Genomic DNA, 230,686 nt, shown 5'->3' with positions numbered 1-230,686 from the left:
TCGTATTTACCGCTGAAGATCGGCTAATGAAATCCCCGAAACTTTGTGCACCGAACAATACTTCTATGTATTGCATTTCTCCACCATTTTGCTGAATTGTACGAAGACGGTCTTTTAGTAAAACATTGCGTTCTTCAATTCTTTGTTCTAAAACAATAATTTCTTCCTTTAATTTCTCAATTCGACTATTTAAATCTTTTATCTCTTTGTCTGTTTCTTTAATCTCGTTTTCTTTTTCATAAATATCATTGTTCGTCTTAGTCAGTTGTTCATCAATATTACTTATTTCCTGTTCAACCGTTGTTTGCTTGCTCAAATTATCTTGGATTTTACTATCATTATTAGTCTTATCATTCTCGATGTTATTTTTCTTGCTTTCAAGCTCTTGCTTTTCCCGCTCTAGATTATTAATCTCTTTGTCTAAGTCATCGATTGTTTCCGCAGAAAGATAAGGAACATTTGCTGAACTAACGGTAAGAACTAGTCCCGCTACTAAAACATATTTGAAAACCTTTTTCATTGCATTTATTCCTCTTTTCTTTTCATTTTACTTTCGAAATTCTATGGTGATTTACATCATCTGCTATGTATATATTTAATTTATCCCCATCCCTTTCAAAGGGATGGAGGCAATCAATGTTTTCTATTAAACTTTTAAATATTTGCGAATACTCATGACACTACCCCAAACTCCAATAATAGCACCGATAGCTAAAACTAGAAGTGACAGCTGCCATGCAAACGGATTGAACGGCAATAACTCTACAAAACTGAAAGAAATCGTATCAATTACTGCTGAATCCAAGTAATAGTAGCCGCCGAGTACAATTGCAATTGGAATAAACGATCCTAAAACACCTAGCAGTAACCCTTCAATAAAGAATGGCCATCTGATAAATCCATTTGTGGCACCAACAAGTTTCATAATCCCTATTTCCGTACTTCGAGCAATAATTGTTATCTTAATCGTATTCGAAATAAGGAAGATTGCTGTAAATACTAGTGCAACAATCAATGCGATTCCGATTACCCTTGCATAATTATTAAACTCAAATAATTGTTTCACAACATCTTTACCGAAAACAACTTTATTAATGTTATCGAAGGATTGAATCTCTTTTGCAATTTTTTCAGTATCTTGCGGTACTTCAGCTCTGACAACAAATGCGTGATTTAACGGGTTATCCTGTTCAAATAACTCCCATGTTTCCCCTTCTTCACCCATACTATCAATCAAGCCTTGCAATTCTTCATCATTCGAAGAAAACGTGACCGCTTCTACGCCATCTATTTCTTCTAATTGTTTTCCTAAAGCAATTACTTCCTCTTCACTTGTCCCTAGTTCAACCAATGTTTTAATTTCAACGTCATTTTCTATGTTTTTAGCGATCTCATTCAAATTGAGTACCAATGCTAGAAATACCGATACTAAAATTAGTGTGGTTGTCACAGCACCAATTGAAGCTATCGTCATCCAGCCATTACGGATAATATTCCTACAACCTACCCGGATGTGGCGCATTAAAGTTCTAAATTTCATAACCATATTCTCCTTGATCTTCGTCCCTAACAATCATACTGCTTTCAATAGCTATCACGCGTTTTTTCATCGTATTCACAATTTCTTTACTATGCGTTGCCATAATAATTGTCGTTCCATTTGAATTGATATCTTCAAAAGTCTTCATAATTTCCCATGATGTATCGGGGTCCAGATTTCCAGTTGGCTCATCAGCAATTACAATCTGCGGGCGATTTACGATTGCTCGTGCAATCGACACACGTTGTTGCTCTCCACCTGATAATTCACTTGGTATAGAACGGGCTTTATTCTTCAGGCCTACCTCTTCTAAAACGTCCATCACACGCTTACGAATATTAGCTTGGGGCTCTTCAATTACCTCGAGTGCATAGGCAATATTTTCATAGATTGTTAGTTTTGGAAGTAATTTAAAATCTTGAAAGACAACACCAATTTTTCTTCGCAGAAGAGGGATTTGTCTATTTTTCAATTCTGCTAAGTTCATATCATTTATGAGTATTGTTCCACTAGAGGGTTTTTCTTCCCGGTACATTAGCTTAATGAAAGTGGATTTTCCAGCTCCACTTGGTCCAACAATATATACAAATTCACCTTGCTTTATATCAACATTTATTCCGCTCAGCGCAGTCACACCATTCGAGTATGTTTTATATACATCTTTCATTAATATCATATTAGTATCACCTTTTTAGTTTTTTGAAGTTGTTCTCCGATGTTGAATTTCTTGGCTTAGCCAATCCCTTTCAACATTACTACTTTTATCTATGTAGTGAGCGAGTTAGCTTACATTTTGTAAATTTTCCAATGAAAAAGCACCTTCCTTAAAAGTAAAAAGAGGTACTATTTTTCTTACTGTTACAGTATAACATTCTTCTACAAGATTTTTAGACATAAAATTATTACATTTTCATGTCAAAGGAAACATTATTATTAATAGTGTGTAATATTGTCGAATTTTTAGAAAATAAGGAAAAGCTCGGATTGAAGATAACCCTCACCTTCAATCCAAGCTTTTTGATTAAGTACGATTATTGTTTTTCTGCTAACCAATCTGTTAAATTATCTAAATCTTCCCCTGATACACTTTGTGGAGGCATAGTACCTATACCTTTTGTAACTATTTCAGCAATTTCCTCAGCAGAATATTTTGATCCGACTTGAGTTAAGTCAGGACCTACTCCACCTGATAAATCTGCACCGTGACATGACGAACAATTTTGAGCAAATACTGCTTCACCCGCATCTGCATCTACCGTACCACCTTCATTCGTTTCTTCGGTACCATTATCAGTTGCATTCTCAGTTGGCTCTTCATCGCCACCACCGCATGCACCGAGTACTAAGGCTGTCCCAAAAAGTGTTGCGAAAACCCATTTCCTCACTTATTGTCCCTCCCAATGTAAAAATTGAAAACAATATCATATCTATTATACCCCTTTTAATACTATTTTAAAGCTTTTAAAGGCTAACCTACTTTCTAAATAGACTACATGGTTGAAGTTATGTTGTAAGAAAGCTGTTGTAATTCCTAATCATCTTAAAAATGAGAACATCCATTATAGATGCTCTCATTTTTGCTAATTTATTTGTGATCGTAAATATGCGTCGATAAATGGATCAATTTCTCCGTCCATCACTGCCTGCGTATTTCCAATCTCTGTATTCGTGCGATGATCCTTGACCAATGAATATGGATGGAAGACATAAGAGCGAATTTGGCTTCCCCAACCAATCTCTTTTTGTTCACCGCGAATTTCTGCCAGTTCTTGCTGTTGCCTCTCAACTTCCATTTGATATAATTTTGATTTCAGCATTTTCATTGCTGCTTCACGATTTTTAATTTGTGATCGCTCATTTTGACAAGTTACAATCGTATTTGTCGGGAGATGCGTAATCCGAACAGCAGAGTCTGTTGTATTTACATGCTGTCCGCCTGCACCACTTGCACGGTACGTATCAATTTTTATATCCTCGTTCCGCACTTCAATATCAACATCATCTGTCATTTCTGGCGTTACATCACAGGAAACAAATGAAGTATGGCGTCGTCCAGACGAATCAAAAGGTGAAATCCGTACTAAGCGATGGACACCTTTTTCTGCCTTTAAATAGCCGTAAGCATTATGTCCTTTAATAAGTAAAGTAACACTCTTGACCCCTGCCTCTTCACCAGGCAGATAATCCAATATTTCTACTTTAAAGTTTCGGTCCTCTGCCCAACGCTGATACATGCGAAGTAACATTTCAGCGAAATCCATCGACTCTGTTCCACCAGCACCCGGATGTAATTCTAAAATTGCGTTATTTGCATCATATGGATTACTTAGAAGTAATTGTAATTCAAATTCATTCACGTCTTTAATAAATACTGCTAATTCTTTATTAAGTTCCTCAAATAGTTCCTGGTCATTTTCTTCCTTCACTAATTCATATGAAACTTCCAGGTTTTCATATTGCTCTTCTACTTTCTCAAAGTTTTGTATGTCATGCTTAAGAATATTTGATTCACTAATTACTTTTTGTGCGCTATCTTGGTTATTCCAAAAATCAGGATTGGCCATTTCTTGCTCTAATTCTTTTACACGATCCCGTTTGACATCTAAGTCAAAGAGACCCCCTAAAGTCTTCAATCCTTGTAGCTATTTTTTCCAATTCATGTTTGATTTCTACTAATTCCATATTGCTCACCTCTATAATTTATTTTTACCAAAGTTGACCTCGTATAGTTTAATTACTATTTATATAACTGCGAACTACTTTAATGTTGGAAGGATTCACAGGCCAGTCGCTTCAGAAATACACTTCGCGCACCTTAGGGGAGCTGGTGAGCCTTCTTGTGCCGCCGCACTTCGAAGTCTCACCTAGGCTCTTCTTCCCGCAGGAGTCTTCGTGTATTTCTTCCGCTAAGGATAGTGTAAAATCGAAACAAAAGAACGGCAATCCCACTATCTTTGACCGTTTATTATATCGATACTAGAGACTCGTTATTGAATAGCAACAACTGTACGGCTCTTATGTCTTACTTTATATCAACTGCGTAACTTAGCAGATAAGAATATATAAAAGCTTCTCACTTTCTAAGTATAACTACGGCTATTGAGTTTAATTTGATGAAAAAAGCCTAATTCTTTTGCTAACAACTGCTGCCATTGATTAGGAAAGCACTCCTATTTGATATCTGGAGTGCTTTTGCTAACTATTTCCCGTGACAGTTTTTATATTTCTTTCCACTTCCACATGGGCATGGATCATTGCGACCAACCGTTACTGTTTTTACAAATGGCTTTTTGGCTTTTTTCTTTTCTTCCTGCCCGCCAGTAACAGCTGTTGTATTCTTCACAACTTCTTCTCGTTGTAAGTTCTCACGAATTTGAGCTTTCATGATATATTTTGCAACATCATCTTCAATGTTTGCAATCATATCTTCAAACATCGCGAATCCTTCTAACTGATATTCTCGTAAAGGATCGTTCTGTCCATAGGCACGTAAATGAATACCTTGACGAAGCTGGTCCATCTGATCAATATGGTCCATCCATTTAGAATCAACCGTACGTAATACGATTACCTTTTGGAATTCTTGGAATTGATCTGGAGCTAGTTCAGTTGATTTCTCGTCATATTTCTCTCGAACCTTATGCAATATTACTTCAGAAATTTCTTCAGGTGTTTTTCCTTTAACATCATTTACTGAGAGTGCCTCTTGGTCTAATAAGTTACCATGGACATATTCAACAAGTGCTTGTAAATCCCACTCTGCTTCATCACTTTGTGTATGCATGGCAACTGCACGCTGAATAGAAGATTCCATCATACTTTCAATGATTTCACGAATATTTTCGTCTGCATCGATTACCTCGAAGCGTTGTTTATAAATAATTTCACGTTGTTCTCTCAGTACATCATCATAAGATAGAACTGTCTTACGTGCATCAAAGTTATTTCCTTCCACACGTTTCTGAGCAGATTCAACTGCACGGGAAACCATCTTGCTTTCGATTGGTTGCGAATCGTCCATTCCTAATCTTTCCATCATTGTTTTCAGATTGTCTGAACCAAAACGGCGCATTAATTCATCTTCCATCGATAAATAAAATTGCGTAATCCCTGGGTCACCTTGCCGACCTGAACGTCCACGAAGCTGATTATCTATTCGACGAGATTCATGTCGTTCTGTACCGATAACCGCAAGTCCACCTAATTCTCTTACACCTTCACCAAGCTTAATATCTGTACCACGTCCAGCCATGTTAGTCGCAATTGTAACCGCAGATTTTTGACCTGCATTTTCAATAATTTCCGCTTCTCTAAAATGGTTCTTAGCATTTAGGACATCATGCTTGACGCCGGCTTTTTTCAGCAAACTTGAAATCAATTCTGATGTTTCTACAGCAACTGTACCAACTAATACGGGCTGTCCAGTCTTATTCCGTTCTTTAATGCTCTCCACAACAGCACGGAACTTACCTTCCATTGATTTATAAATTAAATCTGGACGGTCATCACGGATGATTGCTTGATTAGTAGGAATTGCAATAACATCCATATTATAAATATTTCTAAATTCCTCTTCTTCTGTTTTCGCTGTACCCGTCATCCCTGACAGTTTGTTATACATACGGAAGAAGTTCTGGAATGTAATAGAAGCAAGAGTCATACTTTCATTTTGAATTTGCAGTCCCTCTTTCGCCTCAATTGCTTGATGAAGACCATCACTATAACGACGGCCCTTCATTAAACGACCAGTGAAAGTATCAACAATCACAACTTCCCCGTCTTCTACCACATAATCATCATCAAGGTGCATCGATACATGAGCTTTTAAAGCCTGATTAATATGGTGGGTTAAGGAAACATGATTCAAGTCAAATAAATTTTCAATCGAAAAATATCGTTCTGCCTTATTTATCCCTTCTTCTGTAAGCTGAACGCCTTTTGTCTTTTCATCATACGTATAATCATCTTCACGTTTTAATGTTGTCACAAAGCTATTTGCTTGCTGATACAAAGATGCTGATTTTTTAGCAGAACCCGAAATAATTAACGGTGTTCTAGCTTCATCGATTAATATAGAGTCAACTTCATCAATAATTGCAAAGTTTAACGGACGTTGTACCATTTGGTTTTTATACAACACCATATTATCCCTAAGGTAATCAAAGCCGAACTCATTGTTGGTACCATAAGTGATATCACAATCATACGCGTCTCGCTTCTCTTCCTTTGATAAACCATTGCCATTTAAACCAACCGTTAAACCAAGAAATTCATAAAGCTCTCCCATTTGTTTTGCATCACGATCAGCTAAGTATTCGTTTACTGTAATAATGTGAACACCTTTACCTGTAATAGCATTCAAATAAGCAGGAAGTGTAGATGCTAATGTTTTCCCTTCCCCTGTCTTCATCTCCGCGATGTTACCCTCATGCAGTGCAATTCCACCCATTAACTGTACACCATATGGTCTCATGCCTAGTACACGTTTTGCTGCTTCGCGAACAACTGCGAAGGCATCCACTAACATATCGTCAATGCTTTCACCATTTGCATACCGTGAACGAAATTCTTCTGTTTTTTGCTTCAGTTCAGAATCCGATAGCTTTTCAATTTCTAGTTCTTTTGCTTCTATTTGATCAACTTGTTTTTGAATTCGGTTAAGTTGCTTTTGATTACCATCGCCGAATATTTTCGTCAATAATCCTGCCATTGTTAACGCTCCTCAATTAAATCGATACTAATACTATTTTCCTCTATAATAATAACACTTTCTCCCAAGAGATGACAACTTGATATACGACATTACAACGTAAGGGAAAGCCTAATTCATCATTTTCTGAAAAAAATTAACAAGAGCAGTCTGGGGATAGACTGCTCTTTACTTTGGGGAATTTCTGAGGAAGTAAGAGGCGATGCTCATGATGTTTTATACTTTTGAATAATATTGCCTCGTTTCTTTTCGTTCTGATAGTTGATTTGAAATTATCCTGTCCGTATCACTCATTTCTATCCCTCCTAGTACTATCAGCTTATTTTTAACACATTATTAGTACTAAAGTCTAATTTGCGTTTTTAAAATTTAGACACTAATTCGACAAGAAATATGATCAAAAACAGCAAATCGCTACCCTTTTTCTTCGATTTAGCCATATATGATTGTTTTATTTTCATAAAAATACAATAATAGTATTTAATTCGACAATTTCCGACAGTCTGTTTAAACCCTTTGTGGTGCATCAGAGTCTAGAAGCTTGTAAAAATTAAATACATATCAAAGATGGACTATATAGATTTGTAAATAAATACAAAAAGACGATCTCCACTTCGGGAGATCGTCTTCCATCTATTATTCTATTATACATTCGGCTCAATTAGACCATATTTTCCATCGCGACGTCGATATACGACATTCGTATCACCAGATTGATCATTCGTATAAACGAAGAATTCATGTCCTAGCATTTCCATTTGTAAAATTGCTTCTTCTGAATCCATAGGTTTAAGATTAAATCGTTTTGTTCGAACTATTTCAATTTCATCTGATTCCTCTTGGACAGCAACTGCTCTTCTTTCATGCTCAATTTGTTCAGCAACCACTTGTTTTGGTGCGCTGTTTTGACGGAACTTACGATTTATTTTTGTTTTGTGTTTACGGATTTGTCTTTCTAATTTATCGACAACTAAGTCAACTGCAGCATATAAATCCAAGTGCTGAACCTCACCACGTAATAATAAATTTGTCATTGGAACCGTTACTTCGATTCTTTGTTCATCATTATAGACACTTAAATTAACATGTACCTCGGATGTAGGGGGTGTATCAAAATACCTTTCAAGTTTACTAATCTTCTTCTCTACGTATTCTCTAATAGCACCTGTAACCTCAATATTTTCACCACGAATGTTAAATTTCATAGTAAGTGCCCTCCTTTAACTATATTATACTACCTTTCCCCCGACTTATCCTTCTTAAACGTGTAAAAAAATTGACAAAATTTGTCCTATTCTTAAAGAAATGTTGATATGGCTAGTTTTTGCGAGTATACACTATCTTAATAAACTTTACAAAAGGCAGAAGATCATCTTGCTGTGGACATGGTATATCTGTAAAAATCGTTTATCTTTAACCTAAGAAAAATCACCTAAATAAATTTAGGTGATTTTCTTATTTCTTCCGATCCATAAACATCCCATCCACTGCTTGCACACTTTTGTATGGGTTAATGTAGGATTGATTCGATTTTTTTTGCTGCTTTACTTGTTTCATTTCCGTTTTAAGATCAGTAAACATCACTTGCATCTTTTTTTGAACAGCTTCATTTATCGGAACAAGCTTTTTTCCAAGATTCTGCTCTTCAGTGGACAAGGGAGCATTTATATTCTCCATTTCCACACCTCTTTTAATTAATATCCGATTCAAATCAGTAATAACTGCTTCTCTCGATTTAGCAGTCATAGGCTCATCTAATAGCTTTTTTAACTCTAAGGTCAAATCGTAAATTGACTCTAATCTGTTCATTAGACCTGAGCGCCTTGAGTATATTGTTTTTGTCTTGTTTTTAAAATAACCTGTTTCCACGTATCGCGAAATTCTGTTACCAATCCAAGTGCTTCTTCTAACAAGCCTGCATCATTTTTTATATTTGCCTCTTTTAATTGGAAATGAATATACTCGTATAAAGGGAGGATTTGATTAGAAATCTCCACTTTTGGATCCAACGTTATCATTAATTCTTGAATAATGTTTTGCGCTTTTTGGATATTTGTATTTTTTGCTTCGTAGTTCTTCGCATGAATCTCTTTCATTGCTTGTTTAATAAATTTCATACAGCCATTATATAGCATCAACGTTAATTCTCCACCTGAGGCGGTAGTTACAGCATTATTTTGGTATGTTTGATATGCTTTGTTTGTCGCCATATTCTTTCACTCCTTTAGAAAATTAGGGGAGCCAATCTTTAGCAAGCACCCTAATTACACTTATCCATTGAGATAGTTTTAAATTTTAAAGCTATAAAAGCAATTTAATTACATACCTCCGCCAAAGCTCATTAGCATAGCGGATTGATTATTCATCATGGAGATTGCTTGCTCCATCGCGGTAAATTGTCTCCAGTAACGATCCTCTATTCGTGTTAAGCGATCCTCGAACGCAGCAATTTGTTCATCAAGACTTTTCATTCTTTTTCCTAATGTATAGTTTTCAAGTGTTGATGTACCTTTACCTGCACGTTCTTCAATTTTACTAACTGTTTGATCAAGCGCATCCTCTAGACGATTTAATAATCCACGGCTAGTGCCTTCACCACTATTTGAGAATAATTTTTGCACACTAGCAGGATCAGATTCTAATGCTGCTTCTAACTTGGTTTTTCCATCCTTATTTAGAGTTTGATCAATCTCTAATTTACCACCATCTAAATAGTCTCTCGTCGTTGTGATTCCTAACTCAGACAGGAATGAAAATGCTCCATCATTTTCAACCTTTTCATACCAACCAGAACGCATGTCAAATAATGCTGTCGTAACAATTGATTCGCCTTTAAGCAATCCGCTCTTCGCTTTTTCTTCCCAAAGCTCAATTTCTTTTTCAGACATTTCTTCTCGCTGTTCATCTGTCAATGGTGGATAGTCACGATATTTCGTTTCAGTTTGAGTACCATTCAGTGCATCTACAAGCTCATTGTATTTCTCTACGAATTCGGTGATTTTTTTAACTGCAGCTCCCGTATCACTCGTAACATTAAGCGATGCTGCACCATTGGTCACACTTTTGAATTCGAATGTGATTCCGTTAAGTGTGTAGTTATTATTCGTTGATTCTAGCTCAACCCCGTTGTTATATTTGAATTTCGCATTTTCCCCACCAATTTCCACTGTTCCAACAAGGTTTAATGCAGAGAAAAATGCGTTATTCTCTAACTTGATTTCTCCACCATTATTTTCATTGTTATTTTTATTAAAGTCACCTGTTCTGGTCGTTTCCATTACCAATTGATTTGATTGTTCATCATAAAACATGCGGACATTATTCGTTTTATCAGCGTTAATTCGCTTCATAACATCATTTAGCGTGTCATCTTCCTTAACTTCAAACTCATGCGTAACTGACTGTCCATCCTTATCATATGTGGAAAAGCTATAAGTTGCAGTTCCTATTCCAATCTCACTTAATTTCATTGTTGGATCAATCTCTAAATTAGCAACTCTCATCGCTGAACTCGCCATTTGTGTTACTTCGATATTATAAGTCCCATTCATCGCACTGCCCGACCCTGTTGCTGTTACTGCACTTTCCTGAGAAGAGCTTACTTTTTTCGTCTCATATGTTTTGCTCATTTTCATATCTAAAATCAATTTATCGAACTCAGCAATTTTCGTATTGATGTCGCGAAAGGCATCGCGCTGCCATTCATATTTCGTTTTATTCTGTTCCATTTTATCGAGGGGCATCCGTTCAGCTGCCATTAATTCCTTAATAATGTTATCTGTATCAATTCCACTTGCAAGGCCACCAATTCTCATTAACATTCACTTCCTTTAAATTCTTTTATCGACTAAAAAGCCCATGAAATCTGCCAGTTCTGCATACATATCTAGCATTTTCTTCGGTGGAATCTCTTTTATTACTTCATGTGTTATCGAATCTACTACTGAAACATAGTATCGATCGAGTTTTTCATGTAGTTCAAATTTAAGATTTGTCCGAATTGGTTGCAGAAATTCATTTAAAGATGCCACTTTTTGCTCGATATCCTGCTTATCAATTTTTGAATCATTTTCTTTAATAGACGTTTTTTCGTTAACATCAACATTGAATGCTTTTATATAATCATCCACAGACTTAGTTGGCTTTGCCCCAAACTCCGCCATACCTACAACTGAATTATTTACCCCACTTATAACATTATCAATTCCCATACTAGTATCCCCCAACACTATTATTTATTTATGTTATCGGCTGGATGTACTAGTATTTAAAGGTTTTTATGAAAAAAGAGAGTAATATTGGCAGAATCATTACTTCTTCGTTTCCTTTAATAAACTCAACAAATCCATTGAAACATTTGCGGCCTCATTATTTTGATTTTGAATATCAACATAAATTTCTTTCCGGTGGATATCAATCGATTTGGGTGCGTCTATTCCTATTTTTATTTGATCCCCTTCAATAGCAAGTATTTTGATTTCTATATCTTCACCAATTTGAATTGCTTCATTACGTTTGCGTGTAAGAACGAGCATTATCTCACCCTGCTTTCATCAATAGCGTCATTTTTAAAGGGAGCTTTCGATGGGTAAGCATCTGTACTTAAAATATATTGCTTTCCATGTTTTTTTGTCGTATTAATAATGATTGGCGCCTTTAGATTTAATGTACTCGTAGCAAATGGATCCTTTAATGTCACAATCGCAAAGACACTGACATCTCTTTCATCTTTTATTTGCAAGGTTTCTAATATATTTTCGTCAAGATTAACTTCATATGACTCATAAATTAAATATGGATTGGTCACGATAAATGCTACATTAGCAGAGTTTGTCGATTGTAATATTTGAAAGACTGGATTGTCAGGTAAATGTAATAAAACAAATTCTAGCTCATCTCCGAATCCCGGTAGACCAGTAGGAAATTGAATAATTTTTTCTGCGTTAATTTCCACTTCACCTAAATATTTTGTTTGAATAAACATACGAACGAATCATCCTTCCTTATTGTTCTAGATTCGTGAAACTAATTTGTAAATCTTCTCGCTGTTTTAAGCTTGTTTCAACCTTACCTGGTTGATAAGTCATGATTGGCTTATTCGGAGTTGCCTCGATTGTCGGCTGGTTTATCTCGACATCGATATGTACCTCTGCTGGCTGATAATTAAATTTTACTGCAAATGGAGATGGGATAAATTTGATCCCTAAGGATTTCGATTGGTCATGACCATTACGAATTGCTTGGTTTATTAATGGAGAACCACCGTTTTCTATTTTCATCAGCTCGGTTCCCTCACTTGCTCTTCTTGCAGTACCCTGGGCGATTGCGCGCATTCCCTCCTCGGCATGTCGTTCATTTCTTTTAAGAATAGACATTAAATTCATATCTTCCCATGCTTTCGATTGGTCAATATCCAGCATAGCAGGTGTTGTCTGGATTGATATTTGTGCTTGCGGTTGATGGATAACTAAATCTGCTTTTGGTTGTTCAATTCGTTGTTTCGCATTTGTAGTATGGATTTGTATTTCTGCATGCTGTGATTGCATGCGAATTTGTGGCAATTGCATAAGGCGAACTTCCTCTCAAAACTTGTTCATTATTAAAACCCTGAACCCTATAATGGGCCAGGGTTATGCTAGTCGTCTATCTGAGAAAATCTAGTAATGTTGGTTGAATAATTCTTGCACCTGCTGAGAGTGCAGCACGATGTAAGCTTTCCTGAGTAATTAATTTTGTAATTACTTCTGCATAATCAATGTCTTCATTGTTCGACATCGTTTTTGTCGCAACAATTTCTTGCTCATTCAAACGATTCTCTACTAACTCTAAACGGTTCATTTTCGCGCCTAAGTCTGCACGTGCATTGATAATATTATTAATACTCAAGTCGATTTCACCCAAGCTCTCATCAATACTGCCAAGCGTTTCATCACCCTCTAGTTTTGTAATAAAATCATCAATAGTCGTAAACAGGTCTTTACCACCATCTCCATTGCCAAAAACCTTATTTCCGTCCACGCTTGCTTGTAAGGTAGAGCCATCAGAAATTTCAATATTTACCGGCTTAAATTGGTAATCAGCTGCATTATACGTAATATCCCAAGTATCTGGATTTCCGCTTATTTTCGTGATAGGTGCTTCAGCTGTATTCGTCCCATTAAAAATATATTTATCATTTACTTTCGTATTGGCTATATCAATTAAGTCTAATTTTATTTGCTTTACTTCTTCAGCTATATTTTTACGTTCATTCTCACCGTACGTATCATTACTAGCTTGTACCGCCAAATCACGTAAACGTTGCATGGCCTGTGTTGCTTGGTTTAATGCTGCATCTGAATTATCATACCAGTTATGTACCTCATTCGTATTCTGCTGGTACTGCTCTACCTTCAATAATTCGGTACGATACCCCATAGCGTTCATCGCAAGTACTGGATTATCAGAAGGCTTGTTAATTTTTTTTCCTGTGCTTAATTGATTCATATACGTATCAAGCTGTGAATAACTATTGGTTAGATTCTTTAACATATTATTCGAAATCATACTCTGTGTTATACGCATAAAATGACACCTACCTTCCTACTAATCCCATATTATTGATTACACGATCAATTAATTCATCATACGCAGTTAAGCTTCTTGCAGCAGCATTGTAGGCATGCTGGAATTTTACTAGATTAGACATTTCTTCATCTAGTGAAACAGAACTTACAGATAATCGCTGGTTTTGCACCTGTGTTAGAAGAATTGCTGTATTATCAGCCATCCGATTCGCTTCACTAGCATTGACTCCCAATTTTCCGATCACAGATTGATAGAAATCTTTTATTGATGTTTCTTCACCATTCGCAAAGTGTAAGTCATCATAAAAGACATCTGCTAAGTCAGTTGCATTTCCACCATCACCTGAGATCCCATCATTGCTTGCTGCAACGAGAGACGGATTCTCCATTATGGATGCGTCAACTTGGATAAGTTTTGCTGCATTTTCAGAGCTTGCTAAATTCTCAAAGAAATTGCGATTCGTGTTTCCATCTAATCCAAAACCAGATTGGTGGACTTCATTAAACGCTGCTGCGAATTGATAAGCCATATCATCTAATGTAGCAATGATATCTGAATAATCTCCTTTAATTTCTGTACCTTCGAAATATCCATACGCTTCAATTAACGCTGCAATTGATCCTTCTTTTGCTGGGGGCATGTCAATCGTTGCTGTTCCATTTGCATCCGTCACGACTAATTTCTCAACCGCATTATAGTTTGCTTCACCATTATTAATCGAAACAGTACTATGTCCGCCGTCCACTCCATTAACTAAAACAACATCGCCCACTTTAATTGTTGCAACTCCCTGTGCAATATCCTTTGCACCAGCACTACTCTCATCATATTGCACACTAATTTCCATCATATTGGACAACTCATCAATTAACAGATCACGTCGATCATAAAGGTCATTCGTTACTAACCCATTTGTTTCTAGCTTCCTTACTTCTACATTAATATCATCGATTTGTCTAAGGATCGAATTAACACTATCCACACTATTATTAAGTTGTTGTTTCAAATCACCTCGAATGGTGTCCAAGGAATTTGATAAATAATGAAAAGTCTCTGCCAATGCTTGTCCACGCTGGACAACGACAGATCTTGCACCTGAATTATCAGGATTGGTCGCTAATCCATTTAATGATTGCCAAAATTGATCCATCGACGCATTAAGTCCTGTTTCAGATGGCTCATTCAATAATACTTCCATCCGACTAAATGCTTCTGTCCTCGTTGACCAATATCCAGAAAGACTGTTCTCTCCGCGAAATTGGGTGTCGAGAAATTGATTTCGTATTCGCTGAACCGACCCAGCTTCAACCCCTGTTCCCATTTGCCCAGGAATTTGCGGACGATTTCTACCAACTGAAGGATATGGTGTTGTCGTTTCAAAGTTTACTCGTTGTCTTGTATAGCCTTCTGTATTCGCATTAGCAATATTATGTCCCGTTGTATACAATGCCGATTGCTGTGTAAATAGTGCCTGCTTAGCCATTTCTAGCCCGTGAAAGGTACTCATTCGATTACTCCTTTAAACCATAAATTTATCTTGTATTTATCTATTTGCTCCTGTACTTATGCCTGTGAATCAAATAAAGACCTAGATGTATCCCCTTTATCTTTGCTCTTATTACCATAATTCAAATTATTAATGGATGGGTTTAACATATCCAATGATAGCTGCACGAATTGCATGGACTGGTTTAACAAAGCTTGATTCAGCTGTTCCTGCTGTTTCAATTTTGTGATTAAATTAGTTAGCTTTGTTGTAATGTCTGCCAACGCCTCTTGCTCCGCTGCGTCTTCGATAGTTTCTAGCATCGTTGTGATAGTTGCTTGCTCCACTGCAATTGCTCTACTTTTTGCCCAAGCTTCAGCACTTTCCTGCCTTTTTGCCTCCACTTGCTCTAGCAATCGAATTTGCTTACGCTCTTTAACAAGTAGCGCCTGTAATTTATCAATAGAACCAACCTTCACGATTTCTGTCTTTTCTTGTGATATTGCTAGCAGCGCTTCATGAACACTCACTAATCTTTCTAATGATTGAATAATTGTTTGTACGGACAATCTATTGTCCTCCTTTTAACACTAAATCGGATTAATTGGACCAAAATTTAACCATCTTGTCCGCTATTCTCTCAGCATCGACTTTATAATCACCAGCTTCGATTGCATTTTTTATTTCTTGAACATACGCAATTCGTTTCGTATTCGGTTTTTCATTTTCTTGTAATTGCTTGGCATGGCTAGATATTTCAACTTGATCCTGCTTACTTATCGTCTTTTTAATCTCTGCTTGCTTCTGGATTATATTTTTATATGGATTAAAATTCGGTTGATTTGGACCGTTTATTTTCATACTAACTCACCCCTCTCAATTTAATTTATCGTGCCTTATTTACTTATTATTATCGGCAAGACTGCCCTAATAATGAAGAATTAATTTCGTTTATGTTTATTAAATGCATAATAGGTATTCGTTGTTTCTTTTTCTTTTATGCGTCTTTCTTCCGAGATTGTTTCTATCTCATCATGGATTGCGAGATCTTTTTTTAGCTCATTCTGACAACTATGACATAGCTTTCCCGTTATAATATCCGTTCCACATCTCTCACATGAATAGGCAAGGTTTGGAAAAAGGGTTGGTAATAACCGTTTTTCTTTCACAAATTTTGATATATATACCTCATCCACATGAGTCGCTTCCACGATTTCTGCCATTGTCGCCGTTCTATTTTTTTGTATTTGTAAAAACTTATATACCGTTTGAAAGGCTGTTTCTTCCTCCTTGTAGCAATTCTGACAGATGTCACGTATCCCTTTAACAAAAACATTACCACAACGTGGGCAATTTGATAATTCTGCCATTGTCATTCCCTCATTTCATTATAATCACGATTGCAAAACTAGTTTTTGCCATTTTTTGGATGGCAGCTTTATTAGATTATTGTTCTTTATATAAATTGTTATCCTCGTATCAACGTAAAGGCATAAACTTTCGGGCAGCCATTGTCCCTTAACAAACTTGCAGCATGTCTTAATGTTGTACCTGTTGTATATATATCATCGACAAGAACGACAGGTTTTTGAAGTTTTTCCTTCATAAAAAATGGATTTTTCGAATCAAGTCGCTCTGCTCTTGTTTTTTTCGATTGCTTTTCACCATGTATCCTAGTTAGGATTTCTTTCGTTTCCATTGGCAAGAATTCTGCTAATCGCTTCGCTTGGTTAAAACCTCTTTCAAGGAGTCTTTCTTCACTTAAAGGGATAGGGATTATGATTGCGTCCTTTTTTAAAAAGGCAAAGGTATCCTTAAATGTCTGCTGAAAGTAAGACTGAAATATATTTCCCAGCACGTAATCACCACGATATTTCCATTTTGTAATAATCGCTTGAATGAAAGGATTATAAGCAAAAATTGAATAATTTAATTCAATCGTCTTTTTAGTTGCATGTTTATTCCACTGAATACAATCAAGACAGAATTCTATTTCCGACCGACGACTACATAGCTTACAACGCTCCCCATCTAATTGGTCCAATTGTTCCACACATTCTCGACATAATGGCTTCGGTTTTTCAGGCATAAACAAATTCATCCATGTAATATCCAATATGATTGTCTTTGCACACCATAAACATTCCATCATGCAAACCCTCCACGTATATTCATCATTTTTATCGACTGAATGGCTTGTATCATCGCCTCCGTTTTCCCATCATGGAAAAAGATTACCTCACCAGTTGGATCATCTGCACTTCTTCCGGCTCTACCAGCAATTTGTACTAAGGCTGCTTCATCAAAAACCTCATGACCTGCATCCAGAATCGCTACATCTACAGATGAAAAAGTGACACCTCTTTCAAGAATCGTTGTTGTAATTAGAACAGTCAGCTCTTTCTGTCTAAATTGGTTCACCTTCTCTTCTCGGTCTGCATCCTCAGCATGTACAAAAAGCAGTTTATCTTTAGCAATAATGATTTGTTCCTTTAGAAAAATAGTCGCCAGCGTTTCCTGTAATTGTTCAGCTAAACGTATGGTGGGGACAAAGATGAGTAATTGTCTTGTAGAATTTTGACGCTTCTTTACCCAGGAAAGAAATGGAACGGGGGCTTGAATATTTTTTAGATCCCTTTTTAATGAAAAGACCATGTTCATTACCGGTATTGGTAAGGGATGACCATGAAACCGGACGGGTACAAAAGTATGAGGAAGCTTCTTTTGATTTATTCGCACCCGATGCTCCTTCCTTGGAGTTGCTGTTAAATAAAGCATTGTACTCTGTGCTGCTCTTGCCCGATTCGCCGCAAATGGTAATGACGGATCTGCATGAAAGGGAAATGCATCAATTTCATCAATGATCAGTAAATCGAATGCATTCTTAAAACGCAATAACTGATGAGTCGTTGCGATGATGAGCTGCGCTGTCGCCTCTTTTTCATCACTCCCTCCATACAATGCTTGTACAGTTACGTTTGCAAATGCTTGTTGAATTCTCGGTCTGAGCTCCCGAACTACATCAGCTCTAGGTGTTGCAATACAAATCCGCTTTCCATGCTTTAGTGCTTCTGTAATTCCCGGAAAAAGCATTTCCGTTTTTCCAGATCCGCACACAGCCCAGCATAAAAGCTCTTTCTCTTGATTATTGATTGCTAATACCATTCGATCTGCTGCTTTTTGTTGGTCAACTGTTAGCTCGCCATCCCAAGAGCTCGGTGCCAAGTGACGTGTCCAATCCGGTCTGGGTCCGTTCCATTCATATAGTGGTTCACATTCAAGTACCCGTCCCATTTCGATGCACTTGCGACAATAAAGATGCCTATTCTTACAGCGATGGCATGGAATCGTTGCAAATAAACTTGGTCTCTGGTTTCCACAACGCATACATTGATAGACAAAATTTCTCTTAGTAATTGACTTCAGTTGGATTAGTAATTTTGCTTTAAGTAGTTTCTGGAAATCTTCATCCTGTAGGGCTATTTCTTTTCGTAAGAGGAGTTTTCCTGAAAATAAAAAGGGGAGTTTATCTAGCTGAGATTTTTCAGGAAGTGGTTGGTTGTCAAACATTTTTTCACTTCCATTCTATTTAGTAGACTCATTTCTAATTGCTTGAATACAAAGTGTGTTTTCAAAAGGTTGCAGCTTATCTAATTAATAGATGATAGAGCTTATTTGATATATACTGCGAACTTTTTAAGGTACTGGGAGCTCACAGGCCAGTCGCTACTGAAATACTCTACGCTTTCCGCGGTCCGTTGTTGAGCCTCCTTGTGAAAAGAGCACTTCATAGTCTCACCGATGCCTTTCCTCCCGCAGGACAAGGAAGGCTTCGGCAGAGCGTTACATCGCAATCAGACAAATGGAACTTTATTTTCGAGGAGTCTTGTGTATTTCCTTCGCTGGACTTGAGCGATTGCTATCGTTTTTCTATCTCTGAAAAAAGAATCGAAGGCAATTCTACTCTGGTGGCTGTTGATTGGAACAGAGGACAGGAAACCTCTGCGGAAATTAACATTGTACCTAGTTCGCAGTTTTTACACTACAAAAAGGAGGCGGGTCTTTACCTCGTTTGCAATGAAGCTATCGGCGTTCTACTTTTGATACCAAACAACACCGAGTGCGCCTTCTCCTAAGTGCGTGCCGATTACCGGACCAAAATAGTTGATTGACGTTTCAGTTGAGGGATATTTTTCTAAAAATGCATCACGTAAATTAATAGCACCTTGCTCATTATTCGCGTGGATAAAAGATACACAAAGTTCGTTACCTTTTGCAGCATCTTCCTCAAGCATGCAAATAATTCGATTTAGGGCTTTTTTTGTTGTGCGAATCTTTTCAAAGGGAACAATTACTTTATCAACAAAATGGAGGATTGGCTTCACTTGTAACAAACTACCTACTAGTGCTTGTGCACCATTTAGTCTGCCACCTCGATGGAGATTACTAAGATTCTCTACCATGAAATAGGCACGCATGCTTTGTTTTATCTCATCCAATCGTGCAAGAATAGCCTCTGGTGTTTTATTTTCGTTCGCCATTTTCACTGCCTCAAGCACGTAAAAACCTAATCCCATACAGCTAAGTTCAGAATCATAAGGATACACCTCGATGCCCTCTACCATGTTTCCCGCACTCGCAACTGCTTGGTAAGTACCACTAATGCCGCTCGAGAGATGCATAGAGATTACAGCATCATAATCTTTGGCAAGTTCCTCAAGCTTCGACGTTATTAACCCAATCGATGGCTGAGAAGTAGTTGGTAATTCTTTCACTTCTTTCATCTTCTGATAAAACTCTTCGGATGTAATGTCAATTTCTTCTTCATAGGATGTACCTTCAAATACTACACTTAATGGAACCATATGAATATTAAGTTCTTCCTTTATTTCTGATGGAAGATAGGCTGTACTATCTGTCATTACAGCAATTTTCATCGAATTTCTTCTCTCCTCTACATAATAACTGCAATATTAAAATATTAATATGAGAATATATTATTTCGTTTATATTTTACATGATAATGTGGAAAAAAGCATTATTATAAAGTGAAACTTGAATTGGTGGAGTCTTCTTTCATTTACACCTAAACTACTTCCCTTCCTCGAATTTACGAGAATGCTTGTATATTTGCAGGATATAGACTAAGAAAGCATAAAAAAATTACCCTAATACCAAATTATGTATCAGGGTAATTGTATCTTAACTACGCTTTATATTACTTCTACCCAGCCTTTTTTAATTGCTGAGACAACTGCTTGCGTACGGTCATTCACATTCATTTTTTGTAGAATATTACTTACATGGTTTTTCACTGTTTTCTCGCTAATATATAAGGTTTCAGCAACAGCACGGTTACTCTTACCATCTGCAAGTAACTGTAGCACTTGGCATTCGCGCTTTGTAAGCAGGTGTAACGGCTTACGATATTCGATACCATGGTCGACATTAGTGATTGCACTCTCTTTAGCAAGACGTCGGTACTCTAGAACAAGATTATGGGTTACTTTCGGATGGAGATAAGAACCACCTTCACTCACAACTTTGATTGCTTCAATCAATGAATCCGAATCCATTTCCTTTAGAAGATAACCCTGTGCACCCGTTTTAAGTGCATGTGTTACATAACTTTCATCATCGTGAATGGATAAAATAATGACTTTTGTATTTGGGAAATATCGAACGAGATCTGCAGTTGCTTGCACACCATTCATATTCGGCATATTTATATCCATTAATACAACATCTGGATTGTTCTCTTTCACTAATTTGGAAGCTTCTGTACCATCTTCCCCTTCCGCAACAACATCAAAGCTTGGTTCAAACTCTAAGATGCGCTTTACCCCTTCACGAAATAATTTATGATCATCAATTAAAACAACACGAATACGTTTTTCTTCATTCATTGTTTTATTCCTCCCTGGCCCATAGCAAAATATATTCTCTAATTTATATACAGTGATGAAGACTATCTTATTATATCAGTTATCTATAAACACTCGATTATTCCTATTATACACATTATACGGCTTTATATGGAACTCTAATTATAATCATCGTTCCTTTTCCGATTACGGAATCAATGGTCAAACTACCATCTAATATTTCTACTCGCTCCTTCATCCCAATTAATCCGAATGAATTGTCATTCTTCACTTTCGGATCGAACCCTTTGCCATTATCTTTAATTAACATTGTCAAATTATTTCTGCGGATTTCCAATCTAACTTGGATGAGTGCTGCTTCTGCATGTTTGATTGCATTTTGAACAGCTTCTTGAACGAGTCGGAAAAAGGCAACTTCATATTTTTGATTTAATCGTGTTTCTTCACCTATGACATTAAAATCGATTTTCATTTTATTGTAATCAGCAATGTTCGCAATATATTTCTTAATTGTTGGTACTAATCCCAGATCATCAAGCGCCATAGGTCTTAAATCGTAAATAATTCTTCTTACTTCATAGAGCGACGAACGAATCATTTTACGGACACTTCTTATTTCTGCTAAAGCTTCTTCCGTATCACCTTGCCTGTAAGACCGCTCCACAAGCTCTGACCGGAGCAGGATATTTGCGAGCATCTGCGCAGGACCATCATGAATTTCTCTAGATATTTTCCGCCGCTCCTCTTCCTGTGCCTCGATAATTTTCAATCCGAATGCTTGCTTTTCCTTTGCATTTTCAATCATTTCATTTACTTGTTTAAAGTCATCTTGTAAATAATTCAATATAACAGAAACTTTACTTGCTAATCCTTCTGCTCTTTCAATTGTCTTCGATAGATTAATGAGTCTTCGTTCTAAATCATCACGTTTTTCTCGTAAAATTTGTTCTTCTTGACGAAGCATCGCTAACTTGGTTTGCATCTTGTGCGTTTTCTCATATACTTCACGAATCTGATCTTCCGTATATCGATCAAAATATTTACTCACTTCTGCTAAACGTTGTCTTGAAAAATAGACTTTCTGCTCGAGATGATCGCCATTTTCAATATGTCTTAGTACTTTTTCTTTCGTTTCTTTTAGCTCTGTCACAAGCTGTTCATGTTCCGTACGAGCTCCTTCACTTATGTAAAATATCTCGTCCTTACTATTTTCAACGACACCAATCATTTCGTCAATCACATGATCTAATGCTTTCTCACTAATTTTAACTGCCATCGTATCCCACCAACCTATGTTATAATTATACGTATATTTTATCTATTTTTATAGGGTCTTTACCTTTTTTCTAGGAAATTTCTACTCTTTTATCAAAAAAACGCGGTTTTCTAATAGATTGGAACTACGGTTCTCGTCCCACCAAAACATCTGGTCTTTTTAGAAAATTGACTTGCACTTTAATTCAAAAAATGTTTTATACTTCATATCGTCGAACGATAGATAATAATGAGTTCACATAAACTGCGAACTATGAGCTACGTTGATTTCCGCTACGAACAAGAGAGTGGAAAATGTCTCTTTATCTTAATAAGAGGTGGTTAAATTATAACAATCCCACAAACTCAGCGGAAGAAACACACGAAGACTCCTCGAAAATAAAGTTCCATTTGTCTGATTGCGATGTAACATTGCCGAAGTCTTCCTTGTCCTGCGGGAAGAGCCTAGGTAAGTCTTTGAAGTGCATCAGCACGGGAAGGCTCACCAAGCTCCCCGCGGTAAGCGTAGTGTATTTCTGGAGCGACTGTCCGTGAGCTCTCTTCAATCCGAGCTATTCCGCAGTTTATATACAGACTGCGCCTATAAAATTGATTATCAAAGTGATCAGATATAACCTTTATCTATTCATCATGTTAGATTTGGAGGAGAAAATCAAGATGTTACCTAATTACTATACAGTAAAAAAAGAAGGTACCGAAGAGCAGATGATTCGAAAATCACGTTTTATTGGCTATGTAAAACGTGTAGAGACGGAAGAAGCAGCAATTAATTTCATACAAGAAATTAAAAAGAAACATCATGACGCGACACATAATTGCTCTGCCTATATAATTGGTGAACATGATCAAATTCAAAAAGCGAATGATGATGGCGAGCCAAGTGGTACTGCCGGTGTACCAATCTTAGAAGTATTAAAAAAGCAGCAACTTAAAGATACTGCCGTTGTTGTAACTAGATATTTCGGGGGAATTAAGCTTGGAGCAGGAGGATTAATACGCGCTTACGGTGGAACGACATCAATCGCAATTAAAACGACAGGAATTGTGAAACGTCAAAAAATGCAAGGTTTCTCTGTAACAGTAGATTACGGACTTTTAGGAAAGCTGGAAAACGTGTTACGTAATTCGCATCATATTCTTGAAGATATTCATTACCTAGAAAATGTGGAATTTATTGTATTCGTTAAAGATAATGAACAGCAAAGCTTTCAAGACTGGATTGTTGATCTTACGAATGATCAAGCAGTTATCTCAGTGACAGAAGCAAAATATATCGAAATAGACGTTGAATCAACGGTTGAAGAGGAATTGGAATAAATGCCCAAAAAACCACATTTCAATTGAAATGTGGTTCCTACTTATGACTGCGTATGACCTCTTAAAACGCTATTTGTTGTAAGTTCTGTAATTAGCTTCTGTATTAGTTCGTCTGTAGATTGAATTTTATCGTTTTCCGTATCATCAATAACTTTCTTTAAAAGTCGCTTATATGCTTCTTGTTCCCCCATGTGGTTCCCGCCTTCATCATAGTTTACGTCAACTGCACATAGCAGATAAACTGAAATCTTCTTATCTGCAAAAGATTATAACACAAATTGATAGATAGTGTTGTCGAATTTCATCAAAATTACTGATTTATTTTATATATTAGTATACTAGTAAAGAAATTCGACATACTTCTCTTTTTATGACGCTTTATTATTTTTCTTTTTTTGGCAACATCGAATATTTAGCTCATTTCGTATATTTAGTTGCTATTTATATACTGCGATCCGATGCAATGCCGATTTCCGCTTTGGAAGAAAGCCGCATCCGATGGTTCTCCAACTATTGCTATTTCCGTTGGAGTTTCCTGTCCTCAGCTTCAATTAACATCGATAGAGTTGTTGCCTTCTCCTCGCCCTAAGGTGCGCGTAGTGATTTCCATAGCGACTGGTCTGTGAGCTCCCATCATCTAAGAAAGTGCGCAGTTTATATCAACTACTTTGTTAATTTTTTTGAATGCAGCGTCATGATAAGTAAGGCTGCAATTGCTGCGCCAATGCTATCAATCACTACATCACCTATATATGGTGTTCTATTTGGTGTAAAACCTTGATGAATTTCATCTAAGATAGCATATGCAACTGTTAAAAGAAATGAAAACAGCATTCTCCTATGGAACGTAATTCCACTTGTTTTTGAGATTGCTAGAAAAATAAAACATAATAAAAGGAAAAACACAGTAACATGTGCACCTTTTCGAATAAAAAATTCAATGAAACCTTCAACACCAAGCACACGAACACTAACAATGCTATTATGATAGGTAAAGCTTATCCAACTGATTATCGGTTCTAAAAAGGAAAGATCAATGAAATTTCCTAAAAAAGGTTTGATATCTTGATTTTCATAAGGTGTGCCGGAAGAATAAAAGATGACACCCATCCAGCTTAAAGGCAATAGCCAGTACCAATATTTTCGCATCTTGCACCTAACTTTTTTAATATTTTTATAGTAAAGCTTCATTATTAATAGTATAGCTTCAATTACAAAAATGTATAGTATGTATGTCATTCATTTTTTAGATTATTACATACTGAAGAAACCGTCCAAACATAAATGTTCAAACGGTTTCCTCTATCATCTTTTATTAGTTGTCATGATTTTTACGCCACTTATTAAATTCCAAGTACTCTTTAAATTGCTCTTTCGTAACTCCAGATTCCATAGCATCTTTAACAATTTTTAACCATTCATCATCCAGGTCTGCCGGATCTGTGGAATTCATATCCTTAATTAAGTCATTTACCGACACACCTAACACACTACTAATCTTCTCGATAAATTGGATCGATGGATTTGATTGAAGGTTTCGTTCAATAGAACTTAAGTATGATTTTGCTACACCTGCACGCTCGGCAAGTTCTGATATAGATAGTTTTTTATCTTGGCGTAATTTTTTGATTTTTTCACCTATCAAATCGTCTCACCCACTCTCATTGCGAATTATACCATAAAATAAGTGGGTAATTCTAAAAATAACATCGGCTAGTTGTAATATCACGGTTTTTCACTGTCATCTTCAAGAAAAAGGCGGATTTCTTCAATGGTTATTCCTAACACTTTTGCTTCTTTAATAAGTGTAATCCATTCATAATCTAACACAATATCATCTATTGTATTCACCACATTCCATCCCCCAATTATCGTTCAGACAATCCAGCCATCCTAGCATTTAGCCTTAGATCTGTGATTTTGCGTCCCATTTTTTCAAATGGTTTGCCTTTAACTGATGAACTCTTATTATCGTAAGCCTATTATACTATAGTTAACAGGTCTAATGACTGACTAGTTTTGTCGCATATTAACTAGTTTTGTAATGTGACGTCATGTCTATAGTCCTGTTATTTTCGATATCATTCATCAAGTTTTATTATTTAAAAACCGCCAACTATTTCCCTGCCTAATCCCTTCTTAGTCTCTCTAGTGAAACTAGATTAATAATTTCTCCCTCCATTCCTGTTTAAATTTATTCAATATTTTATTATTAAGAACACAAAAATTCGTTATAAAGAACCCAACAAGTGTAGTATACTTTATTTTTCTTAAATTAGGAAACCTTAAATACAGTCAAAAAGACTATGTAATAAACTTTTTACTTACTTATTCGTTTATTTTCTTTAATTATCAAATAACTACATTTTTTAAATTATATCTAGAACAATACATTAGCACTTCTTCGATGAAATCTTTCTTATACTCCAGATCATTAACGATAATACTTCCTTACATACAGTGAAATCACTCTAAAATACGACATTTTTATCTTATATCTCACAATATTTGATAGACTATTATTCTCAAATCCGCTATAATTTATCCAGGGTTAGCTAATTTTGTCTATCATTCGTCCTATTTTTTCAGACTTATTAAAACATAGAGGAGAATTCATGTGGTTTCTAGAGCAGAAAATAGAAATAATAAGAAAAAACGCAAATGGCCTTATTGGGTCGGTGGAATCATACTTGCTATTCTATTAATTGGTGTAGGTTTTGCCGTTTACCTTTGGAATGAACTTGGAAATACAATTGAGACAATGCATAGTCCATTATCAAGAGATGATGATCCAGAACGACAAAAGGCAATTCAACAGATTTTCAAAGATACTGAATCAGTAAATGCACTGCTTCTTGGTGTTGATGAGCGCTCTGGTGATAAAGGACGTTCTGATACGATGATTCTATTATCATTAAATCCGAAAACCAACTCGATGACAATGCTGAGTATCCCGCGAGATACGTATGTAAACATTCCGGGTCGTGGCATGGATAAGATTAATCATGCTTATGCATTTGGTGGTACGGAGTTATCTGTTCAAACGGTAGAGGAAGCATTTGATCTCCCTGTCCATGTGTATGCACGAGTTAATATGGAAGGATTCCAACAAGGAATTGATGCTTTAGGTGGAGTTACAGTAAATAATAGTCTCGCATTTTCTCAAGGTGGTTCTACCTTCCCAGAAGGTGAAATTCGGTTAAACGGTGAAGAAGCACTAGATTACATTCGAATGCGTAAAGGTGACGCTCGCGGTGACCTAGGTAGAAATGAACGTCAGAGAAATGTAATTACTGCTGCAATGAAAGAAGGAGCCAATTTCAGCAGCATTACAAAAATAGGTGAGATTCTTAACATTTTAGGTGGTAATGTACAAACAGACCTGGATAAGGAAAAGATACAAACCTTATTTACTGGTTACCGTAACACTGGTAGTAATGTAACAACTTTAGAAATTAACGGTAGTGGTCAAATGATGAATGGCGTATGGTATTATGTAGTGCCAGATTCAGAATTCAACCGAATCCATGATGAAGTAACTGCTCATATGGAAGCAAACTAAATCATAATTATAATTAGACAGTCACACTATTTTCCATAGTGTGACTGTTTCTTTTAGATTACTTTTTAAAATAGCTAGCCTAGCGTATCCAAAATAGTTTATTATTCCAAGAAAATGTTATAATTAACTGGATAAGATTGGGGGTAATTAGATGAAAAAATGGCTCGTTTTATTTATTTTTATGTCAGTCGTTTTAGTTGCATGTTCAGAGGAGAAAGTGACACCTAATGACCGATTCGAGGCATTTGTATCAAATTGGAATGAACTTGAAATAGGAAAATTATATGACTACTTCTCAGCCGATACTAAGGAAGCTTTTCCTGCAGAACAATCAGTAGAACGTCAGCAAAAGATTTACGATGATCTTCAAGTTTCAGAAATTGCAGTGTCCTACGAAGCATTGGAGGAAGAAAGTCTTAAGACAGCTATGGAGGAGGGGACGGCTACATTACCATTTACGGTTGAAATGGAAACCTTCGCAGGACCAATTTCATTTGATTATGAAGCAACCCTTGTCCGTGAAGGGGAAGAAGAAGCAGAAGATTGGTTTGTTCAATGGAATCAAGGGTTTGTTTTTCCAGAGTTAAAAGATGGTGGCGAGATTAATTTTCACACGACGACACCTATTCGTGGAGAAATCCTTGATCGTAATCAAATGCCATTAGCTTTGAATGATGTCGTGTATGAGGTTGGGATTGTTCCTGAAAAACTCGGAAATAATCCAGAGGAAAATAAGGAAAAAATCGCCAAAGCATTAAACATATCTGTTGATTCGATCGATAACGCTTTAAGTGCTGGATGGGTTCAACCAAATTTATTTGTTCCGATTAAAAAAATCTATGATGAAGAACTATTAACTCAATTATGGCAAATAGATGGGATTAGTAGCCAAGAGGTATCTGGTCGTGTCTACCCAGCTGGTAAAGCTGCCGCACATTTAGTTGGTTATATTGGACAAATCACCGCAGAGGAGCTAGAGAAACAAGAGCCTGGCGTTTACAGTGCAAATGATGTAATTGGCAAACGTGGATTGGAACAATTATATGAACAGCGTCTTAAAGGAGAACCAGGTATTCAAGTCACAATATCTAAAGAGAATGAGGAAGACGTCGTTATTGTAGAGAAGCCTGTTAAAAATGGAGAAAATATTTCGGTCACGATCGATATTAATATTCAAGAAAAGATTTATGCAAACTATGGTGAGGATTCAGGGTCTTCTGCAGCGATTAATCCGAAAACAGGGGAAACGTTAGCATTAGTTAGTAGTCCGTCCTTTGACCCAAATGAGATTCTATATGGTACAACTAGCAACATATGGGCAACATTACAAGATGACCCGAAAAATCCATTACTAAATCGTTTCTCTGCAACTTATGCGCCTGGGTCTGTTATTAAACCAGTAACCGCTAGCATCGGCTTGCAAAATGGCATAATTGTACCAGATGAAGGAATTGAAATTAATGGATTAACATGGAGCAATGGATCAGGTTGGGGTGATTATGAAGTACGAAGAGTTTCCACTTCTAATGGACCAGTCGATTTACGTGACTCTCTCGTTCGATCCGATAATATTTATTACGCAATGAAGGCTGTTGAGATGGGAACTGATGCCTTTGTCACAGGGATGGAGCAATTCGGATTCGGCGAAGCGTTACCTTACGAGTATCCGATTACCGCTTCATCTGTATCCTCAACTGGAACCATGGAGGATGAGGTACAGCTCGCAAACTCTAGCTATGGACAGGGACAATTAGAAGTAAGTCCACTTCATATCGCTTCTACCTATACAACATTTTTAAATGGTGGAAATATGATAAAACCAACATTGCTAATGACTGAAAAAACAGGGGAAATATGGCAAGAAGGATTAATTACAGAAGATCAAGCGACAGACATCCAAGAAGCAATGCGAGCAGTTGTTACTGAGCCTAATGGGACAGCACATAAAGCAAATGACGCAGACTTTCCGATAGCTGGAAAAACAGGAACAGCTGAGCTTAAGCTAACGAGTGAACAAGGTGGTGCGGAGAATAGCTGGTTTGTCGCCTACCCTTCTGATTCACAAGATATATTAATTGCAATGATGATCGAAGAAACACAGGAAAAAGGCAGCAGTTATATCGTTGAAAAGATGGCTGATCTTTTAATGGAAATAAAGTGAGTGAACACCATGCATAAAAGCGAAAGTGCCCGTTAGTGCGAGGTACAGAATGCGCCCGCTTTTTGGGATAGTTCGACAAGTCGAATATTTCTTCGTTAGAAAAAAGAAACTCCAAGCAAATAGATTGGTGCAAAAATATTTTAGTCTAAGAAAAATCCGAACTATGATTCAAAATTCTTCAGAAAGAATTTGAATTGGTTCGGATTTTTCTTTATATAGTTAGCTTTTCCAATAATCATTCGCCAGAGTTGAGCGATATTTTGGTTATGTGCGAGCCACTTTTACGTAAAAAGATTACGCTTCTTCTATTGCTAATGCGTTTGCTAGCTTACTGAAGTGTAGCATGCTGTATTTTTAACCAATCGATTAATTCCTTTTCATTTAGAAATACCCGTTCTGCTCCGAGTTCTCTGCCGATTCGTGTCACATTGGGTTGTTCTAAATAAGCTTCTTTTAATAATTCCACTTCAGCAAATATTTCTCTCGGCTCACCATCCAATAGAATCTGCCCATCTTTCATTACAATTGCTCGTTCGAATACATCAGCAGCAAAATCCATGTCATGGATAATCGATAGAACCAACTTTCCTTCTTGGCGTAAACGATTAATTATCGCTTTTATTCTCTCCTTCCCTTGAGAATCTTGACCCATTGTCGGTTCATCAAAAATAACAATTGGCGTATCCATCGCAAGAATTGATGCAATACTAATCATCTTTCGCTCATATAAACTTAAATCATAGGGATTCACTTGTTCCAATCCTCTTAAACCTACCGCTTCAAGTGCTAAATCTGCCTGAATACTTGCCTCTTTCTCAGTAAAGCCAATCATTAATGGACCATATTTAACTTCATCAATTACATTGCTTTTAAATATCTGATCGTTTGGATTTTGAAATACTAAACCAATCTGATTTGCTAGTTTCGCTGCTGTTATCTCCTTCGTATTGGTAGCATTTATTAAAACATCACCTTTTACCGGTTTTAATAATCCTTTAAATAACTTTACTAAAGTTGTCTTTCCTGCTCCATTTTGACCAATTATCGCTGCGGATTTCTCCTTAAAATGGAGATTGATCCCCTTTAATATTTCCTGGTCTGGATAATAACTAAAATGGAGTTCACGCACATTAATTTCTGCCATCATTCATCACCTACATTCCATTGCTGCTTTAGGCCATCCAAGGTTATTGGATAAAACCCTGCTTTATTTTTCAACTTCAAGGCTTTAGCAATTCTGACATAAACAGGTGGAGCAATACCATATTCTAGAATATCATCCCGGGAAAATACTTCCTTAGGGGAACCATAGGCTATCTGCTTTCCTTTATGTAACAGTAAAATCTTTGAGGCATACTCTGCCAGTTTCTCCAATTTATGTTCCGCCATTATGATAGTAATTCCGGATTCTGCGAGTTTTGCTATAACCTGAAAAACTTCGTCAGACCCTTGTGGATCAAGCTGTGAGGTCGGTTCATCCAAGACGATTACATCTGGTTTCATTGCAAGTACACTGGCGATTGCGACTCGTTGCATTTGTCCACCAGATAAATCATAGGGATTTTTATTTTGCAAATGCTCAATATCCATTAAACGTAAACTATTATCTATACGAATACGCATTTCTTCACGTTCTACTCCAGAATTCTCTAATCCAAAGGCGATTTCTTCATATACTGTTGTTTTTGAACCTGTCATTTGTGAGAATGGCTGATCGAAAACGAGTCCTGCTTTGCTAGTCACATCACTAATTTCACTCTGTTTAACATCTATATTATCAATTAAGACATTACCGCCATATGCCCCCTTAAAGAAATGAGGTACAAGCCCTGTTAATGCATAACAGAGTGTTGATTTTCCAGCAGTATTCTCACCGACAATACCAATAAACGCTCCCTTTTCCACTTCAAAGCTTAGATCATCCAGTACCAAACTATCCATATCTGGATAACGATATTTCAGACCCTCTACACGAATTTTGCTCATCCAACAATCCTCCAAACAATTGCAGCAATCAATAAAATTATAAGTCCACACCTGACAAATTTGGGGTAGAAATACGATTTTTCTTCGCTTATAAAAGTCTTCTTCCCTTTTGAACTAAATCCTCTTACTTCTAGGGCAATCGCTCTCTCCTTCGTCATGTTTAATGAACTTAGTACAGCAGGACCAAGTAATGGAAAGAATGCTTTTATTCTTATCATTAGGCTTCCTTCCGTCTCCATCCCCCGTGATCGCTGTGCATCAGTAATCTTTCCTAAAGTTGCACGCATTTGTGGTATAAGCTGAAATACCGAAAGAAATACGTAGCTGATTTTAGGCGACATTCCTTGCTTCATTAAGGATTCCATTAGATCGTCAGGTTTTGTTGTTAAAATAAGCACACCAAATGCAGCAAGCATATTAAACACACGTAATGTAATTAATAATGCAAAGGTAAGTCCCTCTTGATAAAAAACAATCGTTCCAAGCGTCAGCAACGGCATTTCATTCGTTGGATGGGTTAACCCTTGGACGATTATGATTGATAACAATAGCGTAAAACTAATTGCTAATAATGGCACGATCTTTCTTAACACCCGGCCAACCATTAACAATACGATACTTATCAACAAAACGAAGCAGGTAATCGGAATAGACGAAAACAAATATGTAATAAAAATAGACACAAAAGCAAATAACAATTTCGATATTGGATCAATTTGATCGATGTATGATTTCTTATCCGTATATGAATGAATCGGTTCCAAAAAAATGCCTCCTTTCAAACGAATTCGCTGATAAATTCCGTGAGAAACAGGAGTATCCCACGGAATTTTGGCTGAGTTTAACTGAATTAACTGGCTACAAGACCCACAACTCAATAGTTCGAGGAAAATCAAGAATTGTAAGTTGGGTATCAACAGCCAGTAATCCCGATTCGTTCAACTAACATTCTGTGGGGGATAAAGAAAACACCACAGAATAAAGTTTCACTTTATAATTTCTCTATTTCATTATTATTATTAAATAAACGAATTAAGTTTTTTGGTAGGCTTTGATAAATTAAATAGCCAATAACTACGGTAATTACTTTATCTGGAACATCGACAACAACACTGTCACCAAATGAGGCAACCCATTGTGGCATTCCAATACTTTCTAAATATAGGTAAAAGGCATCACCCCAGACATTGCCGGTTGTACCTTCCCAGAACATAATATTTAATGGTGTTGACACAATAGCAGCGAGCAAACCGACAACCAAACCAATTACAATTGCTTTACTTATGGAAGCAATCCACCCTTTATGAGCCATAACCCCTACCCCTAAGCCAATTACAACACTTGTAATCGCATAGACAAACGAAATTGGGCTTAGCGTAAATCCATAAATAATATTATTTATTAGTCCAGTAAATGCACCAATTAATGGTCCTGCTAACATACTAGAAATTACTGTCCCAATAGAATCAAGCCACAATGGCAGCTTTAATGTCTCAATAATAACCTTACCAAGATAATTAATAGCTACCGCAATTGGAATTAATGCAATAACAATAGTTGAAAAATTTAACGACCAAATTCCTTTACTTTTCATGATCCTAACTCCCCCTAAAAGAAACAATTGTGAATTGATTCACATTAAATTAAATATGTAACACTATCTCTCCTAATCATTCCCTTCGCAATATTCATTATATATATAATATCTAAATTTTTATAAATTTACTAGAAAATACTTTAAAAATTAAAATGGAGAAAGCATTCAACCAACTGCTCCCTCCATTTATTATTTATTCAATCTGGATAAAGACACTTTTATCCTGTATGAAACAGCCCTCAGAAACTTGTCTGTCTGTGAAGAGATAGAAATTGATAAACTAAACATATTTTATAATAATTTTACCAATTCATTAAATATCACTTCGTCTCGCTCATCCAATGCTCGGTCAATCATTCGTTTTACATTCGCTTTTTCAAGCTCAGCAATAATTAAAGCGGTTTCATTTTTAAATTCAACCTTGCTGATGCTTACTTCTTGCTTAAAATAATACGATTCAGCAATGGAATCAAGTTGTTTTTGAAAATCAGGGAGTGTCATTAATTTGGTCATGGTGACATAGACAACGTTTTTTTCATTTTGGAAAGCAAACCTTGCATCAATATTTTCTACCTTTTTCGTTTTACGGTTGATTTTTATCTCATTCGCTTCAACAGGTATAAATTGATAAACCTTCTCTTCCATCACAATTGAAAAATACTGATACGCGAGCATAATGCGAACATAATTTTCATCTGCTTTAATGTAATATGGTTTAAGCATTTTTACGGTTACCATCCAATACACCACCCTTTTTATGAAAATTATATATTTTAATTTTCAGTTAATTAATTTTACTTGATAATCACGAAAATATCAAGAGGTAAAATTTATCATTATTAAAAGGTAGATCCTATACTAAAGATCTACCCTTTGACTATTTTATTATTTCCCCATGTATTCTATCCATTATTTGGATAATATCTGTATTTGTAAAAGTAAACTGATTTTCAATTTCCTCTAAATATTTCCCTGCTTCTTTTAAATCTTCAATTCCTTTTTTCATATATGATTTATATAGTTGATTTACCTCTTGAATTTGTGCTGCATATTTTTCATCTGTTCCCGGTGTGACTGTCTCTTCGTACAAATCAAGTATGGTTTCCCCTTCCCTGCTTGGAAAAAATTCATGTGGATCCGTACTATCAAATATACAAAATTCCAATTCGCGAACTAGCACCATATCTAAACTATTCGGGTCAAAGCTACAATGATATACTTCAACATCAAATCCCTTTTGCTGACAAGCTTTAGCAATTTTCTTCATAAGCGTTGATTTTCCTGTTCCTGCTCTTCCTTTAATGTAGTAAACCTTCTTTAATTCACTCGTCAAATGTGGAACCTCATTGACAACGCCATCTGCTGTATTTGTTCCAAACATGCGATGAAACATATTTGCTTGCCGATTCTGTGTCGGCCTATCTTGCAATAGAGTATCGATCAGCTCTTCTGCTAATTGATCTGCACGCTTGAAGTTCATCTCTTTAATGTAAATTTCTTCAAGGTCATCATGAATGTTGAGACCTGTTTTGAAATGATTATGTGCAGCATTTGTTAATGTATAGAATTTTTCTTTTGCTTGATCTATGGATGTATTTGTTGGTGTCGCTACATGTAGCTCTATTGTAACTGAATTTTCTAATTCTGGCGTGGCAACTTCTTCAATAATAAATGCAATAGATTTCCCGCGGATAATTATCCCATCAAGGTATCTTGCTCCTAAAGGGCTCTTTAAAATTTCTAAATTGTTTTCGGTTCCGTAAGTATCGATCAGCTTCCATAATACTGCTGTTTTTACCGTATTTGACTCATGTTTCAGAATGATAACTTGTTTCAAATGCTCTATATTTGATAGTAAATAATTTTTAGTACCTGCTGCCGTATTACCACTAACATAATAATATAGTTTCTTCGACATTGTGACACATCCTTCTAATGGGCTAATTGTATTTTATGATTGCTTTCCTTTATCGGTGAATGGATTCTTACACCACAGATAGTTTACGAATCTATAAATTTGACTATTCATATCTCTTTCCTAATTCATTGTTACATGCTGAAATTTATAATTCTTTATATTTGTTTTCTTATGGATTTACATTGAATCTTAGGGAGGGTCAGCATATAACTTTTACTATTTAGGGAAAGTTATATGAAAGTTTTTTAGCTAGTCCTACAGATGCAACAATTGAAATCTGGAATATTTGGGAGACATTGGGACTTAGTTTCAATTATGTAGTAAAAAAGCATAACAATAAAAAATGTGGTGCCCCAAGTCGGGGCACCACTAGATAATAAAAATATATAGCATGGCTTTTCTTTGGAGATCCTAAATCTATCTCATTTCTGGCAGTACGCGTATTTCATGTTCCATTGATGATTGACATAGTGGACATGATGGCTCTTCATCAAAACTGTATGATTCTCTCATCCAGCCTTGACAATCATCACTTGTACATGACCATACATTTGTTTCCACTTCTGGAACTGGCTCTTTTGGCCCGCGAGAAAATGACATGAAAGCATCCCCTTTCTTACTTCTACTTCTATTATACTCTTCTTTTCTGTACAATGTAAGGGCACTAAGAATACAGAGGATTTCCCTTATTCTACAAGTGAACTTTTTACTAATGATTCAAATGTTTGTAAAGCTTTCGGATGGAACTCATGGTGGTTTTTAATAATTGAAAAATCACGCTGAATCGGTGTTCCCTCTACTTCAAGTTTCTTAATCGTATGTAATTGCAATTCTTTATTTAGCGTTAATTCAGAGAGCAGGCTAATGCCTAGTCCAGATTCAACCCCCTCTTTTATCGTTTGCGTACTCCCTAATATTATGACTCGTTTTGGATGAATATGATTTTTTTTGAAAAAATCTTCTAGTACTTCTCTTGTTCCTGATCCTTGCTCGCGAATAATCCATGTTTGCTGTTCTAATTTTTCATTAGAAATAGTAACCTCACCCTTTAAGGATTGCCGGCCACCTGTAATGATATACATTTTATCCGTCGAAAACTTCTCAGACAAAATCTGTGGATGCACGAATTGTCCCTCAATCAATCCAATATCAATCTCGTGATGGATTAACTTCTTACCGATATCCTCTGTATTCCCAATAAATACGGATGGTATAATTTTTGGAAATTCAACTTGCAAACGAGCGAGTATTTTTGGCAGTAAATACTCGCCAATCGTATAGCTTGCACCAATTTTCAATTGCCCACTAGGATTATTTTTTATATCAGAGACAAGCAGCTTCATTTGATCATAATTCCTAATAATATCTTTGGCATATTGATAAACGATTTTTCCAGCCCTATTTACTTGAACAAATTTATTACTTCTCTCCAATAACCGAACACCGAGCTCCTTTTCTAATGAAGCAATATATTGGCTCACCGCTGGCTGTGACATGTATAAGCTTTTTGCAGCCCGTGAAAAGCTTTTTCGCTCAACCACCTCAATAAAAATCTTTAATTGTTGTTCCATACGATGTACTCCTTAATATTTTCCATGATAAAGATATCTTATCATAACGATAAAAAATATTTATTTTTCTTATCATTTAATAATCCTTATAATTAGGTATTACCTTATTGTAATAGTTTTAGGAAGGAAGACATCTATGAGTAATACAAATGATTTCAACACGATGGGAAGAATAATTTCCGGCATCTTTTTTACATTTATTTTTGCAATTTCAGGGTATTCATTATCTTTAGTTCCTGTCTTTGACCGGATAGGGCCACTAGCAAATGCAATTCTTCTCGCTATTATTTATCGGCAGATTTTTGGTTATCCAGAATTATTCCGTAAGGGCATCGCATTTTCATCAAAATATTTATTACGTTTTGCCATTATTTTATATGGTTTAAAATTAAATATTGAAGTGATTTTTGAAGATGGGATCGGATTACTTGCTAAAGGATTCGTTACAATCGCAGTTGCTATTCTTCTAACATTGTTATTAGCAAAATTATTTAAAGCAGACTCCGAGATTTCATTATTGTTAGGTATTGGTACAGGAGTTTGTGGCGCAGCGGCAATTGCGGCAGCAGCACCAATTATTAAGTCTAAGGACGAAGATACCGCAATTAGCGTTGGTATCATTGCATTGGTTGGAACAATATTCTCCATCATTTACGCATTAATACTGCCCTTTCTACCTATTTCAGATACACAATACGGCGTATGGGCAGGACTTAGTCTCCATGAATTAGCACATGTTGCCCTAGCTGCCGAACCGGCTGGTGAGGAAGCTTTAGCTCTTGCTTTACTAGCAAAGCTTGGTAGAGTGTTATTACTTGTGCCACTTTGTTTAATTTTAATATTTTGGGTTAAAAATCGAAATGTAACAAGAAGTGAAGAGCGTACGAATATTACATTCCCATGGTTTCTACTAGGATTCGTTGCCATGAGTGTATTTGGAAGCTATGTACTAGGCAACCATGTCTCAGTTACCATTGAAGTTATGGATGGAATTAGCTTTATCACTACGTTCATCTTAACGTCAGCGATGGTTGGTCTCGGATTAAATGTTAGTTTAAAGGATGTAAAAGAAAAAGCATTGCGCCCATTACTCGCAATGCTCATTTCTTCAGTTGTAATATCATTATTGATGTACTGGATAGCAGGAGTTTAATAAGGATGTTCTACGACTGATTAGGGACAAGCAAGGAGCGCTGGGATTTTCGATGCGCTCCAACGCTGCAAACATAAGCTCTATTCTCCAAATGAATTGCCCTACTACCCCTCCCAAGCGATATACTAACTGAGTCAAGCAGTCCATATAACCGAATAAAAATAAAAAGCCCCACATAAGTGGGACCACAAATATTATAATACGAATTTTTCTATCGCTTTAGCAACGCCATCATCATTATTTGAATCTGTGATGAAGTTTGCTACCTTTTTTATTGCTTCTTGTGCATTGCCCATTGCAACACCAATTCCAGCCTCTTGGATCATCTTGATATCATTTAGACTATCACCACAAGCCATCACATTATCCATCGTAATGCCAATCTTCTCACATAGAAAATGCAATGCCATTGCTTTGCTCACTCCAGGAGGGTTTACTTCTACGTTTGTTGGCAAGGAGTTAGTCAGTTCTAATCCTTCATAATGTGAAATCTCTTTAATCATTGTATCGAGCTTATCTTGGTCAGTCGATTCACAGCCAAACTTCAGCCACTTATAATCGTAAAAGTTCTCAGGTGCTTCATTACGGAATACTCCTTCTGTAGAGATCATCCACATGTTTACACCAACTTCTAACCCCAAATGATAGAGCTTCTCAATTGTTTTTGTTTCATGTAAATGTTGGTCGAGCAACTCCTTGTCAACATTCCAAATTTCTCCACCGTTTGCGGTGATCAGGTAGGATGTTAATTTCAATTGTTCTGCATAAGGATAGCAAGTTCTAAAGCCACGACCGGTACTTAAGACTACGTGAATATCTTTTGCGAGAGCATTTTTAATAGCCTCTTCCGTACGAGTTGACACCTCATGATTCGTATTTAATAATGTACCATCCATATCCAATGCAATCAGTTTAATATCTGCCATGCTAAAACCCCTTACGTTGTTTATTTTTCTACGTTCACTGTTCGATCATAAAGCTTTGTTGTCACAAATGGGATAAATAAAATTGCGATTAAAATATAAAATAAGAGCTCAATATTATACATATCGACAATAAACCCACCGACTACAGGACCAATCATTCTTCCTGTAGCACCAATACTGTTCACTAGACCTTGGTAAAATCCTTTTCTTCCCTTTGGTGCCAGATCATTTGCCAGTGTTGGAAATGCCGGCCACATCAATACTTCTCCCATCGTTAATATCACCATTGCGGTTGCAAACATCGTGAAATCAGCTGCAAACATGGCAATCACGTAGGACACAATCATAATTGCGATCCCAATGTAAATGTGAATCCTTGGAGAAGTAATCTTCCCTGTTATCCATTTTACCAAAGGTTGAGCAAAAACGATAAGAAAACCATTTATCGCCCAGAGAGAGCTATATTGTTCAAGCGGAATTCCAATGTCCTGTGTATGGGACGCTATCGTGGATTGCCACTGACTATAAGCTACCCACGTAATCAGAAAACCACTACATAGGATCAACAAGGAATAGAATGCACTCTTATCTTTAATTTTTCCACTTTGTTTGATAACCGAAGTATGCATTTGTGGGTTTTGTAATTGATCCATTTCTTTAAATTTAAATAAAACGATGAAGAAAAAGACGATAAATAATAGTGCATTCGCCCAGAATATATAATCGAATGAAATACTAGCAATATATCCTCCTAACGTCGCACCGAGGGCAACACCTAGATTTTGAGCAACATATATTGCATTAAAAGCGCGTCGACCACCTTCTGGCCAAACCGAACCAGCCATTGCCATAATTACTGGCCACGTAATCCCATTACCAAATCCAATTAATATAAGAAAGATAGTATATGGCACTACACTATGGAAAAGTGAAATACCGATTGTTGCAAGTGTCGCTAATAGAGTCCCATATAATATTGTCTTATACGCACTATACCGATCAAACAAAGCGCCACCTAGCAAATTTCCAGCAATATTTGCAGCCGTATTAAACATTAAAATGAACCCAGCAAAAGCTAAACTTCTGCCAAGCTCATTATGCATATAAATAGTATTCAATGGCCATAGAAAAGAGCCACCCGTTACATTAATCGTTGTTGCTATTACCAATAGCCAAATTTGCTTTGGCATTTACATCATCTCTCTTTTACCTTAAGTTCTACTAATTATTCCGATTAGAAAAGACACGGTCTCTTAACGTCATACTTAGCTATTCTAAATGAATGTAGCTTTAGAATCAATAATATTTCGCCCAATATTATTTCCCTGAACAATATATAATAAATCGGTTGAACAACCGCTATTTCGATGTTTACGATAAAGCTATGTGTGAGGGGAAGTGCTATCTCATTTTATAGAAAGATAGTAATTTTTCTAACACCACTCCAGCGGAGAAAATACACGAAGACTCCTGCGGGAGGAAGGGCCTAGGTGAGACTTCGAATTGCATCAGCACAAGAAGGCTCACCAGCCCCCAGCGGAAAGCGTAGTGTATTTTTGGAGCGACTAGCCCGTGAGCAATTTCCATCTCCAGTTAGTTATCTCTTAATATCAATAGCAGAAAACCTTACGAAACGATTGGAGAGAAAAGCAGAAGACTCTTTGAAGGTGAAGCAACATTATCTAATAGAATTTATTCTATCAAAGCTTTCTTCTTACAAGAATACGAACTATAAAAAGAGCTATTCAAGAGGAAATCAACATCGCACTTAATAATAGCATAAGAGAAAAAACCACATATCCGAAAACATGTGATTTTTTCTAACGCTATATTCCATTAAGTTACAGGCAGAAATCTTTGCTATTCGGCAACTACTTCTAATAATTCATTCGTTTCATTTGGATCGATAATACTCTCTAATTCTAGCAAAATCAATAATCCACTTTCTAATCTAGCTACCCCTTTAATAAAGGTTTCTTTCACACCACCGATAAGTTCTGGTGCTGGATCAATGACAGATTGATCGATATCCTTTACCTCAGTTGCAGCATCAACAATTAATCCAATTTGCATCGAATTAATATTTACTACTAAAATACGAGTATCATCAGTTGATTTTGCTTCGTCCATCAATAATCTTTCTTTCAAGTCAATCACGGGCGTTGTTTTCTCGCGAATATAGGTAACACCTTTTATAAATTCAGATGTTCGCGGGACTTCAGTAATTTCCTGTAATCTTTCAATGGAAATTACCTGCGAAACCTCAACGCCAAACGTCTGATTCTTTAGCTTAAATAAAATATATTTATTTACTTCTGCCATCTCTGAAGCCTCCGTTCTCTTATTTTATCAATGCATTCGGATCAATAATTAACGCAACCTCACCATCACCTAAAATAGTTGCGCCTGATATTGCAAAGACATCACGTAAATAAAAACCTAGTGATTTCAATACGACCTCTTTTTGACCGAGGAAGCTATCAACAATTAGCCCTGTTAGTTTTTCGCCTTTTTTAACGATAACAATTGCTTCATGTTTCGATTTATTTTTTTCCACAGATGGGACCTGGAATACTTCCGACAGTGATACAAGCGGAATGACATGTCCTCTAAAGTCCATTACCTTCTGACCATGAGCTGTCATAATCTCTGATTCTTCCAGCAGTACCGTTTCAATAATCGAAGAAAGTGGAATTGCATATGTCTCTTGTTCTACTTTCACAAGTAAAGTCGAAATGATAGAAAGGGTTAGTGGCAATTGAATCGAGAAGATACTGCCCTTTCCTTCTTCTGTCTCAATGCTAATTTGACCACTTAGGGATTCGATTTTACTTTTTACAACATCAAGTCCAACGCCTCGACCAGATATATTAGAAATATGGTCTGCCGTACTAAATCCAGAAGATAAAATAAGCTGTGCAACTTCATCATCGGATAATGTCTCAGCATGTTCCGCAGTGATAATCCCTTTTTCAATTGCCTTTGCTTCTACTTTATTTCGATTGATTCCTGCACCATCATCTTCAATTTCAATAAAGACATGATTTCCACTATGAAATGCTCGTAGAATAATCTTCCCTTCCTCAGGCTTTCCAGCTCGCTTTCTTTCTTCTGGCATCTCAATACCATGATCCACTGAATTACGTATCAAATGTACTAATGGATCACCAATCTCGTCGATTACCGTTCGATCGAGTTCTGTTTCCGCTCCAATAATCTCCAAGTTTATTTTCTTATCAAGATCTCTAGCCAATCCCCTAATCATCCTTGGGAAGCGGTTGAATACTTGCTCGATTTGCACCATTCGCATTGCCAGGATCAAGCTTTGCATATCAGATGATACACGCCCCATATGTTCTACAGTTTCCAGTAAATCCGGATTATTGATACCTTCCGATATCACTTCTAATCTACTGCGATCAATTACCACTTCTTCAAACAAGTTTAAGAGGTCATCAATTCGTTCTAGATTTACCCGGATCGTTTTAGTTGCATGATTACTTTTACTCTCTATAGATGCCTTTTCTGGTTGTGGGCTCAATTCATTCGTTGCTTCAGCAGCTTTTTCTTGTACTTGCTCTTTCTGTTCAAAAATAAGCGTGCTTATGGATACATTTTCCACTTCAGATATTTTATAAAGTGGAGTCTTAATCGCTTCTGCTGTTTCCTTAGATAAGAAAATAAGGGTGAACTCCTGGTCGAAGTCTCCTTCTTCTATTTCTTCCACAGCAGGGGAAGTCTTGACAATCTCACCAGTCTTCTCCAATGCCTCAAATACCATGAAGGCACGTGCACCCTTTAAGATACTATCCTGTGATAAGCGAACAGTAAGCTGATAACCAAACACATTTTGCTCTTTAGCTTGTTCGATAATCGTCATTTGAAACTCATCCAACTCTAATTGCAATGCTTCCTGAGGCTCAATTGTACTCGCAACTTCCAAAGCTGCATCTGAAGCACTGATTGTTTCCCCCTTTTCAACTAATTCTAAACGATGTACAAGCGTCGATACATCCTTCTTTCCATCTTTTCCCTCACTAATTGCATCTACCATATCTTCCAAATACTCAATTGCTTGGAAGATAATATCAATTACTTCTGTCGTAACCGTTAGTTTATTATTACGGATTTGATCCAATACATTTTCCATCTTATGTGTCAATGAAGCAATATCCTCATATCCCATTGTTGCCGACATTCCTTTAAGTGTATGAGCAGAACGAAAGATTTCGTTCACAAGATTGAGGTCATCCGGTTTCTTTTCTAATTCTAAAATATTATCATTCACAGCTTGTAGATGTTCGCGACTTTCATCCAAAAACACTTCTAAATATTGATCCGTCTCCATGTATTACTTCCTTTCTCATATGGTTAATCCGATCAGCTTTTGTATATTTATGTATTATTCATATATATATATATCAAAAAAATAGCTTTACTTACTCCAGCTTATCTAACAAAACACACCTCTATATATGATTATACTAGTAATAATTACCTATTTCCATTATCGGAGAAAAATTCTCGCAAATGAAGGGTTTCACTAAAATAAAGAATATTTTTTTAATCCTATGAGTTTATTAATCTAGTATCAAATAGATTTCTAAATTATCTGCTCCACCAAAAGATGCAGTAAGCAGTATTGCTTTATCATAGCCAGAAAGGGTGGTATTACCTTCTATGGTTGTTGGTGCAGTAATATCTGTTCTAAGCTCGTATTTTACGATGTTTGTCGCCAGATTACCTGCAATCATATTTCCAAGTTCACCACTAAATGACGTTAGCATCTCACCCTCTATTGCCATGCCATACATTGATTCCGCAATCGAACCAAATACAGATTGATTCCCGGAAAAAATTAATTTGCCTCTTATGTCCCCCGTAATACCAATAAGCACACCAAAAGTAAGCTTCAATGTATGCTCCTGTAAGCTTGGCTTAGAAAGCTCATGATCTAATGGGATAATCGATTGCAAGGAATGATGCATTTCATTTAGTAGATTCGTAATATATCGATTTCGTTCATTTGTTGTTATCGTCATTTGGGAAATCTCCTATCAATGTTAATTTTTATAAATGGAACCATAATTGACGATTTAACATGTAAAATAATGCTAAATGCAGATAAGTTTGTGACATTTTGCCACAAACTTAATCTCACTTTATCTCAATCATTCGTTCAAATGAAATCTATAACTTAAACTGTTTTACTAATCCTTCCAACTCTTCTGCCGCCTTTGAAAGCTGTACAGAGGTTGCGGCTACTTCATCCATTGAACTGCTCGTTTGTTCAGTCGAGGCAGCTATTTCCTCGACACCAGCAGCCGCTTCTTCAGAAACCGAGGCTATTTCTTCAATGGAACTGTTCATTTCTTGAGTATTCTCTACGATTTCGTACAAATTACCCGATACAGCAGTAATGTCCTGCACCATTTTAGTCACTGACTCACCGATTTCATTTAACATTGTACCTGTTGTTTGAATTTGTTTCGTTCCTTGCTCAACCTCTTCATATCCTCCACGTAAAGACCCTGCAATTTTACTTGCTTCGTTTTGGATTGCTGTCACGATACCAGTTATATCTGTTACAGAAACCGATACTTGTTCAGCCAATTTACGCACTTCATCAGCAACTACTGCAAAACCTTTTCCATGCTCGCCCGCTCTAGCTGCTTCAATTGCCGCATTTAACGCTAATAAATTTGTTTGATCAGCAATTTCTTGAATGACAGAAACTAATTTAGAAATCTCCTGTGACTGCTCATCTAATCCTCGGACATTCTGTACCGCGTCCTTCACAAGCTGATCAATACTTCCCATTTGTTTTTGTGAGCCTTCCATTAAGCTTCGTCCTTCATTTGTCATTTCCAATACTTTAGTGGAATACTCATGAATCGTTTGTCCTCTTTCATTCGCTTCAGAAACTTTTTCAGTAAAGTTTACCATGATTGCAGCAAGGTCACTAGCACTGTTCGCCTGTGTTTCTGAACCTGTTGCCAACTCCTGCATCGTGACTGCAATTTGGTCTGATCCCGCTTTCACTTCATTCGCGGCACTTGTCAATTCTTCACCCTCGCTTGAAACGGTCTCTGAAACGGTACTAATTTTTGATAGTAGATCTCTGTTATTCAATACCATTTCGTTAGTAGCTACTGTTAACTGTGCTACTTCGTCTGCTGATCTAACCTCTAGCAACTCTCCACTTAGATCTCCTTTTGCAACTAAGTTCATCCGGTCCATCAATGATTTGATCGGCTTTGTAATACTACGTGAAGTAAGTACTGCACTTGCAATACCAAATATTAAAATAAGTCCGCCGACAATTAAACTAATAAAGAACGTTGTATTTCCATTTTCAATAATTCTCTTTCCTCCAGCTTGAATAAGATCTTCTCTATTATTGGTTGCTTCTTGGAATTCTGTCATTATCTCTTCTGAAAGTGGTATTACTTCCGAATTCATTATTCGGTTTGCTTCTTCTTCATTTCCGTTGTCGTATGTTTCAAACACTTCATCTGTTAACGTTCCCCAAACGATCTTCTTATCGATAAGGACTCTTGTTGCTTCCGTATCATTTAATTCCAGTAATCTGTTTTCTAATGCAATTGTTTCTTCGATTGAGTCCTTAAATCTATCTCTCATTCCTGTGTCACCATACAATAAGAATCCACGTAAATAGCCTTCACGTTGTGCCATGTTTGATACCAGTTCTTGGTCTACAATTAGCAATTCCATTTGATAATTTATAATTTCCCTAGTAGCTTCATTCGTTTTATATATAGAGAAAAAATTATAAATGGCAAATAAGATAAACAACCCAATAATTACTGAGAATCCTAGTGTCATTCTTGCTCTAATATTTTTTATTTTAAACCGTTTTTTCATTTCGTCTTAACTCCTTAATGTTCAATTCTTGCAGTTTTGTTTATTGAAAGGAAGGGGTTATTCTCCAGTATTTATTTCATGATTTGGGAGAATAAGTACTTCTACTCGGCGGTTCTTTGCCCGATTTTCCGCACTCGTATTTGGCACAATTGGCTTAAATTCCCCGAATCCTTTTGCACTGAATAGCGTTGGATCTAGATTCTCATTTTCTAGCACTAGCCGCATAAAATTAACAGACCGAGCAACACTCAATTCCCAGTTTGAGCCATATTCTTCATTATTCATGGGTACATCATCCGCATGTCCACTAATTACAATTTGATGTGGTGGTTTTGTAACAAGTACATTCGATACCTCTCTCGCGATTCCCGCTCCTTGTTCCTTAACTTCTGCACTTCCCGGGTCAAAAAAGACTTCATTGACAATTGTGACAAGTAGACCTTCATCGGTTAATTTCGTGCTTAAATTCTCAGTCAGACTATTCGTCGTGATATACCGATTCACTTCTTCTTGAAGTGCTTTTAAATGCTGAAGCTCTTCCTCACTCTTACGCTCTTCTTCAGTTTTCGACTCCAGTTCTTCTTCAATTTTCGATTCGTCTTCTTCATTTTCCTCTTCTTGCTGTTGTTCAGGAGGATTTGGAGAAATGGGATCATTATTTTGTTCAAGTATTCCACTACCACCACCTGAAGAAAATTCATTACGGAATATTCCCGCAAGTTCTTTATATTTGGCTGCATTAACATCACTCATCGCAAATAAGACAATGAATAATGCAACGAGTAATGTTAATAGATCAGAATATGGGAGTAACCACGATTCATCAATATGGCTTCCTTTTTTCTTTTTATTTCTACGCATCGCTATCCCTCTGTTTCATTTCCGCCTGTTCTTTTGTTGTTAATAATGATCCAAGTTTCTCACGTACCATCATCGCGGAATCACCAGTCGTTATTGAGAGAATCCCTTCTACCATAATTTCCATTTGTAAAACTTCCTGTTTTGATTTTTCTCTAAGTTTATTTGCAAATGGATGCCATAGAACATACCCAGTAAAAATTCCAAGTAATGTTGCAACGAATGCTGCGGAAATTGCAGCTCCTAGCGCATTCATATCTGACATATCCCCTAATGCCGCAATTAAGCCGATAACCGCACCAAGTACACCAAGTGTGGGGGCATATGTTCCCGCTTGTGTAAAAACAGATGCCCCTACCTCATGTCGTGCTTCCATGGCATCAATCTTCTCAAGCATTACCTCTCGAATAAATTCTGGTGTTTGTCCATCGATTGCTAACTGTAATCCCGAGATGAGAAACGGATCTTCTACTTCATTTAATTGTGTTTCTAAAGATAATATCCCTTCTCTACGCGTTTGATCTGCCCAGTCGGTGAACATGAGAATCAACGCTTCCGAATCCGTTATTTTCTGCTTCGTAAATATAATTTTGAAATAGTTCGGGACTTTTTTCAAAGTACTCGTAGGGAATGCAATGACAACTGCTGCAATTGTTCCTAAAATAATAATTAATAATGCTGCTGGATTAATTAATGCCGTGATGCTAACACCCTTTAGTACCATCCCAACCCCGATAGCGACAATACCTAGAATTAACCCAATCAAAGATGATATATCCATTTTTTCCTCCTAAAGTTAAGTGACAACTTAGATTGATAAAATCTTTGTTTACACCGGATTTCACTTATGTAGTTAACCAAATTAACATAGTGTTGTTCTATTTAATCTATCGGTTCGTTTACAAATATATAAAGAGAATTTTATTAAGATTTTATGTTAAATGAAATGGAATCGAATACATGATTATGAAGAATTAGGATGTTATAAGGGATATTTATTAAAGGATGAGAGGAATGGAGAGAGGATATGGGTTGGAAGCTAGATTATATTTGAGGGTATCTGCATGAGGATTGCTTAGCAGGACCCATATATTTCATCAACGCTCCCATTCATTTTCGCAGCAAAAAAAATAAGCCTGCTATTGCAAACTTTAACTAAATCGCTTTTTGTGCTATCTTTTTATTATTGTTATTTTCAAGAACACAGGACAATATGCTAGCAAGTCTCTCATCTATTTGTTGAATATCTTTCTCCAACCCGGTGATACCTATATGAATATCATCAGCTCGGGATTGTAAATCAGTGAATAATGCATCAATATGATAACTGTTTGCTTGAATATCCTTAATATCAGCCAACCAAAAGGTAATAACCTCTAACAAATCGTCAATCATCTTCTGGGTCAACCTACATTCCTCCTATCTATTCCATAATAATAATTAGTGCATTGTATCACAAGTGTAATAAGTATGATATTTCCATTTATAAATAGGTATATTTGTACAACGAACATACTCATGGCTCCAAGTTATTCAGTCTGAATTGAAATAAGCATCTAACTTCATAGAATATTAAGTGATATCGTTGCAATTCCAGATGGTACTCTTTATATATTTAATCGGCTAATATTGTCTAAGGAACTTCAATCCTAAAAGAATGAAAAATAAGTTCGAAATTATATTGAGGGGTGTTTTGTGAGTTTTTATATAAATGAATAGCAGTAACTACCCATAGCATCGAGGTATAGGGTAACACTCTTTTCAATCCCTTAAAATTTCCGGTAGATTATTTAAGTGAAGGAGGTATGTTGATATCATCTTGTAATTACGCTAATGTTGTGAATTGTATTACGATATTACCAATGATTTAGTAGTAGGCAAACTCTAGCCATTCTGTTTCAAGAGCAATACATCAGCTTTCGTTTCTAATAATTCATTTGATAGAATCGTAATCTTTGAATCAACTTTTTTGATATCTTCTTTTAATTCTACTTTTATTTCCTGCATCCCTTGTCTTAATTCATTCTTCATTTCTTGCATCTCTTGTCTTAGTTCATTCTTCATTTCTTGCATTTGTACACTTAGATTTTCAACCGCTTTATTGGTCTGATTTAAACTTTCACCAAGCTCTCTTATAGCTAGTAGAATCTGGTTCGTAGTTTCCTTTTGCACAGTATCCCTCCTTTTCATTATGGTGTTAGTTTAACATGAATGCTAAGGTTAAACAATATGTCGAATTCTACATCTAAGCAATTCATTTCGACAAAATTCGTAGACCGATTGACACTCAAATTCTCGCCCACAATCGGTCTACGAACACTCGGAAATAGTGGTATTATACGCTGCATCGTCCCTTATTCAATTGCTCCAATTTAGACATTTGAAAATAACTCGAATTTCCAGAGGATATTCTGATAGTCAATCCAATATACCTGAGCTCCCGCAAGTCTATCAATCTTCAGTTCATTTTCAACAAAACCCGGAAAGTGACAGGCACCTGTCCCCCCACTATTCTACTTCTTCCATCATTGAATTCAACTTTTCTGCAGTTACAGCAATGGTCGATGCGGATTGCTCTACCTCGAGAAGTGCGTCATCAAATGCTTCTAGTTCTGCTTGAATAGCATGATTACTTTGTTTTGTTTTCTCCATCGTTTGATCAATTTTTAGAAATGCTTCATCTGTACTACGCATTTGCTCATTCACTTTCGATAAAAATGTTTGTACATCTTGCAAAGACGCAGAACTATTGAAAATCTGCTCATTCGTCTTTTCAATTAGAGTTGTAACATTTGTTACTGAATTCGCTGTCTGCTCCGCCAATTTTCTAACTTCATCAGCAACAACTGCAAAGCCAAGCCCATGCTCGCCCGCTCTTGCTGCTTCTATTGATGCATTTAATGCCAACAGATTCGTCTGCCCAGCAATAGATTTCACAATCTCTATAATATCTTTTATCTGCGTTGACATTTCCTCTAAGGTCGCCATATCACTGTTTACTTTCGTTGTACTCTCTTGTACCCTGTCGAATGATTGATTCATATCGACTAGGCGCGATTTACCTTGTTTAGCAGCCTCACTTGCATCTTCAGCAAAGGTGGTTCCAACCTTTGAATGAGCTGTCATCCCATTCACTTGGGTTGTCAGTTCCTCAAGCGCTGCATTTGTTTCTTCCGACAAGGTAGCAAGTCCTATAGATGTTTGCTCTAAAGATTTAAAAAGCTCAACTTTACTTTCTGTTTCAATGTCCTTTATACGATTAAATTCATCATCATATGCCTCTAATACTACCTGTTGTTCTAAGTTTAATAGTTTATTAATAACTTTTATTGCCTGGGTATAATCTGAATGGTTTGAAAAATTTTCTATCACAACATTGATCAGCCCATCAAAGATTTTCTGAAAAGAAGCAATATACCACTTTTGTGTAAGTCCGATTTTAACATGCACATGCGCTATAATCTTTCTTCTCTCAATAAACGCCGCATTCATTTCACCCGAGAATATTTCTACAACATGTTTTCTCAGTGTTTTCTTTAACCTTTCAAATGAACTATACGTTTCAATTATTTCAATTAGGGCATCATTATGTTCCAAATTCTGATAAAATCCATTGACAATTTCAACGATTTGTTCTTCAACATATGGCTTTAATGCCTGTGCTATCGCGAAATCTTCCACAGTCAAATCTAACATCTTTAATTGCTTGTCTAAATCAGAACCAGGATCGACCTCTACAATTGGATTCATTTGTTTTGCTGATTGCAGTAATACGTTTTCATTTTTCTCTAGTTGTTTTCTCTTTTTAAATGTTAATACCATAATAGAATTCTCCCCTTAGTAATCTAGCTATTATTTTATTATAGAGTAAATTTTTCAAATTTGTAGGACTTTTATAGTATTTATTATTTATTACTAACAAAAAGCTTAACTAGCCAATCGACCAGTTAAGCTTTTTGTTAAATTATTGTATCGTTATCTTTCCATTATCTGCAGTTAATTTGATTAGATTATCGCCATTACCGATTATCGTATCATAGTTAGATTCTCCAAACACAGTAACTTTTCCATTATCAACATTAATATCAAAGGTAGCATTTGCAGGCTGCTCATCTGTTTGAATGTCAATAACTCCATTATCTGTTTCCAAGGTTATAGGACTATCCAATGATTCGGTTATTAAAGAAATGCGACCGTTATTTGAAGAACCGTTAATTTCTCCCTCGATATCCCTTAATGAGACCTCACCGTTATCCACCTCAAAATTAAATGAAGTGCTTTTTATATGATCAACTATAATTTTACCATTGTCTGCTTCCATATTAATTACATCTGCTTCCATTTCATTCGCTCTGATTTTTCCATTGTCTGTAACAACTTCAATCGTATCATATGCCCTCTCTGGGAGGAAAACTTTTAGAGATACTGATGATGAATTAAAGAATCCAAACGAAAACCAGCGGAACAATCTATCTTTAACCTCGATTTGAAGCGTGTCTCCTTCTACTTTAGTCTCAAGTTTATATTTATTATTTTTATTTCCCTTCAGTTCAATTTCAGCCGCACTGCTATTTGAAGATAAAATTTCAATTTCTACATTTTCTGTCTCTATATCGACCTTGGTAAATGCCTCATTAATCGTTTGCTCATGTTCGGTTTTACCATTCGGGCCAAACGGTAAAAAATTCATTATGGCTGCTATAAATACAGCAGCTACAATTAAAACAACAATCGTATTCTTCTTCATTTTCATCCTCTGCCTTTCCTATTTTTATCTGATTCATCGCTTATTGTTGCCGTTGTTCTGGACTGAACTCTGACTTAGGATAATGTCAACCGTCTAGCATTTTTTTGAAAAGAGCTTTTTGCATTAAAAATGAATTATCTTTTGTTTGTAATATGAGTATACGCTAAGAATAGAAAAATCATCATGACCTTTAAATCTAACTTTTATTAAGACTTAAGTCTTATGTGTAGAGAATATTTTTCAACAAAAGACTATTAACCATTATTAATCTTACTAACTTTAGTGACATCAAGCCAACAACAATAATCGTTTTTTCATAATTTCCCTAACATATATGATCCTTTTGCTCCATAGACAGTACGAATTATACTTAGTATATTTTATTTAATGAATTCGCTTTCATTCATTGGGATAATTATACTCTATCTCTATTATTCCATATCTTTCACAAGGGAGGAATCTTATGCGAAAAATAACGTTGTTAATTATTTTCCTAATTGCACTTCTATCATTAACCAATGTACATGCTGGTCATGGGAATATTCACGAACCAACAATTGAAAAACAGGAAAGAAAGGAATCGAGGAATATGCCACACCCACAATTTTCTTGGGATCAGCCCGGTCCTACCTCACCTGTTTTACATCCTGGTTCCGCAAAAGGAGCAGGTATGGTGGAAGGACCGTTGCGTCAGATTGATACTGAGCTGGAAAACTTGATTGATGATGGAATGATGCCTGGTGCCGTTACATTCGTAGCAAGGCGCGGCCATATTGTACAACATGAAGCATATGGACATGCCTTCTTATACGAAGACGGCACTGGCAAAGAAGTGGACAAACCGATCACAATGGAAAAAGATACAATTTTCGACCTTGCATCAATTAGTAAAATCTTCACTACAACAGCCGCAATGATTCTTTATGAGGAAGGGCTTTTTGAACTCGATGATCCAGTTGCAAACTACATTCCAGAGTTTGCCGAAAATGGAAAAGAGAATGTCACAATTAGACAGCTTATGACCCACACATCTGGATTTACCGCATGGATTCCACTATACACCATTGGTGAAAATAGAGAAGAACGCTTGCAATACGTTTTTCAATACCCACTAGCAAATACTCCAGGATCTACTTACACATACAGCGATTTAAATATGATTACATTAGGTGCCATTATAGAACGACTTTCAGGAAAACGTCTCGATGAATATGTACATGAAAAGATTACCAAACCTTTAAAAATGAATGACACGATGTATAATCCACCTGCATCCTTAAAGTATCGAATTGCTGCAACAGAATATCAACCTTGGACAAATAGAGGCATTGTATGGGGTGAAGTCCATGATGAAAGCGCATGGTCCCTGGACGGTGTTGCTGGCCATGCAGGAGTATTTTCCACTGCCAATGATTTAGGCAAACTTGCCCACATGTTCATTAATGATGGGAAGTATGGTGGCAAAAGAATATTAAAGCCCGAAACAATTAAACTTCTAGTAGAGAATCAGATTCCCGAATTTCCAGGGAATGACCATGGATTAGGATGGGAGCTCGCGCAAGGCTGGTATATGGATGCCTTATCCGAAGCATCTACACTAGGGCATACTGGATATACGGGGACTTCATTAGTCATTAATCTAAACAACGATACAATCGCAATATTATTAACGAATCGGGTCCATCCATCACGCGAGACAGTGTCAACAAATCCAGCACGCCGGCAAATTGCTAGACAAGTTGCGGATGCGATTCCAGTAAAAATGCCAACTAAAAATAAGGACGCATGGTTTTCTGGATATGGTGATCGATTAAATCGGGTAATCACAGCTGAAGTTTCAATAGAAAATGAGGCTACTCTTGCGTTTGATACATGGTACAGAATCGAACAAGACTTCGACTTCGGAATCATAGAAGTCTCGACTGGAGGCGAAAGCTGGGAACAAGTCCACAGCAAATTTACCGGAAGTAGTGTCGACTTTCAAGCAGAAACTGTAGCTATCCCAGCCGGAACAACCCATATCCGCTTCCGATATCAAACAGACGCTACAACAAACGGACGCGGTTGGTATATAACAAATCTTAAACTCGCTGACGATTCTAATCAATCATTACCATTAAATCTAGTGAGTGAAGGATGGAAGAAAAGGAATTACTAGATAATAGGAGGTTAATTATGAAACGCTGGATTAAAGCTTCAATCATGTTATTTGCGACAGTAGTATTACTTATCAGCCCTTATAACGCTTCGAATGTTAAGGCGCAGAAAAGCAAAAAAATCGACAATCTAGTTATTTTGCAAAATATTCCTGAGGCAGAAATAGAAATCACGAATAATAAAGTTGATTTAAATGCCTTACATCTATACAGTGACGGTCATTTTAAAGCTGTATCAGATAATCTAACATGGCGCTCAAAAAACAAAAATGTCGCAACGGTTAATCAAGATGGAATTGTAACGTTTACCGGTCAAAATGGGCGTTCATGGATTACGGTATCAGACGGAAAATTTACCGACGAGATTGCCGTTCATCACAAAAAGTCAGAACAGCTTATTATTAAACAAAAAGGAAAACGATACAACATAATTGATAATGCAATCAAAGGCATGACATTGAATGAGAAAATCGGACAAATGCTGATGCCAGATTTTAGAAACTGGAATGGAAAAAATGTCACAGAGATGCTGCCTGAAATAGAACAAATGGTAAAGGATTACCACCTTGGCGGAGTCATTTTGTTCGCGGAAAATGTAGTGACAACAGAACAAACGACGGAGCTAGTTGCAGCATATCAAGAAGCTGCTGAAAAATATGGGCTGCTGCTAACAATCGACCAAGAAGGTGGAATCGTTGGGCGATTACAGTCAGGAACTTATATGCCTGGTAATATGGCACTTGGCGCAACACGTTCAACCGAAACAGCTAAAAATGTTGGCAGTGTGATTAGTAAAGAATTAAATGCACTTGGTATTAATATGAACCTTGCGCCAGTACTAGATGTCAATAACAACCCTGACAATCCAGTTATCGGTGTCCGTTCTTTTGGTGAAACTCCGGAATTAGTTGCTGATCTAGGAATCTCCTATATTAAGGGAATTCAAAGCAATGGCGTTGCAGCGACAGCAAAACATTTCCCGGGACATGGGGACACAGCAGTTGATTCACACCTTGGTTTACCTGAAGTACCACATGATAAGGAACGTCTATTAGAAGTAGAGCTAATGCCATTTCAACAGGCAATGGATGCAGATATTGATGCAATTATGACTGCACATGTTACCTTCCCGAAAATAGATAATACGAAGGTGATTTCGAAAAAGGATGGAACGGAAATATCTTTACCCGCTACCTTATCACATAAAGTCTTAACTGGTTTAATGCGAGAAGAAATGAACTACGATGGCGTAATCATTACCGATGCATTAAACATGGCAGCAATTTCCGAACACTTCGGAGCAGTAGATGCCGTTATCCGTACTGTCAACGCAGGAACTGACATTATTTTAATGCCTGTTGGACTTGAGGAAGTAGTTAATGGCCTACTCGATGCAGTCGAAAAAGGAGAAATTACAGAAAATCGGATTGAAGAATCTGTTAGAAGGATATTAACCTTAAAGATCAATCGTGGGGTCATAAAAACAGAAAATCCAGTTCCAGTAGAACAATTAGTAGCTAATGCAGAGGCCGTAGTTGGTTCAGCTGCACATAAACAGGTGGAAGCAGATGCAGCAAACCAATCCATTACAATGCTTAAAAATGACAATGTACTTCCTTTACAAGCAGCAGGGGAAGATAAAATTGTAGTTATTGGTAATACGTATAGCAAGAATTTGTACGATGCAATAACAAAATATCATAGTAACACAGAGCTTATTCAAGCATCAGGTCCTTTAAAGAATGACCAATTAGCAGCATTGCAGGATGCCCGTGCTGTTATCTTCGGTTCCTATACATTTAATGTCAGTGGACGAGCGCCATCAAGTCCACAAATGCAACTTGTAAATCAGCTAATTGAACAGGTAGATGCTCCTGTAGTTGGTGTTGGCATCCGAAATCCATATGACATTATGGCATTCCCAGAAATCGATGCATATTTAGCACAATATGGATTTAGAGATGCAAGCTTTTATGCTACTGCAGCTACAATATTTGGTGATAATAATCCGGTCGGGCAGTTGCCTGTTACAATTCCAAGTTTGAACGGCGACGTCTTATTTCCATTCGGATTCGGACTTTCCTATTAAATAATAAGGAGTGAATGACAGATGAAAAAAACGTATATCCTACTTTTGACAGTCGTATTCATTCTTGGCTCCCTTACTGCCGTATTTGCGGATAAGGGAGACTCGAATGGAAAAGGGAAAGGTAAGAAGAAAGAATTTCAACTCGGTGTAGAAGTTTTACTTGATGAACATAAACAATTGATAGAAGGAAAACGCGTTGGCTTAATAACAAATCCTACTGGAGTGGACAAGGAATTAAACAGTATTGTTGACCTGTTGCACAATGATCCCGATGTAGAATTAACTGCATTATATGGACCAGAGCATGGTGTTCGCGGCGATGCCCAGGCCGGACAATATGTAGAATTTTATATTGATGAAACAACAGGACTACCCGTTTATAGCTTGTACGGACAAACGCGTAAACCAACACCAGAAATGCTTGAAAATGTGGATGTACTCCTCTTCGACATTCAAGATGTTGGCACTCGTTTCTATACCTACATTTATACGATGGCCTATGCAATGGAAGCCGCCAAGGAAAATAATATCGAATTTATCGTCCTTGATCGACCGAATCCATTGGGTGGTCATAAGGTAGAAGGACCAGTTCTTGATCCGGCGTATGCATCTTTTGTCGGAAACTATCCAATTCCATTACGTCACGGAATGACAGTTGGAGAATTGGCCACTTTATTTAATGAGGAATTTGAAATTGGTGCTGATTTAACTGTAATAGAGATGAATGGCTGGAAGCGTGACATGTACTATGAAGACACAGGACTGGAGTTTGTTCTGCCATCACCAAATATGCCGACACTTGAAACCGCTCTTGTATATCCAGGGGCAGCATTAATTGAAGGAACAAATTTATCAGAAGGTCGTGGCACAACCAAACCATTCGAATTCATTGGCGCACCATTTGTGAATAGTACGGAATTTGCAGCAACATTAAATGATTTGGAGCTCCCTGGTGTAACATTTAGGGCAGCATCGTTTACCCCGTCTATTTCTAAGCATAGTGGAAAATTAAGCCATGGAATACAAATACACGTTCTAAACAAGAAAGCTTATAAACCAGTTGAAACCGGAATCCATATTGTAAAAACGTTGCACGATATGTACCCAGAGAACTTTAAATTCGGTGCAGAAAATAGCTCAGGCATATCCTTTTTTGATAACCTGATTGGTAACGGCTGGATCCGCGAAGCAATTGAAAATGGAACCTCTGTTAAAGAGATGGAGAAACAATGGAAAAAAGGCTTGAAGGATTTTGAGAAAGTACGAAAGGGATATCTGTTATATAAATAATTAGCAAACTCATTTCGACTGATTTATTACTATTGATATTAAGTGCGACGTAACTTGAATTGAAGATTGCTCTCGGACTAGTCGCTACGAAATACACTTCGCTTTCCGCGGGGGGCTGGTGAGCCTTCTTGTGCAGGACAAGGAAAGCTGCATTACATCGCAATCAGACAAATAGAACTTTATTCGAAAAGTCTTCGGTATTTTCTCAGCTGAGTTGTGCAGCTATCTTTATCTTTATAAGAAACAACGGCATTACCTCTATTATCGCCATAGTTTGTAGCGAGGACTGGAGATTCCTTCAGCCATTGCACCACTGGATGTGCGACTGTCAGGAGCGAAAATCTCCTTTGTGCCTATTTAGCTATAGCAGTTTGCGAAATGTCATTAGCAAAAAAAAATTATTTAAATGTAGCATATAAAAATAATGCTCACCCTTTGATTTTTAATAAATCAGAGGGTGAGCGTTTATTCATTAATCAATCTATTTCTCCATCATAAAGTTCTAATTTTTCTAACCCTTTATTGCTCCTTCTGTCATCCCTTCTGCAATCCGCTTCTGGAAGATTGCGTAGAGAATAATGACAGGAACAATTGCGATTACAAGACTTGCAAACAATGTACCCCAAGCATTCGTATATTGTGCTTCACTGCTTATGAAATCAATTGCGAGTGCAAGTGTATATTTTTCACTGCTTTGCAAAAAGATTAATGCCATAAAATATTCATTCCAAAACTGGATGGCGTTCATTATTGTAACTGTAATGATTCCAGACATACTAAGTGGGGTAATTACTTTCCACAATACGCCATAAGGAGAGAGACCATCAATCGCTGCTGCTTCTTCTAACGATTTAGGAATAGTGCTCATAAAACTCGTTAAAACGAAAATTGTAAAAGGCAGTTGGCTAACAGCGTATACGATTGCTAAGCCGTAAATATTATCCAGTAAATGTAAATCACTCAATAAAAAGAATAATGGGATCCACCCTAATACCATTGGAATCATCATGGCTGATACATATAAAGTAAATAAAAACTTACTGCCACGGAAATTTATCCGCTCAATTGCATATGCTGTTGGTATTGCAAGCATCAATGTTAAGACAGCACCAACTATTGTCACAATGAAGCTATTCAGCACACTTGTGCCAATATTATAGTTTGTCCATGCATCTACATAATTTTGCCAATTAAATGTTTCCGGAAAGCCCCATGGATTTCGGTAAATTTCTGCGTTTGATTTAAATGATCCAAGAAACATCCAGAAGATAGGATACAGTACCGCTATCGTCCAAAGGATTAATGGTATCCGAATCCCGCCTCGCCCAAGAATTTGTCCAACACTTCGCTTCAAGATTATTCATCCCTTCCATGCTTTACTCTCATGATTAGTAATCTACTTTTTCTCTACGCATAAAGAATTGTAAAATGAGCACGGTGAGTAATGACAGTACTAAAATCATCACACCAATTGTTGCCCCATATCCGAAATTAAACTGAACAAATGCTTGCTGATAAAGGTAGGAACCCATTACATGTGTCGCATTATTTGGTCCCCCGCCAGTCATAACCTGAACGATAACAAAGGAGCCATTTAGTGTTGTGATTACAATATAAAGAATCGCAATCTTTATTTGCGGCCATAGCAGCGGAACAGTTACCTTCCAGTATTGCTGCCACTGTGTTGCCCCATCTATCTCAGCTGCTTCATAATAGCTTTTATCAATGTTTGAAATACCACCGATAAGCATAAGCATAAATAAACCAATCCCCGCCCAGACCGATGGTAATACGAGACTAGGAAGTGCCCATTTTTCATCACCGAGCCATGGTTTTGCTAATGACTCTAAGCCAATGAATTCTAAACCTGAATTGACTAAACCAATACTCGGATTATAAATGAACATCCATAGGATCCCAATAACAACAACCGACATGATATTTGGAAAGAAAAATATAACCCGATAAAATGGCGCTTCTTTTAGTTTAAGCTGGGTTAACGCAACCGCAAAGAACATCGCCAAAACCATAATCCCAATAACCTTAGTTACAACTAGAAAATAATCATGAATAATAGTATTCGGGATGATTGCATCATTAAATAGCTTTATGTAATTACCAAATCCAATAAACGTTTTATTGCTTGATGAGCCCGACCAATCAAAAAAGGAATAATACAATCCGCTGAACAACGGATAAAGCGTAAAGATCGCAAACAAAATAAAAGTAGGAACTAAACAAAATGCTAGAAACATATATTTTTGCTTTTTGGATTGAACCATTTTATCACCCTTTTCTATGGCAAATAAAGAACCGATAAAAACCGATATTTCTAAAATCCTTAAGATTAGCTAACACTTTAGTTAATATTCTTTCAAGTTTAATTTAAGAAAGTGCTTCATCTTTCTTAGCTATAAATGAAATAATTGGTATGGAATGCTAAAGAAGTACCGTCACATCCCACACCAATTTCATTTACTTATAGACCGCTGCGATATTCTGCTGCAGCTTTTTCAGCTTCTTCAACAAATTGTTCTGCTGTCATATTCCCCAGCATCAGTGACATTAAAGCATTGCCAAGTGGTGTCTCTAAATCTGCACTCATAGGATATGGCTTCTCATAGATTTGCACTTGTTCCGGGTCATTAATCATTGCATTAGCCTCTGTTAAATAACTAGGAACATTTTCATTTTCTGTTAAATCAACGCCATTAATATTCATAATCGCTCCCGTATGCTCAGAGAATGACATCGCATATTCTCTCGTAAATACAAACTCAACAAATGCTTTAGCCGCCTCCGGATTCTCCGCGTTCTCTGCGATTGCTAGTGGACGTAAATCTGGAACGATTGCAAACGGTTCACCCGCGTCTTGCATTGGTGATGGAATAAATCCAAAGTCAAATCCTTCTGGAATATCATTTGCCATCTCATTTGGCAGCCAGAAACCTACTGGTACAAAAGCATTATCATGCAATAAGAAATTCATCTGGGATTGCGTGTGATTTAATGCTCCTAGTCCTGAATCAAAGAATCCAGCTTTCTGAATTTCCTCTACCTTCTTCATCGTTTCTAATGTAACGTCACTACTCCAGGCACCTTCTGCACCACTGATAAGATCCGCAAGCAATTCTTCACCACCAGCAGCTGCAAATGCAGGGTAAAGCATCCCACGCATGAAATAGTATGGATGCTGCCCACTTGTTACTAATGGATCAATATCTTCCCCTTCTTTAATCTTTTCCATTGAACTCATGAAACTATCGAAATCTGTTGGTACTTCATAGCCTTTTTCATCAAATAATGCCCTGTCGTACCATGTTCCCCATGTATCAAACACAAGTGGCAACGAATAAATATCACCATCATAGGATGCGGGAGCAACAATAAAACTATCAATCAGCTTGTCGCCACCTTCAAGCTCAATCTCCTTGACCCATTCTGTTAAATTCATTAATTGTCCATCTTCTACCATTTGCGTTTCACTGGATCCTGCCCCATCAATGTACACGACATCTGGCGGGTCATTTGATACCCAACGTGAACGCATCTCTTCATTAATATTTGGACCTGCATGCTCGACAATATTTACATCTGGATTTGCTTCTTTAAAATCAGCAATAACTTCTTTCCACCAGGAATCACCATATCCCCCTACAAAATATTGAATTTCGAGATCTCCTGATATTGCTCCATCAGTTCCATCATTTGTTGAATCACTTGGTTCATCTGTCCCGTCACTTGAAGAACTAGAATCTGAATCTGCATCGTCTGAAGAACATGCTGAAATAACAAGTGCAAGCGCTAACATTAAAGTGAGTAATAACCAGACTCGTCCTTTTTGTAATTGTTTCAAGTTATTCATCCCCTCTTATTTTCTTTAATTATGTGAAAGACATTAATAGCGACATGGCTATTAATGGAATTTCAAAGCTTCCTATCTTATGAAAGATAGTCAATTGCCTTTCTTACATAACCATCCGATTGAACAATTGCCTCTTCTGCTTCTTGCAGCGTGACATTTCTTTTAAGCATTACAATCGCTGGCTTTACTTTATAGTTCGTCTGAATAAGTATTTTTTCTACCTCTTCATAGGTAGCTTTTGTTACTTCACTTACTGTTCGCTTTGCTCTTTCCCGAAGTTTATAGTTATTCGCATGAAGATCGACCATTAGATTCTCGTGGACTTTTCCTAGCTTCACCATTGTTGCCGTACTTATCATATTCAATATCATTTTATGCGCAGTAGCCGCTTTCATTCGTGTAGACCCTGTTAATACTTCAGGACCAACGACAACTTCAATCGCACAATCTGCATCACTACTAATCAAGGAATCTTGATTACATGATAATGCAATGGTATATGCTCCAATTGTTTTTGCATATTTGAGAGCACCTATTGGATATGGTGTACGTCCACTTGCGGTGATTCCAATTACAACATCCTTCTTTGCAAGCTTCCTTGTCTGTAAATCAAGACCCCCTTGATTTTCATTATCCTCAGACCCTTCTGCCGCATTAAAAAATGCATCCATTCCTCCTGCCATTACTGTCTGCACCATCTCTTTTGGTGTCATAAATGTTGGTGGACATTCTGATGCATCAATTACCCCTAACCTTCCGCTTGTTCCAGCGCCAACATAAAATAGCCTGCCACCACTGGCGAGCGATGGTACAATATGATCTACCGCAACCTCAATCTTCGGCAGTACCTTTTCTACTGCAAAAGCAACTTTTTTATCTTCTTCATTAATTGTGTGCAGTATCTCAGCTGTAGACATTTGATCCAGGTTCATACTCTTCTTGTTTCTCTGCTCTGTGGTAAGTCTGGATAATTCCATCTGCATGCCATTCTCCTCTATACTTAAGATGAAAAGTAAATTTTCATAATTTTACTTCATTATAATGTTGCTGAATTATATTGTCAATATATATTATATTTTCTGTAATTAAATTTCAGTTGATATATACTGTGAAATAGTGACACAAGTGCTTCAGATCTAGACAGTAGTTGGCTACCTACACACAAGGCTGAGTATGTTGTTACAATCAACGTTGATTCTTAGTGGGTTTGCCATTCTTTTGCTTCGAGATTCTACACTATCATCAGCGGAAGAAATACACGAAGACTCCTGCGGGAAGAAGAGCCTAGGTGAGACTTCGAAGTGCGACAGCACAAGGAGGCTCACCAGCTCCCGGGAAAGCGTAGTGTATTTCTGGAGCGAAGGCCAAGGAAGTATATATCATCCTTAGTTAGTTCGAAGTCTTAATAAAGATGAGTAACACAGTTCTAGTAGTCCTTGTCTATTAGAAAGCATCTTTAATAAAGGAAATTGCAGCTCTTGTTTCGTCTAGATGTTTCACTGTTTTTTCATATTCAACAGAGGCAAGTGTCATAAACAAAATATCAATTACATGAAGCTGGGCAATGCGTGAGGATGTTGCTCCGCTTCGAATCGTTGCTTCCTTTGCGGCGGAAGTAAATAAACGAATATCGGAATAGTTTGAGACAGCAGTGTTTCCATATTTCGTAATACTAATCGTTGTCGTCCGCTTCGATTTTGCAAGCTCCATTAATTTCGCCACTTCTTCCGTATTACCAGAAAAGGAAATCCCAACAACGACATCACCTTCTCCTTTGTTTGCAACAGTTGTTGCGGCCATATGTACATCCGAGAACGAGAATGCATTTTTATTAATTCGTAAAAATTTCTGCTCGGCATCCTTTGCAGCAATATTGGATGCTCCGACACCGAAGAAAATAATTGAGTTTGAAGTTGATAGAGCACTTATTGCTTTTTCAAGAGCTTTAATGTTCATCATATCTGCAGTTTCCTTTAACGTCTGAATTGTATTCGATGTTACCTTTTGAATAATATTATTAAATCCTTCATTTGGCTCAATATCCCGATATTCATCGACTGCCTCCTCCTGCAAGTCACCTGCAATACGGATTTTTAACTCCTGCAACCCGCTAAACCCTAATGATTTGCAAAGGCGAATAACGGCGGCACTACTCGTATTACTCTTTTCCCCTAGCATTAACGCCGTTAAAAGAACCGATTCCTCTGGATTTCGCAAAATATATTCTGCTATTTTTCTCTCTGAAGGCGGTAAACGATTTACCATTTCCTTCAAAATCACAAGTCCACCTTTAATGTGCGACATTGCTTCAACCTCTTCTCTAATTTAGATTGTATCAATTATATTGTTAATGACGGATTGGGACGGCTCTTTCCCTTGGCTTAAATAAGCACCGATTAATGATCCCCCAACTGGAGGCATTTTTGGCAGAATTACTTGCAAATTTTTCTGCAGCTTTTGTAACCTTGTTGCTATTAGTCTTGGAAGAATTTCTTCTTCACTGAATACGCCGCCACATAATACAACTTCTGTTTTTTCATTTTTCTGAAAATGTTTTGTATAAAGCATTATAATATTCGTTGCTAATTCCTTTGCAACATTAGTAATTATTTCACCAGCAACTGAATCTTTTTGTTTATGAGCATCAAGTACTATTTTTGCAAAAGCTGCAATGTCATTCTTAGGTGTGGGCGATGAATAGATTTTTTTCATCAATTCCTGTGGATGAACTATTTTAAAAAAGCTGAATAGATTTGGCAATAAAATTGTATTATCCTCTTTACTATCATAGGTTTTTAGAGCACACATTATCCCCTGTCTACCAATATCGTATCCGCTACCTTCATCACCTAGAAAATACCCCCATCCACCAACGCGATCATGCTGTAACTTAGAATTGATTCCATAGGTGATGCTCCCTGTTCCTGAAATTTGCACAATGCCTGGTTTTCCGTATGTACCAGAATACAAGGCATTAACAGGGTCTGTCTCTACATGAACTTGACTAGTATTTGTTACGATGCGTTTCATTACATCAATGAAGCGACATCGATTCGTTTTATTTCCGGCTCCAGCAATTCCAGCAAAAATATGAATATATTTGAACTCTACATTTCTCGTCTGATTTTTTAACGAAAGAAAAAGCTCCTCGAGTGTCTGTATCAACAATTGATTAGAAATTGAATTCAGATTCGTAGCCCCAACTGTTGCTTGCGCAATAACTTTTCCATTCTCATTGGCAAGTGCTGCTCTTGTTTTTGTCCCACCGCCATCAATACCAAGGATATATCCCAAATCCTCGCCCTCCTTCAGAATCATTTGGTATATTCGTATGTTTATAGATTATATAATTTCATGTCAATAAACAATGCTTTTACCGAAATATTATTTCACCTTTATATTAAATAAAAATAATGCGATAAAATAAATTTTAAAAAGGGGTGCAACATATTGCGTAATCTTTTCCTGTTACTAGTCGGAATTCTGTCCTATCCATTTGTATTTCAACATGTTTACTTTTTCAGGTAAAACATAAAAGTGGATAGCTGGATTTTAGAAAAATTCTTTATCACCAAGTCTTTCAGTGAAAACTGCAGATGTACTTGTTTAGTAAGAAAAATATATATTTTCTTAACTACCAAGGTGACTCAGCATAGTAATGGTTATGAAGATAATGAATTGAACTTATTTATAAGGGCAACGATGCACAATTAATTGGGGCAATAACATTCTCTCTCAATACAAGAACTAGTGAACTTGAAATGACAGATATGTTAGATGATAATAATAGTCTGAAAGTGACTAGTATGAGTAATCCAAATAATGAAAAAACTTTGGAACTCCGAAGCAGAAGTAATAGTAAAGTGGAATGGCAAGGAGGAAAATTTCTTATTAAGCAAAAACTAGTCTTAAATTCCAATGCTCGAACCGCTTATTACAAATGCAGATAAGATAGCTTTAAACCTCCTTATCTGCAAATGAATAATTTTATTATTTAACGTTCAGTTCCTTCCCACTAATTAGCATTGATAGCCTATCAGCAAGCTGTTCACATTTCTTAAGATCTTCTTGATTTGGCCCCAAATCAACAACTAGCTTTTCTGGAACCATAACGGCACCAAGTTTCTCAAAACGCTCATACATTATATCAAGCGCAGTTCCGTACTCATCATAAAAAGAATCTGCCGAGCCAAAAACGGCGAATGGTTTTCTTTTAATATTGACACCATCAAGTTCATCGTAAAAATCCTCAACTTCAAACGGTAAATCTCCGCCAACCCAAGTATAAACGCCAAATAATATACCATCATAGTTTTCAAGTTGTTCTACTTCTATTTCATCATAATCAAACATCTTCACAACAACGTCCTGGTTATTATTTCTTAAATGATTTACCATTGCCTTAGCCATCAACTCCGTATTTCCAGTCGCACTAGCATAGAGCATTAAAATTTTGCTCATAATTGCCCCTCCAATAAATAATTATATAAACCACTATATTGATAATGAGAAGCATTTTCAAGTCACTCTAAAAATAACTTTACGTATCAAAAGAACAAATTTATGTCAAGAAAATAAACAAACTGAATCCGCTGATTCAGTTTGTTTACTACTTAACCATATTTTATTAGACCGTTTAAGCTAGCATTATACTAATTTATAAACTCTAGCTTCATAAGGTTTGAACGTTAACACTCTTTCAGATTCTCCTAAATGAACATGATAATTCGCCAGCAATAATGCTCCTAAATTAACTTTATCTGGCAGTTTCACCTTCGTTTCTACAGCAAAGAGATTCGTCATGATGAGCACCTTCTCACCATCAAGTGTTCTTGTATAGGCAAAAACCTGATCATGGCCAGCTAAAATAAGATCATAGCTACCATAAATTAATACAGGATTTTCTTTTCTAAGCTTTATTAGTAATTTATAATAATAGAAAATAGAATCTGAATGGTCCATTGCATTTGCTACATTTATTTCTTTATAATTCGGATTCACCTTAAGCCATGGCCTTCCATCAGAAAAACCAGCATTTTCCGTATCATTCCATTGCATCGGAGTTCTTGAATTATCACGACCTGTTTTCCAAATCACTTCCATAATTTCCTCAACTGGTGTTCCCGCTGTCAGTTCATTATCGTATAGATTCTTCGCATCTACATCATCATAATCATCAATTGATGGATAATGGACATTCGTCATACCGATTTCTTGCCCTTGATAAATAAACGGTGTTCCCTGCATAAGGAAATACATTGTTGCCAAGCATTTGGCTGATTCCTTTATATACTGATCACTATTTCCCCACGTTGAAACAGAACGCGGCTGATCATGATTTTCTAGAAATAGTGCATTCCAGCCAAAACCATCAAGCCCCTTCTGCCACTTCGTCAATGTCTTTTTCAAGGCATGAATATCGAGTCCTGTATTAGTATCCTTGCCCCATAAATCCAAATGTTCGAATTGGAATATCATATTAAACTTGCCATTTTTCTCGCCAACCCAAACATCTGCATCTTCAATCTTCACTCCATTTGCTTCCCCAACCGTCATAATATCGTAGTTAGCAAATGTCTTTTCCTTTAATTCCTCTAGAAAAATTTGAATGCCATTCTGATTCATGTGACCTGCAAATGATGGCACATATTTCTTCTTCTTTGGATTCGGTAAATCGGGAAAACCTGGACGCTTTTTAATATGTGAGATTGCATCAACTCGAAACCCATCAATTCCCTTATCCAGCCACCAATTCACCATATTGTATAACTCATTTCTTACGTTAGGATTTTCCCAGTTGAGGTCAGGTTGTTTACTTGAGAAAACATGAAGGAAATATTCATTTGTTGTTTTATCGTACTTCCAAGCAGATCCACCAAAAATCGATTCCCAGTTATTAGGCTCTGAGCCATTTTTCCCTGGATGCCATATATAATAATCGCGATAAGCATTATCCTTTGATTTTCTCGATTCAATAAACCATTGATGCTCATCTGAGGTATGATTAATGACAAGATCCATAATTAATTTCATTTCTCGCTGATGTACTTCATCTAATAGTTGATTAAAATCAGCCATTGTTCCAAATTCAGCCATGATCTCCTGATAATTACTAATATCATAGCCATTATCATCATTCGGAGATTGGTAAATCGGCGACATCCAGATTACATCGATTCCTAAATCTTGAAGATAATCTAGTTTGGAAATAACTCCTTGGATATCACCAATTCCATCTCCATTAGAATCCATAAAACTTCTTGGATAAACCTGATACACAACCGCTTCTTTCCACCATTTCTCCATGGATATCCCCCTTACACTTCATTTTTATTTTTTATATTGAAATAGAGTCATAAAAAGCCGCAATGACAAGAAGGCAATCAATGTACCTGTGAAAAAAGGTATTAGAAAGGTAAACTTCATTAAGCTAAGATACAAAATCAGTACACTGCTATTATCACGGCTAAAGATAATCCAAGGGCTTTCGATTGTTGAGTAGCAGAAAAAAGCAGCACTGACATAAGATTGTAATTGGTTTAGCAAACAAATTATTTGCGTTAAGGAATTTAAAGTTAAGTGGAAGGAAGATAAGGCAAAGCAGATTGATGACAGCAAATTACATCACCCATTCACTTCCAGCATTTATCCCACCAAACAACCGAAAACTCCTCTCCCTTCCCTCCACTAATCCTGCAATCGTAGTGTGCAACAAAAAACAAAAACCCCTTCAGATAGTTAACTACTCAAACGATATGAAGGGGTATAAAGCTTTATGCCCACCACATGTTATCAAGTGATTCTTCAATATTGACCGCCTTCAAATTCCGAACAGCAGCCTTAAAGCCTTCATCAATTGACATAATTGGGTCCTCATGCTCGATGCTAATTACGTAGTCATAACCATAAGTCCGTAATGCACTTACAATATTTGACCATTCTTGAATACTATGTCCGTAGCCCACCGAACGGAAGCTCCATGCTCGGGTCTGTACCTTCGAGTAGGCTTGCATATCTGTTAAACCATACATATTGACATTATCTTGATCAATGTATGTATCTTTTGCATGGAAGTGATGGATTGCGTTTTCTTTACCAAGAATTTTGATTGCGGCAACTGGATCAATTCCTTGCCACCATAAGTGACTTGGATCAAGGTTCGCACCGATAGCATCATTTGTTGCTTCTCGCAATTTAAGCATCGTATGTGGCGTATGGACAAGGAATCCTGCATGAAGTTCGAGACCAACCTTCACACCATGATCCTTCGCAAATTGCCCCTGCTCCTTCCAGTAAGGAATCAATTTTTTCTCCCATTGCCACTCTAGTATATCCGAATACTCTGTCGGCCATGGTGTGACGGGCCAGTTTGGTAGTTTGGAATCTTCATTGGAACCAGGAACACCTGAAAAAGTGTTAACGACAGGTACATTTAATAATTCTGCTAATCTCACCGTTTTAATAAATGTATCATGTGATTTCTCTGCATGTGCCTTATCCGGTGAAATGGGATTATCATGACAGCTAAATGCACTAATTGTTAATCCACGCGATTGAATTGTTTCTATGAATGCTTTTCGCTTGTCCTCATTATCTAGCAATTCATCAACATTACAATGTGCTGTTCCAGGGTTGCCACCAGTACCAATTTCCACTGCCTGTAGCCCTGCATCCTTCACATAATCTAACATTTCTTCTAATGGTTTTCCTGAAAACAATACCGTAAAGACGCCTAGTTTCATATGATCTCCTCCACCTTTTTTAATGATGAACCTAATCTCACACTTTTCCCCATTTCACTGCTCTTATAAATGGCCTCTATTATTCTCGAAACTTGTAAAGATTGCTCTGGTTTACTGATTAATTCTGCTTCACCAAGACAAGCAGCAACAAAGTTTTCCGCTTGAAGTAATCCCGCTTCCTGCTGATCATCCGATAGATCTGCACTAGTTGTCATAAATGTTCCATGGTTCGGCTTGTAGAATTCATAGGGAAATACGTTTAATCCTCCATCAACACCGGAAATGCTCAGATGATTCGTATCTTCCTTTATATTTGCAGCCCAGGAGCACTCGAAAAACATCGACGCTCCACCTTCAAACTTAATATAAGCGGAAACATGATCGTCGACATCAAAGGTTTCATGATCGAAAGTTCCCCAGTCATTTAGTTGATTTGGTATTCTACTAAGATGGTTATAAGTCGTACCAATTACTTCAACAGGCTTCGGATCGTTTAATAACCAAAGTGCTAAGTCAAGAAAATGACAGCCATAATCTATTAAACTCCCACCACCTTGCAAATCTTTATTCGTAAATACTCCCCAGCCAGGAACTTTCCGACGTCTGAGCGCCTGTACTCTCGTTACAAGTGGTTCTCCAATATCAGGTACCGCACGCTTTGCAACCTGTGAAACTTCCATATGACGATAATGGTAGCCGATACTTAATACTTTATTCGCCTTTTTCGCAGCAGCAACCATTGCTTCACATTCAGTCGTTGTGATGGCCATCGGTTTCTCACATAAAACGTGAACACCTGCCTCTAATGCTGCTACTGTAATTTCTGCATGAAACTTATTCGGTGTACAAATTGTTACTGCATCAACAACGGAAAAGAGCTTATGATAATCTGTAAACACTTGAGGTATATCATATTTCTTAGCAACTTCCTCTGCACGGACACTATCTAAATCTTGAACAGCAATAATATCCACTTTTTCCTTTAGCTTTAGATATGCAGGGATATGTCGGCCCTGAGCAATACCGCCAGCACCGATGATCCCCATTTTTAATTTTGTCATAAGCCTCATCGCTCCAATTGATAAATACTTTTCGTTTCAACGGATTCAATTGCTCCTAAAATAACTTCGAGCGATTTCTTCCCTTCTTCACCATTAATCAACGGTTCCTTATCCTCAACAATCGCTTCAATAAAATGATCAATTACATGGGTTGTTGTTTGCCCACCTTCTTCATTAGACTGAATTCCACCTAATTCATACTTCACAACTTCACCATTCTTATACTGTACGACAAGGGAAAAGTCTGGATGATCCTCCAACCTTAATGTCGCATTTTCACCATAAATAATCGTCGAATTATCTTCCTTCGCTGTATATGCCCAGCTTGCAGCTAATGTACCAATGACACCACTTGCTGATTTCAATATAAACACGGCATTATCATCAACATCAGTATTCTCTTTTGCACTTGTTTCAACAAATGCACCGACCTCAACGAATTCTTCCCCTAGTATATAGCGAAGTAAATCTGCCTTATGTACGCCAAGATCACCCATAGCCCCAATAAATGCTTGATCCTTATTAAAGAACCAGCTATTTCCCCCATCGACACTCCAGCCTTCTGGTCCACCATGGCCAAATGCTGTGCGGAAGCTATAGATTTTCCCTACTTCACCTTTTTCAATTAGTTGTTTTGCTTTTTGATGAGAAGAAACGAAGCGCTGATTATGACCAATCATCAATTTCTTTTTGTTTTTGTTTGCTGCTTCTATCATTTGTTCTGCTTCTTCGATTGAGGTTGCCATTGGCTTTTCGCATAGCACATGATTTCCTGCATTCAAAGCTGCAATGGAAACTGGGGCATGCAAGTAATTAGGTAAACAAACACTGACAGCATCTAGTTTTTCCGTGTTTAGTAATGTTACATAATCTGTATAAGCTTTTGCTTGATATTTCTCAGCTGCTGCCATTGCTCTTTCTTCTATAAGATCACAAACCGCGACAATTTCAACATTCGGATTAAGCCCATATTCTGGTAAATGCCGATGCTTCGCAATACTTCCACAACCAATAACTGCAACACGTAATTTTGTCATGTCTTTCACTCTCCCAATTAGATTTGTTCTAATGCCTTGTGATTACCATAGGTTGGTGTTAGGGTATTAATACTTGCAGCCCACTTTACCCCATTTTTAATGACTTGCTGAATGTCTTTATGGTGGTACGTTGGATGGGTTTCATGTCCAGGCTGGAAGTAGAAAATCTTCCCCTTTCCGCGTTTAAAGGTTGCTCCACTGCGGAATACTTCCCCACCTGAAAACCAGCCAATAAAGATTAGTTCATCTGGGGCAGGTATATCAAAGTGCTCTCCATACATTTCTTCCTGTTCCAGTTCAATATACTGGCCAATACCTTTTGTGATTGGATGCGTCGGGTCAACAACCCATAATCGTTCTTTATCGCCCGCTTCTCGCCACTTCAGATCACAGCCTGTGCCCATTAGTGTTTTAAAAATCTTTGAAAAATGAGCTGAATGCAGAACAATAAGCCCCATTCCTTCGAGGACACGCTGTTTTACCTTTTCAACCACCTCATCGCTCACCTCATCGTGTGCGAGATGCCCCCACCAAATTAGCACATCTGTATTTGCTAACACTTCATCCGTTAATCCATGTTCTGGCTCATCCAATGTTGCTGTTTTCACATTTTCAAAGTCTTCTTGCAAAAAGGTTGCGATAGTTCCGTGGATCCCATTTGGGTAAATCTCCTTAACGTTTGCATCCTTTTTCTCATGTCGATATTCATTCCAGACAAGAATATTCATATTTTTTACCTCTTTCTATTTTATGCATACACTAGTATTCTTTCTTACTTTGTCTCATTCCTCTAACAAGATTGATTTTAGAATCCATTTATAGTCCTACTTGCGATTAATAACTGAATCTCGGTAAACGATGTTATGCGGAATGATAATTCTTTTTGCGGGCTCTGACTTATTATTTGTTTTGTTGATTATCGCTTCTGCCGACTTTGCACCTAAATCATAAATATGAACATCGACAGTAGTGAGCGCTGGACGGATTATTTCTGAAAGGTAGACATTGTTAAAGCTTACAATTGAAATGTCTTGCGGAACTCGTATATTTGATTTTTCAAGCATACTCACCACTCCAAGACTAATTAAATCATCACTTATAACAATCGCAGTTGGTCGATCCTTCATTGCTAAGATGCACTCAACTGCTTCCTGACCACCCGACTTTAGAAATTCTGTTTGGATGCTATATTCATCAACATTTGGTAATCCAGCTTCCTTCAACGCCACTTGATACCCTGATTCACGGTCCATTGTCACCATCAAGTCCCTTGATCCTCCAATAAATGCAATTCGTTCATGTGATTGTTCGATTAAATAATTTGTAATCTCTTTTCCAGCTTTAAAATTATCATTATCTACATGTGTGACTTGATCAATATCTTCAACCGGCTTCCCAACGATGACAAAGGGAAAATCTTGTTCGCGTAAGAAGTTTGTTACACCATCATTTATTCGGGAGTAAAGTAAAATTACGCCATCCACTGAGCCACCATAGACCATACTTTTTACTTCACTTAGAATTTCTTCTTCCGATTGTCCACTAGAAAGCGTAATTGAATATTGATTTTTATGTGTGACAGATCCGATTCCACGCAAAACCTCTGGAAAGAACGGATTTTGTAATGCTTTATCAGCTGATGAAGACATGACAACCCCGATAGCATTTGATGATTTCACTACTAAATTACGTGCATGAATGTTAGGATAATAACCTAAATCCTCCATCGCTTTTCTAACCTTTTTCTTTGTTTCCGTACTTATTCTTGGATTATCTGCAATAACTCTAGATACTGTAGAGGGAGATACTCCTGTTACTTTTGCTACGTCTTTAATCGTTACCATTCATCTCACCATCTAATAATTATTTACTTCATTTTTTATCTTGCAAATTTCTTGCTGATTCTCTGGTTCTAAGACACATTTGTCACTTGTTCGCAGTTTACATCAATTTTTTTATCCCCATGATCAATTCTATAATCTATAAGAAAACTATCTTAATCTGTATCCATCATATTGAATGAAAAATTATGCTGCTAATTCATCACTGAAACGAGTTTTATAGAAAACAGCTAATATCATCAGTACTGTTCCGAATGACTGAATCAACAGGATCGTGATCATATCATATCGAATGACTCCGATAACCATCGACATTAAGGTAGCAAGCCCCATTGCATTTACAATTAAATTTACGGATTCTTTAAAAGTTTTTATCGAAGAAAATTGACCTTTTCTTGTAAAATAAATGAAAATGGATGATCCAAGTACGATAAATACAATGCTAGCGAGTGACAAACTGAAAACAGCAAGAATTAAACTTCCGACAACAAAGCTTTTATTTTGAATGAACCATTGCTGTGATATAGCGGTTTTCAATTCATTAACTGTCGTGATATTTTTCACTGAAAAATCCTTTGTATATTTCACTTCTGAAACTGGATTTTTTCCTTCTTTTATTAGCAGTCTATTCGCCAGAAATAATATTGCATTTTCCTCCTTGATCAGTTCATCTGCTTCCTCTTTCGATAAGGATCCACCAATCCCCCCTTTGTCACTTTTATAAAGAAAGCTAGAATGTAATTCCATCTCCCCATTTGAGAACTCCGCTTCCTTCATAGCTGTAACTACTGATTCATCAATTAGAGAAAATGCATTTGGAAATGTCCCTTCAATAGGAAAAGAATCCATTTTAGCAAAGCTTAAGGAAACTGGTATCATTATTAGAGCATTTAAAAACAGGATAATTATAATGATTTGCAGCCAATTTAGTTGATGACGACCTTTAAAAACTTTTATTGGTGTCCATATTGTCTTAAAATAATTTAATGGGAATGTATCTGTTTTCATTTATTCACTTCATTTCTCTAAGTTTAGCAGCAGTACCACAATACTAGCCTTTTGTTCCACCAGAAGTTAATCCAGAAACAAAATTCTTTTGCAGCATAAAGAATAATATACTAATTGGTACAGCAATTAATATTGCGCCTGCTGCAAAAAGAGCTACTTTTTGATTCATTGGATTATTAATAAAGGTTTGCAATCCTATTGCTACTGTAAAGTTTTCAGGTGTACGCAGCAGGAACCTGGCAAGCATATATTCTCCAAATGGCGCCATAAAAGCCCACAAAGCTTGAACGGCTAGCATTGGTTTCACTAGAGGTAATACAATTTGGATAAATATTCTTAAATGACCTGCTCCATCAAGCTTAGCTGATTCATCCAAATCAATCGGCACTGTGTCAAAATAACCCTTCATTAACCAAGTATTCATGGGAATTCCGCCACCAACGTATATAAATATCAAGAACCAATTTTGATCCAGTGCACCAAACAGCAAAGCCATAACGTAAAAGGCAGTTAGTGCAGCCGTTGTTGGTACCATTTGTATAATTAGAAAGAACATTAAACTTCTTTTTCTTCCTATGAAACGATACCTGCTGTACGTATAACCAGCTAATGTAACAATTGCAACCTGGATAACCATTGTAATGATGGCAATGATTAACGTATTCAAATACCAATCACCATAAAGCGTTTCAGTAAATAGTCTCCTAAAATTATCTAACGTCCAATTAGCATCAAAGCTCAAATCAAAAGCTGTTATATTTCCAGCTTTAAATGCGGAGCTTGCCGTAATCAAAAGTGGATAAATGATAATAATTGCTAATAGGGTGAGATAAAAGTAAGTAAAGAATTTGCTTAGAGACAAGGAAAATTTTTGGGATTTAAATAGATTCATTATTAATCCTCCATTTCAAAAGCTCTTGTTCTTTTAAATACAAGTAAGGAAATAATAATTACAAATGCTGAAATAAACAATGTTACCGCCGCTGCCACAGAATACTGTGGTGACGTTCCAGTAGTTAATTTATATATCCAGGAAATTAAAATATCAGTTGATCCTGCTCCTGCACCGATACTGCCTGGACCACCTTCATTAAATAGATAAATCATTGTGAAATTATTAAAGTTACCTGTATATTGTGTAATAAAAATAGGCGCTGCAATCATGAAAATAGCTGGCATAGTAATGTGCCTGAATCGCTTAATCGCATTCGCCCCATCAATTTTCGCTGCCTCATATTGTTCTTCTGGAATTGATTGTAAAATACCTGAGACCAAAACATAGATATAAGGAAATCCTAACCATCCCTGAACCATAATTATTGCTATTTTGGTCCAAAAAGGATCTGTCTTCCATGGAATAGCACCCAGATCAATAAATGGAAGAAGCGAATCTATTAGCGGTATTACTTGTGTATTGATTGCTCCAATACTATCATTAAACATATTTGAAAAACTCATAATTGTAATAAAAGCAGGAACTGCCCAAGGTAGCAGAAAGATAATTCCAAAGACTCTTTTTGCGATGATAAACTTTTGATTTAATACTACCGCAGTAAAAATACCGATTACAATTTGCAAGGTTGTTGCACATATCGTCCAAATAATCGTCCAACTTAACACGGACATAAAGGTATCCCTATAGGAGCTGAGAAAGAAAATACTGAAAAAGTTTTTAAAGCCAACCCAATCAATTAAGCTTGCTGGTGGGATATGATAGAAATCATAGTTCGTAAAAGCAATCAGCAGTGTTACTAGCACCGGAAAGATAATGGCAAATATCATTGCGAGGTATGCTGGAATTGTTAGTAAATATGGGAAACCACTATCAGAGACATTCACCATGATGGATTTCATGGTGGTATTTACTTTTTTATTTTCCACCCATAATTTCGCAACTTTTCTTGCGTCAAATATATTTACAATATAAAACAGTAAAAAAATCGCAATAATAAGTATTTGTAATGACCCTTCTATCAACATAAATAAGGAGTGATGCTCACCTGGGGTGCTGCCAAGTGAAATTAATCCAGCTAATGCTTCTGCACCAAACCCTAGCATTTCAACAATGAATAATAGAAAAACAGAAAGAAATACGATTCCTTTAAAAACTTGTTTATTATAAAATTGACCTAACCCAGGAATAATAGAGAGCAATGTTGCATTACGAATGCGCTTTAGATCCAGTTCTATGTATTTCACAATTATTTCACTCCCCCTAAAATAGCTTTGGCAGAGATCAGAGTTAATCTCTGCCAAAAATTACAGGTTATTATATTATTGGTACTTCTGTTCAATATTGCCGCTGATCACTTCAACTGCGTCATTTGCCGATTGTTCTGGTGTTTTACCTCCAGATGCACTATCAAACATTAATGTGGCAGCGCCTGTCCAAACCTCTGCCATTTCTGGAATATTAGGCATTGGAACAGCAGAATTATATTGGTTAATGACCGCAATAGTTAATTCATCGTCCCCTTGCGCCACAACATCTCTTGTATTTTGATTTGCTGGAACTTCTGCATTCATTTCTACTAATAATTCCTGATTTTCATCATTTGTTACAAAATCAAGCCAATTTTGTGCAGCTTCTTTATTTTCAGCATAATTACTAATAATCCAGCCTTTACCACCAGCAAATGGCTGATAGTTTTCACCATTTGGCAACGTTGGTATTGTTGTCGCGCCATAATTAACGCCTGCCTCAGTATAATTATTTGCCGACCATGGACCACCAATAATTGCTGCAGCTTTTCCAGTTGTAAATTGCTCATCAATAAAGTTACCGGAAGTAGTAGCATCAAGCATACCTTGTGGCCAAATATCTTTTAACCAGTGTGTTGCATATTCAATAGCTTCAATAGATTCAGCTGAGTTTAGTCCAATATCTGATGTGTTCGTTCCTTCATCACCAAAGACATATCCGCCATATCCAGAAAGTAAACCATATGAATTATAGAAATCCAGCCAGTTTGCTAAAAATGCTGTGCTCTTTCCTGATTCAGATTCAAAAGCAAATCTTTCGTCTTCTGTTAATTTCTCTAGTTCTTCAAACGTAGCTGGTGCCTTATCAATTAAATCTTTGTTGTAATACATTATTAATGATTCGATAACAAAAGGTGATCCATAAACCTTTTCATTTATTGTGACTTGCTGCTCATCAACTTCATCATATCTGCCATCATCCGGTAGCGTTACTTCAGCTAAATGACCTTGTTGGCCTAAATTCCCAATTCTATCATATGGCGCAATCATTACATCTGGAGCAAGCCCTGCTGGACCGTCTAATGGTAATGCCTCTAAAGTATCAAATAAATCTCTTTCGGTAACTGTAACAGTAACATCGTATTCTTCTTCAAATTTAGGTACGATTTCATTTACAAAATCAATGTAGCCTTCCTCAATCCCTACTTCTAAAGTTGCAGAATTGCTATCCCCGCTTTCTTCTTTACCGCTAGAAGTTTCCTCACTATCACTACACGCCGTTAAGAATAATGATCCGGATACAGCTAAACCAAGAGCAATTTTTTTCCAACCTACAGTATTCATTATTATTCATCCCCCTAAGCAATTAATTAAATCTCTGAAAACAAACTAATTCCCCTACTTTGCTATTAACGTTAATTCTAATAATCTAATACATTGGGTTTTAGGCTAACCAGCATTTTTATTTCCAGTTCTTTGTAAGAGTAACTGTATCCTAGCCTAGTCATCATGAGTGCCTAAATGTACAAATGCGTGTCGTACTACATTCGCACTTACGATTTACCTTTCCATCATTTCCCCCTTTTAGCATGATAGCAGGCAAACAAGATGTTTCATGAAAACGTTTGCGCAACTTATAAAGTCATTATAGCCCGTCTTAAATTTTAATGCAATCGTTTTCACTAATATTTTTTAAATATTTTTACAAACGCTGATTTATTTTTACATCTGAGCCTCACAAAGTACATGTTTTTTATAAAAAATAATTGACAATTAAAAAATCTTCCTGTACATTCAACTTATAAATAATAAGGGCTATGCTTTGTGTTAACACAACAACCCCGTTTTCCTTTATGGAAGACGGGGTTTTATGCAGTTAGTAGGTTAAAGATCATAACGCTATAAGTCTAACTATAACGGTTGTGATGACTTGGCTAAGCCAAATACTATTAAACGAAAGGGATGTTAAAGATGTATCGTGAAGCAATATACCATCGTCCAAAAAATAATTATTCCTATGCTTATGATGAAAAGAGACTACACATTCGACTCAAGACAAAAAAGAATGATGTTGATAATGTAAAGCTTATTCATGGTGATCCTTATGATTGGGATGGAGATGGATGGCAATTTAGTCGTAAAGATATGTTATTGCAAGCATCTGATGCGTTGTTTGATTACTGGATTGTAGAAATTACGCCTCCCTTTCGCCGTCTACGCTATGGATTCGAACTACAAAGTGAGGATGAAAAGCTCATATTTACTGAAAAAGGTTTTTATGAAACAGCTCCGACTGATGATAATTCCTACTACTTCTGCTTTCCATTTCTTAATGCCGCAGATGTATTCATGGCACCTGAATGGGTAAAAGATACGGTTTGGTATCAAATTTTTCCAGAGCGTTTTGCAAATGGTAATCCTAGTTTAAATCCAGCTGGCACCCTTCCTTGGGGGAGCACCAAACCAACAACGACTAATTTCTTTGGTGGTGATTTTCAAGGCGTTATCGATAAGTTAGATTATTTAGTCGATCTAGGAATAAATGGTATTTATTTCACACCTATTTTTAAAGCGCATTCAAATCATAATTACGACACGATCGATTATATGGAAATTGATCCGCAATTTGGTGATAAAGAAACCTTTCGGCTACTGGTAACCGAATGCCATAAACGCGGTATTCGTATAATGTTAGATGCGGTATTTAATCATAGTGGCTATTATTTTGCTCCATTTCAGGATGTTCTTGAAAATCAAGAAGCGTCAGCTTATAAAGATTGGTTTCATTTAAGTGAGTTTCCAATTGTTCATACACCGAAGCCAAATTATGATACATTTGCATACTTTGGTGCAATGCCAAAGCTTAATACAGAAAACCCGGAAGTAAAAGCATATTTACTAAATGTAGCGAAATATTGGATTGAGGAATTTGATATTGACGGCTGGCGTTTAGATGTAGCGAATGAAGTGGACCATAACTTTTGGAGAGAGTTTCGCAAAGCAGTGAAACAGGCAAAATCCGATGCATATATTTTAGGTGAAATCTGGCATGATTCAATGCCATGGCTGCAGGGGGATCAATTTGATGCTGTTATGAACTACCCTTTTACAAATGGTGCAATTGACTTTTTTGCTAAAGATAAGATTAATGCAAGTAGCTTTGCTAATGTCATATCCAAGGTTTTAACGATGTATCCTGCAAATGTAAATGAGGTTTCTTTTAATCTACTTGATAGTCATGATACTCCGAGAATCTTAACACTAGCAAAGGAAAATAAAGACCGGGTAAAACTACTCTATTTATTCCAATTATCCTTTATCGGAACTCCTTGTATTTATTATGGTGATGAAATCGGTATGGCTGGTGGAAATGATCCTGGGTGTCGTGCATGTATGGAATGGGAAGTGCAAAATCAAGATCAAGACCTATTTCAATATGTAAAATTACTAATCGAATTACGAAAATCAGACTCCCTATTCGGTAATGGCGGTTCATTTAGATTTCTTCACATAGACAATAGACAAAATAGTATCGTTTATGAAAAATATGATAAAGGGAGAAGATTAATATTTGCTGTTAATAATAGTGAAGAAACTATCAAAATTCCAATTGAAAAACTCGTAAAAGCAAAACTTGGCGAAATAGAAGAGTGGATATTCCAAGAACATTTATCCATTAAGAAAAAATCCACCTTAGTAAAACCAACATCAACAATAAACATTCAGCCATTAAGTTTTCGTATTTTTGAAATAAAATAAACAAGAATAACTTTTGGAAAAGAAGGACCTCAATATGAGATGAGTACTTCTTTTCCAATCAATCACGACTGAATACTTTTTTATCATCTTTACCCAATTTTCACTTCTGATTTAAACATGACTACCTTATCTTTCTCGTTTACGCCTTCTATGTAAAATTTATTCTCATTACTTGCTGTCGTATCCTTATATAAGATTATTGTGTTCCCTGGCAAAACCTCATTTTTAAAATTAACTTCTATAGATTTGATCCCGCGCTGTATATGGTCTTCCAGCGGAAAGCAATCCATAATAAAGTCTACATATTCCGAATTATTTAGATGACCATTGAAATCAATATCACTATAGCCAATCACCCGTTTATATGCTAATTCTAATTCTCCGTAACGTTTCAACTTCCCTAATTTGCAATCAATTGCCCGTTCTGTGATGGCTTTAGGAGTATGATAGGAAATAACATCCGTTCTTTTCAACTTTCTTTCCTTCATATCCATAATGACCCATGCAGAAACAGCCCTGACAATAATATTCCCCTGCTGATCACGAACAATAAAATCACGCTCAAATTCTAATTTTCCTGGAGTTTGAGCCCATGTCTCGATCGTAATTTCCTCTTCCATCCTTGGATATCGAATAATATCGACGCGAATCTTAATCAAAATCCACGACACACCAAATCCATGTTCTAGATCTGTAATCCCGAATCCCTGATTCTCGGAGGCTAGACTGGCAATATCCTGAAAGCCGTTGAATAAATGACTTAGCTTCATACTTTTTTTAAAATCAACATTGCTTGGATTCACATGAAATTTCTTTTGAAATAATGATACAGCTTCCATTCATTCCTTCCTCCAATCAAGATTATTAACATAAGTTTACCACATACATTGAAATCATTAGGTATAATAGAATTAACAAACAACCCGTATCCCACAATATTAGATTCGTTATTTTAATCTTTAATTAACAATTTCTTTAGACATTTTTAATAATTATCTATTATACTCTTAATATAATGGATAAATTTTGATATTATCGAAGTAGGCATATATTAGAATTTTTTTGGTAGTTAAGAAAGTATAAATTCTTTCTTACTACATAAGTGCAACTAATGGTGTCACCGAATGGCTTGGTGACAACCAAGTTTACTAACGAAAGGTGATTCGATGATAAAGAATTCAAAAATATTGATATTAACTGGAAGTTACGGGAATGGTCATTTAAAGGTTTCAAAGACGTTAAAAGAAACGTTTTTGAAAAATGGATGCAATGACGTTATTGAATCCGATTTATATTTAGAAGCACATCCTCTCTTAACGAAGGCGACGAAGTTTTTATATATTAAGAGCTTTTCGTATGGACAAAGGTTATACGGCTCTTTCTATTATGCAGGGAATAAAGATAAGAATGGTTTACCATTAGATTTCATGAACTACTATGGACGTAAAACGCTTGCGAATTTAGTGAATTCCTATAATCCAGATATCATCATTAATACATTTCCAATGGTCGTTGTTCCAGAATTCTTGAAGAAATCTGGGTCTCCTATTCCGATGGTAAATGTTCTAACAGATTTTGGCCTACATAATAACTGGACACATGAAGAAATTACGAGATATTTTGTTGCATCAGAAGATTTGAAAGCTGCTATGGTAAACAAAGGGATTTCACCAGATAAAATTAAGGTTTCCGGTATCCCAATCGAACCAAGCTTTGAACAACAATTTGATCGCGCTGCACTAATTGAGTCATATGGATTGAATCCCGATAAGCCTCTCACGCTGCTTGCATCCGGTGCTTACGGGGTATTGAAGAATATGGTAGATATCGTCAATCGCCTTCTCCATATTGACGATAATCAGGTCATTGTTGTTTGTGGTCATAATAAAAAACTCAAAACGAATTTAATCAATAAATTCGGTGAGAATAAGAATGTACAAATTTTAGGTTATACGAATAAAATGGATGAATTAATGAAAATGGCAACTGTAATGGTAACTAAACCTGGTGGGATTACATTAAGTGAAGCACTAGCAGTCCAAGTACCATTAATTCTTTACCGTTCTGTGCCAGGCCAAGAAAGGGAAAATGCATTATTCTTTGAACAAAATGGGGCTTCCCTAAACGTTAGCAATCCTGACAAGCTAATCAAAGTGATTTCGGATGTTATTACCAATGAAGGCATCCAACTGGAGATGAAGCGTCAGATGAATGCTTTATATCATGCCAATGCATCTGAAGTTATTTATGAGAATGTTAGTGAAATAATTAATAGAGAGCAAATAAAACTAAAGAAGGAAATTATTTAATAAATGGCTATTCTAAAAGGCATTTCAACTAAGCAAGAGTTTTTCTTACTCGTGATCGCCCTTTTTCTAATCGAATTTGTGCGCGGCGCATTTGTTTTTAGCTTTCTCCCTGGATTATCAATCCATCCGTTAGGGATTTCATTAACAATAATCGGGATGGCAGTGTCCATTCATTTTATTGGGGATTCTGTTACAAACCTTATCGTTGGTTATGTCATGAAACCACTTGGCAGTAATCTCGTGATTCATCTAAGTTTTTTCATATCTTTATTAAGCTTAATGATTGCCGCTACATGGACAAATAGCTTTACGATGATTTTCAGTGCGCTTCTACTAGGAATTGGCGTCTGCCCTCTTTGGATTGTTTTATTGGCCAAAGCAGGAAAGAAGAAACGTGGACAGAATATTAGTATTGTTTATTTTGGCTGGCTCGCTGGAATTGGTGCAGGGCTTGTTACAATGAACCATTTTTTACAATTTAATATCCATCATATTTTATGGTTCCTGCCAATCCTTGTTCTTATTGGTTGGATTATTTATACCATCGCCAATAAGGGGGACATCTCTTACCGTCATTCCGATTTAAAGGAGCAACGAGCTATTACGTTCCAATTATTAAAAACGAGTAAAGTGGTTGTGCCTGGATTACTTTTTCAAGGAATTGCAATAGGAATGATTATCCCTATTCTCCCTGCTTTTGCAATTAATGTCCTAGGCGTAACGACGAATCAATATTCAATGTTAATGCTTTTAGGAGGAGGAAGTGCGCTATTATTCCTTGTACCAATCGGAAAACTAGTTGATCACATTTCTAATAAAGTAATTCTCTTTATCATTGGCCTATGCCTATTTGCATTGTCATTATTATTTTTAATTAGCAGCCCAAATCTTGCAGTAACAATTTCAATCGTTGTTTTTCTTGGATTATGTTATGCACTTTATTTACCAGCTTGGAATTCCTTTATAGCGAGCTATATTCCAGAGAATTTAAAAGAAGCTGGCTGGGGAATATTTTCGGCATTGCAAGGGTTCGGCGTTATGATTGGGCCAACTGTTGGCAGCGTGTTAGCCAATCAAAATAATATCATCACAACAATCCAATTTAGTGCAGCTATGTTCGGATTGACTGCTGTAATTTATTTAATTTATTCGTTGTGGTATAGAAGTAAGAAGCTATTGCTTTAGCATGGTTAACAGCTATAAAAAGCCGATATTCAAGTTTGAACATCGGCTTTTTATATTTAGTATATTTCTCCACTATCTAGGTTAAATTGCCAGCCGATTCCAAATTTATCAGTCACTTGTCCATAGAGCTTGCTCCATGATGTTTCTTGAAGTTCTAGTACTACTTCCCCACCTTTACTCAATTTCTCGTAGGCAGCTCTAATCTCATCTTCATTTTTATTAATTAAAGATAACGTGATGTTGTTTCCTTCTACAAATGGCATCCCAGGGAAATTATCTGAAAACATCACATTACTGCCATCAATATTGAGTCTCGTATGCATAATCAATCCTTCAGTTCCTTCTGGTAAAGGGTAATCTGGATTAGCTGGCTGATCACCAAAAGTCATAATTTTCGGTGTCTCTGTCCCAAAAACCTCTGCATAAAATAATACTGCTTCTCGACAATTACCATTAAACGTAAGATAGATATCAACTGACATTTGAATCACTCCTTCATAGCTTTTATGTCTGCATTTTACCACTAATTTTTACAAATTCCTAATTATTACTAGTTATGTTATCGAACGTTTGCACTTATGTAAAACAAGGCATATGTAAGCGATGGATTTATGTTAAATTACAATAAATTCTCTTAAACCATTATTCCACCAAAAGAATTCCCCGATAATATACACAGTGTAACCTGTCCACAATTATCGGGGATGATCTTTTCTCTATCGATTTGCGAAAAATTCCTCAGCCTTTTCTAAGAAAATCTCTTGAGCTGGTGTTAAGTCATATTCTTCTTCAATTGCAGAAACCGGGCAAACTGCCTTACATGCACCACAATCTATACAAACATCTGGATCAATATAAAATTGATCTGGACCTTCTTCGATACAATCTACTGGGCAGACGCTCACGCACTCTGCTGCCTTTTCCGGACCACATGGATCTAGTATAACAAAAGCCATTTATATTTTACCCCCTTATATCCTAATAAATAATGAATTCCTATTTAGTTTAATGATACATGGAGGTTGATTGCAAGTAAACAGCATTCAAAAACTAACACGATTATTAAAGAGCCCTCATTCTTATTTCTTCCACTTTGCAAGTGCGTCTGCAAGGGCATTATTCGTAAATTCATCATCCTGTTTCTTTAAATACTTGTTCACATCGCTTTTCGACACTTTATGTTTCTTCTCGCGTTGTTTTCGTTCATTAAAAGTAGAAAGCTTCTCTCTATGTCCACAAGCACAAGTGAACATTTGTCCATCACCTTCGCCACGTAATTCCAGGCGTTTATGGCAATTTGGGCATCGGGCATTTGTTACTTTTGCAATATTTTTCTTATGTCCACACGCGCGATCCTGACAGACAAGCATTCGTCCATTTCTATTTTTTACTTCTAACATGAGTTTGCCACAGTTCGGACATTTAGTTCCCGTGATGTTATCATGCTTGAATTTATCATCACTGCCTTTAATTTCCGAAACGACTTCTTTTGTATATTCTTTGATTTCCGTAATAAATTTTCCTTTGGCAAGTTTACCGTCAGCAATGCGGCTAAGCTTCTGCTCCCATTCTGCTGTTAATGCAGGTGAGCGTAAGCCCTCGGGCACGAGTTCCAGCAATTGACGACCTTTTGATGTTATGAAAATATGCTTGCCCTTCAATTCCATCGACATGCTATTAAATAATTTCTCTATGATATCAGCGCGTGTTGCAACAGTTCCTAGCCCGCCTGTTTGATTAATCGTATTTACGAGATGCTTTTCTCCTATACCCATATAGCGAACTGGATTTTCCATTGCTTGCAGCAGGCCACCTTCTGTAAAGCGTTCCGGTGGTTTCGTTTCCCCTAAGGTTTGCGTAACCTTTAAGCTGCTGAAAGTATCACCTTTTTCAACTGCTGGTAAACGCTGATCATCCTGATTATCATCATCATCAAAGCGATTGTCATAAACTTCTTTCCAACCCTGCTTTTTAATAACCTTTCCTCGAGCCTGAAAAATTTCCGTTTCAATTAGTGCATGGATAGTTGTTTGTTCATATTCATGCGGATCCGATAACACTGCCAAGAAACGTTTAACAACAAGATCATAAATTCTTCGTTCCTGATCTGTTAAGTCAGCCAAGACGACATTCTGTTCAGTCGGAATAATTGCATGGTGATCAGACACCTTCGCATTATCCACAACGGATTTTCCAAGCTTGAAGTCTTTACGTAACAGCTTGCCAGCCGCTTTAGCATATTGATCTACCCCACATGCCTTCACACGATCCTTCAATGTTGGCACGATATCGGTTGTAATCACCCGTGAATCTGTCCGAGGATACGTTAACACCTTATGCTGCTCGTAAAGCTTTTGCATAAGCTTAAGTGTCTGCTTCCCAGAAAAATTAAAAATCCGATTGGCATCTCGTTGTAATTCCGTTAAGTCATATAGCTGTGGTGCGAATTTCTTCTTAAATACTTTTTCTACATTAGTTACTTTAGCGGGTTTATTTTGGATTTTCTTCAATAAGGCATCTGCCTTTTCCTTGGAAAAGATTCGTGAATTATGCTTCTCATCCTGCCATCTTAATGTAAATCCCTTATCCGTTTTTGCTTCGATACCATAAAATTTCCGAGGCTTGAATTGTTTTATTTCTTCTTCTCTCGCAGCAACCATTGCAAGTGTCGGTGTTTGTACACGTCCAGCGGATAGCTGTGCATTAAATTTAGTTGTCAGGGCACGGGTTGCATTTAGACCAACATACCAATCTGCCTCTGAACGAGCAACTGCTGATGCATATAAATTCTCGTAATTTTTCCCCGGCTTAAGTTGCTTGAAGCCATCTCGGATTGCTTTATCTGTAACCGAAGAAATCCATAATCGTTTAATCGGTTTATTCACGTGAACTTTTTCTAAAATCCAGCGGGCAACAAGCTCACCTTCACGACCTGCATCTGTGGCAATGACGATTTCTGTTACGTCTTTTCGATTGATCTGAGTTTTCACCGCACTAAATTGCTTTCCAGTCTTTTTCATCACAACAAGGTTAAGATTAGGAGGAAGCATTGGCAGGTCTTCCATTCGCCATGTTTTATATTTATCATCGTAAGTTTCTGGATCGGCCAATGTAACCAGATGACCAAGCGCCCAAGTTACAATATATTTCGCCCCTTCTAAATAACCGTTCCCCTTTTTGCTGCACCCAAGAACACGGGCAATATCACGGCCAACAGAGGGTTTCTCTGCTAGAACTAACGTTTTACTCATCTAAAAAAATCCTCTCTTCATTCGAACTTCTATCAATACTTTACCATATAGGAGGATTATTTGCAGTCTGCTCCTCTTCATGAAAAGAGGCAGCGATTACAATCACAGACGGTACACCTAATGAATTTCAACTTCTGCTCACATCCCTACTCCTGTTCCCATAAACTAATTTAGAATTTACAAGAAGGATATGATGTGATGCTATATTTTACTGGATTATTTTTATTAGTAATTGCGGTAAGTCTAGATGGTTTTGGGGTTGGCATTACGTATGGCATGCAAAAAATCAAGGTTCCTTTACGTGCTTTATTCATTATCATGGTCTGCTCAGGTCTCGTCTTATTAATTTCCATGACCTTAGGAAAAGTGCTTGAAACCCTAATTTCTGCAGACACAGCTAGAGTTCTTGGTGGCGTCATCTTAATTACACTAGGAATATTTTCACTTGTGAATATTATTCGTTCCAAATTAAAAAAACAACATGTTACTGAAACGGATCCCAATTCTACCACCCTCAGCGATATAAAGACTGTACTCTCTACTCCAGATAAAGCAGACTTGGACCAGTCTGGAATCATTTCTGTTAGTGAGGCGGTATTACTCGGATTCGCACTTTCACTCGATGCTTTTGGGGCTGGCATTGGTGCATCGATGCTTGGATACTCACCAATACTGACTGCATTTCTCATTGCTAGTATGAGTGGATTATTTTTATTCTCTGGTATACGCATTGGTATCTTACTAGCCCAACACCAGAAATTCCAGCGATTAACACTGCTCCCACCGGCACTCCTCATTGGGCTTGGGATTGTCAATATAATATTTTGATTTCAAAAGCGGAAGTGCCCGTATAGCTAAGTACGGACTGCGCCTCGCAGTTTGGGGTGGTTCGGGTTGTCGAACATTCCTTCGTAGAAGATAAACGAAACATGCCCCTGCACTTTAGGGATATGCCGACATTTGGCAAAGCCTGCTTTTAGTCGGCCTTCCTTAGGTAGCAGAATCGAGGTTGACTTTCACCACAAGGGTATAAGTGCGACTAAGCCTCATGTGTAACCAATTGGCAAGTCTTCCTTAGATTGTCATGAGGTGAGGGAAATCTCGCTACGAGCACTGGCGCTGGAGTTGGACTTAGCCTGTCTTATCACGGAGATTATCATAAGAAGTTTTAAATACCTTCTTTCAAATTAAAAAGAGGATGAAGCATTCACTGCTTCATCCTATAATGCTTTCACCAATCCACCATCAACGATTAATGATTGACCAGTAATATATGTGTTTGCTCCAGATGCTAAAAACACAACAGCTTTTGCAAATTCATCCGGCTTGCCATATCGCTTCATTGGGATTTTTTCTATTTCTTCTTCTCTTATTTGTTCGATTGCAACATTTTGCTGGTCCGCTTTCGATTTATTTAAATCTAAAATTCGATCCGTTTCAATCGTTCCAGGTCCAACCGTATTGATTAAAATATTATCTGCACTTAATTCCTGTGCCAATGTCTTCGCCAGGCCGACAATACCCGGCCGAAACGTATTTGATAGTACTAGCTGATCCAAACTTGTTTTAATTGAGGAGGAAGCGAGATTTACAATATGACCGCTCTTTTGCTTTTGCATTGCTGGTACAACTGCTCGAATCATCCTAACAAAACTAAGTAAATTTAATTCAAATGCGTGATACCAATCGTCATCAGTCATTTCCATGAATGGACCAGCTGGCGGACCCCCAGCATTATTAATTAACACATCTACGGTTCCATTCCAAGTGACTCCCTTTTCAACTAGTGCCTCAATGTCTTCTGCATTCTTTACATCACACACGGCATATTCAATTGCATTATTTCCAGTTTCTTCAATAATTTCATCCTTTGTTGCTTGCAATGATGCTGCATTGCGGCTGCCAATTAGCACATGAGCTCCTTCACGGGCAAACTCCATTGCGATTGCTTTACCTAATCCCTTGCTTGCAGCGGTTACAATAACTGATTTTCCTTTTAGATTTAATTCCATAATTTCACCCCTCCAAAAGATTAAATAGCATTTTTAGAAAACTTGGCAAACGCCTGCTCCTTTAGGCGGATGCCTTAGTTGCACCTATACAGCATAAGAAAGCTTATACTTTCTTAACTACTAGAACAGCTTCCGCTTCCTGCTTCTTTTTTCATTGAGCCAGCGCTTGATGAAAAAGAATCCCATTGCAAATGAAATAAAAATACCAGAAAAGATAACAAATAATACGAGCCATTCATAGATCGAATATGATTTCAACCTAGAAAATGTCAGAGTACCTAATTCCTCGATTACTAGGTTCATTCCAAAGATTCCTGAGATTACAGTATAGATTGTCAAGATTTGAATCAAATAGTTTAGCCTCTTCCCATCCCAATTATCTTGATTTTTATCAAGAATTGCTATGGAATGCTTCACGTCCTCATAAAGTTTCTCAATTCGAAAAACCCTCTTTACATCTCTAAAAATCTCTTTACCTGCAGAAGTGCTATTAATCTCGGGCAGATAATATTTAGAAGTGAATGTCGTTATCATTATCGTCAGGAGCTCAACTTTTTTTATATCCTTTTCAACTTCGACTCTAGAATAATCATGACTCAGCTTTAATAAAACGAGCTTATAATAGAAGAATAGCAATAGTCCGTAGAAATGCTCACCATACATTTGCTGCGATAATTGCTTACCAATTTTACCCTTCTCTTTTGTCACACAGGAAAAATGTGTATCGCTCGTCACATAATAGGTTGTGTCGCCCCATCTGTCATACACTTTCTCCTCATAATAGCGCTCGAAATAGTCAGGGTTTGATGCTCCCACATAAGCATCACCATTTTCATCATACCCGTTAAGCTCACCGATTCGATATAATTCCTTCTTGATTATTTTACTTTCATTTAAAATTGGAAGAAAGCTAATCACATACATCCTTTCATCGATAAAAAATGGTAGACTACCGAAATAGGTTGTACTATCGGCAGTTCGATTATCGATATAAGCCGTAAAATCAACAAGCAATCCTTGTAAAATAAAATCTCTAACTAGATAAAGAGAATTTTCATTAAACCCAACCTTCACTTTGAACATCTCTTCCTCATTTGCTATTAGGATGCGAAATAAGTCTCCAAAATGAAGAATATCATTGGTTTTTAGGTCTTCTGGAAAATGAATCCTAATATTCAATAGTCCAATATGAAATGGGCAAATAAAGATATCAATCGAATCAATTACAAATGTTGTTATTAAATGAGGCGACTCGAATCGAATCGACATAATGCATCCATCTTTTTCGAAAATCTTCTTAACCCTTCAATGTCATCGAGACCATCTGGGAAAATAATCGGTTCAATATTTGGCATAAAATAGGTTCCTAAATTTCTGTGGGAAATCTTCAATTTTCCATAAAATTGATCCTGCTGTTTCTCATCTGAAACTGAAAAAAAGGTAAAACCTGTTTGCAGTAATTTCTTCACAAAGGCTTCAACCTTACCATCTCTCAATAAAAACGGAAAGAGAAATTGCTGTGAAGCAGCTGCAGATTTGGAGTGTTCAACTGGTTGTTGATTGTTCATTACTTCTACTGCCATTAGCTCTCCCCCGTTATATACAAATTTCATGGCTTATTTTTAAAGAACAGTGTTAAGCTACAATATTTAACAAGATTGTTACGGTCACAATACTTAAAGCTGTTGCGATGAATGTAATGCTTGATACAAGTTCTGGTTCAGTATCAAATTCAATTGCATACATCGTGGTAGTTGCTGCAGTAGGCATTGCAGAAACGATAATTAGGACGAGACCAATTAATGGATCAACATTAAATAATAGGACAAATCCAGCAGCAATAAGTGGTGCAGCAACCATCTTTAATATTACTGCTGATGTTATCACTTGCCAGTTTAATTTAATGCCTGTCAACGAACCAAGCTGCATTCCAAGCATAATCATCATGACTGGAATTGCTGCTTCCCCGACCATCGCAAGCACCGAGTGAAATGATTCTGGTACTTCAACGGAAAAGGTTTGGAATAAGAAAGCTAGAATCGTTGCATAGGTCGTTGGCATTTTAAAAACATTAAGAAGAGCATACTTCATCCCTTTTGAACTTCGCGATGCGTAATAGACACCGAAGAAATTATTTTGTATTCCCTGTACAACCATTATAAATACTGCATATGGCAATGCTTGCGGTCCAACACTAAATAAAACAACTGGAAGTCCATAATTTCCTGCATTCATAAAACCAGTTGCAAGGATTGAAGCACTTTCGATATTTGCTGGCCATTTAAATATTTTCGCTAAGATCTTATTAATAAATACCATAAGAAAGAACAATGAAAACATGTAAACGATAATAATAATATACCCACTATCAAATTCAGCATCATAAAGTGACGTAAAAACTAGACATGGCGATAGTATATACAGTGTTACTGCAGACACAGATTTTACATCAAGAAGTCGAATTCGCTGTAAAGCAAATCCCGCTGCGAAAATAACCATGATTGGCAAAATTACATTAAGAAATAAACTCATTTCAACATCTCCATTTACTAATGCGCGTTCAAAAAGTGGATAATAATGACTAAGAATACTATATGTTCATTCTACCGTACTTTTTGAACATCTTCATATCAAACTACTTAATAGTTTACCATACCTACAATATCAATTAGTATTTTTCCCCATTTTCATATTGCATTATTGAGTATATTGTATATAATGTGTATATACAATATATAGAAAGAGATGATGGAATGAATATTCTAATCTCGACAAGTAGCAAAGAACCTCTCTTCCAGCAAATAATAGATCAAATAAAGCAGCAGATCTTTTCCGGTGATTTAAAGGAAGGCGAGGCACTACCGTCGATGCGATTACTCGCAAAAGAATTGAAAGTAAGTGTCATCACAACAAAACGTGCCTATGAGGATTTAGAAGCAGAAGGATACTTAATCTCTGCTGTTGGTAGAGGAACATTTGTTGCAGGGCAGCAGCCACAGGTCTTAAAGGAATGGCAAACTCGTGAACTAGAGAATGAGTTAGAAAAAATCGTAATTGAAGGAAAGAAAATCGGCATAACGAAAGATGAGCTGCTAGAACTAGTGACGATATATTATGAGGGGGATTGATCAAATGAATACTGTAGAATTTCACAATGTAACAAAATCACGCAAAGACTTCTCTATCAAAAATTTAAGCTTCACAATTCCACAAGGTTTCATTACAGGGTTTATTGGTCCGAATGGCAGTGGGAAAACGACAACGATTCAAATGATGATGAATCTCCTCCATATTGATGAGGGCGACATTCGGCTATTTGGCACCAATCATAAAAATCAACATGTTAAGCAGAAAATCGGATTTGTCTATGATGATCTCTATATGTACGAAGAATTTAATATTAGAAAAATAAAGTCTTTTATTGCCCCACTCTATGAGACATGGAACGAGGAATTATTTCAAAAATATTTAGTGAAGTTCGAGCTTCCGACCGGTAAGAAAATTAAGAAATTCTCAAAAGGAATGAAAATGAAATGTTCCTTACTATTTGCTCTCTCCCATGAGGCTGAATTTATCATCATGGATGAGCCAACATCAGGACTTGATCCAATTTTTCGAAGGGAGTTACTCGATCATATCCAGGAGTTAATGCTAAAGGAAAACCAAACCATTTTTCTTTCATCCCATATTACTGCTGATTTGGATCGGATTGCGGATTATATTATTTTTATTTATCAAGGCAAAATCATGCTGCAAAAGAGTATGGAAGAAATACAAAACCTATTTTATATCATCAAGGGAAAATCTGACCTGATTGACGCGGACACGAAAGAATTATTTATTGGTATTAAACAAACCAGTCTAGGTTTTGAGGCACTCTTTGAAGGTGAGCTGTCCCTATTTGATGCTTTTGGTGATGAAATTGTTGCGGAAAAAGCAACTCTTGAAGATATTATGTATTACATGACAAGAAAGGAGATTTAAGAGATGTTACAAATTTTGAATAAGGAATTTCAGTTAAGCTTCTCAAATATCATATTAACAATCATTTTTATTCCTATTGCTTATATCTTGAACATATCTAGTATATTTCTTTATATAGGATTTATGTTTGGCTTTATATTTTATGCATTTTATTACGATGGTAAAAATCATGCAAACCGTTTTATAAAGAGCTTGCCAATTAAACTTAGGCATGTTGTCTTGGCAAGGCATTTATTTCAACTTGGCCTTTCGATTATTGTTTTAATCTATTTATCTATTATTGATGCTCTCGTACATCATTACTTGCCTTATTTTTCTTATCAGCCTATATCATGGATTACTGTCTTAATTTTATTTGCACTAACTAGTTTTATCAGCGCGGTTTCTTATCCGATTTATTATTATTTCCAATCATTTACGACCGCGGTAGCTGTACAAATAGGATCATTAACTATATTAGCAAGTCTAACTGGAATAGCATTAAATCTCTTTCATGTGCAATTAGAACCATTTATTTTCTTTATTTTGGATCTTATCGAATTCCAGCCAACCTTAATTATCATTCTATTTTCTATCGGCTGTCTATTTCTCTCTTATCTACTTTCATCATGGATCTATGCAAGAAAAGAAACACAATAATATTCCCCAAAGAAGTATTGACAAACGATTGTATCTATGAGATGATACTTAATCTAAGTAACATAAAGTGATCTGGCATTCTGCAATGTTTTTGAAGATGCTTATTCACACTGGCGCGACTAAAGGGTCGCAAGGACGTAAGAGCAGGTTGGGCTTGCGTTGCTTAAGTTAGGAAACACCCAGTGGAACATGTACCGCGGTTAAAGTGAAATTATTATGCTGAAATTTCCCACCCGAAGCTAATCGGGATAATAAAATATATATAAAACTTTAGTGTTACTTTATAATTAAAGGGGTACTCTTATAAAAGGGTATCCCTTTTCCAATACATAGATCGAAAGAAGGGTATATAATCATGAGTACACTGCGAATTGGCACTGTCCAAACAATGAATGTATTACGTAAAATTGAAACAGGATATGTATTATCAAAGGCTGGGGAAGAAGCACTCCTCCACCATAATGAATCAGACCATGAGTTAGAAGAAAATCAAGAAATCCAGGTATTCCTTTATAATGATAAAAAGGGTAATGTCGCAGCAACAACTGCGATTCCTACAGTGCAAATGGATGCATACGACTGGGCAGAGGTTGTTGAGGTTATTCCAAAATTAGGCGCGTTCGTCAACATCGGCATTGCCAAGGAAATGCTTGTCTCTGTTGATGACCTTCCATTATTTGAAGATGTTTGGCCAAATGTTGGCGACAAACTATTTGTTACCTTAGGGAAGGATCAAAAAGGTCGACTACTTGCACTACCTGCTACGGAAGGCGTGATTGCAAGAGAAATCGAGCTTGCACCAGATGAATTATTGAATCAACAGATTAGCGGAACTATCTATCATACGAGTAGAGAAGGCTCTGCAATTCTGACGGAAGAGAATTACCGAGGTTTCATCCATCATACTGAACGCAAAGCAGAACCAAGACTTGGTGAGCTTGTTCATGGAAGGGTAATCGAAGTGAAGGTCGATGGCACATTAAACATTTCACTTCGCCCACTAAAGCAGCATAGTATGGGAGAAGATGCGGATGCAATTTTAGAGCATCTTGAAGCACATGATGGCATCATTCCATTTAGCGACAAGAGTGACCCCGATGATATTCGAGGAACATTCAATATTAGTAAAGCAGCATTTAAGCGAGCGCTCGGCAAGCTAATGAAAGATGGAAAAATTGAGCAACGCGACGGGAATACGTATTTGAAATAAAAATAAACCTTTGTTCGTAGCAATAACGAGCTTACTTATGAGGTGAATAACTCTAACTCTCATTTGGACCCGTTATATTTCACAGAGCTTTCATAGCACTATTACGCAGTTAATAAGGCTTAGAGAAATAATATCTCTAAGCCTTATTTTTTGTACTACACCAATTTATGACATTTTTTATTCACTTTAAAGAACCTTCTGATTTAGAACACTTATACTTGTCATTCATTTTATTGGCTTAATGGCTTTTTAAATATATCCTAAACACGGAACTTCTCTATCTGAATATTACTCATTTTATTATTCGAATCTTCTTTTCTCAATAACATCATGATTTTCATCAAAAATCTGCACTTCGCTCGGTTTGTTTTCCTTGGCCATTCGCTCAGCTGCTTCAATGGCTTCGTCTTTTGTATTATGTTCCTCTTCAGGCGCCACGTCCTCGAGCTTAACAACCCAGCCAGTTAAATCCACATTCGGGGCAATACTGTATGTGTGCATTTTAACAACTCCTTCAGTTTTCTTTATAAACTTTTCCCTTAGATAAACAGGCATAAACATTTTCATTTTCCACATATATTTCCCCGCGAATTAGTACCTGTTATTAATTGCTGGTATTAATATTGGAATTTCTGTATAATATGGTTATTAGCAAGCTAAAGAAACGAGGGATCTTATGACGACAAAGAAAATTGCCTTTGTGACCGACAGCACCGTCTTTTTGACCGAACAATTGAGATCGCATCCTGATGTGTATATCGTGCCAATGGTCGTTATCTCAGATGGTATAGAATACGATGACGCGAATCTTACATCCGATAAGCTGTACGACATCATACGCAGCGAAAAAGAAATACCTAAGACATCACAGCCCAATTCTAATAAATTTCATGAACAGTATGAACAGTTGAAAGAAAACTATGACCAGGCTATCGCTATTCATGTATCATCAGAATTAAGCGGAACACTCTCAAGCTCCGATGCTGGAAAGAATCAGGCCAATTTTTCTGTAGAAATAATTGACTCCCTCTCCCTTTCATATGGAATTACAGACCTTCTAACCGAGGGACTTGCACTTGCCGAAAAGGGCGTGGAAGTCCCTGTGATTGCCAGCCGTTTACGCGAGCGAGCTGCACACGGCCGAAATCTGATTCTTCTCGGCAGCCTCGAACAGCTTTACAAAGGCGGACGCATGTCCGGCGCGCAGTTCCTGCTTGGAAATCTTTTAAAAATCAAACCAATTTTATCGATAACATCTACCGGAAAGCTTGAACTGAAGGAACGCATCCGCTCCGAAAAGAAAGCTATCAACCGCTTGATAGCTCTCATAAAGGAATCCAATCAGGTGAAAAATGTAAAGGAAGTAGGCATCATGCACGGTAATGCCCTCGAAAAGGCTCGTGATCTAAGCGATCGAATTAACAAGGAAATCCCCAATCTAACAACGGTAATTGGTGAAATCAGTTCATCGCTTGCTGTACATGCTGGTGAAGGTACAGTTGCTGTATTTTGGAATGAAGGAAAGTGATAGAACACAACTATCGATTAGTTTAATATAGTAAAAGAATGAAACTCGTCTGCAGGCGGGTTTTTCATTTTATCGTATAAAAAACTCGTTAAGCTCCAAATGATGGAATGAACTTAACTAGATAGCAAAACCCGTGATTAAAATATGAACAACTCAAATAAATTTTAGACTAATCTAGCTTCTGAACAGTTCCGTTTAACGGAAGAGGCAACAAATATGGAGCTGTTATAACGTGCATTTCAAAAGGCAAATGCCCACTAAGTATATAGTGCCGAAGACATTCATTGAAGTTCAGTTTGTGGTTGCAGTCCTAAAGAGAACCCGTAATCATAGAGATTAGAAGTTTTGCTTCTACTTAAAAAACTAAAAAAAGAGCGATATTCGCCCTTTTCTTTGTCCGTATTATGCATTTTGAATATTTTCATCCGCATTCATATATGCGTCAATTATAGCTGTAATCACATAACCAATTGCTGCTGCAAATAATGATGCAATTCCCCATCCACCTAAAGGTGCCCCTGCAAAAGATTCATTCACAAACGTCGCAACTAACAGGAGAATTAATCCTGCTGCAACAAAGATGTGATTTGGAAAATAACTAATAAATTTATCCGCTGCAGTTGCTTTTAAAAGGATAAGATTAATGACTACTACTGCAAATGTTAGAATTCCACCAACAATAAATACTGACCCAATCATCTCATTCACCCCATTATGTAAATTATTCACTATTTTTAGTCTACAATTGAACGCTTCCAAAGTCAATGAAAGCGCCAAATAATCATTGCTTATTTCGTATGAATTCTCCCGACCTGCCCATCTTCGAGCCTTACTTTAATACCATGTGGATGGAATTCTGATTTGGTTAATAAATCCTTCACTATTCCAGCAGTGGTCTTTCCTGTTCGTTGATCCTGTTTCAGAACTATCTCAACAGCTAGTCCAGGTTTAACGTTTTTACGGTATCTACCATCTATTTCCATCATCCCTCGTCACCTCTCTATTTCTGAATTTCAAATAAATCATCAAGCTTTGCTGCTAAATAAGTATGACTATCCTCTACCCCAAGATTATAAAACTTCGGTGCAAGCTCCGTTGTAATAAAATCCAGTAGCATCATTGCTTTTAGATCACCAATTGCATCATCCATATTCTGTTCAAAATATGTTTTTATCCTCGCAGTCATTTCATCCCGCTGTTCTTTGGTTAAAGTCAATTTTTCGTTCATAATATACTCCTCATCATTGTAATTGCTCGCTACATTATAACAAATCTTCAACTAAAAGGTGTAAATTTCCAAAAAGTAAATTATAATTGAATTTGCAATCATCTAACTAAGGGGGAAATATCATGCTTAAGTTTGAAGAATACCTGTACGAACGACCGCATTTACAAACGGAAAAAGAAACGTTTCGGGGACTATTAACAGCCTTTTCAACTGCAGATAACTTAGAAGTTGCGACAAAGGCAATGAAAGCTATTAACGCCTTTCGCAATAAGCTGTCTACTTTATACAATTTAGTTTACATCCGCGCTTCTATCAATACGAATGATGAATATTATCTAAAAGAACGTGATTACTTTGATGAAATATTACCGGAAATCCAGGAACTTGACACTGAATTTTACAAGGTGTTGGTAAAATCAACTTATCGCGAAGCACTTGAAGAAAGATTTGGTACACAGCTTTTTCAAATAGCTGATTTTGCAATCAAATCATTCTCTCCATCAGTTATTGAGCTGATGCAAAAGGAGAATAAATTAGCGTCTGAGTATTCGAAGCTAAAGGCTTCTGCACAAATTGAGTTTCAAGGAGAAACTTATACACTTGCACAATTAGAGCCATTTGAAGAAAGCAAGGACAGAAACGTACGTAAACAAGCAATTGAAGCGAAATTTGGCTTTTTCCAAGACAATGCAGCCAAATTCGATGAACTCTATGATCAACTTGTGAAAACGCGCCATGAAATTGCAGTTAAGCTAGGGTTTAAGAATTTCATCGAGCTTGGCTATCTAAGAATGCAACGGATCGATTATAATGCAGAAATGGTTGATGTTTTCCGTAAACAAGTCCGTGAATTCATTGTTCCTGCTGCTACGAAGTTATATAAGAGACAAGCTGCACGTATTGGTATAGATTCCCTTAAGTTTTATGATGAAAGCTTTGAGTATACAAGTGGAAATGCCGAGCCAAAAGGGTCACCGGAATGGATTATTGAAAACGGCAAGAAAATGTACGAAGAATTATCCGATGAAACGAATGATTTTTTCCAATATATGCTTGACCGTCACTTAATGGATCTTGAAGCTAAAAAAGGAAAAGAAGCTGGTGGATATTGCACATTCATTGACGACTATGAATCTCCATTTATTTTCTCTAATTTCAATGGAACTTCTGGAGATATCGATGTGCTCACACATGAGGCAGGTCATGCATTCCAAGTATATTCCAGTCGTAATATTGGTGTACCTGAGTATTTATGGCCAACAAGTGAATCTGCGGAAATCCACTCTATGAGCATGGAATTCTTCACCTGGCCATGGATGGATAATTTCTTTAAAGAAGATGTCGAAAAATACAAATTCTCACATCTTGCTAGTGGATTAAAATTCATCCCTTATGGGGTTGCCGTTGATGAATTCCAGCATCTTGTCTACGAAAATCCTGAATGGACTCCAGATGAACGTAAAGCTGCATGGAAGAAGCTAGAGGAAGTCTATCTTCCACATCGTGACTATGACGGAATTGCATATTTAGAAGCTGGAGGCTTCTGGCAGCGCCAAGGTCATATTTACCAAGATCCTTTCTATTACATTGATTACACGTTAGCACAAATATGTGCCTTCCAATTCTGGAAACGTGATCGTGAAAACCATGAGGACGCATGGAAGGATTACTTAAATCTATGTAAACTAGGTGGATCAAAACCTTTCCTAGGTTTAGTCGAAGCAGCTAATCTTCGGTCGCCATTTGAAGAAGGAACTGTTGAATCTGTCATTGGTACAATCGAGGAATGGCTTGATTCGGTAAATGATCAGGCATTATAAGTGACATTTTTAATACCAGGCACTCGACTGCCTGGTATTTTTGTTTAATTATCTAGCTATTCTCCACGCTTCATCTAGCATAGTGAATTAAATGCTTTAGTATGCTAAAATTACATCATAAACTATTCTTATGAAAAGGAGATTAACATGACGTACAAAGCACTATTCCTAGATATCGATGGTACCATTTTAAAACCCGATCATACATATACAGAATCAACGAAAGATGCAATCAGTCAAGTAATGGACCAAGGAGTAGAAGTCTTTCTCGCTACCGGTCGTCCAATTCACGAAATAAGTGAACTTGCGGGAGAACTCTCAATCGATTCATTCATTGGCTATAACGGGGCATATGCGCTATACCAAAGAGAAAATATTGTGGATGAACCAATTGATTCAGCAGTGATTGATAAATTTGTCGAGATAGCGAAAGAAAATAATCATGAATTTGTCATGTATACGAATGGGAAAAATTACTTTTCCAATCTAGATAGTCCAACCGTTACGTTATTCACTGAAGCATTCCAAATGAAACATAACGAAGCATATACTCCAGCGATAAATCATCAGATTTTAGGGGTAACCGTGATGAATGTTGAGCCTTCTCAGCCCTCCCTTTATGAATTCGACCCCGCTTTCCATCTTTCTCAGGTGAATGTCGAAGGAGTAGAGAATTCCTATGATATTATTCGCGACACTGTAAATAAAGGGGAAGCAATCACGAAATTGCTTCAACGTATAAATGTAGCAAAAGAAGAAGCAATTGCTTTTGGTGATGGGATGAACGATAAAGAGATGCTTCGTGCAGTTGGCGAAGGCTTTGCTATGGCAAATGCCCATCCAGATCTTTTCCAGTACGCCAAGCACCGGACAACATCTGTAACAGACTCCGGAATCTTTAACGGATTGAAGGAATTAGGTTTAGTTAAATAATCAACAAGAAGCCACGGTCTATTGTGAATAGAACGTGGCTTCTAACAGTGTATGACGCATTTCTTATCGTTTGTTGCTAATTTAGATAAACTGTGAAATAGGGCTCAATGTTGATTTCCGCTACTGCAGGCACGAACCTTAGGACAACGCGGTCTGCTCCTTCGAAAGAAAACCACTTTCGCTGGAGCTTCGGCAACGTTACATCTCACGAAGAAAATCGTTCTTTATTTTCGAGGAGTCTCCTGTCCACCGCTCCCATCAACAGCCATGAGAGAGGAAAATGCAGTTCTATCTAATTAAAGGATAGAAAACTAATATTACTCGCACATCCCCAGCGGAGAAAATACACGAAGACTCCTGCGGGAGGAAGGGCATCGGTGAGACTTCGAAGTGTGCAGCACAAGAAGGCTCACCAGCCCCCCGCGGAAAGCGAAGTGTATTTTCGGAGCGACTAGCCCAAGATCATCTGATAAGTTAGTTCGCAGTTTATATCAACTGCTAATTAGCACCATCACTTGGCTGATAAGAAACAATAAAAAGAAGCACTGCATAAGTGCAACTAATCAATTCACTACTACAACATAAATCCACCATAAACAATCGCAGCAAAAATTACAAAAGCAGGATGTACCTTCCATTTTTCAATCAACAAATAACTTATTCCAGCTATCAAGATTGTTTGCCAAAAACCAATTCCAACGTAGGATTCCAAAAAGAATTTCCAAGCCATCACACCTAATAATATGGCAATCACAGGCTGGACAAATAATGTCAATCGCTTCACCTTTGCTGAATTTTTATACTTATACAATATACTCCCTAGGAAAAGCATAAGAATTAAAGAAGGAGCAACCGAGGCAAAGACACTGACAACAGAACCGAAGACTCCACCAATTTCATAGCCAATATATCCCGCTAGCTTCGTTGCAATCGGACCTGGTAAGGAATTCCCAATTGCCAGTACTTCACCAAACTCTTGAACCGTCATCCATTCATAACGTTTTACAACTTCATTTTCAACCAATGGTATCGACGCCGGTCCACCACCATAACCTAATATCCCAGGAATAAAAAAGGCTAAAAATAATTGCCAATAGATCATGATTTACCTCCACCACTATTTCTGACATGTGGTTTATCACGGAGTGTTAGGGCAATAATTAATAGTACAGCAATAATTATTCCTGGGTGTATATGTAATATTTGCAATGCTATAAATAAAATGCCACCAATGATAATCGCCTTTTCCCAGCCAAAACCTTTTCCAGCCTTTTTCACAAAACCCCAAGTTAGCACGGCCATCATCATTCCTACTACAGGAACAACAGCAGCGGTCATTCCCTGAACCCAATCAAAATCTCTGAAGGAGGAAAGTGATGTTAATAGGAGTATCATTAATATAATCGTTGGAAAAATAGATGCAAATACCCCATTTAACATTCCTGTAAAACCAGAAATCCGGTAACCAACATATCCAGCTAATTTTGTCGCAATTGGTCCTGGCAAAGTGTTAGCGATTGCCAACATATCCCCAAATTCTTCCTCAGTCATCCAGTTGTATTTCTCAACCACTTCTTTTTGAATTAACGGAATAGAAGCAGGACCACCACCAAACCCAAGCATTCCAGAGCGAAAAAATGCCATAAAAATATTCCATTGTGTTCTCATAAGTTTCACAAACCTTTTTTAAATATATTTATTGCCATCTGTAATTTAGATTACTACTGTGATAATCTATTTTATCATATCGAAGTCGAGACTTCCTCCATCGCTAGATATATATTGATTGAATATCAATTTCTCCTGTTAATTAGCCCTAATTAACAGGAGAAATATTATCGTACGCTTACCTATTCTATTGTTCTCTATATACATCCTTGCATTGACAAAAATACGTCTCCCCCTAGGAAAGACGTATTGTAATTAGCGATTATCAATTTTTTCTGGATACATGTCGTGATTCATCATGCGATGATCTGCCATTTGTTCATATTTCGTTCCTGGTTTTCCGTAGTTGCAATATGGATCAATCGAGATTCCGCCTCTTGGTGTAAACTTCCCCCATACTTCAATATAGCGTGGGTCCATCAATTCGATTAAATCATTCATAATGATGTTCATCGTATCTTCGTGGAATGCTCCATGATTTCGAAAACTAAATAGATATAACTTTAATGACTTGCTTTCAACCATTTTCACGTTGGGAATATAACTAATATAAACTGTCGCAAAATCAGGCTGTGCGGTAATTGGACATAGTGCTGTAAATTCTGGGCAGTTAAATTTTACAAAGTAGTCGCGATTTTGATGCTTATTTTCAAATGATTCCAGTACTTCCGGATTGTATTCAAAATCATAGCTTGTCCCTTGATTGCCTAATAATGTTAATCCCGATAAATCTTGTTCCGCCATTTTGACATCTCCTCTTATTTTTGTACGCTAAAATGCCATGTACCCTAAGGCACATGGCATAATCTCAGCATCATCTGTCCTTAGTTTTTTATAGAGGGTTTAAGCTAAGAACCTCTCCTATTAATCTAGCCCATTATATAAAGGAAACACTTCACTGTCAATCTTCATTCAAGCTCGTTTCTACCGTCATTTCCCATTCGTGGATTTCGTAACCTCTCGCTCCACTGACAACATATGGATCTTGTTTTACAATCTCTTCCACTTCATTAAGATTTTCAGCTATGTATATGACTAAGCCACCAACTCCATCTGTGAATCGCCCTTTTGCGAAGACCTTGCCTTCCTCTGCTTTATCTTTTAAATAAGCAAGATGATCCTGACGAAATGTAACATTTTTCTCTGTATCTAGCATTGGTGAAAATGCCGCAAAATATTTCATGTGCCTGTCACTCCCCGAGTTTTGTCAAATATTGTTGAAAAAATAAATTAGGATGTAATAACTTCTATCTCGCTTCCATTACTTACGATAACTTTATTTGCCATATCGACGAATAATCCTGTTTCCACCACACCAACAATTCCTATTAATTGTTCATGCAGCTTTTGTGGATCATTAATTTCCTCAAAAGAACAGTCTAAAATATAGTTTCCATTATCCGAAACGAAGGTTTCTAAATCTCTTTTCCTTATTATTGGCTGACATCCGAGCAATCCAATTTGCTTTGCTGTTACTTCCCAGCCAAACGGAAGTACTTCTATCGGTAAAGGAAATTTCCCTAGATGTGTAACGAACTTTGATTTATCAGCAATAATAATCAACTCTTTTGCTGCATTCGCAATGACCTTTTCTCTTAAAAGCGCCCCACCTCCACCTTTAATCAAATTGAGATTCAAGTCAACTTCATCCGCACCATCAATTGTAATATCTAACTTATCTACTTTCGAGAAATCTGTCAATGGGACTCCAAATTCCTTCGCCCATTGTGCCGTTTGATTAGATGATGGTATCCCTTCAATTCTCAGACCTTGCTGAACTAGCTCTCCAAGCTTTCTAATCATCCAGTAGACAGTCGAACCTGATCCAAGACCTACTTTCATTCCATTCTTTACATAAAGTACAGCTTCTTCTCCAACATGTTTCTTTGCCTTGTCAGTCTCATTCAACATGATTATCCTCCCAATGTAGCGCTTACTTATATTATACCCTATCCGTTTATACTCCTCCAAGTTCTAACCAAGCCATTGACGATTGGATCAATCACCTCGTTATCCTTGTCATAATCACGATGCGATAATGGGCTCCAGCTTGTAAAGATTCCGCCTGCATTTACAGCAATGTCTTTTGTAACTGCCAGATTATAAGCTTCATTCATCCCTTTTAATGGGTAAGCAAATATATCATCCTTATCATAAAAATTCAGCCATTCGCCAACAACATTTGGATAAAATTCGCTTACCCTTGGTGAAGGAATAATGATAGGTATGCCAAAGTCCGTATACCGTAATGACCACAATACCATAGGGCTTCCTAAAGTATAGAATAGGGTTAAGGTTTCACCTTGCTCGATTGGAGTTTGATTCATACGGCGACGCGTTTCTGCCCCTCTATTTTTGCGCTTAAATTGTAAATCATAAAAATAGTTGCTCGCGACAATGGTACCAAGGCTATGACTGATCACACAAAGCGGAGCATCTGATCCAACTTTTTTTCGTAACCGATTAATCGCAGAAGCAACATATGCATGCACTTTGTCATAATTTTGATTTCCGAACATCGTCGGCTGATATGCAATCGCATCACCGAGAAATTCGATAATAAACCGTCTTAACCGTGGAAAATCCAGTTGTGCACTTTCCTGCATCTTCTTCCATAATTCTAGTTGCTTTGATTCAAATATCGAAGACCAAAAAACGGATTCGAATACTAATTCATTTTCTGCATTTTCACAAGATAACTTCCTGGAAAATCGTTTGGAAATACGTTTGATTATATCGTCTGCAAAATCCTCTTTCGGCGTTCCCATACCATGTAAGATTGCAATTGCAATTTTCTGTGTCATGATAATCCCCCCGGTAATCATCATTCACTAAATTTACCAACTAGAGTATATCTATTATATTACTAATCTATAGAAAACAGATGATAAATAATACCCAGATTACAGAAAGGACTTCGTTTTAATAAAAAGAAGACCCGCTGCAACAGCGAGCCCCCTTTGAAATTATAATAATTATGGAAGTAAAGGTTTTTCTTGAGTTACACCAACTTCATGCCATTTCACCCATGATACCTTAATCGAAAAGTCTGTCACACGGTTGTTAACCGGTGTTAATTCAGAACGGTAAAGCGTCGGGAATAGAGGAATATCTTCAACCATTAATTCTTGCCATTGTTTATAAATATCTTGATGATATGCAGGATCCAATGAAGCTTCTGATGCACCTGCAGCTAGTAATTCATCATTCTTTTCACTTGTATAACGTGTATAGTTATAACCAGCATTACGACCGTATAATCCTGTTTGGTCTACATCTGTTCCAGTACCCCATGCGCCTTGATAAACATCAACTTCATCGTCATCGCCTTCAAGTTTATCATAGAAACTGTTAAATTCAACTAGTCCTCCACCTAATAGTTGAACATTTAGTCCAACAGCTTTCCATGCTTGAACATAATAGTTTGCCATTGGTTCTGCAACATCTCCACCTGACATTGAAGCAAAATTAATCACTAATTCTTCGCCATCAGGATTTTCACGAAGACCATCACCATCAACATCTACATAACCAGCTTCATCTAAAATACGCTTCGCTTCTTCCGGATCATATGTTGGTGTTTCAATTGATGGATCGTGATACTCTTTGAATGGTGGAATAATCAATGTTGTTGCCTGCCAGCGCAGACCATTATAGAATTTTTCACCTACTGCATTATTATCTACTGCATACCACATTGCCTTACGTAAGTTTACATCAGCCATTTTTGCATCTGGATCTGTAACACTTTCACCTTTTTTCGCATCAAATTTACCTAATTTAAAGCCGATATACGTATAACCTAATTCTTGCTGCCCTAAGAATTCCACATTCGTCAGCTTTTGCTCAACATCTGGATACTGATCCGTTGGGAATGGTTGAGCTATATCAACTTCACCAGTTTCTAATGCATTTGCTACTGTTGTAGGTGGAATTACCTTTAATGTTACCCCATCAAGCTTCGGAGCACCTTGCCAGTAATCTTCGTTTGCTGTGTATGTTACAGATTCTCCTGGAGTAATTTGTTCTACTTTAAATGGTCCATAGCCAATTGGGTTCACTCGAACAGCATCACTTTCAGCCATCTCCGCTACTGGAATATCCTTAAAAATATGTTTTGGCATTGGTGCAGTCCAAATTCCACCAGCTAATAATGATGGATTTGCTTCTTTAAATGTAATTTTGATTGTCTTTTCATCGACAACTTCAATCCCAGAGATTTTATCTGCTTCTCCAGCATTATACTCATCGATTCCAACAACATTTTCAACTGCATAGTAACGCATTCCAGTATAATCTGGGCTGCCAATTACTTCGTGCGCAAATTCTAAATCTTCTGCTTTAACTGGTTCACCATCATGCCAGTTTACATTATCACGAATTTTAATTGTAAAGGTTGTGCCAGCTTCATCAACTTCCCACTCTGCTGCACCATCTTGTGTATAAGTAAAGTTATCATTCTCAATACTTAAAAGACCATCAGCATCTTCAAAGAATTTCATAACAAGAAAGTCTGGATTACCTTCATAAAATACTGGGTTAAGTATACCTTCGAAAGCTGTGTCAGATACTAAACCGTAGTTTAGTGTACCTCCATCGATAGCATCCCCTTCGTTTGTCTTATCAGGGCTAAAGTCATCGATTGAATATAGATTATCCCCACTATCTGCCTCTTCTTCTGGTTCTTCTGCGTCAGCGTCTTCCTCTGCACCCTCATCTGTACCTTCGTCTGTAGCAGGATCTTCTGAATCAGCTGGTTTCTCCTCATCAGTTCCGCCGCTGCTACATGCTGCTAATACTAGAACCAATGCAAGCATTAGAGCCAAAAGCCATTTTGTCTGTTTCATTCTTGTACCCTCCCCTTTTTTATCCTTCATTTCATCAGCCGCAAATTGATTTCCTGACTGATTCTATACTTAAACATCAATATTAGAAAATATCGATGAAAGTAACATATTCATCATTATCCATCACCTACATTCTTCTGCACATCCCCCCTTAAATATGCTCCAATTCTAGCTTTATGTTAACCCCTTCTCTGTCTTGCATCTGTTGCTCTTCTTAATGCCTCGCCTACATTTCGGACCATTAGCATCATTACTAGAATCAGAATGGCAGCTGGTACCCAGATCCACCATCTATATTCCAATGTTTGTGGGTTTGTCGCATAGCTTAATAATGTACCGAGACTCGGTGTACTTTCAGGAAAACCAAATCCTAAAAAGGAGAGACCTGATTCAATTCCGATATTTGCCGCTAAATTCAATGTCATCGTTACAATAATTAGAGAGCTAATATTTGGCATCACTTCTCTAAAAATAATCTTCGTATGCGATGTACCAAGCGTTTTCGATGCTTGTACATAATCCAGTTCCTTCTCTTGAAGTGCCTTTGACCTGATTAATCTTGCAATCCCCATCCAGTTAAAGGCTGCCATAATGATAGAGAATGCTAATATCGTATAATTCGGTACAATTGATACAAACACAATGACTAGCATCGTGAACGGTAAAACTTGGAAGAAGTCGAGGACACGCATCATCGCATTGTCTGTATAGCCTCCGAAGTATCCAGCAATCAACCCAAAGGCAATTCCAAATATACCACTGATTGCGGTTACTAAAAATCCAATAGAAAGCGAGTTTCGCGTCCCGATAATTAATTGCCCAAATATGTCACGACCACCATAATCTGTTCCTAAGATAAATTCCTCTGATGGTGGCTCATGGATTGCAAACAGATCTACCCTGACAATTTCATCTTGGTCTAAAACAAAAGCAATTCCGTAAACAAATACCGTGATAAGTGTCAATAATATTAATGAAACGAGAGCAAGCTTATCCCTGACAATTTCTTTCCATAAGATTTTTAGACCAGATGGACTTTTTGTAGGATCCTGTATTTGATTCGCTAAATTTGTATTGTTTACTTCCATATTTATCACTCCAAAGTTTAGAAAACTGGGGTTTAACCAAGGCCTTTCGGTGACAGCCTTAGTTACACTTATTCGTTAAGAATTTTTTTATATATTCTTAACTACTTAGCTTGATTTCTATTTAATACGGATACGTGGATCAACGAGACTTAAGATAATATCTGATAAAAGCGCCCCTAGAATCGCTGCGATCCCGAATATTAATACAACAGCGTTTACAACACTATAATCACGTAAGAGTATCGATTCAATGAAGAGCTGACCCATACCCGGAAATCCAAAGATCATTTCGACAAAGACGGTTCCCCCGATTAGAAATGTAATTTCATAACCAAAGAATGCTGCAATCGGCAATAGTGAGTTTCTTAAAATATGTTTGTTATAGACCCGAGATTCAGAAGCACCTTTAGCTCTAGCAGTAATAATAAACTCTCTTTGTTTTGTATCTACTATTTCACTTCGCAAATACTGAACCGTTGAAACAGTTTGAATTAACGCCATTGAGATGGCTGGCAGCAATAAATGCTGTGCCTTGCTTAATACATATTCAAATGACCCTGGTTCAAGACCTGGGGTGACACTCCCACTCGTTGGAAACCATTGCAATTGATAGCCAAATACCCAAAGCATCACAAGTCCAAAAATAAATAACGGCGTCGCAAATCCTATATATGTATAACCTGTAATCGAAGAATCGAGAATGGTATCATTGTATCGACCACTCAATATACCTAATGGAATTGCAATAATATATGTAATAATTAATGTTGCGAGTGACAACCAAAATGTATTGATCATACGCTGCTCTATCAAATCAGATACAGGCATTTTAAACCGGAAGGATTGTCCTAAATCACCTTGCACTAACCCTGATGCCCATTCCCCGTACTTCTCATACCATGGAGCATTTAATCCAAGTTTTTCTCTTAATGCATTCTTTTGCTCCAGACTGACGTTTGGATCCACCAAACCTGATAGTGCATCACCCGGCATTGCTTGTGCCAGTAAAAAAAGTAAAACACTAAGGAGAATGATTTGAGGAATTGTAATTAATATTCTTCTAACGATAAATTTCCACATCTGATGTTCACCCTCTCTCTGGCAAAGCTACTAAATGAGTATCCGATATAGGTTGTAATCCATAAGCCAATCCTTCACTATCAAAGTAGTCATTGTAGGAATTTGCATATTCTCTTTGTACCTCTTGGCGAAAATGGTACTGCTTCTCCCTATTTCTTGGATTAATATCAGGAATTGCTGAAACGAGTCGCTTTGTATAAATATGCTGTGGATTGTTAAATATATCTGCAGTAGTCCCTTGTTCAACATAGCGACCTTTATACATAATCGCGATGTCATCACACATATGCTTTACAATACCTAAATCGTGACTGATAAATAAATAAGTAAGATTGAGTTCCTTTTGAATGTCCTGCATGAAATTCAGTACTTGCGCTTGAACAGAAACATCAAGTGCTGAGACTGGTTCATCTGCAATAATTAGTTTCGGCCTTACTGCGATTGCTCTTGCAATTCCAATCCGCTGTCTTTGACCTCCAGAAAATTCATGCGGATATTTCAAGATACTTTCTGGACTTAATCCGACGATCTCTAATAATGATTGAACTCTCTTTTTTTCCTCTTGCATTGATAGATTTTCAAAATTTCGAAGTGGCTCAGCAATAATGTCTAGAATTCGTTTTCTTGGATTTAGTGATGAATAGGGATCTTGGAAGATCATCTGAACATCTTTCCTTAATGCACTGTTCTTCCGTCCAAAGTTCGTTATATCCTTGCCATTAAACATAACCTTTCCAGAATAAATACTTTCTAAGCCAATTACAGCTCTGCCAGTAGTTGTTTTACCAGAGCCCGATTCCCCTACTAGACCATATGTTTTTCCTTGTTCAATCGAAAATGAAACCCCATCAACTGCCTTAACATGATCTACCGTTCGATTAAAAATTCCAGCTTTAATTGGAAAATATACTTTTAGATCATTCACCTTAAGAATTGCCATGAGCGTATGCCTCCTTGCTTTCATCTGGAAAATAAAAATGACTATAACAAGTACAGCGTACAAAGTGACCAGGCTCGACTTCATGTAATTCTGGGTATTCTTCATGTGCAGATGCATCTACCCAAGGAATTCTCGCGGCAAAACGACAGCCTTTACGCGGAAGCTTCTGTAATGATGGTACAACACCTTGGATGACGTGAAGTTTCTCCTGTCCTTCAGTGGGGACAGAATTAAGTAGCGATTTCGTATATGGATGCAGCGGATTCTCAAACAATGTATGTACCTCTGCAATTTCTACAATTTGTCCGGCATACATCACGGCAACTCTGTCAGCCATCTCTGCCACTACACCTAAATCATGCGTGATTAGGATAACACCTGAGTCTAAATCATTTTTTAATTCTCGAATTAAATCTAGTATTTGCGCTTGTATTGTCACGTCTAATGCTGTTGTTGGCTCATCTGCAATCAGCAAATCTGGACGATTGGCAATCGCAATTGCAATCACAACCCGTTGTCTCATCCCACCGGATAATTCATGCGGAAACTGCTCGTACACATGTTCCGGTCGAGGAATTCGAACAAGATCAATTAATTCAAGTACCCGTTCTTTTCGCTGCTTCTGTGACATTTCTGGTTTATGTAAAATTAATGTTTCGGCGATTTGATCGCCTATTCTCATGAGAGGATTCAATGCTGTAAGCGGATCCTGAAATATCATCGCCAAATCATCACCACGTAATTTATTTAATTTCGCAGGTGATATATTTGCAATATCTTGACCCTTGTAAAAAATATTTCCCTCAATTTTGGCCCGTGTATGTAAACCCATAATGGAAAATGCCAAAGCACTCTTTCCCGAACCAGACTCGCCTACTATTCCTAAGATTTCATTATTATTCACTGTTAGTGATACATCATCCACAGCAGCGTAATAGTTATCACCGATTCTGAAGGATGTTTTTAAATTATTGATTTCAAGCAATTTATTACGCATACTTCTCACCCCTAAGTACTAATTTACTCTGTCTCAAATGGCCTTCACTTAAGCGTTTTCAATCTTTCTACATAATATCGGAATATTATCATTGAATGAAATGTTCAAATAATTAAAGCTAAAATAATACAGTGAAACAATTCACTTATACAACTATATTTATTTTACTTTTCCGATAATTATAATTATAAAGAACTAAAAATCTATAACATAAACTTTTTCCCCAAATTTAGACAATCTAATCTTTCGTTAACAAATATTCTAGTTTATGAATGGACCTTAAATTTGAAATGATTTCGTAAATAAATCTTAATATATTATAAAGAATTATAAGTGAATAATTTCAGAAAAGCAAGATGTTTTCTGAAAGTTTTATCTGTTAATTATCAGTAAATTTTCGCTTTTCGTACAACTAGTTAGGCCAGTAAAGGGATGACGGCATTTCATCAAGCGTGAAAAATAGTGATTTATCTCCTTGGATTATATACTTTTATCCACTTTTTCTTTATATATAGCGAATTCTGTTGAGAAACTTTCTATTATAGGGAAAATAATCGCTTAGTCGTCAAATAAAGTAATCTATTCTTCCTGTTTCCAGTGCGACAACCACCAGAAATCACCTTTAAAATCTCTAATTTAATTCCCTATATAAATAACCTAGCTATTATGCTAGGTTAATTTAAATCCGTAATTTTAGAGGGCGATTAAAGATTTCCTTACTGTATGTCGATCCTCTGAAGCTAGCTGCTGTATTCTCGCCATCATGCTGATATCCAAGTTGCCACCACTTACAATAACGCCACAATGACGGGAGTTAATTTGATCGTTATGGGCAAATAATGCAGCAGTTGCCGCAGCACCAGCACCCTCGACTAATGTTTTATTTCGCTCCAGCATGTAGACAATAGCAGACGCAATCTCTTCATCTGTTACAGTTACTACATCATCTACATAATTATAGATTAGTGGTAGTGTATGCTCTCCTGGCTCTTTAACGGCAATGCCTTCAGCAATTGTCGATACAGTACTTGTTTTCATTTTCTTTTTAGAATGGAAGCTATCATATGCAGCAGATGCACCACTTGCTTGAACACCGATGACCCTAATGTTACGATTTACATATTTTGCTGCAACCGCAATACCACTTATCAGTCCACCTCCACCAATTGGAACAATAATGGTATCAATTCGGTCTTCCTGACGTAATAATTCCATCGCGATTGTTCCTTGGCCAGCCATTAGCTGGTAATCATCAAAGGGATGAATATAAGTAGCACCGCTTTCCATTTGTTTTTCTAATGAAGCTGTATATGCTTCCTGGAAGCTTTCACCAGTAAGAACGACAGTTGCCCCGTAGTTCCTGGTTGCTTCTACTTTTGCCAGCGGCGTGTTATCTGGCATGAATATTGTTGCATTAACCCCTAATTTTCTAGAGGCTAGCGCAACCCCCTGTGCATGATTTCCTGCAGAGGCAGTAATGACACCTTTCCCTAATTGTTCCTTTGATAGCTGCATTAGCTTATAGCTTGCGCCTCGGAATTTAAATGCACCGGTTTTTTGTTGATTTTCCATTTTAAAATAGACATGTTTTCCAAGTAACTGATTTGTTGTCGCTGATGTGAGTATTGGTGTACGATGGACGATTGGCGCCAAGCGCTTCATCGCATTGTGTACTAACTCACCGGTTAAGCAATCCCCAATTAGGCCACTTCCTTGTTTAATTATTTTCATTTCATGAGTAAATGATAATTCTCACAAAAGAATATTATAAGAGGTGTCACATATTATAATGAACTTTCAAATTGTTCAATCTTTTCTTGATGTTGTAAAGTCAATGCAATATCATCCCAACCATTTAAAAGCTTCTCTTTATGATACTCAGGAATTTCGAAAGGTACGACAAGCTTCTCTTCATCGGTAATAGTCTGTTCTTTTAGGTTGATATCTAATACTAGTTTACCAGTTTCTGCTTGTTCCATCCATTTATTAAGCTGAGTCTCTTCCATTTTAATAGGAATAATTCCATTTTTTAATGAATTATTATAAAAAATATCAGCAAAGCTCGGTGCAATAATTACTTTAAACCCATAATCCAAGAGTGCCCATGGTGCATGCTCCCTAGATGATCCGCAGCCAAAGTTCTCTCCGGCTAGGAGTACACTAGTATTCTTGTATTTTGGTTGATTCAATGCAAAGTCTGCACGTTCTTTTCCTTCATCATCAAAACGCCAATTAAAAAATAAAAATTGTCCAAAACCAGTACGTTCAATTCTTTTAAGAAATTGCTTCGGGATGATTTGGTCTGTATCAATATTGGCACGATTCAAAGGAAAAACAAGTCCTTGATGTTGTTTAATAGCTTCCATCTCATTCCCTCCTAATTCAATACACCTACAAATTTACGTACATCGACGAATCGTCCTTCAATCGCTGCAGCCGCCGCCATTTCCGGACTAACAAGATGGGTACGTGCACCGTTCCCTTGTCTTCCTTCGAAGTTACGGTTTGATGTTGATGCACATCTGCCACCAGGCGGGATAATATCGTCATTCATTCCTAGACACATACTACAGCCAGAGTTACGCCATTCAAATCCTGCCTCTAAGAAGATTTTGTCAAGTCCTGCTTCTTCAGCTTGCAGTTTTACACTGAATGATCCCGGAACAACAATCGCTTTTATTCCTTCTTTTACTTTTTTCCCTTCTACAATCCTTGCAGCTTTTTCTAAGTCTGCAAGACGGGAGTTCGTACATGAGCCGATAAAAACATGATCAATCTCAATTGATGTAATTGGTTGATTTTCTTCCAGTCCCATATAATCTAACGCTCTTTGTACATCTTCCTTATGTTCCACATCGCTTATGCTCGGTGTTGCCCCACTAATTGGTACACACATTGCTGGATTCGTCCCCCATGATACCTGTGGTTCAATTTCGGCTGCTTGGATTGTTAAGGTTGCATCATATTCTGCTCCTTCATCAGTTGCAAGGGCAAGCCATTGTTCTGCAATCTCATTATATGCATCACCTTGTGGTACATATTCACGACCACGAAGAAAATCAATCGTCGTTTGGTCAGGGCTGATTAATCCTGCTCTGGCTCCACCTTCAATCGACATATTACAAATCGTCATACGGCCTTCCATTGAAAGCTTACGAATCGCAGCACCTGTATATTCGACAATATGCCCAGTACCGAATTTGACACCAAACTTGGCAATGATAGCAAGAATCAGATCCTTTGCTGTAACACCAGGTCCTAGATCCCCTTCAACATGAACATTCATTGTCTTTGGCTGTTCTTGCCAGATTGTTTGTGTCGCAAGAACATGTTCAACCTCGCTCGTTCCAATACCAAAAGCAAGCGCTCCGAACGCACCATGTGTCGATGTATGACTGTCCCCGCAAACAATAGTTTTTCCTGGTTGGGTTAAGCCAAGCTGAGGTCCAATTACATGAACAATTCCTTGATCTGGATGGAACATATCTGCAAGCTTTATTCCAAATTCTTCACAATTTTTCTTTAAGGTTTCCATTTGTTTTCTGGAAATTTCATCTTTGATATTTTCCCTATCTTTTGTAGGCACGTTGTGATCCATCGTTGCAAATGTTAGGTCTGGACGACGGACGGTTCGGTTATTCATGCGTAATCCTTCAAACGCCTGTGGTGAAGTTACTTCATGAATTAAATGTTGATCGATATATAATAAATCAGGATTTCCCTTTTCTTGGTGAACCACGTGTTTATCCCATATTTTTTTAATAATCGTTTCCGGTTTCGTCATTTTTCACACCTCACTATTGTCTAGCTCTGGCTCCTAAAGACCCCGGCATAATTAATTGACACTAGAAACGCGAAAAATCACGCGTTATTCGGTCTCCTTCATCTGCGTCCGTCTTTGAACAGTAGCCTTCATTTCTTATTTCAGACATACATGTTGCAAATACTATTAGAGATACTCTTTGTTGTTAAATTTTCAATAACTGCATCGGTTATTTCCTTGGTTCCTGCAAGCTTGCCATCTTTTATCTGTAAATCTGCAGTATGATAACCTTGCTCTAATGTTTCATTAACTGCTTTTTCAATTTCAGCCGCTTCTTGTTCAAGTCCAAACGAATGTCTTAGCATCATCGCAGTTGATAAAATCATACCTAATGGATTGGCGATTCCCTTTCCTGCAATATCTGGCGCTGAGCCATGTACTGGTTCGTAAAGACCAACTCCATCCGTACGAATACTAGCAGATGGCAGCATCCCGAGGGAACCCGTTAATACTGATGCTTCATCACTTAAAATATCGCCGAATAAATTTTCCGTAACGATTACATCAAAATGATTTGGCTCAGTTATCAATTTCATTGCAGCAGCATCAACAAGTAAATGCTCCACTTCAACCTCTGGATAAACACTGGCCTTTTCATCAACAATTTCTCGCCACATTCTACTTGATTCGAGTACATTCGCTTTATCGACAGATGTTAATAATTTCTTTCTTTGCATCGCACTTTGGAATGCTTTTTCAATAATTCTTTCCATTTCATGTCGCTCATAGTAAAGGGTATCGACAACGATATCTCCATTTTCGCGTCGTTCACTAGGTGTACCGAAGTAAAGTCCACCTGTTAGTTCACGAATGATTAAAATATCGCTTCCCGAAATTTTTTCTTCCTTTAATGGAGAGGCATGGAGCAAGGACTTAAATCCTTTGATGGGACGTAGATTCGCAAAAAGCCCAAGAGCTTTGCGGATACCTAACAGTCCTTTTTCTGGTCGTAAATGTGAAGGATTATTATCCCATTTCTTTCCACCAACAGCACCTAAAAGAATAGCATCTGCTGCAACGCAAGCATGAATTGTTTCCTCTGGAAGTGGATTATTAAATCGATCGATTGCGTTACCACCAATTGCATGCTCATGAAAAGTAAACTCATGATTGTATTCACTTGCAATTGTATTTAAAACAATCTTTGCCGATTCCATAATTTCTGGTCCAATTCCATCACCTGGAAGTAAAACAATATTCTTCTTCATAAATTGGGACCCCCTTCCATTTTCTTAGTTCACAACTTCCTTTAGCTCTGCGGTTTGCTGCCCTACAATATAGCGATTTACTGCATTTAAAAATGCAATTGCAGAAGCTTCAAGTACATCCTGTGCAGCTCCACGGCCATTCATCGTTTCTCCATTTACATTCAACTGTACATAAGACTCAGCCAGAGCGTCCTTCCCGCCACCTACTGAGTTAATTTGATAATCGATTAGCTGTAATTCCTCGTGAATTAAATTGTCTAATGTTTGATACAATGCCTCCACGCTTCCTTTTCCAGTAGATGCTGTTTGTACTGTTTCTCCTTCTGGAGTCTTCAATACGACTGTAGCTGTAGGAATATTTGTTGTCCCATACTGCACTTGGAACATTTCTAATTGATATTTATTGACAGCAGCTGAATCGGTTTTTATTTCCATTACAATCGTGTAGATATCATCATCTGTTACTTCTTTTTTATGATCTGTTAATTTTTTAAATTGGTTGAAGGCTTCCTTTAGTTTTTCATCTGTAAGCTCTACACCCAATTCTTTTATTTTATCTTTAAATGCATGGCGACCAGAATGCTTACCTAGGAATAATGTATTGGACGAGACACCAACCATTTCCGGAGTGATAATTTCGTATGTTTCGACATTTTTCAGCACACCATCCTGATGAATTCCTGATTCATGTGCAAATGCATTACGGCCAATAATCGCTTTATTTGCCTGCACATACATTCCAGTCAATTTTGAAACTAGGTCACTCGTACGTTTAATTTCATTTAATTGTAGTCTCGTTTCATATGGATAAAAATCGGAGCGAATTTTCAAGGCAACTGCTACTTCTTCTAATGCTGCATTACCCGCACGTTCGCCAATACCATTTATCGTTCCTTCTACTTGAGTTGCCCCGTTCTCTACCGCTGCAATCGAGTTCGCAACCGCCATACCAAGATCATCATGACAATGACAGGATAATGCAACACGGTCAATATTCGGCACATTTTCTTTAATGTAACGGAACATTTTGCCATATTCTGCCGGTGTTGCATAACCAACCGTATCAGGAAGATTAATCACCGTTGCGCCAGCATCAATCACTTGTTCAATAATTCTAGCTAAAAATGCCAAATCGGATCTCGATGCGTCTTCTGCTGACCATTCAATTTGCGGGAATTTTTGTTTCGCATAGGTTACCATGCTAACCGCAGATTCAATTACTTGATCTGGGGTCATTACGAGTTTATCACGCATATGAAGCTCTGATGTTGCAATAAATAAATGCAACCGGGGCTCTGCAGCACCTTTTAAAGCTTCCCATGCTGCGTCAACATCAGATTTAATCGTTCTAGCAAGTCCGGTAACTGATGAATCCTTAATCGTATCGGCGATTAGTTTCACTGCATCAAAGTCACCTTTGGAGGAAGCAGGGAATCCCGCTTCCATTCTATCTACTCCAAAGCGTTCTAGCTGTCTAGCAATCTCTAACTTTTCTTGCTTATTTAAATTTACACCTGGGGACTGTTCCCCATCTCGAAGCGTTGTATCAAAGATTTTAATTTGTGACATGCTGCTTCACTTCCTTTTGTTTTGTTTGGATTGGCTGTTTTACAAAAGGCATTAAATCTCTTAACTCCCTTCCAACTGTTTCGATTTGGTGTTTGTTTTCTGCTGCATTGATTGCGTTAAACTGTGGACGACCAGCTTGATTTTCAAGAATCCAATCTTTCGCGAATTTACCAGTCTGGATATCTGTTAATACGTCCTTCATTCTTGCTTTCGTATCTTCATTAACTACGCGTGGTCCAGATACGAAGTCACCCCATTGTGCTGTATCAGAGATTGAATAGCGCATATTTTCAAGTCCACCTTCATATAGAAGATCCACGATTAATTTTAGTTCATGCATACATTCGAAGTAGGCAACTTCAGGTTGGTATCCTGCTTCTGTTAATGTTTCGAAGCCTGCTTTAACTAAGCTTGTCACACCACCACATAATACTGCTTGCTCTCCGAATAGATCTGTTTCTGTTTCTTCCTGGAAGCTAGTTTCTAAGATTCCTGCTCTGCCTGCACCAATTCCCTGTGCATAAGCAAGTGCAAGCTCTTTTGCACTTCCAGTGTAATCCTGGTAAACACCATATAATGCTGGAACTCCTGCGCCAGATTCATAGGTTCTGCGTACTAAATGTCCAGGTCCTTTTGGCGCTACAAGGAATACATCGACATCTGATGGAGGTACGATTTGGCTAAAGTGAACGTTAAATCCGTGTGCGAAAACTAATGCATTTCCTGCTGCTAGATTTGGTTTAATGCTTTCTTCATATACTTGTTTTTGGTTTTCATCTGGTAATAGGATCATGATTACATCTGATTCGCTTACTGCTTCTGCTACTGGATAAACTGTAAAGCCATCTTCCTCTGCTTTTTGCTGAGATTTACCAGCTCTTAGTCCGATAACAACGTCGTAACCACTTTCTCTTAAGTTAAGTGCATGTGCGTGCCCTTGTGAACCATATCCAATTACTGCGATTTTCTTCCCTTGTAATACCTCTTTTTGAATATCTTTTTCATAAAGTACTTTTGACATATTAATCTCCCTCTCGACTGTTAGTTTTATTTTTTGTTTTTTACTATATAGGTTGTTGCATTTTCAATTGATGGATAATAATTAGCAGTTATTATTAAGAGCGAACTGCTTTTGGATGTTGGCTGCTCTAATGCCAGTCGCTCCGGAAATACAATACGCTTTCCGCGGGCGGCTGGTGAGTCTCCTTGTGCTATCGCACTTCGCAGTCTCACCGAGACCTTTCCTCCCGCAGGAGTCTCCGGTATTTCCTTCGCTCAGATTGTGCGTGAAATACTTTTTTCCAGCTTTTCAATTGTCTTGATTGAAAAATAAACCACAATTTATATAAAATAGGGACAATCGAAACGTGTTAGATCCTATTTAGTAAGGTTTGTGCTATGGAAACTGCTCAGAACATCCACAAGTTTACTAGTTAAGAAGCGAACGCGACTTATAAGATAGAAAATGAATTGATATTAGTAACTTGTTGATCTGGTTGGTGTCCTCTTGTGAATGCTGTTATACCTGTTCTTGTTAAATCTTTAATTCCATATGGTCTGAGCAAGGTGATGAGTGCATCGACCTTTTCTGGCTTTCCTGTTACTTGAATAATTAGACTATCCTTGCTAACATCAATCACACTTGCGCGGAATGGAGTAATCACTCCTTGTATCTCAGCGCGTAATTGACTATTGCTGCTAACTTTAATAAGTGCTAATTCCCTAGCGACGATTGCATTATCAGTAATGTCAGATACCTTTAATACATCGATTTGCTTATTTAATTGTTTCGTCAGTTGCTCTAATTTCTGGCTATCACTCATTTCAACTACAAAGGTCATCTTTGAAATTCCCTCTACGTCAGAAGCACCGACAGAAATGCTCTCGATATTAAATTGACGCTTTGATAGCATTCCAGTTATTCGATTTAATACACCACTTCTGTTTTGAACGGTTGCAGTTATGATTCTTCTCATTTCTTCACCCCAATCATCTCATCTAGTCCTGTACCAGACACTACCATTGGATTAACAACGGTTAATCGTTCAACACGACAGTCAACTACTACTGGACCAGCATAGGAGAAAATATCCTTAAGCAATTCTGGAACATCTGTCTCGCTTGTTACTAGTTCGCCACGAATGCCATAACTTTCTGCCAGTTTCACGAAATCAGGATTTTCAGATAATAATGATTCTGAATATCTCTCTTCATAAAAGCTTTCCTGCCATTGACGTACCATCCCAAGTGCTTCGTTATTAACAATAATTACTTTAACTGGAAGGTTACGTTGTTTAATAACAGAAAGTTCTTGAAGGGTCATTTGAAATCCACCATCACCAACAATAGCAACTACTAATTCATCTGGTCTGCCTAATTGGGCACCAATTGCTGCTGGGAAGCCGAAGCCCATCGTACCAAGCCCTCCAGAGGTAACCCATTTATTCGGTTTATCAAAATTATAAAATTGTGCCGCCCACATTTGATGCTGTCCAACGTCTGTTGTCACAATTGCATCGCCATTCGTTATTGAACTAATCTGTTCGATTAACCATTGTGGAGAAATTAACTTATCTGATCGTTCATACCATAATGGAAAATCAACTTTATCTTTTTGTAGTTTTTCGAGCCATTCCGCATGGCTTTGTACGTTAATCGTACAATCCATTAATTCATTAATTGCTTTCTTTGCATCCCCAACAACTGGTATATCTGTCTTAATATTTTTTCCAATTTCAGCTGGATCAATATCGATGTGAGCCACCTTCGCTTTAGGTGCAAATTTTTTAATATTACCTGTTAATCTATCATCGAACCTTGCCCCAATGTTGATTAATAAGTCGCATTCCTGAATTGCCATGTTTGCTGTATACGTTCCATGCATTCCTGCCATTCCTAATGCCAATTCATTAGATCCTGGGAAACCTCCTAAGCCAAGCAAGGTTGTTGTAACTGGTATTTGATACTCCTCTGCAAGTTTCCTTAATTCCTCTGATGCATCAGCGAATAATACACCTGCACCTGCCAAGATAAGCGGCCTTCTAGCATGACTTAACGCCTCTGCTAGCTTTGTAATTTGTAATACATTCGGCTTAATTGTTGGTTGATATCCTGGAAGATAAAAGTCGCTGTCATATTCATCACTTGTTAATACTTCGGAAATATTTTTTGGAATATCGATGACTACTGGTCCAGGACGTCCTGTTGAAGCAATATGAAAAGCTTCTTTAATGATTCTTGGCATATCTGCAATATTGCTTAACTGATAATTATACTTCGTAATCGGGGTTGTGATTCCAATTATATCTGCCTCTTGAAATGCATCTGTACCAATAACACTTTTTCCAACTTGACCAGTAAGAATAACAAGTGGCAAAGAATCCATCATCGCATCCGTAATACCTGTCACTAAATTTGTTGCACCAGGCCCCGAGGTAGCAATGACAACCCCTGGTTTCCCAGTGACACGAGCATATCCTTCCGCTGCATGGATTGAACCTTGCTCATGTCGTGACAAAATATGCTGAAATGGCGCATCACTGCGATAAAGTGCATCATAAATTGGTAATACTGCACCACCCGGATACCCAAAGATCGTATCGACTTCAGCATCAACCAACGTTTGAATTAATAGATCTGCACCTGTTTTTAATTTCTTCGATGATTGTGTTTCAAGTTTCGCCTCCATCTTCATTTCAAATACCTCCTTCAATTTATCCTTTGTCAATTCCCTTCTTTACGGGAGTAATGAATTAACAAGTTACTTTAATACAGTTTTGGGCTATAAAAAAAGACCCTACTCCCCCCATAAATCTGCATATGTCCAGAAATAATTGGGGAGAAAAGAGTCTTCTTTTCACGGTACCACCCAGGTTTGCAGCATCCTTACGAATACTACCTCATAAGGCTACCAAGTAGCCTCACTGATAACAGGTACAATAATTGCACCTGGCCAAACCTAATAGGAATAATACCGTTCAGCTTAGCACTCAGGGAAGATGTCAGAATAATATGTATTTCTAGGCTTCCAGCAACCCTAGATCTCTGTAAATACATGTTTATTATTCCTTTTATCCCGTCATCGAGTTCGTCGTTATTCTATTTTCATTTTTAAATCTAATTACTTAAATGTACGAAATTGTTTACTAAAGTATAAATGATTTAGAATACTTTATATTGCGATTAATCATATAATGTTTTCGAACGCGGGTCAATAGGTTTTTTTAAGTTTTTTGATAGTTACAATAAATTGTAATATATTGGATGCGTTTACATCATTAATATAGTAAGCAATTTTCGAAAATAAAAATAATTGTTAAAAAATTGTTACAATCCTTTTTTTAATAAAATAATCCATTTTATTAGAACAATAATGAACTTTATTAACACGTTTATTATTCTTTTCTAGATATAATATATGTTCCCATTCTAAATTAATTCTCTTTATGAAAATATTAATAAAGTATATAAAAGAGCAATAAAGTTGTAATCTCATCTTTTTCATTCAATCATTTAAAATGCAATATATTGCATATCACAAAAAATAACTCCAGAATGAAATCCTGGAGTTATTTTCTAATTACACTTAATCCCTATTTAAATAATCTGTCACAGCGCCACGTGATGCACTTGTAACATTATGTGCATATTTACCTAAGACACCTTTTTTGTATAAAGGTGGTGCAACCCAGCCAGCACGACGTTGTTCTAATTCATCTTCAGACACATTGAAGGTTAATTGTTTATTCTCTGAATCAACAGTTACCATGTCACCTTCTTTAAGAAATGCAATTGGGCCTCCAACCTGTGCTTCAGGAGCAATATGTCCAACAACAAGTCCATGTGTACCACCTGAGAATCTACCATCTGTAAGTAATGCTACTTTCTCTCCCAGACCTTTACCTACTAGAATACTAGAAATGGATAGCATTTCCGGCATACCCGGTCCACCTTTTGGACCAACATAACGGATTACTAGCACATCACCCTCATTAATTTCATTTCTCATTACTGCAGCTGTTGCTTCCTCCTCCGTATTAAATACACGTGCAGGACCTGTATGTACTTTAACTTTCACACCAGAAACCTTCGCAACAGAACCTTCAGGAGAAAGGTTACCTTTTAGAATGATCAATGGACCATCTTTACGTTTTGGTTTATCAAGTGGAGCAATAATTTCTTGTCCATCTTTAAGTCCCGGTGCATCACTTAAGTTTTCTGCGACAGTCTTCCCTGTTACTGTTAAACAGTCTCCATGTAAGTAGCCTGCTTCAAGCAATAACTTCATAACACCTTGTACGCCACCAACTTTAAATAAATCTTCCATTACGAATCTTCCGCTCGGCTTCAAATCTGCAAGATGCGGAACCTTCGTTTGAATTCTGGCAAAGTCATCAATCGTTAAATCAACTTCAATTGCATGGGCTATTGCAAGTAAATGAAGGATGGCATTTGTTGATCCTCCAAGTGCCATTACAACTGTAATCGCATTTTCGAATGCTTCTTTTGTCATAATATCTTTTGGATAGATTCCTTTTTCTAAAAGGTTCATTACTGCTCGTCCTGCTTCTTCAGAATCAACTGCTTTTTCCGATGACTCTGCTGGATGTGAAGAGCTTCCTGGAAGACTCATACCAAGTGCTTCAACAGCAGACGCCATTGTATTTGCCGTATACATCCCACCACAGGCACCAGCTCCTGGACATGCTGCACATTCGATTGCTTTTAATTCTGCATCCGTAATATCTCCGTTATTATGCTTTCCAACACCTTCAAATACAGAAACAAGATCAATGTCTTTGCCATTCAAATTACCAGGTGCAATCGTACCACCATAAACGAATACAGATGGAATTTCCGCATTGGCAATGGCAATCATACAGCCCGGAATGTTCTTATCACAACCACCAATTGCTACAAGTCCGTCAAAGTTCTCCGCCCCGACTACTGTCTCGATTGAGTCGGCTATGATATCACGACTTGGCAGGGAATAACGCATCCCTGGTGTTCCCATTGAAATCCCATCAGAAACAGTTATTGTATGGAATAAAAACGGAACTGCCCCGGCATCACGTACTCCTTCCTTCGCTCTTAGAGATAATGAACCCATATGTATGTTACATGGTGTTACTTCACTTTCCGTATCGGCAACCCCGATCATTGGTTTCTTAAAATCGTCATCTGTCAAACCGACAGCACGCAGCATGGCACGGTTTGGTGCTCGCATCGTACCATCGAATGCATTACTTTTTATCCGTAAATCTTTTGTCATAATATTTGCCACCTTCCTTTCGAACTATTATATGACTAACTTTCCAATAGTTCAATCTATTTATTCTTTTGAAAATAATAAGTCAATAACAGCAAATGGTAAAGCGTTTACATAGTTTCCGAGGATAATTTACAATTAGTAAAATATATCGACAACACTTATAATACGAATATAATAAATAATTATTTTACTTCAGTAATGACTAAGGGGGACTAACAAATGCTAGCAGATCAACAATTACTAAGGATTCCTGGACCTAGTCCAATTCCACCAAGTGTTACCCGGGCAATGAGTAAACCGATGATTGGACATCGAGCAAATGAGACCAAACAACTATTGCAATCTATCAAGCCACGTTTAAAGCCAATTTTCGGTACAATGCAAGATGTGCTATTGATAGCCGGCAGTGGAACAGCAGGCCTTGAAGCGGCAGTCGTTAATACGGTAATGCCAGGTGACGAAGTTTTAGTCATTGTCACTGGAGCCTTTGGAGAACGTTTTAGTAAAATTTGCCTGGAATACAATATCACGGTACATGAGTTAGAAGTTGAATGGGGAGAGGCTGTAAAACCAGAAGCACTTAAGCAAGCACTGCATGAGCATCCGAATGTCAGTGTCGTTTTCTCAACATATTGCGAAACTTCAACAGGAGTACTCAATCCAATTGACCAATTAGCAAAGGCTGTCCATGAGTACTCCAATGCACTAATAGTAGTTGATGGTGTTTCCTGTGTAGCTGGTGTTGAAACAAAAATGGACGAATGGGGTATTGATGTTCTTGTTACTGGTTCACAGAAAGCGTTCATGCTGCCCGGAGGTTTAACCTTGATCGCCGCTAGTGACCGGGCCTGGAAAGTAATCGAAGCAAATCAACAGCCAAGCTTTTACTTCGATTTAAAAAAATACCGCAGCAGCAGTGAAGAGGACTCAACACCGTTCACACCTGCAACCTCCCTATTATTTGGTTTGGAACAGGTGCTGAATCTCTTTGATGAAGAAGGATTGGAGCAAGTTTATGCAAGACACCAGCTTATGATGAACATGACGAGATCCGCATTTCGTGCGCATGATATACCACTCTTAACAAATGACCAATCAGCATCACCAACCGTAACAGCAGTTCGCCCAGCAGATTTCGCAGCAGAAGATTTAAGAAAAGTGATTAAAAATGAATTTGGGCTAAGTATTGCTGGCGGACAGCAACACCTTAAGGGAGAAATATTCCGGATTGGTCATATGGGCTACTGCTCGCCTAGCGAAGTATTACAAACGATAGGGATTATCGAGCTTGGCATGGTGAAAATTGGTAAAGGAATCGATCTTGGCAAGGGTGTAAAGGCTGCCCAAGAAATTTATTTACAACAGGGGGATTTATCTTGAGCTTTAAAATCTTAATTAGTGATCCACTTAGCGAAGAAGGAATATACCCACTTCGTCAGGCAAATAATGTCAATATTGTTATGGATACAAGCTTGTCAGCAGAACAGCTGGAAGAGCGAATTCATGAATTTGATGCGCTTTTAGTACGCAGTCAAACTCAGGTTACCCGCTCACTAATCAGTAAAGCGACAAATTTAAAAATCATTGGACGTGCAGGTGTTGGTGTCGATAATATCGACCTTGATGCTGCTACCGAGCATGGGATTATCGTCGTCAATGCACCAAACGGAAATACCAATTCTGCTGCAGAACACACGATGGCAATGCTAATGGCATTATCAAGAAACATCCCACAAGCATACCACGCACTGAAAAATCAGAAATGGGACCGCAAGAAATATGTCGGTGTTGAGTTGAAAAACAAGACGCTTGGAATTGTAGGACTTGGAAGAATTGGTGTTGAAGTTGCTACAAGAGCGAAAGGACAACGGATGAACGTCATAGCCTTTGATCCATTTCTAACGGAAGAAAAAGCAGAGAAATTAGGAATTGGTTACGGTACTTTTGAAGAAGTAATCAAACAAGCAGATTTCATCACAGTTCACACTCCGTTATTGAAAGAAACAAGACATATGATTAATGCGCAAGCCTTCTCCTTAATGAAAGACGGTGTACAAATTATCAACTGTGCCCGTGGTGGCATTATTGATGAAGATGCACTATATGATGCAATTTTATCTGGAAAAGTAGCAGGCGCTGCACTGGACGTATTTGAACAGGAACCATTCATGGATCACAAATTGCTGGAGCTTCCCGAGGTTGTTGCAACACCACATTTAGGTGCGAGCACAGTCGAGGCACAGGAAAGTGTAGCAATCGATGTTAGTCATGATGTTATTAGCTTTTTAAATGGCGATATGGTGAAGAATCCGGTAAATCTTCCATCTCTGCCAAAAGAGGAATTAGCAAAAATTGAACCTTACTTTAATTTAGCAGAACGATTAGGAGAATTCTTAATCGAATTAACGAAGGAAGTTGCAGAAGAAATTAGCATCTCCTATTCTGGTGAGTTATATGAAATGGATGTTAAAGCCCTAACAAGAAATTTAGTAAAGGGAATTCTGAAGCGTCATCTTGGAAGTAATGTAAATGACGTCAATGCATTATTTCTTGCAGAAAGAAATGGAATTACCGTTAACGAGAATAAAACATCAGTACTTAAAGGATTCACGAATTTAATTAGCGTAGAAATTAAGACAAAATCAAAACAGAGAACAGTTGGCGGAACATTATTAAATGGTTTTGGTCCACGAATTGTCAGAGTTGATAATTATCATGTTGATGTTACACCTGAAGGACATATGGTTGTCATCCAACATATTGACCAGCCTGGTGTTGTTGGTAGAATGGGTACCATGCTAGCGAAGCATAATGTGAATATAGCAACAATGCAAGTTGATCGGTCTGACATTGGCGGGAATGCAATCATGATGCTAACGATTGACAAGCATTTGGAGCAGGACGCTTTAGAAGAACTAAAGAATTTAGAAGAAATAAAAGACGTTATTGCTATTGACTTACTATAAAGTGATATGAAAAGGAGTAATCTGTTCGGGTTAGATTACTCCTTTGTTTTATGTTTATTAGGTGGTTTGTTGATTTTTTTACTGGATTTATGAATTGTTTGTTTTTGCGGTGCGGCTGGGGAAGTTCGTGGTGAAATCCCTGAGCTCCTGCTGATTTGGCGGCGCCCCTGCTGATTTATTTTTTCTCCTGCTGATTTCCCGGTGCTCCTGCTGATTTATTTTTTCTCCTGCTGATTTACCACCGCTCCTGCTGATTTATTTTTCCTCCTGCTGATTTCCCGGCGCCCCTGCTGATTTATTTTTTCTCCTGCTGATTTCCCAGTGCTCCTGCTGATTTATTTTTTCTCCTGCTGATTCCCCGGTGCTCCTGCTGATTTATTTTTTCTCCTGCTGATTTCCCGGTGCTCCTGCTGATTTATTTTTTCTCCTGCTGATTTCCCGGTGCTCCCGCTGATAAAGCAACTCCACTGCCAATATCCTAAACCTCAGACAATAAACTTTATCTGATTTAAAAATCTCATAAATGCCCCTGAAAAATCCCATGTCACGATAAAAGCGGTACAGGATGCCTAGATAAACATTGCTTGGGACACATTACATTTACTTATTTTCTAAAATACTCAACAACTCAGTAAGACTCGAAATCTCATATGTTGGTTTCACTTCGCCTTTTTCCCTACCATGTCGATTTAGCCATACAGACGGAATCCCAGCACGATTTGCTCCAAGGATATCTGTATTCACATTATCTCCGACCATAATTGCTTCACTCTTATCAACCGAAAGTGTTGCAAGCGCATGCTCGAAAATAGTTTGATCTGGTTTTCCTCTGCCAAAATCACCGGAAATAATAATTTCATCGAAGTATGGAGCAAGCTCTGGTGTTATTCCAAGTTTCAAATTTTGTAGGCTTGGTGAACCATTTGTGATTAACAATAGCTTATATTCACCTTTTAACAGTTCAAGAACAGATAATGAATCATCATAGAGAAATGGACTTTCTTTTCTAGCCGTTCGGAAGAATTCCGAAAGTTCAAGTCCAAATTCAGGATTATCAATCCCTACATCCTGCAAACCAAGAGTCCATGCTTGTTCTCTGTATGCAGGCGCAATTTCTTTTAATTGACGAAATTCCTCCCGCTCATCATCGAATTCACCCCAAAGTCCTTCAAAAGGATTAATTCCAATCATTTGTGTAAATGGGTAAACTTCGTACGTTGCATATAGACGCCGGGCATTCTCTCTCACCTTACGTTCGAATGTATCTGGATTGATTCCAAATTTATCACTTGCAACTTTACATGTTAACTCAAACGCCATTTTTACACTTTTCTCATCCCATAGCAATGTATCATCTAAATCAAATAAAACTGCTTTTATCAACTTCTCTCAACTCCTCGAGCATTTTTTTAGAAAAAGTCCTAATTATAATTTAACATGAATTTTCTAAAAAGAGGCTTGCATTAGAATAAATTTTCTATTATGATATATAGAAAAACTTTCAGTAAACGAGGAGATAGTGAGATGGAAGACCAAACAATACGAGTAGAATTAACTGACAACAAGAAGGAAAAACCTAATGAAAACCAATTAGAATTTGGCAGAATATTTACTGATCATATGTTCATAATGGACTATGCAGAGCCAATTGGATGGCATGATGCACGTATTGTACCCTATCAACCCCTTGTAATAGAACCTTCTTCAATGATTTTTCACTACGGCCAATCCGTTTTTGAAGGATTAAAAGGATATCGTACAGAAACTGGTGAGATTCAGCTCTTCCGCCCGGAAAAGAATCTTCAACGTTTAAATCTTTCTAATGATCGACTTGTCATTCCACAGGTTGATGAGGACTTGGTACTCAAAGGTATTAAAGAACTTTTAGCTTTAGACAAAGACTGGGTTCCTCACGAAGAAGGAACGTCAATCTACATTCGTCCGTTTATTATCTCGACTGAACCATATCTTGGTGTGGCACCGTCAAAACATTTTAAATTGATCGTTATCATGTCACCTGTTGGTTCTTACTACAAAGAAGGATTAAACCCAGTAAAAATCGCCGTAGAGGATCAGTATGTTCGTGCGGTTAAAGGTGGAACTGGTGAAGCGAAGACTGGTGGTAACTATGCAGCTAGTCTAAAAGCACAGGAAATTGTTGAAAAGGAAGGCTATTCACAAGTGCTATGGCTTGATGGAATGGAACGTAAATATATTGAAGAAGTAGGCGCAATGAACGTATTCTTCAAAATAAATGGAGAGGTTATTACTCCACAATTAAATGGAAGTATTCTTGCTGGTATCACTAGGGATTCCGTTCTGCAATTATTAAAGTATTGGAATATCCCTGTCTCCGAACGAAGAGTTTCCATGCAGGAATTATATGAAGCACATCAAAGCGGACAGTTGGAGGAAGCATTCGGATCTGGAACTGCAGCAGTCATCTCACCAATTGGTGAACTCCGTTGGAATGGCGAGCATCTCGTAATTAATAATGGAGAAATTGGCGAATTATCTCAAAAGCTATATGATACAATCACATCAATCCAATATGGGAAATCAGAAGATTCTTTTGATTGGATTGAAAAGGTAAATTTAAAGAGTAAAGTAAATCTGTAATAAAATTGGAAGAAATGGTGCCTCATGTTGAGACACCATTTTTCATCGAGAGCAGTATTCTTCACTTACTCCTGCTTTCGATTTGCCATACTTTTTTCAGCGATCTGAATCATTCGTTTGACCATCTCGCCCCCCACCGATCCGTTCTCACGCGCAGTTGTGTCAGCTCCAAGTTCCACATCGAATTCATTGGCTATTTCTTCCTTCATCTTGTTCACTGCATTTTCCGCATTAGGCACTAACAATTGATTACGATTGTTGTTAGCCATCATTGATCACTCCTCGGGGGAATTGAACAGTATTACCTGTTCCTGCTTATCTTTCGACGAAGCAATTTTTTTATACTCGTTTTAACGAATGGTAAGTTCTATTTACTTTTCCTAAAACATATATTACCTTTGTATGTCTTTTTTAAACTTACCAACATTACATAGGAGGAAGATGGAATGGCACATGGCTCGCATCAGGTTAGACTTGAAATGCCGATTGAAAGAATCTGGGATTTTATAAGTGATATTAATAATTGGGCACCACTTGTTCCCGGATATCTGGAACATGAAATCATCAATCAAGAGCAATCAATTTGGAAATTGCATGGTGATATTGGCATGATCAAGAAAACGGTAAATCTAAAAGTAGATATCATAAAATGGCATAAACCAACCCATATTGCGTTTCGATTAACACGACTAAACGAATCAGCTATCGGAACTGGTTATTTTAAAGCTAAAACGTTAGCAGATTTATCTGTAGAAATGAGCGGGTATCTAAATATCTCCGCAAAAGGTATGCTCGGACAGATGGTAAACCCAATATTGAACACCTTCGTTCCAGTTGTTGGCAAGGAATTCACTGAAAAAGTTGCAACGAAAATACTGGAAAGAGATCGAGAAAGATTAATAGTCTAAAGTGATGTAACAATCTCCCTCTTCTCTCCAAACACTTGATGAACACGGATGTCACCACATCCGTGTTATTTATTATTTCAAACTTTATTTACAAGAAAATCTCTTTGCTTGTCTAAATCCTTATTTACTCCCTTACTCCAGAATGGTACAGTAAAAGACGGTATAATCATCTGGAGGGAAATGGAACATGAATGTGATAAAAAGAAATAAAAGTATTACCGAATTTTTCTATATTATTATCGGTGCAACATTAGTAGGATTAGCCTATAATATATTTTTTTTACCATCAAAGCTTGCTGCAGGTGGGATTTCCGGGGTATCGACCATATTATATGAATGGTATAGTTTCAGCCCCGCAATTACCCAATTAGTAATCAATATTCCGATATTTATTATTGGTTGGTTAACACTTGGAAAGGAATTTAGCTGGAAGACACTAGTTGGGACATTTTGGGTACCATTTATTATCTTTCTAAGTGAGGATATTCCCTTAACCATTACTAACCCACTGCTTGGTGCACTTTATGGTGGAATTATTCTTGGAGCAGGACTCGGAATCGTTTATCGAGGAAATGGCTCAACAGGGGGAACAGCTGCGATTGCACAGATTGTTAAGAAATTCACTGGTATTTCTAGTGGGTATTCACAATTTATTGTCGATGGAATTGTTGTTGCCTTATCTATTATCGTCTTTAATTTAGAGCTAACCCTCTTTGCACTTTTAGCAATTTACATTTCAGGAAAAGCAATTGATTTTGTCCAATTACGAACTTCTGCGACGAAGCTAATTGTTATTATTACCGATGAAGAGGAAAAAGTACAAAATCTTATTCACAATGAAATTGATCGTGGATTAACGAAGGTACGATCTGTTGGCGGCTATTCAAACATGGATAAGACAATGCTCTTATGTGTTGCAGAACAACCGGAAGCAGTGCATTTAAAGAAATTGCTTCAAAAAGAAGTACCAACATCATTCGTTATTTTTGTTAATGCATCTGAAATTATGGGACGAGGGTTCTCATTAGAGAAATATTATGGGCAGAAGCTCTAAACTATACTTATTTGCAGGCAAAAGACCACTGAAGTTATTATCTCCAGCGGTCTTATTTTCTTTAATTAACGCTTTCTTCTGCACGATTCAAATCTAGACTTTCCAATATTTCTGTTTTTAATTCCGCCAAAAGTTTACTTCCCCTTGCTCGCGGCCGCTGTTCGTTGATGCCTATTTCCTTATCAATTTCACCTGGTTGACCACGTAAAATAATAATTCGATCACAAAGATAAGTTGCCTCGTCAATATCATGCGTTACGATGACAATTGTTGATTGATAGGTTTCCCATATATCAAGCAGTAAATCCTGAAGCTGCATTTTTGTGAAGGCATCTAAGGCACTGAATGGTTCATCGAGCAATAATATTTCTGGTGACGTTACTAGCGCACGAGCAATAGCTACTCGTTGTGCCATCCCCCCAGATAGCTGTTTTGGATAAAGCTTCGCACTATCAGCTAAGCCAACATTTTTCAAGTACATTTTTCCTAATTTTTCTTTCTCGTTTTTGGTTCCCTTTAGTCCAAAAGTGACGTTATCAAGTACCGTTAACCAAGGAAATAATCGAGGTTCTTGGAAGATGAAGCCAATTTCGTCTTGAATGTCTCTTGTGATCGCACCATTTACAGCTATTTCTCCGTCATACTCGGAATCTAATCCTGAAATCGCTCTAAGCAACGTGCTTTTTCCACAGCCGCTCGTACCTAATAGTCCAATAATTTTCCCTTGCTTAGCGGAAAAGGAAACATCCCTTACTGCTTGTTTTCCAGCAAATGTCCGACCTACATTTCTTAATTCTAGACTCAAATAGCAACCCTCCTTCACGATTTAACGAGTCGATCCTGCCAGTGCAATGCTCGTGCTTCTATTATTTTCAGGATCCAATCCGTTAATTTTCCAATAAGTGCGAATAAGATAATGCTTGCTAAGATTGTTTCGGGTGATAACGTATTTTGCCCAAGTACTAATAAGTAGCCAAGACCTTGACTCGCCCCCATCAATTCTGCAGCAACAACGAACATCCACCCTAAGCCAAGACCGCTTCGTAAGCCAGTGAGAAATGAAGGGAGAGATGCAGGTAAAATAATTCTCGATACGAGTTGGAAGGAGTTAAGCTTATTAATTTTTCCAACTTCTATTAGTTTCCGATCAACACCAATAATTCCACTAATTATGTTTAAATAAACCGGGAAAAAGACCCCAACAGCAATCATCGTAATTTTCGATGGCTCACCAATTCCCATCCAAAGTATAAATAAAGGTACCCATGCAAGGGAGGGTATGGAACGAAAAGCTTGAATCATCGGATCAAATAACTGTTCTGCCTTTTGATAGAAACCAACAAACGAGCCAAGAACTACTGCTACTGCTGTCCCGAGGACAAACCCTGCTAGTACGCGGTAAGTTGTAATTCCAATATGTCCCCATAACGAACCATCCTGCCCAAGACCAACGATCGTTCCTAACACGACAGATGGGGCAGGAAGCATGTATGCAGGGAACACCTCTAGCCTGCTAAGTATCTCCCAAACAATTAGGAGAATTATTGGAATGATGCTTCCTAAGACGATATGCTCCACATTTTTGCTTCGTTTTATTTGTTGATCTTTTCTTTTCGAAGCATGTTCCTTTGTTAGCACGGTCGAGACTTCAGCTTCCATCTTTTCCATACCATTTCTCCCCTTACGCAAACTATATTTATCAATCCCCAATTGTTTCTTCCGCAAATGACGGATTAATTAAATCACTCGTGATCTCTTCAATATCAACATTTGCATCGATTACTTCCCCAGCTTGTAAAACCTTCCCAGCTTCAATTAATGCATCATGATGCACATCCGCTGGAATCGCTTCGGAAAAATCATTTCGTTCCAATGTTAGTTGAGCAACTTCAATTGAAATACTTGCTTCTTCTGCTAGAATTTCAGCTGCTTCTTTAGGATTTTCTAACGTCCATTCCCTTGCTTTTTCATACCCTGCAATTACACGATTAACATATTCCGGATGGCTCTTTGCGAAATCTTCTCTTACATTAAGGAATCCATACGTATTAAAATCAACATTACGATAAAATAGCGATGCATCTGACTCTAACTCCACGCGTGCCATATTCGGATCAAGCCCTGCCCATGCATCGACAGATCCTTTCGTCAATGCATTTGCCCCGTCTCCGTGCTGCATGTTGATGATTTCTACATCTTCTACTGGTATCCCTTCTTCATTCAGAGCACGGAGCAGAAAGATGTATGGATCTGTGCCTATTGTTGCAGCAACTTTTTTACCTGCTAAATCCTTCACAGAACTGATTCCAGATTCAGGCATCGTTACAAGTGCAGTCCATTCAGGCTTTGAATAAATATAAACATTATTAATTGGTGCTCCGTTCGCCTTCGATATCAATGCTGCTGCCCCAGCAGATGAACCGAAGTCAACACTATTACTGTTTAAAAATTCGAGTGCCTTGTTACTGCCCTGACTTAGCACCCATTCAATTTCAATTCCTTCTGCTTCAAATTCCTCTTCAAGCCAGCCTTTTTCCTTTAATACTAGGCTAGTCGGAGAATAGTATGCATAATCCATTCGAATTTTCTCTGGTGCTCCCTCTGTACTTGTACTTGAAGAACAACCAGCAATAAATAGTAATATGATTAAAAAAAACCCGATTGCCAAACCTCTTTGCTTAAACGGCCTCTTAAGCTTCATACTTTCACTCCCGATTTATTTACTGTTCGTTTCTAAACATACTCTCCTGCTTACTAGCAATTAGTGCTTGATGAATATCTGCTTTAATATCATCAATATCTTCCAGACCTATGGATAGTCTGATTTGTTCTGGGGTTACACCAGTAAGAAGTTGTTCTTCTTCCGAAAGCCGAGCATGTGTTGTACTAGCTGGATGAATGACAAGTGATTTTGAATCGCCAACATTTGCTACATGGGAGAATAATTTCACAGAAGCAATGAATTTCTTCGCAGCTTCCAGTCCACCTTTAATACCAAATGTAAAGATTGATCCTGCTCCTTTTGGTAAATAGGTTTTTGCTAGTTCATACTGTGAGTCGCCCTTTAATGTTGGGTAATTTACCCATGTGACCTGTTCATGCTCCGCTAGAAAGCTTGCAATTTCTTCAGCATTTTCCACATGCTGCTTCATTCGTAATGCCAACGATTCTAGTCCTTGAATGAATAGCCAACCATTAAAAGGAGATAAGGCTGTACCAAGGTTCTGCCCAAGGTCAAATCTCGCTTTCGCAATAAATGCACTCGCAGCAGATAATTCAACATAGGATTGATTATTTAATGCAGCAACTGGATCGGTAAACTCTGGAAATCTCCCATTATCCCATGCAAAATTTCCTGCCTCGACAATAATTCCACCGATCGATGTACCATGCCCGCCTATGAATTTCGTTGTGGAATGAACGACGATATCAGCACCAAATGAAATCGGCTTCTGAAGATATGGGGTAGTGAATGTAGAATCAACGACGAGCGGCAAATCATGCTCATGAGCAATCTTGCTAAGTGCTTTAATGTCAGCAATTTGCAAACCAGGATTTCCAATTGTTTCCGTATAGATTGCTTTTGTCTTATCAGTAATCGCATTTGCAACCTCGGCAAGATTCCTACCATCGACAAATCGAACGGTGACACCAAATCGTTTAAATGTGTCAGCTAATAATGTGTACGTTCCCCCGTATAATGCATTTGTTGCAATAATTTCATCCCCTACTTTTGCAAGGGTTAGTAATGCAATTGTAATGGCTGATTGCCCAGAGGATACAGCAAACGCATCGACGCCTCCTTCTAACTGAGCCATTCGTTTTTCAAATACATTATTTGTTGGATTCGCATTTCTAGAATAAATATACCCTTCCTCCTGCATCTGGAATAGTGATGCAGCATGCTCTGTACTATTGAATCCATATGATGTCGTTTGATAAATTGGCACTGCACGAGAACGGGTTACCTCATCTACTTCCTGCCCACCATGTTGGGCAATTGTATTAAAATTAAAACCTTCGCTATACTGATCGTTTGTCATATTTACTTTCCCCCATGAAATCCGATAATTTAACCATCGTTTATTACGTATATAATCGATGGATTAACTTGGTTTAATTTATATAGCGGTTAACCCCTCCTCATTTTGAGAGGGGTTACTTTAATAAGTTATTTAGAAATCTTATATTCCAACAGACAATGTTACTTTTTCTAGCTCTTTCCCTAAAAATTTCGCTACTTCTAACATACCGAATTTACCACTTGCTGATTCTGCATCACTATTATAATTTGTGTTTGTATTGATATCATAAGTGTAAATATTCCCGGCTTTATCCTCGATAAATTCGATACCGGCAATTTTTATATCATTTGCAGCAAGGACACGTTCATATTTTTCTAGTATAGGATGATTGAAGCCTTCGCGAATTTGAAACTTCGCTGGTTTTGAGCTTTCTTCACCGACCGGGCAGAATAAATCATCAATTGAACAAGCGTCTGCAGGGCATAGTTCAAACCCTTCTGAGGTATCGACACGAACGGCATAAACAAATTTCCCACCAACAAACTCACAGCGCGTAATATATGATTCTGGCGATTCAATATAATCTTGAAGCAATGTTACGCCATCAACAGGCTCTTCAAAGCTTGCACCTTCTACATACGTGCGCAATGCGTCAACCGATGTGAAAAGCTGTACCCCGAGTCCCTTTCCGGCACGATTATGCTTCGTAATAAATTTCCTACCATCGAAAGATTCTGCTGCTTTTAATATATTCTCTTTACCAACTGCTGCGATCGTTCTTGGTGTTTTTATCCCATATTTCTCAAGCTCTAAATATTGCAGTACTTTACTCACTTCCAATTGCAGTGCACGTGATCCATTAATAACCGTTCTGCCATGATGCTCAAGCCATGCAAGTACTGCATTCGTTAGTTCTGGTGAAAAACGATTGCCACGTGTATGTGAGGAGGCACTCATTCTACTGTAAAAAATTCCTTCTGGTGGTGCACTATTTAGATCAACAGTTCCACCATCAAGCAACCAATCTTCATATGGGAGTTCTAACTCTTCTAATCTCTTAATTAAATGTTCCGTCCACTCGTTATTCTCATGAATTACATGTATTTTGCTCATTTATCATTTCGCTCCTTGTAATATGCTAAAGGTTCTCGGGCCTGTCGCTCCAGAAATACACTACGCTGGGGATTGTGAGTTCCAAAATAAAAGAATACCAAACCCATTAATATTCGTATTTGATTTAACTTTAAGAATGGGAACACTATGAATAGAACTAACATTCAGATCTAAAAATCTCAGTTTTATCTAGTGCTCACTTTATCTAAATATTGTTTACTATACGATTGATGCCCTACTTATATATTCGTAAATGATGCTCTTAGTTGCTCAACTTTTGGCATTACTTGTTTAGAGAAGCGTTCTAATTCCTCTAGCTGCGGCGAACATTGTAATAAGAGTAAGTCGACTCCTACTTTCTCAAATTCTATGATTTGTTTCGCAATTTGTTCTGGCGTTCCAACAAGGTTTGGTCGGAGTCCTCGATTTGATACGGAATAATCCTGTAATTTAACCTGTTGCTCTAGCTCTGACATCGAAGTAAAATCTTTAAACCCAGCATATCCACTTAGGTCACCAACTGTAGTAATTCGTTTTACCTCTTCTAAAGCTTCTTCCTCTGTATCACGACAAACGACGTATGCTGCCATCCCAATCGATTGCAAGGCTTCACGCCCCGCAGCCTTTCTACGTTCCTTCATATCAGCAATCTTCACTTCTGCTTCTTCAACGGTATGCCCATGAAGGACATATGCATCACAAAGGGAAGAAATAACTTGCTTTCCTTTTTCACTTTCACCACCAGCATATAAAATCGGATTTGGTCTCTGTACTGGCTTCGGTGCCAGTTTAGTATTCTCAATTTGATAAAACTTACCATCATATGAGAACGTATCTTCAGTCCATAATCCTTTTAATATTTCCAAAAACTCTTCCGTTCTTTCGTACCGTTCATCATGTTCTGTAAAGTCCCCACCATATTGCTTCGCCTCTTCAGCCCACCAGCCAGACACAATATTTAGTGTAAACCGACCATTACTAATGTGATCAATATTCGCAGCCATCTTTGCCGTCACAGCAGGGTTATGGAATACCGGGCGTACTGCTGTCATAATTTCTATTTTTTCCGTAACTGCTGCAAGTGCCGCTGCCGTTGACCAAGCTTCAATTGAATCCGCTTCTGTTCCTTTGATATCATTTAAATATAATTCCGCAATTAACGTTGTATCATAACCCCAATCTTCAGCAGATTGAATTACTTTCTTAGCATAATCAAAGGTTGGTGGCATCTTCTCATCTTCTACATTTCTAAGCCATCCACCAAAAATAGGTAACCAAAATCCGTATTTCATTATAGACATCCCCTGTTCTAATAATAATAAGTAATAAAAAAACTCTTTCTAAGGATTCAGAAAGAGTGTAAACCTATTCCCTCTCCTTATCTTCCAAGCTGGACGCTTGATGGAATTGGCACAGTATTCTTAGAAAACTGTAGAAAGAAAAGTTTTTAGACTTTCTTAGCTACTAAGTTTATTAGAACCTGTTGCCGAGGTATCAATGGGCCATTTCCCTCCACCTCTCATGATAAGATTAAATAGAAAATATTGAATTGTTGATATGAATAATAATACAAAGTTTGGGAAATGTCAAACAATTAATTTATATTATACACAGTTGACTTATCGGAATTAATATATTAGAATATAACGAACAATCACATATTCTTATCAAGAGAAGCCGAGGGGTCTGGCCCAGTGAAGCTTCAGCAACCTCTGAATTTATTCAGAAAGGTGCTAATTCCAGCGAGATTCTTTCTTGAGAGATAAGAGCTGACAGATGATAAAACCAATCCTCTTTTCTCATTTAAAGAAAAGGGGATTTTTATTTTTTTATAAACCAACGATTCCAAAAAAAATAGAATGATGATTTGAGAGGAGAATTTATTATGAGTGACATTGTTATTATTTCGGGTAGTCCATCGGAACTTTCAAGATCAGAGCAGGTGCTAAAATATCTTGGTACATTGCTTGAAGAAACCGATTTCACTGTAACTCATTTTTCGGTTAAAGATGTACCCTACCAAGACTTATTCACGGGAAACTTCAATAGTCCTGCTGTTAAACAAATCGCGACAACAATACTGGATGCTAAAGGAGTAATTGTTGGTTCCCCAGTATATAAAGGAGCTTACTCAGGAGTATTGAAAGCATTTATTGATGTTTTACCACAGGATCTTCTCAAGCATAAACCTGTGCTCCCGTTAATGACTGGTGGCAGCCCATCTCATTTGTTAGCACTGGAATATTCCCTGAAACCACTACTTTCCACTCTAAAGGCTCATAATTTAAAAGGGGTTTATTTACTTGATGATCAGATTGATAAGCATAATCCAAGTCCAATTCTCAATGATGACATTTTACAACGAACAAAAAAACAACTCGATTATTTCATTCAATTAGTAAATAATCCAGCATTAACCTTTTCCGTAAGCTATTAATAAAGTTATTTCATAGGAGGAATAAACCCAATGACAAAAAAACGAATTTATTTAAATGCCTTTGATATGAACACACCTGGCCATCAATCTCCTGGTCTTTGGCAGCATCCCGATGATGAGTCACATCGCTATAAAGATAGCGAGTATTGGATACACCTTGCGAAGACATTGGAAAAAGGAAGATTTGACGCTGTCTTCATTGCTGACGTGTTAGGAACATACGATGTGTACAATAATTCAAGAGATGCGGCAGTACGAAATGGTGTGCAATCGCCTGTTAATGATCCATTTTTAATCGTTCCATTGATGTCGGCGGTTACGAAACACTTAGGGTTTGGGGTAACAGCGTCTGTTACACATGAGCATCCCTACACTTTCGCTCGCAAGATGAGTACTTTAGACCATTTAACAAAAGGGCGTGTCGGCTGGAACATTGTTACCTCTTATCTCAAAAGCGCGGCTATTAATATGGGGCTTGATGATCAAATTAAACATGATGAGCGTTACGATATTGCTGCGGAATATTTAGAAGTATGCTATAAACTGTGGGAAGCGAGTTGGGAAGATGACGCTGTAAAGGTTGATAAAGCAAATGGAGTCTACACGGACCCAAGCAAGGTTCACAATATTAATCATGAAGGTAAATACTTTAAAGTTCCTGGCGCACATTTAAGCGAACCATCTCCACAACGTACACCAGTCTTGTATCAAGCAGGTGCATCAACAAAAGGACGTGCATTTGCAGCGAACAACGCAGAATTAGTTTTCATCAGTGCACCAAATATTGCAGTAGCAAAAGAAACCGTAAAGAAACTAAGGACCGAGGTTGCGTCCACTGGAAGAGACGAAGATGAAGTAAAAATCCTTAATATGTTAATCCCAATTGTTGGGGAAACAGAGGAAGAAGCAAAAGCGAAACTGGAAGAATATCGAGGATATATTAGTGCGGAAGGAGCATTAGCCTTGTTTGGCGGCTGGACCGGTGTTGATTTATCTGGTTATGCAAAGGATCAAGAAATTCAATATATTGAAAATGACGCCATCCGTTCTGCCCTTGAAAACTTTACGAAAATTCATGCAGACCGCCCTTCAACCGTTGAGGATGTTATCAATGCAATCGGCGTTGGCGGTATGGGGACAGCTGTTGCTGGTACACCAGAACAAATTGCCGATGAAATGGAAAGATGGGTAGACGAAGCTGGAGTGGACGGCTTTAACATTGCTTATGCTATTACACCAGGAACCTTCGAGGACTTTGTGGAATACGTCGTGCCTGTTTTACAAGCAAGAGGCCTCGTTCCGAGAGAATACGAAGGAACAACACTTCGCGATAATCTCTATGGTAAAGGGGATTATTTACCTGAGCACCATCCGGGAAAACAAGTAAATGCTTTAAAAGTAGAATAATAAATTTATAAAACCCTTGCAAAAGATAAATGGTCTTTTGCAAGGGTTTTATTTGATTTGTAGAAGTGTATTAGTTTAGTTGGAGATTTGTTTTGGCTCTACTGGCACTGCTTAATTCTTTCTCGTGCTCGTATCCAAGACATCCCTAAGCTACGCCGAGTCCGCCAATATCAAAACAACTTTGCTCTCGCTGTTACATTTAAATCGAAATAGAAATTATATACCATCATATCCGCCTCTACAAATTAACCTCAAGTCTACCACTCTTATTTAACAGCTGCTTCATTAATTTCTTCACAAGCGTCGCTGACTTCACTTTGATTTCAAGGGTTGGCGATACTTCTAGCTTGTAATCCCCATTAATAATACATGATTTTAATTCTGCTGCCGTTTGACAATCCACCATAAAATCATTGTACACACTGCTATATTGTAAAAATTGATGGGTATCACTTCCTGCAACGATTGGCAGTCCATGTTCGTCTGCGAAGCTTTTCAACTTTTGATAGTATGTGTCTGTTCCATATGCATATAGATCCTTGCCGTTTAAGTCCAGTGCATCTAATCTCATAAGCTGTTCGGGATCATGCTGATGTAACGGCGTGCTTTCCCGGAATGCATGTGCTCCTATTTTCAGGACATCTTCCTTTTCAGCTAAATCAAGCAAATCTTTAAAAGGAATAAAATTGGATTTATCTGTATGATTATCTAATGCCGCCCGGATATTAAGAATTGCTTCACGGCCACCAATTAACAAAATATGACCTGTTTCCTTAACATCAACTTCGATACCAGGAAAAAGTTTTAACCCCTCGACAAAATAATAGCCATTTTCGTATGGATAATTTTTTGCAAGATACTCATAAATATCATTAAAACGAAGTGTATTAAAATGCTCTGTCATTGCTAGCGCATCCAATCCACTCGCTTTTGCTTCCTTCATCATTTCTTTAAAATATTCTGGCATAAAGGTTGATTGTTTGGAAATTTTTACATGTGTGTGAAAATCTATCTTCATTGTTGCCCCTCCAAAGTAAAAAGTTTAATTTTCATAATATGTGTCTTACTTAAAATAAAGAATTCCAAAAACAAATAAACTAATAACATAGACTAACGAAAATGCGAGAAACCAATAATCACGCGAACGGAAGGCAAGATGTGCAAGCTTAATCGCCTTCACCTTGGGATTATTGAAAGCATAGAAGCTACCTTTTGTTTCTAATGCCTCAACTGTCGTTCTCGCCCTTTTTGATGTACTGAGCATCAATGGATAAAAAGAAAGCATTGCTATTTTGACAAAATAGGCAATCGAACGCCAGTAAAGGATGCCATGCTTTTCAGGTGCCTTTCCTCGCAAGCGAAATGAGAGAAACACATGATGATATTCCTCAATTAAACTTGGCAGCATTCTGTATGCATAGGAAATACTAAAGGACACTTGACCAGGTACGCCAATTTTTAGCAAACCGTCACTTAGCTTTTCTGGATCCATTGAGGTGAACACCGAAATACTTGCAAGCGAAATGATTGAGAGCTTCATCGTTAGAATTACAAGCGGCATGATGGTACTGAAATCCCCTCCGAAAAACCAAGCCGCGAGCAGTAAATAGCCACCCTGTCCTAATAATCCCAAACAAAGGATAAAAATAATTAATGGACTCGATTTTGCGATTAACATCATCACGGCGACAAATGCGAACATCCCGATTAAGATTGCTTGATTATGAATAAACCATGGAGCAAATCCGAAGAATAAATACCAAATAAATAGCGTTCTCGGATCAAGCTTTGCCAAAAATGTTTGATCATTTCCATAGGCAGTATTCAGCAGTTCGATTTTCACCTGTTCGACAGAGAGTTTATCAAATAATTTTTGTCTGTATTCCATCACTATTCTCCTCTCCGAATTGCTTATTTACGGTAGCAACAAAATCATCGACTGTATATGAAACTGGTGACATGTATAGTTCTCGACTCAATTCCATAATTTGTGGTGGATTCAGTCCCGCCGAGTTCAATAGCTCTCGGTCATTAAAGACAGATTCCCTCGTTCCATCATGAAGTACATTACCATCCTTTAGCACAATGATTCGATTTGCCCATTCTGCTACAAGCTGCATATCATGGGTTGCTACTAATACTGCCTCTACATTATCTTCAAGGGTACCGATTAATCTTGTAATATGCTTTCTCGTTGCAATATCTAAATTTGCTGTCGGTTCGTCCAGTAAGATAATCGAAGGATTCATCGCCACACCAATCGCTAATGAAGCGCGTCGCTGTTGCCCACCACTCATCAGTCTGCTATCACGTTCCTGCAAACTTGTCAGTTCAAATTGCTCCAGAATTCGATCGACTTTTTTTCCATATTCCGGTATCTTTCTAGCCTTCAGGAAAAACTCAACATCCTTGCGTACAGAGTCTTCAATGAACATTTCTTCTGGGTTTTGGTAAATATACGTAACAAAATCGGCCAATTTTTCTGGTGAATAATCTCGGGTATTCTTTCCTTTCACCGTAACATTTCCTCTTTCAGGCTTTACAAGTCCTGTTATTAACCGCATTAACGATGATTTTCCAGCGCCATTATTACCCACGAGTGCTATTCGATCACCCTGATTAATATTTAAATCGATGCCATTGAGCACTGTTTTTTTCGATCTTGTAATTGTTTTATAGGCAAAGCTTACTTGCTCCATCTCGACTACTGGCCGTAGACAAGCTCTTTCCAGATTATTCGTTGGTCCATGCACAGCGACTTCTTCTACATACTTCTGATTCGGAAATATTTCGAGTGCTTCTTGCAGCGTTATCGGGATGCTTTTATTTGAGAAGGCATCGAGTTTATAAGCGGCCTGGGTTACTTGTGGAGGAAATATTTGTCTTTCCATTAACTGATCAACAAGCCGTAGCGCATCTGCTGTTGGTTTTTTCCATAATACATTCCCTTTATCCATCAAGACTACTTGTTTACAGTAATCTGCGATGAATTCTGTATGATGTTCAATAACAATAATTGTTTTTCCATACTCTTCATTTAACATTTTTAATACGTTGTAAATCTCTTTCGCATGGAAGGGATCGAGCTGGGCGATTGGTTCATCCATAATTAATATATCTGGATCAAGGGAAATAGCGCCAGCGAGGGCAAGCAAATGCTTTTGCCCTCCGCTAAGCTGCCAAATAAATTCATCATCATGACCAGTTAAACCAGCAAGCTCTAACGCCCGCTTGCCCCGGTCTTTATAATCGGCATATCCAAAGTTAAGGGGAGCAAAGCTAGCATCCTCTAACACTCTTGCCCGGACAAGCTGATTATCAAAGTCTTGATACACATAACCGACATGTTGGGACAGATCTGCCACTTTTGTTTCCTCAGTATTAAGTTCTTTCACGGTAGCACTGCCAGTAAAGTCACCAACATAATAGTGTGGGATAAGTCCGTTGATTAATTTGCAAAGCGTAGATTTCCCACTACCATTCCCACCAATGATGGCAACGAATTCACCTTTGTTAATTGTCAGAGAAACATCATTTAAAACGGGTTCTTCTCCACCCGGATATTTAAATGTTACATTTTCTATTTTTATTTGCTCGGCGGATGTCATTGAACTTTCCTCTCATCCACGTTTTCTGGAATTTTATTACCTTTTCTTGTTACCATTAAAATAATCGTTAAGACTGCAATCACTGCCGAAACACCAATACTCACCCACATGAAATTATCACCGAAATCGGCTTCCCACTCTACATTAAAATCTGTTTCTGATAGGAACTCAAAGAAGAATGCAAGTAACGCTAACATAATTCCGCCGACAACTAATCTTGGCGTCACGATTTCACCTGTAGAGAATTTCATCCTATTATCCCTAGGCTTCATACCGAGTAATGGTTCGATTTTCCCGTATAGACGTGGAACTAAATACAACGTTGGTAATAGTGCAAATAAAATACCAGAGAATAGTACATCATTTAAAAATGCAAAGCCTTCAATAACGACAATACTTTCTGCAAGTCCTGGAACTGCTTCTAACTCTTCAACACCAATCCATACCTTACCAATATCGACCATCATGCTAATGAACTGGTGAATAATCACACCAGTAATTGCAGCAATACCGACTTGTTTTTTGTTTCTTGGGTCTTTCACAAGTGATCCCGCTATGTACATTGCAAGTGAGAAGGCAATAAACTTCTCAAGCTCACCAAAGCCACCAAATTGCCCTAACATTATTTCTCCAAAGATTACTTCCCCTAATGCGGCGCCAACTGCTGCATAAAGCGGATGGAATAGCATACATAATGTTAATGGAATAAATGCAAAATACTCGATGGAAAATTCAATTGGCCCCAAATATGCGGATGGAACTAATTCTGTAATCATATTTGATAGCCCGTAAAGTGACATCGATAATATAAATACCATCATCTTCTGCGAACTTGTTAATACATACCTCTCTTTAAAATGGCTCATGGATAGCCCTCCCTTGTCATATTGACTTCATTTTAATTGGCTTATATTAAAGGAGTATGGATTTCGTGTAAAAGTAATGTTAATTATTTTTCGTATATTTACTTTATGTAAAAAAACTTACATTTCCCTTTTTCACATCTTTTACCTGTGGTAGTATCTAACTTGCAGGCGCTAATACCAGAATACTTTCTCAACCTTGATTTATTAAAGAGAGGAAATACTAGCCAATGGGAGGAATTGAGCTTGATAGATTTAAAGTGGGATACAAAAGCAATGTCGCCGAACCAATATAAATTAGCAGATTATATTCAGAAGAATTTCAACCATGTTTTATTATCAACTGAGCAGGAAATTTCCGATGCATTAAAAATAAGTATAGCGACCGTCTCTCGTTTTTGGCGTACAGTAGGATATAAAAATTTTAAAGATTTTAAAGCAACAATGAGAAGACAGCTCGATGTCTCACCCGCAGGTAAAATGGAGAACATCATGAATAGTGTTGCTGGACAAGAGATTGAGCATCATAATTTATATGTATCAATCAATCATCTGCAAAAAACAATCGAGCATTTCTCCGACCACTCATTTAATGTTGCCGTAGAAATGTTAACAACTGCAAAGCAAATTTACATCCATAGTCCCGGTCCATCTGAGGGGCTTGGAGCATTAATGACCTATCGATTATCTCGATTTGGCTTAAGCCTTCAATCTTTTGAAAAAGGTGGAAGTGAAATTCTTGAGGATCTATTGCATTTAACAAAGGATGATGTCGTCGTTCTCTTCGCATTTGTCCGTATTCTCCCTGAAGCAAAGGTCATTTTAGAGCACGCTAAACAAATTGGATTCCAAACAATTATTATTACCGATCAACTTGTCTCTAATTTTGCAAATTATGGGGACATCGTATTGTTTGCGAGTCGTGGGGAAATGTGGGAGTTCCACTCGATGGTCGCCCCAACATTTCTGATTGAAAATTTGATTATCACTATCGGTATGAAAAATAAAGATGCAAATTTACAACGCCTGGAGCAGCTTAGCGGTTTACGAAAGCGGTATGCGGAGGAATTGCCAAGATGAATACTTATAGAGGTGTGAAGAAACGAGGGATATAAACTCCCTCATTTTCAATTCACGTTCTACTTCGGACGATGCTCCAAAAAATTCCGATAAGCAAACCCTCTTACCTGATCCTCACTATAATGTTTAAGCAGCTCATTGATTAAGTTAGGATACTGCGCTGCATTTTCCAATTGACTGACAAAGCTGCTTATCCCATCAAAGTCAGAGCCAAAACCGACTTGCTTTTCGCCGCCTAGTGAGCAAAGGTGGTCAATATGCTTCATCAAATCGCTAATCGTTGCTGTGTCGCTATCTTTATTAATAAATGGTGGATTGTAAACTACATGGATAAGGCCGTTTTTTGTAAACATCGCCTTCACTTGATCATCATATAAATTCCGCGGATGATCACATATCGCCCTAGCGTTTGCATGGCTTGCCATTGGAAACTCTGCATGCTCCAGTATATCCCAAAATCCTTGAATCGTAGAATGAGATACATCTGTAAACACAAGGTTTTCATTGTTTAGCTTCACGACTTCTTTACCTAGTAATGTCAGTCCGCCACCACGCGGTTCACCAGCCCCGTCTGCACATAAATTCGCATTATTCCACGTCATTCCCATGTATTTAATACCCGCTCGGTACAAATGACGTAATTTAACGAGGTCATTTCCGAATGCATCTGCACCTTCTAATGCCAGAACAGCACCTATATCTCCATCACCCAGTGCATCAAAGTCCTCCCATGCTTTAATATGTTTTACTTCCGGATTTTTTTCTATAATTTCCGTATAAAATAAATCAATTTGTTCCAGCGCATGTTGCCATTTCTCATCTGATGGAATATCTGGATCAATAAAAATCGCAAAAAATTGTGCCTGTACATTTCCCTGCTTTAATCGTTCTAGATTTGTATCTATTTTAGCAGAATTTCTGAAATCCAATGTTTGTTCACCCGGATAATGCCCTCTTTTTGCCATTTGTAATTTCAATAATGCATCACAATGCGTATCAATAACTCTCATCGCAGACGCTCCCTTTTTTCTTTATTTTATCACTATTCATTTATGAATGTAGACTATATATTATTTTCTATAATCACAAAAGAAACAACATTAGCAACCCCAAATTGCTAATAAAACATTGCTTTCAAAAATCTTTTTTTAATCACACCCCCTTTTTCTAACTTCATTCGATTGTAGTAGTGAAAGGAGGTGAGGAACATGGCAGTAGCAGATTTAACAAAAACAACGTTGCAGTTAGTGCTAAACGATGGCAATGATTTGGAAACTGGTAAAACAATTTACAAGTCAAAAAGCTTTAATAATGTGAAAACAGAAGCAACATCAGATCAGCTTTTTACTATCGCAAAGGCAATTGCAGCATTGCAGCAACGTCCTCTTTACGAAATCAAGCGTAGAGACGAATCAGATATTCGAGGCGAGTAAGTAAAAACCCTTGAATTATCCTCACTGTACTGGAAGCACTTAATAAAAAAAGAAAAGTTGAAAGGAGGAGAGATACTTGAAAACACTAGAGCTTAAATTTGTTAATAATGATGGGAAGATTGTTACGCATTCCATTGAAAAGCCGATTGAACCTGTAGATCCTGCAGCAATCAATGCAGCAATGGATGAGATCCTTACGCAAAATGCATTTACTTCTGCTGGCGGAGATCTAGTCTCTAAGAAGAGTGCTCGACTTGTTGAGCATAATGTTGAAGAAATTGAATTATAATCATCATGACACATGACCAGTCGTAACCTACTGGTCATGTTTTTAATTAAAATATTGCTTAGGAAAATTAGGTTTAATGATGTGGAGTGGATTTATCGTATTAAAGAACTTGAGTCAACACTCTGCTACCTAAATTAAATCCCTAAGCAACTACCGAATAAGAATGGAGGTTAACGATGGAAACATGGGTGTCATTCATTACAGAGGTTGGCTTTCCAATTGCGGTGACATTTTATTTATTACACCGCATTGAAGGTAAGCTTAATCTGCTAATTGAATCAATTCATTCCTTGCCAGCTAAAATGAAGGAGCAGCAACAAGCTCCTTCTCTTGTAAAAAAGTCTGAATGAAGAGCAAAAGCTTAGCGACGTACAGACAGCGCCTCTCAGTTCGGGGTGGTTCGACGTTTCGAACATTCTTTCGCAGGAGATAAAGGAAACATGCCCCTTTACTATAGGGTTATTGCCTACGTTGTCAAAGCCTGCTTTTAGTCGGCCATCCTTAACAACAGGAATCGATGTTGACTTTTATCACACAAGAGTATAAGTGCGACTAAGCCTCATGTGTAACCAATCATCAAGTCTTCTTTAGCGTACGGAGACGAGGGAAGTTTCGCTAGGAGCACAGGCTCTGAACCTGGACGTGGCCAATCTTGTTACAAGAGTTATGACAGAGGATTTTTCACACCTTTCTTTCCCTGTAAGTAAAAAACTCCCATCGATAAGGTTATCCTCTATCGATGGGAGTTTTTCTTATTTCAAATTATCTTTTTCTTGTTGTCTTAATTCGACACGGCGAATTTTTCCTGAAGAGGTCTTAGGTAATTCATCAATGAACTCAATTTTTCTAGGATATTTGTATGGTGCTGTTAATTGCTTTGTATGGTTTTGTAGTTCTTTAATTAACTCGGCCCCTGTATCCTTCACATTATCCTGTAAAACGATGAATGCTTTGACGACATTCCCGCGAATTTCGTCTGGACTTGCTACTACGGCACATTCTTTTACTGCTGGATGCTTCACTAATGCATCCTCAACTTCGAATGGTCCAATTGTATAGCCTGAGCTAATGATAATATCATCATTTCTTCCCTCAAACCAGAAATAGCCCTCATCATCTAATGAAGCTTGGTCGCCAGTTATGTAGAAGTTACCACGATGTGATTTCTTCGTGCGTTCCTCATCCTTATAATAACCTTTAAACAATGCTGGTGTATCTAGTGGAATAGCGATATCACCAACTACTCCTGGTGCAACAGGATTTCCGTCCTCGTCAATTAATTGCACATCATTACCTGGGATTGGTTTACCCATTGAACCGGCTTTAACTTTCATACCTTTTAAGAATCCAAGAAGCAATGTGTTTTCTGTTTGGCCATAACCATCACGAACTGTCACATTAAAGTATTTTTCAAATTGATCAATTACCTCACGATTTAATGGTTCACCAGCAGAAACTGCACTATGCACTGCTGATAAATCATAGTCCCCTAGATTATCAAGCTTCGCCATTAAGCGGTATTCTGTAGGTGTACAGCAAAATACATTAATTTGATTTTTTTCTATTAAAGAGAGATATTTCTTCGCTTCGAATTTACCGCTATAAACAAAGCCTGTAGCACCTGATCCGAGTACTGATAAAAATGGACTCCAAACCCATTTCTGCCAGCCTGGTGCAGCTGTTGCCCAAACCGTATCACCATCTTTGATCCCTAACCAGTGAGCTGGTGCTGAGCCCATGTGAGCAAATCCCCATGCATGGCTGTGCATTACTGCTTTAGGGTTGCTCGTAGTACCCGATGTATAGGGTAAGAATGCGAGATCGTCCCTTGTCGTTGCAACCATTTCTAATTCATCTGATGCAGAATCTTTTAATTTATCTAAGCTAATCCATTCAGCTTTCTCATCGCCAACCGTAAATTTCACAAGCTCTGCAAATTGATCCGTTCCTGTAAATTCATCAGTGAACGACGTGAAGCTCACAACACCTTTAACTTCACCATGTGTGATTCTATATTGTAAATCCTTTGTACGAAACATTTCCGAACTAGGAATAATGATAATTCCTGTTTTCAATGCAGCAATATATATCTCATATGTTTCAATGAGACGGGGCATCATTACTAGTAACCTATCCCCTTTTTTGAGTCCTTTTTCTAAAAATATATTCCCTATTTTGTTCGCATTTTTAATTAACTCTTCATACGTGATTTCTCTTCTGTTGCCATACTCATCTTCCCAAATTATCGCCTTACGTTCAGGATCATTTGCATACTTTTCGAATTCCATTACAATATTATAATTTTCCGGTGCAATTAAATCTTCTCTATTCAACAATATCACCCTCACATTTTTAGTACTAGATACTAACTCCTAATCATTATATCAGACTCTAATCTTTTAAAAAAGAAAAATTTACAAGCTATTATTATTTTTCAAATACAATCTGTGCTAAAATTAAAGAAATAGAGTGAAGATTTTCCTCTATTTGAAAAATCAGGTTCGGAAAACTATTGATTCACTTAGCGGGTAGCCTTCACCATCTTATAAATACAAGGATATCCAATCTTTCGTTACTAAAAACCGATGAACAAAAAGAGGGGGATTTTAGATGAAGAAGTTTCAATTCAAGATTCAAATGAATAAGAAGAATCTCAATCTAATTGCTGAAAAATTAACTTTCTATAAACAAAGTAAAATTATTGAAGCAACTGATCAAAAATCCAATTATTATTATTTAATATTCTATAAAGATGTGTTTATCAATGGAATGAAAACAACAAAAATAAAAATAAACTCTCATGTCCACCGGGCATTAACGAATGGCATCCATGTAAGTGGCACACATCCACTTACAATGAAATTAATTAACAAACAGAAATCTCTTACCTTTATCCAATTTAACCCGCTCTTCAAACAAATCCAGAAACACTATTCCAAACTTGAAACAATATTGATCTTCACTTTTTTTGATTCCTTCACGAAACCCGATTCCATCACTAAATTAATTCGAAGTACTTTTTATAATTATCGCCGGGAAGGGCAGCTCTTTGCTGCTTATCGACTGCTCCGAGTCTATTTAAACTATGACAGACAAAATCCGTTTGTCCAAGATATGATTCATAGTATGCAGTTTCAAGAGCACGAAATATTCTATCAAGAAATAGAAAATATTTACAAAAAAGATCCCCTCAATGCAGAGCTAATTTGTTTTGATGACCGATATGACCCTGATCATATATCAATTCTTTTTCAGCTCTACCGTTCAGAAGGCCGTTTGTTTGATGCACTCGCACTGCGAATTGATTTGCTGCATCACCAGTTTACTGAGGACCAATTCAAAGCAACGGAAGAATTAATAAAAGACTTTAATCAAGATGAACAGCTTGAGATCCTTCAAGATTTATATCATTCAAGCAGTAATCCAATGATTGAAGAAAAGCTATTGTCTCCCTTACTTGCAAGTGGGAAATCAAATGAGCTTATTCAGTTTATCTTAACAACAGCATACCAACCAACTAACGAACAGGTCCAATCGCTTGTAAACCATTTATCCGAAACAGATACGCATGTCCTTGCATCCTTCTTTACGGAATCAAATAAACGATTGCTATCCCTTAGCAATCATGACCCGAAAATATTAAATAAACTCGTCACACCTTTTGTTTCTTCCTTTCTCGAAGAAATTCCGTTAAAAGATATAATTGAATGGTTCACACCGTTCCATGAAGCAGGGATACATCTGCCAATTGAACAAAAATTATCAAAGATTAAAAACTTATCAGATGACCCTGATCAGCAATTTGAATTAGGAGAGCTCTATTTCCAATTCCACTTATTTGAAAAATCGATCGATTGCTTTAAATGGGAAATGGAATTATCACCGAATGACCCAAGACCTGTAACCTATTTATCTAAAATTTATCAAAAAATCGGCAATCAAGCCGAGTCAAATGCATATCAGCAATTGCTTATTCAGATGACGAAATAAGCGTTAGACCAGAATTGCTCGTTATAGAGTGCGGGTTATTCCATACGTGCATGAAGAGGGAAGTATATTACTTTTAAATCATAAAAAACTCGGGTTGCCGTCATTCCTTAAAGCGGCTACCGAGTTTTTTGATTTTTTGTGGATGTTTGCTTGGAGTAATTGCTTTAGAAGTTTTAAGGGTGAATCTTAAAAAACGAATCCCTGAATTAACAATATCATGAGAATCAATTTTAATTCACTTGGAGGATTTTTATTTACATGTCGTCTAAAGGCTTTATCTCGTCTTGAAGCTGTTACTATAAAACTCTTTATTTTTTTCAACATGACCATCAAGTTTTTCTAATAAGTAAGCGATCATTTTTTTCATGTTTCCACTCTCCTTTTCATGTTTACTATCTAATTATTATTCTCTCTGTTAAGTCTTATATATGCATCAGTATGCAATTCCATGTAGGGTCCCAAGATTTTCTTTAAAAACAATTTCATCACCGCTTCCCCCTTTCTAGTGGTTACTTTAATTATGAAGGGAACTGCCATATTTGACAAAGGCTGTGAAATCGATAACAATAGCCATGAAAACGAGAACAATATGTAAGAAAACGAAAACATCTCCAGTTTTCTTATAATTACTCTTCTTTCCTATTTTTTACTCATTATTTCATTTTTGAAAGCGTGTTTTATCTTTTAATATAAAAAATAGTGTGTTCCCTAGTGAATTTGGTAATATAAAGAGTAAGGAGCGTGGTCATCTTGGCAGAATTTAATGAGAAGGAATTCGAGCAAACCTATGAGCAAGAGACGGACAAGGTAAATGCACAGTTAGATGAAGAAATCTTGTTTGCAATGATTGGTGACGTGAATACAGGTAAATCTTCCACCGTTAATCTATTGATTGGCGATGAAGTTGCTCCTGTTGGTGCAAAGCCTGGTGAAACCATTCGCATTGATCGATATGTTTACCGAGATAAAATCATCTTTGTCGATACACCGGGCCTTGATGATATTAATAGTAAAAATTCCGAGGAAACATTGCATTTTTTCGAAGAGGCAGATGTTATCCTGTTCTTTCTAAATGCGGCTGGAACGGTCTTTTCAGAGGGTGAAAGAAAATCGCTCGAAATCATTGAAAAGAAAAATAAAAATATCCTGTTTGTCTTAAATAAAATTGATGCTGCGGATGATATTCCGAGTTTAGTAAAGTATGTAAAAGAGCATTCAAATAATCGCTATCAAGTTATACCAATCTCATCAAAATCTGGCGAAAATATCGATAAACTTAGAAACGAGATATTAAATATACTGAAAAAAAAGCATAAAGAGATCCAATTTGCACGGCTAATCAAAGAAAAATCATCCACTGCAAATAAGTGGATTCTTGCAGCTGCAGGTTCAGCGACAGCGATTGGTGCTGCGCCGATACCTGGTTCCGATTTTGTCCCATTGACCGGAATTCAAGTTGGATTGATGATTCGTCTTGCGGCATTATATGAGAAACCTCTTTCCAAAGAAAGAGCAAAAGAGCTAACGATCGCTACCATTACTGGAAATATCGGAAAAACTGTTTTCCGCCAGGTCATCAAGTTTATCCCTGGTGCAGGTTCTGTTGCAGGCGGAAGTATTGCTGGTGGAATGACGCTCGCATTAGGTTATGCAATTAAATATGCATACGAAAATAATATTGAGCTTGATGCAAGTTCATTAAAGCACTTATATGAAAGGTTTAAGAAGAAAGAGAAAGAGAAAGAAAATGTATAACACAGAAGGTATGTCAAAAGCATTCCTTCTTTCTATTTTAAATCTGTGCAGGTATGCTTTCTTCCCCTACTAATTAGCCCAAAAAAACTTACTCCTACAGACTATTTTCACATTATGAATATCAGCTGTTGAAATCATTTCCATTATACTAATCTCTGAACTGTGAAACTTAGGTTGAAATTCAGAATGTTATTTAATTTTAAGTATTTAACTTAGTTTAACTTAAATAACTTGATAATACGTAAAAGTGTTATATAATTACTTATAAATACTTACATTAATAGGTGTGATTTTATGTACCAAGAGGAAAGATTGTTAGCAATATTGGACTTTCTAAAAAAAAATAAGCGTATCACTGTTGAGCAAATATGTGAACTCTTTGATATTTCAAGAGATACTGCGAGAAGAGATCTCGTTAAGCTTGAAGAGGAAAAGTCAATAATTAGAACTAGGGGTGGAGCAATTCTGCCTTTAGCTCAGAATCATGTACCAAGTTATTCAAATCGACTAAAAACTGTATCTAAAGAAAAAGAACGTATTGGAAAAAAAGCTGCTTCATTAATATCTCCAGGCGATACAATAATTCTTGATACATCAACAACAGTTCAAGCGTGTGCAGAAAATCTGGTAAATATGGAGTGTACGGTGATTACGAATTCTATCAATCAGGCAGAAATATTATCTGCTAAAGATGCATTGAATATCCAGCTTTTAGGTGGAACATTACAGAAAGAGCATCGCTACTTATATGGCCTATCTGTAATTGAAAAGCTTTCTGAATACCATGTAGATAAAGCATTTATCGGCGTACTTGGTGTATCTGAAAAGGGACTAACTAATGTACATGAAGAAGATGGTGAAATAAAACGAAAGATGATCGAGCAGGCTAAACAAGTAATCGTCTTAGCTGATCATACAAAGTTAGGGAAAACAGGATTTTTCAAGTATGCAAATTTGAAGGATATTGACTTGTTAATAACAGATAAAACGCCATCAAAGGCTTTTAGAGATCTTCTGATAGAAAATAATATTGAGCTTTTAACTGCTGATGAGAGGGATGATCCATCATGGTAAAATTAATCGCGTTAGATTTGGATGGAACAACATTAAACGAAGAAAGTAAGATTAGCCGGAAAAATATAGAGGCAATCAAATTTGCACAGAAAAACGGTGTTGAGGTAGTTATCGCTACAGGACGTGCGTATTTTGATGTCAAGGATATTTTTAAAAAAACAGGCATTAAAACTTGGATTATCGGAGCCAATGGCGCGACGATTCACCGTCCTAACGGAGAACTTTATTCCGATATACCTCTCGCTAAACAAGATGCATTCGAAATCATGAGCTGGCTTGAAGAAGAGAATTATTATTATGAAGTATTCAGTAATCATGTTATTTACACACCGCAAAATGGGCGGGAGTTGTTGGCAATTGAAATCGATAGAGCAAAAAGTACAAACAGTGATGCTCAAATAGATCAACTGAAGATATCAGCACAAATCCAATTTAGTCAATCTGGTTTTTCGTTTATTGATTCCTATAAAGACCTGCTTGAAAAAGATGCAGATTACTATAATATCCTAGCTTTTACATTTGATGAAGAAAAGTTACAAATGGGCAAGGAAAAATTTAAGAACAGGAAGGACTTAACACTCGTTAGTTCTGCCAAACATAACTTTGAATTAGAGCACAAACATGCTTCAAAAGGTAATGCTTTAAAAATACTCGCAAACAAGTTGGGAATTAACATAGCGGATACTGCTGCTGTCGGTGATAGCTATAATGATCTGTCAATGTTACGCATTGCAGGAAAAAGCGCAGCAATGGGAAATGCAGACCAAGAAATAAAAGACTCTTGCCATGAAGTCACCCTCTCCAATCGGGATGATGGAGTAGCACATTTTATATATTCATTGCTTAACGAAAGCGTGAACGTCCATTAAATCATGGGTTTAAATCCTATTTGGCGTGACGCAATTGTGCGGCGTTACATTTAGGATTTTTACTATATATTGGGCACCTGTATTTAAGTATACAGGTGCTTTTTTTAGGTGCCTTTCGGAGAACCGTGAAGCATAAGTACTTGATGTACGGAATCAAACCGAATGGGATGAAGAACATATCGAACAGGCACAGCATATGATGCTCGGTACACTACAGAAACGCATCCGTGAATTAAAGCTAGATAAAAAAATTATCATCCATTGTAAGATAGGTATCCGTTCAGCCATCGGTGCAAGTATTTTGCAGGCAAACGACATTCTAAATGTAGCTAATATGACTGGTGGCTATTCTGCTTGGAAAGCAGATACCTCTCACCGCCCGGATTTAGTCAAACATTGAATTTACTTTCGTCTAATGAAAATTTAATCTTCCAATATATCTTTTAGAAACCGCTCTCTGTTGTCTAAGAAGTATTTTGTAATCTTATAATGATCGGTCATCTCATAGTCTATTTCCTCGATACAGCCATCATCAAAGCTTAAGATTGTCGCATCAGGATAACCTAATAGAATTGGTGAATGCGTTGCAATAATAAATTGGCAATCACCGTTAATCGTTAGATCATGGATGATTCTTAAAAAAGCCAATTGACGCTGCGGGGAGAGAGCAGCTTCTGGCTCATCTAATAAATAGATTGCATTTCCTTTAAATCGATTAAGAAACAGCGATAGGAAGGACTCACCATGAGATTGTTCGTGTAATGAACGTCCGCCATAATATTTATATCCACTCATATCCGTATCATCTACATGTGTTGCGAAATGGTAGAAGGATTCTGCACGGAGGAAGAACCCATTGGTGACCTTTGGCATCCAGGACAATGTAATATATTCACCTAAAGCAGCGTCAGCAGCATGTACAGTATAACTATTATTTCTGTTTCCTCCTGCTGTATTAAATTCACACTTATCTGCAATAGCTTCAAGCAACGTCGATTTCCCTGAACCATTTTCACCTACCAAAAAGGTGACATTCCGATTTAAATCAAGTTTGTCAAAACTTTTAATTGATGGAATAGTAAATGGATATTCGTGATAGGAAGGTATTTTTTCATGCTGGAGTGTAATTCTTTTTAGAAACATGGCGTACACCTACCGTTCGGCTCTATTTTCTAGTAATATGTTTTCTAATAATCTTAGTTTCTAGCTTCTAATGATTACACGCATTACACTGTTTTCTTTCAAAATCTGGATAACTATAATAGAAAAATTGCTGTGAAGCCTCTGATGAATCGATGCTGAACCAACCACCATCCCTTAGCTCCCGTTCTAAGCCCTTATATTTCGTTTCCTTTTTTACAATATATTTACAATCTGTATGATGAATTTTAATCGTCTTCGTTGATTTATCTATGTTGATCCAAAACAAAAAAATCACTCTCTTTTAAATCTATTTAACACTAATTATAATACACAAGCAGAGTGCTTGTCACTCCTCGAATCGTCCCGTTTTTTGTTGAATTGAATTGGAAAAATTAGGCTAGGAAGTGAATATATTCCAAGCCCAGTAATTATATCCAAGTTCTTACAGACTCCGCTTCTTCACTTCATCCCCATTGTACATATAAACAACTTTTCTATCCTCAACTACTGTTTCTATATGCACATTTCTTCCCCATAGCTGATAAATATATGGGAGCACATTTTCCAAATAGCGAAGATCCAGTTCTGTCCCCTCATACCCGTGCACTAAATATAATTCGCCATTTCGTGCATAGTCTCCATTCTCCACAACAATATATGGGAATCCACCATTTACCCGCATCGAAACTAATTGATCACGCACCTGTTCATAGTCTTTCTGTGTTATTCGGTAGTCTCTACCCTTTTTCTCAAATAAATATAAATCCTCCCGCTGAACCAATTCCTTCGTCAAATAGTTTCGGATAAAGGAAATATCCGATTCAATCTCCCTCACCTCAAAAATCTTTTCTCTCCCGGCATTTAACTTATAACCCATTCGCTTCATCTCTTCTGTTGGATTATTATATCGCTCCTCAATATCCTCAAAAATCTTAATGCCTAGATAGTACGGATTAATTGACGTACGTGAAGGCTGAACAACACCAGCATTCAACTTCGAGAATTCTATCGTTTCTTCTGTTGTTAAATCCATTTCCCTTAAGATTCGTTGATGCCAATAGGAAGCCCAGCCTTCGTTCATAATTTTCGTTTCAAGTTGTGGCCAAAAGTAAAGCATTTCTTCGCGCATCATCGTTAATATATCCTGCTGCCAATCCTCCAATTCGCGACTATGCTGTTCAATAAATAATAGTAAGTCCTTTTCTGGATTAGAAGGAAACTTTCTATCCTTCTTACTTCTCCGCTTTTTCTTTTCTACAGGTTTCTCTCCAATATTCCATAGATCATCATACACAGTTTTCCGAACGCTAGGTTCATCTTTCTCATCATCATCCTCTAATTGTTGGGGGAGCTTTGATTTAACAATCGATGGGTCAATATGCTCCTGAATAGAAAGAATCGCATCTAGAAATTTTTCCACTTCATCCTTCCCATAGTTTAATTCATAATCGGCAATACGTTCTGCTGTAGCCGTCATACTCTCTACCATGTCACGTCTTGTGTTGGAGAAGCGCACATTATTTTTGAAAAAGTCGCAATGGGCAAGTACATGGGCAATTATTAATTTGTTTTGGATTAGTGTATTCGTATTTAATAAAAATGCATAACACGGATTAGAATTAATGACTAGTTCATATATTTGGCTTAGTCCAAGATCATACTGTAACTTCATTCGATGAAACTGTTTGCCAAAACTCCAGTGTGTAAAACGGGTCGGCATACCATATGCTCCAAATGTATAAATTATATCAGCTGGACAAATCTCATAACGCATCGGATAGAAATCAAGACCAAATCCAGAGGCAATTTCCGTAATTTCCTCAATCGCACGACTTAGCTCCTTTGTTGTTGTCAAATAGGATCCCTCCAAATGTGCTTTTTATAGTCTATGACGCAAGTAGAAAAACATGAACAATGAAAAGATGATGAGCGTCATTCATTACTCTCTTTTTCCATAAATCCTGTATTAGTTTTTAACACAAGGGGAACTTAAGGAAAGAAGAATTTAAAATAGAATGTACGTTATATCATGTCATTCACAATATATACTGCAGATGCTGGAGGGATTTTTTATGGAAAAACGATTTTTATCAATTGAGGAATTTAATCAATTATTACAGCAATGGAACGGAGAATCCATTAAAATTGTAAAGCATGAACTGGATGACCTTGATGAAACACTTTTAGACCTGGATAGCCTCTCCTATTCGAATAATGATAATAGGGGCGATGGATATGAGGCTAGGCATTCCTTATACCTTAATGGCAGTGGAGTAATTGAAACAACTTCACATAATTACGAGACACTTCCCAAGGATTTTTACGAAATACCACTTGAAGATTCCACACTATATGAGTTTGACGGCTCTCGGTTCATTTTGAGTACAACAAGGGGCGTATATACGATTGAGATAGCAAATAATGAACATTATATGTAATTTAGTAAACTTGGCTGTCACCAAGCCATCTGGTGACAGCCAAGTTAAAGAATCCCCATATTTGGGGATTCTAGCTTACAGCCGTTTCTTTTATAAAGAAGCTCTTCATTGCATGGTATACATCGCGCTTTTCCTTTAATATATAATGCCGGAATTTCGGATCATCGATTGTTTTATATGCATTCATTAAGGTCGAATACCGATTATATCCGTTAACTTCACCATATCCAAACATTGCAGATACATCCATGATTTCATTTACGAGTTTGATACATTTTGGATTGTCAGAAGTAATATTCTCGCCATCGGAAAAATGGAATGGGTAAATATTATAGCGTGATGGATTATATCTTTCGTCGATAAGTTCTAATGCCTTCCTATAGGCTGAGGAACAAATCGTACCCCCGCTTTCTCCTTTAGAGAAGAAATCCTCTTCAGATACTTCCTTTGCCTCCGTGTGATGAGCAATAAACGCTATTTCTACCGTTTCGTATTTAGATCGAAGGAATTTTGTCATCCAGAAAAAGAAGCTTCTAGCCATATATTTCTCGAATGTTCCCATCGATGCACTTGTGTCCATCATCGCCAGTACAACAGCTTTCGATTCTGATTTGATTACTTCATTCCATGTTTTGAAACGCAGGTCATCATTATATATTGGCGTAATTCCTGGCCTTCCTTCTCTGGCATTTCTCCGGATCGCAGTCAAAATCGTCCGCTTTTTATCAATATTCCCCATCAGTCCTTTATTTCGTACATCATTGAATTCTATTTTTTCTGTCGTTATTTCTGCTTGTTCCTTTTTCTGCAGGTTCGGCAGCTCCAAATCTTTAAATAGTGCTTCCTCTACTTCAGCGATTGAAACCTCTGTTTCATAGTAGTCAGATCCAGCCTGATCACCCGCTTGGCGCCCTTTTCCTTGACCACTATCTCCTTCACCTGGTTCACGCGCAATGACATCCCCTACTTCACTATCCCCGTTTCCTTGACCAACTTGTTTTGATTTATCGTAGTTATAACGAATTTTATATTCATCTAATGAACGGATTGGAATTTTAATTACATCGCGGCCATTTGACATAATAATATTTTCTTCACTTATGAGATCAGGTAAATTATTTCGGATAGCTTCTTGAACCTTATCCGCATGACGTTGTTGATCTTGATAGCCTTTACGATGGAGAGACCAGTTTTCCTGGGAGACGACAAAATTATGTTCTTGCTTATCCTGCACTTTTCCCTCTCCTTTATAAATTGAATTTTCAGTAATTTGGATCCAGATAAAATACATTGTTCTGTAATGATTGCTTTCTTTATCATATGCTACTTGATACAAGTTATTGCAACGTTTACTTAAATTGATTGAAAAAAACAAGACTAACTAGTGAATTAGCCTTGTTTGACTTATAAGAAAGTATAGTATTCCTTCTTTACAATTCTTGTAACTAACAGGCCATACACCAGCTCCTGCGCCAACGAGACTTCGCACACCTCTCCATTGCTAAACTGCTTAGCCTTGGCTCTAACATTCCACTATCGATTTAACAAACTACCAACATAACGAAGTAATTCATTAGCAGACGTCGAATTATAGCCATATTCGTCAATCAATCTTGCTATTACTTCGTTAACCTTTTTAAGCTGTGATTCATCCGGTGTTTGTGAGGATGTCGTGATCTTGACAACGTCCTTTAAATCTGCAAATAATTTCTTCTGGATTGCTTCTCGTAATCGTTCATGAGAATTGTAATCAAATCGCTGCCCTTTTCGTGCAAAGGCAGAAAGTCGAATGAGAATTTCTTCGCGGAATGCCTTCTTCGCGTTTTCGGAAATACCAATTTGTTCTTCAATCGAACGCATTAACTTCTCATCTGGATTCATTTCTTCACCTGTAAGTGGATCACGGAGCTTATTCTTATTACAAAATGCCTCCACATTATCCAGATAATTATTCATCAAGCTCTTCGCCGATTCTTCATAAGAATAAACAAATGCTTTCTGCACTTCCTTCTTGGCAATCTCATCATATTCCTTCCTGGCAACGGCAATATAATTAATATATTTTTCTTTGTCTTCTTTTGAAATCGAAGGATGCTGTTCCAGCCCATCCTTTAATGATCGCAGGACATCAAGTGCGTTAATAGATGGAACCTCTTTACGAATAATTGTCGATGAAATGCGATTGATCACATAACGCGGATCAATTCCATTCATGCCTTCATCAGAATATTCTTTCTGCAGCTCTTCTAAATCGATTTTATTGAATCCTTCTACGTTTTCCCCATCATATAACCGCATCTTCTTCACTAAATCAATGCCTTGCTTCTTCGACTCCTTTAACCGAGTTAAAATAGAGAAAATCGCTGCAACTCTAAGTGCTCTAGGTGCAATATGAACATGTGCCATATCACTGCCCTTAATCATTTTTTCGTAAATTTTTTCTTCTTCACTTACTCGTAAATTGTACGGTATTGGCATGACAATAATACGTGAATGTAATGCTTCATTTTTTTTATTTGCAATAAAGGAGCGATATTCAGATTCATTTGTATGCGCTACAATTAATTCATCCGCACTAATGAGCGCGAATCGACCGGCTTTAAAATTACCTTCCTGTGTGAGCGATAACAAATGCCAGAGAAATTTTTCATCGGATTTTAATATTTCTTGGAACTCCATCATCCCACGATTGGCCTTATTTAACTCTCCATCAAAACGATATGCTCTTGGATCTGATTCCGAACCAAACTCAGCTATCGTCGAAAAATCAATACTGCCTGTTAAGTCAGCAATATCTTGTGATTTCGGATCGGAAGGACTAAAAGTACCTATTCCTACACGTTTATCCTCTGAGAAGAAGATACGCTCAATAATTACATCTTCAATCTTCCCATTATAATCTTGTTCGAGCCGCATTGTATTTAATGGGGATAAATTCCCCTCTATTCGAATTCCAAATTCCTCAAAAAATTCTTCCCGCAAATGCTGTGGAATCAAATGTAATGGATCCTCATGCATTGGGCACCCTTTAATCGCATAGACCGCACCTGCATCCGTTCGAGAAAATTCCTCTAACCCACGTTTTAATAGACTAACAATCGTGGACTTACCACCACTAACTGGTCCCATCAATAATAAAATTCGTTTGCGCACATCTAGCCTTTTAGCTGCTGGGTGAAAATATTCTTCTACTAAACGCTCAATTGCTTCTTCTAGACCAAATATTTCATCGCTAAAGAATTCATAGACTTTTTTCCCATCTTTCTTCTCTATCCCAGAATCCTTAATCATATTAAAAACGCGTGAATGAGCAGTTTGTGCCACTTCCGGCTTATCCCTAATAATCTCTAAATAATCTGCAAATGTGCCTTCCCATCGTAAGCGTCGTTCTTCTTCTCGATAGTTCTTTACTTTATTTAATATACTCATATGAACTCCCTCCATCTATGCAGCGATTTATATATCCTATGCGAGTACACCGCCTATCATGCTATAGAAGTTCTTAACCAGTAAGTATTCCGAGAAAGCAAGGATACCTGCTAAGGTTTATTCCCCAGGAAATATTTATCGAAGGTTAGAATATTTTGTCTTTTATAGCGATATATGCTCAGTTCGAAAATCAGCTTTACTGATAGGTCACAACCTAAATTGCATTATTGTTAAGAATTATCGCAATGTGACTTTTATTATTTCAACTGATATATTTATACTAAAGAAGAGGTGGTTTAATGCAAACTAAATATTATTCTATTATTGATATTGGTTCGAATACAATGCGACTCGTTGTGTATACAAAGGAAAAATCTGGTCGATTTCATGAAGTTGAAAATACAAAGGCTGTTGCACGATTACGTAATTATCTTACTTCTGATAATACACTCTCAAATGATGGGATCGAGCGAATGGTCAACATATTGCAAAGTTTCAAAGAAGTTGTCGATACATATGAGCTAAATGAACTTGTCTGTGTAGCAACAGCAACCATTCGACAAGCAAAAAATAATCAAGCAATCAAAGAGATAGTAAAAACAGAAGTAGGCTGGGAGATGCAAATCCTCTCGGAGAAGGAGGAAGCCTATTATGGTTACCTGGCCGTTGTTAATTCAACTTCGATTTCAGAGGGTATTACGATTGATATCGGTGGTGGCAGTACAGAAATTACATATTTTAAGAATCGTCAACTCGTTGATTCTCATAGTTTTCCTTTTGGAGCATTAACATTGAAGGATTTCTTAACGGATAACAAATCAATGGATAAAAAGCTTGTTAAATTACGCACCTATTTATTCGAGCAATTTAACACATTGGACTGGCTTGTAGATAAACAGGTACCTTTAATTGGCATTGGTGGAAGTGCACGTAACCTAGCTCAAATCCATCAATCACGTGAGAAATATCCACTCGCTGGACTTCATCAATATCAGATGAATGACAGTGATATCGCCGAAACTACATTCTACCTATCATCTTTATCTGATGAAGAGCTTGGGAAAGTCGAAGGATTATCCAGTGATCGAATTGATACAATAGTGCCTGCAGCGAATGTATTTCTTTGTCTTTACCAAATGATAGATGCAAAGACATTTGTACTTAGTAGAAAAGGATTACGTGATGGTGTATTTTATAAACGATTAACCAAACATTTGGAATCATCGCTGCATCCTAATGTACTCCAGGACAGCATTGAAGACTTAGTCCATGAATACAACTTAAATAAAACGCAAATTCATCATGTCCAAATTTTAACGAAGAAACTGCTTCAAGAGCTTCAAATTAACGGATTAGGCTCTTTGACAAGACAGGATTGGGAATTGCTCGATCGTGCCTGTTATGTATATCATCTAGGGCAATATATAGATTCTGAGTCTAGTGCACAGCATACCTTCTATTTACTTGCAAACCGGACAATCGATGGACTGATGCATATTGATCGATTGAAATTGGCATTAATTGCGTCCTATAAAAATAAGACAGTGTTTAAGCAATTTATTGATCCTTTTCACAACTGGTTCTTAAAAAAGGATAGAAAGAAGCTTTATACATTAGGTGCACTTCTTAAATTCACCTATTCCCTCGATGCGACAAAACGGCAGGTTGTACAAGATTTTGATTTTACGATTAGTAAAGGTGCAATTATACTGACGCTCTATTGTAACAGTGATTTTATGCCAGAGGAATACCAAGCAAATAAACAGAAAAAACATCTTGAAAAAGCGCTTCATAATACGATTGAGTTAAAATTTGTCCGGAATTAAGTCATTTGCTAATGAAGCAGGGAAAAATATACAAAAACTTAACATTCAAACGACATTATTCTACAATTTTTTAGTATAATTATATTTTGGGAAAATATAGTCAAACTTCATTTATCTGAAATTACTACAATGTTAGTTAATTTTAAATTTGACTGCTTCAGGCAGTCCCCTGCATAGAATTCTTAGGCTTGGGTTCTAAGATGTTCTTTAAGGGCTCACTTCCTGTTAATACAAGAAAAAAGGGTGGTAAGGATGGCCAATATAGAAAGAGACATTAACCTGGATAATCCACAATATTATAATAATCGCGAGCTTAGTTGGCTGGCGTTTAATAAACGTGTATTAGATGAAGCATTTGATTTAAAGAACCCTCTACTGGAGCGGCTGAAATTCATTGCCATCTTTGCTTCAAACTTAGATGAATTTTTTATGGTCCGAGTTGCTGGGCTTAAGGATCAGGTCCAAGCTGATTTCAATAAACCCGAGAACAAGGCAGGTCTAACACCAAAACAACAGTTAAATGCGATATCAAAGCAGAATCATGTCCTCGTAGAAAAACAATATGAAGGATATAACGTACTCCAGCATGCACTTGCTGGTAAGGAGATTTCCATCCTTGAAATGGGTGACCTTACACTTGAAGAAAAAGATAAACTAGAGGAATACTTCGACGAACAAATTTTCCCAATATTGACGCCAATGGCAATTGATGCATATCATCCATTCCCAATGCTGCTGAATAAATCAATTAACATGGCTGTTGTGCTTGAAGATACATATGAAATTGAGTTTAAAAGTAGAAAGAACGCAATTGTTCAAGTACCAGCTCTTTTAGACAGATATATCCAGATTGGTACTACGAATCGTTATATTTTATTAGAAGATATTATTTCTCATTTTCTTCATAAATTATTTAAAGGATATCGAGTTCATTCTGTTACAGAGTTCCGAATAACTAGAAATGCAGATATGACAATACATGAAGAAGGTGCTCGTGATTTACTGAAGGAAATTGAAAAGGAATTGCGCAAACGTAAATGGGGTGCTGCAGTTCGGCTAGAAGTCCGTAAAGGTAAATTTGATGATACAATCATAAGCTTTTTACTGAATGTACTTGAAATACATAAGAATGACCTGTACATTGTCGATGGTCCGCTTGATCTAACCTTCCTCTTCAGATTCTATAAAGATGCACTTGTTGACCATGAGAATTTAATCTACCAAACATTGATTCCTCAGCGACCAAAAGATATTGATAGTAAAGAAAGTATCTTCGAAGCTGCGGAAAAGAGAGATATTTTCCTACATCATCCATACGAATCATTTGCACCTGTTGTTGACTTAATAACAGAAGCTGCAATTGATCCTGAAGTTATGGCAATCAAGCAAACACTATACCGGGTTAGTGGCCATTCGCCAATTATAAAAGGTTTAAAGCAAGCTGCAGAAAATGGCAAGCAAGTAACGGTACTAGTTGAGCTTAAGGCAAGATTCGATGAAGAACAAAATGTGCACTGGGCAAAGGAATTAGAAAAAGCTGGCTGTCATGTAATCTATGGGATGAATTTCTTAAAAACTCATAGTAAAATTACCCTTATTGTTAGGAAAAGAAAAGAGAAAATCGAACGTTTTGTCCATTTAGGAACTGGAAATTATAATGATTCGACTGCTGATTTATATACGGATATGGGTCTTGTCACAACAAAACGCAAATTCGGTATTGATGCAACGAACTTTTTCAATTATTTAAGTGGCTTCACAGAAAAACCTGATTTCAATCATCTTTCCATGGCACCATTTGATATCCAAACTGATTTCATTCGTTATATTAATGACGAAATCAATTTCCATCATTTACGTGGGAATGGATATATTATTGCTAAGATGAATTCCTTAACAGACAAAGAAATAATTAAGAAATTTTACGAAGCATCCCAGGCTGGCGTTAAAATCGATCTAATTGTACGTGGAATATGTTGCTTGAAGCCTGGTATTGAAGGTGTAAGTGAGAATATTCGAGTTCGCAGCATCGTTGGCCGCTTCCTTGAGCATAGTCGTATTTTTTATTTCCATAGCGACGGCGATGAGAAATTATTCCTCTCGTCAGCGGACTTAATGACTAGAAACATGGCGAAGCGGGTAGAACTTCTTTTCCCAATTCACGAAACAACGGTTAAAAAGCGGATTAAAGAAGTATTGACTATCACCCTTCAAGACAATGTAAAAGCTCGTGAGCAGTCAAGCGACGGAACCTATCACTATGTCAAAGCAAAACCAGGTGAAACATTAATTGATAGCCAAATGACATTATATGATATGGCGTATGATGTGCTGGAGGATGAGGAGTAGAACTGTCTTGTTCTAGAATTGCTACCACTTCCTATAGTTTTGGATACATTTGAGGATTTAACAGCAGACATTTGTACTAATTCACATCATAATTATGCGAATTAGTACATGCCTCATTTTTGTATTGATACTGGACAGGTATTCGTTGGAGCTGAATTCTGGTATGGAACAAATCATTATCATAGGGAAAAGAACAAAAGCGCAAGCGCCCGTTTGTGCTGTGTAAGGATTGTGCCCCGCAGTTTGGGGTGGTTCGACGTGTGAACATACCTTCGAAGGAGATAATGGGAACTCTTTGGGAGCTGAAAGCGAATCGATGTTGACTTTCACAACAAGGGTAAAAGTGCGACTAAGCCACTAAGCCTCATGTGTAACCAAAATTGTATAGTTTCCTTAGCAATAAAAAATCCCACCAAATCAACCATTTGATGGGGTCTTTCGATTCAATTACTTCACTCGTTTATAATTTTTGTGATTAACTACAGTTTTTATGGGCTCTCCAGTAGTTGAATTCTCTCCGATTTTAATAATCACGGAATTTTCTCTTACTGTTAATACCTCGCCCTTCTTCCCTTTTTGTTCACCTTTTACAACATTGATTGTCTCCCCTACTTTCGCATGGTTAACATTCACTTCTTCTGTATTTGGAGTATTTCCTTCTGCCAAAACATGTTCCTCCTTTATTTAAGACGCATTCCTATTTTTTCATCTTGAGAGTAAAATACAATATATATATCTTACCATTTTTTCCATTCTAATTCATAAGTAAACCACTGAAACGAGTAGAAACTTTAACTTTTACTCATTTATTTAGTCGTGAATCGTTATATTGTATAAAACATATTATTTACAATACTTTTACAGCTTATTAATTAATCAATAATTATAACCTGTTATACTAGTTGTTAAAGAGTATGGAGGGATGGATTTATAATGAAAATTTCCGTTATCGGTGACTTGCATTTTTCAGCATTGAATGAAGATAATCGAATTTTTGAGAATGACCGGAATACATTTTATACAACATTTATTCAAAAGTTTTTTTCTACTCCAGCTGATTTATATGTTTCAATAGGTGATTTAACGAACTACGGATTACAAGAAGAATATGAGGCTATTTATAGATTAATTAACGAACAGGAAAAACCGTTTATCCATGTATTTGGTAACCATGATACGTATGGTTTATTACGTAATGATGTGCTCAACATCACAAAACAGAATCGTTATCATGCAATTACTACGGAAAAAGCAGTTCTCGCATTTCTTGATACGACTAGAGAACAAAATTATGATGTATGGGGCGGTACATTAGACTTAGAGCAGCAAAACTGGTTGACAGAGGTCGTTGAACAATCTGGAGAACTCCCAATTATTGTATTTGCCCATCATCCTGTACATAAAACAACGATGCATTCTGACCGTGAAAATCAATCGATCCATCCTGAAATTCCGATTTGGGATATATTAAACAAGAAGCAAGGGAAAGGATTATATATAAATGGTCATAATCATTGTATTTCTATTGCTGAGCGGGAACAATGGACATTTGTGCAATTAGCAGCAGTGCTAGATCAGCAAGCAACAAGTGTCATTACTATCGAAGATGCAGAGATTAAGATAGAATATATTGATCTCACCGATGAATCTTTACAACAGCAAGCAAAAACGATTGGGAATGCAATGGATCATTTTACTTTAGACCGCCATCAGTTTAGCATATTGGCGAATACCAATCATACCATTCCACTGAAGCACGTATTAAAACCATAATGTTTGGGCTATCAATGTTGATAGCCTTTTTCTTTTCGAATCAATGCTTATTGTTTGATGCTAATATGATTAAGTTACGAAATAGGAGCAAAGTTGATTCAGAAGGAAGATTCCCGATGAGAATGCAAAGCGCCCTCTTCACAAGGTAGATCACCAGCCGCCTAAGGTGTGTGAAGTGTATTTCCGGAGCGGTATACCAAGAAGCAAAATATCATTCTAACTTTTATGAGCGTATCCATACTATCCATCTACCTATTTTTAATATTATTGCTATAATATAAAAGCAGAGAAAAATGGAATTTTTTGAAATTCGTACAGAGGTGACATCTTGGAAATTTATGTAGCTAGACAGCCAATATTAAATACCGATGAAAAAGTTTGCGCATATGAATTATTGTATCGTAGCAATGAACAAAATGAGTTTTCAAATATAGATGGGGACCAAGCTACATTCAATGTAATCAATAGTTTCATGCATTTTGGTATTGGAGAATTATCAGAGGGGAAGCCTTGTTTTATAAATTTTACAGATACATTACTTACTCATTCTGTACCAGAATTCTTGCCTCCAGAAATGATTGTTGTAGAAATTCTCGAGACGGTGAGTCCTTCAGAGCAAATTGTTGAGAGCTGCAGGAAGTTAAAGGAGAAAGGATATAAAATTGCTTTAGATGATTTTATTATGCAAGACGAGGATACAAATTTTACGAAGCTGATAGAATTAGCTGATATTATTAAAATTGATATACATAATACGCCCTACCTAGAGAGAAAAGATATATTAAAAACGCTCGACCAGTATAATGTAACTTTGCTAGCTGAGAAAGTAGAGACAATGGCTGAATATGAGCAATGTAAAAAAGATGGCTATACTTATTTTCAGGGGTACTTTTTCAGTAAACCTGTCATACTATCCACGAATGATGTACCGATTTACAATCATAATATCGTACTTATTATGAATGAACTTGCACAGGCCGAACCAAATATTGACAGGATCACAGGAATCATTGAGACGGATATCTCTCTTTCAATTAAATTACTTCGTTTAATTAATTCACCGATGGTCGGATCGATTTATGAAATCAAATCAATCAAGCAAGCAATCGCTTATTTAGGATTTAATGAGTTAAATAAATGGATATTCCTGCTGTCCTTACGTGAAAGAGTAAATCAAAAAGAAAATCGACTGGATGAAGTAATGAAGATCTGCTTTATTCGTGCGAAGATTAGTGAATTAATTGCGGTATACAAAGGAAAACGGGCTGAAGCATCAAGTTATTTCTTAGTTGGTTTGCTTTCTTTAATTGATACATTAATGAAGCAGCCATTAGATAAATTAATGAGCGAGCTTCCATTAGACAATGAAATTAAAGATACAATCATAGGAAAACATACACAATACAGTGATATTTTCCATTTAACGTTAACGATGGAACGGGCCGATTGGGGCGAGCTAAATATACTTGCAAACAAGGTAGGTATCAGTCAGAGAAAGCTGTTTGAAATTTATAAAGAGGCATTAAGATGGACAAATGGGATTGTGAGTGAAACCCATTAGTTTTACCAAGGGCTTGAGGGCTAATCTACAGTCAGACCTTAAGCCTTTTTCATTTCCATTGATATAGCATCTTAATATCCTGACCCTTAAATAGAAAAAGAGCAGCTACATATTTGTAACTACTCTACAATATTTCCTTAATGATCCCGATGGACAAAATAATTCAAAACATGCTTCAGAAAAGAATGCTTGTGCTGTAAATCTTGTAATGCCTCCATACCAAGACAATAATGCTCCCACATCTCTCTTTTTGCACCTTCCTGACCTAAAACAGATACGAAAGTCGAATTGTTATTTTTAGCATCTCTATTTGGTGATTTCCCAAGCAGCGTTTGATCTCCTTCTACATCAAGTAAGTCATCCTTAATCTGAAAAGCGATTCCTGCATGACGAGCGAATTTTTTAAGTGCCTGTTTTTCTAATTCATCAGTTCCTGCTAAGATGGCTGGCATTATTAGAGCGGCCTCGAATCCTAATCCTGTTTTATAAAAACACATCTGATTCAATTGCTCCAGTGTCAATGATTCTCCTTTGGTTTTCAAATCCATCGCCTGTCCCCTGCACATTTCAGCAGTCACGCTGGCTGAATAGTGAATTAGCTGGAGCACCGATTTCGCGTCAAACGCTTCAAGTGATGCCTGCTCTTCAACCGCTTTTTGAGTCAAGAATAGACCAGTTAGTTCTGCTATGGCAGTGTTATATGCTTGATGTAACGTTGGATTTCCTCTACGAATATCCGCGTTATCCTGGGCTGGCAAATCATCGTAAATTAAGGAAGCTGTATGCATGTATTCCAATGATTTCAGCAAAGGCAGGATTGCAGTCTTATCTAATCCATATTCCTTTACGGCCATATACCAAGTAACAATTGGGCGTAGTCGCTTACCACTGCTATTTAAACTATAGTTTGCTGCATCAATGATTGGTACATTCTTTAATGTAACGGCTTCAGAATTAGAAATGGGTAAGAAATCATTGATTTCCAAACGCATCTCGCGGGTAACTTCTGTAAACTCTTCCTTCTCCTTTCGCTCCTGGCGCAAGTTGCTAATCATATGATCACGCAGTAGTTTATCGAAGAAGTCAACGTCTGTTGCATCACGAACAATATCTTGAACCGTTCGATTGAATGCAGGACTTCCAGAGAAAAACAGCTCCATTACTTCACTGTATCCCTGTTTGCCTTTTTTCTCTTTAAATCGTTTCAAGCCGTTTATCGCACGATTTAAAATCACCTCACGCGTCTTCGGGTCAGAATCATATACTTGATGAATTAAATTAGCGATAACCGTCCAATATAATTCAAACGGATTGATAAGGTCCAGACGTTCTCTATGGTGTTCGAGGTAATACGTATATGGTGTTACTCTTCCACCTTCCCGATCGTCAACCATATCGGCAAAATCATCTGCGAGCTGGTTGTATATACCGTAGTAAAATGTCCGATTATCAATGCCCTCATCCTCTGGTGCACTGATGATCGAACGAACAATTAACCGTGATGCAGAGGATTTTAATATGACTGGAATATACAGTTCTTCATTTGTATAGTTTTCATTTTTGAGATCCTTTATGCGGTCGACCTCTTGCGATTTAAAGAAAACATAGGCCTGCTCAAGAAAAGCTTTCCATTCCGCTTCGGGTTGATTTTCCTTAATATATTCAAAAGCAGCTTTTAGTTCAGAATGGATATATAGCATTAATCCTTTATTTTTCCCGGTCCACTCCCCTAATGCCGGAACATCACCTGTTACAAGTGAAACCCGAATCAGTTCCGAGTACTGCTCTCTTTCTTGCTCAGACAATACATTTGAATCAAGTAAATCATCAATAAATGGATAAGTTAGACCGTAAGCATATCCAAGTCTAATTGCTCTCTCAAGCCTTCTAGACTTTTCTTCCGATGAGACGCCGTCACCCATTTCTTCAACCTCTTGCATGACTAATCCTGCAATAATCTTGATTAATTTCCGCTGCGCCTCTTCGGCATCCATTTCTTCTGGTATATTCGCTGTTACCGTCTTAAGCTTTTCAGTTACCCAAATTAAGGTGGTTTCGATACCATTCCTTTGTGCTTTTCGGTATAATTTCGCCATGCTAAATACGTCATCATTGTTAGCTTGATTTGTTGTTAGGTCCTTTTTCAAACTGTTTACGACACTTTGAATCCGTTGCTTCGTCTCTGGCGAATCTAGAGCCTTCCCCATGTCCCGCATGAAAATATAGGAAATACTTCGATCAAGATAAGGCTCTAATTTCCCTGTCATATCCAACCACCCGATATACCTATGATAATCCTTTTGAGTTGGTTTCTTTTTATTTGTAAAAAAGGATAGTAGAGAACGGCGTTGGATATGATTCGGTTTCCATGCTTCAAAATCCTTTGTTAACGTTGGCACATATGTCTTTCCTGTATGCTGCTCCGCTAGAGTTTGAAAGTACTCTACAGCCTTTTGCTCTGCCAGTCGATATGATCTGTCAGCATTTATTATTGTTTTTTCATTCATACTTTTCATTACCTCAAATTCATGATTTCTTGAACATTCTCTTCTATTATATTAATCAAACCATATATCTATTATTGTATTTTTCTCTGTTTTACAATACCAATTATTATTGGAATAAACACGCTGAATAATGCTGCGGGTAAAAACCATCCTCCTAGCGGCTTCCCCCAAGCTAAGGCAATTGAAATTGACTCGAATATTATAGATGCAAGAATTATTTGTGAAATATTTTTTAATTGATTAACCATCTTCCTGCTATTTAAATAGAATTGTTGCGCATTAATTGAATTAAGTCGTTCGGGATAGTTATGAGTTTCTGGGTATCTCTCAAATACTTGCATTAATATAATTATGAGGGCGCCTATTATTGGCAATATTAATAGCTCCCATTTTACTCCCCACCGGTCAACTTCCCCAAGTGCATTATAATGTGCTGGAACCTGAACTGGCAGTGAATTCCAGACAACGATTAGTAAAATAATGCTTCCAATATGACATGAAAGTCCAATAATATCCCATATGAATTCACTTTTAGTCTTTTGAATTTTAAGCTTAGGACGATTCGAAGCGTTTGCCATTGTAACACTCCCCCCGGAATGTTTAATCTTATTTATAATGGTAACTGTAATACGTGTGCGTGATGAAAAAGATTCATCTTTTTTGGTATTGTTATTATGTAGGTTAGAGTTAATTTTTGGTAATTACCACCACGCTCGTTCTGCTGTCCGAAGGTTATGCTTAATTTCCCTACGATTTATCTAAGTTAAAATCGTGCCCAATCATATTGCTCACAATAGTTCACGGATATCAAGTTGGGATAGAATATTACTGAAGTTTATTCTTTACTGGCTATTCTCAAAATGATATCGTGGGTGTGTAAATTAAGAGAGCTATACAAGTCTAGGTATATTAAGTTTGTAAATGTTGAAGAGTTAGCGTCGTTATTCAAATGGATGCCTCGGAGCTACGAAGGGGGCACATTTTCATTATCGGAATGTTATGTACATGATGATGAAGAGATTTATTGTTGCTCATTCAACTAGTACCTGTATTTTTAAAGAAAAAAGAACAGAAAGGAAATGATTATCAAAATGAATAAATTTAAAGCACTGGTATTAGATAAAGTAAACGATGAGACGAATTTAGAAATCAAACAATTAAGCATGGATGATCTTCCAGAGGGAGAAGTAACCATTCAAGTGGAATATTCAAGTGTAAACTTTAAAGATGGTTTAGTAGCGATTCAAAATAAAATTATAACCTCCTATCCAATGGTACCAGGAATTGATTTAGCTGGAACGGTTATTCATTCAAAAGATGAAAAATACAACCCTGGGGATGAAGTCATTGTTACTAGCTATCAATTAGGTACAGGACATTTTGGCGGATTTAGTGAAATTGCACGTGTACCTTCAGGCTGGGTTGTTCCTCTTCCAAAAGGATTATCTTTAAAGGAATCTATGATTCTTGGAACCGCTGGGTTTACCGCAGCATTATCAGTTCAAAGAATGGAGGATAATGGATTAGAACCTAGCCAAGGACCTGTTTTGGTAGCTGGTGCTACTGGTGGAGTGGGAAGTCTTGCCGTCAATATATTAGCGAAAAAGGGCTATGAAGTTGTAGCAAGTACTGGAAAATCAGAACAAGAAGAATATTTGTAGGGGTTAGGCGCGAAACAAATTATTCATCGCGATGAAATTGTAGATAACAATAATCAGTCACTACGTGAGGAAAAGTGGGCTGGAGCTGTCGATCCTGTAGGTGGTAAAACGCTTCAGTACATTCTAAGTACATTGAAGTATGGCGGTTCTGTAGCTACATGTGGTTTTACGGGTGGGAGTGATTTGTCTACAACCGTTTTTCCTCATATTTCCAGAGGTATTAATTGGCTTGGTATTGACTCGGTTCAATATCCAATGGAAAAGCGTGTAGAAATTTGGAATCGTCTAGGTGATGATTTGAAACCAACAGTGTTGGATGCCGCGATGGTAAATGAAATCTCATTAGACAAGTTGTCAGAGGTATTACGTTCAATTTTACAAAGTAACGTAAGTGGAAGAACTCTTGTAAAATTATAAATTACCGAGGTAAAGGGAAAAAGGAAATCATTTGGATATCCTCTTTCCCTCTTCTCACTCCAATCTTCTTAGCAATCGCATGCCTTCATGCTAGACGTTAAAAGCCACTTCAAGAAGCAATAGTGTCTCATATCGACTGTTGTGATATGCTTCTTTTGTTAGATCGTCAAGCTACGAAGAATCCATTATTTCCATTCTGATTTTAATTAGAAAACTTAGTTATCACCAAGGCTTTCGCTGACAGCCTTAGTTGCAACATATGTAGTAAGAAAGCTTTTATGCTTTCTTAACTACCAATGAAAAGATTAATGCATCGTAAGACTGATTATTTTGATGGAGATATCCCCTCAACAAACCTTCTTTAATAAAACCTAAGCGAGTTAATAAATGAATTGATGCCTCATTCTGCGGATAGGTTACAGCTCCTATTCTTACCAAATCTAATTCTTCAAACGAATACCTTAATACCTCTTTTACTGCTTCCGTTGTAATGCCTCTATTCCAATAGGAAGGATGCAATTCATATCCAATCTCAGCTCTCTTACTCCTAATACTAAGATTATTTAGTCCCACTGTACCAACGAAATCATTTGTCTCTTTTAATATGATTCCCCATCTTACTCCCCTATTGTTTTCATATGCAGCTTGAAGAGACTCGATCATTTTTGCAGCATCCTCAAAACTTTTCAAACTATCCATCCCATAATATTTCGTTACTCTGTCACTAGACATAATCTCAAAATAACTTTGTGTATGCTCCTTTTTCACTTGAACTAATTTCAGTCGAATTGTTTCCAGCTCAGGAAATCCCATAAAATTCTCCCTTTATTTTAATCGTTTAACAGTTACAAATCATAACCACATTTCCGTCTGGATCTTCAATATTAAACCAGGCTGTGTCTCCGACTCTTTCTATTTCTCTAACAATTGTAATGTCTTTGTTTTTTATATATTTATATGCGTCATCAATATTTGGGGCATAAAGATTAAAAATCGGGCTTGGACTTACATTATGTTTAAAGCCTGGATCAAAGGTATGGTCATCTAAAGTTAGAGAAGTTGTCCCTATTATTGGTACGTTAAAAACTGGGGAAACTACTTTGTCTAGATTGACTTGCAACCCTAACAAATCAGAATACCATCTTGCCGCGCCCTTTAAATCTGTCACATGAATAAACACGCCATTCATTTGATTTTTTATTGGAATTATTTTTTCCATTTAATAACCACCTATTATTTATTTTGAATAAGTCCAATCCCAAGTCCAACAGGATCTACCAAGTAAGCAAGATAAAAAGCAGCAAATTCCATTTTTTCCCGTACAACCATCGCACCATTGTCTTTAGCTTTAGCAACGGCCTCATCAATTGAATCTACTTCAATTTGGATCCTTATTCCATGAGGATAATCATTTGGACCTTTTCCAATTCCCCCGTTAATTCCAGGCTTTACGGAGTCCCCAGTTGTAACAGGCCAATAATCCCACTGGGCTTCAGCAATTTCCCAGCCAAATACATTTGAATAAAATTCTTCTGCTTTTTCAGGCTCTTGACTGTTAAGTTCAAAACCAATCACTCTTCCCAACTTTTTCACTCCCTTCTTCAAAAACATCATTAACTGGTTACAACCTCTCGTAATAATTAACTTTCAGGACGGAAGATTCTAAAAATTCATTTTAATAATATCATAAGTACACAATCGATTAAAGATATTTTTCATACTTGATACAATTCCTTTTTCGAAGGATGTAAGCTAAATATTAATAGGATCAAGGATAAAATCATCATCACGAAAACACCAATAATTACAGTTAATTGAATAGATATCATTTGAGCAGCTATTCCCATGATGCCTGTAGCTGCTATAATTAATATTGCTTCAATTAGACTATAAATACTCCTAACTCTCCCCATCATATTAACTGGTATGTTATTTTGATAGAATGTAAGGAACCCAGTATTGGCATATGCGTTAAAAAATGATAGAACGAAAAATCCTATCCCTGCAGCGAGGAAAGAATCTGAAAAAGCATATATAATATATCCGATTGAGACGAATACTGCACCACATCCAATTAATAATGAGGTTCTCATATTTTTTAGTAGTAAAGCATTTAAAATAGCACCAGTAATAATACCTGCCCCAGCAATCGTCACGAGGAAACCATATTCACTATTTGATAAAAATAAAACCTCTTTAGCAAAAGCAGCTTCAAGTGAATCAATTGCACTTGCCATTACGACCATGACACAGCTGAATAAAAAATTTATGATCATAATATAGCTATGTTTACGACTGAAATTAAGCACTTCAATCCAATCATTTTTTAATAAATCAATGGTCATTTTATCTTCTGAAGGAGAGGCAATCATTTGTTTTTCCAGATTTGGCATTAAAAACGTAATGATTCCTGAAAAGAATAAGGCAATAGCATTCAAATAAATTGCAAATACAGGTGCACCTATAAGAAATAGCATGCCTGCAACCGCTGGACCAGTTAGAAAAGCACCCGAAGTAACTAAACTATGGAGGGAATTAAACCTTTTTCTAGCTTCGGAAGGTATTAATTTTGTAATATAAGTCATAGAGGCCGGCTCAAAAATAGAACTAGCCATATTCAGGATAAAAACTATGAAATAAATTAGCGGTATAGATGATATTACCGGCAATAGAATTATCAGCATCGCTCGGAAGATATCAAGGAAGATCATTAGTTTCCGCTTGTTTAAACGATCAATAATACTTCCAGACCAAAAATTCGTAAATATAGTAGCTAAAGGTTTTATGATATACAAACCTGATACTGCTAGTGGTGAACCCGTCATATCTAAAACAATTAAATTCAACGCGATAAAGTAAATCCATTCGCCGATATTTGAAATGCCAATTCCGAACAATAGCATGGAAGGATACTTCCATGAAGCTATTTTACGTTTCAACAACATATAATCATCCCCCCATCATCCATATATACTGATCACAACACGATATACTCCTTTAATAAAAACAAAAAAATCCCACCCCCAAGACCTTAGCCTTGGGGACGAGATTTCTATAATCGTGGTGCCACCCCAGTTTGTTAATATGTCACCATATTAACCTTTTCAAGTACGGCAAAAGAACTTAGCGCTAGCACCGATTTAGTGATGTATGGGTGCATTCGCTGAACGAAATTTGCTTATACTTTAGCTCTATAACAGGAGCTCCTGTCACGCCATCATTTTCTCAAATCCAACGTGATGCTCTGAGACTTGCTTCAATGAAATGATTCATACTCCGTTTCAGCATCTGGAGCTCTCTGTTATGAATCGATTTCATTTACTCTTCTCTTCATCGCTTTTCCAGTATTTATTTTCAGATATCTTATCATTTAGAAAACTATAATACAATACCTAATTGTATTGTCACTCTTAGTTTGCTAAGTAACTAAAAGGGATCCTACTATCAATCACTTAAACCTTCTAGAAATTCATTTACCTGATCACTCACTTCTTTGTAATTCATCCAATGTAAATAATGGTGGCCCTCCATAGTTACAAGTTTATTCGACTCGCCATTATCTAATTGCGTATTTAAAAATGTTATATTCGATTTATCCTCTTCATTTCCATTCTCATCTTTCTTAGTAAAAATCATCTCAGGAAGTACAGACGGTAATGTCATATCAATAGAACTATTACTATTATAAATTTCATTTGCTTCAACAACTGCAGTTTCTCTATGTATCCATAAGGTGCTAACAGTAACTTCTAATAAAAACAGACAGATTCTTTACATAAGTAAATAATCTGCCTCTTCCATCGCTTATTCTGGGTCTTTTTCTGCCTTTTGGAACAATGCTTCTGGGAGCATTTCAAAGCCTTCAATCATCGTATTTTCCTCTAATTCAATAATGAGGCAGAGCTTGCCATCTATATGAACTTGTCGAACATAACGGAGCTCTTGGGGACTCACTGAAAGATCCGCTACTTTTGTTTTAATTTTGATTGACTTTGAGGAATATTTTGGAACAATGCTCGTTGCCTTCATCTCATAGCTTTTATCATCAATTATTTTATCAAACGCAGATTCAACCTTTTCTGCATCAATATCTTGTATGCCACTATTCTTCAGCACGTTCGCTACATCTTTATAATCGATTTTCGGTGCTTCCGGCTCCTCATTTTCCTCGATCACACGCTGAATTTCATCATAGACATTGGCAAGGGTAGATGTATTGATCTGTTCACCTGCAACATCTTTAACAATTTCTTCAAAAATTATTTTATCGTCTTCAGCTGTCATTGCCTCTTCCGCATTAAGTACCTTCTCGATGAAATGATAATCCAGTTCGTAAGCCTTCTCTGCAGAATAAAGCACCCGATTCACATCTGCAGCATGATCAGTAAAGCAAGGGAAAAGAAATCCTCCAATTGGTGCCTTCAGATTAATCACTGGGTCGACAACGAAATGATACTTGAATTCCTTCTCTACATAGTCAAACAGCAATTCCTTCTTCGGATCCTGCGTTTTATTAATACTGCATAGAATGAAGGAATGTGAATAAACCTTATCTCGACCGCTTTCCTCTGTCTCTTCATTGCTTCGCTTGGTCGGCTTTAGATACTCACCGCGAATAAATGTAGCGACAATATCATGTTCATATTGTTTATCTGCCAGCATTTTTTCGACGAGCTGAAGCATCTGACTCATCCACTCTTCCGTATCGTTTGCTAAAATCCCTTGGTGAAGAATCAGCTGACTGCTGTTCTCTACGTCCCGCTGGAATTTCAATTCAAATAATTTCTGATCCAGTTGACCTGTTAGAACCTTCTTAAAGTTCGCCATAAATAAATCTTGCTGTTCCTGTTCCAGCATCTCAAATGGTGTGCTTTCGTAATGGTAAATATCACTGGATTCTTTCATAATATACACATTAAAAATATCGTTAATTTTTAATAAATCATTATTTACTTTAAATTGCTTCTTAATATCGGCTATATCTTTTTTATTCAAAATCGCTCCGCTCCTGATCATTGAACTTTAGCCTCACTGCTTATGCAAGTTATACGGCATTGTTCCATTTTAACACAGAAATGATTATTTTCCGTATCTGTCATTTGGAATAATGATCGTTCGTTTTAACATTACTTTTTCTCCATTTATTATATTCAGGGTCTTGCACGCTGGAAAAATACAGTCTAAAACATGGGATCCCTTTTATACTTATATACTAGTATTCCGGCCGTTATACCTGTTCGATTTTCCTCTTAACCTGCTTTAATGTCGCTACAATTAGAAAGCTGACAATCACCAACAAGACCCATGAACTGACCTTACCTAAATGAACTAGACTCCATGTATCCGTTTGGTTTGGATATTCCCATGCTCCAAAGAATGTTGCGATATTTTCCGCTATCCAAATAAACAATCCGATAAGCACAAAAGATAGTGCAAGTGGCATACGGTATCTGGTTCCACCAACCTTGTATGTGACCCATGATCGCCAAAAGACGATAATCACAAGTCCTGCTAACCAATAGCGAATATCAATCCAATAATGGTGGGTGAAAAAATTTAAATATATTGCAGCTGCAAGAGGAACTACTACTAAAAACGGCGGCCACTTAACAAGTTCAACTTTTAGCCTTCTCCACGCCTGACAAAGATAACTAGCTACACTTGCATACATGAACCCACTATATAAAGGAACTTCAAAAATTTTGAAATACCCTTCCTCTGGATAGGACCAGGACCCCATATGTACTTTGAATATTTCAAGAGCAAGTCCAACAAGGTGAAACAGTGTGATAACTTTTAGTTCATCCTTTGTTTCAAGCCCAGAGCGTACCATCCACCACTGCATTAAAAGGAAGATGATAAGCAGCCAGTCATACCGTGGCATGAATGGCAGTGGAACGATTTGCGTGATGGCCAAAGAGGTAAAAATAACGACAGGAAACAAACATGATAGTGCCTGCTCCCAGCCGAAACGAACGAGTTGCTTTAAAGCTCTCAGGATATGTACCCTCAAAGTTTTTTTCTGAACATCATTCTGAATGGTTAAATTCATAACTAACTCCTCTCTTTTGAATTGAATTTATTAAAATTATGGAAAGGAGTTCTTCCCCTGTCCTCTTCGTCTTACCAGTTACGATCCATCATGCGTTTCTTCATCACTTCGGTACTCCAAAATATCCCCAGGTTGGCAATCTAATGCCTTACATATCCTCTCTAAAGTGGTTAATCGAATCGCCTTTGCCTTTCCATTTTTCAATATAGAAAGGTTCGCCATTGTTATTCCAACTCTCTCTGAAAGTTCCGTTACGCTCATTTTTCTTTTAGCCAACATCACATCAATATTAATAATAATTGCCATTTTACTCACCTCAGACCGTTAAATCATTTTCAGATTTTATATCAATTGCTTCTTTTAGTAGTTTTTGAAGAACAGCAGCAAATACCGCGATTACCATTGAAGCAAAGATAGGGACCATTCCGATTATGATGAGACCCGGTGCATCGTCTAACTCTGCTACGATATATATAAATGGCAATATTATCACATACAAACCACTGATTATCATTGCACAAGACTTGATATTCTTTAGAGATTTAACTGACAACTCAGAGAAAGAACGGTTCTTGTCAATATAGCTTAAAAGCTTTAAAGCCTGATACAACGCGGCAAAATACGGTATCACCGATACATACATACCTATTAAAATGGGATACAGTATATGGTTATAATCTGGATTTACAGGGTTATTGGCTAACCAAGGTAGACCGAATATGCACAAAGCAAGAACTGGTATACCAAGAAGAATAATTGCCACCTTTAAAAAGAGTGTTGAAACTTGTTTCATTAAAAGCACCTCAATTCATTATTTTCATTTTTGATTCTAACACGTAATTTATCGTTTCACAATAAATAAATGTTGATTTATATTATATTTTTATTGCAACAGAAAGAAACTTTGATTCTTAGATTAGCCAACTTGGTTGTCACAATGATTTGTTACAGCAAAGAAAAAAGCATTCCTCATTACAAGGAAATGCTCGGTAACGTTAAACGAACGATTCAATTTATAGCTTGTTAGTCTGTCACAATTTACTTTTATCTGGATATTTCACTATGCGTCTACTTACTCTCCAAACCGAGTAATTTTTCCTTCATTGGGATGCCTCCACGGTAGCCTGCCATTTTCCCGCCTTTACTAATTACACGATGGCATGGGACTACGATCAATACTGGGTTTGCACCAATTGCCGTTCCAACCGCACGTACGGACTTTGGCTTACCAATCTGTTCAGCAATATCTGTATATGTCACCGTCTCCCCAAATGGAATGTTCTGCAACGATTTCCACACAGCATCCTGGAAGGTCGTACCAATTAAATCAACAGGTAGATTAAACGCTTTACGGTCTCCGTTCAAGTAATCAACCAATTGATCTGTATAGATGGAAATCTTGTCACTGTCGTCAACTAGACTAGCTTTCGGTCTATTCTTTTCAAACCATGCTTCCATTTCCTTGATTCCAGCTCCCTGGGAGCCGACATAGCATAATCCTTCTTCCGATACCGCAAGATAGATAGACCAATCGTCTACGTTAATTAGTCCGTAAAAAATGGTTTGTTCTTCATTGTACCTCATCTGTCAGCACCTTTACCTCTTTTTTTTCGATATTCCCGCGGCGTTTCTCCTCTCCATTTCTTAAAACTAACAGAAAAATATGCCGCATTCGGAATGCCGATTAAAGCAGCAATTTCTCCAATCGGTTTATTTGTTTGTTGTAAATATCCGATTGCTTTCTTCATCCTAATTTCATGCAAATAATCTAATGGTGTAATACCAGTAATACTTTTAAAAACACGATGCAAGTGAAATGGACTGCCATGACAGCCCGCCGCAATAACATTTAATGTTAAATAGCTTGAATATTTTTCTTCCATATACGTTTTTGCGTGTAGTACCCACTCTTCGCCTGGTAAACGGTAATCTGCTGATTTACATCGTTTACATGGTCTGTACCCTCCATGTAGGGCATCCTCGGCATGATAGAACACCGAAACGTTATCATAATTCGGTACCCGCGATTTGCAGGATGGCTTACAAAATATTTTCGTTGTCTTCACAGCATAGAAAAACTGATTATCGTAGGATTTATCATTTTCGTTGATTGCCTCCCATTGTTTATCTGTTGCAGGATGATTCTTTATTTGTTTTGTTCATAATGTCATCAGCAGAATCTCCTTTCCAAAGCTTCTACAAGTATTATACCTCGAGAAGGTGATGATGGATTATTTTTTAGGATTAAAAAGCAAGATGTCAAAAGTCGTAACATATTCGTACGACTTACAATTCTATTAGCTTATTACTATTATTGCTATTCTACCTTAATTTTGGTATTGGCTTAAATGAAATTTACACGTAGTTTCGGTATTAAATAAGCCGCTTTCGAAGACAATAATCATTCTACATGTAATAATAGAGGAACATGTATCGATACCCAATTATCTGGTAGAGACAAAATTGACTTGACATTCACGAAGGAGTTGAATAAATTGGGACATCTTTGTGATAAGGTGTATAACTGTGAAAAAGAACTAACCCTCGGTGTAATCGGCGGTAAATGGAAGATGCTCATCTTATGGCATCTTGGTAAACAAGGGACAAAGCGATTTAATGAGCTTAAGTCGCTTATGCCAGGTATCACACAAAGAATGCTCGTTAAACAGCTGCGCGAGCTTGAGGAAGATCTCATCGTCCATCGCGAAGTATATCCTGTTGTTCCACCAAAAGTAGAATATTCATTAACTGAACACGGCATAAGTTTATTGCCTATTCTTGATATGATGTATAGATGGGGAGAAGACTACATGAACAATGTTGCGAGTAAAAACGGAGTAGAGATTACAGAAGTTATGAAGTAATTTTTAAGCCGTTTGTTAGGGATTGGCAGGTATTAATAATTACCTATTTCATTCTTGTACATTTCCTCGTCTTTGTAATCAAAGTTAACCGATTACACTCCTATGAGTTTCCTTATTCTCAATGGGCAATGTTCGACTTATTCGCCATTTCGAGTGGCAACGTCGAACCACCTACCCCACACCCTTGAAAAATTTAAGGGCGATAATTCTCAAGGGTGCTTCAATGATTCTGTTGAGCTCAGTCCGTGCATCGCTATTCGCCCTTCTGCTTTTGTTCACTTTCACAGTATACTTTATGTGACTATGTGATGTTAATGTGCGTACTTACAATTCTTGTAAATTTACTTTAGAGTAATAAGTATAGTTAAATAAACTAAATTATTCTAAGGAGTGGAATATTCATGGAACTTCAATTAGCATTAGATCTTGTTAACATTCCAGAAGCGATTGAGCTTGTAAAGGAAGTAGAAGAATCAATTGATATCGTAGAAATTGGTACACCTATTATCAATAGCGAGGGTCATGCGGCTGTTCGTGAGATGAAAAATGCATTCCCAAATTTAACTGTACTTGCGGATGTTAAAATTATGGATGCTGCTGGTTATGAAGTATCCCAGGCTTCTGCAGCCGGAGCAGATATTATCACGATACTTGGTGCAGCGGAAGACAGCTCTATCCAAGGAGCAGTAGAAGAAGCGAAGAAATTAGGCAAGAAAATTCTAGTCGATTTAATAGCAGTAAAAGATATAGAAAAACGCGCGAAAGAGCTAGATTCATTTGGTGTTGATTATATTTGTGTCCACACTGGCTATGACCTTCAAGCAGAAGGTAAAAATTCCTTTGAAGACCTAGAAACAATAAAAGGCGTAGTTAAAAATGCAAAAACTGCCATTGCTGGGGGCATTAAATTAGAAACATTACCAGAAGTAATTAAATCACAGCCAGACCTAATTATTGTCGGCGGTGGAATAACTAGTAAGGACGATAAGAATGCTGTAGCTGCCGAAATGAAAAAGCTAATCGTAGAAAGCACGGTAGCTTAAGAAGGGAAGCGGCAAGATGCAGAATGCACAATTTATACGAAGAATTATCGATGAATTACATTATGCTGCTGAGCAATTAACGCATACAGATGTGGAAACACTCGTCGAGAGTATTCTAACATCGAATAAAATTTTTGTTACCGGTGCTGGTCGCTCAGGTCTAATGGGCAAGGCATTTGCCATGCGCATGGCGCATATGGGACTTGATTCTTATGTCGTAGGCGAAACTATAACAGCGACATTTGAAGCTGATGACCTCCTAATCGTTGGTTCTGGTTCAGGTGAGACAAAGAGTCTGATTCCAATGGTTGAAAAGGCAAAAAGCATTGGTGGAAAAGTTGCCGTTGTCACAATATCTCTAGACTCTACACTTGGCAGATTAGCAGATGTAACCGTCCAGTTACCTGGTGCACCTAAGGACCAGTCAACAAGTGAATACCGAACAATACAGCCAATGGGCTCTTTATTCGAACAGACCCTGTTATTGTTCTATGATGCGCTTATTTTAAGCTTCATGGAGAAAAAAGGGCTCGACTCACAGACGATGTATGGGAAACATGCGAACCTTGAATAGATTTAGAGATTGAAGCAGCTGAGATTTTTTCTTAGCTGCTTCTTACCTGCCGATATATAAAACCTCGTTTATAAAACTGCCCCTAAGTAAAGAGCAAGTATAGCGCTTGATAAACAAAGGTAATATGTACGATTTGTTTACTGCTATTTATTTAATGAAGATACTTTCATTTTTCAGCAAGAACGATGATCACCTCTATCCAACTTGCTTCATCCGCTATTGTTTCAAGCATTGGTCATATCCTGATTTTTGTTCCTTCCCAGCCGATACAATAAATGAGTTAAATTAATGAATAATAGCGGAAAACCAAATCCAAATAGGTAGGAAATGATTTTATCCCCGAGGTCTTGTCCAAAGATATATCGCATTAACCCTATCTCCCACTCTCGGTGACCTCCCATAGTTGCTCCGGCTACGAATAAGACGGGAAAAACAATAATCAGTAATACACCTAATGCAAATGTATTAAACCAGTCTTTCCCCTTTAACTTAGGAACAATAACTTCACCCCAAAAGCCAAAGACAAAAACAGCACCAATAATCACCAATAAGATGATTTGCAGGAATAATGTCCCACTGGCTGCCTTTAGACCAGAAAACAAACATAATATTGAAACTAGAATAAAAGAACCGTAGCCTATAAAAGGATACATCCTTTCTATCCTAAAAATTACGCCAATAATAGTTAATATGGAATACATAATAAATATAGAAAGTGCAACTAACGTAAATAGTGAATCATAAAATGGCATCCAGATTGTAAAAAGAAAGATTAAAGGTAATGGGATAGACATTAGCAATCCCCACTTATATGCTTTTCTTTTTTAAAATTTTTTCTTCCGTTTAATTTTACTCAAGCAATTCAACCTATCTTTCAATTATGTATTTAAAAGTTCTAATCCCAATGATTAAATATGACCTCACCAACCGTTTTCGGCTGCCAATAGGCAATTTTCTCCATTTCTAACCTACTTAATCCATTGACATTTAACAGCATGCCCTTTCTAGATCCAAGGTTTAGATGTAAATCTTCATTTAATTCTCTCGCCTGCAAAACTCGATAATAAGGGCGAAATAAACCGGAAAGTTCCGACTCATCTACAAAATCAATAGCAGAATAACAAACATTCGAAGCAAATGCCACAAATGGATACATTTCGTTTAATAAGATAAACCGCAGCCGACCAAAAATCTTAACCTCTGTTAAAAAATAGTTTGTAGCTAGCTTTGGATTTGTAAAACAGATTACTTTACCGCCATATTGAGTGATAAATGTGTAGCAATGCTTTTTGAATTGCTTTCTATCCTGCTGATCATGCATATTATCTTCTGTAATACCAGTTACACCCTTTAGAAGTAACATTATGTTCCCACCTAACTAAATCTATAACTATATGTAAATATGAAATTTATTATTTAAGTTCCACAAAATCCTGTTTCAATAATGAATACATGTATAAATCATCGAATTTACCACCAGTAAACTCATAATTTCTCAACAAGCCTTCTCGAATAAATCCTTGTTTTTCCACTAGCTTTAGTGATGGTATGTTGGGCGGTTCAATTAGTGCTTCAATCCTTTGTAAGTTGAAACACTCGAACCCATAACTTATTACGGCATGGAGCGCTTCACTTGCAATTCCTTTTCCCCAATAACTGCTGCTTAGTTCATAGCCAATTTCGGTTCGATGATGTTCGGGGACCATGTTTAGAAAGCCACAGCTACCAATTACTACATCTTCTTCTTTCAAGGTGATTCCCCATCTAATTCCCTTTTTATTATCGAGTATCGATTGATACCATGCTATTTCACTTAAAGCTTCGTCAACTGTTTCAAAAGGGGCTAATCCATAATATTTCATTACTTCTTTATCAGATAGATAGCGAAAAATACTGTTCGCATCGCTTATATTTATTTTTCTTAATACTAATCGATTTGTTTCAATTATCGGAAATGGAACAAGATTTTTAGTCAAAGCAGTTTCCTCCTTTTTTTTTAAATTCTTTCATTAGTTTAGCATTAATAATTCAAATAATGGAATTATTTTTATACCGTTATCTCATTTGACAGCCTTCATATTCGCTCACGCTCTAGAATTCTACTTAGGCAATATCCTTATTGTTACTGAATCGGGCTCATGGCTAGTTCATCGTCATCCGGGGGTGCATATACATACAGTGAAAACGCATAGAAAACTTACAAAGGAGACTATGAATTATGGGATCAGAAACTAATAACAATAAGCAATTGGAATCTTTAATTAATAAAGTAATAAAAGTCAATCAAGGTGGACCAAATTCTAGAGTAGGAAAGTTACTGGCAGTTAATAGTGACTTTATCACGTTACTAACAGACAATGATGGCGTACTTTATTATAACCTAGAACATGTAAAGAGTTTCGCTACAAATGTAAATGAAGGAATGGACCTGGACTTTGATGAACTGGATGAAAATGATTACCAAAGAGCAGAGAGTTTTCAATCGCTTTTATCTGGTTTGAAATACAAATGGGTTCAAATTAATCGTGGACCGGATAAAGCGGAAGGTGTAGTAAATGATATTACAAGCAAAATTATTACACTCGTTCATAATAAAGAAGTAATTCGCGTATATACCTTCCACATTAATAACATCAGTATCGGCAACAAACCAAAGAAAGACAAAGAAGATGATGATCGTGAGGATAAGGACGATAAGAATAAAGGCAGTAAAGAAAAAGGCGATAAAGAAACAAAGGAATCAGAGAAGAGTTAAGGATAACTTTTCTCTGAAATAATCAACATGTAAGAAGGAGGTGCCTGTATTGAGTGAACATTATTCCTTATTAAATCAATTAATCGGATTCGATATTAAAGTCATCTATCCTGGGCCGCATAATTTGAAAGGATTATTAGTCGAGGTAAAGGAAGATTATCTTGTTCTAAAAGACGATAAAGATGTCATTCAATATGTAAAGCTTGATAAGATAAAAGAATTAACGAAAAACACAAAAAATATCAAAGCAAAGGATACAACCGAAATCGAGAGCTTAAGTCAACTGAATTTTCTCGAATTACTAAAAGTCTTTGAGAATGAGTGGCTAATGGTTAGCAGAGATGGAGCCAATGTAATCGAAGGCTTTCTAAGCAATGTAAGCAATAACTATATTACCTTTGTAGTAAAAGATGAAATCTCGTTTATACCAATCTCACAAATTGCAATGCTTTCTAGTAAGCTTAAGAAGAAACCTGCCAAAAAACATCCAGCTGCTCCTAATAACCAAAATGAAGGTAAACAAGATACGAATAAAAATACGAAGCAATCAGAAGAAGAAAGACAGCCGATCCGCTTCACTAAAAGTATTGATCAAGCTAAAAGTGAAGAAACGAATGAAGAATCATCCAACCAGCAGGTGAAGATAAGTACAAATATTGTTCAGATAACAAAAAGCAAAGATAAGGATAAAGAAAATTCTAATCATTTATTGGATAAATTCAAACCTAGATTATTGAATGAATCCACAGTAACAAATAATCAAGAATCGAAAAATCGAACCTTCCCAACAACGAAGCGACAAACAGAATCAACACAAAAAAGAAATACTGCAGTTTATCAAAGTCAAAGTAAAGCAAAAACAAAAGCGTAATCGCTCGTATGGCGATGTATGGGCTGCACCTCACAGGACATGAAAGACTTCCCTGAGAAATATCGTACGTTAATAAAGTTCCTTTCTATTTAAGGACGTGGGGTGGTTCGACAATGCCACTTGATGTGGCATTCTTGTCGAACATTCCATTATAGAAGATAAAGGAAACTCTTTGGAAACAGAAGGCGTATTGATGTTTACTTATATACAGAGGTGAGTTAAGTCTCACTACAGCTTTAACACTAGAGCTGAAAGCGGCTTTTCTTATTACGAAATTTGTAAAAGGGAGAGTCTTTATATTTTCCTATTCTAATACAAATAGTTGAAATTTCTCCTTAAAGATGTTCAAATGTTCGTTAAAACTGGCCCTTCGACTATCTATTTCTATGCGGAAGACCTATTACTAGTTGTTTTCTACAACATTTGTCTTCTCATCATTACATTTAATAACTACTAAATGATCGAGTTAATTACTAAATATATGTAAAGGAGGGATTCTTATAAATGGATATTCTTAATAAATACTTGCAACAAGTAATCGAGATTGAAATTTCTGGAAAAAGGCCCCACATTGGTATCCTGCTTGAAATAGGAAGCGACGTCCTTGTTATTTATAACGGGATTGATTATATCTATATTTCTAACATGCATATTCAAAAGGTTAAACAGAACGTGGACGAAGAAATCACAATGGATGATGGAGAAAATGCCCATATACACGACCAAATCTCACTCAGAAAGGTACTAACCAATGCGAAAGGTATGTTTTCTGAGATTTTCGTAACAGGTCAGCAATCGATCCATGGCTATATTACAAGCATCCTAAATGATTATTTTGTTTTTTACTCCCCAGTCTATAAAACAATGTATATTCCTTTCCGGCATCTTAAATGGCTTATTCCATACCATGATCATCAAACACCATACTCCTTAGAAAAGGAAATGCTGCCAGTAAATCCATCGGCGCTTAGTGTGTCAAGAACGTTAGATATTCAGATTGAAAAATTAGTCGGGCAAATTGTCGTGATTGACCTAGCACCTACAACAGATAAGATAGGACAGCTGAAGAAAATAAAGGGCAGCTATCTAGAACTAGCAACTGCCAGGCAAGACACCGTATATGTAAATATACACCATGTTCAAACCATTCATTTTCAATAAAGCATAAGTGGAATCCTTTTTAATTCCACTTATGCTTTATTCTATATAGAAGGAGGAAGATTTATCCAGGAGATAATTTATAGGTTGATGTTCTTCCATGACACTGGTTATCATGAATTACTCGTAGAATATTCTCCTCAGAAGGGAATCGATTCTATGCAAAAACAATCTGTACCCAGTAATATAGTAAAAACAAAGTGACAACTGTTGTTATCGGGATAACAATCACAGATACACTTAAATAATCCTTCCACTTTACTTTTATTTTATTCTGTCTTAGAATATGCATCCAGATAAGGGAGGCAAGGGTTCCGATTGGAAGTAATAGGGAGCCAATGTCACTGCCAATGATATTTGCAAGATAAATTGTCTTTAAAGTAATCGGATCTAATCCCATTTCTGTTAATGTTATCGTTCCTATCATTAATGCAGGATGATTGTTAAAGAAATTCGATAGAACAGACACTAGTCCACCCATGATGAAGCTCGCTTGCATTAGACCTTGAGTCACAATTGGTTCTGCTGCCTGAACAAGAAAGTCCGTCAAGCCTGCATTATGGAGACCATAAATAATGACGTACATAGAGAAAGCAAAAATTAAGATATGCCATGGTGTTTTTTTCAGGATATCGACCGGATTCGTTCCTAAATGATACCATCGCCAAATTAACAGGACGAGGGAACCTAGTACAGCTACCAATTCAATTGGAATTGTCAGGTAGGAAGCCACGAAGAGAAGGCAGCGCATAATAAACACGAAAAATAGGACTTTTAGCATGAATTTTGTTCGTTTAAGTTTCGTTTCAACAGAGATTCGACCTTTTAATGGATGGAAATTCTTTGTAAAAAACACTTCTTCCATGTCATAAGAAATACTCGGTAATCGCTCCGGTATTTGTTTCTTTACTACGAAGAACATTAATCCTGACATAAAGAGTAGTCCAATCGAAGCTGGTACGAACATCATCGCTGTATGCATATATAATGACATATTAACGATTTCAAGTGCAATTAAATTCACAATATTACTTACCCCTATCGGAGCGCTAGATGCAGTTGCAATGAGTGCGCCTGTTAATAGATATGGAATCATTTGACTTGTCTTTAGGCGCAGGTTTTTAAGAAGTATGATTAAGATTGGAGTAGTAATTAATATGCTGCCATCATTATTAAATAATAGGGTCATTAAAAAACATAAAAGTTGGATATACCAATAAAGACGATAGCCAGATCCTTTTGCAAGTGTAGCGAGTCTTGCTGCTGCCCAGTTAAAAAAACCGAAGCTTTCTAGAATGATTGCCATGACAATCGTTGCCATTATAGTAATCGATGCACCGCCAATTTTATTGATAATATCGGCAATATCGGCACGTGAGACAATTCCAGTTAGTAAAATAACCCCTGCTCCGACTGAAGCTGGCCAGGCTTCATTTATCCCCCTAGGACGCCAAAAAATGATTGACATGGTCATAATGAAGACTAGGATTGTTATTCCTATTTCGAAAGACATTTCTATTCTCCTTTCTTATATCGTTTACTAGGACATTTACTGTGCTAGATTTAATCTATTGATACTTAGGGCCCTCATCGTTTCACGTCTATTTCCGCTAACGTCCTTACATGTCCTATTCTCTATATGTATATTCACCCTGGCAACGCGAGGAATGGTTATTAAGCTTAGTCTATTAGAAATGTGCTATTGTCAATCAATGATAGATAGTCTAGCATGATAGATATCTATTGCTTTCATGGCTTTTCCGCTTAAACTAGGCATGTCCAACTAAAAATAAAAAATGATCCGCCATGTTAGTGGAATACATGTACAGATCGATTCAATGATTCTTATATTAGGATAATAACGTTTTAACCAGGACCTTTTAGTATGGGCTTGGTCGATTAACATTTCCACCCTCAAACTTCCCTTTAATAAATAAAAAATCTCTGTTGCAACCTGAGCAACAGAGATTTTTTATAGCTACATCTTAATGATGGTGGTGCCCACCTTTTGATGAGTTCGTGATTACGAATCCTTCATTATCTACATAGAAATATTGAATCCAAATACCATCAAGAAATTCTTCACGTGAATCAAGTAAAACATCTACGTCCTTATCTGTTTTAACAATTTCATCATGTTCTGTTGGTGTATCAAGCTTGATTCCGTAATGTGCATGATCACCATGCATATGTTCAATGTATACACGGATCATTTTTCCTTCCGCTTCTTCTGTAGCAAGCATTTTCTTTAATTCTTTAGCTGCATTTCGATTAATTTTACAATTCATATTCTATGTCTCCCTTTCTAAACTGCTAAAAATTTGTATGACATATTATCGCATAAAAGACTGCTTTATGCACTTATGTTGTTTTATCATCACCCTCAAGTTTTCCCATATTTATTGGTTCCTAAAACAGGTAAGTTGGTTTGCCAACTATTTTAATATTTCCTCATTATATTTATCGACGTGCACTTCTTCGCCACCAACAATATAATATTGTGCACTCCCTTTTTGTACAACCCATGTCATAATATGGTCTTGGGCAACTTTCGCGATTATAAAGTGCCATCCCTCTCCGTAGCTGTTATCCAATTGTTCGATTAGCTCTGAGTTCAATTTCCGTTCATTAAGCTCGATGATGTTCATAAAGGCTATTCCTTCCATATTAATGACATCAGCGGTTAATTCACTCATGAGTTCATCTAATTGTTTATCAGCTAAATAGTCTTCAGAAAAATACGATACAGCTGTATCAACATCTCCATTTAATGCTGCCATATACATATCTTCCACGATTCGTGCGGTTACCGAATTCATACATCCACTTAACAATAGGCAACAAACGACAAGAGAAAAAAGCCCTAATCTTTTCATTAAATACTCAAACCCCTTATGTAAATGCAATATGATTAACCTAATTGTAAGCTATTTTTCTATTGTTTCAAAGCTAAAGAAAAAAGAACAAAAGTGCAAGCGCCTGTTTAGCGACCTACGGACTGGACTGAACCGAAGGAGATAAAGGAAACACGATGAGCGAAAGCGAATCGATGTTGACTTATCGTACGGAGGTGAGGGAAGTCGCGCTGGGCGCTGGAGCTGGACGTGGCTATTATCGGTAATTAAGTATCCACAGCATCCAAATTGTATAGTTTCCTAAGCAAAGAAAAGATAGAATACGAAGTTTCCTACCCAAATGGATCAATTATTCATCTAGCTTTGCTACAATCTCGCTTATATATGCTCTGCAACATCGTTAATTTCCTCTTCAGTCAATGTACCTTCAAAGGCTGGCATGGTTTCTCCTCCAGCTTTCACTCTTGCGATAACCTCATCCTTGTTAGATGCTATTACTAGTCTGTAAACTAGGACCATTATGACCATTAGCACCTTCTGTACCGTCGCAGGCTAGACAGTTGCTTTCATACACTGCTAGCCCATTTGCTGTCTTACCCTCACCAGATGAAACTGATTCACCCTCTTTATCATCTTCAGATTCTGATTCTCCTGCTGCTGAGGTATCATCAGCATTCACTTTTACAACATCGTCAACGGATTCAAATTTTCCATCTAGTGAAAATGTCCATATTGAATCACCATGCTTCGTACCTGCTAGAGAATTACCTGCCGCCATAACCGTGACATATTGTTTACCATCGATTTCATACGGAATTGGCGGGGCATTTACTCCGGCATCTGTCATGAATTCCCATACTTTTTCCCCGGTTGTGGCATCATAGGCAATTAACCTTCCATCATTATGACCAACAAATAATAGATTCCCTTTGGTTGTCATTGCACCGTTGTAAGCATTAGTATCCCATTTATGCTGCCAAGCAATAGTATTTGTTTTTACATCCATTGCCGTTACTGTCCCTCTCATAGGTGAGTATGAAATTTTTTTTAATCTAATCTCCAATTATTTATGCTGCAACCGAATTCATACAGCCACTTGATACTAAACAAAAAATATCCACAGAAAAATCCCTATTTTTTCATAATTCCGTTCAAACTCCTTATACTTCCAATTCAATAGTTTAATTGTAGGCTATAATTTGTAGCAGAATGCTAGTGTTGAAGCGATTCTATTTGGAGTGAAATAACGAAGCTATACAAAGAAAAATCCCTAGTAGTAGACAATCAATCAAAATCTACTACCAAGGACAAAACACACCTATTTTATATCTTTTCGATAATAGTCCAAATCTGTCCCTAGGAATTCCGGGAGTATATAATAACAATTTACTATCTGCATAAAAAATCGTTCAACCAATATTCCGTTACATAATACCGAACCACGTATAAAGCGCGATAACAACAAATACTGCTAATGTTTTAATGATTGTAATCATGAATATGTCGCCATATGACTGTCTATGCGTTAATCCTGTAACAGCAAGCAACGTAATTACAGCGCCGTTATGTGGAAGTGTATCCATACCACCTGATGCCATCGCAACAACTCGGTGCATAACTTCAGGTGAAATACCCGCTGCGGCGATTGCTTGATTGTATTGATCTGCCATTGCACTTAAAGCAATCCCCATTCCTCCAGATGCAGACCCTGTAATACCTGCAAGTGTACTCGTCGTCACAGCACCATTAACAAGTGGATTCGTAAATGTACCCGATATTCCATTACTAATTGCGGTAAACCCAGGAAGAGCAGAGATAACTCCACCAAAACCATATTCCGATCCTGTGTTCATAACGGCTAATAATGAACCGCCAATACTCGTGTTTAGTCCTTCTTTAAGCTTTGTCTTCACTCGTTTAAAATTATAGGCGAGTGCCGTAATAATTCCCACAATCAATGCAATTTCAACTGCCCAGATCGAAGCGGTTTTAGCAACATCGACAGCATATTGCTCCAATCCAAGTAAGGCAAAATCAAATCCATCTGGATACCAACTTGGTATTGCTTTCGTTAAATAATTATTCATTACTGCTACGAGAACAAGTGGAACAAATGCTAAAATCTGTTTTAAAACAGATTGATTCGAGTTTAAATTTGGCATAGATTCTTCACTACTTGTTGCTTTTTCTTGTTCTAGAGCAGCAGCAGCTTCATCTCCAAACCCAAAGTAACCTTCTCCCTTTTTCTTGGCTTGTCTCTTTCTCCACTCTAAGTATGCAAGTCCTGCACCAAAGACAATGATACCCCCGATTATTCCAAGTACTGGTGCAGCATAAATGTTTGTCCCAAAGAAAGTGGTAGGGATAACATTTTGAATTTGTGGTGTACCTGGTATGGCATCCATCGTGAATGTAAATGCACCAAGTGCAATCGTTGCAGGCATCAACCTTTTAGGGATATCTGCTTGAATAAACAATTGTTTCGCAAAAGGATAGATGGCAAAAACGGCAACAAATAAGCTTACACCACTATATGTTAAAATTGCACCTAGCAAAATAACCGTCAACATAGCCTGTTTAGCACCGATAAATCTTACAATTGTTTTTGCAATAGATTCTGCAATTCCAGACATTTCAACAACTTTCCCGAAAATGGCACCTAATAAGAAGACAGGGAAATAGTTCTTAATAAATTCAACCATCTTTTCCATGAATACACCGGAATAGAAAGGCAGTATGTTGATCGGATCAATAAAGAGAACAGCTAATAAGGCAGCTATCGGCGCGAATAGGATAACAGAATATCCGCGATATGCAGCAGTCATTAATAGCGCTAGTGCTACTAAAATTGTAATTAATTCCATGTAACATCCCCCTTGACAATTTAATATATTTCGTAAAGGCTTGCTTCTACTAACCTAAGAATATCTAAAGTTTAGACCTACCTATCTGCAAAAAAAACTAAACCCTCTCTACTATCATCGCGATTCCTTGTCCTCCACCAATACATAAGGATGCAACACCATATCTCTTCTCACTTCTAATTAGTTCCCTTATTAATGTGTACAATACTCGATTACCACTTGCCCCAATCGGATGTCCTAGCGCAATGGCGCCACCATTTACATTTACCTTTTCTCTATCTAAGCCTAGTTCTTTTTCTACAGCTAAATATTGAGCTGCAAAGGCTTCATTTATTTCAAAAAGATCTATATCGTCTATTGTCACCGACGCTTTTTCTAATGCATGTTTAATCGCAGGGACGGGACCTATGCCCATCAAAGCTGGGTCTACTCCAGCAATACCCCAGGTAATTATTTTAGCCAATGGATTTAAACTATTTTTTTGTACAGCATTTTCACTTGCCACCACAATTGCACCTGCACCATCATTGATTCCGCTCGCATTTCCACCCGTTACTGTACCGTCTTTTTTAAACGATGGCCTGAGCTTTGCTAATTTTTCTGTGGACGTATCTTCACGGATATGTTCGTCTTCCTTAAATGTCAATGTTCCTTTTCGCGTTGATATTTCAACTGGAACAATTTCTTCAGCAAACTTTCCTTGACGTCTTGCCTCAGCGGCTCGCATATGGCTTAAATAGGCATATTCATCCTGCTCTTCTCGTGTAATCGAGTATTTTTCAGCGAGATTTTCAGCCGTTACACCCATGCCAGAGCCAATATATTCGTCAGTTAAAGAGAGCATGAGAGTATCGTCGATTTGTGGTGTTCCAAGCTTTGTACCAAACCTACTTCCTCTTAATGCATGTGGTGACAGACTCATATTTTCAGCACCACCAGCAAGCGCCACTTCCCCGTCGCCAAGCATAATCGCCTGGGCAGCAGAAACGACCGACTGAAGTCCCGAACCACATAAGCGATTAACTGTCAGTGCGGGACTTGTCAATGGGATATCTGATCTCAAAGCAATATGTCGTGATAAGTATGGTGCATTTTTTGCAGAATGAATGACATTGCCAATGACCGAAAAATCAATGCTGTTTGGATCAATACCACTGCGACGAATGGCTTCCTTGCTTGCTGTGACACCTAGTTCTGTTGGGTCAACATCCTTCAAGCTTCCACCAAACGTTCCGAAAGGTGTTCTAGCACCTTCTAAAATATATACCGCTTTCATTCCTGCTATCTCCTTTCAGTTTGTTACTGTGCAGTATAACCGCCATCGATTAATACTGCTTGGCCAGTAACACCTTTTGCTTTATCACTCGCCAAAAATAGAGCATAATCAGCAATTTCTTGTACGTCAAGTAAGCGTTTCTGTGGCACTAATGGATATAATACTTCTTCAAGCACTTTTTCCAGTGGTACATTTCGAGTCTTTGCCAAGTCAGCGAATTGTCCTCGAACGAGTGGTGTATCAACATATCCAGGACAAATCGCATTCACTGTAATGCCATAATCTGCCCCTTCTAATGCCGCTACCTTCGTTAAGCCGATGACCCCATGTTTGGCACTATTATAGGCTGCTTTACCCGCAAAACCGATTACCCCATTGATTGATGCCATATTTAATATTCTGCCAAACCCTTGCTTTTTCATGATGGGGAAAACATATTTTGTTGCCATAAACGGAGCAACTAGCATTACCTTCGTCATGAATTCAAATTTCTCTGTTGGAAAATCCTCTAATGCGGAAACATGCTGCAGTCCAGCGTTATTAAATAAAACATCCAGCCTTCCATACTGCTCCACAGTCCTATCAATTGCTTGCTGCAGCTCTTCTTCCTTCGTTACATCACATTTTATTCCTAGACAGTCATAACCCTCTTTTTGCAGCTGCTCCGTTACTTCCTTTACCTTTTCCTCGTTAATATCCGAGAATACTACCTTTGCATCATTTTTCAAAAAGGAAATACCAATTTCATGACCAATTCCGCTTGCTGCACCTGTAATAAAAACTACTTTATCTTTGACCATTTTACATTTCCTCCTTTATTTAGTACGTACCCATTCGGAGGCTTTCACTCACATGTAACGCTGCATCAGTTGATTCAATAATCTCTTCTATACTAAATCCTTTTGCAACTTCAATAAGTACTAGCCCCTTATCTTCTACATCGATTACCGCACGATCGGTGATAATCCGATTGACAACATTTTTTCCTGTTAGTGGAAGTGTGCAGCTTTTTAAGATTTTTGCATCTCCATTTTTATTCACATGGTCCATTATTACGACGATTTTCTTCGCTCCATGGACGAGGTCCATAGCACCGCCCATCCCTTTAATCATTTTCCCAGGTATCATCCAATTTGCTAGATCTCCTTTTTCAGAAACTTCCATTCCACCCAGAATGGCAAGATCTATATGACCTCCACGGATCATCGCAAATGACTCGGCACTGCTAAAATAAGATGCCCCTGTTATCGCTGTTACGGTTTCTTTCCCAGCATTGATTAAATCTGGATCTACTTCTTCCTCATAGGGAAATCGACCGATTCCAAGTAAACCGTTCTCTGATTGAAGCACAACTTCTTTTCCAGTTTGAATATAATTTGCAACCATCGTCGGCATGCCAATTCCTAAATTCACATAGGAACCGCTTACAATTTCCTGTTCCGCTCTTTTTGCAATCCTTTCTCTTACAGACGTTTTATCGAACTTGTTTTGTTTTATCATTTAGTTCCCTCCTCCCTAAGGTTTATGCATGCTGTGTTATTGTCAGCTTTTCAATACGTTTTTCTTGTTTGCCCTCAATTAGCCGTTGAACATAAATTCCCGGAGTATGAATTTGAGCAGGGGGAAGTGTACCCGGTTCAACCAATTCCTCCACTTCAGCAATCGTCACGTTTCCAGCAGCTGCAATCATTGGATTAAAGTTTTGCGCTGTTTTTCTATAAATCAAATTTCCCATTTTATCACCAACCGCTGCTCGAACAAGGCTAAAATCCGCCTTTAATGCGGTTTGCAGCAAGTATTCTTTATTATCAAATGTACGTACTTCAATTCCTTCTGCAATCGGTGTCCCTACCCCTGCTGGAGTATAAAATGCAGGAATCCCTGCTCCACCTGCGCGAATTCGCTCTGCAAGCGTCCCTTGTGGAACGAGCTCTACTTCTAGCTCGCCAGATAAAACTTGACGCTCAAACTCTTTATTTTCGCCAACATAAGAGCCTATCATTTTATCAATCTGCTTATTCTGTAATAATAATCCCAGACCCCAATCATCCACACCGCAATTATTAGAAATTACCGTCAAATGTTTTACTTCAGAATCTCTGAGGGCTAAAATAAGATTCTCCGGAATGCCAACAAGACCGAAACCACCTACCATAATCGTCGAGCCATCAGTAATATCCTTTACTGCTTCATGAAATGATGTATGAATTTGTTTCATCACTGCTTCTCTCCCTTCCAGATATATACATGCAAAAATCATGCCAACTATTTCAAATTCCTATAAGTTATTAGTTTAACTAGTATCATACCTGTAGATGCCAGCATTCAGATGAATTAATAATGTGAGTGAACTATTTCAAAATCTCTCACTAATTAAAAATAAAACATACCTACTTTCCAGATTCTCGGAAAATAGGTATGTTTCTTTTTAATAAAATATTGTAGACACTTTCAAAAGCTACCAATAACTTTTATTCCGGAAATTCGGAATGGATTCCATATTAGTGGAAATCAAAGATCATATTTACTTATTTTATCATATAAGCTTGATTTCCCGATTCCCAATATTTTCGCTGCTGTTTGCTTGTCCCCATTTGCTTTAATTAGTGTTCGTTCTATTGCCAGCCTTTCTGTTTTCTCAATAATCTCTTTTAATGTACCAGCATTTTCATTCACTAAACCATTTGGCTGTAAATGATCTGGAAGATCTTCCAGAAGTATATTCTCAGAGTTTGTAAGATGTACTGCTGATTCAATAACGTTTTCTAACTCCCTAATATTCCCCGGCCACTTGTAATGCATAAAATAGTCCAATACCTTTGTATCTAAATCAAGCACGCGCTTTCCTGTACGATTCGTTATCTTTTGAAGAATATATTTTGCTAGTACTCGAATATCCTCTGGTCTTTCTCTAAGCGGTGGTGTCTGCATCTGAATTACATTTATTCGATAAAATAAATCTTCTCTGAACTGCTGTTCCTCGATCAGTTTCTCCAGTGGCTGATTAGTAGCCGCAATGATTCTTACATCTACTTTATCGGTCTCGATGGCACCTATTGCTTCTACTTCCCCTTCTTGCAAAACTCGGAGTATTTTCACCTGTGCATTTAATGGCATATCACCAATTTCATCTAAGAACAATGTTCCTCCATTCGCAAGCTGGAATTTCCCAAGTTTTCCACCCTTCTTCGCCCCTGTAAAAGCACCCTCTTTATAGCCAAATAATTCTGATTCTATTAAGTGCTCGGGAATCGAAGCACAATTAATTGAAACAAATGGTTTCGTATGCCGCTCACTTAAATGATGAATACTGTGGGCAACTAGCTCCTTTCCAGTTCCACTTTCTCCTCTGATTAGTACGGAAGCATCACTCGGTGCGATCTTTTTAATCTTCGTTTTCAATTCGGTAATTTGTGAAGAATTTCCAATTATATCTTGCAGGGAATATGTTGTTCCGTAACGGGCATCCAATTGCTTACGATAATCCTCTAATTCTAATAATAACTCTTTTATATGGCTATTCATGTTCATCCATTCTTTCGTATCACGAAAAAGAACTATCCCAACTGCCCCAACCACATTCCCATTCGCACGTACTGCAACTCGGTTCGCAATCATATGATTGCCGCGTATGTACTGCAGATCAGCAATCTCATCCATGCCTGTTCTCGCAACAATGTGCATCCTCGAATTCTCTATCACATCGGCAACGTGCTTTCCAATTGCATCTTCTCTTTTAACTTCAAGGAAATTACAATAATGGTCATTTAAATAAATAACGATGCCCTCTGCGTCGACAATAACTAGACAGTAATAGAGATTTTCAAGTACTGTTTCAAGAATTTCATCACGGAACGGACTGTTTAAACGAAGCATAGATCCCCCTCCAATATTGTGACTTTTCTATTATTATATCAATAAGAACAATTTCTAGAAAAGATTGTTAGTCTAAATTGAGACCCCTTCGAATTGGAAGAGGTCCTAAATTGATTAGATTAGCTTAAAATGTAAAATAAATCGAGACTGCAATCAATATTCTATATTTCCATTCTATTCCCCTTTAAACAGAGGTTTCCTCTTCTCGAAAAAAGCAAGAATGCCTTCCTTGTTGTCCTCCGTCTGTAATAGTAAAGTCTGAATGGCGGTCTCCTGCATACGATTTGTTTCCCCTGTTAATTCATCCGCATGATTAACAAGCTGTTTTACGAATCGATTAGCTAAAGGTGGACCATCAATAATAAATTGTGCAAATTTTGCTGTATACGTTAATAAATTCCCGTCTGCAATTCGATTCACAAGTCCTCTTTCAAATGCCTCTTGCGCTGTTATCGATTTCCCTGACGTTACCCACTCTTTCACAATACTCGGTGGTAATCTTTCTGTTAATGCTTTTATTAGACCTAAATCTGGAATGATGCCGATATTAGTGAAGCTGCTAATAAATCTAGCTTCAGAGCTTGCCACTACGAAATCAGCGGCAAGTGCAATGCTGAATCCTGCCCCAGCAGCAAATCCATGCACCGCACTAATGACATATTTATCTAGCTTTCTTATCGTCTCTATTACTTCCATTGCCTGATTCATATATTTCATAATTTCAGGTGTGTTATTTAATCGTTTCAAGGTTTCTAAGTCACCACCAGCAGAAAATGCCTTTCCTTCACCCGAAAGAATAATCACCTTTACATCTTCATCCTGGTCTGCTGTATGTAGTGCTTCTAGCAGTTCATTTGCCATCTCAACCGATAATGCATTTCTTTTTTCTGGTCTGTTCATTGATAGAAAGGCGATATTGTCTTCTGTTCTTACATTAACGAATTGGGACATATTTTCACCTCATTTGGTTGTTTTCTGATAAAATTTTTAGCGATTTGCAATTGCTTGATAATCTTTCACACCCCTTGCTTTGCCTTTTCATACTGTTCTTCTAATTCGCCTATCATGCTGGCAATCGTTTGAATCTTCTTATTGCCACCAACTCCTTGTCCTGCCCCTAAAATATCCTTCCAAGCATGAAGATTTGGATTTTCTAATTCAGATAAATCGATTTTCCCCTTCTCAGGCAGTTTATTCGGATCCAGTCCAGACTTTATGATACTAGGAATCAAATAATTTGCAGAAATCCCACTAAATGCTGGGGTGTAAATGATGTCTTCAATCGTTGAATTAATTGTCATCTCCATATACTCCTTTGTTGCACCACTTTCTTCAGCAACAATGAAATGCGTCCCAATATAGGCAAAATCCGCACCAAGTATTTCGGCGGCAAGAATGTCCTCCCCCTTTGACATCCCTCCACCCAATATAACTGGGCCAGCAAAAAACTCACGGACTTCATGGACAAAAGCAATCGGATTTAAGGTACCTCCGTGGCCACCTGCACCATTTGCAATAAGAATTAGTCCATCAGCTCCTTTTTCTAATGCTTTTTTTGCAAATTTAACTGTTGTTACATCAGAAAAGACAAGCCCATAATATTGATGAACGATGTTTACAACTGGGCTCGGGTCACCTAGTGATGTGATAACAATCGGCGGCTGGTGTTTCTCAATTAAAGCCAAATCCTGTTTGAACCGTTTATTAGACTTATGACTGATGAAATTAATTCCCCAAGGTGCAATTTTTTTCTCTGGCTTCTTTGTCTTCACCTTTTTCAATTTATCGTTTATTTCGCTCATCCATTGACCCAATTGTTCTGTCGTACGTGCATTTAACGCAGGGAATGTCCCGATAATTCCTGCTTCACATCCACGGATTACCATTTCCGGGTTGGATATTAAAAACATCGGTGCCATGATAACAGGAATTTTCATTTCTTTCTTTAGTCGTTTTACTTTTGAGTTTTCCATAAGAATAAGCTCCTTTTTACTGTAGTCGAACTCTCGAAGGTTGCTATTTAATGAATTGCCGATTTATTAGAAAGCTATCACCAAGCCTAAGGGTAACAACTTTAAATATGCTTATATGATAAGGAAGTAATTAGAAGTAGAAATAAACTGCGAACTAAGCGCAACGTTGATTTCCGCTACGGACAGTCGCTTTCCGCGGGCAACGCCTCAGCTCCTTCGGAAGAAAACCACTTCCGATGGATCTTCAGCTGTTGCTTTTTCCGCAGGAGTCTCCTGTCCTCCGCTACAATCAACGGCCATAAGAGAAGGTGACCCCATCTCCTCTTATAAGGAACTAGGATAAATAATTTAATTCATACATCCCAGCGGAAGGAATACATAAAGACTCCTGCGGGAAGAAGAGCCTAGGTGAGACTGCGAAGTGCGACAGCACAAGCAGGCTCACCAGCTCCCCGCGGAAAGCGTAGTGTATTTCTGTAGCGACTGGCCCGTGAGCTCTCTTCACTCCAAACGATTCCACAGTTTATATAAAATAGCAGCAAACGACACAAAATGGTAAAAGAACCAGCAGTCTGCCCACTGATTCCTTCAGCATTAGTTACAATACCGTCTTCGCAATACTGCTATCCAATTCCTCAAAATCATCATAACTTATCGTCTCATACAATTCTTTCCTTGTTTGCATATCGGTAACGGCTGCTTCTTGTGAGCCCTGTTCTTTTATTAATTGGAAAACTCGTTCATATGCTTTAGCAGCAACTCTTAAAGAGGTAACTGGATAAATTACCATACGAAAGCCCATCTCTTCAAATGCTTCCGCAGAGATAAACGGTGTCTTGCCAAATTCCGTCATATTTGCAAGTAATGGAACGTCAATTTTTTCAGCAAACAAATGAAATTCCTCATCTGTTTGCAATGCTTCTGGGAAAATTGCATCAGCACCTGCTTTGACATATGCTTTTGCCCTTTCAATAGCCGCATCGATTCCTTCAACAGCCCTTGCGTCCGTACGAGCAATGACGTTTAACGTTGGTGCTACTTCCTTTATTGCTTTAATTTTTTGTACCATCTCTCCGGTTGTTACGAGATTCTTTCCATTTAAATGCCCACATTTCTTAGGAAGCTGCTGGTCTTCAATTTGAACAGCAGCGACGTTCGCTTCAACCATCTCTCTTGCCGTGCGTGCGGCATTGAGTACACCACCGAATCCTGTGTCAATATCGACGAGTAATGGCAGGTTAGTTGCTCGAACAAGATCTCTTGCCCGTTCTGCTACCTCTGTAGAAGTGACAATTCCAAGATCTGGTAACCCTCGACTTGCTGTATAAGCAGCTCCTGATAGATAAAGCGCCGAGAATCCAGATTCTTTTGCGATTAGCGCTGCCATTGCATCATGTGCTCCAGGTATTTGCAGAATCTTTTTCTCTTGAATCAGTACATTAAATTGCTCTGCTAATTCGATTTGTGTTAACGGTTTATCGACAATCCATGCCATTTTCCCTCTCCCCTTTTAGTCAATGAAAATCTCCATAAATTCATTCACAGTTAATGCTGTAAGCTTGTCATAATCACTTGTTGCTTCTTCTATTTTCTTCCGTTGCTTTTCTGTATAATGGGTTGCAAGATTTGCTGAAAACTTCCTCATTATTTTAGGAATTGCTTCCTCGCGTCGGAATCTGTGCCCCAATGGATATTCAGATTCAATTTCTTCTGTTACTGTCCCGTCTTTAAATTGCACTTGAACTGCATTTGCAATTGATCGCTTTGCTGGATCAAGATAATCTTTTGTATATTGTTTATTCTCAACGACAACCATCTTATCTCGAAGTGCATCGATTCTTGGATCGGCAGCTACATCATCTTCATAATCTTCGGCAAGAATATTTCCTTTTAATAGTCCAATCGCTGTAATATATTGAATACAATGATCGCGGTCAGCAGGATTATGGAGTGGGCCCTTCTTGTCAATAATCCGAATCGCCGACTCATGTGTTGTAATTGTAATTTGATCAATTTCATTTAGTCGTTGGAAAACTTCCGGATGGAGCTTAACTGCAGCCTCTGCCGCAGTTTGAGCATGGAATTCTGCTGGATAGGAAACTTTAAATAAGACATTCTCCATCACATAACTATCGTAGGGCTGCTTCGTAATTAATTCCTGATTGTTAAATAAAATATCTTGGAATCCCCAGCCTGGTGCAGTTAATGCTGTCGGATAGCCCATCTCGCCTTTCATAGCCATCATGGCTAGCCTTACCGCTCTGCTTGTCGCATCTCCCGCAGCCCATGATTTACGTGAGCCAGTATTAGGTGCATGGCGGTATGTACGCAGGCTAGAATTATCAAGCCATGCATTCGATAAAGCATTATTTATTTCTTCTCTCCCACCACCGAGCATCTTTGTCACAACGGCTGTCGACGCGATTTTTACAAATAATACATGGTCCAAACCAACTCGATTTAAACTATTTTCTAGTGCCAATATACCTTGGATTTCATGTGCTTTAATCATCATTTCCAGCACTTTTTGTACGTTGAGCGGTTCCCCGCCTTTTGCCAAACGTTCACGGCTAATATAATCTGCTACTGCAAGGATTCCCCCTAAATTATCGGAAGGATGTCCCCACTCTGCTGCAAGCCACGTGTCATTATAATCAAGCCAGCGAATCATGGTGCCAATATTGAATGCCGCCTGAACCGGATCAAGTACATAAGGAGTTCCCGGAACCCTTGCACCGTTCGGCACAACTGTCCCCGGAACGATTGGGCCTAGAAGCTTCGTGCATTCTGGATAATTAAGCGCAAGAATCCCGCAGCCAATCGTATCAAGTAAAACATAGTGTGCAGTTGTGAATGCCTCTTCACTCGTAATTTCTTTATTTAAGACGTAATCCGTAATTTTCTCAATTAGTTCGTCGGTTTTCCTTTGTTCTTCAACATTTATCATGACATTCATCCTTTCAATTCGTCGCGTTACATTAGTATGCCTTGCCGATATAATTTACTCGTGGTCTAAAAATCCGATTGTTATCATGCTGCTCAATTACATGGGCACATAAGCCAGCAGCCCGCGCGCTAAAGAATATTGGGGTATATAATGGGATAGGAATTCCAAGCATCCAATAAACTGGTGCAGCATAATAATCCAAATTCGGGTAAAGACCCTTCTCACGTTCCATCAAACTTTCTCCTGCTTCACACATTTCCAGCAATAGATTATCCCCAGATTGCAAAGACAAATCTTTTAATGCTTCTTTCACAATTAATGCCCTCGGGTCCATCTTTTTCATATACACACGATGTCCGAATCCCATTATTTTTTCCTTTTTCTGTAGCTTTTTAAGCATCAATTCTTCAAATTCAGCGACAGTCTTTGCTTCATTTAGCATATACATTACGACTTCATTCGCTCCGCCATGCAGATTTCCTTTTAAGGAAGCAACTGCACCTGTTAATGCACCGTAAATATCAGATTGTGTGGAAGCAATTACCCTTGCAGTAAATGTTGAATTTGGCATCTCATGCTCGCTATATAATAGAAGTAATTGATCAAAAATCTTTGTTTCCAGTTCTGTCGGTATTTTTCCTGTTATCATAGATAGAAAATTAGCGCTGTAGGATAAATCTTTTTTAGGTGCAACAATCTCTTGCCCTTGCAGCACACGGTAACTATTAACAGTTAATGTCGGAAGCTTTCCTAATAGCTGATATGCTCGGTCTTTATTAGCACTAGGTGAACGGTCATCAAGATCATCATCATAGCCAGCAAGCATCGAAATGCCTGTTCGCTGAGCGTCCATCGGATGTGTCTGTTTTGGCAGAAGCTTTAGTAGCTCTATTACCGAATCTGGTAAATCATAGTGTTGTTTAAGCTTATCCTCTAAAGCTACTTTTTCTGGCGTGCTAGGGAGTTGTCCTTCTAATAACAGGCTGACAATATCAAGGTAATCTTTACCTTTTGATAACGCTATCAAATCTTCACCCTTAATAATTATCTTTTCCTGCTCTGTATCAAGAAAAGAAATTGCTGTCTCTGATGCGATAATTCCTTCTAGTCCAGGAACATACTTTTCCTTTAATGTCATAAAACCCCTCCTCTTTCAATAGTAAAAAATCCGTGCAATAAAACGCTCTCATTTTATTATGAGACACATTCATCTTTATCTCTAACTTTATTATAATATTGATTTGAAAATTATAAAAATATATAATATTAATAATTAGGCATAAATTTTTTCAATATCTAAAACGATTTTCAAATCTAAACTTTAATGTGAGGTAGACAAGGAATGGACTTTCAAGATTGGGAGATGCTTGCAACTTTACATCATACGGAAAATATTACGCAGGCAGCACAGCAATTATTTTTAACTCAGCCAACGTTAACATCAAGGATTAAAAAATTGGAAGAGCATTATGGTGTACAAATTATACTAAGAAAACGTCGAGGAATTACATTTACTCCAGAAGGAATGCAGCTTGCCGAGCATGCAATCAAGATGCTACACGAGCAAAGAGAAATCGAGGAAAATTTAAATAATATGAAGGATCAGGTAGCGGGCATACTTCGTGTTGGAGTTTCGAATTTTTTTGCATTAAATAAAATGCCGAAATTACTTCGACTGTTTAAACAGGAATATCCAAATGTAGAGTTTCAGGTTGTAACAGGATGGAGTAGTGAAATGCATCGATTAATCCTTAATCACGATGTCCATCTGAGTTTTATCAAAGGGGATTATCCATGGAAGGAACAAAAGGAGTTGCTTTATGAAGAGGAGATTTGCATTGCCTCCCCCTGGGATTTCGAGTGGCAGGATCTTCCCAAATTACCACGCATTGATTATTATACAGATGAAACGATGAAAACTATTGTTGACGATTGGTGGTATCAGAATTATAAACAACGGCCTAACATTAATATACAGGTTAACCAAGTAGAAACATGTAAGGAAATGGTCATTAATGGACTCGGCTACGCAATTTTAGCAAATTTAGTTGTTAGACCATACCCTGAGCTGATTATTAAGCCAATCTCGATGTCATCTGGGGAGCCGATTACTCGTAAGACTTGGATGTATTATCATGAGGATTCATTACAGTTAAATATTGTGAAGGCGTTTATTCGGTTTATTGAGGGGTTGGATATGAAGGCATTGTAGCGGGGGATGCCGCTTTAACAAGGAGTTCGAGCTCTTATGTCAGATGAGAGCGTTTGGTGCTTAAGATGGAGTTTTTTTAAAGTGGAACAGAGGGAGGCCAGTCACTCTACTAACTTTATAAAACAAAAGAGTGATGGCTCAAAATCCCTACCTCCCCACCGACCAATATTCCACGCCGCCTTCTCTCATAACATCAACTGAAAAACAATTCCTCCCATCAAAAACAATCGGGTTTTTCATCGAATGAAAGACAGTAGGATCAGCATTACGAATTTCATCCCACTCTGTCAATACAAGGGCAGCATCGGCATCGTGGAGTGTCTCTTGCACACTGTTAGCATAAAGAATATCAGCATGTAATATTCCCCTAGCATTCTCCATTGCTACCGGATCATAAGCAATAACTATTGCACCTTTTTCAATTAATCTTTCCGTTATAATAATTGAAGCAGCTTCTCGCATATCATCCGTATTCGGCTTGAACGCAAGTCCAAGAACGGCGATCCGCTTATCAACTAGTGTAGCAAATCTTTCATTCAATTTATCTACTAAAAGGGTTCGCTGCTTCTGGTTGACATTGACGACACCTTTTAGCAGTTCAAAATCATATGCGACATTCCCGGCTATTTGAATCAAGGCTTTCGTATCTTTTGGAAAACAAGAACCACCATAGCCGATGCCTGCATTTAAAAATTCCCCACCGATTCTCTTGTCCATCCCCATGCCCTTTGCAACATGCTCCACATTTGCACCTACACGCTCACATATAGCGGCAATTTCATTAATGAAGCTTATTTTCGTTGCTAGAAATGCATTAGAGGCATATTTAATTAATTCTGCACTTCGAATATCTGTATGATAAATCGGCAAACCAAACGGCTCATTAATTTTTTCGATTATACTTGCTTCATAAACATTATTTGCTCCGATAACAATTCGATCACCATTAAAAGAGTCCATTAATGCTGAACCCTCTCTTAAAAATTCCGGATTTGCAACGATATCTATTTGTACATTATGTATTTGATTGTCTTCAATTATTTCTAGTATTCGATCGTTCGTACCAACGGGAACTGTACTCTTTGTCACCACAATTATGTCTTTCATAATATACTTAGCAATATCTCTTGCTGCTTGTTCGATAAACACTAGATTTGCAGACCCATCCACTTTTTCTGGTGTGCCAACAGCAATATAAATGACATCAGCTAGATGAAATCCTTCTTTATGATTGGTTGTAAAAGTAAGACGACCAGCTTCAATATTTCTTGACATCAACTCATCTAATCCAGGCTCATAAATTGGGGAGATCCCCTGCTTCATCTGCTCTACCTTAGCTTCATCGATATCAATACAGATAACATGATGACCAATTTCAGCAAGACTCACACCAGTCACTAAACCAACATACCCTGTACCAACAACTGAAATATTCATGAGTAGCCCCCATAATTTTGTTATATTTTTGCATTGGATTGATTACTAGAATTAACTTAAACTATCTCTATCTAATATTTCCATGCTCTAATAATAACTCGTTCAACATCTTTCTTACTTCATCACCAAATTCTTCATTTTGCAATGCAAATTCCAGGTTCGTACGGATAAACCCTAGCTTCTCTCCAACATCATAACGTTTTCCAGCAAAATCATATGCATACACATCCTGAACTTGATTCAATTGCTGAATCGCATCGGTAAGCTGAATTTCCCCACCAGCACCGGTCTCCTGCTTATCAAGAAATGAGAAAATCTCCGGGGTAAATACATAGCGACCCATAATTGCCAAATTGGATGGTGCTGTACCTTGTGATGGTTTTTCGACGAAGTTCCTCACTTGATATCGTCTGCCTTCTGCAGAAAGTGGATCCACAATTCCATAACGATCTGTTTCATTATCAGCTACTTGCTGTACACCAACAACAGAACACCCCGTCCCTTCAAACTGTTCAATTAACTGACGCAGACCTGGCACTTCTGCTTGAACGATATCATCCCCAAGCAGTACCGCAAACGGCTCATCACCGATAAACTTACGCGCACACCAAACAGCATGACCGAGCCCTTTTGGTTCCTTTTGACGAATATAGTGAATATCTACCTCAGATGTATGTCTGACTTTTTCCAGTAATTCAAATTTCCCCTTCTCCATTAAGTTCTGTTCTAATTCAAAATTATTATCGAAGTGATCTTCAATTGCACGTTTTCCCTTACCAGTAACGATGATGATATCTTCAATTCCCGATTCAATTGCTTCCTCTACGATATATTGAATTGTTGGCTTATCCACGACGGGTAGCATTTCTTTCGGCATCGCCTTAGTTGCTGGTAAAAATCTTGTACCTAACCCTGCTGCTGGAATTATTGCTTTCTTCACTGTTTTCATCCCAAACCCTCCATCTAATTGATGATTAACTTTACTTTTATATAAAATCATTGGTTAACCCTCTATCATTATGTTACTACACTTGAGCCTAAAATTATGTTAAGAATAGATTGATTTTTAGGGTACCTGTATCTTCTATGATTTTATTCAGCCGATAAATTAGTGTATTTCGGTGAAGGAAAAAAGTATCAGCTGTTTTTTGGATATTCGAAAAACGATTCTAGTATTTTCACCTTATTCGCATCTGCGCTCTTCAGCACTCTCTCAGCAAAACGACTCGCCCTCTTCATCAAGCTAGTGAACCAATGCTTTTATTTCTAACTGACTAAAAGATATGAATCATGATTTGGATCACAAATTTTTAAAGCGAGGCACAGTCTAGGTACAATTGATTGAATCCTGTACAAGCAACAACCTCTTTAGTTACTTTTTACAAAATAGACAGAATTTCCACACTACACATTTATGATATAGTTATATACAAATGTCTTCAAGATTCGTATAATTTAATAAATATTATTGATATCGTTTCCAAAGGAGTTGTTTTGATGAAAATTATTATTGCTCCAGATTCTTTTAAAGGTAGTTTGAATGCAGTTGAAGTGGCCAAGGCAATTAATCACGGGATAAAACGTGCATTTCCTAATGCTGATACGGTTCTCCTTCCTGTAGGTGATGGCGGCGAAGGAACAATGGACATACTAGTAGCTGCGACAAATGGTACAACTAGAAATGTATCCGTTGTTGGCCCAATTGGAAATGAAATCACAGCGAAATACGGAATATTAGGCGATAAAAAAACATGTGTCATCGAGATGGCAACTGCGTCAGGCCTTGACCTTGTTCCAATGGGGAAGCTTGCACCCTTGGATGCAACAACATTTGGTACAGGACAGTTGATTAAACAAGCACTAGATGACGGGTATACTTCATTTATTCTTGCAATCGGTGGGTCTGCGACGAATGACGGTGGAGTGGGAATGCTTCAAGCACTGGGCTTAAATGTCCTTGATGCAAATGGAAATGCAATTGGCTATGGTGGTGGCGAGCTAAATAAAGTAGACAGGATTGATACAAGGGATTTCGACCCAAGGATTAAAGGAAGTCATTTTCTAATTGCATCTGATGTAAAAAATCCACTCGTTGGTGCCAAGGGCGCTTCACATGTCTTCGCACCTCAAAAGGGCGCATCTCCTGAAATAGTCCGTTTGCTCGATCGTAACCTTACGCACTGGGCGAACGAGGTTGCTAAGGTAACTGGTGTTTATCTCCATAATCTCCCTGGTGCAGGTGCTGCAGGAGGAATCGGTGGAGCCTTTCAAGCATTTTTCCCAGGTGAAATGAAACGAGGAATCGATGTTGTTCTTGAGTATAGTAAGTTTAACAGCTTTTTGGAAGACGCAGATTTAGTAATTACAGGAGAGGGGAAAGTTGACAGCCAAACAGCATCTGGAAAAACCCCCCTTGGCGTTGCGGAAGCAGCTAAGCTGGCAGGTGTACCTACGATAATTATTGCTGGTTCTGTTGGACAAGGGATAGATGTACTCCATGATTATGGTGTTATAAGTGTACACAGCATTACGAATAAACCGATGACCTTAGAAGAATCGATGGAAGATGCGGTAGAACTATTAGAGCTAAGTGCTGAACAAGTTGTGCGAGCTTGGGGTGCAAAAACACTCCATTCGCCTGTCACCACTTCCCAAGTTTTGTCAAATGATGTCAGTAAATGATTGTGCAATTGCAGGCATAAAAAGCGCTCGCTGGATGGAATGGGATGGAGATTTCACTCCTGATAGGGAGCGCTCAAGACCTTGATTGGAGCGCTTTATATACGAGTTGGAACGTTAATTTCAAATTTGGAGTGTTCCAGTTTTAGTTCGGAGCCCATATCCCATTAGTGGAGCGCCTCGTGGTCGAGTTGGAGTCATGATGGTACAGCACTTTCTAATACGTACAAACGTTTTGCAGCAACGTCACGATCCATTGCATTTGTTGCTAATCTAATAGCATCTCGATACAATGTAATTGCTCTATCTTTATCAACTGCTTTTGAACGCAGCTCAGGATTGTACAGATCCCCCCAATGAATATACGTCCATGAATTATTAGGATGATTATTCACATATTCTCTAAATACATCATCCGCTTCATTTATTTTACCTAAGTCAATTAAAGATTCACCCTTTGCCAAGGTCATATTCGCTATGATCGTTTCATCTGAGTCTGGGAATAGCTCAAGGAATTCCTCCGAATAGATAAGCCTAATATGAATAAACAGACCATCTGATATCCTCGCACCAGCAAGCTGTAACTCGAAGTCTTTCACCCAATTGGAAAATGAATTACTCATGGAAGAGCTAGTTATTTTGTCCAACTCACCAATCGAAGTAATGGTTCTATCCCCTATCCACTCGGGCAAATACTTCCACACTTTCCACCATACAAAGGATGCATGAGTATTATCATTCGCTTCTGCAAAAATATACCCTTCATTTATCCAATCCTCCAAATGCTCAAGGAGCAGGTAATCTGGAGCTAATCGTTTCGCTAATTCTTTGATTGCTGGTAAGATAAAACCGATTATGGAATTACTAATATCTAGATAATGATCTTCGTTCCATAATTGAAGTATTTCTTTTACAGATGAAAAATCCTCTATTTCGGAAATAAAAAAATCTTTACTTACTGGTAAGCCAAATTCCTGAAGTAATTTAATAATAGTTTCTGTTTCCATTTGCTCTACGTCTTCTACCGTCCGCATCTTGCTGGTAGTTTGTGTTTTTACTTCTTGAACTACAATTTGATTGTTTAAACAACATTTTTTATACTTTTTGCCACTTCCACAAGGACAAGGTTCATTTCTCCCAATTTTCACATTTGCTCCTCCTTCTTTAACTAAGGATGAGGAAATACTTCATCTATAGAATACATGCTTCATTGATTTCTTCTAATTATATTCATTCGACATCAGGGAAATCTATTCCTTTAATTACAATGCGTTGCATTCAATCAGCTTTGTTTCGGCCTCTTATCCAAACTAAATACTCATACCTTCCCTATCTAACATCTATCTCTTCTTTCGCATGTTTAGCTAATTCCCTAACATCTTCATCTCTATCTAATACTAATATATCAATAATATTGTTGTATCTAGATACGAATTCTTCTTTTGGACCATTCATCACATGATTTAACATCGCCTCTGCAGTTTCTCTCCTAATTAAATCATTCTCATGTCTAGAAAATTCTTCTAACTGCTTCATTAGCCATTCTTCATTATCAGGAAAATTACCTAATACAGTTCCTAGTACGGCAACAGCCGTTTCCCTTACTAAATTGCTTTTATGCGTTGCTAAAGATTTTAATTTGCTTACAACCCAATCCAAATCACCATTCGATTGCAGACTAATAATTACACTGCTGATCAGGTCCTCATCCGATCCTTTAAATATTTCTTCTGCTTCTTCATTTGTCCATTCCTCTAATTCAGCCTCTGCCTCATCTGTCCCAATATATAACTTTGAAAGAAATACCTCGAAGTTCTTTGCTAGCTTAAAAGAAGTATTCTCTTCCGTATTGAAATAGATTACTGGAGGGTTCTTTTTTTTCTTTCGATAATCTAATGCCACCCAAGTATGACCATCACCATTAATAAGGATTAATCCTTTAGGCAGATCCCATTCCTCAATTAACATTTCACTATCTAAAATACCTTCTTCATTTCCAATCCCTAGTATGTAATCAAATTGAATATAATCTTCTGCCCAAGCTGTTGGTTTTTTAGTTGGATAGGAATTATAGATGATATAGCCGCCATTTTGTTTTACTATTAATTGTTTATAAACTTCTGGCAATTCCACGCCCAGAACTAACTCTACCTCTTTGATTTTAGCTGGACTAATCGGTTTCAATTTGAATGGATCACTGGATTCTCCTGTCCAAATATCGATAATAGTCATATTTCTTCCACTCCAATCCTTTATAATCATTATTCTACATAATTCTTCATCTGTAGGTCTTATTCCTTCTTTAATACGCTAAATATAAACAAAAATGCCTAAACTGCAAAAAATCCCGTTCACTATTAAAAGTGAACGGGATTTTATTTTTCCTTCTCAAGTTCAAATCTTATATCACCGCGTAATTCTCATCGTGTGTATCATACATGTGCAAAAAGTTCCTGTTGTCACTTCCTCAATTATTTTGTTTATAATCGATTATTCTAGTGCAATTAATAAACCCCAGCCGCCACACTCAATGTCTGCAGTAATAACTCCTGCTCAACATAAAGCCGTTGTGCTTTTTCCACACTTATTGCTTCAAACGCTAATTCATTCCCTGGTAGCATTTGTGCAACATATGGCAAATCAACTGTTATTACAGTAGCAATTCTCGTGTAGCCACCTGTTGTTTGTCGATCTGCAAGGAGAATAATTGGTTGTCCATTTGCCGGTACTTGAATCGTCCCGGGAAAAATAGCATCGGAAATAATATCAGCACCCTTTAACAAAGAAAGACTTGGTCCTTCCAGTCGAGAGCCCATCCTGTCCGATTGCGATGTTAACTTATAATTCTCTGAAAGAAATCGATCGATACTTTCACTATTAAATGCATTATGATCTGGTCCTAAAATCACTCGTATTTTTCTGCCAGAACGATAATCTGGAATTTGTCTTATCGGTAATCCTATCCCCGCTTTGACTGTTGTACTTGGAACACCAATTGGAATTTGGTCACCCTTTTGTAAATTACGCCCTTCAATACCACCAAGCTCTGCCTTCGTATAGGTGGACTTACTCTCCATAATCATCGGCGTTTCGATTCCACCTGCAACAGCAATATATGCATAAGCACCATTTAAAGGTTTGCCAAATGTTAAGGTTTGCCCTGATTTTACAGCGAATGATTTCCACAACGTTACTGATTCGCCATCGAGCTTAGGAGAAAGATCTGCGCCGCAAATCGCAATTACCGTATTCGTCAACACCTTTAATGTTGGACCCATAATAACAACTTCGATACCAGCTTCCCCACGCTTATTCCCAACAAGCAGATTACCGACTTGCAGCGCAAAGGCATCCATCGCCCCTGCGACAACAACTCCGTATTGTTGATAACCCGTTCTGCCGAGATCCTGTATAGTCGTTGTTAGACCTGGCTTCACTACTTCAAATATATAATTTCCCACTTTAGATCCCTACTCTTTTTATTAGAATTCCCTTTTCAGTTAGTCCATCACGAAGGCGTTTTACAAACTCTAAGGACTTTGGTTCATCGCCATGCACACAAATCGTATCCGCAGTAATTGCAATGTCTGTTCCATCCACCGCTTCCACTTTTCCTTCAGTTACCATACGGATTACACGATTGACGGCTACAACTGCGTCCTCAATCATTGCATTTTTTTCTGTTCTTGCCGTCAATGATCCATCAGGCTGGTACGTTCGATCAGCAAACACTTCTTCCGCAACCTGCAGACCGACTTTTTTCCCCATCCGTATTAGTTCGCCACCAGCAAGTCCGAATAATATTAACTTTGGATCAATGTCGTATACAGCTCTTGCTATCGCGTGGGCCATTTCTTCATTCTTACTAGCCATATTGTATAACGCTCCATGTGGTTTCACATGATTGAGCCTATTGTGATTTATCGTAGCAAAGGCTTGGACAGCCCCAATTTGGTAAGTAACTAAATTATATAATTCCTCACTGTCAACCTGCATCTTCCGTCTACCAAATCCGCTTAAGTCCTGGAAACCTGGATGTGCACCAAGACCGACATTTTTTTCCGTCGCCTTTCTTATCGTATGGTTGATGACATTGTGATCACCAGCATGATAGCCACAAGCAATATTCGCAGATGATATAAACTCCATCACTAAATCATCCTGACCCATCTTATAGGCGCCAAAGCTTTCCCCTAAATCACTGTTTAGATCGACAACATTATTAGCCACTATGTTTCCTCCTATCAATACTACTTTACAAGAAAAGTTTCACGTTTTGGCTGATAGATCCCTTGCTTGATTTCGGCATCAATCGCCTTATATTCTGCCTCATTAATTGTAACAAAGCGTACAAAATTCCCTGCCTGCAGAAGAATCGGCTCCTGCTTGCTTGAATCGAATAATCTTACCGGAGTCCTGCCAATAAGCTGCCAGCCACCTGGAGTTTCCATTGAATACACACCTGTTTGTGCACCAGCGATGCCAACAGAGCCGACTGGAATTTTCCGGCGAGGGTTGCTTAGCCTTGGTGTTGCGATTTTCTCCGACATTCCTCCCAGATATGGAAAACCAGGTGTAAAGCCCATCATATAAATTAAATAATCGACGTCCGCATGGAGATTTATCACATCTTCGACATTTATTCCATTATGTTTTGCGACTGTCTCAAGATCTGGACCATACTCTCCTCCATAACAAACTGGAATATGAACGACCATTGCAGGTGGTAGCTTCACACTCACCATCTGTTCTCGAAAATCCTCTATTCTATTTTTAAGCTTATCATAAGAAATAATATAAGGGTCATAGGATATGGAAATTGCCGTATACGTTGGAATCCATTCAATGACTCCAGATATTTTCTCCTTTTCCAAGCATAGGGCCAGACTGCGAATTTTTTCATTCGTTTCTTTTGAAATCGTCTTACCTAATTGAACCCGTAATCCCATATCGCCATAAGCATCTATTCGAAACATATGATTCCCCCTTTATAAATTATTAGCAAACTAAGGTTTAACCAAGTCTTTCGGTGCAGCCTTAGTTGCACTTATGTAGTAAGAAATATCTTATTCTTTCTTAACTACTAAAACTAGGCTGCCACCAAGCCTCAAGGTAGGTGACAACCTAAGTTGCAAGTTTGCAATGAGAGACCCGGTGAACTTTCTCGTCTGCAAAAAAAGGGTAATACAGTCCCTTTATTATTAAAACAGCTGCGGTAACATTTGAATTAGACTACGTACGCCTAATACCGCGGTCATGATAACTATAATTATACCAAATACTGTCAACCATATCGGGTGTTTGTAATCTCCCATGATTTTCTTGTTATTCGCTGCAAGTAACATTGCACCTAGCGTTAACGGTAAAATTAAGCCATTAACAGCACCTGCAAGGACTAGTAATACTGCTGCGTTACCAATAAATGTGAAAACTACTGTTGAAAATACGATAAAACCGATAATCCAGTAATTCGCATATTTTTCGATTTTCTTGCTAAATGATTTTAAAAACGACACCGAAGTATAGGCCGCACCGACTACTGAAGTTATTCCCGCAACCCATAGTACTAAACCAAACAAACGGAAACCAATGTCACCAGCCGCATGCTGGAATACCGTTGCTGCAGGGTTTGAAGGATCCAAACTTACTCCTTTTGAAACAACTCCTAATACCGCTAAAAAGAGCATAATACGAACAAGAGAAGCGACACCAATTCCTAGTAAGGACGTTCGATTTACTTCTGGAATACTTTCCTTGCCTGTAATACCCGCATCTAGCAGTCGATGTCCGCCAGAGAATGTAATGTATCCTCCAACAGTACCACCTACAATCACAATTATTGCGTAAATATCAAGTTCAATTGGAACAAAAGTACGTAAAACAGCTTCTCCAACAGGTGGTTGGCTAACGATCATTACGTATGCAATCAGAATTAATAAAATCCCACCAAGCCATTTAACGATTTGGTCCATTGCAGCTCCAGCTTCCTTAGATAAAAAAATAAAAATTGCTAACGCTGCTGATATTACTGCACCAATTTTAACATCTACTCCTAGCATAGTATTTAATCCTAATCCCGTACCACCAATATTACCTATATTAAAGGCAAGTCCACCGATGACAATAAACACAGCAACAACATAGCCAAGTCCTGGTAAGACTGCATTAGCAATGTCCTGTCCTGGTTTTCCAGAAACGGTAATAATGCGCCATACATTCATTTGTGCGCCAATATCCAAAATAATTGAAACTAAAATTACAAAACCAAAGCTTGCAAGCAATGATTCCGTAAACACAGCCGTTTGTGTTAAGAATCCTGGGCCAACTGCGGAGGTTGCCATCAAGAAGGCAGCCCCAATCAGTGCCCCGCTACGCTTTTTTTGTTCATTTGAGGACAGCAATTGATTATCTGTACCTTTTTTCTTATTTACCATCTATGTATAACTCCTTTATATTAAATTTTTGATAATTTAGATAGGGACGTCTTATCCTCTTTATCGTTTACTATCTTCCTATTACTATTCCGGAAATAATTCCATTTACATGTTGAAAATCACGTAGATTATTTTGACGCTCATCCGTCAAGAAGTGATTAAACCAACCTAACTAAGGGTGTGACGATGCAGGTTTGCTGAAGCCAGTAAATTATACCATAGCCCCTATTTGAAATGCTCGTATAATATACTTTTTTTGTCATTTTTTGTAATTTCCAATTTAAATTAATTATCATTATCTGATTTGTCCAATTGTAAAAAATTATATAACAATACCAAAATAAGACTGTTATAATATATAAAAAAAGCAACTAAGGGGTAGAGTTCTATTGTTGAATAAAATTTCAGAATCAATCGATAAATTATATCCAGAAACGGTGGAAAGACGGCGCTATTTGCATCAACATCCAGAGATTTCATTTATGGAAACAGAAACAGCGAAATACATAGCTAACTTTTATGAAAGCCTCGGAGTTCCTTATCAAACAAATGTTGGGGGAAATGGTGTAATCGCGACATTAGTAGGTGGAAAGCCTGGCAAGAAGGTTGCATTACGTGCAGATTTCGATGCTCTGCCAATTGACGATGAAAAGGATGTTGCCTATAGATCCACTGTACCTGGCGTGATGCACGCTTGTGGACATGATGGGCATACATCTACATTACTTACGATTGCCAAAGCATTATTTGAGCATCAAGCAGAACTTCCGGGAACGGTTGTATTTGTCCATCAGCATGCAGAAGAACAAATACCTGGTGGTGCGAAATCCATTGTTGAATCAGGAATTTTAGATGATATTGATGCTGTTTTTGGCACCCATCTGCAGTCATTAGTACCACTTGGAGAAATTCAAACATCAAAAGACGTCTTAATGGCAGGTGCTGATGCATTTGAATTAATAATTCAAGGAAAAGGTGGCCACGGTGCTTCTCCACACGAAACAAAGGACGCACTTGTGATTGGGGCGAATATCGTTTCACAATTTCAAGAAATTGTGAGCAGACGAATTGATCCACTTAAAACTGCGGTATTAACGATTGGTACATTTAATTCAGGAAATAATTTCAATATTATTGCTGATAAAGCTAGATTAACAGGGACAGTCCGCCATTTGGATCTTGAGGTGCAGGAGCAAGTTATCGAGGAAATGGAAAGAATTCTTAAAGGGGTTTGCCTTGCGAACGATGTAACCTATGATCTTAAATATACAAAAGGATATCCACCTACAAAAAACCATGTACAAGAGGCAGAAATCTTGATGGATGCTGCAAAAGAGGTACAAGGTGTTGAGGTTGTGAAGGAAGTCGTCCCTGTAATGGGTGCAGAAGATTTCTCTTATTATACAATCCATAAACCAGGTGCTTTCTTCTTCACTGGTGCACGGAAAGAAGATAACCTTTACCCACATCATCATCCAAGATTCGATTTCGATGAGAGGGCAATGCCGATTGCTGCTAAAACTTTAGTTGCAGCATATTTACGATATCAGGAGCAAGTATAAGAATTGGGATTTTTTCTTGCATAAAACAACCCACGCCCCCTTTTAAAAATATGGGTCGTGGGTTTTAGTCTATATGTATTATCCTTGATAGGGATTCTTCTCACGGCAATACCTGCACGCTCGAGCTGGTTTATTTCTCCTCTAGTCAATATCCATTCGCCATACTTTTCCCCTTCTTTATTCAGTCGATAAGTATCTGCTACTAATAACGTACCATCACGTATTGTGCATGTAACATTTTTTTCAAGAATGATTATGGATTGTCATTTCTGTTACATCCTTCAGTAATAATTAGTATATAAAATCCACCCCAAAAATCATGGGATGGATCAGATCATGTGATTATACGGTTACTTCATCTCGACTAAAGATACCTTTTTTCTTTTTACCTGGTGCTAGCTTTCGTTCTAACCAGCCAAAGAGCGCATCGGCGATAATCGCCATCAATGCAGTTGGAATGGCCCCTGCAAGAATGATTGCTGTTCCGTCGGTTGCATTGGTACCTCGAATAATAATGTCCCCTAAACCACCTGCACCAATGAAGGTTCCGATTGTAGCAACACCAATGGTAACGACAACTGCAGTACGTAAACCTGCCATAATAACCGATAATGCAAGTGGCAGCTCAACCATCCGTAATACTTGGAATTTCGTCATTCCCATCGCCTTTCCGGATTCAAGCAATGCATGGTCAACATTGTTAATTCCGGTATACGTGTTTTTAATAATCGGTAATAAAGAATAGAGAAATAGGGAAAAGACAACCGTATTCGCTCCGAGTCCCATTACTAGCATTAGTACGGATAACATTGCCAATGCTGGTATCGTTTGGATAACATTTGCTAATGAAAGTACCCATGGGCTTAATTTATGATATCGGGCAATTAAAATCCCGAGTGGAATCCCAACGATTGCGCCGAATAGCACACCATATGCAGACATAAGGAATTGCCGGTAAAATTGTTCCCATACGTACGAGGCATTATCTGCATAATAGACGAGTAAATCCTGAATAAGCTGCATTTTACTTAGCCTCCTCGAAATAGTGATGTTCTTCTAAAAAGTTTCTTGCAATACTAGCAGGCTCTTGTAATTTTCCATCTGCTTCATAATTTAGCTGCTGCATTTCTTCTGTATCGATTGTGTTAGATAATTTCTGCAAAATACTTTCCAATTCAGGATGTTTCTCTAATATCTCGTTGGTAGCAACTAGCGAAGTATCATATGGTGGGAAGAACTGTCTGTCATCCTCCAGAATTTGCAGGTCATCTGCAGCAATCCTTCCATCGCTCGTATATGCGAGCACAACATCCATTTCATCATTTGCTAATGCTTGATAGACAAGCCCGATTTGCATCGGATATATTTTCGGAAATTCAAATCCATATACATCAATAAATCCTGCATATCCATCACCTTCACGCTGTATCCATGAGTTATCGACACCAAATCTGATATCACCTGCAAGTGCTTCAAGATCAGAGACCTTCTCAAGTTGATGTTCCTCTGCAAACTCCTTCGTTACAGTAAATGCATAGGAGTTTTCAAATCCATAAGAATCAAACCATGTTTGGTCAAAACGCTTTGTGAATTCAGTTTGGATAATATTCATTGCCTCATCTGGATCCTTCACTGGATCCATCCCTAATGCACCAGCTAAATCTGTACCTGTATAACGTGTTGATGTAATATCAACCTGGTCTTCCAGCATTGCTTGATGCTGTACAATTGCGGTACCTAGATTATTTACCATTTCAACATCTAGATCTGTATAATGTTCAATTAATAGTCGTATCATATGTCCCATCGTTTGTGATTCTGACGTCGTTAATGTTCCGATTCGAACTGAATCTCCAGACGCTCCACCTAGACCAGGGAGCGAACATCCTCCGAGAATCAAAGTCATCGCCAATATGATGGGTCCTATTATTCGTTTTGGCATTGTCGTGTTCCCTCCTCTGCTTAAACCTTTGCTTTCAATTTTTTCATTCCAGCTGGTGTAACCCACTCTTCTACCTTGCCTAGCAATAAGTCCGTTAGTAATGCCAGTATTGTAACTGGGATTGCACCTGCAAGAATAAATTCAGTTTGATAGAGGTTTAGACCACTGAAAATATAATCACCAAGACCACCCGCACCGATATATGATGCAAGGGTTGCCCAACCAATTAAATAAACTGTTGATAAACGGATCCCAGCCATAATAACGGGAATTCCAAGCGGCAACTCTACTTTAATAATCCTTTCCCAGCTTGTCATTCCCATTCCTTTTCCAACCTCTAGTAAATTACTGCTTACGCCACTGATTCCTGTGTATGTATTGCGCAAAATTGGTAAAAGAGAATAAATAAATAAGGCTACGATTGCGGGTACCTTTCCAATTCCAAGTATCGGAATAAATAGAACTAAGATGGCAAAACTCGGGATCGTTTGTATGATACTAAGAATTCCCATGATAAACCCTGCAACTTTTTTTATTCTTGTTAGGGCAATCCCGAGCGGAATGGCAATAATTACTCCGATTCCTGCAGCAGCAAGCGAAATATATAGGTGTTCCAATGTTTTTATCAATAAATCCAAACCATTTTCACTAAAGAAGCTAATCATCGTATCCATCCCATCTCTATAATCTTTGTTTTATAATACAATCTCATCATCACCCCAAATGGAATCGTACACAACATCGACAAGGTTTGCTCTTGTTACAATTCCAACTAAGCGATTCTTCTCATCGACAACAGGAACATATTTAATTGCCCGATTCAAGAATTTTCGAATCGTATCTTTTACCAAAGTTCCAATTTCCATCTTAAACATCTCTTGTTCCATTACTTCTGATACAAGACTTAATTTTGTCCGTTTCTGATCAATCATTTCAACATCGATATATCCTTGCAGTACTTGATTTTCATTGATAACAAGCAAGGTGTCTACACGTCGCGCTTTCATTATTTTAATTGCTTCAGATAATGTCTGATTTCCCATTACCGTAACAGGTTCTGGATTCATAATTTGTTCAACGGTTTGAATACTTGGTCTCGCCTGCACGAGACGCTCCTGCCCGATAAATGCTTCTACAAATTCATCCACTGGGTTTCGTAATATCTCATCCGGTGTATCGAATTGAACGATTTTCCCATCACGCATAATGACAATTCGGTCAGCTAGCTTCAGTGCTTCATCCATATCATGAGTAACAAACACAATCGTTTTATTTAGTTTCCGTTGAAGTTTCTTAAATTCCTCCTGAAGGGAATCACGTGTGATTGGATCGAGTGCTCCAAATGGTTCATCCATTAAGATTAATGATTGGTCTGCCGCTAATGCTCTTAATACACCAATCCGCTGCTGTTGTCCGCCACTAAGCTCATGTGGAAAACGATCCAAATAATCTGAAGTCATATCTACTAAGGTAAGTAATTCTCTAGCACGTTCACGCCGCTTTTCTTCTGGCCATTTTAATAATTTGAGAACAAGCGAAATATTTTGTTCGATTGTCATATGAGGAAATAATCCTATTTGCTGGATAACATAACCGATTTTCCTTCTTAATTGGACAGGATCGACTTTCGTAATGTCTTCCCCGTCAACATATATACTTCCTTCCGTTGGTTCAATCAAGCGATTAATCATTTTCATCGTCGTTGTTTTACCACAGCCACTCGGCCCAATAAAAACAATAAATTCTCCTTTTTCAAATTCCATATTCAAATCACTAACCGCATGTTTGCCACCTTTATATATTTTTGAAACATGATCAAATTTCAGCAATTGTCATGCACCTCCATATTTTTATGTATTTATTTTTTCCCATTGAACAATTATAGTTATGAATTTTATTAATATTAAAAATATTAATGAGAAAGGGCTTGATTAATGAGGTTTATCAAACATTCATTTCCAAATATAATTCCATTTGTGAAAAAGTCAAAAAAAAGAACAGCCTAGTTGGCAAGAGGCTTTGGCAGAATTAGTGACTCTCTTAGAAAATGAAACAATCAATGAATAAACCGAAGTAAAATAATAGCTCGTTTATACTGACTTTATACTGACTGGTTAACCCCCTCACTTGGTCGCAAAGTGTTTATCCATGTACGAGGGCCCGTATAGTACCCTCACGTTGATATTATTATGTAGATTGATATTTTCCTCTTCTAACAGTACATGAACACGTCAAAGAGGGATAAAGGAAAAAATTATTTTGATAAAATGCTTTTAAATCTTATCGCCTATCTCCCCATTCCAAGTACACCTTAATCAATCTATTTAGCCCATTTTCGCTCTTCCTTCCATTCCCTATCTTTTTGAAAATGAAACCTAAAATTGTATTTTATTATGTTTAAATTAAAAAGCTGCTCGTTGTTAATAGGTTTCATTAACAACGAGCAGCTTTTATCTTCACAATATTTCACACTAATTATCTTAATTCTAACAGCTTTTGTTTCAACTCATTTTCCATATTTTCTAAATCACGCTCTGCCTGATAGCGTTTTTCCCGGCCTTCTGTTTGAATACGAAGCGTTTCCTCGATCGTTGATAGTAAATGTTCTTGGGTTTTCTTCAAAGTTTCAATATCAACAAGCCCGCGTTCATTTTCTTTCGCAGTTTCAATCGTATTTACTTTTAACATTTCTGCATTCTTCAATAATAAATCATTTGTTGTTTGTGATACTTGCTTCTGGGCCTCAACAGCATTGCGCTGACGCAGCAAAGTAAGTGCAATTGCAATTTGGTTTTTCCAAAGCGGAATTGCCGTGAGAATGGAGGCTTGGATTTTCTCCACTAATGCCTGATTCGTATTTTGAATCAATCGTATTTGTGGTGCACTTTGCATCGTGATTTCACGACTCAATTTCAAATCATGCATCCGTTTTTCCAGCCGTTCGGCAAATTGCATCATGTCATTAACGTCCTGGTAATCCATTTGACTTTGACTTAGGTTAGCCTTTTGTTTAAGTGCTGGAATCGTGACCGTTTCTAATTCTTCCATTTTCACTTCACCAGCAGCGATATAAATATTAAGCGCATCATAATAATCGCGATTTTTGTTAAACATTTGCTCAAGGCTCTGATTATCCTGTACTAATGCATTTTTGCTTCGATCAAGCTTCACACTTATTCTATCAATTTGCGCACCAGTTTTTTGATATTTAGAAAGCACCTCATTCACTGAGTTCGAAATCCGACCGAACATCCGTGCAAATACTCCCCGCTTCTCTGGTTGGAGTTCATCTGGATTCACGTGCTCAAGTTTCTTCATCAGGTCCTTTAAAATATCGCCAATTTCCCCGATATCTTTATTTTGAACCTGATCGAGCATTGAATGTGAGAAATTTAATAGCTTGGATTGTGCTTCCGTTCCATACATTGTAATCGACTGTGCTTCTTCAGGGTCTATTTGTTTTGCTAATTGGATTGCCTTTTGCTTATTTTCTTCTGTCATCTTATCAACTAATCGCTGCGGTTTGTCCGTTGTTTGCGGAGTACTTGACGCGGACTCCGTTAGTTCCGACTTGCCAAACGGATTTGCTAGTAATTCATCGATATTATCTTGTCGTTGATTTTCCTTATACTGATTCATTTCAATACCCTCCAGTCATTTTTCTTTGATTTACTAATTGACCGCTTCGCTACATCCAATTCATAATGCAATGTGTCGATATCGTCATCGAGCATGATGTACAGGTCTTTTTTTACTGTTTCTCCAAGAATCGCAATCGTAATCCGTGTATCTCTTAAAGCCTCCATCATCTCACGGTTTTTCACCGGCTGTGAAGATAGAAACGCAAATTTCTCGGCTAATTCTACAAGCGAATCTAAATGGTTATAGTAAAAACCTTCTGCTTGGTAAAAACGTTTCGGCTCTTTTTTCGTGTTCGAGTATATTTTCTTTACGGTACGAATAATCTCGAAGTTCTGCCTTGCTTGGTCAATACTGCGAATACTAAGCAAGGCTTTATTTAAACGGGAAATCTTATTCTTTGCTTCCTGTAAATTATTGTCTATGAATTTATATTCTCTTTTCGAGAGTCCAATTCTCCTCAAATAGCTGAATTTCGTCATTTGTTTTACTGAATAGTAAACAACAACTCCCCCTATAATTGCGAATAGACTTGAGAGAAGGTAGGTTTGTTCAAATGTAAAAAAACTAATCAACCATGTCGCTACAGTTGCGATAAATGCTACTGTCCCTCGTAACATAAATTGTAAAAATACTAACAAATCAAATCAACTCCAATATTTTGTTGGATTCTATAATTCTTACGTTTACCCTAGTAAAAAAGTTTCATCTATCACTATTTTACGTGACAAACCCCTGTAATGCCAAATAAGAAGAAGAATATGCTTAATGTTTGTTCTCTTTAGCTCTTTCCTTTATGATTTCAAGTATAACAGACAAGGGGGAGTAGATTCGATGGTAGAGAAAGTTGGAATAGATGCTGGCGGTTCCTTAATCAAAGTCGCCTATGAAGAAAATGGTGAATTAATTTTCAAAACGTTTTCCGAAGTAGATATATTGTTAACATGGCTTAAGGACTTATCGCCTGATGCCGAGCTTTATTTAACAGGTGGGAAGAGCGCTCATTTGCATAAGTTTGTGAGACATAGAAGCCATTTGAAGGAAGAGTTTCAGGCAATTATTGACGGGACACGCTTTTTGCTTGAGCAGGAGCAAGAAAGCTTACCTGACAATTTTCTCATTACGAGTATCGGCACAGGGACGTCCGTTTTCCATGTTGCTGGCGAATCTCATAATCGTCTATTTGGTAGCGGGATTGGTGGCGGCACCCTAATGGGACTAGGGATGCTGATAAGTGGTAAGGTGAAATTTCATGACATCATAGCACTAGCAGAAAGTGGCAATCGCCAACATAGTGACCTACTAGTTAAGGATATCTATACACCGGGCGATGCCCCCTTATTAGGAGATTTAACTGCTGCAAACTTCGGAAAAGCTCATTTAAATGCTCAGGCAACTAATGAGGATCATTTAGCAAGTCTCATTCAATTAATTGGTGAAACGATCATCTCGTTAGCAGGACAGGCAGCAGTAGCAACTGGTTCCGAAAAAATCGTTTTTGTAGGCAGAACACTTAATGAAAATGAACCTTTGAAAAAGGTATTGAGTAGTTTCCAGGCTATGTTACCATATGAACCCATTTTTTTGGATAATGGTGCATATGTCGGTGCAGTGGGGAGTTTGATTTAGTGTTAGGGGGATGGAGGGCGATACACTCTGGGTGGAGCGATTAAGGGGTGAATTCAAGATCTCATGCTTGCTGTTGGAGCGAGCAATGACCAGTTTGAGTCCTTACCCATGGAAGTAGAGCGTTAACGATTAAGATAGAGCACTCTTACTATTAAATAGAGCACTTTAACGACCAAAGCTTAGCGCATATCCATCAATAGAACCCACTCCAAGCACAAAGCACTTGCCCTTCAATAAATGATAGTCTCATTAAAAAATGGTTAGCGATATGCCATCGCTAACCATTTTTGATTCGATAAAATTCGAGAAGTGACAGGCACCTCTACTTGCTTACTTTTTCCATAACTGCGTCTTTCAATTCTGCTAGTTTATTGTTGCTTGCCTCTAAGGTTTCACCTTTTACACCGAAATAGAATTTAATTTTCGGTTCAGTTCCAGATGGACGAAGGCAGAACCATGACCCATCAGATAATTGATATTTTAATACATTTGATTTTGGCAGGAGGATTTCTTCTTCTACATTATCCCCTACTAAAATACGTTTACTTGTTTGATAGTCTTCGATTACAGAAACTTGTTTTCCTGCAATCTCTTGTGGTGGGTTATTACGGAATGCCATTAAAATCGTATTAATTTTTTCAATTCCATCTTTCCCTTTTAATGTCAGTGATTGTAAGCCTTCTTTATAGTAGCCGTATTGCTCGAAAACTGCTAGAAGTCCCTCGTATAAAGTCATGTTTTTCGATTTATAATAGGCACCAACTTCAGCAAGGAGCATACATGCTTGAACTGCATCTTTATCACGGACGAAATCACCGATTAAATAACCGTAGCTTTCTTCATAGCCGAATAAAAAGCGATGTTCTCCGGATGCTTCGTATTCTTTTATTTTTTCACCGATAAACTTAAATCCTGTCAATGTATCAATCGTCTCTAATCTATTTGCAGTTGCAATGTCACGACCTAGTTCAGACGTTACAATTGTTTTTAATACAACGGCATTATCTGCAAGCGTTCCTTGCTTCTGCTTTTCTGTAATCAAATAATGTAGAAGTAATGCGCCGACTTGATTTCCAGTCAACACTTCATATTCCCCTTCACTATTACGGACAGCTGCGCCTACTCTGTCTGTATCCGGGTCTGTCCCAAGCAGCATATCTGCATCAAGTTTCTCACCATATTGAATAGCAATTTCAAATGCTGCGTGCTCTTCCGGGTTAGGTGATGTTACAGTTGGGAAGCTCGAGTCTGGCAGCTCCTGCTCGTCAACAACTTGTACATGTTTAAATCCGAGTGCCTTCAATCCTTTTCTTACAGGGATATTTCCGGTGCCATGTAAAGGCGTATAGACAATTTTAAAATCATCTGCAACCTGTTTGATTACATCTGGATTAACATTTATCGTTTGCAATTGTTTTAAGTAAGCATTGTCAACGGTTTCCCCGATAATATTCAGGATTCCAGCAGCTTTTAACTCTTCCTCGCCACCAACTTCAACTTCTAATTCATTTTCTACTTCATTCACTTTTTCAATAATTTCTTCTGCTACGGCTAGAGAAACCTGAGCTCCATCCTCACCATAAACCTTGTATCCATTATATTCTGGCGGGTTATGACTCGCTGTAATAACAATTCCACTATACGCATGTAAATATCTTACTGCAAAAGAAAGTTCTGGCGTGGAACGTAGTGATTCAAAAACATATGTATGTATTCCGTGTTTACCAAGTGTTTTTGCCGCTTCCATTGCAAATTCAGGTGATTTAAAGCGTGAATCATATGCAATCGCTACTCCACGATTCTTCGCTTCCTCACCATGTGCTTCGATGTACCTGGCAAGCCCTTCAGTTGCCTTACGGATAGAATAAATATTCATTCGGTTTGTACCTGGGCCAATCTCTCCACGGATTCCACCTGTGCCAAATTCAAGCGTCTTATAAAAACTTTCTTCCAATTGCTTAGAATCATTCTTTAATTTCTCAAGTTGATCCTTCAATTCTACATCCAGGTCCTCAAATTGTTTCCATTTCTCGTAGTTCGTTTGCCAGCTCAACACATAACCCCCATACTAAAATTATTATTTTCTAAATATTATCTCAATAACGATTCCTACATTTATTATACTAGCTAGTATGCATTAAATCAAAGAAATATCTGAGTGCCTGTCACTTCCCGAAATATGTAGAAAACAGTCGAATAAACTGCGTTCCTAGACTGATTAGAACTCATAAGATCAGAAAGTAAAAAAGCCTTGGTATTTTTTAAATACCAAGGCAGATTAATTCTATTCATTCGACAAAACTCGGGAAGTGTCAGTAAATACCTTTAATCATCCGAGTAATGTCGTGATCATCCAGCTTGAGCCGTAGTAAATCATAAACTGTACCCCAACTCCTAGTCCGAGGAAGCGATTCAGCATACCACCGACTACTGCTACTGCGAAAGTGACAAGTACTCCGGTCAGTTCCCCTTCATAAAACGCCAGTAAACATACAATACCAATAAACATGCCGATAATTGCTTCTTGGTTCACTTTCTTCATTATAAACACTGTTGCCTTTCTTGCATAATTCATGGAAAATGGATAGGCAATTAACGTTGCGATTATGAGCCCAATTAATCCGTAGACAAGGAAATCAATCGGTTCAAGCATCGTATGTAAATTATTAATCGGCTCCGTCGAATACACTGGTGGAGCATTAAATAGTGCGGAAGCAGGTCCTAGTGTAACTGGACTGAGCGGAATCCCAAATGCAACTAATGGAATGATTGTTTCCGCAACATACGTTGATTCCGTTACACCGTTCATCGTTGCTAGGCTGCTAGTTGCCTTTTTGTATTGACCTTTTATCCTCGAGCCAATTAATTCACCCATTAGTGACGTCATTCCAACTGGGCTTAAAGCAAAAGTGAAAGAGGACAGGAAGGAAGTGCCAGCAACTTGTCCTGCTTGCTTTCTCGTTAATACTTTAAATGGGTTTGGAAAATAACCCGACCATGCCTTTTTCTCTGGAGCAAGCTTGTACTCATTCATTTCCTTCTTTTCTACCATTGGCCGAGCACTTCTCGATGTTGCTAGTAATAAGTCAATTAACATCGGTCCGATCGCTATTCCTAAAAAGAAACTAATTGAGAGTGATTTATCCAGAATAGTTGAACTAATTAATCCTAACCCTTGGAAAATAAGCGCAACTGGGAGTATAAGTAAAACACTTACCCAACGACCTTTTGAAAAGTAGCCAATCAGAACTGCCGCTGCAGTAAAGATAATCCCTGAGTTCTCCTGGAAGAATTCCCCAAATTGACTAAGGAACATCGCAAATAATAAAGATATTGGCAGGGCAATAAATGCACCAATTACACCACCAGAAATCATTTTTCTTAGTGCAATGTGCGGAAGTCCAATTCTTCTTAAAAAATTAGCATGCTCTAGCATGGGCGCTGCTAATGTATCACCCGGAACCCCCATTAGTGCAGTGGGAATTGCATGGGTTAAGTGCTTAGCTAAGATTGCCGACATAAAGAAAGCAAACACGGCCTCTGGCGGTGCGCCTAATAATACGACAATTAGTGTGAAGGGCACTAAAACGGCTGTTTCATCTGATCCTGATACGATACCAATCAGTGTAAACAGCACGCCCCCTATAATAGCGAAGATAATCGCAATCATTAACGTACTCAATTTTTAGGATCCTCCTTTTCTGCAAGATACATCTCCGCAATTCCGAGTTCTTTCATTTCCTTATGTAATACCGGATCATTCAAAATTGCAATTCGTTCTTCAGCTAAATCAAACTGTAATTCATCATATACCTCTTTTAATTCCTCACTTGTATTCGCCGATTCACTTAGCGTACGCTTTGGTTTGAACAAAAGCGCATTTACAACAAGTCCCACTAAGCTACCTGCAATCCCAAGCAATAAGGAATAAGACTGTACCATTGTTTCCGGAGCAAAACGAGGGAAAATGTTTTTTCCGATTAAAAATGCCCCTAAACTAAAAATCAAACTAATACAAATAGTCGCTATCAAATGTTTATCATAAACCGTATCGCCAATAACTTCCACATACGTTCTTGACTGATTTTTATTAACATCATTTTTCGCATCCATCTTTAATTACTCCTTTAAATAAATTCACCAAAATAATTCTACATTAAAAGGGGGTGCCTGTCACTCCCCGAGTTCTGTCGTTAAATGTCGATAGAAAAGATGCAGAATCGGATGATTGGGGATTCATCCGAGCTTACGTCTTTAATTTAATTTACAGTTAGCTAACCCTTTAATATACCGTATCACCAAATCCAACAGTACCTTCTCTACCAAATAATGTGCGGACAGCAAACAACTAAGGATTCCTGCCAATCTGACTCATTTTTCCCATTTCCTTGTGTTAGTATGTAATTTAAAACAAACTCAGTCCACTGCAGGAATTTTTACAGGAAAGTAAGTACAGCGCCTTCTCGCACTCGATTAATATCCATATGACCATCCATACAATCTTCAAACTATTCTCCCTTAAGACGATTCAACCGTTGTTTTAACTGCAATGCTTTCTTATTCTCTAGCTTTGTTTTCTCATAATCTATCAAAATATGTTTTATCCCATCTTCTTTCAACGTAATTTGAAACCACGAATGAACTCGGCTGCCTCCTGGAAGATTAT

General features: G+C 37.5%; 217 protein-coding genes, 4 pseudogenes, 4 riboswitches and 1 other annotated feature (2 of these 226 cut by a window edge). Of the genes and pseudogenes, 51 read left to right on the top strand and 170 right to left on the bottom strand.

The window, feature by feature from the left end; translation table 11 throughout:
* The 24 genes from CWR45_RS18120 to CWR45_RS18005 all read right to left on the bottom strand — a co-directional run.
* On the bottom strand, nt 1-520 hold the 5' portion of the coding sequence (locus CWR45_RS18120) for a murein hydrolase activator EnvC family protein (protein ID WP_115751241.1). Its footprint begins 908 nt before the window's first position; the window shows 520 of its 1,428 coding nt (coding positions 1-520); it begins with the start codon at nt 518-520; its stop codon lies off the left edge, out of view.
* A gap of 126 nt (nt 521-646) precedes the next feature.
* Nucleotides 647-1,540: a permease-like cell division protein FtsX gene (gene ftsX / locus CWR45_RS18115; RefSeq protein ID WP_115751240.1), complete on the bottom strand. Its 894-nt coding sequence runs from the start codon at nt 1,538-1,540 to the stop codon at nt 647-649.
* Nucleotides 1,530-2,216: a cell division ATP-binding protein FtsE gene (gene ftsE / locus CWR45_RS18110; protein ID WP_115751239.1), complete on the bottom strand. Its 687-nt coding sequence runs from the start codon at nt 2,214-2,216 to the stop codon at nt 1,530-1,532. Before ftsE ends, ftsX begins: the two co-directional genes overlap by 11 nt.
* Nucleotides 2,217-2,571: 355 nt before the next feature.
* Nucleotides 2,572-2,925: a cytochrome c551 gene (gene cccB, locus CWR45_RS18105; RefSeq protein ID WP_115751238.1), complete on the bottom strand. Its 354-nt coding sequence runs from the start codon at nt 2,923-2,925 to the stop codon at nt 2,572-2,574.
* A gap of 195 nt (nt 2,926-3,120) precedes the next feature.
* Nucleotides 3,121-4,222 (bottom strand): peptide chain release factor 2 gene (prfB, locus tag CWR45_RS18100; protein ID WP_115751237.1). Its coding sequence is split into 2 segments (ribosomal slippage): nt 3,121-4,149 and nt 4,151-4,222, totalling 1,101 coding nucleotides; the frame shifts between segments, so codons are not numbered across the junction.
* Between the two features lie 517 nt (nt 4,223-4,739).
* Complete coding sequence (secA, locus tag CWR45_RS18095; protein WP_115751236.1) at nt 4,740-7,250, bottom strand: preprotein translocase subunit SecA; 2,511 nt, start codon at nt 7,248-7,250, stop codon at nt 4,740-4,742.
* A gap of 644 nt (nt 7,251-7,894) precedes the next feature.
* Entirely contained in the window at nt 7,895-8,455 is a 561-nt protein-coding gene (gene hpf / locus CWR45_RS18090) for a ribosome hibernation-promoting factor, HPF/YfiA family (RefSeq protein WP_115751235.1), read from the bottom strand.
* 250 nt (nt 8,456-8,705) lie between these two features.
* Nucleotides 8,706-9,059: a flagellar protein FliT gene (gene fliT, locus CWR45_RS18085; RefSeq protein ID WP_115751234.1), complete on the bottom strand. Its 354-nt coding sequence runs from the start codon at nt 9,057-9,059 to the stop codon at nt 8,706-8,708.
* The gene (gene fliS / locus CWR45_RS18080; RefSeq protein ID WP_115751233.1) at nt 9,059-9,460 is read right to left on the bottom strand and encodes a flagellar export chaperone FliS; all 402 of its coding nucleotides are present in this window, start codon (nt 9,458-9,460) and stop codon (nt 9,059-9,061) included. The genes fliT and fliS overlap by 1 nt, the downstream gene beginning before the upstream one ends.
* A 108-nt stretch (nt 9,461-9,568) precedes the next feature.
* Nucleotides 9,569-11,065 carry a flagellar hook-associated protein 2 gene (locus tag CWR45_RS18075; RefSeq protein ID WP_115751232.1) on the bottom strand — a complete coding sequence of 499 codons (1,497 nt, stop codon included), beginning with the start codon at nt 11,063-11,065 and terminating at the stop codon, nt 9,569-9,571.
* 15 nt (nt 11,066-11,080) lie between these two features.
* Nucleotides 11,081-11,461: a flagellar protein FlaG gene (gene flaG / locus CWR45_RS18070; protein WP_245975456.1), complete on the bottom strand. Its 381-nt coding sequence runs from the start codon at nt 11,459-11,461 to the stop codon at nt 11,081-11,083.
* A gap of 99 nt (nt 11,462-11,560) precedes the next feature.
* Nucleotides 11,561-11,785, bottom strand: a complete 225-nt coding sequence (gene csrA, locus CWR45_RS18065; RefSeq protein ID WP_115751231.1) for a carbon storage regulator CsrA — start codon at nt 11,783-11,785, stop codon at nt 11,561-11,563.
* Nucleotides 11,785-12,234: a flagellar assembly protein FliW gene (gene fliW / locus CWR45_RS18060; protein WP_115751230.1), complete on the bottom strand. Its 450-nt coding sequence runs from the start codon at nt 12,232-12,234 to the stop codon at nt 11,785-11,787. The genes csrA and fliW overlap by 1 nt, the downstream gene beginning before the upstream one ends.
* 19 nt (nt 12,235-12,253) lie before the next feature.
* On the bottom strand, nt 12,254-12,817 hold the full coding sequence (locus CWR45_RS18055) for a DUF6470 family protein (RefSeq protein ID WP_115751229.1): 564 nt from the start codon (nt 12,815-12,817) through the stop codon (nt 12,254-12,256).
* A 76-nt stretch (nt 12,818-12,893) separates the two neighbouring features.
* Nucleotides 12,894-13,814 (bottom strand): flagellar hook-associated protein FlgL, encoded by a 921-nt coding sequence (gene flgL / locus CWR45_RS18050; protein ID WP_115751228.1) that lies wholly within the window; start codon nt 13,812-13,814, stop codon nt 12,894-12,896.
* Between the two features lie 10 nt (nt 13,815-13,824).
* Nucleotides 13,825-15,324 carry a flagellar hook-associated protein FlgK gene (gene flgK, locus CWR45_RS18045; protein ID WP_115751227.1) on the bottom strand — a complete coding sequence of 500 codons (1,500 nt, stop codon included), beginning with the start codon at nt 15,322-15,324 and terminating at the stop codon, nt 13,825-13,827.
* A gap of 56 nt (nt 15,325-15,380) precedes the next feature.
* On the bottom strand, nt 15,381-15,872 hold the full coding sequence (locus tag CWR45_RS18040; protein WP_115751226.1) for a flagellar protein FlgN: 492 nt from the start codon (nt 15,870-15,872) through the stop codon (nt 15,381-15,383).
* A 31-nt stretch (nt 15,873-15,903) separates the two neighbouring features.
* A complete protein-coding gene (gene flgM / locus CWR45_RS18035) occupies nt 15,904-16,164 on the bottom strand; it encodes a flagellar biosynthesis anti-sigma factor FlgM (protein ID WP_115751225.1) in 261 nt (86 codons plus the stop codon).
* Between the two features lie 80 nt (nt 16,165-16,244).
* Nucleotides 16,245-16,673 (bottom strand): TIGR03826 family flagellar region protein, encoded by a 429-nt coding sequence (locus tag CWR45_RS18030; protein WP_115751224.1) that lies wholly within the window; start codon nt 16,671-16,673, stop codon nt 16,245-16,247.
* A 98-nt stretch (nt 16,674-16,771) separates the two neighbouring features.
* A complete protein-coding gene (locus CWR45_RS18025) occupies nt 16,772-17,455 on the bottom strand; it encodes a ComF family protein (protein WP_245975455.1) in 684 nt (227 codons plus the stop codon).
* Nucleotides 17,452-18,873, bottom strand: coding sequence for an ATP-dependent helicase ComFA (locus tag CWR45_RS18020; RefSeq protein ID WP_115751223.1), 1,422 nt, complete (start codon nt 18,871-18,873; stop codon nt 17,452-17,454). The genes CWR45_RS18025 and CWR45_RS18020 overlap by 4 nt, the downstream gene beginning before the upstream one ends.
* 524 nt (nt 18,874-19,397) lie before the next feature.
* Nucleotides 19,398-20,240, bottom strand: a complete 843-nt coding sequence (locus CWR45_RS18015) for a DegV family protein (RefSeq protein ID WP_115751222.1) — start codon at nt 20,238-20,240, stop codon at nt 19,398-19,400.
* 276 nt (nt 20,241-20,516) lie between these two features.
* Nucleotides 20,517-21,209 carry a response regulator gene (locus CWR45_RS18010; protein ID WP_115751221.1) on the bottom strand — a complete coding sequence of 231 codons (693 nt, stop codon included), beginning with the start codon at nt 21,207-21,209 and terminating at the stop codon, nt 20,517-20,519.
* A 115-nt stretch (nt 21,210-21,324) separates the two neighbouring features.
* Nucleotides 21,325-22,464, bottom strand: coding sequence for a sensor histidine kinase (locus tag CWR45_RS18005; protein ID WP_115751220.1), 1,140 nt, complete (start codon nt 22,462-22,464; stop codon nt 21,325-21,327).
* Nucleotides 22,465-23,120: 656 nt separating this feature from the next.
* Between CWR45_RS18005 and CWR45_RS18000 the strand changes: the two genes are divergently transcribed.
* Nucleotides 23,121-23,780, top strand: a complete 660-nt coding sequence (locus CWR45_RS18000; protein WP_115751219.1) for a YigZ family protein — start codon at nt 23,121-23,123, stop codon at nt 23,778-23,780.
* Nucleotides 23,781-23,821: 41 nt separating this feature from the next.
* Here the strand turns inward: CWR45_RS18000 and CWR45_RS19945 are convergent, their stop codons facing one another.
* The 4 genes from CWR45_RS19945 to CWR45_RS17985 form a co-directional block, all read right to left on the bottom strand.
* Entirely contained in the window at nt 23,822-23,971 is a 150-nt protein-coding gene (locus tag CWR45_RS19945; RefSeq protein ID WP_170138905.1) for a hypothetical protein, read from the bottom strand.
* 472 nt (nt 23,972-24,443) lie between these two features.
* Complete coding sequence (locus CWR45_RS17995) at nt 24,444-24,929, bottom strand: VanZ family protein (protein ID WP_115751218.1); 486 nt, start codon at nt 24,927-24,929, stop codon at nt 24,444-24,446.
* A 166-nt stretch (nt 24,930-25,095) separates the two neighbouring features.
* On the bottom strand, nt 25,096-25,425 hold the full coding sequence (locus tag CWR45_RS17990) for a helix-turn-helix domain-containing protein (protein WP_115751217.1): 330 nt from the start codon (nt 25,423-25,425) through the stop codon (nt 25,096-25,098).
* Between the two features lie 80 nt (nt 25,426-25,505).
* On the bottom strand, nt 25,506-25,634 hold the full coding sequence (locus CWR45_RS17985) for an anti-repressor SinI family protein (RefSeq protein ID WP_115751216.1): 129 nt from the start codon (nt 25,632-25,634) through the stop codon (nt 25,506-25,508).
* A gap of 21 nt (nt 25,635-25,655) precedes the next feature.
* Nucleotides 25,656-25,739: riboswitch (cyclic di-GMP riboswitch) on the bottom strand.
* 658 nt (nt 25,740-26,397) lie between these two features.
* Here CWR45_RS17985 and CWR45_RS17980 point away from each other — a divergent pair.
* On the top strand, nt 26,398-27,342 hold the full coding sequence (locus CWR45_RS17980; RefSeq protein WP_115751215.1) for an LCP family glycopolymer transferase: 945 nt from the start codon (nt 26,398-26,400) through the stop codon (nt 27,340-27,342).
* Nucleotides 27,343-27,493: 151 nt separating this feature from the next.
* On the top strand, nt 27,494-29,503 hold the full coding sequence (locus CWR45_RS17975) for a penicillin-binding transpeptidase domain-containing protein (protein ID WP_115751214.1): 2,010 nt from the start codon (nt 27,494-27,496) through the stop codon (nt 29,501-29,503).
* A 328-nt stretch (nt 29,504-29,831) separates the two neighbouring features.
* Here CWR45_RS17975 and CWR45_RS17970 read toward each other — a convergent pair whose 3' ends face one another.
* From CWR45_RS17970 to CWR45_RS17935, 8 genes are all read right to left on the bottom strand, one after another.
* Nucleotides 29,832-30,647, bottom strand: coding sequence for an energy-coupling factor ABC transporter ATP-binding protein (locus tag CWR45_RS17970; protein ID WP_115751213.1), 816 nt, complete (start codon nt 30,645-30,647; stop codon nt 29,832-29,834).
* Entirely contained in the window at nt 30,647-31,489 is an 843-nt protein-coding gene (locus tag CWR45_RS17965; protein ID WP_115751212.1) for an energy-coupling factor ABC transporter ATP-binding protein, read from the bottom strand. Before CWR45_RS17965 ends, CWR45_RS17970 begins: the two co-directional genes overlap by 1 nt.
* Complete coding sequence (locus CWR45_RS17960; protein WP_115751211.1) at nt 31,486-32,253, bottom strand: energy-coupling factor transporter transmembrane component T family protein; 768 nt, start codon at nt 32,251-32,253, stop codon at nt 31,486-31,488. The genes CWR45_RS17965 and CWR45_RS17960 overlap by 4 nt, the downstream gene beginning before the upstream one ends.
* Nucleotides 32,254-32,480: 227 nt before the next feature.
* A complete protein-coding gene (locus CWR45_RS17955; protein WP_115751210.1) occupies nt 32,481-33,083 on the bottom strand; it encodes an ECF transporter S component in 603 nt (200 codons plus the stop codon).
* A gap of 294 nt (nt 33,084-33,377) precedes the next feature.
* Complete coding sequence (locus CWR45_RS17950; RefSeq protein WP_115751209.1) at nt 33,378-33,824, bottom strand: IDEAL domain-containing protein; 447 nt, start codon at nt 33,822-33,824, stop codon at nt 33,378-33,380.
* 139 nt (nt 33,825-33,963) lie between these two features.
* Nucleotides 33,964-35,004 carry an AAA family ATPase gene (locus CWR45_RS17945; RefSeq protein WP_115751208.1) on the bottom strand — a complete coding sequence of 347 codons (1,041 nt, stop codon included), beginning with the start codon at nt 35,002-35,004 and terminating at the stop codon, nt 33,964-33,966.
* A gap of 417 nt (nt 35,005-35,421) precedes the next feature.
* Entirely contained in the window at nt 35,422-35,604 is a 183-nt protein-coding gene (locus CWR45_RS17940; RefSeq protein WP_115751207.1) for a cold-shock protein, read from the bottom strand.
* Between the two features lie 86 nt (nt 35,605-35,690).
* Nucleotides 35,691-36,575, bottom strand: a complete 885-nt coding sequence (locus CWR45_RS17935; protein WP_115751206.1) for a LysR family transcriptional regulator — start codon at nt 36,573-36,575, stop codon at nt 35,691-35,693.
* 136 nt (nt 36,576-36,711) lie between these two features.
* Between CWR45_RS17935 and CWR45_RS17930 the strand changes: the two genes are divergently transcribed.
* Complete coding sequence (locus CWR45_RS17930) at nt 36,712-37,728, top strand: YeiH family protein (RefSeq protein ID WP_115751205.1); 1,017 nt, start codon at nt 36,712-36,714, stop codon at nt 37,726-37,728.
* Between the two features lie 194 nt (nt 37,729-37,922).
* Here CWR45_RS17930 and CWR45_RS17925 read toward each other — a convergent pair whose 3' ends face one another.
* Both CWR45_RS17925 and CWR45_RS17920 read right to left on the bottom strand, forming a co-directional pair.
* Nucleotides 37,923-38,654 (bottom strand): Cof-type HAD-IIB family hydrolase, encoded by a 732-nt coding sequence (locus CWR45_RS17925; protein WP_115751204.1) that lies wholly within the window; start codon nt 38,652-38,654, stop codon nt 37,923-37,925.
* Nucleotides 38,655-38,674: 20 nt separating this feature from the next.
* Nucleotides 38,675-39,844: an MDR family MFS transporter gene (locus CWR45_RS17920; protein WP_115751203.1), complete on the bottom strand. Its 1,170-nt coding sequence runs from the start codon at nt 39,842-39,844 to the stop codon at nt 38,675-38,677.
* Nucleotides 39,845-40,144: 300 nt separating this feature from the next.
* On the opposite strand from CWR45_RS17920, the gene CWR45_RS17915 reads away from it, so the two are divergent.
* Nucleotides 40,145-40,426, top strand: coding sequence for a hypothetical protein (locus CWR45_RS17915; RefSeq protein ID WP_115751202.1), 282 nt, complete (start codon nt 40,145-40,147; stop codon nt 40,424-40,426).
* 88 nt (nt 40,427-40,514) lie between these two features.
* On the opposite strand, the gene CWR45_RS17910 is transcribed toward CWR45_RS17915, so the two are convergent.
* From CWR45_RS17910 to CWR45_RS17865, 11 genes and pseudogenes are all read right to left on the bottom strand, one after another.
* Complete coding sequence (locus CWR45_RS17910) at nt 40,515-40,976, bottom strand: chemotaxis protein CheW (RefSeq protein ID WP_115751201.1); 462 nt, start codon at nt 40,974-40,976, stop codon at nt 40,515-40,517.
* Between the two features lie 19 nt (nt 40,977-40,995).
* Nucleotides 40,996-43,002 (bottom strand): chemotaxis protein CheA, encoded by a 2,007-nt coding sequence (locus CWR45_RS17905; RefSeq protein WP_115751200.1) that lies wholly within the window; start codon nt 43,000-43,002, stop codon nt 40,996-40,998.
* Between the two features lie 232 nt (nt 43,003-43,234).
* Nucleotides 43,235-43,696 (bottom strand): chemotaxis protein CheX, encoded by a 462-nt coding sequence (locus CWR45_RS17900; RefSeq protein WP_115751199.1) that lies wholly within the window; start codon nt 43,694-43,696, stop codon nt 43,235-43,237.
* 148 nt (nt 43,697-43,844) lie between these two features.
* The gene (locus tag CWR45_RS17895; RefSeq protein ID WP_115751198.1) at nt 43,845-45,539 is read right to left on the bottom strand and encodes a methyl-accepting chemotaxis protein; all 1,695 of its coding nucleotides are present in this window, start codon (nt 45,537-45,539) and stop codon (nt 43,845-43,847) included.
* A gap of 57 nt (nt 45,540-45,596) precedes the next feature.
* Nucleotides 45,597-46,400: a flagellar motor protein MotB gene (motB, locus tag CWR45_RS17890; RefSeq protein ID WP_115751197.1), complete on the bottom strand. Its 804-nt coding sequence runs from the start codon at nt 46,398-46,400 to the stop codon at nt 45,597-45,599.
* Entirely contained in the window at nt 46,393-47,178 is a 786-nt protein-coding gene (gene motA, locus CWR45_RS17885) for a flagellar motor stator protein MotA (RefSeq protein WP_115751196.1), read from the bottom strand. Before motA ends, motB begins: the two co-directional genes overlap by 8 nt.
* A 374-nt stretch (nt 47,179-47,552) precedes the next feature.
* Entirely contained in the window at nt 47,553-47,804 is a 252-nt protein-coding gene (locus tag CWR45_RS17880; protein WP_115751195.1) for a hypothetical protein, read from the bottom strand.
* A 477-nt stretch (nt 47,805-48,281) separates the two neighbouring features.
* Nucleotides 48,282-48,569, bottom strand: coding sequence for a hypothetical protein (locus CWR45_RS17875; RefSeq protein WP_115751194.1), 288 nt, complete (start codon nt 48,567-48,569; stop codon nt 48,282-48,284).
* Nucleotides 48,570-48,905: 336 nt separating this feature from the next.
* The gene (locus tag CWR45_RS20550) at nt 48,906-49,439 is read right to left on the bottom strand and encodes a methyl-accepting chemotaxis protein (RefSeq protein WP_425453642.1); all 534 of its coding nucleotides are present in this window, start codon (nt 49,437-49,439) and stop codon (nt 48,906-48,908) included.
* A 234-nt stretch (nt 49,440-49,673) separates the two neighbouring features.
* A pseudogene (locus tag CWR45_RS20545) lies at nt 49,674-50,147 on the bottom strand (protoglobin family protein); the annotation flags it as partial.
* 214 nt (nt 50,148-50,361) lie between these two features.
* Complete coding sequence (locus CWR45_RS17865) at nt 50,362-51,150, bottom strand: DUF4097 family beta strand repeat-containing protein (protein ID WP_115751192.1); 789 nt, start codon at nt 51,148-51,150, stop codon at nt 50,362-50,364.
* Nucleotides 51,151-51,607: 457 nt separating this feature from the next.
* Between CWR45_RS17865 and CWR45_RS17860 the strand changes: the two genes are divergently transcribed.
* The 3 genes from CWR45_RS17860 to CWR45_RS17850 are packed head-to-tail and all read left to right on the top strand — an operon-like array spanning nt 51,608 to nt 56,679.
* Nucleotides 51,608-53,302 (top strand): serine hydrolase domain-containing protein, encoded by a 1,695-nt coding sequence (locus CWR45_RS17860; RefSeq protein WP_115751191.1) that lies wholly within the window; start codon nt 51,608-51,610, stop codon nt 53,300-53,302.
* 17 nt (nt 53,303-53,319) lie between these two features.
* On the top strand, nt 53,320-55,389 hold the full coding sequence (locus CWR45_RS17855; protein ID WP_115751190.1) for a glycoside hydrolase family 3 protein: 2,070 nt from the start codon (nt 53,320-53,322) through the stop codon (nt 55,387-55,389).
* A gap of 21 nt (nt 55,390-55,410) precedes the next feature.
* Nucleotides 55,411-56,679 carry an exo-beta-N-acetylmuramidase NamZ family protein gene (locus CWR45_RS17850; RefSeq protein ID WP_115751189.1) on the top strand — a complete coding sequence of 423 codons (1,269 nt, stop codon included), beginning with the start codon at nt 55,411-55,413 and terminating at the stop codon, nt 56,677-56,679.
* Nucleotides 56,680-57,190: 511 nt separating this feature from the next.
* Here the strand turns inward: CWR45_RS17850 and CWR45_RS17845 are convergent.
* From CWR45_RS17845 to CWR45_RS17755, 17 genes are all read right to left on the bottom strand, one after another.
* Nucleotides 57,191-58,033, bottom strand: a complete 843-nt coding sequence (locus CWR45_RS17845) for a carbohydrate ABC transporter permease (RefSeq protein WP_115751188.1) — start codon at nt 58,031-58,033, stop codon at nt 57,191-57,193.
* 34 nt (nt 58,034-58,067) lie between these two features.
* Nucleotides 58,068-58,961, bottom strand: coding sequence for a carbohydrate ABC transporter permease (locus CWR45_RS17840; RefSeq protein ID WP_115751187.1), 894 nt, complete (start codon nt 58,959-58,961; stop codon nt 58,068-58,070).
* A 197-nt stretch (nt 58,962-59,158) separates the two neighbouring features.
* The gene (locus CWR45_RS17835; RefSeq protein ID WP_115751186.1) at nt 59,159-60,544 is read right to left on the bottom strand and encodes an ABC transporter substrate-binding protein; all 1,386 of its coding nucleotides are present in this window, start codon (nt 60,542-60,544) and stop codon (nt 59,159-59,161) included.
* A 77-nt stretch (nt 60,545-60,621) separates the two neighbouring features.
* Entirely contained in the window at nt 60,622-61,527 is a 906-nt protein-coding gene (gene murQ, locus CWR45_RS17830; RefSeq protein ID WP_281271872.1) for an N-acetylmuramic acid 6-phosphate etherase, read from the bottom strand.
* 460 nt (nt 61,528-61,987) lie between these two features.
* Nucleotides 61,988-62,848, bottom strand: coding sequence for a MurR/RpiR family transcriptional regulator (locus CWR45_RS17825; RefSeq protein ID WP_115751185.1), 861 nt, complete (start codon nt 62,846-62,848; stop codon nt 61,988-61,990).
* 21 nt (nt 62,849-62,869) lie between these two features.
* Complete coding sequence (locus tag CWR45_RS17820; RefSeq protein WP_115751184.1) at nt 62,870-63,838, bottom strand: N-acetylglucosamine kinase; 969 nt, start codon at nt 63,836-63,838, stop codon at nt 62,870-62,872.
* Between the two features lie 696 nt (nt 63,839-64,534).
* Nucleotides 64,535-65,005, bottom strand: a complete 471-nt coding sequence (locus CWR45_RS17810; RefSeq protein ID WP_115751182.1) for a flavodoxin domain-containing protein — start codon at nt 65,003-65,005, stop codon at nt 64,535-64,537.
* A 186-nt stretch (nt 65,006-65,191) separates the two neighbouring features.
* Nucleotides 65,192-66,850, bottom strand: a complete 1,659-nt coding sequence (locus CWR45_RS17805; RefSeq protein WP_115751181.1) for a glycoside hydrolase family 13 protein — start codon at nt 66,848-66,850, stop codon at nt 65,192-65,194.
* A 467-nt stretch (nt 66,851-67,317) separates the two neighbouring features.
* A complete protein-coding gene (locus CWR45_RS17795) occupies nt 67,318-68,286 on the bottom strand; it encodes a sugar phosphate isomerase/epimerase family protein (protein ID WP_115751179.1) in 969 nt (322 codons plus the stop codon).
* Nucleotides 68,283-69,347 carry a Gfo/Idh/MocA family protein gene (locus CWR45_RS17790; RefSeq protein ID WP_115751178.1) on the bottom strand — a complete coding sequence of 355 codons (1,065 nt, stop codon included), beginning with the start codon at nt 69,345-69,347 and terminating at the stop codon, nt 68,283-68,285. The genes CWR45_RS17795 and CWR45_RS17790 overlap by 4 nt, the downstream gene beginning before the upstream one ends.
* A 5-nt stretch (nt 69,348-69,352) precedes the next feature.
* The gene (locus tag CWR45_RS17785) at nt 69,353-70,384 is read right to left on the bottom strand and encodes a Gfo/Idh/MocA family protein (RefSeq protein WP_115751177.1); all 1,032 of its coding nucleotides are present in this window, start codon (nt 70,382-70,384) and stop codon (nt 69,353-69,355) included.
* 17 nt (nt 70,385-70,401) lie between these two features.
* Nucleotides 70,402-71,112 carry a ThuA domain-containing protein gene (locus CWR45_RS17780; protein ID WP_115751176.1) on the bottom strand — a complete coding sequence of 237 codons (711 nt, stop codon included), beginning with the start codon at nt 71,110-71,112 and terminating at the stop codon, nt 70,402-70,404.
* Between the two features lie 96 nt (nt 71,113-71,208).
* Nucleotides 71,209-72,228, bottom strand: coding sequence for a LacI family DNA-binding transcriptional regulator (locus tag CWR45_RS17775; RefSeq protein WP_115751175.1), 1,020 nt, complete (start codon nt 72,226-72,228; stop codon nt 71,209-71,211).
* Between the two features lie 183 nt (nt 72,229-72,411).
* Nucleotides 72,412-73,233 (bottom strand): DUF1189 domain-containing protein, encoded by an 822-nt coding sequence (locus CWR45_RS17770; protein ID WP_115751174.1) that lies wholly within the window; start codon nt 73,231-73,233, stop codon nt 72,412-72,414.
* A 43-nt stretch (nt 73,234-73,276) separates the two neighbouring features.
* Nucleotides 73,277-74,125 (bottom strand): sugar ABC transporter permease, encoded by an 849-nt coding sequence (locus CWR45_RS17765; RefSeq protein ID WP_425453641.1) that lies wholly within the window; start codon nt 74,123-74,125, stop codon nt 73,277-73,279.
* A 2-nt stretch (nt 74,126-74,127) separates the two neighbouring features.
* Nucleotides 74,128-75,432 (bottom strand): carbohydrate ABC transporter permease, encoded by a 1,305-nt coding sequence (locus tag CWR45_RS17760; protein WP_115751172.1) that lies wholly within the window; start codon nt 75,430-75,432, stop codon nt 74,128-74,130.
* A gap of 75 nt (nt 75,433-75,507) precedes the next feature.
* The gene (locus CWR45_RS17755; RefSeq protein ID WP_115751171.1) at nt 75,508-76,779 is read right to left on the bottom strand and encodes an extracellular solute-binding protein; all 1,272 of its coding nucleotides are present in this window, start codon (nt 76,777-76,779) and stop codon (nt 75,508-75,510) included.
* 627 nt (nt 76,780-77,406) lie between these two features.
* Between CWR45_RS17755 and CWR45_RS17750 the strand changes: the two genes are divergently transcribed.
* The gene (locus tag CWR45_RS17750; RefSeq protein ID WP_115751170.1) at nt 77,407-79,194 is read left to right on the top strand and encodes a glycoside hydrolase family 13 protein; all 1,788 of its coding nucleotides are present in this window, start codon (nt 77,407-77,409) and stop codon (nt 79,192-79,194) included.
* 89 nt (nt 79,195-79,283) lie between these two features.
* Here the strand turns inward: CWR45_RS17750 and CWR45_RS17745 are convergent, their stop codons facing one another.
* A complete protein-coding gene (locus CWR45_RS17745; RefSeq protein ID WP_115751169.1) occupies nt 79,284-80,033 on the bottom strand; it encodes an acyl-[acyl-carrier-protein] thioesterase in 750 nt (249 codons plus the stop codon).
* Nucleotides 80,034-80,360: 327 nt separating this feature from the next.
* On the opposite strand from CWR45_RS17745, the gene CWR45_RS17740 reads away from it, so the two are divergent.
* Together CWR45_RS17740 and CWR45_RS17735 are read left to right on the top strand one after the other, a co-directional pair.
* Nucleotides 80,361-81,503, top strand: coding sequence for an MGDG synthase family glycosyltransferase (locus CWR45_RS17740; protein ID WP_115751168.1), 1,143 nt, complete (start codon nt 80,361-80,363; stop codon nt 81,501-81,503).
* A 3-nt stretch (nt 81,504-81,506) separates the two neighbouring features.
* A complete protein-coding gene (locus CWR45_RS17735) occupies nt 81,507-82,688 on the top strand; it encodes an MFS transporter (protein WP_115751167.1) in 1,182 nt (393 codons plus the stop codon).
* A 56-nt stretch (nt 82,689-82,744) separates the two neighbouring features.
* Here CWR45_RS17735 and CWR45_RS17730 read toward each other — a convergent pair whose 3' ends face one another.
* The 3 genes from CWR45_RS17730 to CWR45_RS17720 all read right to left on the bottom strand — a co-directional run bounded on the left by CWR45_RS17730 (nt 82,745) and on the right by CWR45_RS17720 (nt 85,939).
* Nucleotides 82,745-83,170: a VOC family protein gene (locus CWR45_RS17730; protein ID WP_115751166.1), complete on the bottom strand. Its 426-nt coding sequence runs from the start codon at nt 83,168-83,170 to the stop codon at nt 82,745-82,747.
* Between the two features lie 234 nt (nt 83,171-83,404).
* Nucleotides 83,405-83,644, bottom strand: coding sequence for a ferredoxin family protein (locus tag CWR45_RS17725; RefSeq protein ID WP_115751165.1), 240 nt, complete (start codon nt 83,642-83,644; stop codon nt 83,405-83,407).
* 123 nt (nt 83,645-83,767) lie between these two features.
* Nucleotides 83,768-85,939: a DNA topoisomerase III gene (locus tag CWR45_RS17720; RefSeq protein WP_115751164.1), complete on the bottom strand. Its 2,172-nt coding sequence runs from the start codon at nt 85,937-85,939 to the stop codon at nt 83,768-83,770.
* A 198-nt stretch (nt 85,940-86,137) separates the two neighbouring features.
* Between CWR45_RS17720 and ytaF the strand changes: the two genes are divergently transcribed.
* The gene (gene ytaF, locus CWR45_RS17715) at nt 86,138-86,767 is read left to right on the top strand and encodes a sporulation membrane protein YtaF (protein WP_115751163.1); all 630 of its coding nucleotides are present in this window, start codon (nt 86,138-86,140) and stop codon (nt 86,765-86,767) included.
* Nucleotides 86,768-87,159: 392 nt separating this feature from the next.
* On the opposite strand, the gene CWR45_RS17710 is transcribed toward ytaF, so the two are convergent.
* The 4 genes from CWR45_RS17710 to CWR45_RS17695 form a co-directional block, all read right to left on the bottom strand.
* On the bottom strand, nt 87,160-87,951 hold the full coding sequence (locus CWR45_RS17710) for an SDR family oxidoreductase (protein WP_115751162.1): 792 nt from the start codon (nt 87,949-87,951) through the stop codon (nt 87,160-87,162).
* 120 nt (nt 87,952-88,071) lie between these two features.
* Nucleotides 88,072-89,220 carry a magnesium transporter CorA family protein gene (locus tag CWR45_RS17705; RefSeq protein ID WP_115751161.1) on the bottom strand — a complete coding sequence of 383 codons (1,149 nt, stop codon included), beginning with the start codon at nt 89,218-89,220 and terminating at the stop codon, nt 88,072-88,074.
* Nucleotides 89,190-89,534, bottom strand: coding sequence for a hypothetical protein (locus CWR45_RS17700; RefSeq protein ID WP_115751160.1), 345 nt, complete (start codon nt 89,532-89,534; stop codon nt 89,190-89,192). The genes CWR45_RS17705 and CWR45_RS17700 overlap by 31 nt, the downstream gene beginning before the upstream one ends.
* Nucleotides 89,535-89,586: 52 nt before the next feature.
* Nucleotides 89,587-90,483 (bottom strand): AEC family transporter, encoded by an 897-nt coding sequence (locus CWR45_RS17695; RefSeq protein ID WP_115751159.1) that lies wholly within the window; start codon nt 90,481-90,483, stop codon nt 89,587-89,589.
* A 221-nt stretch (nt 90,484-90,704) separates the two neighbouring features.
* On the opposite strand from CWR45_RS17695, the gene CWR45_RS17690 reads away from it, so the two are divergent.
* The 4 genes from CWR45_RS17690 (at nt 90,705) to CWR45_RS17675 (ending at nt 93,784) form a co-directional block, all read left to right on the top strand.
* Complete coding sequence (locus CWR45_RS17690) at nt 90,705-91,079, top strand: GntR family transcriptional regulator (RefSeq protein WP_115751158.1); 375 nt, start codon at nt 90,705-90,707, stop codon at nt 91,077-91,079.
* Nucleotides 91,080-91,083: 4 nt separating this feature from the next.
* Complete coding sequence (locus tag CWR45_RS17685; protein ID WP_170138903.1) at nt 91,084-91,935, top strand: ABC transporter ATP-binding protein; 852 nt, start codon at nt 91,084-91,086, stop codon at nt 91,933-91,935.
* Nucleotides 91,936-91,938: 3 nt separating this feature from the next.
* Nucleotides 91,939-92,574 (top strand): ABC-2 transporter permease, encoded by a 636-nt coding sequence (locus CWR45_RS17680; RefSeq protein ID WP_115751156.1) that lies wholly within the window; start codon nt 91,939-91,941, stop codon nt 92,572-92,574.
* A gap of 355 nt (nt 92,575-92,929) precedes the next feature.
* Nucleotides 92,930-93,784 (top strand): CvfB family protein, encoded by an 855-nt coding sequence (locus CWR45_RS17675; RefSeq protein ID WP_115751155.1) that lies wholly within the window; start codon nt 92,930-92,932, stop codon nt 93,782-93,784.
* Nucleotides 93,785-94,084: 300 nt separating this feature from the next.
* Here CWR45_RS17675 and CWR45_RS17670 read toward each other — a convergent pair whose 3' ends face one another.
* Nucleotides 94,085-94,285, bottom strand: coding sequence for a DUF2188 domain-containing protein (locus CWR45_RS17670; protein WP_115751289.1), 201 nt, complete (start codon nt 94,283-94,285; stop codon nt 94,085-94,087).
* 175 nt (nt 94,286-94,460) lie between these two features.
* On the opposite strand from CWR45_RS17670, the gene CWR45_RS17665 reads away from it, so the two are divergent.
* A complete protein-coding gene (locus CWR45_RS17665; protein ID WP_115751154.1) occupies nt 94,461-95,312 on the top strand; it encodes a DegV family protein in 852 nt (283 codons plus the stop codon).
* A 402-nt stretch (nt 95,313-95,714) separates the two neighbouring features.
* On the opposite strand, the gene CWR45_RS17660 is transcribed toward CWR45_RS17665, so the two are convergent.
* The 3 genes from CWR45_RS17660 to CWR45_RS17650 form a co-directional block, all read right to left on the bottom strand.
* Complete coding sequence (locus CWR45_RS17660) at nt 95,715-96,011, bottom strand: hypothetical protein (protein ID WP_115751153.1); 297 nt, start codon at nt 96,009-96,011, stop codon at nt 95,715-95,717.
* An 89-nt stretch (nt 96,012-96,100) separates the two neighbouring features.
* Nucleotides 96,101-96,295 (bottom strand): YwbE family protein, encoded by a 195-nt coding sequence (locus CWR45_RS17655; RefSeq protein ID WP_114917405.1) that lies wholly within the window; start codon nt 96,293-96,295, stop codon nt 96,101-96,103.
* Nucleotides 96,296-96,312: 17 nt separating this feature from the next.
* Nucleotides 96,313-96,540, bottom strand: a complete 228-nt coding sequence (locus CWR45_RS17650) for a DUF2164 domain-containing protein (protein ID WP_115751152.1) — start codon at nt 96,538-96,540, stop codon at nt 96,313-96,315.
* Nucleotides 96,541-96,662: 122 nt separating this feature from the next.
* Here CWR45_RS17650 and CWR45_RS17645 point away from each other — a divergent pair, with 122 nt between their 5' ends.
* Nucleotides 96,663-98,360, top strand: coding sequence for a M3 family oligoendopeptidase (locus CWR45_RS17645; protein ID WP_115751151.1), 1,698 nt, complete (start codon nt 96,663-96,665; stop codon nt 98,358-98,360).
* A 147-nt stretch (nt 98,361-98,507) separates the two neighbouring features.
* The gene (locus CWR45_RS17640) at nt 98,508-99,293 is read left to right on the top strand and encodes an HAD family hydrolase (protein ID WP_115751150.1); all 786 of its coding nucleotides are present in this window, start codon (nt 98,508-98,510) and stop codon (nt 99,291-99,293) included.
* 574 nt (nt 99,294-99,867) lie between these two features.
* Here CWR45_RS17640 and CWR45_RS17635 read toward each other — a convergent pair.
* From CWR45_RS17635 to ilvD, 21 genes are all read right to left on the bottom strand, one after another.
* Nucleotides 99,868-100,395, bottom strand: coding sequence for a chromate transporter (locus CWR45_RS17635; protein WP_115751149.1), 528 nt, complete (start codon nt 100,393-100,395; stop codon nt 99,868-99,870).
* A complete protein-coding gene (locus tag CWR45_RS17630) occupies nt 100,392-100,961 on the bottom strand; it encodes a chromate transporter (RefSeq protein WP_115751148.1) in 570 nt (189 codons plus the stop codon). The genes CWR45_RS17635 and CWR45_RS17630 overlap by 4 nt, the downstream gene beginning before the upstream one ends.
* 255 nt (nt 100,962-101,216) lie before the next feature.
* Nucleotides 101,217-101,705, bottom strand: a complete 489-nt coding sequence (gene queF / locus CWR45_RS17625) for a preQ(1) synthase (protein ID WP_115751147.1) — start codon at nt 101,703-101,705, stop codon at nt 101,217-101,219.
* A gap of 74 nt (nt 101,706-101,779) precedes the next feature.
* Nucleotides 101,780-101,826, bottom strand: a riboswitch (PreQ1 riboswitch).
* 36 nt (nt 101,827-101,862) lie between these two features.
* Nucleotides 101,863-102,144 (bottom strand): YciI family protein, encoded by a 282-nt coding sequence (locus CWR45_RS17620; protein WP_115751146.1) that lies wholly within the window; start codon nt 102,142-102,144, stop codon nt 101,863-101,865.
* A 47-nt stretch (nt 102,145-102,191) separates the two neighbouring features.
* Nucleotides 102,192-102,872 carry a ribose-5-phosphate isomerase RpiA gene (rpiA, locus tag CWR45_RS17615; protein ID WP_147294845.1) on the bottom strand — a complete coding sequence of 227 codons (681 nt, stop codon included), beginning with the start codon at nt 102,870-102,872 and terminating at the stop codon, nt 102,192-102,194.
* 38 nt (nt 102,873-102,910) lie between these two features.
* Nucleotides 102,911-103,765, bottom strand: a complete 855-nt coding sequence (locus CWR45_RS17610) for a chemotaxis protein (protein ID WP_115751145.1) — start codon at nt 103,763-103,765, stop codon at nt 102,911-102,913.
* A 171-nt stretch (nt 103,766-103,936) separates the two neighbouring features.
* Nucleotides 103,937-105,808 (bottom strand): oligopeptide ABC transporter substrate-binding protein, encoded by a 1,872-nt coding sequence (gene opp4A / locus CWR45_RS17605; protein ID WP_115751144.1) that lies wholly within the window; start codon nt 105,806-105,808, stop codon nt 103,937-103,939.
* A gap of 179 nt (nt 105,809-105,987) precedes the next feature.
* Nucleotides 105,988-106,896 (bottom strand): ABC transporter permease, encoded by a 909-nt coding sequence (locus CWR45_RS17600; protein ID WP_115751143.1) that lies wholly within the window; start codon nt 106,894-106,896, stop codon nt 105,988-105,990.
* 117 nt (nt 106,897-107,013) lie between these two features.
* Nucleotides 107,014-107,976: an oligopeptide ABC transporter permease gene (opp4B, locus tag CWR45_RS17595; protein WP_115751142.1), complete on the bottom strand. Its 963-nt coding sequence runs from the start codon at nt 107,974-107,976 to the stop codon at nt 107,014-107,016.
* Nucleotides 107,977-107,983: 7 nt separating this feature from the next.
* Nucleotides 107,984-108,916, bottom strand: a complete 933-nt coding sequence (locus tag CWR45_RS17590; RefSeq protein ID WP_115751141.1) for an ABC transporter ATP-binding protein — start codon at nt 108,914-108,916, stop codon at nt 107,984-107,986.
* Nucleotides 108,903-109,913: an ABC transporter ATP-binding protein gene (locus tag CWR45_RS17585; protein ID WP_115751140.1), complete on the bottom strand. Its 1,011-nt coding sequence runs from the start codon at nt 109,911-109,913 to the stop codon at nt 108,903-108,905. Before CWR45_RS17585 ends, CWR45_RS17590 begins: the two co-directional genes overlap by 14 nt.
* Nucleotides 109,914-110,606: 693 nt before the next feature.
* Nucleotides 110,607-111,644, bottom strand: coding sequence for a threonine ammonia-lyase (gene ilvA / locus CWR45_RS17580; protein WP_170138902.1), 1,038 nt, complete (start codon nt 111,642-111,644; stop codon nt 110,607-110,609).
* A gap of 53 nt (nt 111,645-111,697) precedes the next feature.
* Nucleotides 111,698-112,279, bottom strand: coding sequence for a 3-isopropylmalate dehydratase small subunit (gene leuD / locus CWR45_RS17575; RefSeq protein ID WP_115751139.1), 582 nt, complete (start codon nt 112,277-112,279; stop codon nt 111,698-111,700).
* Between the two features lie 11 nt (nt 112,280-112,290).
* Nucleotides 112,291-113,697 carry a 3-isopropylmalate dehydratase large subunit gene (gene leuC / locus CWR45_RS17570; RefSeq protein ID WP_115751138.1) on the bottom strand — a complete coding sequence of 469 codons (1,407 nt, stop codon included), beginning with the start codon at nt 113,695-113,697 and terminating at the stop codon, nt 112,291-112,293.
* Nucleotides 113,698-113,837: 140 nt separating this feature from the next.
* Nucleotides 113,838-114,944 carry a 3-isopropylmalate dehydrogenase gene (gene leuB, locus CWR45_RS17565; RefSeq protein WP_115751137.1) on the bottom strand — a complete coding sequence of 369 codons (1,107 nt, stop codon included), beginning with the start codon at nt 114,942-114,944 and terminating at the stop codon, nt 113,838-113,840.
* A gap of 24 nt (nt 114,945-114,968) precedes the next feature.
* Nucleotides 114,969-116,513, bottom strand: coding sequence for a 2-isopropylmalate synthase (locus CWR45_RS17560; protein WP_115751136.1), 1,545 nt, complete (start codon nt 116,511-116,513; stop codon nt 114,969-114,971).
* Nucleotides 116,500-117,534: a ketol-acid reductoisomerase gene (gene ilvC / locus CWR45_RS17555; protein WP_115751135.1), complete on the bottom strand. Its 1,035-nt coding sequence runs from the start codon at nt 117,532-117,534 to the stop codon at nt 116,500-116,502. Before ilvC ends, CWR45_RS17560 begins: the two co-directional genes overlap by 14 nt.
* Nucleotides 117,535-117,560: 26 nt before the next feature.
* Nucleotides 117,561-117,746 (bottom strand): hypothetical protein, encoded by a 186-nt coding sequence (locus tag CWR45_RS17550; protein WP_115751134.1) that lies wholly within the window; start codon nt 117,744-117,746, stop codon nt 117,561-117,563.
* A gap of 218 nt (nt 117,747-117,964) precedes the next feature.
* Nucleotides 117,965-118,489 carry an acetolactate synthase small subunit gene (gene ilvN / locus CWR45_RS17545; RefSeq protein ID WP_115751133.1) on the bottom strand — a complete coding sequence of 175 codons (525 nt, stop codon included), beginning with the start codon at nt 118,487-118,489 and terminating at the stop codon, nt 117,965-117,967.
* Nucleotides 118,486-120,207: a biosynthetic-type acetolactate synthase large subunit gene (gene ilvB / locus CWR45_RS17540; RefSeq protein WP_115751132.1), complete on the bottom strand. Its 1,722-nt coding sequence runs from the start codon at nt 120,205-120,207 to the stop codon at nt 118,486-118,488. The genes ilvN and ilvB overlap by 4 nt, the downstream gene beginning before the upstream one ends.
* A gap of 891 nt (nt 120,208-121,098) precedes the next feature.
* Nucleotides 121,099-122,784, bottom strand: a complete 1,686-nt coding sequence (gene ilvD / locus CWR45_RS17535) for a dihydroxy-acid dehydratase (protein ID WP_115751131.1) — start codon at nt 122,782-122,784, stop codon at nt 121,099-121,101.
* A gap of 219 nt (nt 122,785-123,003) precedes the next feature.
* Between ilvD and CWR45_RS17530 the strand changes: the two genes are divergently transcribed.
* Both CWR45_RS17530 and serA read left to right on the top strand, forming a co-directional pair.
* Nucleotides 123,004-124,164, top strand: coding sequence for a pyridoxal-phosphate-dependent aminotransferase family protein (locus CWR45_RS17530; protein ID WP_115751130.1), 1,161 nt, complete (start codon nt 123,004-123,006; stop codon nt 124,162-124,164).
* Nucleotides 124,161-125,750 (top strand): phosphoglycerate dehydrogenase, encoded by a 1,590-nt coding sequence (gene serA / locus CWR45_RS17525; RefSeq protein WP_115751129.1) that lies wholly within the window; start codon nt 124,161-124,163, stop codon nt 125,748-125,750. Before CWR45_RS17530 ends, serA begins: the two co-directional genes overlap by 4 nt.
* Before the next feature lie 600 nt (nt 125,751-126,350).
* On the opposite strand, the gene CWR45_RS17520 is transcribed toward serA, so the two are convergent.
* A complete protein-coding gene (locus tag CWR45_RS17520; RefSeq protein ID WP_115751128.1) occupies nt 126,351-127,133 on the bottom strand; it encodes an HAD family hydrolase in 783 nt (260 codons plus the stop codon).
* A gap of 141 nt (nt 127,134-127,274) precedes the next feature.
* On the opposite strand from CWR45_RS17520, the gene CWR45_RS17515 reads away from it, so the two are divergent.
* Nucleotides 127,275-128,369, top strand: coding sequence for a branched-chain amino acid aminotransferase (locus CWR45_RS17515; protein WP_115751127.1), 1,095 nt, complete (start codon nt 127,275-127,277; stop codon nt 128,367-128,369).
* Nucleotides 128,370-128,434: 65 nt separating this feature from the next.
* Here the strand turns inward: CWR45_RS17515 and CWR45_RS17510 are convergent, their stop codons facing one another.
* The gene (locus CWR45_RS17510; protein ID WP_115751126.1) at nt 128,435-128,638 is read right to left on the bottom strand and encodes an alpha/beta-type small acid-soluble spore protein; all 204 of its coding nucleotides are present in this window, start codon (nt 128,636-128,638) and stop codon (nt 128,435-128,437) included.
* A gap of 177 nt (nt 128,639-128,815) precedes the next feature.
* Between CWR45_RS17510 and CWR45_RS17505 the strand changes: the two genes are divergently transcribed.
* A complete protein-coding gene (locus CWR45_RS17505; protein ID WP_115751125.1) occupies nt 128,816-129,277 on the top strand; it encodes an SRPBCC family protein in 462 nt (153 codons plus the stop codon).
* Nucleotides 129,278-129,464: 187 nt separating this feature from the next.
* Nucleotides 129,465-130,331: a YitT family protein gene (locus CWR45_RS17500; protein ID WP_115751124.1), complete on the top strand. Its 867-nt coding sequence runs from the start codon at nt 129,465-129,467 to the stop codon at nt 130,329-130,331.
* 61 nt (nt 130,332-130,392) lie between these two features.
* Here the strand turns inward: CWR45_RS17500 and CWR45_RS17495 are convergent, their stop codons facing one another.
* The 6 genes from CWR45_RS17495 to CWR45_RS17470 form a co-directional block, all read right to left on the bottom strand.
* Entirely contained in the window at nt 130,393-131,136 is a 744-nt protein-coding gene (locus CWR45_RS17495) for an ABC transporter ATP-binding protein (RefSeq protein WP_115751123.1), read from the bottom strand.
* Nucleotides 131,137-131,150: 14 nt separating this feature from the next.
* Nucleotides 131,151-131,999 (bottom strand): ABC transporter permease, encoded by an 849-nt coding sequence (locus tag CWR45_RS17490; RefSeq protein WP_115751122.1) that lies wholly within the window; start codon nt 131,997-131,999, stop codon nt 131,151-131,153.
* 31 nt (nt 132,000-132,030) lie between these two features.
* A complete protein-coding gene (locus tag CWR45_RS17485; RefSeq protein WP_115751121.1) occupies nt 132,031-133,032 on the bottom strand; it encodes an aliphatic sulfonate ABC transporter substrate-binding protein in 1,002 nt (333 codons plus the stop codon).
* A 19-nt stretch (nt 133,033-133,051) separates the two neighbouring features.
* The gene (locus CWR45_RS17480) at nt 133,052-134,374 is read right to left on the bottom strand and encodes an O-acetylhomoserine aminocarboxypropyltransferase/cysteine synthase family protein (protein ID WP_115751120.1); all 1,323 of its coding nucleotides are present in this window, start codon (nt 134,372-134,374) and stop codon (nt 133,052-133,054) included.
* Between the two features lie 141 nt (nt 134,375-134,515).
* Complete coding sequence (locus tag CWR45_RS17475) at nt 134,516-135,469, bottom strand: ATP-grasp domain-containing protein (protein WP_115751119.1); 954 nt, start codon at nt 135,467-135,469, stop codon at nt 134,516-134,518.
* A gap of 239 nt (nt 135,470-135,708) precedes the next feature.
* Nucleotides 135,709-136,761: an LLM class flavin-dependent oxidoreductase gene (locus CWR45_RS17470; protein ID WP_115751118.1), complete on the bottom strand. Its 1,053-nt coding sequence runs from the start codon at nt 136,759-136,761 to the stop codon at nt 135,709-135,711.
* Between the two features lie 83 nt (nt 136,762-136,844).
* Nucleotides 136,845-137,000: riboswitch (SAM riboswitch) on the bottom strand.
* 130 nt (nt 137,001-137,130) lie between these two features.
* A riboswitch (SAM riboswitch) is annotated at nt 137,131-137,238 on the top strand.
* 116 nt (nt 137,239-137,354) lie between these two features.
* On the opposite strand from CWR45_RS17470, the gene ssuE reads away from it, so the two are divergent.
* Nucleotides 137,355-137,906 (top strand): NADPH-dependent FMN reductase, encoded by a 552-nt coding sequence (gene ssuE / locus CWR45_RS17465; RefSeq protein ID WP_115751117.1) that lies wholly within the window; start codon nt 137,355-137,357, stop codon nt 137,904-137,906.
* Between the two features lie 30 nt (nt 137,907-137,936).
* A complete protein-coding gene (locus CWR45_RS17460) occupies nt 137,937-139,313 on the top strand; it encodes an LLM class flavin-dependent oxidoreductase (protein WP_115751116.1) in 1,377 nt (458 codons plus the stop codon).
* 238 nt (nt 139,314-139,551) lie between these two features.
* On the opposite strand, the gene CWR45_RS17455 is transcribed toward CWR45_RS17460, so the two are convergent.
* Genes CWR45_RS17455 through CWR45_RS17440 form a run of 4 tightly spaced genes read right to left on the bottom strand, consistent with a single transcriptional unit; the run spans nt 139,552 to nt 143,787 of the window.
* Entirely contained in the window at nt 139,552-140,331 is a 780-nt protein-coding gene (locus tag CWR45_RS17455) for a PHP domain-containing protein (protein WP_115751115.1), read from the bottom strand.
* A gap of 45 nt (nt 140,332-140,376) precedes the next feature.
* The gene (locus tag CWR45_RS17450; RefSeq protein WP_115751114.1) at nt 140,377-141,201 is read right to left on the bottom strand and encodes an energy-coupling factor transporter transmembrane component T family protein; all 825 of its coding nucleotides are present in this window, start codon (nt 141,199-141,201) and stop codon (nt 140,377-140,379) included.
* On the bottom strand, nt 141,176-142,921 hold the full coding sequence (locus CWR45_RS17445; RefSeq protein ID WP_115751113.1) for an ABC transporter ATP-binding protein: 1,746 nt from the start codon (nt 142,919-142,921) through the stop codon (nt 141,176-141,178). The genes CWR45_RS17450 and CWR45_RS17445 overlap by 26 nt, the downstream gene beginning before the upstream one ends.
* Complete coding sequence (locus tag CWR45_RS17440) at nt 142,918-143,787, bottom strand: DUF8171 family membrane protein (protein ID WP_115751112.1); 870 nt, start codon at nt 143,785-143,787, stop codon at nt 142,918-142,920. The genes CWR45_RS17445 and CWR45_RS17440 overlap by 4 nt, the downstream gene beginning before the upstream one ends.
* A gap of 243 nt (nt 143,788-144,030) precedes the next feature.
* On the opposite strand from CWR45_RS17440, the gene CWR45_RS17435 reads away from it, so the two are divergent.
* A complete protein-coding gene (locus CWR45_RS17435; RefSeq protein WP_245975454.1) occupies nt 144,031-144,864 on the top strand; it encodes a MurR/RpiR family transcriptional regulator in 834 nt (277 codons plus the stop codon).
* A gap of 59 nt (nt 144,865-144,923) precedes the next feature.
* Here the strand turns inward: CWR45_RS17435 and CWR45_RS17430 are convergent, their stop codons facing one another.
* Nucleotides 144,924-145,874 (bottom strand): dipeptidase, encoded by a 951-nt coding sequence (locus CWR45_RS17430; RefSeq protein WP_115751111.1) that lies wholly within the window; start codon nt 145,872-145,874, stop codon nt 144,924-144,926.
* A 198-nt stretch (nt 145,875-146,072) separates the two neighbouring features.
* Here CWR45_RS17430 and CWR45_RS17425 point away from each other — a divergent pair, with 198 nt between their 5' ends.
* The 3 genes from CWR45_RS17425 to CWR45_RS17415 all read left to right on the top strand — a co-directional run bounded on the left by CWR45_RS17425 (nt 146,073) and on the right by CWR45_RS17415 (nt 146,936).
* Nucleotides 146,073-146,297: a DUF1659 domain-containing protein gene (locus CWR45_RS17425; RefSeq protein WP_115751110.1), complete on the top strand. Its 225-nt coding sequence runs from the start codon at nt 146,073-146,075 to the stop codon at nt 146,295-146,297.
* A gap of 76 nt (nt 146,298-146,373) precedes the next feature.
* Nucleotides 146,374-146,586: a DUF2922 domain-containing protein gene (locus tag CWR45_RS17420; RefSeq protein ID WP_115751109.1), complete on the top strand. Its 213-nt coding sequence runs from the start codon at nt 146,374-146,376 to the stop codon at nt 146,584-146,586.
* A 176-nt stretch (nt 146,587-146,762) separates the two neighbouring features.
* Nucleotides 146,763-146,936 carry a YvrJ family protein gene (locus tag CWR45_RS17415; protein WP_115751108.1) on the top strand — a complete coding sequence of 58 codons (174 nt, stop codon included), beginning with the start codon at nt 146,763-146,765 and terminating at the stop codon, nt 146,934-146,936.
* 402 nt (nt 146,937-147,338) lie between these two features.
* Here the strand turns inward: CWR45_RS17415 and mbcS are convergent, their stop codons facing one another.
* Nucleotides 147,339-148,919, bottom strand: a complete 1,581-nt coding sequence (gene mbcS / locus CWR45_RS17410; RefSeq protein WP_115751107.1) for an acyl-CoA synthetase MbcS — start codon at nt 148,917-148,919, stop codon at nt 147,339-147,341.
* A 277-nt stretch (nt 148,920-149,196) separates the two neighbouring features.
* Here mbcS and CWR45_RS17405 point away from each other — a divergent pair, with 277 nt between their 5' ends.
* The 5 genes and pseudogenes from CWR45_RS17405 to CWR45_RS17385 form a co-directional block, all read left to right on the top strand.
* Nucleotides 149,197-150,576: a tetratricopeptide repeat protein gene (locus CWR45_RS17405; RefSeq protein WP_115751106.1), complete on the top strand. Its 1,380-nt coding sequence runs from the start codon at nt 149,197-149,199 to the stop codon at nt 150,574-150,576.
* A gap of 750 nt (nt 150,577-151,326) precedes the next feature.
* Nucleotides 151,327-152,331: a GTPase gene (locus tag CWR45_RS17400; protein WP_115751105.1), complete on the top strand. Its 1,005-nt coding sequence runs from the start codon at nt 151,327-151,329 to the stop codon at nt 152,329-152,331.
* Between the two features lie 294 nt (nt 152,332-152,625).
* Nucleotides 152,626-153,405: a DeoR/GlpR family DNA-binding transcription regulator gene (locus CWR45_RS17395; protein WP_115751104.1), complete on the top strand. Its 780-nt coding sequence runs from the start codon at nt 152,626-152,628 to the stop codon at nt 153,403-153,405.
* A complete protein-coding gene (locus CWR45_RS17390) occupies nt 153,399-154,274 on the top strand; it encodes a Cof-type HAD-IIB family hydrolase (RefSeq protein WP_115751103.1) in 876 nt (291 codons plus the stop codon). The genes CWR45_RS17395 and CWR45_RS17390 overlap by 7 nt, the downstream gene beginning before the upstream one ends.
* A 148-nt stretch (nt 154,275-154,422) precedes the next feature.
* Nucleotides 154,423-154,674: pseudogene (locus CWR45_RS17385) on the top strand (rhodanese-like domain-containing protein); the annotation flags it as partial.
* A 23-nt stretch (nt 154,675-154,697) separates the two neighbouring features.
* Here CWR45_RS17385 and CWR45_RS17380 read toward each other — a convergent pair.
* The 3 genes from CWR45_RS17380 to CWR45_RS17370 form a co-directional block, all read right to left on the bottom strand.
* Nucleotides 154,698-155,417 (bottom strand): AAA family ATPase, encoded by a 720-nt coding sequence (locus tag CWR45_RS17380; protein WP_115751101.1) that lies wholly within the window; start codon nt 155,415-155,417, stop codon nt 154,698-154,700.
* A gap of 67 nt (nt 155,418-155,484) precedes the next feature.
* A complete protein-coding gene (locus tag CWR45_RS17375; RefSeq protein WP_115751100.1) occupies nt 155,485-155,703 on the bottom strand; it encodes a hypothetical protein in 219 nt (72 codons plus the stop codon).
* Between the two features lie 156 nt (nt 155,704-155,859).
* Complete coding sequence (locus CWR45_RS17370) at nt 155,860-157,272, bottom strand: SpoVR family protein (RefSeq protein ID WP_115751099.1); 1,413 nt, start codon at nt 157,270-157,272, stop codon at nt 155,860-155,862.
* 217 nt (nt 157,273-157,489) lie between these two features.
* Between CWR45_RS17370 and ymzB the strand changes: the two genes are divergently transcribed.
* The gene (gene ymzB / locus CWR45_RS17365) at nt 157,490-157,855 is read left to right on the top strand and encodes a protein YmzB (RefSeq protein ID WP_115751098.1); all 366 of its coding nucleotides are present in this window, start codon (nt 157,490-157,492) and stop codon (nt 157,853-157,855) included.
* Between the two features lie 70 nt (nt 157,856-157,925).
* Here ymzB and yhbH read toward each other — a convergent pair whose 3' ends face one another.
* Nucleotides 157,926-159,089 (bottom strand): sporulation protein YhbH, encoded by a 1,164-nt coding sequence (gene yhbH, locus CWR45_RS17360; protein WP_115751097.1) that lies wholly within the window; start codon nt 159,087-159,089, stop codon nt 157,926-157,928.
* Between the two features lie 299 nt (nt 159,090-159,388).
* Nucleotides 159,389-161,284: a PrkA family serine protein kinase gene (locus CWR45_RS17355; protein ID WP_115751096.1), complete on the bottom strand. Its 1,896-nt coding sequence runs from the start codon at nt 161,282-161,284 to the stop codon at nt 159,389-159,391.
* Between the two features lie 299 nt (nt 161,285-161,583).
* On the opposite strand from CWR45_RS17355, the gene CWR45_RS17350 reads away from it, so the two are divergent.
* Nucleotides 161,584-163,110, top strand: coding sequence for a Ppx/GppA family phosphatase (locus CWR45_RS17350; protein WP_115751095.1), 1,527 nt, complete (start codon nt 161,584-161,586; stop codon nt 163,108-163,110).
* Nucleotides 163,111-163,362: 252 nt separating this feature from the next.
* Nucleotides 163,363-165,459 (top strand): RNA degradosome polyphosphate kinase, encoded by a 2,097-nt coding sequence (locus CWR45_RS17345; RefSeq protein WP_115751094.1) that lies wholly within the window; start codon nt 163,363-163,365, stop codon nt 165,457-165,459.
* 447 nt (nt 165,460-165,906) lie between these two features.
* On the opposite strand, the gene CWR45_RS17340 is transcribed toward CWR45_RS17345, so the two are convergent.
* Nucleotides 165,907-166,125, bottom strand: a complete 219-nt coding sequence (locus CWR45_RS17340) for a DUF2187 family protein (RefSeq protein WP_245975452.1) — start codon at nt 166,123-166,125, stop codon at nt 165,907-165,909.
* A gap of 267 nt (nt 166,126-166,392) precedes the next feature.
* Here CWR45_RS17340 and CWR45_RS17335 point away from each other — a divergent pair, with 267 nt between their 5' ends.
* The gene (locus CWR45_RS17335) at nt 166,393-167,232 is read left to right on the top strand and encodes a metallophosphoesterase family protein (RefSeq protein ID WP_115751093.1); all 840 of its coding nucleotides are present in this window, start codon (nt 166,393-166,395) and stop codon (nt 167,230-167,232) included.
* Nucleotides 167,233-167,560: 328 nt separating this feature from the next.
* A complete protein-coding gene (locus CWR45_RS17330; RefSeq protein WP_115751092.1) occupies nt 167,561-168,793 on the top strand; it encodes an EAL and HDOD domain-containing protein in 1,233 nt (410 codons plus the stop codon).
* Between the two features lie 137 nt (nt 168,794-168,930).
* Here CWR45_RS17330 and CWR45_RS17325 read toward each other — a convergent pair whose 3' ends face one another.
* Together CWR45_RS17325 and CWR45_RS17320 are read right to left on the bottom strand one after the other, a co-directional pair.
* A complete protein-coding gene (locus CWR45_RS17325) occupies nt 168,931-171,309 on the bottom strand; it encodes a polyprenyl synthetase family protein (protein WP_211315988.1) in 2,379 nt (792 codons plus the stop codon).
* 62 nt (nt 171,310-171,371) lie between these two features.
* Nucleotides 171,372-171,878: a DUF1648 domain-containing protein gene (locus tag CWR45_RS17320; protein ID WP_115751090.1), complete on the bottom strand. Its 507-nt coding sequence runs from the start codon at nt 171,876-171,878 to the stop codon at nt 171,372-171,374.
* A 513-nt stretch (nt 171,879-172,391) separates the two neighbouring features.
* Between CWR45_RS17320 and CWR45_RS17315 the strand changes: the two are divergent.
* Nucleotides 172,392-173,378, top strand: a pseudogene (locus tag CWR45_RS17315) (acrylyl-CoA reductase family protein).
* A 276-nt stretch (nt 173,379-173,654) separates the two neighbouring features.
* Here CWR45_RS17315 and CWR45_RS17310 read toward each other — a convergent pair.
* The 11 genes from CWR45_RS17310 to CWR45_RS17260 form a co-directional block, all read right to left on the bottom strand.
* Nucleotides 173,655-174,191, bottom strand: coding sequence for a GNAT family N-acetyltransferase (locus tag CWR45_RS17310; protein ID WP_115751089.1), 537 nt, complete (start codon nt 174,189-174,191; stop codon nt 173,655-173,657).
* Between the two features lie 25 nt (nt 174,192-174,216).
* On the bottom strand, nt 174,217-174,597 hold the full coding sequence (locus tag CWR45_RS17305; RefSeq protein ID WP_115751088.1) for a VOC family protein: 381 nt from the start codon (nt 174,595-174,597) through the stop codon (nt 174,217-174,219).
* A gap of 14 nt (nt 174,598-174,611) precedes the next feature.
* Nucleotides 174,612-174,962: a VOC family protein gene (locus CWR45_RS17300; RefSeq protein ID WP_115751087.1), complete on the bottom strand. Its 351-nt coding sequence runs from the start codon at nt 174,960-174,962 to the stop codon at nt 174,612-174,614.
* 131 nt (nt 174,963-175,093) lie between these two features.
* Nucleotides 175,094-176,317, bottom strand: coding sequence for an MFS transporter (locus CWR45_RS17295; RefSeq protein ID WP_115751284.1), 1,224 nt, complete (start codon nt 176,315-176,317; stop codon nt 175,094-175,096).
* 97 nt (nt 176,318-176,414) lie between these two features.
* Nucleotides 176,415-176,721, bottom strand: a binding site (T-box leader).
* 101 nt (nt 176,722-176,822) lie between these two features.
* The gene (locus CWR45_RS17290; protein WP_115751086.1) at nt 176,823-177,041 is read right to left on the bottom strand and encodes a hypothetical protein; all 219 of its coding nucleotides are present in this window, start codon (nt 177,039-177,041) and stop codon (nt 176,823-176,825) included.
* A gap of 141 nt (nt 177,042-177,182) precedes the next feature.
* The gene (locus tag CWR45_RS17285; protein WP_115751085.1) at nt 177,183-178,373 is read right to left on the bottom strand and encodes a DUF4317 domain-containing protein; all 1,191 of its coding nucleotides are present in this window, start codon (nt 178,371-178,373) and stop codon (nt 177,183-177,185) included.
* Between the two features lie 232 nt (nt 178,374-178,605).
* On the bottom strand, nt 178,606-179,376 hold the full coding sequence (locus CWR45_RS17280) for a DUF817 domain-containing protein (RefSeq protein ID WP_115751283.1): 771 nt from the start codon (nt 179,374-179,376) through the stop codon (nt 178,606-178,608).
* A gap of 132 nt (nt 179,377-179,508) precedes the next feature.
* The gene (locus CWR45_RS17275; protein ID WP_115751084.1) at nt 179,509-179,736 is read right to left on the bottom strand and encodes a helix-turn-helix domain-containing protein; all 228 of its coding nucleotides are present in this window, start codon (nt 179,734-179,736) and stop codon (nt 179,509-179,511) included.
* 10 nt (nt 179,737-179,746) lie between these two features.
* Nucleotides 179,747-180,223, bottom strand: a complete 477-nt coding sequence (locus CWR45_RS17270; RefSeq protein ID WP_115751083.1) for a DUF2975 domain-containing protein — start codon at nt 180,221-180,223, stop codon at nt 179,747-179,749.
* A 275-nt stretch (nt 180,224-180,498) separates the two neighbouring features.
* Entirely contained in the window at nt 180,499-181,014 is a 516-nt protein-coding gene (locus tag CWR45_RS17265) for a methylated-DNA--[protein]-cysteine S-methyltransferase (protein WP_115751082.1), read from the bottom strand.
* Entirely contained in the window at nt 181,011-181,580 is a 570-nt protein-coding gene (locus CWR45_RS17260) for a bifunctional transcriptional activator/DNA repair enzyme AdaA (protein WP_115751081.1), read from the bottom strand. Before CWR45_RS17260 ends, CWR45_RS17265 begins: the two co-directional genes overlap by 4 nt.
* 345 nt (nt 181,581-181,925) lie before the next feature.
* Here CWR45_RS17260 and CWR45_RS17255 point away from each other — a divergent pair, with 345 nt between their 5' ends.
* The 3 genes from CWR45_RS17255 to hxlB all read left to right on the top strand — a co-directional run bounded on the left by CWR45_RS17255 (nt 181,926) and on the right by hxlB (nt 183,911).
* Complete coding sequence (locus tag CWR45_RS17255; protein ID WP_115751080.1) at nt 181,926-182,294, top strand: winged helix-turn-helix transcriptional regulator; 369 nt, start codon at nt 181,926-181,928, stop codon at nt 182,292-182,294.
* Nucleotides 182,295-182,695: 401 nt separating this feature from the next.
* A complete protein-coding gene (gene hxlA, locus CWR45_RS17250; RefSeq protein ID WP_115751079.1) occupies nt 182,696-183,337 on the top strand; it encodes a 3-hexulose-6-phosphate synthase in 642 nt (213 codons plus the stop codon).
* A 16-nt stretch (nt 183,338-183,353) separates the two neighbouring features.
* Entirely contained in the window at nt 183,354-183,911 is a 558-nt protein-coding gene (gene hxlB, locus CWR45_RS17245) for a 6-phospho-3-hexuloisomerase (protein WP_115751078.1), read from the top strand.
* A 224-nt stretch (nt 183,912-184,135) separates the two neighbouring features.
* Here hxlB and CWR45_RS17240 read toward each other — a convergent pair whose 3' ends face one another.
* The 3 genes from CWR45_RS17240 to CWR45_RS17230 form a co-directional block, all read right to left on the bottom strand.
* Nucleotides 184,136-184,705 carry a hypothetical protein gene (locus tag CWR45_RS17240; RefSeq protein WP_115751077.1) on the bottom strand — a complete coding sequence of 190 codons (570 nt, stop codon included), beginning with the start codon at nt 184,703-184,705 and terminating at the stop codon, nt 184,136-184,138.
* Between the two features lie 101 nt (nt 184,706-184,806).
* On the bottom strand, nt 184,807-185,274 hold the full coding sequence (locus CWR45_RS17235; protein ID WP_115751076.1) for a hypothetical protein: 468 nt from the start codon (nt 185,272-185,274) through the stop codon (nt 184,807-184,809).
* 49 nt (nt 185,275-185,323) lie between these two features.
* On the bottom strand, nt 185,324-185,887 hold the full coding sequence (locus CWR45_RS17230; protein WP_115751075.1) for a GNAT family N-acetyltransferase: 564 nt from the start codon (nt 185,885-185,887) through the stop codon (nt 185,324-185,326).
* A gap of 242 nt (nt 185,888-186,129) precedes the next feature.
* Between CWR45_RS17230 and CWR45_RS17225 the strand changes: the two genes are divergently transcribed.
* The 3 genes from CWR45_RS17225 to CWR45_RS17215 all read left to right on the top strand — a co-directional run bounded on the left by CWR45_RS17225 (nt 186,130) and on the right by CWR45_RS17215 (nt 188,698).
* Nucleotides 186,130-186,666, top strand: coding sequence for a hypothetical protein (locus CWR45_RS17225; protein ID WP_115751074.1), 537 nt, complete (start codon nt 186,130-186,132; stop codon nt 186,664-186,666).
* 49 nt (nt 186,667-186,715) lie between these two features.
* Complete coding sequence (locus CWR45_RS17220) at nt 186,716-187,537, top strand: DUF6897 domain-containing protein (RefSeq protein ID WP_115751073.1); 822 nt, start codon at nt 186,716-186,718, stop codon at nt 187,535-187,537.
* Nucleotides 187,538-188,041: 504 nt separating this feature from the next.
* Nucleotides 188,042-188,698 (top strand): DUF2642 domain-containing protein, encoded by a 657-nt coding sequence (locus CWR45_RS17215; RefSeq protein WP_115751072.1) that lies wholly within the window; start codon nt 188,042-188,044, stop codon nt 188,696-188,698.
* A gap of 154 nt (nt 188,699-188,852) precedes the next feature.
* On the opposite strand, the gene CWR45_RS17210 is transcribed toward CWR45_RS17215, so the two are convergent.
* From CWR45_RS17210 to mmgD, 16 genes are all read right to left on the bottom strand, one after another.
* Nucleotides 188,853-190,208 (bottom strand): arsenic transporter, encoded by a 1,356-nt coding sequence (locus tag CWR45_RS17210; RefSeq protein WP_115751071.1) that lies wholly within the window; start codon nt 190,206-190,208, stop codon nt 188,853-188,855.
* A 472-nt stretch (nt 190,209-190,680) separates the two neighbouring features.
* Nucleotides 190,681-190,983, bottom strand: coding sequence for an iron-sulfur cluster assembly accessory protein (locus CWR45_RS17205; RefSeq protein ID WP_115751070.1), 303 nt, complete (start codon nt 190,981-190,983; stop codon nt 190,681-190,683).
* 147 nt (nt 190,984-191,130) lie between these two features.
* Nucleotides 191,131-191,571, bottom strand: coding sequence for a hypothetical protein (locus CWR45_RS17200; protein WP_147294844.1), 441 nt, complete (start codon nt 191,569-191,571; stop codon nt 191,131-191,133).
* A gap of 357 nt (nt 191,572-191,928) precedes the next feature.
* Nucleotides 191,929-192,069: a c-type cytochrome gene (locus CWR45_RS20185; RefSeq protein ID WP_245975451.1), complete on the bottom strand. Its 141-nt coding sequence runs from the start codon at nt 192,067-192,069 to the stop codon at nt 191,929-191,931.
* Nucleotides 192,035-192,613, bottom strand: a complete 579-nt coding sequence (locus CWR45_RS17195) for an outer membrane protein assembly factor BamB family protein (protein ID WP_484203129.1) — start codon at nt 192,611-192,613, stop codon at nt 192,035-192,037. The genes CWR45_RS20185 and CWR45_RS17195 overlap by 35 nt, the downstream gene beginning before the upstream one ends.
* 361 nt (nt 192,614-192,974) lie before the next feature.
* A complete protein-coding gene (locus tag CWR45_RS17190; RefSeq protein WP_115751068.1) occupies nt 192,975-194,414 on the bottom strand; it encodes a GntP family permease in 1,440 nt (479 codons plus the stop codon).
* Nucleotides 194,415-194,511: 97 nt separating this feature from the next.
* A complete protein-coding gene (locus CWR45_RS17185; RefSeq protein ID WP_115751067.1) occupies nt 194,512-195,690 on the bottom strand; it encodes an acetyl-CoA C-acetyltransferase in 1,179 nt (392 codons plus the stop codon).
* Nucleotides 195,691-195,713: 23 nt separating this feature from the next.
* A complete protein-coding gene (locus CWR45_RS17180) occupies nt 195,714-196,490 on the bottom strand; it encodes a 3-hydroxybutyrate dehydrogenase (RefSeq protein WP_115751066.1) in 777 nt (258 codons plus the stop codon).
* Between the two features lie 19 nt (nt 196,491-196,509).
* Complete coding sequence (locus CWR45_RS17175; RefSeq protein ID WP_115751065.1) at nt 196,510-197,190, bottom strand: 3-oxoacid CoA-transferase subunit B; 681 nt, start codon at nt 197,188-197,190, stop codon at nt 196,510-196,512.
* A gap of 22 nt (nt 197,191-197,212) precedes the next feature.
* Complete coding sequence (locus CWR45_RS17170; RefSeq protein WP_115751064.1) at nt 197,213-197,908, bottom strand: CoA transferase subunit A; 696 nt, start codon at nt 197,906-197,908, stop codon at nt 197,213-197,215.
* Between the two features lie 293 nt (nt 197,909-198,201).
* Entirely contained in the window at nt 198,202-199,566 is a 1,365-nt protein-coding gene (locus CWR45_RS17165; protein WP_115751063.1) for a sigma-54 interaction domain-containing protein, read from the bottom strand.
* Between the two features lie 174 nt (nt 199,567-199,740).
* Nucleotides 199,741-200,517 carry an enoyl-CoA hydratase/isomerase family protein gene (locus CWR45_RS17160; protein ID WP_115751062.1) on the bottom strand — a complete coding sequence of 259 codons (777 nt, stop codon included), beginning with the start codon at nt 200,515-200,517 and terminating at the stop codon, nt 199,741-199,743.
* Between the two features lie 65 nt (nt 200,518-200,582).
* A complete protein-coding gene (locus tag CWR45_RS17155) occupies nt 200,583-201,539 on the bottom strand; it encodes an NAD(P)H-dependent flavin oxidoreductase (protein ID WP_115751061.1) in 957 nt (318 codons plus the stop codon).
* Nucleotides 201,540-202,137: 598 nt separating this feature from the next.
* Nucleotides 202,138-203,034, bottom strand: a complete 897-nt coding sequence (prpB, locus tag CWR45_RS17150) for a methylisocitrate lyase (RefSeq protein ID WP_115751060.1) — start codon at nt 203,032-203,034, stop codon at nt 202,138-202,140.
* 15 nt (nt 203,035-203,049) lie between these two features.
* Nucleotides 203,050-204,486: a bifunctional 2-methylcitrate dehydratase/aconitate hydratase gene (locus tag CWR45_RS17145; protein ID WP_115751059.1), complete on the bottom strand. Its 1,437-nt coding sequence runs from the start codon at nt 204,484-204,486 to the stop codon at nt 203,050-203,052.
* 31 nt (nt 204,487-204,517) lie between these two features.
* On the bottom strand, nt 204,518-205,624 hold the full coding sequence (mmgD, locus tag CWR45_RS17140; RefSeq protein WP_115751058.1) for a citrate synthase: 1,107 nt from the start codon (nt 205,622-205,624) through the stop codon (nt 204,518-204,520).
* 204 nt (nt 205,625-205,828) lie between these two features.
* Here mmgD and CWR45_RS17135 point away from each other — a divergent pair, with 204 nt between their 5' ends.
* Nucleotides 205,829-206,698: a LysR family transcriptional regulator gene (locus CWR45_RS17135; RefSeq protein ID WP_115751057.1), complete on the top strand. Its 870-nt coding sequence runs from the start codon at nt 205,829-205,831 to the stop codon at nt 206,696-206,698.
* Nucleotides 206,699-206,845: 147 nt separating this feature from the next.
* Here CWR45_RS17135 and CWR45_RS17130 read toward each other — a convergent pair whose 3' ends face one another.
* From CWR45_RS17130 to CWR45_RS20540, 3 genes are all read right to left on the bottom strand, one after another.
* Complete coding sequence (locus CWR45_RS17130; RefSeq protein WP_115751056.1) at nt 206,846-208,135, bottom strand: UDP-glucose dehydrogenase family protein; 1,290 nt, start codon at nt 208,133-208,135, stop codon at nt 206,846-206,848.
* A gap of 67 nt (nt 208,136-208,202) precedes the next feature.
* Nucleotides 208,203-209,084, bottom strand: coding sequence for a UTP--glucose-1-phosphate uridylyltransferase GalU (gene galU / locus CWR45_RS17125; RefSeq protein ID WP_115751282.1), 882 nt, complete (start codon nt 209,082-209,084; stop codon nt 208,203-208,205).
* 94 nt (nt 209,085-209,178) lie between these two features.
* Nucleotides 209,179-209,289, bottom strand: coding sequence for a helix-turn-helix domain-containing protein (locus tag CWR45_RS20540; RefSeq protein WP_115751281.1), 111 nt, complete (start codon nt 209,287-209,289; stop codon nt 209,179-209,181).
* Nucleotides 209,290-209,632: 343 nt separating this feature from the next.
* On the opposite strand from CWR45_RS20540, the gene CWR45_RS17115 reads away from it, so the two are divergent.
* The gene (locus CWR45_RS17115) at nt 209,633-210,817 is read left to right on the top strand and encodes a glycerate kinase (RefSeq protein ID WP_115751055.1); all 1,185 of its coding nucleotides are present in this window, start codon (nt 209,633-209,635) and stop codon (nt 210,815-210,817) included.
* 1,070 nt (nt 210,818-211,887) lie between these two features.
* On the opposite strand, the pseudogene CWR45_RS20535 reads toward CWR45_RS17115, so the two are convergent.
* From CWR45_RS20535 to CWR45_RS17085, 6 genes and pseudogenes are all read right to left on the bottom strand, one after another.
* Nucleotides 211,888-211,962 (bottom strand): annotated as a pseudogene (locus tag CWR45_RS20535) (SEC-C metal-binding domain-containing protein); the annotation flags it as partial.
* A gap of 181 nt (nt 211,963-212,143) precedes the next feature.
* Nucleotides 212,144-213,046: an SMI1/KNR4 family protein gene (locus CWR45_RS17105; protein WP_170138901.1), complete on the bottom strand. Its 903-nt coding sequence runs from the start codon at nt 213,044-213,046 to the stop codon at nt 212,144-212,146.
* Nucleotides 213,047-213,318: 272 nt separating this feature from the next.
* Nucleotides 213,319-214,275: a 5-oxoprolinase subunit C family protein gene (locus tag CWR45_RS17100; RefSeq protein ID WP_115751053.1), complete on the bottom strand. Its 957-nt coding sequence runs from the start codon at nt 214,273-214,275 to the stop codon at nt 213,319-213,321.
* A gap of 1 nt (nt 214,276) precedes the next feature.
* Nucleotides 214,277-215,044: a LamB/YcsF family protein gene (locus CWR45_RS17095; RefSeq protein WP_115751052.1), complete on the bottom strand. Its 768-nt coding sequence runs from the start codon at nt 215,042-215,044 to the stop codon at nt 214,277-214,279.
* A 20-nt stretch (nt 215,045-215,064) separates the two neighbouring features.
* Nucleotides 215,065-215,790: a 5-oxoprolinase subunit PxpB gene (pxpB, locus tag CWR45_RS17090; RefSeq protein ID WP_115751051.1), complete on the bottom strand. Its 726-nt coding sequence runs from the start codon at nt 215,788-215,790 to the stop codon at nt 215,065-215,067.
* 225 nt (nt 215,791-216,015) lie between these two features.
* Nucleotides 216,016-217,248, bottom strand: coding sequence for an NRAMP family divalent metal transporter (locus CWR45_RS17085; RefSeq protein ID WP_115751050.1), 1,233 nt, complete (start codon nt 217,246-217,248; stop codon nt 216,016-216,018).
* Nucleotides 217,249-217,637: 389 nt separating this feature from the next.
* On the opposite strand from CWR45_RS17085, the gene CWR45_RS17080 reads away from it, so the two are divergent.
* Nucleotides 217,638-218,810 carry an amidohydrolase gene (locus CWR45_RS17080; RefSeq protein WP_115751049.1) on the top strand — a complete coding sequence of 391 codons (1,173 nt, stop codon included), beginning with the start codon at nt 217,638-217,640 and terminating at the stop codon, nt 218,808-218,810.
* Between the two features lie 342 nt (nt 218,811-219,152).
* Here the strand turns inward: CWR45_RS17080 and CWR45_RS17075 are convergent, their stop codons facing one another.
* The 6 genes from CWR45_RS17075 to CWR45_RS17050 all read right to left on the bottom strand — a co-directional run bounded on the left by CWR45_RS17075 (nt 219,153) and on the right by CWR45_RS17050 (nt 225,032).
* Nucleotides 219,153-219,833: an ABC transporter permease gene (locus tag CWR45_RS17075; protein ID WP_115751048.1), complete on the bottom strand. Its 681-nt coding sequence runs from the start codon at nt 219,831-219,833 to the stop codon at nt 219,153-219,155.
* A 1-nt stretch (nt 219,834) separates the two neighbouring features.
* Nucleotides 219,835-220,752 (bottom strand): osmoprotectant ABC transporter substrate-binding protein, encoded by a 918-nt coding sequence (locus CWR45_RS17070; protein ID WP_115751047.1) that lies wholly within the window; start codon nt 220,750-220,752, stop codon nt 219,835-219,837.
* 20 nt (nt 220,753-220,772) lie between these two features.
* Nucleotides 220,773-221,426, bottom strand: a complete 654-nt coding sequence (locus CWR45_RS17065; RefSeq protein ID WP_115751046.1) for an ABC transporter permease — start codon at nt 221,424-221,426, stop codon at nt 220,773-220,775.
* 21 nt (nt 221,427-221,447) lie between these two features.
* Nucleotides 221,448-222,581 carry a betaine/proline/choline family ABC transporter ATP-binding protein gene (locus tag CWR45_RS17060; protein ID WP_115751045.1) on the bottom strand — a complete coding sequence of 378 codons (1,134 nt, stop codon included), beginning with the start codon at nt 222,579-222,581 and terminating at the stop codon, nt 221,448-221,450.
* Between the two features lie 646 nt (nt 222,582-223,227).
* Nucleotides 223,228-224,391 carry a toxic anion resistance protein gene (locus tag CWR45_RS17055; protein ID WP_115751044.1) on the bottom strand — a complete coding sequence of 388 codons (1,164 nt, stop codon included), beginning with the start codon at nt 224,389-224,391 and terminating at the stop codon, nt 223,228-223,230.
* The gene (locus CWR45_RS17050) at nt 224,388-225,032 is read right to left on the bottom strand and encodes a 5-bromo-4-chloroindolyl phosphate hydrolysis family protein (protein ID WP_245975448.1); all 645 of its coding nucleotides are present in this window, start codon (nt 225,030-225,032) and stop codon (nt 224,388-224,390) included. The genes CWR45_RS17055 and CWR45_RS17050 overlap by 4 nt, the downstream gene beginning before the upstream one ends.
* A 193-nt stretch (nt 225,033-225,225) precedes the next feature.
* On the opposite strand from CWR45_RS17050, the gene coaW reads away from it, so the two are divergent.
* Nucleotides 225,226-226,020 carry a type II pantothenate kinase gene (gene coaW, locus CWR45_RS17045; RefSeq protein ID WP_170138900.1) on the top strand — a complete coding sequence of 265 codons (795 nt, stop codon included), beginning with the start codon at nt 225,226-225,228 and terminating at the stop codon, nt 226,018-226,020.
* Between the two features lie 322 nt (nt 226,021-226,342).
* Here the strand turns inward: coaW and CWR45_RS17040 are convergent, their stop codons facing one another.
* The 4 genes from CWR45_RS17040 to CWR45_RS17025 all read right to left on the bottom strand — a co-directional run.
* Nucleotides 226,343-228,073 (bottom strand): phospho-sugar mutase, encoded by a 1,731-nt coding sequence (locus CWR45_RS17040; RefSeq protein ID WP_115751042.1) that lies wholly within the window; start codon nt 228,071-228,073, stop codon nt 226,343-226,345.
* Between the two features lie 276 nt (nt 228,074-228,349).
* Entirely contained in the window at nt 228,350-229,702 is a 1,353-nt protein-coding gene (locus tag CWR45_RS17035) for a tripartite tricarboxylate transporter permease (RefSeq protein ID WP_115751041.1), read from the bottom strand.
* On the bottom strand, nt 229,699-230,133 hold the full coding sequence (locus CWR45_RS17030; protein WP_115751040.1) for a hypothetical protein: 435 nt from the start codon (nt 230,131-230,133) through the stop codon (nt 229,699-229,701). Before CWR45_RS17030 ends, CWR45_RS17035 begins: the two co-directional genes overlap by 4 nt.
* A 395-nt stretch (nt 230,134-230,528) precedes the next feature.
* Nucleotides 230,529-230,686, bottom strand: partial view of a hypothetical protein gene (locus tag CWR45_RS17025; RefSeq protein ID WP_115751039.1) — the final stretch only. 232 nt of this gene lie beyond the right edge of the window; 158 of the gene's 390 nt are visible here — the last part of the coding sequence; the start codon falls outside the window, past its right edge — the gene reads right to left on this strand; its stop codon occupies nt 230,529-230,531.

This window comes from Oceanobacillus chungangensis, from assembly GCF_003369565.1.
Taxonomy (GTDB): domain Bacteria; phylum Bacillota; class Bacilli; order Bacillales; family Amphibacillaceae; genus Oceanobacillus; species Oceanobacillus chungangensis.
This window is presented reverse-complemented; position numbering and strand designations above follow the sequence as displayed.

What these genes read in the sequence shown, in the direction of transcription:
- CWR45_RS17640 (WP_115751150.1), top strand. Translation starts at nt 98,508, where the DNA reads ATGACGTACAAAGCACTATTCCTAGATATCGATGGTACCATTTTAAAA.
- CWR45_RS17670 (WP_115751289.1), bottom strand. Translation starts at nt 94,285, where the DNA reads ATGCACACATACAGTATTGCCCCGAATGTGGATTTAACTGGCTGGGTT.
- CWR45_RS17055 (WP_115751044.1), bottom strand. Translation starts at nt 224,391, where the DNA reads ATGAATCAGTATAAGGAAAATCAACGACAAGATAATATCGATGAATTA.
- CWR45_RS17735 (WP_115751167.1), top strand. Translation starts at nt 81,507, where the DNA reads ATGGCTATTCTAAAAGGCATTTCAACTAAGCAAGAGTTTTTCTTACTC.
- CWR45_RS17590 (WP_115751141.1), bottom strand. Translation starts at nt 108,916, where the DNA reads ATGGCAATTCTTAAGGTGAATGATCTAAAAGTATATTTTCCAATTAAA.
- CWR45_RS20550 (WP_425453642.1), bottom strand. Translation starts at nt 49,439, where the DNA reads ATGAATCAATCATTCGACAGGGTACAAGAGAGTACAACGAAAGTAAAC.
- CWR45_RS17450 (WP_115751114.1), bottom strand. Translation starts at nt 141,201, where the DNA reads ATGGAATACAGACAAAAATTATTTGATAAACTCTCTGTCGAACAGGTG.
- CWR45_RS17945 (WP_115751208.1), bottom strand. Translation starts at nt 35,004, where the DNA reads ATGTCGAAGAAACTATATTATTATGTTAGTGGTAATACGGCAGCAGGT.
- CWR45_RS17225 (WP_115751074.1), top strand. Translation starts at nt 186,130, where the DNA reads ATGGGATCAGAAACTAATAACAATAAGCAATTGGAATCTTTAATTAAT.
- murQ (WP_281271872.1), bottom strand. Translation starts at nt 61,527, where the DNA reads ATGCAGATGGAATTATCCAGACTTACCACAGAGCAGAGAAACAAGAAG.
- CWR45_RS17325 (WP_211315988.1), bottom strand. Translation starts at nt 171,309, where the DNA reads ATGAAAAGTATGAATGAAAAAACAATAATAAATGCTGACAGATCATAT.
- ssuE (WP_115751117.1), top strand. Translation starts at nt 137,355, where the DNA reads ATGAGTGACATTGTTATTATTTCGGGTAGTCCATCGGAACTTTCAAGA.
- CWR45_RS17620 (WP_115751146.1), bottom strand. Translation starts at nt 102,144, where the DNA reads ATGAAATATTTTGCGGCATTTTCACCAATGCTAGATACAGAGAAAAAT.
- CWR45_RS17975 (WP_115751214.1), top strand. Translation starts at nt 27,494, where the DNA reads ATGAAAAAATGGCTCGTTTTATTTATTTTTATGTCAGTCGTTTTAGTT.
- CWR45_RS17405 (WP_115751106.1), top strand. Translation starts at nt 149,197, where the DNA reads ATGAAGAAGTTTCAATTCAAGATTCAAATGAATAAGAAGAATCTCAAT.
- CWR45_RS17475 (WP_115751119.1), bottom strand. Translation starts at nt 135,469, where the DNA reads ATGAGCAAAATACATGTAATTCATGAGAATAACGAGTGGACGGAACAT.
- ytaF (WP_115751163.1), top strand. Translation starts at nt 86,138, where the DNA reads ATGCTATATTTTACTGGATTATTTTTATTAGTAATTGCGGTAAGTCTA.
- CWR45_RS17680 (WP_115751156.1), top strand. Translation starts at nt 91,939, where the DNA reads ATGTTACAAATTTTGAATAAGGAATTTCAGTTAAGCTTCTCAAATATC.
- CWR45_RS17710 (WP_115751162.1), bottom strand. Translation starts at nt 87,951, where the DNA reads ATGGAATTAAATCTAAAAGGAAAATCAGTTATTGTAACCGCTGCAAGC.
- CWR45_RS17350 (WP_115751095.1), top strand. Translation starts at nt 161,584, where the DNA reads ATGCAAACTAAATATTATTCTATTATTGATATTGGTTCGAATACAATG.
- CWR45_RS17355 (WP_115751096.1), bottom strand. Translation starts at nt 161,284, where the DNA reads ATGAGTATATTAAATAAAGTAAAGAACTATCGAGAAGAAGAACGACGC.
- CWR45_RS17685 (WP_170138903.1), top strand. Translation starts at nt 91,084, where the DNA reads ATGAATACTGTAGAATTTCACAATGTAACAAAATCACGCAAAGACTTC.
- CWR45_RS17860 (WP_115751191.1), top strand. Translation starts at nt 51,608, where the DNA reads ATGCGAAAAATAACGTTGTTAATTATTTTCCTAATTGCACTTCTATCA.
- fliT (WP_115751234.1), bottom strand. Translation starts at nt 9,059, where the DNA reads ATGAACAGATTAGAGTCAATTTACGATTTGACCTTAGAGTTAAAAAAG.
- CWR45_RS17840 (WP_115751187.1), bottom strand. Translation starts at nt 58,961, where the DNA reads ATGGTTCAATCCAAAAAGCAAAAATATATGTTTCTAGCATTTTGTTTA.
- CWR45_RS18010 (WP_115751221.1), bottom strand. Translation starts at nt 21,209, where the DNA reads ATGAATGAAGAAAAACGTATTCGTGTTGTTTTAATTGATGATCATAAA.
- CWR45_RS17995 (WP_115751218.1), bottom strand. Translation starts at nt 24,929, where the DNA reads ATGCGAAAATATTGGTACTGGCTATTGCCTTTAAGCTGGATGGGTGTC.
- CWR45_RS17905 (WP_115751200.1), bottom strand. Translation starts at nt 43,002, where the DNA reads ATGGAGACGGATCAATATTTAGAAGTGTTTTTGGATGAAAGTCGCGAA.
- CWR45_RS17785 (WP_115751177.1), bottom strand. Translation starts at nt 70,384, where the DNA reads ATGACAAAATTACGTGTTGCAGTTATTGGTTGTGGAAGTATTGCGAAG.
- pxpB (WP_115751051.1), bottom strand. Translation starts at nt 215,790, where the DNA reads ATGTTTCGAATAGATGCTTATGGCGATATGGGATTACGGGTTCAATTA.
- CWR45_RS17690 (WP_115751158.1), top strand. Translation starts at nt 90,705, where the DNA reads ATGAATATTCTAATCTCGACAAGTAGCAAAGAACCTCTCTTCCAGCAA.
- CWR45_RS17155 (WP_115751061.1), bottom strand. Translation starts at nt 201,539, where the DNA reads ATGGAAAACTCAAAAGTAAAACGACTAAAGAAAGAAATGAAAATTCCT.
- CWR45_RS17490 (WP_115751122.1), bottom strand. Translation starts at nt 131,999, where the DNA reads ATGGAAAAGATGGAAGCTGAAGTCTCGACCGTGCTAACAAAGGAACAT.
- CWR45_RS17865 (WP_115751192.1), bottom strand. Translation starts at nt 51,150, where the DNA reads ATGAAAATGAAGAAGAATACGATTGTTGTTTTAATTGTAGCTGCTGTA.
- CWR45_RS17160 (WP_115751062.1), bottom strand. Translation starts at nt 200,517, where the DNA reads ATGTCCCAATTCGTTAATGTAAGAACAGAAGACAATATCGCCTTTCTA.
- CWR45_RS17855 (WP_115751190.1), top strand. Translation starts at nt 53,320, where the DNA reads ATGAAACGCTGGATTAAAGCTTCAATCATGTTATTTGCGACAGTAGTA.
- CWR45_RS17460 (WP_115751116.1), top strand. Translation starts at nt 137,937, where the DNA reads ATGACAAAAAAACGAATTTATTTAAATGCCTTTGATATGAACACACCT.
- flaG (WP_245975456.1), bottom strand. Translation starts at nt 11,461, where the DNA reads ATGGGAATTGATAATGTTATAAGTGGGGTAAATAATTCAGTTGTAGGT.
- CWR45_RS17705 (WP_115751161.1), bottom strand. Translation starts at nt 89,220, where the DNA reads ATGTCGATTCGATTCGAGTCGCCTCATTTAATAACAACATTTGTAATT.
- CWR45_RS17480 (WP_115751120.1), bottom strand. Translation starts at nt 134,374, where the DNA reads ATGACAAACGATCAGTATAGCGAAGGTTTTAATTTTAATACAATTGCC.
- CWR45_RS17175 (WP_115751065.1), bottom strand. Translation starts at nt 197,190, where the DNA reads ATGATAAAACAAAACAAGTTCGATAAAACGTCTGTAAGAGAAAGGATT.
- CWR45_RS17345 (WP_115751094.1), top strand. Translation starts at nt 163,363, where the DNA reads ATGGCCAATATAGAAAGAGACATTAACCTGGATAATCCACAATATTAT.
- CWR45_RS17415 (WP_115751108.1), top strand. Translation starts at nt 146,763, where the DNA reads ATGGAAACATGGGTGTCATTCATTACAGAGGTTGGCTTTCCAATTGCG.
- motB (WP_115751197.1), bottom strand. Translation starts at nt 46,400, where the DNA reads ATGCGTAGAAATAAAAAGAAAAAAGGAAGCCATATTGATGAATCGTGG.
- CWR45_RS17930 (WP_115751205.1), top strand. Translation starts at nt 36,712, where the DNA reads ATGAGTAATACAAATGATTTCAACACGATGGGAAGAATAATTTCCGGC.
- CWR45_RS17585 (WP_115751140.1), bottom strand. Translation starts at nt 109,913, where the DNA reads ATGCGTAATAAATTGCTTGAAATCAATAATTTAAAAACATCCTTCAGA.
- CWR45_RS17780 (WP_115751176.1), bottom strand. Translation starts at nt 71,112, where the DNA reads ATGAATATTCTTGTCTGGAATGAATATCGACATGAGAAAAAGGATGCA.
- CWR45_RS17115 (WP_115751055.1), top strand. Translation starts at nt 209,633, where the DNA reads ATGAAAATTATTATTGCTCCAGATTCTTTTAAAGGTAGTTTGAATGCA.
- CWR45_RS17190 (WP_115751068.1), bottom strand. Translation starts at nt 194,414, where the DNA reads ATGGAATTAATTACAATTTTAGTAGCACTAGCGCTATTAATGACTGCT.
- hpf (WP_115751235.1), bottom strand. Translation starts at nt 8,455, where the DNA reads ATGAAATTTAACATTCGTGGTGAAAATATTGAGGTTACAGGTGCTATT.
- ilvB (WP_115751132.1), bottom strand. Translation starts at nt 120,207, where the DNA reads ATGAAGATGGAGGCGAAACTTGAAACACAATCATCGAAGAAATTAAAA.
- CWR45_RS17665 (WP_115751154.1), top strand. Translation starts at nt 94,461, where the DNA reads ATGACGACAAAGAAAATTGCCTTTGTGACCGACAGCACCGTCTTTTTG.
- ilvA (WP_170138902.1), bottom strand. Translation starts at nt 111,644, where the DNA reads ATGAAAATAATTAAACAAGGAAGTGGCCTAATTGGGGATTGCTTAACC.
- mmgD (WP_115751058.1), bottom strand. Translation starts at nt 205,624, where the DNA reads ATGACATTAAAGGAAAAGTATGTTCCTGGACTAGAAGGAATTATCGCA.
- secA (WP_115751236.1), bottom strand. Translation starts at nt 7,250, where the DNA reads ATGGCAGGATTATTGACGAAAATATTCGGCGATGGTAATCAAAAGCAA.
- prpB (WP_115751060.1), bottom strand. Translation starts at nt 203,034, where the DNA reads ATGGCATGGATTGTCGATAAACCGTTAACACAAATCGAATTAGCAGAG.
- CWR45_RS17235 (WP_115751076.1), bottom strand. Translation starts at nt 185,274, where the DNA reads ATGTTACTTCTAAAGGGTGTAACTGGTATTACAGAAGATAATATGCAT.
- CWR45_RS20185 (WP_245975451.1), bottom strand. Translation starts at nt 192,069, where the DNA reads ATGGTCCTAGTTTACAGACTAGTAATAGCATCTAACAAGGATGAGGTT.
- CWR45_RS17850 (WP_115751189.1), top strand. Translation starts at nt 55,411, where the DNA reads ATGAAAAAAACGTATATCCTACTTTTGACAGTCGTATTCATTCTTGGC.
- fliW (WP_115751230.1), bottom strand. Translation starts at nt 12,234, where the DNA reads ATGTTTATTCAAACAAAATATTTAGGTGAAGTGGAAATTAACGCAGAA.
- CWR45_RS17920 (WP_115751203.1), bottom strand. Translation starts at nt 39,844, where the DNA reads ATGCCAAAGCAAATTTGGCTATTGGTAATAGCAACAACGATTAATGTA.
- hxlB (WP_115751078.1), top strand. Translation starts at nt 183,354, where the DNA reads ATGCAGAATGCACAATTTATACGAAGAATTATCGATGAATTACATTAT.
- CWR45_RS17660 (WP_115751153.1), bottom strand. Translation starts at nt 96,011, where the DNA reads ATGATTGGGTCAGTATTTATTGTTGGTGGAATTCTAACATTTGCAGTA.
- CWR45_RS17030 (WP_115751040.1), bottom strand. Translation starts at nt 230,133, where the DNA reads ATGGATGCGAAAAATGATGTTAATAAAAATCAGTCAAGAACGTATGTG.
- ilvD (WP_115751131.1), bottom strand. Translation starts at nt 122,784, where the DNA reads ATGACAAAAGATTTACGGATAAAAAGTAATGCATTCGATGGTACGATG.
- CWR45_RS17290 (WP_115751086.1), bottom strand. Translation starts at nt 177,041, where the DNA reads ATGACATTACCGTCTGTACTTCCTGAGATGATTTTTACTAAGAAAGAT.
- CWR45_RS17775 (WP_115751175.1), bottom strand. Translation starts at nt 72,228, where the DNA reads ATGGTAACGATTAAAGACGTAGCAAAAGTAACAGGAGTATCTCCCTCT.
- CWR45_RS17275 (WP_115751084.1), bottom strand. Translation starts at nt 179,736, where the DNA reads ATGGCAATTATTATTAATATTGATGTGATGTTGGCTAAAAGAAAAATG.
- CWR45_RS17105 (WP_170138901.1), bottom strand. Translation starts at nt 213,046, where the DNA reads ATGACTATTATCGATATTTGGACAGGAGAATCCAGTGATCCATTCAAA.
- CWR45_RS17650 (WP_115751152.1), bottom strand. Translation starts at nt 96,540, where the DNA reads ATGAACGAAAAATTGACTTTAACCAAAGAACAGCGGGATGAAATGACT.
- CWR45_RS17725 (WP_115751165.1), bottom strand. Translation starts at nt 83,644, where the DNA reads ATGGCTTTTGTTATACTAGATCCATGTGGTCCGGAAAAGGCAGCAGAG.
- CWR45_RS17790 (WP_115751178.1), bottom strand. Translation starts at nt 69,347, where the DNA reads ATGACAAAATTAAAAATGGGGATCATCGGTGCTGGCGGTATTGCTCAG.
- CWR45_RS17635 (WP_115751149.1), bottom strand. Translation starts at nt 100,395, where the DNA reads ATGATCTATTGGCAATTATTTTTAGCCTTTTTTATTCCTGGGATATTA.
- hxlA (WP_115751079.1), top strand. Translation starts at nt 182,696, where the DNA reads ATGGAACTTCAATTAGCATTAGATCTTGTTAACATTCCAGAAGCGATT.
- opp4A (WP_115751144.1), bottom strand. Translation starts at nt 105,808, where the DNA reads ATGAAACAGACAAAATGGCTTTTGGCTCTAATGCTTGCATTGGTTCTA.
- CWR45_RS17825 (WP_115751185.1), bottom strand. Translation starts at nt 62,848, where the DNA reads ATGTCGCACATTAAAGGTGGACTTGTGATTTTGAAGGAAATGGTAAAT.
- CWR45_RS18030 (WP_115751224.1), bottom strand. Translation starts at nt 16,673, where the DNA reads ATGGCAGAATTATCAAATTGCCCACGTTGTGGTAATGTTTTTGTTAAA.
- CWR45_RS17165 (WP_115751063.1), bottom strand. Translation starts at nt 199,566, where the DNA reads ATGCTTCGTTTAAACAGTCCGTTCCGTGATGAAATTCTTGAAACAGTA.
- CWR45_RS17205 (WP_115751070.1), bottom strand. Translation starts at nt 190,983, where the DNA reads ATGAATTGTAAAATTAATCGAAATGCAGCTAAAGAATTAAAGAAAATG.
- CWR45_RS17265 (WP_115751082.1), bottom strand. Translation starts at nt 181,014, where the DNA reads ATGAGGTACAATGAAGAACAAACCATTTTTTACGGACTAATTAACGTA.
- CWR45_RS17510 (WP_115751126.1), bottom strand. Translation starts at nt 128,638, where the DNA reads ATGGCTAACAACAATCGTAATCAATTGTTAGTGCCTAATGCGGAAAAT.
- CWR45_RS17185 (WP_115751067.1), bottom strand. Translation starts at nt 195,690, where the DNA reads ATGAAAGCGGTATATATTTTAGAAGGTGCTAGAACACCTTTCGGAACG.
- CWR45_RS17200 (WP_147294844.1), bottom strand. Translation starts at nt 191,571, where the DNA reads ATGAAAAGATTAGGGCTTTTTTCTCTTGTCGTTTGTTGCCTATTGTTA.
- CWR45_RS17075 (WP_115751048.1), bottom strand. Translation starts at nt 219,833, where the DNA reads ATGCAGCTTATTCAGGATTTACTCGTCTATTATGCAGATAATGCCTCG.
- CWR45_RS17560 (WP_115751136.1), bottom strand. Translation starts at nt 116,513, where the DNA reads ATGTCACAAATTAAAATCTTTGATACAACGCTTCGAGATGGGGAACAG.
- ftsX (WP_115751240.1), bottom strand. Translation starts at nt 1,540, where the DNA reads ATGAAATTTAGAACTTTAATGCGCCACATCCGGGTAGGTTGTAGGAAT.
- CWR45_RS17085 (WP_115751050.1), bottom strand. Translation starts at nt 217,248, where the DNA reads ATGGTAAATAAGAAAAAAGGTACAGATAATCAATTGCTGTCCTCAAAT.
- CWR45_RS17630 (WP_115751148.1), bottom strand. Translation starts at nt 100,961, where the DNA reads ATGAGAACACAATGGAATATTTTTATGGCATTTTTTCGCTCTGGAATG.
- CWR45_RS17955 (WP_115751210.1), bottom strand. Translation starts at nt 33,083, where the DNA reads ATGAAAAGTAAAGGAATTTGGTCGTTAAATTTTTCAACTATTGTTATT.
- CWR45_RS17900 (WP_115751199.1), bottom strand. Translation starts at nt 43,696, where the DNA reads ATGACGATAACAACAAATGAACGAAATCGATATATTACGAATCTACTA.
- CWR45_RS17395 (WP_115751104.1), top strand. Translation starts at nt 152,626, where the DNA reads ATGTACCAAGAGGAAAGATTGTTAGCAATATTGGACTTTCTAAAAAAA.
- CWR45_RS18005 (WP_115751220.1), bottom strand. Translation starts at nt 22,464, where the DNA reads ATGGCAGTTAAAATTAGTGAGAAAGCATTAGATCATGTGATTGACGAA.
- CWR45_RS17515 (WP_115751127.1), top strand. Translation starts at nt 127,275, where the DNA reads ATGGAAGACCAAACAATACGAGTAGAATTAACTGACAACAAGAAGGAA.
- CWR45_RS17675 (WP_115751155.1), top strand. Translation starts at nt 92,930, where the DNA reads ATGAGTACACTGCGAATTGGCACTGTCCAAACAATGAATGTATTACGT.
- CWR45_RS17655 (WP_114917405.1), bottom strand. Translation starts at nt 96,295, where the DNA reads ATGGAAATAGATGGTAGATACCGTAAAAACGTTAAACCTGGACTAGCT.
- CWR45_RS18000 (WP_115751219.1), top strand. Translation starts at nt 23,121, where the DNA reads ATGTTACCTAATTACTATACAGTAAAAAAAGAAGGTACCGAAGAGCAG.
- CWR45_RS18055 (WP_115751229.1), bottom strand. Translation starts at nt 12,817, where the DNA reads ATGCAATTGCCACAAATTCGCATGCAATCACAGCATGCAGAAATACAA.
- CWR45_RS17600 (WP_115751143.1), bottom strand. Translation starts at nt 106,896, where the DNA reads ATGGAAGTAAACAATACAAATTTAGCGAATCAAATACAGGATCCTACA.
- CWR45_RS17730 (WP_115751166.1), bottom strand. Translation starts at nt 83,170, where the DNA reads ATGTCAGTTGATATCTATCTTACGTTTAATGGTAATTGTCGAGAAGCA.
- motA (WP_115751196.1), bottom strand. Translation starts at nt 47,178, where the DNA reads ATGGATATATCATCTTTGATTGGGTTAATTCTAGGTATTGTCGCTATC.
- CWR45_RS17950 (WP_115751209.1), bottom strand. Translation starts at nt 33,824, where the DNA reads ATGGTAACCGTAAAAATGCTTAAACCATATTACATTAAAGCAGATGAA.
- CWR45_RS17390 (WP_115751103.1), top strand. Translation starts at nt 153,399, where the DNA reads ATGGTAAAATTAATCGCGTTAGATTTGGATGGAACAACATTAAACGAA.
- CWR45_RS17505 (WP_115751125.1), top strand. Translation starts at nt 128,816, where the DNA reads ATGGCACATGGCTCGCATCAGGTTAGACTTGAAATGCCGATTGAAAGA.
- csrA (WP_115751231.1), bottom strand. Translation starts at nt 11,785, where the DNA reads ATGCTCGTTCTTACACGCAAACGTAATGAAGCAATTCAAATTGGTGAA.
- CWR45_RS17240 (WP_115751077.1), bottom strand. Translation starts at nt 184,705, where the DNA reads ATGTCTATCCCATTACCTTTAATCTTTCTTTTTACAATCTGGATGCCA.
- CWR45_RS17210 (WP_115751071.1), bottom strand. Translation starts at nt 190,208, where the DNA reads ATGTCTTTCGAAATAGGAATAACAATCCTAGTCTTCATTATGACCATG.
- flgK (WP_115751227.1), bottom strand. Translation starts at nt 15,324, where the DNA reads ATGAGTACCTTTCACGGGCTAGAAATGGCTAAGCAGGCACTATTTACA.
- CWR45_RS18020 (WP_115751223.1), bottom strand. Translation starts at nt 18,873, where the DNA reads ATGTTTGACAACCAACCACTTCCTGAAAAATCTCAGCTAGATAAACTC.
- CWR45_RS19945 (WP_170138905.1), bottom strand. Translation starts at nt 23,971, where the DNA reads ATGGGGGAACAAGAAGCATATAAGCGACTTTTAAAGAAAGTTATTGAT.
- CWR45_RS17770 (WP_115751174.1), bottom strand. Translation starts at nt 73,233, where the DNA reads ATGAAAACAGATACATTCCCATTAAATTATTTTAAGACAATATGGACA.
- flgM (WP_115751225.1), bottom strand. Translation starts at nt 16,164, where the DNA reads ATGAAAATAAACGGTCCAAATCAACCGAATTTTAATCCATATAAAAAT.
- CWR45_RS17530 (WP_115751130.1), top strand. Translation starts at nt 123,004, where the DNA reads ATGCTAGCAGATCAACAATTACTAAGGATTCCTGGACCTAGTCCAATT.
- CWR45_RS17070 (WP_115751047.1), bottom strand. Translation starts at nt 220,752, where the DNA reads ATGCCAAAACGAATAATAGGACCCATCATATTGGCGATGACTTTGATT.
- CWR45_RS17805 (WP_115751181.1), bottom strand. Translation starts at nt 66,850, where the DNA reads ATGGAGAAATGGTGGAAAGAAGCGGTTGTGTATCAGGTTTATCCAAGA.
- CWR45_RS17270 (WP_115751083.1), bottom strand. Translation starts at nt 180,223, where the DNA reads ATGAAACAAGTTTCAACACTCTTTTTAAAGGTGGCAATTATTCTTCTT.
- coaW (WP_170138900.1), top strand. Translation starts at nt 225,226, where the DNA reads ATGGTAGAGAAAGTTGGAATAGATGCTGGCGGTTCCTTAATCAAAGTC.
- CWR45_RS17835 (WP_115751186.1), bottom strand. Translation starts at nt 60,544, where the DNA reads ATGAATAACTTGAAACAATTACAAAAAGGACGAGTCTGGTTATTACTC.
- fliS (WP_115751233.1), bottom strand. Translation starts at nt 9,460, where the DNA reads ATGGCGACAAACAAAGCATATCAAACATACCAAAATAATGCTGTAACT.
- CWR45_RS17485 (WP_115751121.1), bottom strand. Translation starts at nt 133,032, where the DNA reads ATGAAGCTTAAGAGGCCGTTTAAGCAAAGAGGTTTGGCAATCGGGTTT.
- galU (WP_115751282.1), bottom strand. Translation starts at nt 209,084, where the DNA reads ATGAAAACAGTGAAGAAAGCAATAATTCCAGCAGCAGGGTTAGGTACA.
- CWR45_RS17700 (WP_115751160.1), bottom strand. Translation starts at nt 89,534, where the DNA reads ATGGCAGTAGAAGTAATGAACAATCAACAACCAGTTGAACACTCCAAA.
- queF (WP_115751147.1), bottom strand. Translation starts at nt 101,705, where the DNA reads ATGGCGGAACAAGATTTATCGGGATTAACATTATTAGGCAATCAAGGG.
- CWR45_RS17695 (WP_115751159.1), bottom strand. Translation starts at nt 90,483, where the DNA reads ATGAGTTTATTTCTTAATGTAATTTTGCCAATCATGGTTATTTTCGCA.
- CWR45_RS17750 (WP_115751170.1), top strand. Translation starts at nt 77,407, where the DNA reads ATGTATCGTGAAGCAATATACCATCGTCCAAAAAATAATTATTCCTAT.
- ymzB (WP_115751098.1), top strand. Translation starts at nt 157,490, where the DNA reads ATGGAAAAACGATTTTTATCAATTGAGGAATTTAATCAATTATTACAG.
- CWR45_RS18025 (WP_245975455.1), bottom strand. Translation starts at nt 17,455, where the DNA reads ATGATGGAATGTTTATGGTGTGCAAAGACAATCATATTGGATATTACA.
- CWR45_RS17440 (WP_115751112.1), bottom strand. Translation starts at nt 143,787, where the DNA reads ATGAGCCATTTTAAAGAGAGGTATGTATTAACAAGTTCGCAGAAGATG.
- CWR45_RS17720 (WP_115751164.1), bottom strand. Translation starts at nt 85,939, where the DNA reads ATGAGTAAAACGTTAGTTCTAGCAGAGAAACCCTCTGTTGGCCGTGAT.
- CWR45_RS17310 (WP_115751089.1), bottom strand. Translation starts at nt 174,191, where the DNA reads ATGGGATTTCCTGAGCTGGAAACAATTCGACTGAAATTAGTTCAAGTG.
- CWR45_RS17320 (WP_115751090.1), bottom strand. Translation starts at nt 171,878, where the DNA reads ATGGCAAACGCTTCGAATCGTCCTAAGCTTAAAATTCAAAAGACTAAA.
- CWR45_RS17610 (WP_115751145.1), bottom strand. Translation starts at nt 103,765, where the DNA reads ATGACACAGAAAATTGCAATTGCAATCTTACATGGTATGGGAACGCCG.
- CWR45_RS17755 (WP_115751171.1), bottom strand. Translation starts at nt 76,779, where the DNA reads ATGAATACTGTAGGTTGGAAAAAAATTGCTCTTGGTTTAGCTGTATCC.
- CWR45_RS17430 (WP_115751111.1), bottom strand. Translation starts at nt 145,874, where the DNA reads ATGAGAGTTATTGATACGCATTGTGATGCATTATTGAAATTACAAATG.
- CWR45_RS17170 (WP_115751064.1), bottom strand. Translation starts at nt 197,908, where the DNA reads ATGAAACAAATTCATACATCATTTCATGAAGCAGTAAAGGATATTACT.
- CWR45_RS18015 (WP_115751222.1), bottom strand. Translation starts at nt 20,240, where the DNA reads ATGAAAATTGCTGTAATGACAGATAGTACAGCCTATCTTCCATCAGAA.
- CWR45_RS17765 (WP_425453641.1), bottom strand. Translation starts at nt 74,125, where the DNA reads ATGAATCTATTTAAATCCCAAAAATTTTCCTTGTCTCTAAGCAAATTC.
- ftsE (WP_115751239.1), bottom strand. Translation starts at nt 2,216, where the DNA reads ATGATATTAATGAAAGATGTATATAAAACATACTCGAATGGTGTGACT.
- CWR45_RS17130 (WP_115751056.1), bottom strand. Translation starts at nt 208,135, where the DNA reads ATGAATATTTCAGTTGTTGGTACAGGGTATGTTGGTTTAGTGACTGGT.
- flgL (WP_115751228.1), bottom strand. Translation starts at nt 13,814, where the DNA reads ATGCGTATAACACAGAGTATGATTTCGAATAATATGTTAAAGAATCTA.
- CWR45_RS17145 (WP_115751059.1), bottom strand. Translation starts at nt 204,486, where the DNA reads ATGATAAATGTTGAAGAACAAAGGAAAACCGACGAACTAATTGAGAAA.
- opp4B (WP_115751142.1), bottom strand. Translation starts at nt 107,976, where the DNA reads ATGTGGAAATTTATCGTTAGAAGAATATTAATTACAATTCCTCAAATC.
- leuB (WP_115751137.1), bottom strand. Translation starts at nt 114,944, where the DNA reads ATGAAGAAGAATATTGTTTTACTTCCAGGTGATGGAATTGGACCAGAA.
- CWR45_RS18075 (WP_115751232.1), bottom strand. Translation starts at nt 11,065, where the DNA reads ATGAGAATTGGTGGCCTTGCAAGTGGAATTGATACAGATAACATTATT.
- CWR45_RS17065 (WP_115751046.1), bottom strand. Translation starts at nt 221,426, where the DNA reads ATGGATACGATGATTAGCTTCTTTAGTGAAAATGGTTTGGATTTATTG.
- CWR45_RS17215 (WP_115751072.1), top strand. Translation starts at nt 188,042, where the DNA reads ATGGATATTCTTAATAAATACTTGCAACAAGTAATCGAGATTGAAATT.
- CWR45_RS17895 (WP_115751198.1), bottom strand. Translation starts at nt 45,539, where the DNA reads ATGAAAAAACGGTTTAAAATAAAAAATATTAGAGCAAGAATGACACTA.
- CWR45_RS17305 (WP_115751088.1), bottom strand. Translation starts at nt 174,597, where the DNA reads ATGGAAAAAATAATTCCAATAAAAAATCAAATGAATGGCGTGTTTATT.
- CWR45_RS17335 (WP_115751093.1), top strand. Translation starts at nt 166,393, where the DNA reads ATGAAAATTTCCGTTATCGGTGACTTGCATTTTTCAGCATTGAATGAA.
- CWR45_RS17965 (WP_115751212.1), bottom strand. Translation starts at nt 31,489, where the DNA reads ATGAGCAAAATTCGTGTAGAGGGTCTGAAATATCGTTATCCAGATATG.
- leuD (WP_115751139.1), bottom strand. Translation starts at nt 112,279, where the DNA reads ATGGAAGCTATTAAACAACATCAAGGACTTGTTTTTCCTTTGAATCGT.
- CWR45_RS17740 (WP_115751168.1), top strand. Translation starts at nt 80,361, where the DNA reads ATGATAAAGAATTCAAAAATATTGATATTAACTGGAAGTTACGGGAAT.
- CWR45_RS17425 (WP_115751110.1), top strand. Translation starts at nt 146,073, where the DNA reads ATGGCAGTAGCAGATTTAACAAAAACAACGTTGCAGTTAGTGCTAAAC.
- CWR45_RS17645 (WP_115751151.1), top strand. Translation starts at nt 96,663, where the DNA reads ATGCTTAAGTTTGAAGAATACCTGTACGAACGACCGCATTTACAAACG.
- CWR45_RS17970 (WP_115751213.1), bottom strand. Translation starts at nt 30,647, where the DNA reads ATGGCAGAAATTAATGTGCGTGAACTCCATTTTAGTTATTATCCAGAC.
- ilvC (WP_115751135.1), bottom strand. Translation starts at nt 117,534, where the DNA reads ATGTCAAAAGTACTTTATGAAAAAGATATTCAAAAAGAGGTATTACAA.
- CWR45_RS17745 (WP_115751169.1), bottom strand. Translation starts at nt 80,033, where the DNA reads ATGGAAGCTGTATCATTATTTCAAAAGAAATTTCATGTGAATCCAAGC.
- CWR45_RS17455 (WP_115751115.1), bottom strand. Translation starts at nt 140,331, where the DNA reads ATGAAGATAGATTTTCACACACATGTAAAAATTTCCAAACAATCAACC.
- CWR45_RS17940 (WP_115751207.1), bottom strand. Translation starts at nt 35,604, where the DNA reads ATGTCATTTTCTCGCGGGCCAAAAGAGCCAGTTCCAGAAGTGGAAACA.
- CWR45_RS17180 (WP_115751066.1), bottom strand. Translation starts at nt 196,490, where the DNA reads ATGGTCAAAGATAAAGTAGTTTTTATTACAGGTGCAGCAAGCGGAATT.
- CWR45_RS17925 (WP_115751204.1), bottom strand. Translation starts at nt 38,654, where the DNA reads ATGGCAGATATTAAACTGATTGCATTGGATATGGATGGTACATTATTA.
- CWR45_RS17500 (WP_115751124.1), top strand. Translation starts at nt 129,465, where the DNA reads ATGAATGTGATAAAAAGAAATAAAAGTATTACCGAATTTTTCTATATT.
- leuC (WP_115751138.1), bottom strand. Translation starts at nt 113,697, where the DNA reads ATGACGAAACCGGAAACGATTATTAAAAAAATATGGGATAAACACGTG.
- CWR45_RS17380 (WP_115751101.1), bottom strand. Translation starts at nt 155,417, where the DNA reads ATGTTTCTAAAAAGAATTACACTCCAGCATGAAAAAATACCTTCCTAT.
- CWR45_RS17135 (WP_115751057.1), top strand. Translation starts at nt 205,829, where the DNA reads ATGGACTTTCAAGATTGGGAGATGCTTGCAACTTTACATCATACGGAA.
- CWR45_RS17795 (WP_115751179.1), bottom strand. Translation starts at nt 68,286, where the DNA reads ATGAAACTAGGCGTCTTTACGGTATTGTTTTCAGGAAAACCATTAGAA.
- CWR45_RS17445 (WP_115751113.1), bottom strand. Translation starts at nt 142,921, where the DNA reads ATGACATCCGCCGAGCAAATAAAAATAGAAAATGTAACATTTAAATAT.
- CWR45_RS17910 (WP_115751201.1), bottom strand. Translation starts at nt 40,976, where the DNA reads ATGGCAGAAGTAAATAAATATATTTTATTTAAGCTAAAGAATCAGACG.
- CWR45_RS17470 (WP_115751118.1), bottom strand. Translation starts at nt 136,761, where the DNA reads ATGAAATACGGATTTTGGTTACCTATTTTTGGTGGATGGCTTAGAAAT.
- rpiA (WP_147294845.1), bottom strand. Translation starts at nt 102,872, where the DNA reads ATGTTGAATGAGACTGACAAGGCAAAGAAACATGTTGGAGAAGAAGCT.
- ilvN (WP_115751133.1), bottom strand. Translation starts at nt 118,489, where the DNA reads ATGAGAAGAATCATAACTGCAACCGTTCAAAACAGAAGTGGTGTATTA.
- CWR45_RS17935 (WP_115751206.1), bottom strand. Translation starts at nt 36,575, where the DNA reads ATGGAACAACAATTAAAGATTTTTATTGAGGTGGTTGAGCGAAAAAGC.
- CWR45_RS17810 (WP_115751182.1), bottom strand. Translation starts at nt 65,005, where the DNA reads ATGAGCAAAATTTTAATGCTCTATGCTAGTGCGACTGGAAATACGGAG.